This window comes from Aeromonas ichthyocola, assembly GCF_046087985.1.
Lineage (GTDB): Bacteria > Pseudomonadota > Gammaproteobacteria > Enterobacterales > Aeromonadaceae > Aeromonas > Aeromonas rivipollensis.
Genome location: NZ_JBJSWH010000002.1, coordinates 630157 through 859445, shown reverse-complemented (window position 1 = coordinate 859445; position 229289 = coordinate 630157). Strand labels below are relative to the sequence as shown.

Sequence of the window (229289 nt, the reverse complement as noted above, 5' to 3'; positions counted from 1 at the left end):
AGGTCGTAGCTGCTCTCGGCGTAACCCATGGACTCCATCCGGTGCTTGATCACGTGGCGGCCGGAGCGGGAGGTCATGTTGAGGTTGTTCTGGGTCAGGCCGATGCTCTCTGGGGTGATGATCTCGTAGGTGTTCTTGGCCTTGAGCACGCCGTCCTGGTGAATGCCGGAGCTGTGGGAGAAGGCGTTGGCCCCGACGATGGCCTTGTTCGGCTGCACCGGCATGTTGCAGAGCTGGCTGACGAGCGTGCTGGTGCGGTGGATCTCGTTGTGGCGGATGTTGGTGTGCACCCCGAGCAGGTCGGCGCGGGTTTTCAGGATCATCGCCACCTCTTCCAGGGAGCAGTTGCCCGCCCGCTCGCCGATGCCGTTGATGGTGCACTCTATCTGGCGTGCCCCCATCTGCACGGCACTGATGGAGTTCGCCACCGAGAGACCGAGATCGTCGTGGCAGTGCACCGAGATGATGGCCTTATCGATGTTGGGCACCCGGTTGAACAGGGTCTGGATGATGCCGGAAAATTCGGTCGGTACCGTGTAGCCCACAGTGTCCGGGATGTTGATGGTGCGGGCGCCTGCCTTGATGGCGGCCTCCACCATGCGGCAGAGATTATCGATCGGCGTGCGGCCCGCATCCTCGCAGGAGAACTCTACGTCGTCTGTGTAGCGCAGGGCATGCTTGATGGCGCCGACCCCCATCTCCAGCACGTCTTCGAAGCTTTTCTTCAGCTTGCTCTCGACGTGGATGGAGGAGGTGGAGATAAAGGTATGGATGCGAAAGGCCTCGGCGACCCGCAAGGCTTCGCCTGCGGCATCGATATCCTTGGGCAGGGCGCGGGCGAGGGCACAGACCCGGCTGTTCTTGATGTGACGGGCTATGGTCTGCACCGATTGAAAATCACCGGGGGAAGAGACGGGGAAGCCCACTTCCATGATGTCGACACCGAGTCGTTCCAGCGCCTGGGCAATCTGCAGCTTCTCCTTGACCGTCAAGCTGGCCGACAGCGCCTGCTCGCCATCACGCAAGGTGGTATCGAATATGATGACTCGATCTGACATGTGACTTCCCTCTTCCTAAGTTCGGTGCGTGCATCCTGCATTGGCATAAAAAAACCCGTGCGGGGTGCACGGGTTTTTGTAAATTCCGGCTATGCCTTAGCCCGGCTACAAGGATCCCGCGCGAGGAGTCGCGATTAGGGGGAGCAGTAGTAGCGGAGCGGCAATATGCATGATGACTCAATCCTTCCAGTCGATAACGCTACTACCAATATCGAGATTTTTATGCTGTGTCAACTCGAAAGGACAGGTTCAATTCACTGTGTTATTTAATCGGATTGTAAAGGAGTGCAAATTTCCTTGTCCCATATTCGGTTCATGCCTGATTATCTGGTCGTTCCTGCTGTACTCGATCACCCGCACAATCAGATCGACTTATCAGCCCTTGCTGAATTATCTGAGGTATTCCATGGAAAAGCGCAGACCTGGCCGTCCGGTCGGACGTTCCGACATTCGTGACAAGCTGCTCGCCGCCGCACGCGAACGTTTTCTCAACACCCCCTACAGCAAGGTGACGACCCGTGAGATCGCCGAGCTGGCCGGCTCCAATCTGGCGATGATCCACTACTACTTCGGCAGCAAAGAGGGTCTCTACAAGGCGGTGCTGGGGGATGTGGCCGAGCCGCTGGATCAGGCCTGGCATGACGAGAGCAGCAATCGCAGCCTGACCGATCTGCTCAATACCTACTATCAGGTGATGGCGCCGAACAGCGAGCTGACTTCCGCCATCTCCAGCGCATTATCAACCGAAAAAAGCCCGGGGCGGGATTTTGTATTGAATCGTCTGCTGGAGCGTCAACTGCCCCAGTTCGATGCCCTGCTCGAATCCATGCGCTCCAATGGTCAGCTGGGTGACAACCTGGATCCCGAGATGCTGAAGATCTCCTTCCTCAGCATGATGTGGCAGCCCTTCGTGATGAAGGATCTCTACGAGCAGGTGTTCGGCCTGACGGTGGACGAGAGCTTCATGAGCCGGTTGGCGGCCCACAACTGCCAGTTGATGGAGAACGGGCTGCGCGGTTCCCTGAACTGAGTCTTCCCGGGTAATAGCTGAAAAAGGGCCGCATGGCCCTTTTTTGCATGGTTCATGTCACAAATCTGTTATCTCTCCTTCAACCAAGTGTCACTGCGCCGCCCTAGTCTGCATTCAAGACTCAAGGGAAGGGGGCGTGATGAACAAGATCCAGCAATGGGACCTGCGGGTGTGCCGTGTCTGTCTGCTCCATCCCTACAACCGGCCACAGGCCAGGATCAGCCGGGTCATTTCCCGTACCGGTGACGGTCCCCTTTACGCCGTGCTGGCCGCCCTGCTCTGGTGGCAGGGGGAGGCGCAGCGGGAAGTGGTACAAGTCGCCCTGCTGGCCTTTGCCGCCGAGCTGCCGCTCTATCTGCTGCTCAAGAATGCCCTCAGGCGCCAGCGCCCCGTGGGCTTGCCGGTCTTCATCACCCCCTCCGATCGCTACAGCCTGCCCTCCGGCCATACCGCCGCCGCCTTCCTGATGGCCACCGTGCTGGCGGCCAGCTTCCCGCTCTGGGCACCGCTGCTGTTTCTCTGGGCCATCCTGGTCCGGGGCGTCACGGCTGCTGCTCGGGGTGCACTATCTGAGCGATCTGGTGGCTGGCGCCCTGCTCGGGGGCGGCTGCGCCCTCTGGGCCCTTAACTGGAGCCAGGGATGAGGATACTGTTTGGAGTACAGGGAACCGGCAACGGTCATATCAGCCGCAGCAGGACTCTGGCCCGTGCCCTGAAGAGCAGGGGGATAGAGGTCGACTACCTGTTCAGCGGGCGCGCCGCCGACGGCTACTTCGAGATGGGGGAGTTCGGGGACTATCGCACCTTCCCCGGCATTAGTTTCGTCAGCCATCAGGGCCGCATCTCGGGCTGGCGCACCCTCAAGGGACTCTCTCCCCTTCGCTTCTGGCAGGACATGCGGGCCCTCGACTGCCGGGATTACGATCTGGTGATCAGCGATTTTGAGCCACTCAGTGCCCATGCCGCCCGGCGCTGGCAAAAACCCAGTCTGACCATCAGCCATCAGGCCAGCTTCGACTGGCCCATTCCGCGCTGGGGGGAGAGTGGTTTCAACCGCCAGCTGATGCGCCACTTCGCCCCGGTGCGCCGCTCTCTGGGGCTGCACTGGTTTCACTTCGGTCAGCCGCTGCTGCCCCCCATCATAGATCCCATGGCCCCGGCCCCGGACAACCAGCAGATCCTGGTCTATCTGCCATTCGAGCAGATAGACCAGATAGCTGCGCTGCTGTCGCGCTTCAACCAGCAGCGCTTCGTCTGCTTTCACCCCGGCCTTCGCAAGGCCAGTCAATGGCGCAACATCCGCTTCGAGCCTGCGGCCCGGGAGGGGTTCAAGCTGGCGCTGGCCGGTTGCCGGGGGGTCATCAGCAATGCGGGGTTTGAACTTGCCTCGGAGGCGCTCTCGCTGGGCAAGAAGCTGCTGGTCAAGCCGCTGGGCGGCCAGTTCGAGCAGCTGACCAACGGCAGGACCCTGGAGTTGATGGGGCTGGCCCAGTTGATGGAGACGCTGGATGCCAATGCGTTGAGAACCTGGCTCGAGGCGCCGTCACCCGGGCGGATCCGCTACCCCGATGTGGCGGGGGAGCTGGCCGACTGGCTGCTGGCTGGTGCCAAGGAGGAGCTGGCCTCTCTCTCCCGCCGCCTGTGGGCCAGGACCCTCTTCCCGGAGGAGGTGTGCGATCGCCTCAGCGAACTGGCGGGCAACCCGGCATTGGCCCGTCCCTGGTTATCGCAACTCAGCGCCTTTGACTAGACTGAGTTGATCCCATCAAGGAGAGGACGGACAACATGCGCTTTACCAATGAAAACGGCGACACCATGACACTGGCAGACAATCTCACCCTGCATGAGCTGCTCGACATGGGGGTCAGCATCTCGGTCTGTGAAGAGGCTGATCCGGATCAGCAGATCTGGCTGGTGGAGCCGGAAGACGAGCACTGAGACGGGATGGTTTTGACGGCCCGCCCTCTGGGGTGGGCCATTTATTTCTATCCCTGCCCAGATTGGCAGCATGATCCGCTAGTTTCCCCCCCATACTCCCCGCTTTGTTTCCGGTCTGGTGACCAAGTCACTGAATGTTAATAGCTGTTTGAAATTTATGACTGTTATGGTCAGACAAAGCCGTGGACAAGCGTTCACAAGCGGGTTAAGTTGGTTTTTCACCCGCTTTTCGGGTGAATGATGGAAAAAACCTATTTTTCTACTATCGACGGCTCCGAACTCGCCTGGTCTGGATGCAGACAACAACAAGAGACGGATCGGCGCTGCCGGGAAGCAGCGGACTGTCGGTAGCTTTCGCTTAACGGAGCAAAGCCTGGAGGGCTTTATCATGGAGATGTTATCAGGCGCCCAGATGGTGGTTAGAGCGCTGGAAGATCAGGGAGTTGAGCATGTTTTCGGCTACCCTGGTGGCTCAGTGCTCGACATCTATGACGCTCTCTTCGAAAACGGCAAGATGGAGCATGTCCTGGTGCGGCACGAGCAGGCCGCGGTGCACATGGCGGACGGTTACGCCCGCTCCACCGGCAAGGTGGGCACTGTGCTGGTGACCTCGGGTCCCGGCGCCACCAACTGCATCACCGGCATCGCCACCGCCTACATGGACTCGATCCCCCTGGTGATCCTGTCCGGTCAGGTGCCGACCAGCATGATTGGGGAGGACGCGTTCCAGGAGACCGACATGATCGGCATCTCCCGCCCTGTGGTGAAGCACAGCTTCCTGTGCAAGAAGGCCAGCGAGATTCCCGACGCCATCAAGAAGGCCTACTACATTGCCGCCAGTGGCCGCCCGGGGCCCGTGGTGGTGGACTTGCCCAAGGACGTGCAGAACCCGAAAGAGAAATTCCCCTACCAGTATCCCGAGTCCGTTTCCCTGCGTTCCTACAATCCGACCAAGGCCGGACACAAGGGCCAGATCAAGCGGGCCGCCAAGCTGCTGACCGAGGCGAGCCGCCCCGTCATGTACGTGGGCGGTGGCGCCATCAACGCCAATGCGGATCACCTGGTGACCAAGCTGGCAGAGCTGTTGAACCTGCCGGTGACCACCACCCTGATGGGACTGGGGGCCTTCAGCGGCATCCATCCGCAATTCATCGGCATGCTGGGGATGCATGGCACCTTCGAAGCAAACAAGAGCATGCACAACGCGGATCTCATCTTCGCCGTGGGTGCCCGCTTCGATGACCGCGTCACCAACAACGTGAGCAAGTTCTGCCCCAACGCCACCATAGTCCACATCGACATAGACCCCACCTCCATCTCCAAGACGGTACAGGCCCATGTGCCCATCGTCGGCTCGGTGGAGACCGTGCTGGAGCAGATGCTGGAAGTGATCCGCGAGTGCGGCTTTGACAACGACAAGCAGGCGCTGGCGGACTGGTGGAGCCAGATCGATCAGTGGCGCTCCCGCAACTGCCTGGCCTACGAGACCCACCCCACCCTGATCAAGCCGCAGCAGGTGATAGAGGCGCTCTACAAGGTGACCAAGGGGGAGGCCTTCGTCGCCTCCGACGTGGGTCAGCACCAGATGTTCGCCGCCCTCTACTATCCGTTTGCCAAGCCACGCCAGTGGATCAACTCCGGGGGCCTCGGCACCATGGGCTTTGGCATTCCGGCCGCCATGGGGGCCCAGTTTGCCAATCCGGATGCCGTGGTCTGCTGCGTCACCGGTGACGGCTCGGTACAGATGAACATTCAGGAGCTTTCCACCTGCATGCAGTACGGGGTGCCCATCAAGATCATCTCCATCAACAACCGTGCGCTGGGCATGGTCAAGCAGTGGCAGAAGATGTTCTACGGCGGCCGTCACAGCCACTCCTACATGGAATCCCTGCCCGATTTCGTCAAGCTGGCAGAGGCCTATGGCCACGTCGGCATCGCGGTGAGCGATCCGGCCGAGCTGGAGAGCGCCATGGAGAAGGCCTTCGCCATGAAGGATCGGCTGGTGTTCATGGATATCTCGGTCGACCCGGATGAGCATGTCTATCCGATGCAGATCAAGTTTGGTGCCATGGACGAGATGTGGCTGAGCAAGACGGAGAGAACCTGATGAGGCATATCATTTCAGTACTGCTGGAGAACGAATCCGGCGCCCTGAGTCGCGTGGTAGGTCTCTTCTCCCAGCGCGGCTACAACATCGAGACCCTGACGGTGGCCCCCACCGAGGATCCCACTCTGTCCCGCATGACAATCGTCACCATGGGTGACGAGCGGGTGCTGGAGCAGATCCAGAAGCAGCTGCACAAGCTGGTGGACGTGCTCAAGGTGTGTGACCTGAGCGAAGGGGAACACATAGAGCGGGAGATCGCCCTGGTCAAGGCACGCGCCGCCGGTGGTGCCCGCGACGAGCTGAAACGGCTGGCGGACATCTTCCGTGGCCAGATCGTCGATGTCACCCCGGAGCAGTACACGGTGCAGCTCGTCGGGACGAGTGAGAAGCTGGACGCCTTCATCAAGACTGCCGCCCAGACCAACGAGATCATCGAAGTGGTGCGCTCGGGTGTCTGCGGCATCTCCCGGGCCGACAAGTCCCTGCGTCCCTGATGCGGTCGGACGTGGAAATGGCTGTTCAAGGGCTCTTCGGAGCCCTTTTTCATGGACGCAGGGGAAGGAGGGCGCTAGCTGGCGCTGTCATTTTCTTTCAAATGATCGGTAAACTATCCACAAAAGCTGTGGAAAACTCTGTAGATTAGCGGTGTGTCTGGCGTTAGTTAGCTGATCTTAAAGGGATATTCTGATTTGATCCTGACTGGATCGCAATTGTGCAATCCCCCTGCGCAGGTGTGAGTGTTTGCTTATCGCCGGCCCCTTGCCAGGAGGCGTTCGCGGCCAGTCCGGCGGATCCTGCAAGGATCCGGATTTGATCTCGCCGATCAACAGATCCCTGTCCGCCATAAAAAAACCCGCCTCTCGGCGGGTTTTTCACAGGGTCAGCGGTGGGCGATATTACTCGGCCTGGGCTGCCTGGATACCGGTCAGGGCTATGGTGTAGACGATGTCGTCTACCAGAGCGCCACGGGACAGGTCGTTGACCGGCTTGCGCATGCCTTGCAGCATGGGGCCGATGGAGACCAGTTCTGCGGAACGCTGTACCGCCTTGTAGGTGGTGTTGCCGGTGTTCAGGTCCGGGAACACGAACACAGTCGCTTTACCTGCGACCGGTGAGTTCGGTGCCTTGGACTTGGCCACGTTCTCCATGATGGCCGCGTCGTACTGCAGCGGGCCGTCGATGATGAGGTCGGGGCGCTTGGCCTTGGCCAGCTCGGTCGCTTCACGCACTTTCTCTACGTCAGCGCCGGCGCCAGAGGTACCGGTGGAGTAGGAGATCATGGCGACGCGCGGCTCTATGCCGAAGGCGGCAGCGGAGTCGGCGGACTGGATGGCGATCTCGGCCAGCTGTTCGGCGCTCGGATCCGGGTTGATGGCGCAGTCACCGTATACCAGCACCTGATCAGGCAGCAGCATGAAGAAGATGGAGGAGATGAGCGACGAACCCGGGGCAGTCTTGATGATCTGCATCGGCGGACGGATGGTGTTGGCGGTGGTGTGCACGGCGCCGGAGACCAGACCGTCCACTTCGCCACGCTCCAGCATCATGGTGCCCAGCACCACGTTGTCTTCCAGCTGTTCGCGGGCAACCACTTCGGTCATGCCCTTGTTCTTGCGCAGCTCGACCAGACGCGGCACGTAGCGCTCGCGCACTTCCAGCGGATCGATGATCTCGACGCGATCGGTCAGTACCACACCCTGCTGTTCGGCGACGCGACGGATCTCTTCCGGGTTGCCCAGCAGCACCGGACGGGCGATGCCACGCTCGGCACAGATGGCGGCAGCCTTGATGGTCCGCGGCTCTTCCCCTTCCGGCAGCACGACGCGCTTGTTGGCCTGACGGGCCAGCTCGGTCAGCTGATAACGGAACGCCGGCGGGCTCAGACGACGGGAACGGGTGGACTTGGCAGAGAGCGACTCGATCCAGTGCTTGTCGATGTGGCCAGCCACATAGTCCTGCACCAGCTCGATACGCTCGCGGTCATCTTCCGGGATGTCGACGTTGAAGTTTTGCAGGCTGACGGCGGTCTGCCAGGTGTTGGTGCCGGTGATCATGATCGGCAGGCCGGTAGCCATGGCCTGTTGGCACAGGGCGATGACTTGCGGCTCAGGGTGGTAGTTGCCGGTCAGCAGCAGGGCACCCAGCTTGACGCCGTTCATGGCGGACAGGCAGGCGGAGACGATGACGTCGGAGCGGTCGCCTGAGGTCACCAGCAGGCTGCCTGGACGGAAGTGCTCGATCATGTTGTGGATGGAGCGGGCGCAGAAGGTCACGGTCTGCAGGCGACGGCTGTCCAGCTCACCCTTGTGCAGGATCTTGGCGGCCAGGTGCTTGGCGAGATCCTTGGCGCGCGGGGCGATCAGCTGGGTGTTCCAGGGGATGCAGCCGAGAATGCGCAGCGGGCTCTTGCCGAACACCTGCAGCACTTCCAGATTGTGGGCGGTGTCGGAGGTGTGGTGATGGGCCTCGAACATCTCGGTCAGATCGGGGCGGGTCACGCCGTGCTCGTCAACCGGTGCACCCACCTTGTTGATGACGCAGCCCACGATACGCGGGTTGCTGACGCCACCGAAGTTGGAGCAGGCCAGCTCGATGCGCTCTTTCAGCTTCTGGCTGGAGTCATTGCCCGGATGGGTCACGAACACCATGTCGGCGTCCAGCGCCTTGGCGACGTCGTAGTTCAGCTTGTTGGCAAAGGGCTGCTTGTCGGTCGGTACCAGGCCTTCGATCACCACCACTTCGGCACCGCTGGTCTTCACGTGCTCTTCGAAGCGAGCCACTATCTCTTCCAGCAGGATATCTGTGTTGCTGGAGGTGATCATGTTCTCGGCGTAGGAGAGGGCGAACGGCTCGGGCGGGTTGATGTTGGCGGCTGCGCGGATCACGGCGGTGGAGCGCTCGGTACCGGTTTCACCCGGACGCGGCTGGGCAACCGGTTTGAAGAAGCTGACATTGACACCGTGACGTTCCATGGCGCGAACGACGCCAAGGCTCACGGAAGTTACGCCGACACCAGTGCCGACCGGGATGAGCATAATAGTGCGTGCCACTTATTACCCCTTGTTCATTTTTTGGGATCAGGAAAAGGCCGCCCTGGGGCGGCCTTGCTCTACAGCTAATTTATGCGCCGACCAGTTCCAGCGCGTCGTGGGCGATGACCCACTCTTCGTTGGTCGGGATAACCAGGGCCTTGGTGGAGCCAGCCTTGGTGATCTCGCCACCCTTGCCGAAGCGTGCCTTCAGGTTGGCGTCGTGGTCGACGTCAAAGCCCAGCAGGCCCAGCTTGTTCAGGGTGATCTCACGGATCGGGGCGGAGTTCTCGCCGATGCCGCCGGTGAAGACCACGGCATCCAGACGACCGTCCATGGCGGCGGCGTAAGCGCCGATGTACTTGGCCAGACGGTAGCAGTACACGTCCATGGCGCGCTTGGCTTCTTCCTTGCTGTCGTAGTTGTCTTCAACGAAACGGCAGTCGGAGGTGACTTCGGTCAGACCCTGCAGGCCGGATTCCTTGGTCAGCATGGTGTTGATCTCGGCGACGCTCATGCCCAGCTTGTCGTGCAGGAAGAAGATGATGGCCGGATCGATGTCACCGGAACGGGTACCCATCACCAGGCCTTCCAGCGGGGTCAGACCCATGGAGGTGTCGACGGACTTGCCGTTCTTGATGGCGCAGACGGAGCCGCCGTTGCCCAGGTGGCAGTTGATGATGTTCAGCTCTTCGACCGGCTTGTTCAGCTGCTTGGCGGCTTCCAGGCTGATGTAATAGTGGCTGGTGCCGTGGGCGCCGTAGCGACGGATGCCGTTCTCTTTGTAGAGCTTGTACGGCAGGGCGTACAGGAAGGCTTCTTCCGGCATGGTCTGGTGGAAGGCGGTGTCGAACACGGCGACGTTCTTCTCGGCCAGCTCAGGGAAGACCTTGAGGGCGGCACGGATGCCGATCAGGTGAGCCGGGTTGTGCAGCGGAGCGTAAGGAATGGCGGCTTCGATACCGGCGATCACGTCTTTGCAGATCCGCACGGAAGAAGTGAATTGCTCGCCGCCGTGTACCACGCGGTGGCCGATGGCAATCAGGTTCTTGGACAGTTCAGGGTTGAGCGGCAGGATCTTGTGGACGATATAGTCCAGTGCTTCTTGGTGAGCGGCACCGGCACCCAGATCGGCACTGCCCTTCTCGCCGTTGAGCTTCCACTTGATGCGGGCGTCGTCGAGGTTGAAGCACTCGGCCAGGCCGGACAGCAGATCATCACCGGTGGTTGCGTCAATGACAGCAAACTTCAGGGACGAGCTGCCACAGTTAAGAACAAGAACCAGCTTACTCATGAATAAATCCTATCGCAGATTGGGTTGGGTTGGAGGATGCGCCGGACGCGGTGCGCCCAAAAACTATCAACTTATCCTTATGAGGGTTGGCAATCTGTTGCTTGCCCCTTGTATAGTGATACAAGACCCGTAATTCTGACGTCCCTGACAGGCCAGCAGCAAACCACTGGCGTAAAAATTGGGCGTACAAAGGATAACCTGATTGTTGAAAAATAACAAAGTCATCCTCAACCTTTGTTATTGCCTCTCAAATATTGTCGAGGTTTTGCCGTTAATACGTTCAAAAAGAGCTCGGAGGTAGTATGAGCATGAACATTTTTGGAACTAAATTACAGCAAGGCCGTCATTATATGACTCTTTGGCCGCGCCGTCCCGAGCTTAATTCCATGTTCCCGGAGAATAGGGTGATCAAGGCCACCGAGTTCGCCCTCAGGGTCATTCCGGCGCTCGCCGTGCTCAGCGTCATGCTGCAGTTCCAGTTCGGCGAGTTGCACTACTGGCCCTCCGTGATGGCCTCGGTGTTGTTCCTGCTCAGCCTGCCGCTGCAAGGCTATTACTGGCTCGGGCAGCGTGCCGATACCCGTCTTCCCCCCTCCCTCGCCAACTGGTACAGGGAGATCAACGGCAAGATGAACGAGCAGGGCGGTCATCGTCAGCTGGTGGCCCGGCCCCGTTACGAGGAGCTGGCTGACACCCTCAACGCCGCCTTCAAGCAGCTGGACAAATCCTTCCTCTACGAATAACCCCGGCAGGGGAGCAAGAGGCGCCACCAGGCGCCTTTTTCACATTCAGGCGGCCAGTACCTTGCTGATCTCCTGGATGGAGAGCTTGTACTGACGGGGACACTGACGCCAGGCCGCCAGCATGCGCTGGTACTTGTCGCGCATGGCGATGTCGCTGGAGAGCTCGTCACAGGGGCACGGCAGCTCGGGGAAGCGCTTGTCCACCTCCAGCAGGAAGCAGACATAATCCGCCAGTTCCCGCTCCTGGCTGCGGCTGTAGCCGTTGAAGGCCAGGCGACTCTCGTTCACCTCGGCCCGGGTACCTTCGTCCAGGTTGCCCCAGGAGATGGCCAGCGCATGATGTAGCTCCAGGGTGTCCAGCACCTCCTGGCAGGTGGCAAGATCCAGATGGCCAAAGCTCTTCTCCAGCTCGAGGATCTGCAGGCAGTAGCCACGCTCGACTATGGTGCTGGCCCGCTGGTAAAACGCCGCCTTCTCCGGGTTGAGTTTGGCCAGGATCTCGTACTGATTGCTCAGGATCAGGCGTTCGGTATGGCTCATGTTCATGGGCTGTCTCACTGGAAAATGAATCTGGGGCCACGTTAACCCATATCCAGGATGAATTTTTTGATCTGATAGGGGAGGTTGGCGAGAAAAACGGGGAGGAGGGCGCAATAGGGGCGCTGCTTTTGGCAGGACATTCCCGGTGCTTGCGCGGCAGAACAGGGGGCAAACGAACAGGGCCTGCATCTGCAGGCCCTGTTATCGTGTCTGAGCGGACTTCAGCCCTTGACGAGGTCGAGCACCACCTGATGGTGATCGCTGGTCTTGAACTTGTCGAAGCGATGGGCCACCTTGCCCTCCTCATCGATGAGGAAGCTCAGCCGATGGATGCCGTCGTACTCCTTGCCCATGAACTTCTTCGGGCCCCAGACGCCAAAGGCATCGGCCACGGCGTGATCCTCATCGGCCAGCAGCCGGAAGTTCAGGCTGTCGCGCTCCTCGAACTTCTTCAAACGCTTGGCCGGATCCGGGCTGATGCCGAGCACCACCACGTTGAGGGCGGCCAGTTCGGCATTGACGTCCCGCAGGCCGCAGGCCTGGGTGGTGCAGCCCGGGGTCATCGCCTTGGGATAGAAATAGATGAGCACCTTCTTGCCCCGCAGGGAGGACAGACTGACCTGCTGACCATCCTGATCGGAGAGGGAAAAATCGGGGGCCTGAGTACCAACTTGTAGTGGTTGCATGGGGTCTCCTCGGATAAACGCCGTCAGGCGTATTTGTGATTGACGATGAACTCGAATGACTCGGCACCCAGTTCACGACAGAAATCGGCGAAGGCCGTTTTCGAGTCGGCCGCCTCGCCCTGCTTGGCCTGATTGAGCTGGAAATTGGCCTTGAGCAGGTTGAAGGGTTGCTGCTCGAGGGTGACGGTCTGCATGGCCTGAATGTCCCAGCCGTGATCGCTGAAGAACTGGGTGCACTGGCTTACGATGCCCGGCTGATCCCGGATCAGCACCTCGGCGCTGGCACTGATGTCATATTGCAGGGAGTGGTGGCGCTCGGTGCGCTTCATCATGGTGATGAGATCCCACTCCTGGCTGCGCAGGGGGAGGCTTATCTCAAGCTGCATCAGGCTGTTCCAGTCACCGGACAACAGCATGATGAAAGTGAATTCGTTACCGAAGATGCCAAGACGGCTGTCGACAATGTTGCAACCGCAGCCACTGACGTGACGGGTAACCTCATTGACGATGCCAGGCCTGTCCGTGCCGATGGCCGTTACGACCAGGTAGTGAGTCATAAATCGTCTCTCGTCCATTTATTGCGAATGCGGTGACAGCGAGCGCGCTTGGCGGGCATGACGCCCTGCTCCGGGCCCTGTCCTGCCCTCGTGCATCCATACGTTTTGTGGCGGATGGTAACACGGCTTGTCCCCTGCCTCCCTTGTTTTTCAAAAGGGGCAGCTTTACCATTACGCCCCTGAAAATCGGGAGAAATATCCATGTTACGCGGTAGTATTGTTGCGCTCGTTACCCCCATGCTGGCCTCGGGTGACATCGATTGGACCAGTCTGGCAGCCCTGGTGGAGTATCATGTCGGTGCCGGCACCAGTGCCATAGTCGCGGTGGGCACCACGGGAGAGTCGGTCACCCTGAGCGAGCAGGAACATATCGCAGTCGTGGAAAAAACCGTCGAGTTCGCCGCCGGTCGCATTCCGGTCATCGCAGGGTGCGGCTCCAACAGCACTGCCCACGCCATCGCCCTCTCCCGGCGTTTCGCCCAAACCGGCGTGGTGGCGGGCCTCTCGGTGACCCCTTATTACAACAAACCCACCCAGGAAGGTCTCTATCGTCACTATTGTGCGATCGCCGAGGCTAGTGGTCTGCCTCAAATTCTCTATAATGTGCCCGGTCGCACCTGTTGCGATCTCAAACCGGAGACCGTGGCTCGTCTGGCCAAGGTTCCCGGCATTATCGGTTTGAAAGAGGCGACGGGTGATTTGAGCCGCACCCCGCTGCTGCGCGAGTTGTGCGGGCCGGATTTCGCGCTTTATAGTGGCGATGATGCCAGCGGATGTGATTTTATGCTGCAAGGGGGCGATGGCGTCATTTCGGTCACCACCAATATTGCGGCGCCCCAGATGGCCGACATGTGTCGTGCTGCGCTGGCCGGTGATGCCGGGCAGGCTCATGACATCAACAATCGATTGATGCCGTTGCATCAGACTCTGTTCTGCGAACCGAGTCCCATCCCGGTGAAGTGGGCCTGTGCCCGACTGGGATTGATGGCGACGGCGACCTTGCGCCTGCCGCTGACCGACCTCACCCCCGAGGGGGAACAGGCGATGGCGCGAGCACTGACGACTGCGGAGTTGATGGCGAGTGTTTAAAGCAAATGGAAAGGGAAATGCAGTGCGCCTGGTGCTGAGTGTCGCGACCGTTGCCGTGTTGGCAGCCTGTAGCTCACCCCAGGATCGCAAGATGGCCAACCGTGGCTTCGAGTATGAAGAGAGCCGCCTCGAAGGTCGCGCCTTCCTCGTGCCCGCCGGGTTGAGTACCCCCGCCTTTAACAGTAATTTCGACATTCCGGCCCTGCCGGAGAGCAGCCGCGAAGGTGCCATCGGCGCCAAGGTGGACGTGCGTCCACCAGCCCAGCTGCTGACGGTGGTCCCTGGCAGTCAGGTGGTGGCCAAGGCCAGCGAGCCTACTCTGGCCTTCTATGCTCTGAGCACCAGCCAGAGCGTGGAGCGCGATACCTGGGCCTTCCTGATGAACTTCCTGGCCCAGCACAAGGTCACCACAGAGAAGCTGGATCAGCAGGCCGGCGTGTTGCAGACCGGCTGGTTTGACAACTCCGCCGCCCTCGATGGCTGGGCGGAGGAGGACGAAGACTTCCGCATCCGTCAACGCTACCAGTTCACCCTCAACAACGACCTGCAGCGTCACGCCGTCAACATGTCGGTACGGGTGCTGGATCATGAAGAGACCATAGACGGCGAGACCAGCACAGTGCTGACCCCGGCCGATGCCCAGCGTTATGCGACCCGGGCGCTGAACCAGTTCTCCCTCTACTACGACAAGCAGCTCAAGGCCCGCGAACAGCACAAGTCCACCGATGGCATGGGCCTGGAGCTGGGTCTGGACAACAACGAGCTGAGTGCCTGGATCGCCGATGGTTCCTTCGAGCAGGTCTGGCGCCGTCTCAATCAGGTGTTGCCGGCCTACGGTTTCACCATCAAGGACACCCAGCAGTCCCTGGGCTGGATCGACGTCGAGTATGACGAGCCCAATGCCGAGTTTTGGCAGGCCAAGGGGGCCGAGCCGTTCAAGCTGGAGGAAGACCAGTATCGCTTCCAGCTGGGCGAGATGGCCGGAGGCAAGACCTCCATCACCCTGTTCGACAAGGACAAGAAGCCGGTCGCATCCGGTGTCATCTCCCAGATGTATATCAGCCTGTCCGAGGCCTTTGCCAAAGGCGTGGCCGATCAGGCCGCTAAAGTAGAATAGAAACAGGGGCCTGGTGCCCCTGTTTTGTTATGCGGAGTCCGCGCCAAGGGCCCTCCTGGGAGCCTGCCCCGGCAGAGGGGCCTAGCGCTGTTTAGCTGAATGAATCCTTCGTAGACAGGAGCCTGATGCGCCTGTCTTGTCAGTCCCACAACAGGAAGTGTTATTAGCCATGAGTCTTGCAGATCAAGTATTGGCGGTGAATGACGATTTGCCGATCCGTACCGATAAACCTGTCCATTCCGGCAAAGTGCGCAGCGTCTACTGGTTGACCCCGGCAGACAGTGCCCGGCTCATAAGAGAGAAAGGCTATGATGTGCCCGCGGATACGCCGCTCGCCCTCATGGTGATCAGCGATCGCATCTCGGCCTTCGACTGCATCTGGCAGGGGGTGGATGGCTTGAACGGCGTGCCGGGCAAGGGGGCTGCACTCAATGCCATCTCCAGCCACTGGTTCAAGCTGTTCAAGGAGAAGGGACTGGCGGACAGCCACATCCTGGATATCCCGCACCCCTTCGTCTGGATAGTGCAAAAAGCCCGCCCCGTGATGATTGAAGCCATCGCCCGCCAGTACATCACCGGCTCCATGTGGCGTGCCTACAAGGACGGCGAGCGGGAGTTCTGCGGCATCACCCTGCCGGAAGGGCTCAAGAAGGATCAGAAGCTGCCCGAGATCCTCATCACTCCCTCCACCAAGGGTGTGCTGAAAGGGTTGGACGGCGTGCCGGAAGCGGACGACGTCAACGTCTCCCGTGCCGACATAGAGCGCCACCATCAGGCCTTCGGCTTCCGCTCCCCGGCAGACATAGAGAGCTATGAAGCCCTGCTCAAGGAGGGTTTCAACGTCATCAGCGAGGCTCTGGCCGCGCTCGATCAGATCTTCGTCGATACCAAGTTCGAGTTTGGCTATGTCCAGGATGCCGCCGGTCGCGAGAAGCTCATCTACATGGACGAAGTGGGTACCCCCGACAGCTCCCGCATCTGGGACGGCGCCGCCCTGCGCAATGGCGAGATCGTCGAGAAGTCCAAAGAGGGCTTCCGCCAGTGGCTGCTGAACCACTTCCCGGATCCGGACATCCTGCTCAACAAGAACCGCATGCCGGAACGCTTCGCCCTGGCCCGGGACAACAAGCTGCCCACCGAGGTGATGATGGACATCTCCCACACCTACGTGGGGATCGCCGAGAAGGTCATAGGCCACAAGCTGGTGCGCAGTGCCAATCCCAAGCAGGAGATCATCGAGGTGCTGCGCGAGCAGTACGGTCTGATCGACTGAGGCTGACCGCCTTTTTTTGCCGCCGGCGCACAAACGTTTGCCGGTGGTGAAGGCAGCAAGCCGACAAACAGACGGGCCCCATGACGGGGCCCGTTTTTATTGGCGTCTGGCCGTGGGAGAGGGCGGCCTCAGCCATTGACCCTGAAGATCTGGCCGGTCTGCACTCCCAGCACCGACTTCTGGTAAGCCTGCGCCACCCTGGCGGCGGGCACAGGCACGAAGCCCGGGAAGAAGTCGGCGTATTTGTCCATGGACTCCTCCAGCACGGTCGGGCTCACCACGTTGATGCGCAGGCCCCTCGGCAGTTCGCAGGCGGCCCCCTTCACGAAGTGCTCTATGGCGCCGTTGATGGTGGTTGCACTGACCCCCCAGTGGATGGGCTCCTCGCTCAGTATGCCGCTGATGAGGGTGATGGATCCCTTGTCGTTGAGATAGGGAATGGCGGCGCGGGTCAGGTTGATCTGGCCCATCAGCTTGCTTTGGAGCCCCAGTTGCCACTGCTCGTCCGTCATCTCGGTCAGGGCGTTGAAGGCGACGCTGCCGCTGGCGACCACCAGGGCATCGAACCGGCCTATGCCCGCAAACAGGGCGGCGATGGAGGCGCCATCAGTCATGTCGACGGTGGCATCCCCTCGGCTGTGGCCGACCCGGATCACCTGGTGGTCTCTGGCAAGCAACTCGCTGACGGCGGAACCTATGGTGCCGGAGGCACCCACAATCACAATTTTCATCTTGGTCACTCCTGATGGGGATGTGTTGATGATAGCTGGATGAAAAGGGAGAAAAAGCGCTTAAGATGAACCCATTGTTTCCATATTGGAGCTAATGAATGGACATCGCCCATCTGAGCAGTTTCTACGAGGTGGTGCAGCGTGGCAGTTTCTCCGCCGCCGCCGATGCATTGGGGGTGAGCAAGGGGATGCTGAGCCGCCATGTCAGCGCCCTGGAGTCCGCCCTCAATGCGCAACTGTTGCAGCGCACCACCCGTCGCCTCAGCCTGACCGAGGCGGGCAGGACCCTCTATGTGCAGGCAGGCCAGATAGCCGCGCTGGCCCGCCAGGCGGAGCAGGACATCCAGGCCCTGACCGAGGAGGACAGCGGTCGCTTGCGCTTCACCTGCCCGGTCAGTACGGGGGATCGCATGGTGAGCGAGCTGCTGGCGCGCTTCGCCGAGATCTGCCCCGGGGTCGAGGTGGAGCTCAATTTCACCAACGCCATGATCGACATGAGTCAGGGGGAGAATGACATCGCCCTGCGCGCCATGGATCAGGTGCCGGACAACCTGGTGGCGCTGCCCCTCGGGCAGCTGAAAGATGTGGTGGTGGCGAGCCCAGCCCTGCTGGCCCGGGAGGGGCTCCCCGCCACCCCCTATGAGCTGGGCGGGCGCCCCTGCCTGCTCCAGGGGCACAACCCGGCCTGGGAGCAGTGGCATTTTCGCAAGGCAGGGGAGGAGGCCCACATCCTGGTGCAGGGCAAGGTGCGGGCCAATCACTACAGCACAGTGCTGCAACTGGCCCGCTCGGGCATGGGGTTTGCCAAGTGCCCGCTGATGCTGGTGGAGGACGAGTCTGGCCAGGGGCGAGCTGGTGGCCGTGCTGACGGACTGGCAGACGGCCCTGCACCCGCTACATGTGCTCCATGCCCAGCAGCGCCGGGTGCCGCGCAAGATACGGCTGTTCAAGCAGGTGCTGGCCCAGTGGTTTGCCGAGCGGCCCCACTACCTGCTCTGAGCCCGTTATTTTTCTGTCATCTTTGGCTGCTAGCCTGCGCCCATCATAGCGAGCAGAGAGAGACAGGGAATGAAGGGTCATCAGGGTTGGGTTGGGATCATGTTGCTGTGTGCCGGCTTGTCGTGTGCCGGCTCGGTGCAGGCCGAGGTCAGGGTCGAGGTTCCCGGGGATTTCCAGATCCTGGCGGTGAGCGACGGCAAGGTGCAGGACGAGCAGCATGGGGTGCTGGCCGACGGGGCGCAGCAGTTGCTGGTGCGCTATGAGGGGGTGATCCCGAGTCGCAACAGCAGCGACAACGATCGCCAGATCCGCTCCGAGCCCCAGGTGATCCGCTATGAGGCCCGCGGTCAGTCGGTGCGCCTGCAGGCCGCGGTGCCCACCGACGAGAAAGGCATGGAGCGCTACGCCAAGACGCCGGTCGTGAGCCTGCTGGCGGGGGACAAGCCCCTGAAGGTGCAACAGGATGCCCTGGTGGTCAACGGCATGCAGATCGGCATGGACTGGCACGCCAGGTTGATGGAGTACAACCGCGGCACGGGCAAGGCGGTGCTGGCGATCGGCGCCGTGGCGACCACGGCAGCGGTGACGGCGGCCCAGGCCCCTTCAGTCCCTGCCAGCGAGCTGGAGGGGCAGTTGCAGCAGCTCTTCCTGCAGGCTGACCCCGAACTTCGCAAGCGCTTCATCGGTTGGGCCGTGCCCCGGCTTTAAGTTTGCCCCCCGTTGCAGTAACGTGGGCACACTCATCTCCTGACGTGCCCATGTTGACCAGCGAGGCCCCATGTTTGAATTGCATCCCCGCCTGCAGGCGGATACCCAGATACTCGGGGATCTCCCCCTTTGCCGCGTACTGCTGGCCAAAGACAGCCAGTATCCCTGGCTCATCCTGGTGCCCAGGATCGCCGGGCTGCGGGAAATCCACCATCTGCCTCCCGAGCAGCAGCAACAGCTGATGCAGGAGTCCTGCGCCGTCGCCACCCTGATGGAGCACGCGCTCAATCCGGACAAGATCAACGTGGCGGCGCTCGGCAACCTGGTGCCCCAGCTGCACCTGCACCATGTCGCCCGTTTCAGCACGGATGCCGCCTGGCCCGGTCCCATCTGGGGAGTGCACCCCGCGATTCCCTATCAGGCACAAGATTTGCGACAGCAGGCCGATAACTGGCGAGCCCGGTTGGCCACTCTGGGTGGATTTCAGCCGTTTCTGACTGACAATCTGGTCAAGTGAGAGGCGGCTCGCGGTTTCAGCACCGGGATCACGCAATCTGTTAGCGTATCGGACGCGCGCGTGATGACATGGGCGGTGAGACAGACAAGCCTATTTTTTCGATCAGCAGGAAGGTTCCATGATAGTAACAAGATCCGAGGATGATGCCGTATTGACCACAGAGGACGTGCTGCTGAGCCTGTGCAATTCGGTCACGGGCGTCCTGAGCGCGGCGACCCAGACCCAGGTGCGCTTCTCCGGCATGGTGCAGCGGATCAGCAAGACCTGCCTCAAGCCGGATATCGGCTGCTTCGTGCTGTTTGATGGCGGCTTCTCCGGCTTGGTGGTGATCAACTTCTCCGCCGCCGCCATGGAGCTCTACCAGAGCTACATGCTGAGCATGGGGCTCTCCAAGGAGGATCTCGCCATCTCCCACACCTCTGACGAGGTGAGCAACGTCATGGGCGAGCTGATGAACCAGATCCTCGGCAGCTTCACCGGCAAGGTGGGGCGCGAGCTGCAGACCCACATCACTCAGAACCAGCCCAAGATGCTGGCCCTGAACAAGCAGGTGATGCTGAGCGTGGATACTAACCTCGACAATCCCGAGACCCGCAGGGTCACCTTCTTCACAGCCAGCAACAACATCTTCTATCTGGAGCTGGCGATGGACGGCACCGAGTTCATTCGGCTGCACAACGAGGGCAGGGATCAGGAGGAGATTGACCCCGATGCGCTGATCGCCCAGACCAAGCTGGCGGCGACCAAGCCGGCGCAGGCGGTCGCGCCTGCGAGCAACGAGCACGACGATCTGCTGGATTCCCTCGGCATCTGACGCCGTCAGGAAGCGAAAAAAAGCGAGGCCACCCCTGGGGTGGCCTCGCTGTTTTCGACAGGGTTCGGCTTAGAAGTTGTACAGCAGGCCGGTGCTGAAGCGGGTGGCCTGGGTATCGTAGAATTCGATGTCGGAGTCGGCGCCTGAGTAGGCTGCGGTGAAGGTCGCGGCCAGGGCCTTGACCCCGAACAGGTTGTGCCAGAAGAAGGTGCCGTTGATGGCGAACTCGTCTGCATCGGCACGCTGGCCGAACAGGGGATTCGCCTCGTCATACTTGCGCTTGCCGGCATAGAGGTTGCTGACGATGGACCATTGTGGGCCCCGCTTGGCGTAAGTCAGCTGCAACCCTGTGTTGTCGAAGCTCTCGGCACTGCCGTCGAGCCTGGCCTGCTTGTAGAGGATCGCCGGCTCCAGCAACTGGTTGCCGCCGAAGTGGAACTGGTAGGAGAGCGCCATGTCGTGCACCTTGCCGTTGCGATCCAGCATGGCGGCATACTGGGTGCCGTGGGTCTGGTCATACTGCTGACCGCTGCGCTCCTCGTCCAGATCCACTTCCCGGGTGGTGAGGGTACCGTAGAAGTTGCTGCCCCAGATCTTGTCCCAGGCAAAGCGCACTCCCTTCGACTTCACGTCGGTGGCGCTGCGATCTACCCCGGTGGCGAAGGGATCGCTCCACAGCTCCACCGGCATGGCGTTGAACACCAGGGAGGTGGCCACTATGCCCTTGTCGCCCATCTCCTGGCGCAGGCCCAGCTGCTGGGTGAAGTCGAAGCGCACCGCATCCTGGATAAGGTTGCCGAGGAACACCTGGGTGCGGGTGTCGGCGAAGGTGTAGCGGATGTCGGCGTTGATAAGCGGCGTCAGGCCGCTCTCGCTGTCGGAAGAGCCGAGGTCGTTGATTCGACTGTGGTTGTCATCGCCGGCGTAGAAGTTGGACTCGTAGCTGACGACATTGACCCCGCCGAGCAGGAAACCGGACCAGCCGGACTCTCTGGGGATCTCGCCAAGATCGGCGTGGGCGGCATTGGCGGCTAGCAGACCAAGACTCAACAGGACATGATTGCGCATGGGGTGTGCTCCTGACACAAGGGATGACAAGGGTGGCAGTGCGGCTCGGGATCCTTTACTGAACCGGAGCTGACTGACTCAGGCGGGAATGCTACCCCAGTCGGAGTGTGACGTTAATCAATAATTTAAGGTGCAAGGGGCAAGAGTTCAGGGGCGCCGTACTGGTATTCTGTTTGCGCAATAACGGGGAGAAAACAACGAGATGAAGCAAATCAAATCCTGGGCGCAATACTATGTCGACCTGATGACCAAGCTGGGACTGGTGCGCTTCAGCATGTTCCTGGCGACCGCCATCATAGTGCTGGCGGTCTCCATCCAGATGGGGGTGACCCTGTTTCTGCGCGGCACTGTGGACATAGTCGACCTGGTGCGCTCTGTCTTCTTCGGCCTGCTGGTGACCCCCTGGGCCGTCTATTTCCTCTCCATAGTTGTGGATCAGCTGGAAGACTCCCGCCAGCGGCTGACCCGCATGGTGCGCAAGCTGCAGGACATGCGCGAGCGCGACCTCGAGCTCAACAGCCAGTTGCAGGAGAACATCAGCCGCCTCAATGCCCAGATAGCCGAGACCAACCGGGCCGAGACCCTGCGCCAGCAAGCCATAGAGGATCTGGAGAACGAGGTGTTCCAGCGGGAGAAGGCCCAGCTGCACCTGGGGGAGCGTACCGCCCTGTTGCGCTCCTTCATAGACTGCTCCCCGGATCTGGTCTACTACCGCAACGAGGACGAGCAGTTCTCCGGCTGCAACCGCGCCATGGAGGAGCTCACCGGCAAGGTGGAGGCTGAGCTCATCGGGCTGACCCCGTTCGATGTCTACAAGCAGGAGATAGCCAACAAGGTGGTGGAGACCGACAAGCAGGTCTTTGCCAGCAACGAGCCCCTCACCTATGAGCAGTGGCTGGAGTACCCCGATGGCCGCAAGGCCTACTTCGAGCTGCGCAAGGTGCCCTTCTTCGACAGGTTCGGCAAGCGGCTCGGCCTGCTCGGCTTTGGTCGCGACATCACGGAGCGCAAGCAGTATCAGGACAAGCTGGAGAAGGCGAGCCGGGACAAGACCACCTTCATCTCCACCATCAGCCACGAGCTGCGCACCCCGCTCAACGGCATAGTGGGGCTGAGCCGCATGCTGATGGACACCCCCCTCGATGCCAAGCGGCAACAACAGCTCAAGACCATCCACCTGAGTGCTGTGACCCTGGGCAATATCTTCAATGACATCATCGATCTGGACAAACTCGACCGCCGCCGCCTCGAGATAGCGCCTGCCCCCATGGACCTGCCCGCCTTCCTCGACGAGCTGGAGATGCTGTCGCGCATCCAGGCGGAGCAGAAGGGGCTCTATCTGCATTTCGACAGGGATGGCGACATGCCGCAGTTCGTGATGGCGGACGGCACCCGGCTGCGTCAGGTGCTGTGGAACCTGGTGGGCAATGCGGTCAAGTTTACCGACGAGGGCGGGGTGACGGTGCGCTGTCTCGCCCACGCCGCCGATGAACCGGGCAAGCTGGCGCTGCACTTCGAGGTGGAAGACACCGGGGTCGGCATTCCCCGCGCTCAGCAGGAGAAGATCTTCGCCATGTACTATCAGGTGCAGGGCAAGAAGCACGCCACCGGCACCGGCATCGGCCTCGCCGTCTCCCGCCAGCTGGTGCAGGCCATGGGCGGTCAGCTCTATGTGGACAGCGATCCGGGCGAAGGCTCCTGCTTCACCGCCGAACTGGAGGTGGATTGTGTCGAACCGCAGGCGACCCCGCCTGAGCCCGAGATGCCCTCCCTGGATATTCTGCTGGTGGAGGACGTGGAGCTCAACGTCACCGTCGCCTGCGCCCTGCTGAACAAGCTCGGCCATCAGGTGCAGGTGGCGCGGGACGGCACCCAGGCGCTGGCCATGGCCAACCCGGATGACTTCGACCTCATACTGCTGGACATCCAGCTGCCGGACATGACCGGCTTCGACGTAGCGGCCCAGCTGCTGGCCCGTTACGGCGACAGCCTGCCCCCCATGGTGGCACTCACCGCCAACGCCACCGGCGATCGCCAGTACTATCGGGATCACGGCATGCAGGATGTGATCAACAAGCCGCTCGGCTCCAAGGCGGTGCGGGAGGTGATAGGCCACCTGTTCGCGGATCTGGCGGACGACGAGGCCGATGAGCAGGCGGACGCGGGCAACCAGGATGCGCTGCTGGATCTGCCCTTCCTCACCGATTACGCCAGCACGGTCGGCAAGCCGGTGCTGCTCTCCAGCGTCGATCTGTTCGAGAAGATGATGCCGGACTACATGGCGGTGCTGGACTCCAACATGATTGCCAAGGATCAGGCCGGTGTGGTGGAGGAGGCGCACAAGATAAAAGGGGCGGCGGGCTCCATCGGCCTGCGCCGCCTGCAGCAGACGGCCCAGCTTATCCAGAGCCCGGATCATCCCGCCTGGTGGGAGAACGTGGAGGACTGGATTGAGACACTGCGCCGTGAATATCCCGGCGACATCGCCCGTTTGCGGCGCTGGTTGTTGTCGTGAGGCTGGAGGTTGTCTTGAGTCTGATGGAAGTTGCTGGCAAGGAGCCGCACCATGTATGACAGTCTGATTACCCCGGCGCGCATTCACCCCTGGGGCAGCGAGGCGCTGCTGGAGGCGACCGAGCAGGATCGCGCCCGCATAGTACAGGCGGCGCCGGTGCGCCGCCTGCAGCAGAAGACCCAGGTCTTCCCGCTGGATGTGAAGGCCTCGGTGCGCAGCCGCCTCACCCACTCTCTGGAAGTGCAGGAGACCGGTCGCCAGATCAGCAGGCGCATCCTGGCGGCCCTGCCGGCGGGCACGGTCTGTGAAGGGGCCTTTTATCAATCTGGTGGAGATGTCCTGCCTGCTTGCACGACGTGGGCAACCCGCCGTTCGGCCACTTCGGCGAGCAGGTGATGAGCCAGTGGCTCGGCGAGATGCTCGTTCCCCTCTATCAGCAGGCGCTGGCGCAGCCACCCTCGGCCCAGTGGGCTGAGTTGCGTCAGGACCTGCAACTGTTTGATGGCAACGCCCAGAGCCTGCGGCTGGTGCACAGCCTGCACGAGCTGAACCTGACCCTGGGACAGCTGGCGGCGCTGTGCAAATACCCGCAGCAGCCCCAACCGGGGTGAGCTATGGCCAGCATCATGGCTGGAGCAGCAAGCGGGGCATCTTCTTCAGCGAGCAGCCGCTCTACCGCGCCCTCGGCCAGAGTCTGGGATTGGCTCCCGGCTGCCGTCATCCGCTGGTTTACATCATGGAGGCGGCCGATGACATCTCCTACTGCATCGCCGATCTGGAAGATGCGGTAGACCGGCGGATCCTGACTCAGGGTGAACTGCTGGCGGCGCTGCGAGCTGCCGATGAGAGCGACTACATGGGCACCTTGCTGGATGAGGCGCTGGCCTCGGGCGGGGCTTCTTCCCCCATTTTCGCCAGCAGTTGACCCGGGATCTGGTGGCGCTGGCGGCGCAGAGCTATGTCAGCGAACATCAGGCCATTTTGCAGGGCTCCTACCCGCAAGCGCTGCTGCACGGTCAGGCGCCGGCGGCGCGGGTGCTCGATATCCTCAAGCAGGTGGCCCGCGAGCTGGTCTTTATGCGCCCCGAGGTGGAAGCGCTTGAGCTGGAAGGGTATGCGGCGCTGCGCGGGGTGCTCACCAGTTATGCCTGCCTGCTGGCGCTGCCAGCGCCACAGTTTGCCCGCCTGCTGGCCGGGGAGGGGAGTCAGGCGCTTTTCTTTGCGCGCCGCCTCTATCACCGCCTCTCGGCCCGTCACCTCAAGGCCTACCGGCTGGCGATCGCCACCCCGATCCACGTTTTGCCTGTAAGCATGAGCAGGAGTGGTATTACCGGGTGCGGCTGCTGCTCGATTATGTCAGCGGCATGACGGATACCTACGTGCTGGAGGAGTACCGGCTACTCTCGGGGATCTGATGCCCCCGGGGGGGCTTCGGGCAGCATAAAATGCCGTAAAAACGTTTAAAAAGGAGTCGCAAGAGGCTTGTTTTAAATTCGGATATTTTTTAGACTTCTGCAACCTGTTCAACTTTTATCCTGTAAGGAGACGAATATGCAACATCTGATGCTCAATATTGCATTCTCTCGCGGCACTGCGTGCGGCGTGAAATCTCGTGCTCTTTTACCGCGTGGCGTAAACAGGTAACCCCTGTCTTTTTATCACCCGCGGTTCGTCCCGCAGGGTGATATCCACTTTCTCCGGGAGAACCGCATGTTCAACTGGAGAATGTCATGTCTATCGAACTGGTTTTACTGCGCAGTGTTGAATCCCTGGTCCAGAAAGGATTGCCCGGGTCGAGCGTCGTCTCGTGCAGGTCAATCTGTCACCCGCCCTGCTCAAAGATATCGGGCTGGAAGGATATCAGGTCAAATCGCCCTCGTTCGCGAGCGGGAGTATCAAACCGGCTTCCGCCTCGGGAATCGAATAACCTGATGCGAGGGGCTTGTTTGCCCCCTTTCTGCTGGCATTGATGGCAGACTTCGGCCTGCCATTTTTTGTCCTGATGAGCATTACGAATTTTTATTCGCACATTTTGCCAAAATCCCTATGATCCCCCTCCTATCCATACGGGAGTTAACTATGCTTTGCCGCTGCTATCGCCTCATCCTGTTGTGCTGGCTGGCTTGCTGTAGCCAGGGGGCGACGGCGGTCGAGACGCTGCTGGACAGGAGCGCCTTAACGCCCTCCGGGCAGCAATGGCTCTTCACCCACGATGAGCTGGTGGTCGGCATGCCAGCGACGGCCTGGCCCCCCTATATCTATACCGATGGCCGGGGAAACTTCACCGGCCCTCTGGATGCCTTTGCCTCGCAGATTGCGGGCAGCCTGGGTCTCGAGCTGCGTTATCGCACCTATGCCAACAATACGGCGGTCCAGCAGGCGTTGCTGGACGGCAAGATTGACATGGTGATAGGCGTGGCCCCCAGCCCGATCCGCAAGCTGCAGATGCTGTTTACCTCAGAGCTGATGGCGCTGCCCCGCGCCGTGCTGTTGGCGAAGGGGAACGACACCCTCTCCCTGGCGGCGGCTCGTCAATTACGCTGGGTGTGTGAACAGGGATTCAGCTCCTGCGAGGAGCTGGCGGAAGCTGGGCATGGACCAGCTGGCGCAGGCGGACAGCAGTGACGAGGCGATCTTCATGCTCAAGGAGGGGAAGGCGGACGCCTATCTGGCCGAGCTGCCCATGTTGAGCCGCCTGCAGGCCATGGCGGGCATGGCGGTCACCACTGTGGACTGGATGAAGGATACCTCCCTCGCCATGGCGGTGGCGCCGGGCAACGAGCCGCTGCAGGAGCTGCTCGAGCGGGCGCTGGATGACATCTCGCCCGGCGAGCGTCGCCGCATCCTGGAGGCGGGGGGCATAGTTGACTATGAGCTGGTGAAGGGCAGCAAGGAGGTAGTCTTCAGCGCGCCGGAGCAGGCGTGGCTGCAGCAGCACCCTGTGCTCAAGTATGGGGTCGCCCCGGACTGGCCCGGGATGAGCGAGATAGACGACAAGGGACGGCTCAAGGGGCTGGTTGCCGATCTGCTGGCGATGTTGAACCAGCGCGCCGGCCTGCAGTTCACCCTGGTGCAGACCAAGAACTGGGCCCAGACACTCGAGCTGTTCCAGGCTCGCAAGCTGGATGTCATCCCGGCCATGACCCCAACCATGGAGCGCCAGCAGTTTGCCCGCTTTACGCCCAATTACGTCTCTTTGAATCGGGTGATAGTGGGCAGGCATGGCATGGCGGAGCTGGCCAGTCCCAGGGAGTTGAAAGGGTACAGGGTGGGCATGGTGGGGGGCTCGGTGGAGAAATCCCTGCTGAGCGAGGTGGGGGCCGAGCCCGTGACGGTCGCAAGCGATCCCGAGCTGCTGCCGCTTTTGGATCAGCAGAAGGTGGACTATTTGCTGATGAGCATGACCACCCTGGAGCAGTCGTTGCAGCGGGGCTTCAGCGATCGCTATCAGGTAGTCTTCTCCGGCAGCGAGTTGCGGGTTCCCATCGCCATGGCGGCCCACCTGCATGATCCCATGTTGCAGCAGATCCTGACCAAGGTGCTGCTCTCAATCCCCCCGGCGGAGCTGGTCGCCCTGGAGAAGAAGTGGCTCTCCCTGACCATACAGACGGGGCTGGATCCGCGTAAAGTGCTGCTCTGGTCCTCCCTAGGCGGGGGGATTTTTCTGCTCTTCCTGCTGCTGTTCGTGGGCTGGAACCGGACTCTGCGCCGCCAGATCAGTCAGCGGCGGGAGGCGGAGCGTCGGCTCGAAGAGCAGCTGGTGTTCGTCCAGATGATGCTGGACGCCCTGCCCAACCAGGTGGTGCTGACCAATGAGCACTATGAAATCGCGATGACCAACCTGGCATATCGGCAGATGTTCCTGGGGGGCGAGAACCTGAACGGCTCCTATGAGCGCTTGCTCAAGGACCGGCTGCCGGAGGCCATTCGGGCCAGGGTGATCGAGGAGGATGCCAGGGTCTGGGAGAGTGGCGAGGAGCTTCACGGCCGCGGCGAGATCCAGCTCGCCGACGGTGTCGAGCATCAGATGATCTACACCAAGCGGCTGTTTGTCGGCCCCGACGGCAAGCGGCTCGGGATCCTGACCGTACTGACGGACGTCACCGAGCTGAGGCAGGCGCGTTCCGCGGCGCAGGAGGCGCAGACCCGACTGACCCAGATCACCGACAGCATGCCGGGGCTGGTCTATCAGTATCACTGGCTGGGGCCGGGCAACGGCAACTTCCTCTACACCTCCCAGGGGCTCAAGGAGATGCTGGGATCCGAGGAGGCCGACGACAGCCTTCTGGGGCTGACGGGGCAAGCCCTGCATGACTTCGTGACCGCGGTGGAGCGCCATGCCCTGACCATGCAGCCGCTGGATCTCGAGGTGGAGATCAAGCGCCAGGGACAAGCGGGCTACCTGCAGATCCGGGGCCACTTCGTGCGACAGGAGGGGCTGGAGGGGGTCATCCTGAACGGGGTGGTACAGGACATCACCAAGCTCAAGCGCCAGGAGCTGGAGCTGCGTGAGGCTAGACGGGTGGCGGAAGACGCGACCCAGGTGCGCAGCCGGTTCCTCGCCACCATGAGCCACGAGTTGCGCACCCCCATCTCCGGCATGCACGGCATGCTGGAGCTGCTGCAGATGAGCTCCCTCGATGACGACCAGCGTTACATGCTGCGCAACATCTCGACCTCCACCAATCACCTGCTCTATCTGGTGAACGACATCCTGGACTTCTCCAAGATGGAGGCAGGGCAGCTGCAACTCAATCCCCATCCCTGCCGGTTGACCTCTGTCATCTGCGACGTCATCCGGGGTCATGCCACCCTGGCCTATGGCAAGGGGCTCAACGTGACGCTGGCGTGGGGGCCTGAGGTGCCGGATCACGCCAGCATGGACGCGGTGCGGGTGGGTCAGGTGATCTCCAATCTGCTCAACAACGCGGTGAAGTTCACCGAGGCGGGGGAGATTGCCATCCAGGTGGGCTATCAGGACCATCGGCTGACATTGAAGGTGCGGGATACGGGGATCGGCATAGCCCGGGAGAAGCAGGTCAATCTGTTCACCCCCTTCAAGCAGGTGGAGTCCGACATCACCCGGCGTTTCGGCGGCACCGGACTCGGGCTCGCCATCTGCCATCAGCTGACCCTGAAGATGGGGGGTAGCCTGGTGCTGGAGAGCGAGGGGGGGGTAGGCACCACTGTGACCTTCGCCATTCCCCTGGCCGAGTGCCGGTGGGATGCCCCGCCGCTGGCAGGTCAGCGTTGGTGGTGGTTCGGTGAGGACGAGGTACTGCAAGCCGTGATGGAGCAACTCGGCGCCACACTCCACCTCCTGACCGCCGAGCAGTGGCGTCATCCCCTTGAGGGTTACCTGCTGGCGCAGGAGAGCCGCCTGGAGCAGGCCCTTGGCAGTGGCTGGTTGCAGCATTTGCAGCAATCTTCCCTCAAGGGCATAGTACTCTCCCCCCATGAGGCATTGCGTGGCCGCATGGGCAGTGACGCCTGGTGGCGGATAGGCCAGTCTCCCATCTACCCGGACCTGCTGCTGGAGACCTGTCGCCAGTTGTCGAGCGAGCGGCCGAGCCAGCCGATGCAGATGCAGGGAGAGCGGCTCAGGGGCAGGGTGCTGGTGGCGGACGATCATCCCGTCAACCGCGCGCTGCTGACCCGCCAGCTCGCCATCCTCGGCATAGACCCCGAGGTGGTGGATGATGGGGAGAAGGCGCTGCGCGCCTGGCAGGGGCAGGAGTTCGCCCTGCTGCTCACCGACTGCCACATGCCGGTGATGGATGGCTATACCCTGGCGCGCACCCTGCGGGCGGCCGGTGACGAGGCGCCCATCATAGGTGTCACCGCCGACACCTCGGAGGAGGCCAGCCAGCAGATGCTGGAGGCCGGCATGAACGACATGCTGTTCAAGCCCTACAGCCTGGAAACCCTGCGCCAGACCCTGGCTCGCTGGTTACCGGCGGTCAGCCCGCAACAAGAGACAATGGTGCCCCGGCAAGCAGAGGTTCAGGCACCGGGAATAAGCTGGTTGACCCTGTTTGGTGACGAGGCGGTGGCGCGCAGCATGGGGAGGGAGTATCTGGAGGCCAACCGGCAGGATGGCGAAGACATGATGCTGGCGCTGGCCAGACAGGATACCCAGGCGCTGGTGGAGACGGCGCATCGAATCAAGGGGGCCGCCCGCATGGTGGGGCAGCAGGCCCTGGCGACCGAGGCCGCCCAGCTGGAGGCGGCGGCCAGGTTGAAGCAACTGGACAGACTCGACGAGCTGGGCCAGACGGTACAGGCATTGATGGACTCTATCAGAGGTGAAATGGAGTTATGGCTCGATGAATAGTGCACGGCATGAGTTGGTGATCATGGTGGTGGAGGATCACAACTTCCAGCGCAAGGCCCTGATGCACCAGATCCGCGGGCTTGGCTACGGCAACCTGCTGGAAGCCCAGGACGGAGAGGAGGCGCTGACCCAGTGTCAGCACCATCAGGTCGACATCCTGTTCTGCGATCTGCGGATGCCGGGCATGGATGGCATGGCCCTGCTGCGTCGACTCTCCCTGGGTGGCTTTCGCGGCGGCATAGTGCTGTGCAGCGCGCTGGAAGACGATGTGGTCGACGCCGTGCTGCGCATGAGCCGCGCCTACGGCCTGCAGGTGCTGGGGCGCATCGACAAACCCGCCAGTCATCAGCAGATAGCCCAGTTGATCGGCGCCTGGCAGCCCCAGCAGGCGCGCAGCCAGGAGGAGGATGGCCACAGCCTGAGTCTGGATGAGCTGTGCCGGGCCCTGGAGCAGGACCAGCTGCTGCCCTGGTATCAGCCCAAGGTGAGTTTTGAAAACGGTCAGTGGGTCGGCATGGAGGCGCTCGCCCGCTGGCAGCACCCCGAGTATGGGCTCATCTCGCCGGCCCGCTTCATCCCGCTGGCGGAGCACAACGGGCTCATGGATCCGCTGACCGAGGTGATCATCGGCAAGTCACTGCGCGACGGCCACCTGTGGGAGAAGACAGGGCTCTCCCTCAACCTGTCGATGAACCTCTCCACCACCTCGCTTATCGAGGGGGATCTGTGCAATACCCTGCTCAATCACTGCCAGCGCTGGAGCATCAACCCCGAGCTCATCACCCTGGAGGTGACAGAGAGCGCCTTCGTCAAGGATCTCGGCAAGTCGCTGGAGGTGTTGACCCGCTTGCGGATGCACGGCTTCGGCCTCTCCATCGACGACTTCGGCACCGGCTACTCCTCCATGCAGCAGCTCGCCCTGCTGCCGTTCACCGAGCTGAAGCTGGACAGATCCTTCGTCGATCGCTGCTATGAAGATCCCTCCCGCCTCGCCATCATCGAATCCAGTATCGAACTGGCGCGCAAGTTGGGGTTAAAATCGGTGGCAGAGGGGGTCGAGGACGAGGCCACCTGGCTGCTGCTGGCCAGGCTGGGGTGCGATCAATGCCAGGGGTTCTTCTCCGCACGCCCCATGCCACGCGAGGAGTTGCTCGTCTGGCATGACACCTGGCGCGAACGATTGCCCGCATTGATCGGGCGCTAATCAAGGGCAGGATGCCCGCTGCGACACAAGGATGGTCATGAAAATATCAAGCAAGCTGTTGTTGAGTTTCTGTTTTATCAACCTGCTCATCATTCTCTCCTCCGCCCTTGTCTACCATCAGCTCGGCCGGATTGAAGCCTCCCAGGAGGCCTTGCTGGGCCAGGCCCTGCCAGCCCTGCAACGGGACGAGGCGAGCCAGAAGGCCCTGATCGCCACCGTCTCCTCCCTGCGGGCCTACCTCATTCTCGGCAAGGATCCCGCGCAAGGTACGCGCATCAAGCAGGAGTGGGAGCAGGCCTGGCGAGCCATAGAGCAGCAGGGATTCACGCCCGCCCTGAGCCGCGCCCTCAAGAGTTTCAAGGGAGCGCAGGAGAAGGTGTGGGCCCTGGCCCATACCGAAGATAACCTGCCGGCCCACACCCTGATGCTGCTGGAAGCCGGCCCCCTGGCGGAGGCGGCCCTCGATCAGCTGCAATCCATTGCCAACGAAGAGGTGGCGACGCCCCAGGAGACGCTGCCCGGCGATCGCCGCCTGCTGCTCAAGCAGGTGGGGGATGCCTACAACGGGCTGGCCAATGCCCTCTCCGCCCTGCGGGACTTCCTCATCTCGGGGGACAAGGAGTATCGCGACAAGTACCAGGACTACTACCAGTTCCATCTGCAGCGGGTGGCCGAGCTGAAACAGCAGCAGGCCAACTTCACCGAGGCGCAGAAGGGCTTGTGGACGCTCTTTGAGGAGATGTCTGCCCCCTTTGCCGAGCTGGTGGGACAGGTGATCGCCAGGCGGCAGGCGCCGGACTGGGATCAGGCCAACCACCTGATGGCCACCGACATTGAACCTGCGTTGACCCAGCTGGCCAGTCAGCTGGCGAGCCAGGTGACCCAGACCCGGGGAGAAGTGGACAAGATAGCGGGCAAGCTGGCCGGGGCCAGTCAGGCCATCCACCGCACCCTGCTGCTGGCGACCACCAGCGTCATCTTGCTCGGCACCCTGGTGGCCCTGCTGTTCAGCCGCCGTCTGACCCGTGACATCGCCAGCCTGGTGAACCGGGCCGGGCAGGTTGCCGATGGCCGCTTGCCGAGGGAGCCCCTGCCGGTGTTGCGCCAGGACGAGCTGGGCGGATTGACCGGCTCCATCAACCGGATGTCGAGCCAGCTACGCCAGCTGGTGGGGGAGATCCAGGGTGCGGTGGCGCAGGTGGAAGGGGCCGGCCGGGAGGTGGGTCAGACCACCAACGCCATAGTGGACGATCTGGCGAGTCAGAATCAGCGGCTGGATACGGTCGCGGCCGCCATAGAGCAGATGTCCGCCAGCACCAGGGACGTGGCGGGCAACATCGCCGATGCGGCCGGCGCAGCGCGTCAGACCGAGCAGCAGGCCAGGCAGGGGGAGCAGGCCCTCGCCCGCATGGGTGCCACCATGGCGCAGATTGCCGCCATGATCACCCAGGCCAATCAGGCGATGTCGCTGCTTCGCAGCCAGAGCGAGCAGGTGGGCCGCGTCACAGAGGTGATCGCCACCATAGCCGAGCAGACCAACCTGCTGGCGCTCAATGCCGCCATAGAGGCGGCGCGCGCCGGGGAGCAGGGGCGGGGGTTCGCCGTGGTGGCGGACGAGGTGCGCCAGCTGGCCAGCCGTACCAGCCAGTCGACGGCGGAGATCAACCAGACCATCGCCAGCATACAGCAGCAGACCCGGCAGACGGCCGATACCGTGGGCAGCGGCACCCTGTTGGTGGAGCAGGGCAGGGGCGCCGTGTCCTCGGCCACCGAGACCCTGGCGGCCATGTCGGCGCTGGTGCAGGATCTCTGCGGTCAGCTCGCCGCCATCGCCACCGCGACCGAGCAGCAGTCCAGGGTGGCCCAGGAGGTGGCGGGCACTGTGGAGGAGATCGCCGGGCTCAGCCATCAGTCCAGCGAACACAGTCAGCAGGGGGAGCTGATCGTCGCCAGACTGACCCGGGAGACGGGCCAGCTGACCGCGGCCATCAGTCGCTTCGAGCTGGATGCCTGAGTCAGGCTGAGGTGGCAGAAAAGCGGGGCAGGCCTATGGGCCTGCCCCGTTTTTTTCACTCCAGACGCCGGTTGTCGACGCTGCCGCGGTTTCCTGATTGAGCAGGCTGACCAGCAGGGGTATGGGGCGCTGCTCGCTGCCGACTCAGTCCAGACGCCGGAAGGCCTGATTGTCGACGCTGCTGCTGGTTTCCTGATTGAGCAGGCTGACCAGCAGGGGTATGGGGCGCGGCTCGCTGCCAACTCAGACCTGATGCTGGATGGTTAGTCCAGACGCCGGAAGGCCTGATTGTCGAAGCTGCTGCTGGTTTCCTGATTGAGCAGGCTGACCAGCAGGATGGCCCGCTTCTCCCCATCCGGCTCCAGGTAGATGGCCTCGAACCCGGCCAGGGGGCCTGATTCGATCAATACCTTGTCCCCTTGCGTCGGCAGGCAGGCGTAGCTGGCGCGTGCCTCGTCGCTGTCGTCCCGGCTCATCAGCCGGTAGATCAGCTGGCTGCTGACGGGGCTCCACTCCTTGCCGAAGTGGATGATGCGGCTGATGCCGCGGGTGGACTTCAGGGTGACCGGGGTGACCACTTCCAGATCCACGTAGATGAACAGGTAGTTGGGGAACATGGGTTCACGCTGCGGGACCCGTTTGCCACGCCGCAGTTTTTCCACTTCCACCATGGGGTAATAGGATTCAACGCCTTGCGCCGCCAGATGGGCGCGGGCGCGGGCCTCTTCCTTGGGCTTGCAGTAGGCCAGATACCATTTCTTCATTGTTGTTCTGTTTTTTCGTGTTGCCGTGCTTCTGGCTATGATAACGGGGGCAAAAAAAAAGGCCACGCTTGGCGTGGCCTTTTTTACAGAGTGAGTGATTACCAACCTTTCACCAGGCCGCCCTTGAACAGCTCGGTTCCCTTCTTGTAGACCTCGTCGGTCTGGAAGGCCTGGACGAACTCCTTGACCTTCTCGTCGTCCTTGTTGTTTTCGCGGGCAACGATCAGGTTGACGTAGGGGGACTCCTTGTCTTCGACGAAGAGGCCGTTTTCGGTCGGGGTCAGGCCAATCTGACCGGCGAAGGTGTTGTTGATGATGGAGAGATCAACATCTTCCAGGGAGCGGGGCAGCTGAGCGGCTTCCAGCTCGACGATCTTGAAGTTGCGCGGGTTGCTGGCGATGTCCAGCACTGTGGCTTCCAGACCGGCGCCTTCCTTCAGCTTCAGCAGGCCCTGCTTCTCCAGCAGGATCAGGGAGCGACCCAGGTTGGTCGGATCGTTCGGTACCGCGATCTGGGCGCCGTCTTTCAGCTCGGACAGGGCCTTGATCTTCTTGGAGTAGCCGGCGATCGGGTAGACGAAGGTGTTGCCAACCGGTACCAGCTTGAAGCCGCGATCACGGATCTGGGCATCCAGGTAGGGCTTGTGCTGGAAGGCGTTGACGTCGACGCTGCCGTCGTTCAGGGCCACGTTGGGGGTGACGTAGTCGGAGAAGGTGACGACCTCGACGGTCAGGCCGTATTTCTCCTTCGCCACCTTGGCCGCGGTCTCGATCAGTTCGGTCTCGGGGCCGGCGATGGCGCCGACTTTCAGGGTCTTGCTCTCTTCCTTCTGACCGCAGCCGACCAGTACCAGAGTTGCCAGCAGCGCAGCTGCCGCGGATTTAATGCCCAATTTCATAAAAACCTCCTGTCAGAAATCGACGATTAACGATGATCACATTGTTTGACCAGGCGCTCACCCGCGCTCTGGATGAGTTGAACCAGTACCACCAGAATGACCACGGTGACCAGCATGACGGTAGGGTCAAAGCGCTGGTAGCCGTAGCGAATACCCACATCCCCCAGACCACCACCACCGATGGCACCGGCCATGGCGGAGTAGTTCACCAGCGTGACCAGGGTGATGATGATGCTGTTGAGGATCCCGGGCAGGGCCTCTGGCAGCAGCACCTTGGCGATGATTTGCAAGGGTTTGGCACCCATGGCCTTGGCGGCCTCGAGCAGGCCGTCCGGCACTTCCATCAGGGCACCTTCCACCAGACGGGCGATGAAGGGGATGCAACCGACGGTCAGCGGCACTATGGCGGCTATGGTGCCTATGCTGGTGCCGACGATCAGCCGGGTCAGCGGAATGATGGCCACCAGCAGTATGATGAAGGGCACGGAGCGGCCGACGTTGACCACGATGCCGAGGATCTTGTTCAGCAGTGGGTTGGCCAGGATCTGGCCGGCCTTGGTCACGTGCAGTGCCACGCCCAGCGGCAGCCCGAGCAGGCAGCCGAACAGGGCGGAGGCAAACACCATGATCAGGGTGTCGCCGAGGGCTGTGATGAGCAGATTAATCATGGCTTCGGACATAACCCATTACCTCCAGCTGAATGTGGTTGTCGATGAAGAACTGCTGTGTGGCCTCGCACTGGGCCTCATCCCCGAACAGCTCCGCCAGCAGGAAGCCGAACTTGACGCCACCGGCGTATTCGATGTCTGCGCTCAGTATGCTGATGTCGATGTTGAAACGGCGGCTCACCTCGGAGATGAGCGGCGAATCGACGGTGGCGCCGGTGAAGCCGAGCTTCACCAGGGGATAGCTGTTGGCCACCCGCTCGCTGCTCATCCTGTCCTGGTACTCCTGGGGCACCTCCAGGTGGATGGTGGAGTGGATGAAGTCACGGGCCAGCTGGGTCTTGGCGTTGCTGAAGAACCAGGCCACTTCCCCCTGCTCGATCAGGCGACCGTCGCTGATGATGGCCACTTCGTCACAGATCCCCTTCACCACATCCATCTCGTGGGTGATGAGCAAGATGGTGAGCCCCAGCTTGACGTTGATCTCCTTGAGCAGGCTCAGGATGGATCGGGTGGTCTGGGGGTCGAGGGCCGAGGTGGCCTCGTCACACAGCAATACCTTGGGGGCCGGTGCCAGGGCGCGGGCGATGGCGACGCGCTGCTTCTGACCGCCGGAGAGTTCGGACGGATAGGCGTGGGCACGGGCTTCCAGCCCGACCAGGGCGAGCAGTTCCTCGACCCTCGCCTGGATCTGCGCCTTGCTCCAGCCCGCCAGCTCCAGAGGGAAGGCGATGTTGGCGAACACGGTGCGGGAGGCCAGCAGGTTGAAGTGCTGGAAGATCATGCCGATCTGGCGGCGAGCCTGGGTCAGATCCCGCTCGCTCAGGGCCACCAGATCCTGACCATCGACGATGACCTGGCCCTGGGTGGGGCGCTCCAGCAGGTTGACGCAACGAATAAGGGTGCTCTTGCCAGCACCGGAGGCGCCGATCACCCCGAAAATCTTGCCTTGTGGCACATGCAGGCTCACGTCACGCAGGGCGTGCACGGCGTCACTGCCTTTACCGTAGACTTTGTTGAGACCGATCAACTTAATCATGGATTCTTCCGTGCTAACAGCCTTAAAGCACAGGGCGCTACAGGCGGGTGAATTGGGCAGAGGTTTCACTGGGTTGCTCTGCCATCATGGAGGATGATGCTAAGATGTCCGGATGGCTGTGTCAACGCATGTTTCTACGTCTAGACGTCTAAAAAATGTATAAGGATTCCCGCTTCCTGACTAACGGCGGATAACAATCAGGATGGTATATTGTATTTGGATCCTGTATTGTGGCATTAACCGAATCCGATGGTTTATGCTGGGTAAAGGCTGGTTTTATTAGTGTGTCAGCCCGTTTTGTTATCGGCTATCGAGCCTGATGCTCCTCCATTTATTGCCACCATCCTGGCACAAATCGTTCCCTATTCGTTCCGGATCACCTGACTCACTTTGTCGGCCATCCCTTGATGCAGCGCAAGGGGGGCCTCGCTTTGGATTGGGTCGGTGGCGCCGTTTTTTTATACTGATGAAGTCGACAAGCATGGAGGGCAGTGCGATGATGCGATTTCAACAGATCAAAGAGTTGCTGCTCTATCTCGAACAGGTTCATCACCAGCTCGGGCTCTGTTACGGGCGTTTGACCAGTCAGGTGGATGGCGAGCGCAGCCGGATGTTGCTGGTCTATCTGCAAGGGCGTGAGGATGCGGCCAGTGCCCATCTGCACGAATATGCTGCTCAGCTGGGAGAGGCGGTCAAGGAGACCTGGCTGAACCGGGGTTTCAGCGAGGATATGCTGCCTGCCATTACCCGCTTCGAGCTGCCGGCATCAGTCCAGACTCAGGATATCGTCACTCAGGTATGCCGCTGGGAAGAGCAGCTGGTGGGCGAGCTGAGCCATCTGGCCCGGGAGTGCCCGACATCGGCCACCACCGCCTTTGCTCGAGAATCTGGCCGGGCTGGAGCAGACCCGCTTGACCCGACTGGTGCACGGGGTGCACCGACTCGACGACATGTAACGGGTGATAAGCGGCAAGATGACCGCAAAACAAAAGGGCCCGGCAGCAGTGCCGGGCCCTTTCTTGGTATCTGCTGATTGCAGTGAGCGTCGGTCAGCCCTGCTGCTCGGCCGCGTAGAGGGCGGCCCCTATGATGCCGGCCTGGTTGAGGTTGGCCGCCGCCACGAGGGGGGCCCGGGTCTCTATCCGGTCGATGAACTTGTCGAGCTTGGCGGCGCTGCCGCCTCCCAGGATGAAGAGATCGGGGGAGAAGAGGAACTCGAGGCGGGCCAGGTACTTGTTGAAGCGCTTGCCCCAGCGGTTCCAGGAGAGATCCTCGCGCTTGCGCACCGCATCCGAGCAGTAGTGCTCGGCGACCATGCCTTCCAAGATGAGATGGCCCAGCTCGGTGTTCGGCAGCAACTGGCCGTTGACGAACACCGCAGTGCCTATGCCGGTGCCGACGGTGATGAGGATGATGACCCCCTTGCGATCCCGGCCCGTGCCGAAGCGCATCTCGGCCAGCCCGGCCGCATCGGCGTCGTTGAGCACGTGGCAGGGCAGGCCGGTCACGTCGGCGAACAGGTGGGCGGCATCGGTCTCGATCCAGCTCTTGTCGATGTTGGAGGCATTCTTGGCGATGCCGTTGTGGATGGTGGCGGGGAAGCCGCACCCTATGGGCCCCTTCCACTGGAAATGCTCGACCAGCGCCTTGAGGGTGTGCGCCACGGCGGCCGGGGTGGCCGGTTGCGGCGTGGCAATGCGGTGGCGCTCGCCAATCAGTTCGCCAGTCTCGGTGTCCACCAGGCAGCCCTTGATCCCGGAGCCGCCAATATCTACTCCCAACATCTGCATCCGAATCTTCCTTTTATTGTGCCTATGGTCAATGGTCGGCAGAGCATGAAAAAAGTGCTGTCATCCGGCAAGGGCCAGATCACTTATGCGTGATCCGGCAGGCCTTTTTCGATGCAGCGGATCAGCAAACGGGTCTTCTTGTTCTCTTTCTCCTGGCGCGCGGCCAGGGTCGCCAGCGCCCATTCGATGTGTTCGGTCACCATGGGCTCGGCGCCGGGAAGCGCCTGCTGCAGGGCCGCCATGGCGTCGCTGCTGGCCGGGCCGTTGCCCAGCGCCACCGCCAGGTTGCGGCGCCAGCGTTGATAGCCGATGCGGCGAATGGGGCTGCCTTCGGTGTGCTTCAAAAATGCCGCCTCCGACCACTGCCAGAGGTCGAGCAGGGGTGGGCGGTGCAGATTGGGGCGGGGGCTGAAGTCGGGCTCTGGGCTCGCATCCGCATAGCGATTCCAGGGGCAGATGAGCTGGCAGTCGTCACAGCCATAGATGCGGTTGCCCATCAGCGGCCTGAACTCTTCCGGGATGGGGCCGTCGTTCTCTATGGTGAGATAGGAGATGCAGCGCCGCCCGTCCACCACGTAGGGGGCTATGATGGCGCCGGTGGGGCAGATGTTGATGCAGGCCACGCACTTGCCGCACTGCTCTTTTTCCACCGGGGCATCGACGGGGAGCGGCAGGCTGACCAGCAGCTCCCCGAGAAAGAAGAAGGAGCCGGCCGACTCATTGAGCAGCAGCGAGTGCTTGCCCACCCAGCCCAGCCCAGCCTTGGCCGCCAGGGGGCGCTCCAGTATGGGGGCCGAATCGACGAAGGGGCGCCACTCCCCCGTGGTTTCCTGCGTGGATGGCAACAGCGCCTGGCAGCGCTGCTCGATACGCTCCCCCAGCTGCTTGAGCCGGTTGCGCAGCACCTTGTGGTAGTCGCGCCCCAGGGCATAGCGGCTGATGTAGCCCAGGGTGGGGTCCTTCAGCGTGGCGGCAAAGCCCGCCTCGAAGGGGAGATAGTTCATCCGCACCGACAGCACCCGCAGGGTGCCCGGCAGCAGCTCCTGGGGCCGGGCCCGCATCATGCCGTGGCGCGCCATGTAGTCCATGGTGCCGTGATGACCCGCATCCAGCCAGGCCTGCAATCTGGGCTCCTCGAGGGCGAGATCCGTGTCCGTGATGCCGACCTGGTCAAATCCTAGCTCCCGTGCCCAGAGCTTGATATCGTGGGCCAGTTGCGCGAGTTCGGCGGCCGTCATTGTGTCTCACCTGCCTGCTGGCAGCGGCATGGCGCCCGCAGCACTGAGGGTGACGAGGGCCGTGCGCCGTCATGGCACGCCATATGCCAGGCCAGGAGTCGGGCCAGTGGATGATGAAGGTGGGGAGCCATCATGGTACAGGTTATCGAGGACGCTATCGGCAAAAAACAAGGCATCAGTCTAGCACAGCCCCTGTGGCGGGCCGAACAGATCCGCAAGATGGAGCAGTGCTGGGCCGAGCGTGAGGGGCAAGCCCTCTACGCCCTGATGGAGCGGGCCGGCGCCGCCCTGTGCAGCTATGCCCGCCATCACTGGCCCCAGAGTCACCACTGGTGGATCTTCGTCGGCCCGGGCAACAACGGGGGGGATGGCTATGTGCTGGCCCGCCTCGCCCGCCGACTCGGTCTAGAGCCCCTGGTGATAGCCGCCCGGGCGCCTGGGCTGCTCAGAGGGGACGCCAGGCGGGCCGCCGACGAGTGGTTGGCGGCGGGAGGAGAGGTGATGATGGCCGATGTGCTCGAGGGGGCGCAGTTCCCTCCGCCGGATCTGGTGATAGATGCACTGCTCGGCACCAGTGTCCAGCTCCCCCTCTCCTCGCCAATGACAAAGATCGTCGCAACAATCAATGACTTGAATGCCCCGGTTCTGGCGGTGGATCTCCCCTCCGGGCTCAATGCCGACACCGGCCGCGCCATGGGGGCCCTGGTGCACGCCACCCGCACCCTCAGCTTCATCGGCATCAAGCAGGGCATGCTCACCGCCGACGGGGTGGACGGCGTCGGCCAGCTCGACTGGGATCCCCTCGGGGTGGTGCCTGAGGCCGACCAGGTGCCCGCCGCCGAGCGCCTGGATTATCCCCGTATAAAGAACCTGCTGACTTCCCGTTCCCGCTCGGCCCACAAGGGCAAGCACGGCAAGGTGCTGCTGGTGGGGGGCAACCTGGGGATGCAGGGGGCCATACTGCTGGCGGGGCAGGCCTGCCTGCGGGCGGGGGCGGGTCTGGTGCGACTGTGCCAGCACCCGGACTCTCCCCCCGCCAGCCTGGTGCAGCCCGAGCTGATGGGATGCCCGGCCGGGAGTGACGAGGGGTGGGCCACGGTGCGAGTTCTGGGGCCCGGGCTCGGTCAGGATGAGTGGGGAAGGGCCCAGTTCGAACACTACCTCAGCGCCAGTCTGCCCCTGGTATTGGACGCCGATGGATTGAATTGGCTGGCGCAGGCACCCCGTCATCAGGATAATTGGGTGCTCACGCCCCACCCGGGGGAGGCGGCCCGCCTGCTGGGGTGCGCCGTCGCCGAGATCGAGGCGGATCGTTTCGCCGCCGTTTCCCGGCTGCAGCAGCGATACGGCGGCGTGGTGCTGCTCAAGGGGGCGGGCTCGCTCATCTGCGATGGCCAGTGCATCAGCCTCTGCGATGAAGGCAATCCCGGCATGGCCAGTGGCGGCATGGGGGATCTGTTATCTGGTATAATCGCCGCCCTCCTGGCTCAGGGCTGGTCTGCCGGCATGGCCGCGCGACTGGGGGCCGTGATCCACGCAGAGGCCGCCGATCTGGCCGCCGCCGAGGGTGAGCGGGGCATGTTGGCATCGGATCTGCTGCCCTGGATCCGCCGTCTGGTCAATCCGACACCGTAACAAGTAACAAGAAGAACATGGCAAAAACCTTGATGATGACACTGCCGGACGAGGCAGCAACTGTGGCACTGGGTGGCCGTCTGGCGCAGGCGTGCCAGCAGGCCACTACCGTATTTCTGCACGGCGCCCTCGGGGCCGGCAAGACCACCCTGACCCGCGGCTGGGTGCAAGGGCTTGGCCATCAAGGCAAGGTCAAGAGTCCTACCTATACACTGGTGGAGCCCTATGAACTGGCCGACTGGCAGGTCTATCACTTCGATCTCTATCGACTGGCGGATCCGGAAGAGCTGGAATTCATGGGCATTCGGGACTATTTCGGCGCCGACACCCTCTGTCTGGTGGAGTGGCCGGAGAAAGGGGAGGGCTGGCTGCCATCCCCCGATCTCGAGATTACCCTGACGTATGTGAACGAGCAGCGCGAGGCCCTGATTGCGGCCCGCACTGCTATTGGCGAAGCCATTCTGGAACGGTTGTCATCTCAGTGCGCTTGATCCTTGTTATTGCCCTCTCCCTGATGGCCTTACCCTCCTGGGCGAATCAGCTCAAGAGTGTGCGGGTCTGGCCATCGCCGGATAACACCCGGGTGGTGCTCGACATGAGCAGCGCCCCCAATTTCAACTACTTCACCCTGAGCGGCCCGAGTCGCCTGGTGATCGATCTCAAGGGGGCGAGCAACGCCGCCAACCTGGCTCGCATCGAGAACAAGAGCGAGCTGGTGCGCAAGATCCGCGAGAGCACGCCCCTTGAGAAGGGCAGTATGCGTCTGGTGCTGGATCTCAGCTCCGCCATCAAGCCGGTGGTGTTCCCGCTGGCACCGGCCGGCCCCTATGGCCATCGCCTGGTGATCGATCTGCCCTATGAAGAGAAGGGTGGCGCCACGGCGCAGCCCGCTCCCGTCGGCGGTCAGGGCAAGGCCATCGTCATCGCCATCGACCCTGGTCACGGCGGTGAAGATCCCGGCTCCATAGGCCCGCGCCGCACCTACGAGAAAAGGGTGACCCTGTCGGTGTCCCAGAAGCTGGCGGCGCTGATCGACCGCGAGCCGGGCATGCGTGCCGTGATGACCCGTCGTGGTGACTACTTCGTCGACCTCAACAAGCGCTCCGAAATCGCCCGCAAGGCCAAGGCGGATCTGCTGGTGTCCGTGCATGCGGACAGCTTCCACAACTCCACGCCGCGCGGCGCCTCGGTCTGGGTGCTGTCGACCAATCGCGCCAACCGCGAGATGGGTAGCTGGCTGGAGAAGCAGGAGAAGCAGGGGGAACTGCTGGGCGGTGTGGGCAAGGTATTGGCCGAATCCGACCCCAATCCCTATCTGGCGCAGACCTTCCTCGATCTCTCCATGGACAAGTCCAGGGCCGAGGGCTATGAGGTGAGTCGCCAGATACTGCGCTCCATGGGACGGGTTGCCCGGCTGCACAAGAAGGCACCGGAGCACGCCAGCCTGGCGGTGCTCAAGGCGCCGGACATTCCCTCCGTGCTGGTGGAAACCGGCTTCATCTCCAACCATGCGGAAGAGAAGCTGCTGGCCACTGCCAGCTACCAGGATCAGCTGGCCCGCGCCATCTTCGAGGGGATCCGCAGCTACTATCGCAGCCACCCGACCAAGGGCCCCATGATGACGGGCAAGGGGCAGCGAGTGGCCAGCGCCAGCCAGCCTGTGGCGAAAAAGGCGGCAGTTGCCCCCGCGCCCCGGCAGCAGGTGACCAACCGGATGCCAGCGACAGTGCCGAGCCGCAGCAGTGATGGCGGCGCCCCGGTCAGCAGCGTCGGCAGCGCCTCCGGTGCCGGGGTGATCAAACCCTACAAGGTGGCGGCCAAGGAGCCGAGCGTGCCGGTCGCAAGCGTGCAGAGCGACGACAAGTCCCAGATGATCCGCCACGTGGTCACCCGCGGTCAGAGCCTCTCCCGCCTCGCCGAGAAGCACGGCGTGAGCCAGGCGCGGCTGGTGGAGATCAACAAGCTCAAGTCACGGGATATCCAGATAGGGCAGGTGCTCTATATCCCGAAATAAATGGGCTGTTTTAGTGATTGTCCGGGTTGATAGCCCATCGAAAACACGGTTGTCATTGGGTTAACCCCCTCCCAGCCTCCCCCTTCAAAGGGGGGGAGTCTTGTGCTCCCTCCCCTTGCGAAGAGGAGGGCTGGGTGAGGTTGATGTGTTCATCTTTTCCATGTTGGGCTTCGCTCAGCACCAACCTAGATCCCCAAGGTTAAAAAGCAGGAGTCAGCCATGCCGATCCGTATATTGCCTCCTATCCTGGCCAACCAGATTGCTGCCGGCGAGGTGGTGGAGCGGCCCTCCTCGGTGGTGAAGGAGCTGGTGGAAAACAGCCTGGATGCGGGGGCCGACCGGGTCGAGATCGACATCGACAAGGGGGGCTCCAAGCTCATCCGCATCCGTGACAACGGCAGCGGTGTCGCCAGGGACGAGCTGGTGCTGGCGCTGTCACGGCACGCGACCTCGAAGGTGGCGACCCTGGATGACCTGGAAGGGATCAACAGCCTCGGTTTTCGCGGCGAGGCGCTCGCCTCCATCAGCTCTGTCTCCCGTCTTACCTTCACCTCCCGCACCGCGGAGCAGTCCGAAGCCTGGCAGGCGCAGGCCGAAGGGCGCGAGATGAGCGTCACCGTCAAGCCGGCGGCCCATCCGGTGGGCACCACAGTGGAGGTGGTGGATCTCTTCTTCAACACCCCGGCGCGGCGCAAGTTCATGCGCAGCGAGAAGACAGAGTTTGCCCACATCGACGAGCTGGTACGCCGCATCGCGCTCTCCCGCTTCGACATCACCCTGATCCTGCGCCACAACGGCAAGGTGGTGCGCCAGTACAAGGCCGCCAATACGGTGCCTGAGCAGGAGCGCCGCCTCGCCGCCGTCTGTGGCACCCCCTTCATGCACCACGCGCTGGCGGTGGAGAGCGAGCACAGCGACGTGCGCCTGTGGGGCTGGCTGGCACTGCCCGCGGGGGCCAGACCGCAAAACGATCTGCAATACACCTATGTGAACGGCCGCATGATGCGCGACAAGCTCATCAACCACGCCATCCGCCAGGCCTATGACGAGCTGCTGCCTGCCGGCAGCTTCGCCGCCTATGTGCTCTACATAGAGCTGGATCCCCGTCAAGTGGATGTGAACGTCCATCCCGCCAAGCACGAGGTGCGTTTCCATCAGGCGCGGCTCATTCACGACTTTATCTTCCAGGCGCTCTTTACCGCCCTGCGCCGGGAAGGGGCGGGAGCCAGCGAGCAGGACGAGCCGCTGGCCGAGAGCCTGGTCGAGCTGCCGACCAGCCCGCAGATCGAGTATCCCGGCCAGGCGCCACGCCCCGAGTGGTATGGCGCCGAGCACAGCTATAGAGCCCCCGCCCAGACGCGGGATGGCGGTGCCGTGCGCGAAGGTGCCGGCCGCGCGGGCAACTACCAGCCCCCCGAGCCCCCCAGCCGGGAGGCGATGCGCGGCATGGGCGCCCTGCTCACCACATTGCCGGTGGTGGGGGAGGCGTCTCAGGCAGCTCCCGTCACCCCGGCCGGTCCGTCGCCCCAGGGGACTCGCGCCCTGACCCTGGTGGAGCAGGCCTATCTGCTGATCGAGCGGGAGGGACAACTGGCGCTGCTCTCCCTGGTGCGGGCCGAGCGGGTGCTGCTGCGCCACTGGCTGCTGGAGACCTGGGGCCAGGGACTGGCGGCGCAACCCCTGCTGCTGCCGGTCTCCTTCAAGCTGCCAAAGAACCTGATTGCGCTGGCGGAGGAGCAGGAACGTTTGCTCAAACGCATGGGGCTGGAGTTGAAAAGCGGGGGGCGCGACACCATGATCCTGACTCGGGTGCCCGCCTTGCTGCGCCAGACCGATCTGGTGCGCCTCTTACCCGAATTGCTGCAATTGATCGAGAGCGGATCTGACAGTGATGCCGACCAGCAGGCTGAAGTACTATGCCAGTGGCTGGTGGAGCAGGGGATAAGCACCGAAAAAATATATGATTTTTCAACGGCCAGCCGGCTGCTGACGGAACTTGTGACCGATTTCAGTGACCAACTGGCAGACATTCGCATGGTGCGTCCTCTTCGTTGGCGGCCGTGCTGGAGGGGTTTGCACGGGGCGATTGAACCGCCGGGGCTGACCTCTTCAATCCATTGAACGCTATTTGCATGGTACGCCTCCCGACGGGGCGACCGTGCCAGAGGAACATGAAAGTGGCTGACTTGCCGACTGCAATTTTTCTGATGGGGCCGACGGCCTCCGGCAAGACGGATCTCGCCATCGCTCTGTGTCAGGCCCTGCCCTGCGACATCATCAGCGTGGACTCCGCGCTCATCTATCGCGGCATGGACATTGGCACCGCCAAGCCGACTGCCGCCGAGCTGGCCCAGGCCCCTCATCGCCTGATCGACATCCTGGATCCGGCCATGAGCTATTCGGCGGCGGATTTCTGCCGCGATGCCCTGCGCGAGATGAAAGAGATCGCCGACCGCGGCCGCATCCCGCTGCTGGTGGGGGGCACCATGCTCTACTTCAAGGCGCTGCTGGAGGGGCTCTCTCCGCTGCCCTCCGCCAATCCGGCCATTCGCGCCGAGATTGAGGCAGAGGCCGCTCGCCTCGGCTGGCAAGCCCTGCACGACGAGCTGGTGCGCATCGATCCTGTGGCCGGTGCCCGCATCCACCCCAACGACCCTCAGCGGCTCAGCCGGGCGCTCGAGGTTTATCGCATCAGCGGCAAGACCCTCACCGAGCTGACCCAGGTGCAGGGGGAAGGCTTGCCCTACCGGGTGCACCAGTTTGCCATCGCCCCCTCCGATCGCGCCGTGCTGCATCAGCGTATCGAGCTGCGTTTCGACAAGATGCTGCAGGGGGAGTTCGAACAGGAGGTCAGGGCGCTCTATGAGAGGGGTGATCTTCACCCGGATCTGCCAGCTATTCGTTGCGTTGGCTACCGCCAAATGTGGGACTACCTGGCAGGGGAAGTGGGATATGATGAGATGCGTTATCGTGGCATCGTGGCCACCCGTCAGCTGGCCAAGCGCCAGATGACCTGGTTGCGTGGCTGGCCCGACCTGACCTGGTTGGAATCTGGTGAGTCTGGCAATGTGGCCAGGGTGGTCGCCCGAGCTGGTGCGGCTTGACACTCCCTGTATAATCAGGTTGTTATATTGATATCCGGTGTTTAAAAACAACAAACTATAAGGAAAAGAAAGATGGCTAAGGGGCAATCTCTCCAAGACCCGTTTTTGAATGCGCTGCGCCGTGAGCGGATTCCTGTTTCTATCTATTTGGTGAACGGCATCAAACTGCAGGGTCAGATCGAATCGTTTGACCAGTTTGTCATTTTGCTGAAGAACACCGTGAGCCAGATGGTCTACAAGCACGCCATTTCCACCGTGGTGCCGGCCCGTGCCGTCAACCATCACCAGCACGCCCCGGGCGCCGCCGGTGAAGAGCAGGGTGAAGCCGAGGCGTGATATCCCGCGGCGAGCCCACTCGCCAACTCAGAATCATCATGATACCTGTCAAGGAGCAAGCGCTTGTTTGACCGTTACGAAGCTGGTGAACAGGCCGTTCTGGTACATGTCAACTTCAGCGATGAGGGTGAGCGGGAGGATCTGGACGAGCTCAAGATGCTGGTGAGCTCGGCCGGGGTCAATGCGCTGGGGGTGATCACCACCAGTCGCAGCGCGCCCAGTGCCAAATATTTTGTCGGCAGCGGCAAGGCGGAAGAGATCGCGTCCCAGGTCCAGATGCTGGGTGCGGACGTGGTCATCTTCAACCATGCCCTGACTCCTGCCCAGGAACGCAACCTGGAGCGTCTGTTCCAGTGCCGTGTGGTGGACAGGACAGGCCTCATCCTCGATATCTTCGCCCAGCGCGCCCGTACCCACGAAGGCAAGTTGCAGGTCGAACTGGCCCAATTGCGCCATCTTTCTACTCGCCTGGTGCGAGGCTGGACCCACCTCGAGCGTCAGAAGGGCGGCATAGGTCTGCGCGGCCCGGGTGAAACCCAGCTTGAAACCGACCGACGCCTGCTGCGAGAGCGCATCAAGGCGATTTTGCGTCGGCTCGACAAGGTGGCGAAGCAGCGGGAGCAGGGCCGTCGCGCCCGTAACCGCAACGAGGTGCCGACCGTGTCGCTGGTGGGCTACACCAACGCCGGAAAGTCCACTTTGTTCAACCAACTTACAGATGCCAGCGTGTATGCTGCCGACCAATTGTTCGCAACTCTGGATCCCACCCTGCGTAAATTGGTGATCCAGGATGTGGGTGATGTGATCCTGGCGGATACAGTTGGATTTATTCGGCACTTGCCCCATGATCTGGTCGCGGCCTTCAAGGCGACGCTGCAGGAGACCCGCGAAGCGGACCTGCTGCTGCACGTCGTGGACTGTGCCGATGAGCAGATGCAGGAGAATGTCGATTCGGTGCAGACCGTTTTGGCCGAGATCGAGGCGGACGACCGTCCCCAGCTGATGATCTGCAACAAGATCGACAAGCTGACCGATCGTCCGGCCGGTCTGGAGCGGGATGACGAAGGGCGCCCGCAGAGGGTCTGGCTGTCTGCCCAGACAGGTGAAGGCAGTGAATACCTGTTCCAGGCCCTGACCGAACTGCTGGCCGGATCCATGGTCCATCACACCCTGCAGTTGCCGCCCTCGGCCGCGAGATTGCGCAGTGCGCTCTATCGGCTGAAAGGCATCGAGCAGGAAGGTTTCAGCGAGGAGGGGGATTTTGTCCTGGAGGTACGCTTGCAGCTTGCCGACTGGAACCGCCTCATGAAACAAGAAGGTGAGAGTTTACAACGCTTTATCAGGCATTGATCCGGCGATGAAGACAAACTTCGTCAAGGGTTGATGGCCCGGTAGAGATGATATCCATCCGCATGTATTAATGGAGACGCTGATGGCTTGGAATGAGCCTGGTAACAACGGCAAAGACCGTGACCCTTGGGGGAACAACGGCAAGAATCAGGGACCCCCTGATCTGGATGAGATGCTGCGCAAGGTGAGCCGTCGTTTCGGTGGCCTGTTCGGTGGTGGCAAATCGGGTGGTGATGTGGGCAAGTTTGGCCTCTCCATCGCCTTGGTGGTGGCCGTGGTGGTGTGGGTCGTCAGCGGCTTCTACACCATTCGCGAAGCCGAGCGGGGCGTGGTGCTGCGTTTTGGGGAGTACTCCCATAACGTGGATCCGGGCCTGCGCTGGAAGCCGACCTTCATCGATCGGGTGATCCCGGTGGATGTGGAATCGGTGCGCTCCCTGCCTGCCTCCGGCTTCATGCTGACCCAGGACGAGAACGTGGTCCGGGTCGAGATGGACGTGCAGTACCGCGTGGTCGATCCCGAGCAGTATCTGTTCAGCGTCACCAATGCGGACGAGAGTCTGAGCCAGGCCACCGACAGCGCCCTGCGCTACGTGGTGGGTCACACCAAGATGGATGATGTCCTGACCACGGGTCGGGAAAAAGTCCGTCAGGAGACCTGGCAGGTGATCGATGGCATCATAGAGCCCTACCAGATGGGTCTGCAGATCGTCGACGTCAACTTCCTGCCGGCGCGTCCGCCGGAAGAGGTGAAAGACGCCTTCGATGACGCCATCTCCGCCCAGGAAGATGAACAGCGTTTCATCCGTGAAGCGGAAGCCTATGCCCGTGAAGTCGAGCCCAAGGCCCGTGGTCAGGTCAAGCGTCTGGAACAGGAAGCCGAAGGCTACAAGTCCCAGATCGTGCTGAAGGCCAAGGGTGAAGTCGCGCGCTTCAACGAGCTGCTGCCCCAGTACCAGTCCGCCCCCGAGTTGACTCGTGAGCGTATCTACCTGGAAACCATGGAAGAGCTCTATCAGCAAGCCAACAAGGTGCTGGTCGACATGCCTGCTGGCAACAACAGCATGATCTACCTGCCGCTCGACAAGCTCTCCGGCAAGGCGAATGCGGTGCAACCGGCACGTCCGGCGGGCACACCTGCGGTGGAGCCGGCCCAGCCGTCCAACGAAGGGGCCAATTCCACTCCGACCCCGCTGCGTGGCGGTGATCGTTTCAGCACAGGGAGAAACTAATAGATGAAGAAAATAGCTATTGGTGTCATCGCTGTGGCCGCCATGGTCTGCTTCTCTTCCGTCTTCATCGTCGATGAAGGTCAGAAGGGCATAGTGGTGCAGTTTGGCAAGGTGAAGCGGGTTGACTCCGGTGAGCCCCGCCTCTATGAGCCGGGCCTGCACTTCAAGGTGCCGCTCATCGACCAGGTTCGCAAGATGGATGCCCGCATCCAGACTCTGGAAGGCCAGGCGGATCGCTTCGTCACCTCAGAGAAGAAAGACCTCATCATCGACTCCTACGTGAAGTGGAAGATCGAGGACTTCTCCAAGTACTACCTGGCAACAGGTGGTGGCAACAAGATCCAGGCCGAAGACCTGCTCAAGCGCAAGATCAACAACGGTCTGCGTTCCGAGATCGGTAACCGCACCATCAAGGACATAGTCTCCGGTGAGCGCAGTACCGTGATGGAAGATGCCCTGATGAAGATGGCGCGCTCCTCCGAGCTCGGCATCAAGGTGGTGGATGTGCGTATCAAGCAGATCAACCTGCCGGTGGAAGTCTCCAGCTCCATCTATCAGCGGATGCGTGCCGAGCGGACTGCGGTAGCCCGTGAGCACCGCTCCCAGGGCCGCGAGCAGGCCGAGATCCTGCGTGCCGACATCGACCGCAAGGTCACCGTCATGATCGCCGACGCCGAGAGTAATGCGCGTCAGCTGCGTGGTGAAGGGGATGCGGAAGCCGCCAAGATCTATGCCGACAGCTACAAGAAGGACCCCGAGTTCTTCAGCTTCGTGCGTAGCATGGAGGCCTATCGCAAGAGCTTCGCCGGCGGCAACGACCTCATGGTCCTGAAGCCTGACAGCGAGTTCTTCCGCTACCTCAAGTCGCCTCACGGTGACAAGCAGTAAGCAGGCATAGCGCCATAACCCAAAGGGCCTGATGATTCAGGCCCTTTTGCTTGATGAGACAAGGGCCCAGAGGGCAGGAGGAGTCATGCTGACAGCCATCTTGATGGGAGTGGGGCTGTTGCTGCTGTTCGAGGGGCTGGGCCCCTTGCTGGCGCCGAGGGCCTGGCAACAGATGCTGAGACTGATGAGCGATCAGCCGCCGGAGCAATTGCGTCGCATCGGCGGTTGTCTGGTGGTGGCGGGGGCCGTCATCCTCTGGGCGCTGGCCCATTGAGCAATCAAGAGAGTGCTGACGCCTGAGCGCAAAGCGCAGACTATAAAAAAGAGGCCTATGGCCTCTTTTTTCTTGGATGCTGACACATAGGCTCAGGCGCTGCGCTGTACCGCCATCTGGGCCAGGGTCTCCAGCGCCTGCCTGTGCTGGGAGTCCGGCAGGATGGCGAGGGCGGCAATGGCCTTGTCGGCCTCTTCCCGGGCCCGCTCGCGGGAGTACTCCAGGGCACCGGTGCGATCCAGGATGGCCAGGATGCGGTCGAGATGCTCCATGCCGTTGCGGTGCTCGATGGCGTCGCGGATGAGCTGACGCTCTTCCGGGGTGCCCACGGCCATGGCGCGCAGCAGCGGTAGGGTGGGCTTGCCTTCGGCCAGATCGTCACCGACGTTCTTGCCCATCTCATCGCTCTGGGAACAGTAATCCATGACGTCGTCGATGATCTGGAAGGCGGTACCCAGGTACTTGCCGTAGTCGGTCATGGCCTGCTCGACGGGCTCGGGCTGATGGGTCAGCACGGCGGCGAGGCGGGTGGCGGCTTCAAACAGCTTGGCGGTCTTGCAGTAGATGACCGTCATGTAGCTCTCTTCCGTGGTGTCCGGATCGTTGCAGTTCATCAACTGCAGCACTTCCCCCTCGGCGATGGTGTTGGTGGCATCCGACAGGATTTCCATCACCCGCAAGTTGGAGAGCTCGCTCATCATCTGGAAGGAGCGGCTGTAGAGGTAGTCACCGACCAGGACGCTGGCGGCGTTGCCGAACAGCGCATTGGCGGTCTCCCGGCCGCGGCGCAGGTCGGATTCATCGACCACGTCGTCGTGCAGCAGGGTAGAGGTATGAATGAATTCGATGATGGCGGCGAGCTTGAGATGGTCCTGACCTTGGTACCCCAGTGCGCGGGCGGCCATTACCGTCAGCATGGGGCGCATCCGTTTTCCGCCTGCACTGACAATGTAGAAACCCAGCTGGTTGATCAGGCTGACATCGGACTGGAGTCTGGCCAGGATCAGTTCATTGACCGCCGTCATGTCGGCGGCACAGAGCGCACGGATAGTCTGTTGGTCCATAAGTCTCGTAACGTGACGGCAGCAATTACTGCGTTTTTAGCAATGGCGGGGATTCTACACGATTTCACAATGGGTTACAGTTAAGCGTTTATTCACGGCGGCAGATATGCGCACAAAATAAACTTTTTGCTAAATTGGCCTTGCCTAGGCAAATCGTTCTGCGTAGAATGCCCGCCCATTGTTATAGGTTTTTGCGCGTGTCTGGCCTTGAGCAAAAGACACGCCTTTACGGAGTTAATCAAATGTACGCGGTATTCCAAAGCGGCGGAAAACAACACCGTGTGGCCGAAGGTCAAATCGTTCGTCTGGAAAAGCTGAACGTTGAGACTGGCGCTACCATCGACTTCAACGAAGTTCTGATGGTTGCTGCAGGCGACACTTTTAAAGTAGGTGCTCCTTTCGTTGAAGGTGGCAAGGTTGTAGCTGAAGTTGTGGCTCACGGCCGTGGCGAGAAAGTGACTATCGTCAAGTTCCGTCGTCGTAAGCACCATCGTAAGCAAGCGGGCCACCGTCAGTGGTTCACTGAAGTCAAAATCACTGGCATCAGCGCTTAATTAGAGGAGTCCGATAAATGGCACATAAAAAAGCTGGCGGTTCATCCCGCAACGGTCGCGATTCTGAAGCTAAACGCCTTGGCGTTAAGCGTTTCGGCGGCGAAACAGTTCTGGCAGGCAGCATCATCGTTCGTCAACGTGGTACCAAGTTCCACGCTGGCACCAACGTTGGCCTGGGCACGGATCACACCCTGTACGCGAAAGCGACTGGCAAGATCCTGTTCGAAGTTAAAGGTCCGCTGAATCGTAAGTACGTCAGCATAGTTGCTGAGTAATTACGGACCGCAAGGATCCGAAGCCCCGCCAACAGGCGGGGCTTTTGTTTTTCTGATGAGTTTGACGAAAAAACGGCACGCGGATGAGCCGGCGCAGACGGGCCTCATCGGCCAGTTGCGTCTCGCCCCAAGGGGCCTGTACCACTATAATTGCGTATCGGTTTTTCGAATTAAGGTGACGGTTACCTATGAAGTTTGTTGATGAAGTCCAGATTCGAGTCGATGCCGGTGACGGTGGTAACGGTTGTGTGAGCTTTCGCCGTGAAAAGTACATCCCGAACGGTGGCCCGGACGGCGGTGATGGTGGTGACGGCGGTGATGTCTATCTGATCGCCGACGAGAACCTGAACACCCTGATCGACTACCGTTTCGAACGTTTCCATGCCGCCGAGCGTGGCGAGAACGGCCAGAGCGCCAACTGTACCGGTCGTCGCGGCAAGGATCGCACCCTGCGCGTCCCGGTCGGTACCCGCGCCAGCGATGAAGATACCGGTGAACTGCTGGGGGATCTGACCACTCACGGCCAGAAGCTGCTGGTCGCAAAGGGCGGTTTCCACGGCCTTGGCAACACCCGTTTCAAGAGCTCGGTCAACCGCGCCCCCTATCAGAAGAGCAACGGCACCCCGGGTGAAGTTCGCACCCTGAAGCTGGAACTGCTGCTGCTGGCGGACGTCGGCATGCTGGGTCTGCCCAACGCGGGCAAGTCCACCTTCATTCGCGCCGTCTCTGCCGCCCGCCCGAAAGTGGCCGACTATCCCTTCACTACCCTGGTGCCGAACCTGGGTGTGGTGCGTGGGGAGAACTCCCGCTCCTTCGTCATCGCCGATATCCCGGGTCTGATCGAGGGTGCTGCCGAAGGCGCTGGCCTCGGTATCCGCTTCCTCAAGCACCTGGAGCGTTGCCGCGTGCTGATCCACCTGGTGGATATCTGCCCGGTTGACGGTTCCGATCCGGCTGAGAATGCCGTGACCATAGTCCGGGAGCTGGAGAAGTACAGCCCCGAGCTGGCAGGCAAACCGCGCTGGCTGGTGTTCAACAAGATGGATCTGATCCTGGAAGAAGAAGCCCAGGAAGTGATGGACAGAGTCAAGGCCGCGCTGGCCTACGAAGGCCCTGTCTACCAGATCACCGCCATCAGCAAGGAAGGCACCAAGAAGGTCTGCTACGACATCCTGGATCTGCTGGACACCATGCCCCGTCAGCTGGAAGCCGATGCCAAGGCCGCCATCGAGAAGGTCGAGTTCAAGTGGGACGACTACCACAAGAACCAGCTGGCCCAGGCCGAGGCGGAAGCCCTGGCAGCTTCCAAGGCCTTCGATGAGGCGCTGGACGAGGACGACGACTGGGATGACGAAGACGACGACGGCGTCGAAGTGATCTACGTACGCGACTGAGCCTCTCTCCCGTGACAAGACCGGAGCCCCGACAGGCTCCGGTTTTTTTATGGGAGGATCGACGGGATCACCATATAGATATATTTCTCATGCCACTTATTGCCTGCCAACCGCAACTGATTATACTGCGCCCCTGAACGTAACTAATTTGAAACATTATGCTAACCTGTCAAACTGAATTGATATGCATGACTGTTTTGGTTTGTTCTTATGGATGGTTCGCCTGATAAAATATTTATGCTTGAAATAATCCATTAAAAGCTTGTTTGTGCAGTTTTTTGGGTTATTCTTGCGCCCGTTTGCCGGGCGAGGGCATGAATATGCAGGCTGCCTGGCTGAAGGAAAAGTCATATTTAAGGCTGTCTATCATGTTGGAAAAGACCCTGGAAGCACCGGCGATCCGTACTCGCCGCAACGTGCTGATGTTTTTGATCCCGTCGCTCATCGGGATCCTGCTGTTCATGACCCCCGTCATCTATGACGGCAATGTCACCATCCCCGTCGCCGTGCTGGCGAAGCTGGTACAGACGGTGTTCGCCGACTATCTGGTGGCCATGGTCAGCGCCATCATTACCACCACCATGCTGATGACGTTGATCGCCTGGTTGTTCAAGCCAGCGATCCTGGTGAGACGCCCCTTCCTCAACAGCCTGTTCAACGTCTCCCCCTTCTGGGCCTGCGTGCGGGTGCTGGGGGGCCTCTTCGTGCTGCTGACCTTCTTCGAGGCCGGCCCCGAGGTGCTGCGTTCCGGGGCGACCGGTGGCCTGGTGCTGCACGATCTGCTGCCGGTGCTGTTCTCCGTCTTCATCTTCGCCGGCTTGCTGCTGCCGCTGCTGCTGGACTTCGGTCTGCTGGAGTTTGTCGGCACCATGATGACCCGCATCATGCGCCCTGTGTTCCGCCTGCCCGGCCGCTCCGCCGTGGATTGCTTCGCCTCCTGGCTGGGGGATGGCAGCGTCGGCATCCTGCTCACCAGCAAGCAGTACGAGGGCAAGTTCTACACCCAGCGTGAGGCCGCCGTCATCGGCACCACCTTCTCGGCTGTCTCCATCACCTTCTGCCTGGTGGTGATCTCCCAGGTGAAGCTGGAGCACATGTTCGTGCCCTTCTATCTGACCGTCTGCCTGGCCGGTGTGGTGGCCGCCATAGTAGTGCCGCGCCTGCCCCCGCTCTCCTGGAAGAAGGATGTCTACAGCGACGGCACCCCCCTGTGCCGCAAGCAGGAGGCCATTCCCCATCAGCACAGCGTGCTGAGCTATGGTTATCAGCGTGCCCTGGCCAAGGCCGACAGCATGACGGATCTCGGCGCCGTGGCGCGGGAAGGGGTGAAGAACGCCCTGGACATGGTGTTTGGCGTGTTGCCGGTGGTGATGGCGATCGGGACCTGCGCCCTGATGCTGGCCGAGCATACCCCCATCTTCAACTGGCTGGGTGCTCCCTTCGTGCCCTTGCTGGAGTTGCTGCAACTGCCGGAGGCCGAGGCGGCGTCCAAGACCATCATGGTCGGCTTCGCCGACATGTTTATCCCGGCTGTACTGGCCTCGACCATAGAGAGCGACATCACCCGCTTCGTGATCGCCGCCATGTCGGTGACCCAGCTCATCTATATGTCGGAAGTGGGCGCCCTGCTGCTGGGCAGCAAGATCCCGGTCAAGCTGTGGGAGCTGTTCGTCATCTTCCTGCTGCGCACCCTGGTCACCCTGCCGGTCATCGCCGGCGTGGCGCATCTGCTGTTCTAAGGGCTGCCTGGAGATGAAAAACGGTCAACCTCGGTTGACCGTTTTTTTATGGGCGCTCGGGAATAGCGGCTAGCGCGGCTCCGCCAGCAGGGCCTGACAGGCTGCCTCGTCCAGCTGCTCGGGGGCGAGGAAGCGCAGGGCATAGTCCCGCCAGACACCGCTGTCGACGAAGAGCTCGAAGAGCGCCCCGTCTATGTGCCGCTCCTGCACCATGCGCAGCATTATGGTCAGCGACTGGGAGACCGTCTTGCCCGACTTGTAGGGGCGATCGCTTGCGGTCAGGGCCTCGAAGATGTCGGCGATGGCCATGATGCGGGCGGGAATGCTCATCTGTTCACCCAGCAGCTGGCGCGGGTAGCCGGTGCCATCCATCCGCTCGTGATGGCCCCCCGCTATCTCCGGCACCTTGCGCAGGTGACGGGGGAAGGGGAGCCGCTCCAGCATGCGGATGGTCTGGATGATGTGATCGTTGATCTTGTAGCGCTCCTCCTCGGTGAGGGTGCCACGAACGATGGCGAGGTTGTAATGCTCCCCCCGGTTGTAGAGATGGGTGGGGACCCTGACCTTGAAGCCCCAGGGATTGTGCCTGGCTATGTTGTCGTGGGCGGGGCGGGGAATGAGGTGGACCGGCTTGTCGGCCAGCAGCGGCTCGCGGCAGGGCAGCGGAGCCGCCTCCCCGGGATGGCGCCTGAGCTCCTCCGGACTGACGCCGAGGCGATCATCCAGGGTGCGCAGCCAGGTGCGGCTGGCGATGGCATCGAGCCGCGCCAGTTTTTCCGGTGCCATCCACTCGCCCCCCAGGTTGCACTCGGCGACGAAGGCGAACTCCTGATCCAGCATCTGCCAGAGCGGGGCCACGGCCTCGAGGGCTGCCTGCTGCTCGGGGGCAGGTAATCGGGCCGCCAGCGCCTCTATATGGGCGTCGCGCTTGAGCACCTCGAAGCGGGTGCGGATCTCGTGGATCCTGTCGTAGATGGTCTCCAGCTTGGTGGCCTTGTCCACCACGAACTCAGGTGTGGTGACCTTGCCGCAGTCGTGCAGCCAGCTCGCGATATGGATGGCCTCCCACTCCTCGTCGTTGAGGCTGAACTCGCTAAAAGGCCCCTTCTGCTGGGCGCAGGCCGCCTCCGTCAGCATCCGGGTCAGCTCGGGCACGCGCTGGCAGTGGCCTCCGGTGTAGGGGCTCTTGGCGTCGATGGCGCCGGCGATGAGCTCGATAAAGGCCTCCAGCAACTGCTTTTGCTCCTCCAGCAGGCGCTGATTCTCGATGGCGGAGGCGGACATGCCCGCCAGCGCCTCGATGAGGCTGATGCGCGACGCCAGCTCCCGTGGCGCGCAGTCCGGCAGGATCAGCAACAACAGGCAGCCGATCAACTCCTGGCGGTGATTGTAGAGGGGTTCGGCCAGCAGCTGGCGGGGGCCGGGGAAGGGGCCCCAGTCGACGAGGTAGTGCGACCACTGTTCGGCATCGAGGGGCAGGCTGAGCCGCTCTGAATGATAGAGGCCGCCGAGCAGGGACTCCTGCCAGTGCACCCGCTCACAATCCAGGGGCTGCCGTTGCCAGATGGCCTGAACCGCCTTCATCTGCTTGTCCTGGGCCAGATAGAGGCAGCCGCCCTCCGCCTGGGCCGCCGCCACCGTCTCGTGCAGTATGCGGCTGAGCAGGGAATCGAAGCGGTGCTCCGCCGCCAGCGCCAGACCCATGCTCATGAAGTTGCCCAGGGTCAGCCGCATGCTGGACATGGCGCGGGCGAGATCGTCTATCTCGCGGATCGCCGAGTCTGGCCGCTCGCTCTCGCCGAAGTCGAAGTGCTGGATCCGCTCGGCCTCTTGCGTCAGTGCCAGCAAGGGGGCGGCGGTGCGCCTCGCCACCAGCCAGATGACGGGTAGCAGCAGCAGCAGACCGGCCAGGGCCCAGGCCAGGTTGCGCAGGGCATCGTGGCGGGCCGGGGCGGTGAGCTCGTCCGCCGGTACCAGCAGGGCCAGGTAGAAGGGGGAACCCTCGTCGAGGGAGGAGAGGTTGACCAGCCAGTCGCTGCCATCCTCGGCGGCCAGGGTCAGCTCGGTCGGCGCGTGCAGCAGGGTGGGCCTGGAGGCCATCTCCTGCTGCAGCTTGGCCAGTATGGGGTGCTTGAGCGCCGACAGCATGGGCAGGCGACTCAGCTGTTCGAAGCTGGGCAGCCGCTTGGGATCCGTCGCCAGCAGGGTACCGAACTCATCGAACAGCACCAGCTGGCAGTGGCTGGGCAGGGGCAGCTCGCCGATGAGGGAGGAGAGCCCCTCCACGCCGGCATCCAGCCCTATCACCGCCCGGCGATCGTCGCTTTCCACCGCCAGCGTCATGCCCGGCTCCCTGGTGGTGAAGAAGAGATAGGGGTGGGTCACTATGATGCCCGTGCCCCAGCGAGCCTCCTTGTACCAGCCGCGATCGCGGGGATCGAACTGGTAGTCCGGCATGGGCCGCCGCTCCAGCAGCCGCAGGCGCTGGTTGAAATAGAGGAACTCTCCCCGGCCCTGACTCAGGCTCTGCACCAGCAGGTGGCTCCCGGGAGGGGGGTTGTCCAGCAATCCTCTGGCCCGATCGGTCAGCTTGCGTACCAGGAAGAAGTCGCCGTTCTCGTAACCGGCATAGATGGCGCCATAACTGGCGCTGTTGGCCAGCACCTCGGCCAGCTGGGGCAGGTAGCCGAGGCGGGACTCCAGGTTGCTCATGGCGGCCAGCTGGCCACTGCGCAGCAGGCTCAGGGACATGCGGGCCGGGCGCTGGTTCAGCTTGATGGCGAGAGACAGCTGTTCCCTGTACTGCTGGAAGTTTTGCCGTTCGTGCTCCAGCCCCTGCTGCATGCCCTGCTGGAACTGCAGCATGATGAGGGCGCCCCCCAGCACGGAGAACAGCAGTATGAAGAGGGTGGCAATGTGCACGTAAAAGGGCTTGCTGCCGAGGCTTGCTTTTGTCATGGACCTGTCCTTGTCCTAGGGGCGCTCCCCGCGATGATCTGCCAACAGTGTGCTCGCAAGATGACAAAAAGCATAGGAGGTGGGGGCCAGAAGAGGAACCGTTATCTTCCGGCGTACCCCTTGCCGCGAGCTGCATGGCGCGGGTCCCGGCAGCCTGGTCAGGTGATTCATTCAGATATCTCGTGCTACATTGCTCCACTGGTGAATCGCCTGTGAATCAATGGAGTGTCCCATGTCTGCCATCCCCTATTCCGTCCTGGATCTGGTGCCCGTCCCCGAAGGAAGCCAGCCGGCCGAGTCGTTTCGTCATTCGCAGGATCTGGCCCGCCATGCCGAGCGCTGGGGCTACCACCGCTACTGGCTGGCGGAGCACCACAACATGCCGGGGATCGCCAGTGCTGCCACCTCGGTGCTCATCGGCCATCTGGCCGGTGCCACCAGCACACTGCGGCTGGGGGCCGGCGGCATCATGCTGCCGAACCACTCCCCTCTGGTGATCGCCGAGCAGTTCGGCACGCTGGCCTCTCTCTACCCGGATCGCATCGATCTCGGCCTCGGTCGCGCGCCCGGCACGGATCAGCGCACCATGCAGGCGCTGCGCCGCCAGCGCAGCGGCGAGGTGGATGACTTTCCGGCGGAAGTGCGCGAGCTGATGGGCTACTTCGGTGACGAGGTCGGCGCCGTGCAGGCGGTGCCCGGTCAGGGGCTGCATCTGCCCATCTGGCTGCTGGGTTCCAGCCTCTACAGCGCCCAGCTGGCGGCCGCCATGGGGTTGCCGTTCGGCTTTGCCTCCCATTTTGCCCCCGGCCTGCTGTTGCAGGCACTCGAGATCTACCGTACCCAGTTCAGCCCTTCCGCGCGCTGGCCCAAGCCTTATGCGGTGGTCTGCATCAATGTGATCGCCGCCGACACAACCCGGGAGGCCCGCTTCCTGTTCACCACGCTCCAGCAGCAGTTCCTGCGCCTCTATCGGGGTGATGCGGGCAAGCTGCCGCTGCCGGTGCAGAGCCTGGGAGAGGAGTGGTCGCCCCGGGAGCTGATGGCGATGGAGCAGACCCTGGCTCGCTCTCTGGTGGGGGATCCGGATCAGGTGCGTCACGGCCTCAAGGCCCTGTTGGCCGAAACCGGGGCCGACGAGCTGATGTTCAACGGTCCCATCGTCGATCATCAGGCCAGGTTGCGTTCTTTCGAGATCGCCGCCGAGCTGATGCGGAGCCTGTGAAGGCCTGACCGGGCGCGCTGGTCTGTGCGCCCGGGCATAGGTATCAATCCAACAGCTAGTTACAACGGATTGATTTTAAAGAATAGTCAGGTGGATGTCGGCCCTCTGTCGTGTCACCTCTGGCCTCACCGGCCCTATGCTGGCCCTGTCAGTCACCACAAGGAGTTCGAGATGATCGTCAGGAAGTTGAGATTGCAACGGGGTTGGTCCCAGGATCAGTTGGCGACCCTGACTGGCTTGAGTGTCCGCACCATACAGCGGATCGAGCAGGGCCAGCAACCTGGACTGGAATCCCTCAAGGCCCTGGCCTCCGTCTTCGAGCTCGATGTGACTCAACTGCAGGAGAGCGAGATGAAAGGGAACGAGACAGATAGTCAGGGGACAGTGCATGTGGCCAGGGACGAGCGGGAGGCGATGAAGTTCGTCGAGGGGCTCAAAGGCTTCTACGGCCACCTCATCAGCTATGTGCTGGTGATAGGGGGGCTGTTTGTCATCAACTACCTGAGCAACCCGGACTATATCTGGGCCTGGTGGCCCATGCTGGGCTGGGGGCTGGGCCTGATATCCCACGCCATCAACCTGTTTCAGCCGTTCAAGCTGTTCGGGCCCGACTGGGAGCGGCGCCAGGTCGAGAAACGGCTGGGGCGCAAGCTGTAAGCCGCTACCTCACCCCATAAGGAACGGGCCCGGCAATGCCGGGCCCGTTTTATTGTCCGTCTATCGCCTGACTCGGTGCAGGCTGGGCGGCTGCACCGACGGCTTATTTGGCGTAAGCGGGGCAGGGGGTCGCTATCAGGGCGTCGTCTTCATACCGCCACATAGTGAGGCTGTTGCCCCAGACGCAGCCGGTGTCCAGCCCCTTGATGTCCGCCTTGCCGGTGGCCCCCATCAGGGCCGCCCAGTGGCCGAACACCAGTATGGGATCGTCCACGTGGTGCTCCCGCTGCTCGAACCAGGGGCGCAGGCCAGGGGTGGACTCCGTGGGCCCCTTCTTGCACTTGAAGTCGAGTCGGCCGTCGAAGTAGCAGAAGCGCATCCGGGTGAAGGTGTTGATGATGTAGCGGTAGCGCTCTATCCCCAGCAGATTTTCGTCCCAGGTATCGGGCTGATCGCCATACATGTTGTGCAGCAGCCAGCTGTACTGATCGCCGCGCAGCAGCGTCTCCACCTCGCGGGCGCAACTGCGTGCCGTGTGGGCATCCCAGGCCGGAGAGAGACCGGCATGGACCATCATGATGGGCAAGTCTGGGTGCTCCGCCAGCAGGGGACGGTGGCGCAGCCACTCCAGCAGATCGTCCCGATCCGGGGCCTCCATCAGGGCCTGCAGCTTGTCTTTCTTCTTGAGGGGGGCGACCCCATGAGCCACCGCCAGCAGGTGCAGATCGTGGTTGCCGAGCACGGTCACGGCGCGGCTTCCCAGTGACTTGACGAAACGCAGGGTGTTGAGAGAGTCCGGTCCGCGGGCGACCAGGTCGCCGCACAGCCAGAGGGTGTCGTTGTCGGGGTCGAATTCGGCAAGATCCAGCAGACGGCGCAGATCGTCGTAGCAGCCCTGGATATCACCGACGAAACAATTCGCCATGAAACCTCAGTTGATAATGTTGGGAACGGCCAGTGTGAAAGGGGCTATGGGGGCCTCAAACTGCTGCCCCGATTCGTCTTGCAGGGTGTAACTGCCTTCCATCACGCCGAAGGGGGTGGCCAGCGGTACGCCACTCTGATAGCTGAAGGTCTCGCCGGGGGCGATGAAGGGCTGCTCGCCCACGACCCCGGGACCTTCCACTTCCAGCATCTTGCCATTGGCATCCGTGATGAGCCAGCGCCGGTGCAGCAGCTGCACCTGGCCCGGCCCCAGATTCTCTATCTCGATGAGATAGAGAAAATGGTAAGGATCCTCGGTGCCCGCCACATAGCTGGGGTGCGGGCGAACCACTATCCGGGGGGATGCCATGGGATCAGGCCTGCTGCTGATCGGCCAGCCAGTTGGCTATCATGACGAACTGCTCGAGGGAGAGGTTCTCCGGGCGCAGGTTGCCATCTATGCCAAGCTCGGTCAGCTGAGCGTCAGTGATGAAGTTGGAGAAGCTGTTGCGGATGGTCTTGCGACGCTGGCCGAAGCCCTCGGTGCAGACGCGGCTCAGGCAGCGCAGATCCTTCGCGACTATGGTCGGGTTCTTGTGTGGCACCAGTCGCACCACGGCCGAGTCCACCTTGGGGGCCGGCTTGAAGGCACCCGGGCCCACTTCCAGCACCGGGATCACCTGGCAGTAGTACTGGACCATGACGCTCAGGCGGCCATAGGCCTTGCTGCCCGGGCCTGCGCACATCCGCAATACCACTTCCTTTTGCAGCATGAAGTGCATGTCTTCGACCCGGTCGGCGAACTCGCACAGGTGGAAGATGAGCGGGGTGGAGATGTTGTAGGGCAGGTTGCCGAAGATGCGCAGGGGCGGTTTGCCTTCTCCCATCAGGGTGCCGAAGTCGAAGCGCATGGCGTCGGCCTCGATCACCGTCAGCTTGTCCTTGAGGGTCGGGTGCTCGCGCAGGCGAGCCGCCAGATCCCGGTCAAGCTCGACCACAGTCATCTTGTCCATCTGGGAGGCGACCGGTTCGGTCAGTGCCGCCAGACCCGGGCCGATTTCCACCAGGTTCTGACCCGGCTGCGGGTTGATGGCGGCGACTATCTGATCGATCACATAACGGTCGTGCAAGAAGTTCTGACCGAAACGCTTACGGGCCGTGTGGCCCATGTGCACCTTGTTGCTCTGCACCTTACTGCTCATATCTTTTTTTCTCTACCATCTGGATGGCGTGGTTAATCGCGGTGATCAGGCTGCCCGAGTCTGCCAGGCCCTTGCCTGCCAGATCCAGCGCTGTGCCGTGATCCACCGAAGTACGGATGAAAGGAAGTCCGAGGGTGATGTTGACCGAGTTGCCAAAGCCCTTGTATTTGAGCACCGGCAGCCCCTGGTCGTGGTACATGGCGAGTACCGCATCCGCATCCTTGAGGTATTTCTCCTGGAACAGGGTATCGGCCGGCAAGGGGCCGACCAGATCTATCCCTTCCTGGCGCAAGCTGGCGAGGGCGGGTTCGATCACGTCGATCTCTTCACGGCCGAGATGGCCCCCTTCCCCGGCATGGGGGTTGAGGCCGCAGACGTAAATTCTGGGGTGTGCTATGCCGAACTTGCCCTTGAGATCCGCATCCAGGATGCGGATCACCTTGGCAAGGCGCTCCTGCGTGATGGCCATGGCCACGTAGGCGAGGGGAATGTGGGTGGTCGCCAGCGCGACCCGCAACCCTTCGGTGGCCAGCAGCATCACCACGTCGGCGGTGTCTGACTGCTGGGCGAAGAATTCGGTGTGGCCGCTGAAGGAGACGCCCGCCTGATTGATGATCCCCTTGTGCACCGGGCCTGTCACCACGGCGGCGAATTCGCCGCTGAGGTTGCCGTCGCAGGCGCGCTGCAGGGTGGCCAGCACATAGGCGCCATTGCCCTCGTCGAGCTCGCCCGGCACCACGGGGGCGCCGAGGGGGACGGGACACACCGTCAGGGTTCCCGCCCGCTGACCCCTCACACGGGAGCAGCGGCATCATAGGGTTCCAGCTCGATGGGCAGCCCCAGCAGGGCGGCGCGCTCGCGCAGCAGCGCCGGGTCGGCGATCACCACCAGCTGGTGCGGCCAGTCCCGCTGGGCTATCTGCAGCACCAGGTCCGGGCCTATGCCGGCGGGCTCACCCGGCGTGATGGCAAGACGATGGCTGTTCATCTGCTCATCGCCCATTAATTGGGTTCGATCTGGATGTAGGCTTCGTCGCGCAGCTCATCCAGCCAGGCCTGGGACTCTTCGGTGAAGCGGCGGTTGAAGATGAGCTGATAGGCGCGCTGCTCCTGGGCCTTGCCGGTGGCATCCTGGCTGCGGCGATCTTCCAGCTGCACTATGTGCCAGCCGTGGCTGGTGCGGAAGGGCTCGCTGATCTGGCCCGGTTGCAGGCGGTTGACCATGTCGCGGAACTCAGGCACATAGACGTTGGGATCGGACCAGCCCAGCTCGCCACCCTGCACCGCAGAGCCCGGGTCTTCGGAGTACTTCTCCGCCATGCTGGCGAAGCTCGCCTTGCCGCTCTTGATGTCGTGCAGAATGCCGTCCAGGGTCCCCTTGGCCTTCTCCTCGCTCAGTATGATGGAGGGCTTGATCAGGATGTGGCGTGCCTTCACCTCGGTCTGCATCACTTGCTGCTGACCCTTGGTGTCGAAGACCTTGATGATGTGCAGACCGGCGCCCGAGCGCAGCGGCCCGACTATGTCACCCTTGCCGGCGCCCTGTACCGCCTCTGACATCAGGGTGGGCATCTCCTGCGGGCTCATCCAGCCCCAGTCACCCCCTTCCAGGGCCTTGGGACCGTTACTCTCTGCGATGGCCAGCTTGCGGAAATCTGCCCCTTCCTTCAGGGCGGCAAGGATGCGCTCTATCTTGGCCTTGGCGGCGTTGAGCTGCTCGGCGTTCGGGTTGTCAGGCAGGGCAACCTGGATGTGGCCGACGTGGTATTCGGTCTGTTGCTGACCCTGCTTGCTCAGGGCCTCGACCACCTGCTTCACCTCCTGCTCGGAGATGTTGATGCGGCGGCGTACCTGGCTGCGACGTACCTCGTTCATCAGGATCTCGCGGCGTACCTCTTCCCGGTACTGGGCATAGGTCAGCCCTTCCCGTTCGAGCTGGGCACGGAGCTGCTCCAGGTTCATCTTGTTGTCGGCGGCTATGCTCTGGATGGCCTGCTCCAGCTGGGTATCACTGATCTTGAGCCCCTGGCGATCCGCCAGTTGCAGCTGCAGGCTCTCCTGGATCAGGCGATCCAGCGCCTGCTTGCGCAGGGTGACGTCATCGGGCAGGGATTGGCCGCTCTCCTGGGCGGAGGCCTTCACCTTCTGCACCAGGGCTTCCTGCTGACTGGCCAGCACCACGTCCTTGTTGACCACGGCAAGCACCTTGTCCACCAGCTCGGGCGCGGCGAGGGCGCCCTGGCTCATGACTCCAAACAGGCCTGCGGTCAGCAGGGAAATCAACGTCTTCTTCATATCCATCTCTCAAGGCGTTTGCCAGACCCGTTATTGGTCTCGCAGGTTAAACGGACGAATGTAAGGCAGTGCTTCGGTGTCAAGGGAGGTGCCCTTGGAGCCGGTACCCACGCTACCCAATCCTTTCATTTCAAATTGAATGCCGAGGCTGCGCTCGGACGTCGGGGCCAGGTTCACGTTGTCCGGCGTATTGACCCACTCCAGGTTGAAGTTGATGCTCCAGCAGCAGGAGTCATATTTCAGACCCACCTTGCGGTCAACTTTGACGTTCTGGTCGAGCTCCTGATAGTAGCCGCCATAGAGGTGCCACTGATCGTTGAGCGGTGTGGTCAGCAGCAGGCCGATCTGGTTGAGATCCGTCACCTCGCCCTTGCGATCCAGGTCGTAGTTGGCGTCCCGCACGAAGCGGTGGCTCAACTGGCTGATCAGCTTCTCGTGGCGGTACTCCAGGGCGCTGTTGGAGGAGCTTATCTGACGCTGCTCCAGGTCATATTGTGCCCCGGCATGGGCATACCACTGTTCGTTGATCTTGGCGTCCCCCTCGAACGAGAGCGGGGAGCGGGTATTGGTGCTCAGCGCGTCGCTGGAGTAGAGCTTGACCCTGGGGGCCACGAAGTCGAAGGCTTGGGCAACGGCCAGCCGAATTCGTTCATCGCCAGCCGGATCATAGATGCGGGTGGTGACGCCGACCGAGAGTCGGTTGGAGTCGCTGATGCGGTCCAAGCCGGCGAAGCGACGATCGCTAAACAGGCTGTAGTAGTCCTGACGCATGGTGGTGGAGTCGTAGACACCTATGTTGTCCTGATCCTTGTAGGGCACATAGAGGTACTGGAACTCAGGCTCCAGGGTCTGGCTGGCCCCTTCGCCGAACCACTGCTGGTCGCGCTCGAAGGTCATGCCGCCCTTGAGGCGAAACGAGGGCAGAACCCGGGTGATGATGCCCTCTTCCAGGGTGACATCCCCCCCACCTTGCGGGGTGAACCTGTTGGTGAAGGTGCTGCTCATGTCATCCGGCACCGTCTGATCGTAACGGGTGTACATCAGCTTGTACTGGCTGTCGAGGAAGTAACCGGCTTCGTCGATGAGCGGTATGGTCAGAGTGGGCGCAGTGTAGACCCGGGTGCCCGTGTAGGCGCTGCCCTTGTTTTGCTCGATAGCCTGGTCGTTGTTGTAGCCAAAGTTGGTCAGCTCAGTGTTCCAGGCCAGATCGTACCAGTTGCCCTGCTGGTAGTAGTTGTGGTTGATGCGCGGCATCAGCTCGTGGGGCTGCTGAGCGCTGGCCAGCAGAATTTGGTAGGTGCGCACCTCGGCATTGAGGTTCCAGCTCTGCTGGTAGTAGCCGGCTCTCAGGGATTGCTGCAACTGGTTGTCGACCTGGGTCCCCACCTTGGGAGAGAAGTCGTTGAAGTAGTTGTAGTCCTGATCCCGCACCTTGGTGTAGTCCACCGACACCCGCAGGGCGTTGTCCATGAACATGGAGGTGTGGCGGGCACTGAGCAGATAGCGGTGACCGTCCGAGAGGTGATCGTTGAGGCTGTCTGTCTCGTCGTATTGCTTGTCGTCCGCCAGGTTTTCGAAATAGAGGCTGCCCACGTGGGCCGGATCCGGCATGTAGCGGAACTCGACCTGCTCCATCAGGCCCCGCCTGTCCATGAAGCGGGAGGTGATGGTCGAGTCGTAGTTGGGGGCTATGTTCCAGTAGAACGGCTGGGTGATATCCATGCCGTTCTTGGAGCTTTGGGTATAGCCCGGGTAGAGCAGGCCCGTCTTGCGCTCATCCTTGATGGGGAAGTTGATATAGGGGAAATAGAAGACCGGATAGTCATAGAGCCAGAGGCTGGCGTTCCAGGCCTCCCCGAACACCTCGGACTGATCGATATCTATGCTGCCGGCTTTCAGGGTCCAGGCTTCCTGACCCGGGGGACAGGTAGTGTACTGGGCGCCCTCCAGGGTGATGTTCTGGTTGTTGTTGGTCATGGTGACTTTTTCGGCGAAGCCGCGCACCGGTGAGCCATGCACCTGATACTTGCCCTCTTCCAGCTCGGAGTTCTTGGTGTCCAGGTTGGATTTGAGGGTCTTGTCGCTGGTGACAGTAATCTGGCCATCGTTGTAATAGATGTTGCCGATGGCGATGACATCCCGGCTCTTCTGATCCAGCTGGGCGTAGTCGGAGTCAAATTTGCGCACGCCCTGACGCACCTTGACGTCACCTTCATAGACGGCGGTACCGCCCTGCTTGGCCTCCAGGCGATCGGCATCCACTTCGACGGGCTGGGCATTGGCGTCCTGACTCGCGCTGGGTTTCTCGACCTTGGGGACATAGTCATAGCAGAGGCTGTTGAGGATCCCGGTGGCCGGTGGCGCGTTGAGGGGCGCCGCCTGGACCGTGAGCGGACTCAGGGCAGGAACAAGGCTGATGGTCAGGGCGATGGGATAAGAAGACCCCAGTGTCCATTTTGTCATGTGAAGGGCTCGCGCAATCCGTAGTAAAAACGGTTGATTCAGGGCATGCATTTTATGTCAGGATCCATCGAGTTGACATTGCATGTCATTGCTTTATGTTAGCCGGCAATGATAAAGCATTATTGCGGCCAGGGCTAACAGCCAAGTGCTGCTTTCCAATTTGGTTCCCGACTCATGCACGATCGCACTTCCCTGCTATTGCAATGGGCACGCCGGATTACCGGTGATGCCAACCTCCAGTTGACCCTGATCTCCGGTGACGCCAGTTTCCGCCGCTACTTCCGTGGTGGTGGCCTAGTGTGGGTGGATGCTAATCCGAAAACCGAAAAAAATCATGAATTCGTTCGCAATGCGGCCGCCCTGCACGCCGTGGGGCTGCTGGCTCCCGAGGTCAGGGCGGTGGACTACGAGCAGGGCCTGCTGGCGGTCAGTGACCTTGGCGATACCCAGCTTATCGGCTGCCTGAACGATGGCAACGTGCTGGCCTGGTATGGCAAGGCCATAGGGCTGCTGCCCCGGCTGGGAGCTGTCGGGTTGGCGCTCGAGCCTTTCGACGAGGCCTTCATGGCGCGCGAGAATGCCATCTTCCCCGAGTGGCTGCTGGGTCATCACCTGAACCTGAGTCTCGACGAGACCGAACGGCAACTGCTGGACGAGATGTTCGCCTGCCTCACAGAGAACAACCTGGCCCAGCCCCAGGGGGTGATGCACAGAGACTTCCACAGCCGCAACCTGATGGTGTGTGGCGGCAATACGCCGGACGACAGCCGGCTTGCCGTCATCGACTTCCAGGACATGGTCATGGGGCCGCTGAGCTACGACCTGGTCTCCTTGCTGAAAGACTGTTACGTGCGTTGGCCCGATGAGGTGATCGAGCGGGGCATGGGCCATGGCTTCGATACCCTGAGCCGGGCGGGCCTGCTCGGCGGGCTCGATTATGCCAGCTTCCGTCGTCACGCCGACCTGACCGGCATGCAGCGCCACCTGAAGGCGGCCGGCCTCTTCACCCGTCTCTACCATCGCGACGGCAAGTCCGGCTACCTCAAGGACATTCCCCGCACCCTGGGCTATGTGGTGGATGTCTGCCACACCCATGGTGTCGAGCATCCGGTGCTGGCCCGCTTCGGCCTGTGGCTGGAGCAGGTGGTGCTGCCCGGTCTGGCACGCACCGGGGTGGCCTCATGAAGGCGATGATCCTGGCCGCGGGTCGTGGGGAGCGGATGCGCCCGCTCACCGACCTGCTGCCCAAGCCGCTGCTGGCGGTGGGGGGCAAGCCCCTCATCGTCCACCACATCGAGAAGCTCAAGGCGGCCGGGGTGACCCGGCTTGTGATCAACCACGCCTGGCTCGGCCACAAGCTGGTGGAGGCGCTCGGCGATGGCCGCCAGTTCGGGGTCGAGATCCTGTGGTCGGCGGAGGAGAGCGCCCTCGAGACCGCAGGCGGCATAGTGCAGGCATTGCCCCTGCTGGGCCCAGAACCCTTTCTGGTGATCAACGGCGATACCTGGATTGATGGGGATTATGGCGCTCTGGTGAATCAGTCGCTGGCGGATGACCTGGCCCATCTCTGGCTGGTGCCCAATCCGCCCCAGCACCCTCAGGGGGATTTCTCCCTGCAAGGCGGCCGGGTGCTGGATGCGCCTGCGCTGACCTTCAGCGGCGTCGGCCTCTATCACCCGGCGGCCTTTGTCTCCCTGCCTTGCGGTGCCTGCAAGCTGGCCCCCCTGCTGCGCGACTGGATGGCGCAAGGCCGGGTCGGTGGCAGCCTGCTGACCGGCGAATGGCGTGACATAGGCACAGTCGATCGGCTGCGCGAGCTGGATGACCAGCTGCTTGCCGGCACTCATTAACATCACGAGGTCTTGAACCATGCGTATTTGGGGTAAGGTGCTTGGCGCCTTCTTCGGTTTTCTGCTCGGCAACATCTTCGGCGCCCTGCTTGGCCTCTGGATCGGCCACCGCTTCGATCGGGGCATGGGCATTCGGGGGGCGTTCCAGCGTGCCCCCAGCCAGCAGCAGCAGGCGGTCTTCTTCCACGCCACCTTCGCCGTCATGGGCCACATCGCCAAGGCGAGCGGTCAGGTCACCGAGCACGAGATCCGGGTCGCCTCCAGCCTGATGGACAGGATGCGCCTCTCCGGCGAGCAGCGGGTGCGTGCCCAGGAGTCGTTCCGCCAGGGCAAGGAGAGCGATTTCCCGCTGCGGGAAACCCTGGCGGAATTCCGCCGTGCCAGCCTGGGGCAGCGTGACATCTTGCGTTTCTTCCTCGAGGTGCAGCTGCAGGCCGCCTTTGCCGACGGCAAGGTGGAGGCCAACGAGCGCGCCATACTGCAGACCATAGCGGACGAGCTCGGCTTCAGCCGTATCGAGCTGGGGCGGATCCTGGCGATGGCCGAGGCGCAGATGAACTTCTTCCACCGCCAGCAGCAGGGTGGACAAGGGCAGCAATACCGGCAGGAGGCCCCCTCCCAGGATCGCCTCAAGGATGCCTACCAGCTGCTGGGGGTGAGCGAGAGCGACAGCGATCAGGAGATCAAGCGCGCCTATCGCAAGGAGATGAGCAAGCATCACCCGGACAAGCTGGCCGCCAAGGGGCTGCCCCCCGAGATGATGGAGATGGCCAAGGAGAAGACCCAGGAGATCCAGCAGGCCTGGGAGTGGATCCGCGAGGCCCGCGGCATCCGTTGAACCTTGCCCTTTGCCAGCCATAAAAAATGCCCGTCGATGACGGGCATTTTTGTGTGCGCAAGCCGGGGTTAGTGGCTGTCGACCCAGACGAACTTGAGCACGAACAGCAGGGCCACTACCAGAACGCAAGGGTTGATCTCGCGCCAGCGGCCGGTGCCCGCCTTCATCACGCAGTAGGAGATGAAGCCCACGGCTATCCCTTCTGTGATGGAGAAGCTGAACGGCATCATCACCGCTGTCATGAAGGCCGGAACCGCTTCGGTCAGGTCTTCCCACTTGACCCGGGTCAGCTCGGAGCACATCAGCACGCCCACGTAGATGAGGGCGCCCGCAGCAGCGTACGCCGGCACCATGGCGGCGACCGGGGAGAAGAAGATCGCCAGCAGGAACAGCACGCCGACCACTATGGCGGTCAGGCCGGTACGGCCGCCGACGGCCACCCCCGAGCTGCTCTCGATATACGCCGTCACGGAGGAGGTGCCCATAAAGGCGCCGCCGACCGAGCTCACGCTGTCCACCAGCAGCGCCTGCTTCATGCGCGGGAAGTGACCTTTGTCATCCGCCAGCTTGGCGCGGTTGGTGACGCCGATCAGGGTGCCGGAAGAGTCGAACAGGTTGACCAGCATGAAGGAGAAGATGATCCCCGCCAGGCTGATGTCCAGCGACCCCATCAGGTCCAGCTGACCGAAGACGGGGGTGATGCTCGGCGGCACAGAGACGAAGCCCTTGAAGGTCACGTCGCCGAACAGCCAGCCCAGGGTGGTGGTGACCACTATGGCGATCAGCACGGCGGAGTGCACGCCGCGGGCGGAGAAGATGCAGATCAGGAAGAAGCCGAGCAGCCCCAGCAGGCAGGGCAGTGAGGTGAGGTCGCCCACTGTCACCATGGTGGCGGGGCTCGCTACCACTATGCCGGCGTTGTGCAGGCCGAGCAGGGCGATGAGCAGGCCTATGCCGGCTGTTATGCCGACCCGCAGTGTGAGCGGGATGTTGGCAATCAGCCAGTAGCGCACCCGCAGCAGGGTGAGGATCAGCAATCCTAGGGCACCCCAGAAGATGGTGCCCATGCCGATCTGCCAGGAGTAGCCCATGCCAGCCACCACCACGAAGGCGAAGAAGGCATTCAGTCCCATGGCGGGGGCCAGGGCGATGGGCAGGTTCGCCAGCAACCCCATGAGAATGCTGCCGATGCCGGCGATGAGGCAGGTAGTGACGAATACCGCCTGGGTGTCCATGCCTGCCGCAGAGAGGATCTGCGGGTTGACGAACACTATGTAGACCATGGTCAGGAAGGTGGTGATGCCGGCGATGACCTCGGTGCGGGCCGTGGTGCCATGGCCTTTCAGGGCAAACAGGCGCTCGAGCAATCCTTGCCCGGCGACCTGGCTGGCAGCTTGGTGTTGTTGATTCATGTTGGATTCCAATGGGTGACGTGAAATAAGCAGCAGGCGAGCGGCCAATCCCATCCATGCGGGGTAAATGGCCCTGTTTCTGGCGACTGAGTGACCAGACTCGTCCTGATACCGTGACAGCGCGCACATTTTTACACAGGCCGCGATGTTTACAAACCCCGGATCTGCGAGGGGGATCAATGAATAGAGTAAAAATTCAAACGTTTGCCCATCGAGAGGTAAAAACAAGGTTCGATAGAGGCTTGTGCCGCGATGGCGACTCTCAGAGGCTCTTGAGGTAGCGATCCACCAGCTGGGCCAGCACGGCGTCGCTGTGCTCCTGCAAGGTGACGAGCGTCAGCCCCATGCGCTGCAATAGCAGGCTGGCCTGCGTCTCGCTCAGCTTGCGCCCCTCAATGAAAAACTCCTGTTCGGGCAATTGCTTGTCATGGCGCGGGAGCAGCACCCAGCTCACCCGCTCGGGCTCGATGGCGGCAAAGATACGGCCGGCCGCAGCGCAGAAGGTATCGATGTGGCGCTTGCCATCCGGGCCCAGGCAGCCGGGTTCGATCCGGATCTGGATGGTGAGTCTCTTCGGGGGGGCGCTGGTCTGGGTCATTGGTGAGTGCCGGTAGGGGGAAGCGGGAAGATTGTAAGCGAAAAGGCAAGAGAAAGGGGAGCCCGGGCTCCCCTTGTGACGTTGCAATCACCCCAATGGGGCGATGCGCTTGTCTATCTGGAGCGGTGCGGTTGGTCCGCCTCACTCCATCGCCAGACGCAATTACTTGGTAATGCGTTTGTACTTGGCGCGGTGTGGCTGAACCGCATCGGCGCCATAGGTCTTCTTCTTCCACTCTTCGTATTCGGTGAAGTTGCCCTCGAAGAAGGCAATCTTGCCCTCGTCCTGGTAGTCCAGGATGTGGGTGGCGATACGGTCGAGGAACCAGCGATCGTGGGAGATGACCATGGCACAACCCGGGAACTCCAGCAGGGCGTTCTCGAGGGCGCGCAGGGTTTCGATGTCCAGATCGTTGGTCGGTTCATCCAGCAGCAAGACGTTGCCGCCGGTCTGCAACAGCTTGGCCAGGTGCAGACGGCCGCGCTCGCCACCGGAGAGCTCGCCGACCCGCTTCTGCTGATCGGCGCCCTTGAAGTTGAAGCGACCAATGTAGGCACGGCTCGGGAACTCGTAGTTGCCGATGCGCAGTATGTCCTGACCGTCGGCGACCTCTTCGAACACCGTTTTCTTGTCGTTCATGCTGTCGCGGAACTGATCCACGGAGGCCAGCACTACGGTATCACCCAGGGTGATGGTGCCTGAGTCCGGCTGTTCCTGGCCCGACATCATGCGGAACAGGGTGGATTTACCAGCGCCGTTCGGACCTATGATGCCGACTATGGCCCCCTTCGGAATGGCGAAGGAGAGATCGTCGATCAGCTGCCTGTCACCGTAGGACTTGCAGAGGTTCGCCACCTCGACCACCTTGTCGCCGAGGCGCGGTCCGGGCGGAATGAACAGCTCGTTGGTCTCGTTGCGTTTCTGGTAGTCGTTGGTGTTGAGCTCCTCGAAGCGAGCCATACGGGCCTTGGACTTGGCCTGACGGCCTTTCGGGTTCTGACGCACCCACTCCAGTTCCTTCTCGATGGACTTGCGACGGGCCGCTTCCGAGCTGGCTTCCTGAGCCAGACGGGCGTCCTTCTGCTCCAGCCAGGAGGAGTAGTTGCCTTCCCAGGGGATACCCTCGCCGCGGTCCAGCTCCAGGATCCAGCCCGCCACGTTGTCGAGGAAGTAGCGATCGTGGGTGATGGCGACGACTGTGCCCTCGTAGTCGTGCAGGAAGCGCTCCAGCCAGGCCACGGATTCCGCATCCAGGTGGTTGGTCGGTTCGTCCAGCAGCAGCATGTCCGGCTTTTCCAGCAGCAGACGGCACAGGGCTACCCGGCGGCGCTCACCCCCGGAGAGGTGCTTGATCTGGGCATCCCAAGCCGGCAGGCGCAGGGCGTCGGCCGCGCGCTCCAGCTGGTTCTCCATGTTGTGACCACCCTGGGCGGCGATGATGGCTTCCAGCTCGCCCTGTTCGCGGGCCAGCTTGTCAAAATCCGCATCCGGGTCGGCATAGGCCGCATAGACCTCATCCAGGCGAGCCATGGCGCGTTTCACCTCGCCGACCGCCTCTTCCACCGCTTCGCGTACTGTCTGCTCCGGATCCAGCTTCGGCTCCTGGGGCAGGTAGCCGATCTTGATGCCGGGCTGCGGACGGGCTTCCCCTTCGATCTCGGTGTCGATCCCCGCCATGATGCGCAGCAGGGTGGATTTACCGGCGCCGTTCAGACCCAGCACACCGATCTTGGCGCCCGGGAAGAAGGAGAGGGAGATGTTCTTGAGGATATGACGCTTGGGCGGCACGACCTTGCCGACCCTGTTCATGGTGTAAATAAATTGAGCCATTGGCTAATTCTCTTCCTTTTCAGCAGTTTAATGTCTTTGCATCAACAAACTGACGTCGTGGTGGGGCCTGGTCGGCAGGGGCCGACCCGGTTCCAAAAAACCCGTCGATTGTAAACCAATGGGAAGAGGGCGGCAAAGTGGACAACCGGGGGGCATTGAGTGTCGGGATCCCCTCCGGCAGAGGGAGGAAAAGAGGCTGGCATCTGGCAGATGGCCGATCAAGGTTCCGGGTCGAGCTGGCTTAAGACTTCCTTAACTCTGGCTCGATAGGATTCATCAGCTGACCTTGAGAAGCCATGGAATCAGCTTATGCCAAGGGTCAGCGGGGCTGCCTGGTGCTCTTGGCAGGGTCCTGCCCCGAGTAGTAGAGCACCCGTTGCACATACTCCTGGGTCTCCTGGTAGGGCGGTACGCCGCCATGGCGGATCACGGCCTGTTCGCCGGCGTTGTAGGCGGCGCTGATCCTGACCCAGTCGGGGCCAAACTGCTTCTCCAGCCACTTCAGGTAGATCATGGCGCCACGGATGTTCTGCTGCGCATCGAAGGGGCGGGTAACGCCGAAGCGCACCTGGGTCTCGGGAATGAGCTGCATGACCCCTTGCGCCTGCTTGGGGGAGACGGCTGTGCTGTTGAGATTGGACTCGGCGATGGCGATGGCGAGCGCCAGCTGGGGGTCGACCTTGTGACGGTGGGCGGCCTGGCGGATCATGACGGCCAGCTTCTGTTTGGTGAGGGATTGCCGGGCCAGATAGCTATCCTGATCGAAGGGGGTGCTGGGGCGTACCCAGGGGGCGCCTCCTCCGCCTCCGCCGATACCGCAGGTGCCGAGGGGGGCGTTGCCCACCCGCTCGTTGTAGTAGCGAGCCGCTTGCTGATTGCCAAGGCGCATGGCCATGGCGAGGTAGGCGTTGGCGTGGCGGGGGCTGCGGATCCCCTGGGGCCCGCGAGCCAGCAGGCGGCCGATGCGATAGTAGGCCTCAGGGTTGCCCAGGCTGGCCGCGGTACAGTAGTGGGCTATGGCTCGCCGGGGGTTGCTCTGCTCCATGGCGGCGCCCTGGCGCAAGGCGCTCATCGCCTTGGGGGCCTGGCGAAAGGCGTCGGCATGGGTGTAAGTGGCAAGCAGTAGCAGGACTCCCCAGCCCCAGGTGCAGAGTCTCTGCATGATGGATACCTCGAATTTCGTATCCGCAAGATATAGGCCCGATATGGGGGGGACGCCAGCCAGGGGATGGAACATCTGGTTATGTGTCAGGCCATCAGAGATGAAAACGGTCTGGAACTTTTGGCAGAGAAAAAAAGGCGCTCTTGGTGAGTGTGAAGGGGAGCCCGGGGGTTGTGCGACCAGGCCCTCTGAACACGGCACAATTCAAATTGATAGATTTATTACTTTTGGGGCAATAAACTGCCGCACTTGCTGTCTAACGCCTTGTATTTGCATGATGTTAGTCAGCTTGTCGAGAGAATGTTAATGAGGAAAGCGGTCGAGGCGACTGCGTTCCTCGTCATGGTCGGGAACTTCATATGCTTGATTCAATCGGTGTCTCTGTCGTGGTGCCCGCCAAGGATGAGCGGGACAATCTGGCCCCCCTCATCGGCGAGATAGATGCCGCGCTGGCGGGGCAATACTGCTACGAGCTGATCTATGTGGACGATGGCAGCGAGGATGACAGCTACGCCGTCCTGTGCGATCTGAAGAGGCGTTATGCCGGGCTGCGCGTGATCCGCCATGCCAGGGCCGTGGGCCAGAGCATGGCGGTGCTCAGTGGCGTGCGCCACGGTCGCGGCGACTGGCTGGTGGTGCTCGACGGGGATGGCCAGAACGATCCGGCCGACATTCCCGCCATGCTGGAGGAGGCCAAGCGCCGCTTCGCGCAGGATCCCACGCAAGTGGGACTTATCGGTCACCGGGTCAATCGCCGGGATGATTGGGTCAAGCGACTCTCCTCCAGACTGGCCAATGGGTTTCGCGATCTGCTGCTGCGGGACGGTATCCCGGATACCGGCTGCGGTCTCAAGGTGGTGAGGCGCGACTGGTATCTGCGCCTGCCCGGCTTCAACCACATGCACCGCTACATTCCGGCCCTGATCCAGGCCCAGGGCGGGCGTATGTCCCCCTGGCCGGTCAATCACAGGCCACGGCAGGCGGGTGTCTCCAAATACGGGGTCTGGAACCGGCTCTGGGTCGGGCTGGTGGACGTGGTCGGTGTCTGCTGGCTGCAACGCCGCTCCAAGGTGGTCGAAGTCAGGGAGACACTCGAGTGATCGACTCTCTGCTCTCGATGCCGTTGGAGTGGCTGATATGATCGATGCCCTGCTCTCCATGGAGCTGACCTGGTTCGACTGGACCGGCCTGCATGTGACCGGCTGGAAGCTCATCGGCTACACCGGGGCGCTGATGTTCGGCGGCCGCTGGCTGGTGCAGTTCCTGGCCTCCAAGCGGGCCGGCAAACCCGTCATACCCCGGATGTTCTGGTACATGAGTGTGCTCGGCAGCCTGATGACCCTGAGCTATTTCGTCTTCTCCCCGAAGCAGGACTCCGTCGGCGTGCTGCAGAATCTCTTCCCCACCTTCACCGCCCTCTACAGCCTCTACCTGGATATCCAGCACCGGGGTTGGAAGCGGGACAAGCTCGTCGATGACAACGAGATCCACCATGGCAAATGAGCATGTCCTGATCAGCCGCTTTCCTCTGGTCATCCCGCTCCAAGGCTGGAGACGTGGCAAGCTCGTCGATATCAATGAGGTCCGCCATGGTAAATGATCGCTTCCTGCTCAATCAGAGCTCCCTCGGCTGGTTGCTGCTGATCGCCCTGATGGTGCTGGGTGCCGGCCTCGGCCTGCGGGATCCCTGGCCCGCCGACGAGCCGCGCTTCGCCCTGATCGCCAAGGAGATGGTGGAGAGCGGCCAATGGCTCTTCCCCATGCGTGGCGGCGAGATCTACCCGGACAAGCCCCCCCTGTTTATGTGGGGCATCGCCATCGGCTATCTGCTGACCGGCTCTATCAAGGTGGCGTTTTTGCTGCCCTCCCTGCTGGCGGGTCTGCTGACCATAGTGCTGGTGTGGGACCTGGGCCGCCGTCTGTGGAACCCGGCGACGGGCTTCATGGCCGGGCTGCTGCTGCTGCTCACCGTCCAATTCACCCTGCAGGCGAAGACGGCCCAGATCGACGCTCTGGTGACCTGCTTCATCACGCTGGGGGTCTACGGTTTCGTCCGTTTCCTGCTCTGCGAGGGAGGCTGGCGCTGGTACTGGCTCGGCTGGTTTACCGCCGGGCTCGGCATCATCACCAAGGGGGTGGGGCTGCTGGCCCTGCTGATCCTGATCCCGGCAATCTGGACCCACAGGGAGCAGATCCGCGCCGCCTCCCGTGCCGACTGGTTGAAGGCGCTGGCGGGGCCGCTCTTCATGCTGCTGGCCATCGGCCTGTGGCTGGTGCCCATGCTGAGCGCCGTGGCCCAGAGCGGGGACCCAGTGCTGCAGGCCTATAGAGACAACATACTGCTGCGCCAGACGGTGACCCGCTATGCGAATGCCTGGCATCACGTCAAACCCTTCTGGTACTACCTCAGCTCGGTGATCCCGCCGTTCTGGCTGCCCCTCTCCCTGCTGCTGCCCTGGCTGGTGCTGGCGTGGCGCAAGGCTATCCAGGGCCAGGACAAGCGCGTCATATTGCTGCTCGGTTATCTGGTGCTGGTGGTGCTCTTCTTCTCCCTGTCGCCGGGCAAACGCGGCGTTTATGTCACGCCGGGCACGCCGGCCCTGGCCCTGCTGACCGCTCCCTACATGGGGGCACTGTTGGCGCGGGTCTGGCCCGGCCGTCTGCTGGGGGGGCTCGGCTGGCTGCTGGGGATCCTCTGCGTGGGTGGCGCCGGGGCCCTGGCTCTCTACGACAAGCTGGCGAGCAGGTTGGGGGATCTGGGACCGGCCCCCTGGCTGCCCCTGCTGGTGCTGGGGGCGGTGCTGCTGCTGGTCAATGTGCTGCTGCGCCGGGCGCCGCTCAGCGCCATCCTCTGCTCGCTGGCGGTGGGTTGGCTGCTCTACTCCTGCTGGATCTGCGTGCGCCTCAACGACATGCGCACGCCGCAGGGGGTGATGGCGCGGGCACAGCAGAAGGTGCCCGCGGAGGACGAGCTGCTGCTGGCCGGTTTCAAGGAACAGCACCTGCTGTTCGCTCGGCAACCCGTGCAACATTACCCCTACCTGCTGGGGGATGGGGAGCAGGCTCGCGAGGCGGCGGCCTGGGTGGCGGCCGCGCCGAATCGCCATGTGCTGGGCAGCGCGGATCTGATGGTGCTGTGTTTCGAGCCCGAGAAGATGGAAAACCTCGGCAACCGCCATCGCACCGACTGGCTGCTGGCGGGGGCTGAGGCTCTCAAGCCCGCATGCCAGGGGCTGACTCCCAGGCTAGAACCCTTCCGATATACCCCGGGCCTCTGAGGCAGGGACCCAGCAAGAAGGGCTGCCACTGGCAGCCCCTTTTCATCTCGGGCTATGGGGTCAGACCCCGTAGTAGGCCCTGTACCAGTCGACGAAGCTGGCAACCCCCTCCTCAAGCCCGACTCCGGCTCTGTAGCCGGTGGCATCGAACAGCGCCTGGGTGTCGGCCCAGGTCGCCTGCACGTCCCCGGCCTGCATGGGCAGCAGGTTGCGGATGGCCCGCTTGCCGAGCGCCGCCTCTATGGCTTCCACGAAATCCATGAGTCGCACCGGGCTGCCATGGCCGATGTTGAAGAGGCGGTAGGGGGCCGGGCTGGCATCGGCCGCTCCCTGCCAGGCCGGGTCGCCTTGCGGGGGCCTGTCCGCGACCCGGATCACCCCTTCCACTATGTCGTCTATGTGGGTGAAGTCCCGGCTGAGCTGGCCCTGGTTGTAGATGTCGATGGGCTCGCCGCTCAGGATGGCGCGCACGAACTTGAACAGCGCCATGTCGGGCCGCCCCCAGGGGCCGTAGACGGTGAAGAAGCGCAAGCCAGTGGTGGGCAACCCGTAGAGGTGGGAGTAGGAGTGGGCCATCAATTCGTTGGCCTTCTTGCTCGCGGCATAGAGGGAGACGGGGTGATCCACCCCGTCCGAGGTCTTGAACGGCATCTGCTCGTTGAGGCCGTACACCGAGCTGGAGGAGGCATAGACCAGGTGCTGCACCCCGTGATGGCGGCACCCCTCCAGCACAGTGAGGGTGCCGTTGAGATTGCTGTCGGCATAGGCGAAGGGGTTGTCCAGCGAATAGCGCACCCCGGCCTGGGCCCCCAGGTGGATCACCCGATCGAACCGCTCGCGGGCAAAGAGCGCCGCCATGGTTGCGCGATCGGCGAGATCCATCCGCTCGAAGCGAAAACCGGGCAGTGGCAGCAGCAAGGCCAGCCGCGCCTCCTTCAGGCTGACCTCGTAGTAGTCGTTGAGGTTGTCCAGGCCAACCACCTGATGGCCGTCGCGGCAGAGCCGCTGCGCCACATGGAAGCCGATGAAGCCGGCGGCGCCGGTGACCAGATATTTCATTGTTGTTGCTCCTCGTACAGCCCCGCGGCCAGGCTGTCGCCCCGGCCTATGGCGTAGTAGGTGAAGCCGCGCTGGCGCAGGCGGGCCGGGTCATAGAGGTTGCGGCCATCGATGATGACGGCCTGCTTCAGGGTCTGCCGCACCAGCTCGAAGTCCGGGGCGCGGAACTGCTGCCACTCGGTGCAGATGAGCAGGGCGTCGGCCCCCTTGAGAGCGGCCTCCTGGGTACCGCACAGGGTCAGATCGTCCCGCAGGCCATAGAGGCGCTGGGCCTCGCTCATGGCCTCGGGATCGAACGCCTGCACCTTGCCACCGGCGGCCCAGATCGCCTCCATCAGCACCCGGCTCGGTGCTTCGCGCATGTCGTCGGTGTTGGGCTTGAAGGCCAGCCCCCAGAGGGCGAAGGTCCGCCCTGTCAGATCGGCACCGAAGTGCTGCCGCAGACGGGCCATGAGCTTGTGTTTCTGGCCGTCGTTGACCCGCTCCACCGCGTGGAGCAAAGGGGCATCACAGCCAATCTGGCTGGCGGTGTGGATCAGCGCCTTGACGTCCTTGGGGAAGCAGGAGCCGCCATAGCCGCAGCCGGGATAAATGAAGTGATGGCCGATGCGGGGGTCGGCGCCTATGCCCTTGCGCACGGCTTCGATGTCGGCCCCGAGTTTCTCCGCCAGGGTGGCCATCTCGTTCATGAAGGAGATCTTGGTGGCCAGCATGGCGTTGGCGGCGTACTTGGTCAGCTCGGCGCTGCGGGTGTCCATCTGTATGATGCGATCCCGATTGCGGTTGAAGGGGGCATAGAGCTCTTCGAGCAGGGAGATGGCGTGGGCCGAGTCTGTGCCTATGATGATGCGATCCGGCCGCAGGCAGTCGGCCACCGCGGCCCCCTCCTTGAGAAACTCCGGGTTGGAGACCACCTCAAGGGGCAAGTCGACCCCGCGATCGCGCAGGATGGCGGCGATATGCTGGTGCACCCGGTTGGCGGTGCCGACCGGCACTGTGCTCTTGTTGACCACCACCTTGCCGCCCTGCATCAGCCGCCCTATGGTGCCGGCCACCGCCAGCACGTGCTGCAGATCGGCCGAGCCGTCTTCATCCGGCGGGGTGCCGACCGCGATGAAGATGAGCTCGGCGAACGCCACCCCCTGGGCGACATCTGTGGTGAATTGCAGGCGACCGGCTTGATGGTTGGCCTGCACCAGGGGGGCGAGACCGGGCTCGAAGATGGGGATCATGCCCTCTTTGAGGCGCTCGACCTTGGCGGCGTCCACGTCCACGCAGGTTACCCTGTGGCCCATCTCGGCGAGCACGGCGGCCTGAACCAGCCCCACATAACCTATTCCGAATACGCTGACTCTCATCTGCTGTTGCTCCGCAGCCTGTGGCAAGGGGTTCATTTTAGAACGATTCCCGCCTGCTGGCAGAGAGATAGCCCGGGTTTTTCAGGCGCGCTTCAGGTTGGCTTCAGCTTGAGAGGGGGAGGGCGTGACATATTTTGGTGCAAGGGTTGTAACGCGGCGCTGACGCGCACCATTTCGGCGCATTCGATCCCGTACTTGTGATCCGGGTCACTCAAAATGGACACTGTGACCATAACGAAGTCCCGACTCACGGGGCTCGCGCCCGTCACCGGGCCTCAGACACTCTTTTCACTTCGCTACTGGACATAAGGTTATGGACAACACCCCCCGTTCGGCCCATCCGCTCTATGAGGATGTGCTCGCCCTGCTGACCGCGGCAGGCTTCGTTTCCCTCGGCATCTTCCTGTTTCATCAGGTCGGTCTGCTCACCGGCGGCACTGCCGGGCTGGCGCTGCTGCTGCAGCAGGTCACTGGCCTGAGCTTCGGTCTGCTCTTCTTCGCCATGAACCTGCCCTTCTATGCCCTGGCCTGGCTCAGGATGGGGCCGCGCTTCACCCTCAACACCTTCGCCGCCGTGGCGACCGTCTCCTTCATGACGGATCACCTCAACGCCGTGCTGCAGATAGGCAAGATAGAGCCCGTCTATGCGGCCCTGATCGGCGGCACCCTGATCGGCATGGGGCTGCTCATCATGTTCCGCCACAAGGCGAGCCTGGGCGGCTTCAACATCTTGGCGCTCTTCATTCAGGACAAATGGGGGATACGGGCAGGCAAGCTGCAAATGGGGCTGGATTGCGCCATCGTCATCGCCTCCTTCTTCGTGGTCTCCCCCTGGCTGCTGGCGCTCTCCGTGGTGGCGGCCATCATCTGTAACCTGGTGTTGACACTCAATCACAAGCCGGGCCGCTACCAGATCGCCTGAGCCCCTTCACTTTGCAAACAAACAGAGCGCCCAAGGGCGCTCTTTTGCTATTCGGGATCCTGACTTGATTCACATCACCATGGGCTGCCCCGTCTCGGGGTGGTGGATGGCTTGGACGGGGTAGTCGTGGAGAGGAAGGACGATGCGCCCGTTATCACACCACCACCGATATCACACCACCATGGGCTGTCCCGTCTCTGGGGGAGTGGATGTCTTGGACGGGCTAGTCGTGGAGAGGGAGGGCGATGCGTTTGGCATTACACCACCATGGGCTGCCCCGTCTCGGGGTGATGGATCACCTGGGCGGGATAATCGTAGAGGCGGGCTATCAGTTCGGGGGTGAGCACCTCTGCCGGGGAGCCGTCCGCCATCAGCCTGCCCTGCTCCAGCATCACCAGCCGATCGGCGTAGCGCGCCGCCAGGTTGAGGTCGTGCAGCACCACCAGCACGGTGGTGTTGCGGGCGGCCAGGGCGCGGGCCATGGTGAGCAGCTGATGCTGGTACTTGAGATCGAGGGCCGAGGTGGGCTCGTCCAGCAGCAGTAGCCGTGGCTGCAAGGGATCCGACGGCCGTTCCGGTGACGGCTCCTGCCAGATCTGGGTCAGCACCCGGGCAAACTGCACCCGCTGGCGCTCCCCTCCGGAGAGGCCGGGGTAGAGGCGGCCGGCCAGGTGCTCGACCCCGGCATGGGCCATGGCGGCCTTCACTATCTGGTCGCGGCGGCTGGCGGGCTCGCTGTGGGGCAGCCGCCCCATGGCCACCACCTCCTCGCACAGGAAGGGGAAGCTCAAGGACGAGCTCTGGGGCAGCACCCCGACTCTGTGGGCCAGGGCATCGCCGGCCCACTCTTGCCGCTCGCGACCGAACAGGGAGATGGTGCCCTCATAGGCCAGCTCGCCGGTCAGGCACTTGAGCAGCGAGCTCTTGCCCGCCCCGTTCGGGCCGAGCAGGGCGGTCAGGCTGCCCCCATGCAGGTCGAGATCCAGGCTGTCCAGGATGAGGCGATTGCCCCGGGTGAGGCTGACGCTCTGGCAAGTGAGCAGGGGGGAGGGGGATCCGGGCAAGATGGCGTTCTCCTGTTATAGCGTCCGGCGACTCTTGACCAAGAGCCAGATGAAGAAGGGGGCACCCAGCAGGGCCGTGATGATGCCCACCGGCAGCTCGGCCGGCGCCAGCAGGGTGCGGGCCAGCATGTCGGCCCCCAGCAGCAGGGCGGCGCCGAGCAGGGCGCTGAGCGGCAGCAGCCTGACGTGATTGGGGCCGGCCAGCAGCCGCACCAGGTGGGGCACCACCAGACCGACGAAGCCGATCATGCCGGCCACCGCCACCGCCACACCGACCCCGGCGGCGGTGAGCAGGATGAGGCGCCGCTTGAGGGATTGCACGTTCACTCCCAGGTGGCGTGCCTCGCCCTCCCCCAGCAGCAGGGCGTTGAGGGGATTGGCATCGCGCATGAAGAGCCACAGCAGGGCGACCAGGGTCGCCAGCGCCAGCCCCACATCCACCGGCTTGCCGGCGGCCAGGGAGCCCATCTGCCACAGGCTAAGGTTGCGCAGCATCTGATCGTCCGCCAGGTAGGTGAGCAGCCCTATCACGGCCCCTGACAGCGCCGTGATGGCGACGCCCGCCAGCAGCATGACGGTGACCGAGGTGCCCCCCTCACGGGTGCCGAGCAAATACACAAGGGTGGTGGTGAGCGCCCCGCCGAGGAAGGCGAGCAGGGGCAGCAGACCGAGGCCGAGCAGGCTCTGCAGTTGCTGGCCGAGGGGGGCAAGCAGCACTATGGCCAGGGCGGCACCCAGCGCCGCACCGCCGGAGACCCCTATGATGCCGGGGTCGGCCAGGGGGTTGCGAAACAGCCCCTGCATCACGGCGCCGCAGAGGCCGAGAATGCCTCCCACGGCGATGCAGAGCAGGGTACGTGGCAGGCGGATTTCCTGCACTATCAGCAGCTTGTGTGCCTCTATCCCGCTCTCTTTGCCGGCAAACAGGGCCAGCAGGCTCTCGGCCAAGGAGAGCGACATGGGGCCGGTGGCGAGGGAGCCGACCAGCAGCAGGGCGAGCGTGCAGCCGGTGAGCGCGAGCAGCCAGGGCAGCGGCAGACGCATCATGAACCCTGCTTGATCCACTGGGCTATCTGGTTGGCCTGCTGCAAGGATCTCAGGCTGAGACCCCCTTGCAGGGCGTGACCGTCGATGGCGTGGATGGCCCTGTTCTTGCCTGCCGGGGTGGCGGCCAGGGCCGGCACCTGGGCCAGCACGCTGTCGACGCTCTGGTATTGTTGCCAGTCACGGCCGCTCACCAGCACCAGATCCGGCTGCAGTTCGATCAGGGATTCGGTGGAGACGGGCTTGTAGTCGTGCAAGCGGGCGACCGGGTTGACGCCGCCGGCCAGGGTCACCAGGGCGCTGGCGGTGGTATTGCCACCGGCTATGCTGGTGGGCTGGCCCTTGTGCAGCAGCAGGAAGGCGACCTTGAGGGGTTTGTTTTGTTTCGCCTGGGCCGCCAGCTGGTCGCTCTGGACGGCGATATCGGCCTTCAGCCTGGTGCCGGCGGCTTCATTTCCCAGCAAGCCTGCCAGGGCGTCGATCCGCTCGTTGAGGTTGGCCAGGGTGGGTGCCGTCGGCAGCACTGTCACCTCGACGCCGGCCCGGCGCAGCTGTTCCAGGGCCGGTGGCGGCCCCATCTCGTCGCTGCCGACCAGCCGGGTCGGGGCCAGACTCAGTATCCCTTCGGCAGCCAGGGCGCGGTGGTAGCCGACTCTCGGCAGCCCCTTGGGTTCAGGGCTGCTGACGTCGGTGGCAATCAGGCTCTGCTCGCCCCCCAGGGCCATAATGAGCTCTGTGGTGGCCGGACCTATGCTGACGATACGTTCCTGCGCGACAGCAGGCAGGGAAAGGGCTGAACAGCCGAGCAGGCTGAGTGCGAGGGCAAAACGACGGCCCATGCGAACCTCCGAAGGGTGTATGAGAGTGGGATTGCCGCCGAGAATATCAAGCCGGTGAAAAAAATGCACTGATAATGAAAGCGATTATCAATTGCGTTAAGGGGGCCGCTTTATTACAGTATCCGCCGCGAGACTGAGTACCATCGCCAGATCATCCAGGGAGAACCGATGAGCATTGCACAACGCATTCATGCGCTGCTGGAACAAGATCCCAGCGCCCATCCTTCCAGCATTGCCACCGAGCTGGCCGTCAGCGAATGGGAGGTGGTGCGCCACCTGCCCGCCGAGCTGATGACGCTGGTGCCGAGCGATCAGGCCGAAGCCCTGCTGGCGGATCTGGCCAGCTGGGGTCAGGTGACCACAATTGTGGAGTCCGACGGCTCCATCTTCGAGGTGAAGGCCCCCTTCCCCAAGGGCAAGACGGCCCGCGGCTACTACAACCTGATGGGGCGGGACGGCGAGATGCACGGTCATCTCAAGCTCGACAACGTGGTCGGCATTGCCTTGGTCAGCAAGCTGTTCATGGGCAAGGAGGGGCACTCCTTCCAGTTCTTCGGCCACAGCGGCCGCTGCATTTTCAAGATCTACCTGGGGCGTGACGAGCAGCGTCAGCTGCTGCCTGACCAGGTGGAGCGTTTCAAGGCCCTGCGCCACCAGTATCAAGAGGAAGTGAAAGCATGAGTGAACGTCAGGAGCGTCTGCAGAACCGCCTGCAACCGGAGATCCGCGAATTTCGTGACGGTTGCCGCACCCTGCAGCTCGCGACCGTGGATGGCGAAGGCAACCCCAATGCCAGCTACGCCCCCTTCGTGCTGCAGGAAGATGGCTACTATGTGCTGATCTCCGAGATAGCCCGCCATGCCCGCAACCTGCAACAGGTGCCCAAGGTATCCCTGATGCTGATCGAGGACGAGACCGGCGCCCGGGAGCTGTTCGCCCGCAAGCGGCTCACCTTTGACGCCGTGGCCGAGGTGGTGGCGCGGGATGACGAGCGCTGGGGCAAGGCGATAGCGGCGTTGGAAGGGCGTTTCGGCGACATCGTCAAAGGGCTCTCCAACCTCAAGGACTTCGTGCTGTTTCGTCTCAAGCCCGAGCAGGGGCTGTTCGTCAAGGGCTTCGGCCAGGCGTTCCGGGTCTCCGGTGACGAGCTGGTGGACTTCGTCCACCTGGTGGAGGGGCACAAGCGCGTCGACAACGGCGCCGAGTTGACCAGCGAGACGGATGCACCTGTCTGAGGATCGAGGTCATGAGATGAAAAACGGGCAGCCCAGGCTGCCCGTTTTGTTACCTGTTCCCAAATCGGGATCACTCCTGCCAGGAGGCCTTGTTGGGGAAGGCGTCGCGATCGGCCTGGGTGGCTGTCTCGTTGCACTCCCCCCGGATCTTCCAGGAGGTCTGGCTGAGGACTATGTAGCCGGTGCGGCAATAGTTGCGCGCCGCCAGCGTCTCGGTCAGTTGCTCATCCTGCAGGGCCTCGCGGCGCTCCAGCAGGCTCTTGCTGTTGCGGCTCAGCCGACTGTCATCCTCCTGCAACCGACTCGGCAGGACGTCGAGGGGAGCGGCTTCGAAGGTGAAGCGCTTGCTCCCCTCTTCGTTGATGTTGGTATGAAACAGGGGGGCCGGGCCGTCGGGCGTGGTGCCCGGCATGCCGGAGCAGGCCGTGATCGCCGGTAACAACAGCACAAGGGCAACGGCAGAGAATAGACGCACGCAAGACTCCAATCAGGTGATCACTTCAAGGCGGGCAGATTAGCACGCCAGTGCAGGTTGAGCCGCCTCGAGCAGCTGATCCGTGGTGAGCAGGGTTATGCTTCTGCCCTCTGGCAGGCTCAGGTGCTGCCACATCCAGTTGTGGTGCTCGATGATCTTCTCGGCGCTCAGGTGGGGACGATCGGCTGTGGTATGACCATCCTTCAACACCAGCACCTCAAAGCCATGAGCCGCGGCACTGCGTACCGTGGTATCGACGCAAAAATCGGTGTTGCTGCCACAGAGGATCAGCCGGTCGACGGACTGCTCGGCCAACAGGAAGGCTAGCTCGGTCTCGAGGAAGCTGTCGCACGCCGTCTTGCGCACCCGGCTATCCCCCTTGGCGGGTTGCAGCGCCGGGTGAAGTTGCCAGCCCGGGGTACCGGGCTCCAGCTCGTCCCCTGGCAGGTCGTCATGCTGGATGTAGATGACCCGGCCATGATGCTGTCTGACATGGGCCGCGGCCCGGTTGATGTTGGCCAGAACTTGTGGCTGTTGGTGATGGGTCGCTTTCATGACCCCTTGCTGCACATCGATGATCAGTAACACGTCCATATTTTACCCGCCGTATCCTGGAAGATTAGGGTTGCAGCCACTGGCTGCAGTCACGGCTGCGGGATTGATGCAGCGCGCCCATATCTTGCTTCATTTCCTCTGCATTTAGCCAGCGTTCCGGCAGGGGGGCTATGTGCACCCGCACGTCGGCACGCCGTCCGGGGGCTGCCTTGCCATCCTGGGAGCCAGTCTCAGGCACCACAAGGGCGACTTTCAGCGCCGGATTGCGGCTGGCGATGCGGCTCGCGATACCCAGCCCCCCCTCCACGTGGAAGTTGCCGGCAATGTGCATGATGCGCCGGCCGGGATGCTGCTTGAGATAATCGACCATGCTCTCGGCCATGGTGTCGTCCCAGCTGGTCTGGGCGGCGAAGCGGCGGGCATTGCCGTCCGCATCCCCATGATGCATGGAGGCCATGAACTTCTGGCGATAGGGATCCTCTCCCAGGGTGAGCTCGCGGGCGAGTTGGCTGCGGCGGCTGGCGGGCAGTTTGTCGAGCCACTCGGGGCCTTCCTGACCGACACAGCTCACCAGCGGCTTGGGGGCATTGGCGGCGATCACTGTCAGCTGCTGTGCCTTGGCAAATTCCACCAGGGGGCGGTAGTCGCTCGGGTAGTTGGGCCAGGCATGGCCCTCGCGGATCAGCGTGGATTCGCCGATGCGCCCGGCCAGGTAGGCATCCAGCACGGGTTGATCGGCGCGGGTGAACTGCTCCATGGAGAGCACCAGCCCCCGGCCATCGACGCGCGACATCCCGGCAAGCTCTGCCAGCAGGTTTGCCTGCAGCAGGTGCACGGCCGGGTGGCTGTGGAGCTCGCCCACCAGCACTATGTCGGCATCCCTGACCTTGTCCACCGCCTGGGCGAGGCTGAGGGGCCTGTCGTCCATCCCCTCGCCAAGCTGGTAGTGATAGAGGGTCTGGGGAGGCTGGCTCTGCGGCGGGGTGGCGCAGGCGGCCAGCAGCAGGGGCAGGGCGAGCAGGGGGAGTCGTCGAGTCATGGCATCTCACTCACAGAGGCAGAGATTGGCAAAGGCACTGCACCATACGATGGCAGCATGGCGAGCAGGAAAAAAGAGGCGCTAGTGTAAAACCGTTCAGAAGCAAAAGAAAATGAGAATGATTCACTTTATTATTGATCTTTGTCGCGGGCTGGGTAAGATGCCGTTCGGTTGATAATGATTCTCAATAAGGACTTTGCAGTGGCGCACAACAACACCCCCTCTCTGATTGCCCTCGCCGTGGCGGCCGGGCTGGTATCCCCTGCTTTCGCCGCAGACAAGAAAACGGATGAAGTCATGGTCGTCAGCGGTTCCCGCATGGAGCAGAAGCTGGAAGACGTCTCCGGCCCCATCGCCGTCATCACCTCGGAGCAGATCGAGGAGCAGGTCGTCAGCAATGTCGCCGATCTGTTCCGTTATGAGCCAGGCGTGAGCGTGCAAGGGGGGGCGGGGGATGCCCAGACCTTCACCATTCGCGGCATGAGCGAGAACCGGGTCAAGGTGGTGCAGGACGGGGTGCGCCAGAACGACGCCTACAAGAACGGCGGTGTGGGCCAGACCTACTTCGACACCGACATGATCAAGCAGGTGGAAGTGGCCAAGGGGCCGGCGTCCGCGGCCTACGGCTCCGATGCCCTGGGGGGCGTCATCGCCATCACCACCAAGGATGCCGGCGACTTCCTCAAGGGGAAGGATAGCTACCTGGACGCGACCACTGGGTATGCCTCCAGCAGCCACCAGAAGATGGCCGGCATCACAGGCGCGCTGCGCACCGGCGAGTTCGAGAACCTGTTGCGCTACACCTGGCGTGACGGTGGGGTGACCCAGAACTACGACAGCGACAAGGACGAGTTTGACATCGTCAGCCAGGCGGTGCTGCTCAAGAGCAAGTGGAACCTCTCCGATGATCAGTTCCTGAAGCTGACGGTCGACTACTTCACCGAGGGGCAGGATCCGGATGCCATCGATCTGACCAAGGCGGGCTCCGTCTTCAATCAGCCGATCACCGACAAGGAGACCGACAACCTCTCCCTGGTGCTGGATCACGGCCTCGCCCTGAATGCCCCCTGGGCGGATCGGGTGGACAGCAAGATTTACTACACCCGCACCAAGCAGACCCTGGATCAGTACGCCTCCTCCAAGTATCCGGTCAATCCGGGCAACCCCTATGTGACCAAGAACTCCCTGGATCACAACGGCTTCGAGCAGGAGAGCTTGGGGGCCCAGGTGAAGTTCAGCAAGGCGCTCGCCAACCAGCGTCTGGCCTGGGGTGTCGAGTATGAGCACACCGACAACGAGCGTACCCGCTTCAAGGGGCCGACCACTCCGGGTGACTTCGTCGGTTACAGCGAGCTGAGCTTCCCCTCCACCACCAGCGAGCGCAGCGCGCTCTGGGCCTTTGACGAGATCAAGTTTGGCGAGCGCTGGGTGCTGACCCCGGGCGCCCGTTACGACTACTACAAGATGACCCCGGACCAGGATCCCGCCTACACCGGCGAGAACATGCAGAAGATCTCCGAAGGGGAGTTCTCGCCCAAGCTGGGGCTGGTGTTCAAGGCACACGAGGCGGCCAACCTGTTCGCCCAGTACAGCCACGGCTTCAAGGCGCCCATGTATGACAACGCCTTCTCCACCCTGAACCATCAGGCCTATGGCTATCGCATCGAGCCGAACCCTAACCTCAAGCCCGAGAGCAGCGACGGCATCGATCTGGGGGTACGCGGCAGCAGTGGCGGCTTCAGCTATGAAGTGGCGACCTTCTACAACCAGTTTGATGACTTCATCGAGCTGACGGCCGTGGGGACCGAAGGGCGCACCGCCATCTATCAGTACCAGAATCTGGACAAGGCGACCACCAAGGGGGCCGAGGTCAAGGCGGACTACTGGCTGAACGAGCTGGTGAACGTCTGGGGCAACCTGGCCTACATAGAGGGCAAGGACGGCGACGGCAACTACATCAACAGCCTGAGCCCGTTCAACGGCAGCCTGGGTGTGCGTCTGGAGCAGCCGAACTGGAACATCAACACCGCACTGCGCTTCGCCGACGACATGGACAAGGTGGGCAAGGACGCCAGAGGCAACGACAACATCAAGAGCGCCGGCTGGGGTGTGGTGGATATCTACGCCCAGTTCAAGCCGATGCAGGATCTGCAGCTCAACGTCGGTGTGTTCAACCTGTTTGACAAGGAGTACGTCAGCTACGAGAGCATCACGGGTCTCTCCGCCACCACGGACACCAGCAACCAGACCGAGCCGGGCCGCAACCTGAGCGCAAGGGTCAAGTACGTGTTCTGATGTTTGCCAATGACGATGATGATGAAGGGGCCCCAGGGCCCCTTCTCTGTTTCTGGCGGTATAAACCGGCCCCCAAAAGAAACCCGCCAGGGGCGGGTGTAAGGATTGCAACACTCATCAGGAAGCGGTGTTAACCAATAGACAGGGGGATGTGACAAAGGTTCAACTTTATTGATATTTATCGTTTTTATCCCCTCTTGCCCCTGGGGATCCCTGCGCCAAAATCGGTTATCATTTGTGCCCCTTGTCCCGCTGCCGAGCACCTATGCCCGCCTTCTCCTGGTTAGCCCTATTCTTTGGCGCCTTCTACTTCGTCTACGGCGCCTATCTGCCGTTCTGGTCCCTGTGGCTCGAGGGCAAAGGGGTGAGCGCCGAGCAGATAGGCCTGCTGCTGGGAGTCGGCATGGCCATCCGCTTTGCCGGCAACCTGATGGTGATGGGACGGGTCAAGGGGGCCGGTCAGTTGCTGCCCGTCACCCGGCTGCTCTGCCTGCTGAGCCTGCTGGCGTTTCTGGGCTTCTACCTCAGCCACAGTCTCTGGTGGCTGGTGCTGCTGACCCTGGTGGCGAACTTCATCTACCCGACCCTGATGCCCATGGGGGAGGCGCTTGCCACCCGCATGGTGGTGCAGACGCACCTCGACTATGGCAAGGTGAGGCTGTGCGGCTCCTTCGCCTTTATCGTCGCCTCCACCCTGGTCGGCGCCCTGGTGAGCAACTTCGGCAGCGACTGGGTGCTGCACACCATGGTGGCGGGACTGCTGGCCATGCTGGCGCTGAGCGTGCTGCCGCTGCGGCCGCTGCCCCAGGAGCTCACAGGGGAGCGGGCCCGGGCCTCCCTGCTCGTCACCCTCAAGTCGGCGCCGGTGCGCCGCTTCCTGCTCATCACCGCCCTGTTGCAGGGCAGTCATGCCGCCTACTACGGCTTCAGCGCCATGTACTGGAAGGGGGCTGGCTACAGCGGCACCCTGATCGGCTACCTGTGGGCCCTGGGGGTGGTGGCGGAGATCGCCGTGTTTGCCGCGGACAAGCGCTTCTTCCACCGCTTCGGGGCCCAGACCCTGTTTCTGGTGGGGGCCGTCGGCTGCGTGGTGCGCTGGGTGTTGCTCGGCGCCTCCACCGAGCTGGCTGTGCTGGTGCTGGGCCAGCTGTTGCACGGGGTCACCTTCTGCATCAGCCACCTCGGCGCCGTGCGCTTCATGACCCGCCAACTGCCAGCCGAGCAGCAGATCCCCACCCAGGCGCTCTATGCGGCGCTCGGCCTCGGCATGACGGTGGCGGCCTTGATGGCGATCTGCGGTGTGCTGTTCGAGCCGCTCGGTGGGGGCATCTTCTTCATCATGGTGCTGGTGGTACTGCCGGTCTTCGTCCTGCGGCTGCGCGGGGAGCATGAGGGCGCCGCCGCCTGAGCGGGCACACTTAATGACAGTTGCCCGTCGGCACGCTGAGCCGGCGTGGCGCTCAACACATCTGAACAAGGGAAGAATGTAGATGCACCAAGGATGGCTGCTGATCGGGTTGTCGCTCGCCTATCTGGGCTTGCTGTTCCTCATCGCCTACGTGGCGGACAAGAGCAAGCGCCGCCGGCTCAAGGGCCAGCCCCTGCTCTACAGCCTGTCGCTCGCCGTCTATTGCACCTCCTGGACCTTCTTCGGCACCGTCGGCCAGGCCAGCGAATCCCCCTGGTCGCCGGTGCCCATCTATCTAGGCCCCATGCTGGTGTTCCTGTTTGGCTGGCGCCTGCTGGCCCGCCTCATCCTGGTGGCCAAGCGCGAGCACATCACCTCTATCGCCGACTTCATCGCCGCCCGCTATGGCAAGTCCCAGCGTCTGGCCATGGTGATCAGCCTGATCGCCGTCATGGGGATACTTCCCTACCTGGTGCTGCAGCTCAAGGCCATAGTCACCGGGCTGGATCTGCTAATGGCCAACTCGGTGCCGGCGGGGCCCACGGGCAACACGGCCGAGCTGGCCCTCGGCGTCGCCCTGTTGCTGGCGTTGTTCAGCATACTGTTCGGCACCCGCAACCTGGATGCCACCGAACACCATCGCGGCATGGTGGTGGCCATCGCCTTCGAATCCGTGGTCAAGCTGCTCGCCTTCATGGCGGTGGGGGGCTTCGCGCTCTGGCTCATCATCGCCAGGCCGAGCGAGGCTCGCACCCTGGTGGCCACCGACTTTCTCGATGCGGTGGTGGCAGTGTCGCCAGGCAGCCTGCTGGAGCTCGCCATCTATACCCTGGTGGCCATGTGCGCCGTCATCTGCCTGCCGCGCCAGTTCCACGTGACTGTGGTGGAGAACAATCAGGGCCAGGATCTGCACTGGGCGCGCTGGCTGTTCCCGCTCTACCTGTTCCTGATGGGGCTCTTCATCTGGCCGCTGGCGCTGGCGGGCAAGCAGTGGGTGGGGGCCGACATGGCCTCGGATACCTATGTCATCAGCCTGCCTATGTCGCTCGGCTTCGACGGCATGGCGATGCTGGCGTTTCTCGGCGGCACCTCGGCGGCCACCGGCATGGTGATCGTCTGCACCATAGCCCTGGCCATCATGGTCAGCAACGATCTGGTGCTGCCGGTGCTGCTGCGCCGCTTCTGGCAGCAGGGGCGGGACGAGCGCCTGATGCGGCTGCTGCTGCAGGTGCGCCGGGGCGCCATTTTGCTGATCCTGCTGGCGGCCTGGGTGCTCTATCTCTGGCTCGGGGATCTCACCAGCCTGTCGCGCATCGGCTACCTGTCGTTCGGCGCCGTGGCCCAGTTCGCACCGGCCCTGCTGCTCGGCCTCTACTGGCGGCACGGCAATCGCAAGGGGGTCTACCTCGGGCTGGCGCTGGGGGTCAGCCTCTGGTTCCTCACCCTGCTGGCCGAAAGCGGCCTGCTGGCGGGCTCACCCCTGGAGGCGCTGCTGGCGCCCCCCGACTGGCCCGCCTTTCGCGAGCTGAGCCTGGGGGCCTGGTGCATCTTCCTGAGCCTGCTGCTCAACCTGCTCGGCTACGTGGCGGGTTCCTTGTTGTCACGGGCGGCGGTGAGCGAGCGGTTGCAGGCCGCCAACTTCGTCGGCAAGCCGAGCCGGGATACCACGGCGCTCTACCAGGCGCGGGTCTCGGTCAAGGAGCTGGAGATGCTGGCGGCCCGCTTCGTCGGCTCGAGCCGGGTCAAGCGCGCCTTCGGTCGCTTCGCCGGCGAGCACGGCGGCACCCTGGCACCCCAGATGCAGGCGTCGGCCGATCTGATTGCCCACACCGAGCGGTTGCTGGCCGGGGTGTTTGGTACCTCGTCCGCCCGGCTGGTGCTGGCCTCTGCCCTGCAGGGGCGCAACATGCAGCTCGAGGAGATAGCCACCATAGTGGACGAGGCCTCGGACGTGTTCCGCTTCAACCGCGGCCTGCTGCAGGGAGCCATAGAGCACATGGGGCAGGGGATCTCGGTGGTGGACAGGGAGCTCAAGCTGGTGGCCTGGAACCGGCGCTACATAGAGCTGTTCCATTATCCGCACGGGCTTATCCAGGTGGGGCGCTCCATCGAGGAGATCATCCGCTACAACGCCGAGCAGGGGCTCTGCGGTCCGGGGGACATAGAGGCCCAGGTGGCGCGCCGGGTCGCCTTCATGAAGCGGGGCAGCCCCCATGTCTCGGCGCGGGAGCGACCGGATGGCCGGGTGATCGAGATGCAGGGCAATCCCATGCCGGCGGGGGGCTTCGTGATGACCTTCACCGACATCACCCCCTTCCGGGCGGCGGAGCGGGTGCTGCGCGAAGCCAACGAGCACCTGGAGGCGCGGGTGGCCGAGCGTACCCACGAACTCTCAGAACTCAACCGCCAGCTGCTGCTGGTGAACCAGCAGGTGGAGCGGGCTAACCACTCCAAGAGCCGCTTCCTGGCGGCGGTGAGCCACGATCTGACCCAGCCGCTGAACGCCGCCAAGCTGTTTACCTCCTCCCTGCTGGAGATGCTGCCGCAGGGGGGAGGGCAAGGGGAGGAACAGCGAGCGGAGCAGGTCCGCATCGCCCGCCACATCGACGATGCCCTAGGGGCGACCGAGGATCTCATCACGGATCTGCTGGACATCTCGCGCCTCGAGGCGGGCAAGTTCAAGGCCAGGAAGCTCGACTTCGCCCTGAGCGACGTGCTGGGCAACCTCAAGGCGGAATTCGGGGTGCTGGCCCAGGCGAGCGACATCCAGTTCTCGGTGGTGGAGAGCCGCCTCGCCGTGTACAGCGACGTGCGCCTGCTGCGGCGGGTGCTGCAGAACTTCCTCACCAATGCGTTTCGCTACAACCCGGCCGGCCGGGTGCTGCTCGGCTGTCGCCGGCTGGGGGACAAGGTGCGCATCGAGGTGTGGGACAACGGCCCCGGCATTCCCGTCGACAAGCAGGAGGCGATCTTCGACGAGTTCTCCCGCCTCGATCACTCCCGCACCGCCAGGGAGCAGGGGCTTGGCCTCGGGCTCGCCATCGCCCGCGGCATCTCCCAGGTGCTGGGCCATCAGCTCTCCCTGCGCAGCTGGCCCGGAGCGGGTTCCGTGTTTGCCATCACCCTCAACCTCGCGACCCGGCCCGTGATGCCGAGTCCGGTGGCGGCGCCCGCCGTGCGGGACAGCCAGCTGGAAGGGGTCAGGATCCTCTGTATCGACAACGAGGAGGAGATCCTCATCGCCATGGCCTCCCTGCTGGGACGCTGGGGCTGCGAGGTGCGCTGCGCCCAGAGCCTGGAGCAGGCAGAGGAGATCATAGGGGCTGGTTTCCTGCCCCGGCTGGTGCTCTCCGACTACCACCTGGATGACGGCAAGACGGGGCTGCAGGCGCTGCACATGATCCGGCTGGCCCATGGCAACGGCATAGGCGGCATCATCATCAGCGCGGATCGCAAGAGCGAGCTGCAGACCCAGATCCGCGAGCACGGCTTTGGCTACGTCAGCAAGCCGGTCAAACCCCTCAAGCTGCGAGCCTTGATGAACAGCCTGCTGCTGCCAATAGAGTGAGGCAGTTCACAGAACCAGCATGTGAAATGCAGATGGTGAATCTGGGTTTTAAGTGGTGTATCGCCACCAATGCCCTCGCATTCGCGTAATATGGCGGCAACTTGTATGAATTGCCGTCCATCGATGTCATTTCTGCCAGGTGGTGGTGCCCGAAGGCTCATCTATAGTCATTCGGCGATTATTTTTGTCGCAAATCAAGTTGTGCAAAAAGGCAAACCGGACGAAAGTCCGGGACGCAAAGCCTCCGGTCTAAGGGTCAAAGTACCTAGGATAGCGGGGTCACCACAGGTTGTATCGTCCATGGGCCAAGCCATGGTGGCGATGATGTCTGCGTTACCTGGCAGGTTGCGTTGCCTTTTTCGTTGTTAATTCCAATAACGAAATAAGGAAGTTCAAATATGTTAAGTCCAAAACTTTCCCTGCTGGCGCTCCTGGTCGGGGGACTCTGCGCTACCTCCGCCTTCGCCGTTGCCCCGGGCAAACCCACCATAGGTTCGGGCCCCACCAAGTTCGCCATCGTCGAAGTCAATCAGGCCGCCTCTGCCTACAACCAGCTGGTGACAGTCCACAAGAATGGCGCTCCCGTCAGCGTGACCTGGAACCTCTGGTCCGGTGACGTCGGCCAGACCGCCAAGGTGCTGCTCGATGGCCAGGAGGTATGGTCAGGCCCGGCTTTCGCCGCAGGCACCGCCAACTTCAAGGTGACCAAGGGGGGCCGCTATCAGATGCAGGTCGCCCTGTGCAACGCCGACGGCTGCACCCTCTCCGACAAGAAGGAGCTGATGGTCGCCGATACTGACGGCAGCCACCTGGCGCCGCTCAATGCGCCCCTCAAGGAGAACAACAAGCCTTACGCCAACAAGTCCGGCAAGGTGGTGGGGGCCTATTACGTGGAGTGGGGTGTTTATGGCCGCAAGTTCACCGTGGACAAGATCCCGGCCCAGAACCTGACCCATATCCTCTACGGCTTCACCCCCATCTGCGGCGGCAACGGCATCAACGACAGCCTCAAAGAGATCTCCGGCAGCTTCGAGGCGCTTCAGCGCTCCTGTGCCGGTCGTGAGGACTTCAAGGTCTCCATCCACGATCCCTGGGCGGCTGTTCAGATGTCCCAGGGCAACCTCAGCGCCTGGGATGAACCCTACAAGGGCAACTTCGGCAACCTGATGGCCCTCAAGCAAGCCCATCCGGACCTCAAGATCCTGCCGTCGGTCGGGGGATGGACCCTCTCAGATCCCTTCTACTTCCTGGGGGACAAGACCAAGCGCGACACCTTCGTCGCCTCGGTCAAAGAGTTCCTGCAGACCTGGAAATTCTTCGACGGGGTGGACATCGACTGGGAGTTCCCAGGCGGTCAGGGGGCCAACCCCAGCCTGGGCGGCCCGAGCGATGGCGCCACCTATGTGGTGCTGATGAAGGAGCTGCGGGCCATGCTCGACGAGCTGGAAGCCGAGACCGGCCGCCAGTATGAGCTCACTTCGGCCATCAGCGCCGGCGGTGACAAGATTGCCAAGGTCGATTATCAGGCGGCCCAGCAGTACATGGACCACATCTTCCTGATGAGCTACGACTTCAGCGGCGCCTTCGACCTGACGAATCTGGCCCACCAGACCAACCTCTTCGCTTCCAGCTGGGATCCGGCTACCAAGTACACCACCGACAAGGGCGTCAAGGCGCTGCTGGGTCAGGGGGTGACACCGGGCAAGATAGTGGTGGGGGCGGCCATGTATGGCCGTGGCTGGACCGGAGTGAAGAACTACCAGGCCGGCAATCCCTTCACAGGTACCGCCACCGGACCTGTGACCGGCACCTGGGAAAACGGCGTGGTGGATTACCGCGACATCGTCAACAACCGCATGGGTGCAGGCTGGGAGCAGGGCTATGACGAGTCGGCCGAGGCCCCTTATGTGTTCAAGGCCAGCAGCGGCGATCTCATCAGCTTCGACAACGATCGCTCGGTCAAGGCCAAGGGGCAGTACGTGCTGGCGAACCAGCTCGGCGGCCTGTTCGCCTGGGAGATAGATGCGGATAACGGCGACATCCTCAACGCCATGCACGAGGGGCTGGGCCACGGCGAGGGGACTCTGCCGCCGGTCAATAAGCCGCCGGTGGCCAATGCCGGCAGCGATCTGAGCGTCACAGGCCCGGCCGAGGTGACCCTCAACGGCGCCGCCTCCCACGATCCGGAAAGCGGCGTGCTGACCTACAGCTGGAAGCAGGTTTCGGGCCCGCAGGCTGGCTTGCTCGATGCCACCCAGGCCAAGGCCCGGGTAGTGCTGGACGCCGCCACTACCGACATCAATCTGGTGTTCGAGCTGACGGTGACAGACGATCAAGGGCTCTCGGCCAAGGATCAGGTGGTGGTGACCAACAAGGCGCCACAGCCGAACCTGCCCCCCGTGGTCAGCGTACCGGCCAGTGCGACCGTCGAGTCCGGCAAGCAGGTGACCATCAAGGCCACGGCGTCCGATCCGAACGGTGATGCCCTGAGCTACCAGTGGAGCCTGCCAGCGGGTCTCACCGCCACCGGCCAGGACAGCGCCACCCTGGTGGTCACAGGCTCGAGCGTCACCAGCGACACTGTCTATGACCTGACCCTGATGGTGACTGACGGGGCACTGGACGCCAGCGCCGGCACCCGCCTGACCGTCAAGCCAGCCAGTACAGGTGGCGGCTGCGAGGCAACCGATCCGGATGCGGCCAACTGGCCGGCCTGGAGTGCCGGCACCGTCTACAACACCAATGACAAGGTGAGCCACAAGCAACTGGTGTGGCAGGCCAAGTACTGGACCCAGGGCAACGAGCCAAGCCAGAGCGCCGATCAGTGGAAGCTGGTGAGCCAGGTGCAGCTCGGCTGGAATGCCGCTGTGGCCTACAACGCCGGGGATCTCACCAACCACAACGGACGCAAGTGGAAGGCCCAGTACTGGACCAAGGGCGATGAGCCCGGCAAGGCCGCCGTCTGGGTGGATCAGGGTGCTGCCAGCTGCAACTGATAGTCATAAGGAATGGGGCCCAGGCCCCATTCCTTTCTCCTGTGGCGCTTGGCGGGTTGACCTCAGCTCGGGGCGGATAAACCGCCAGCCATGGTCATCAGCGTCAGCCTTTTCTAAGAAATTAATCATCACCCCTAAAGTTGAAAAAATATTTTCATCTTGAAATCGCTTTCAAGAGAGTGAGTTAGATGGTTGACATCCGCTCTCACGCCGAGCTTAACCCTGCCTTCAGAGGCATTTCTTGATAGAACACCCAGTCAAGATCCCGCTCTGCCATTTGCAGTGACTGCACCTATGGAGAATAATCGCGACGCACTACTGATTAATTTGTGTATAAGGGCAAACCGGTCGAAAGGCCGGGACGCAAAGCTTCCGGTCTAAGGATCCATGATCTAGGACAGCGGGGCCGCCACAGGTCGTATCGATCTTCTGCCAAGGGAAGATCCTGCCTCATCTACTGGTTGCCTTGTCCTTATCGTATTGACTAATAACGAAAAAGGATTATTCGCCATGCAAAGTCCACCCCTCTGTATTGTCGACCACCTTGGTTGGCGCCTCCTTCCTTTATATCGCCTCTCCCGGCAAATCCGACCTCGGCTGGGGTGAGACCCGGTTCATCATCACCGAGCTCAACCTGTCCGCTCACCCCCCGGTCAAGGTGATCGCCGCCAATGGCGGCAGAGGAGGGGATTGAATCCTGTGCTCATGTCAACGCAATAACAACGACGAGCTTGCCACCTTGGCAGGTGCCAATAATAGGGAAATCAAGGGATGCAGATGAAGAAGAACAAGGGATATCTGGCGGTGCAGGGGAGCATGCTCGCCCTGCTGGCCGTGGGTACCGGTGCCATGGCAGAGTACAACACCGTCACCGGGGAGTGGCGCAAGGATCAGACGCCGCCACGCCTCTACAACCAGCAGGCCTGGGTCAACAACTTCGCCCTGCAACTGCCGCTCGGAGCGACCTTCGCCCCCCAGATGACGGCCTGGGACGAGAACGACGGGGATCTCAGCGGCCGTATCAAACAGGTAGGCAGCGTGAACACCCAGCAGGTCGGCAGCTATCTGGCGAAGTTCGAGGTTAGCGATAATGGTTTACCCAAAGGGGTGGGCTATATGGGGTGGGGTTTTCGCACCACGACCTTCTCGTTGCCCGTCACCGTCTATGATCCCGCCGTGGCCGTGCCGAGTCTGATTCAACCGCTGAGCACCCTCTGGCAGGAGGCCCCTGTCGGCAATGGCCTGCTGAAACAGCGTCCCGGTCAGAGCCTGAGCCGAACGATCCGTATCACCTCAACCGAGCACCCCCTGAGCGGGGATGAACTGGAGATCACCCTGTTCAGGGTGCAGGAGGGGCTCTGGGGCGGTAACAACCGCCAGTTCAGCCTGCGCCTCACCGACAAGGAGAGCGGCGAACCCGCCTACGAGGGCAGCGTTTTGCTCGGCTCGGGCAAGGTGTTGACCCCGACCGCCCCCATCAAGGTGCGGGCGGATCAAGACTATGAGTTCCGTCTGACCTATGTTTCCGGTCCGAGCGAACAGGGCTTTCGTGCCAACGAGGAGGGGGAGCTTTGGCTGGCGGCTGAGGGGCGGCAGGTGCATGAGGCGAACCCCTTTGCCCAGGTGTTGCCCGATCCAGCCAACAAGCTGGCTTTCGACCCGGGCTTAGACTCAGCCATGAAGCAGAAGCTGCTCAGCAGCCAGGGCGTGCCGGAGGCGCTGCTGATCGGCAAGGTGCCGAACCAGCAGGTCGCGCTGAGCTATCGCATCGCCAACCCCGCGCTGGCGAGCCTGCAACTGGTGCAGGGCGAGATCCAGGATCGGCTGCAACTGCAGGGGCTGACAGAAGGAGAGACCTGGCTCGAGATCCTGGCAGACGGTCGGCTGGTGGAGCAGGTGCGGCTGTTTATCACCTCCCCCAAGGCGATCAGCCTCTCCTATAGCTACATCGCCTTCCCTGGTGAGCGCAAGAGCCACCTGTGGGACGACGGTGCCATCATAATGGCGGACATGAGCCGCCGCCTGGCCCCCTACAACATTCGGGTCAACTGGGTGGATCACGGCGTGCTGGTGCACGAATGGGACAAGAATGGTAATGGTCAGGCTAACGAACCCGATCGCTTGGAGATGGAGGCTCCGTTGAATGAGGGCTGGATCCCGAATGCGGATCAGGTCTTCTCCAACCTCTATGTGCTGCGCGGCTACAAGAATGACGCCAAGGCGTGCAGTTACATGGGGAGTGCTTCCTCCATCGGTATGGGGGCCACCGACGGTGCGCCGCGCGTCGGTTATCGATACGCCTGTCCCGGCAACCTCACCGTCCATGGGCAGTCGCTGACCTTGACCCATGAGCTGGGTCACAATCTGGGGCTGTGGCACACAGGGGATGAGGAGCCTTACCGGGCCAGCAACATTATGACGGCGGGTCGAGCCGAGGGGGTCTTCTTCGCTGACCAGTGGCGCACCATGCACCACACCATCGAGGCCAGAATCGCGGCCGGAGATGCCGGTGTGAGCGAGGTGAATGCCGAGCCAGAGCTGCCGCCACCAGCCACCAATCAGCCACCCCTGGCCAACGCCGGTGGCGATATGCGTACCACGGGCCCGGCCGAGCTGGTGCTCGACGGTTCCGCTTCCCGGGATCCGGAGAACGGTGCCCTGCGTTATCAATGGCGCCAGGTCGGCGGTCCGCAGGCCTCCCTGAGGGATGCGGAGCAGGCACGAGCCAGGCTGAGTCTGGGCACAGTCTCTCAAGATACCCAGCTGGCGTTCGAGCTGACCGTCACCGATGAGCAGGGGCAGGCAGGTGTGGACAGCATGGTGGTGACCCACCAGGCACCACCGCCCAACCAGCCACCCGTGCTGGCGGCACTGGCTCCCGCCTCGGTACAGGCGGGCAAGCAGGTGAGCGTCACCACCAGCGCCACAGATCCCGATGGGGATGCACTCAGCTACCAATGGACTGTACCGGCCGGTCTCAGTGCCAGCGGCCAGAACAGCAAGACCCTGGTGGTGACAGGCCCGAACGTCGCCAGCGACACCCTCTATGACCTGACCCTGATGGTGACCGACGGGGCGCTGGACGCCAGCGCCGGCACCCGTCTGACCGTCAGGCCGCTCAGCTCGGGTGGCGGCTGCGAGACAAGCGATCCGGATGCGGCCTACTGGCCAGCCTGGAGCGCCGGCACCGTCTATAACACCAATGACAAGGTGAGCCACAAGCAACTGGTGTGGCAGGCCAAGTACTGGACCCGGGGCAACGAGCCAAGCCAGAGCGCCGATCAGTGGAAGCTGGTGAGCCAGGTGCAGCTTGGCTGGCATGCCGCTGTGGCCTATAGCGCCGGTGAGCTTGCCAACCACAAGGGTCGCAAGTGGCAGGCCCGCTACTGGACCAAGGGCAACGAGCCCGGTACGGCCGACGTCTGGGCCGATCAGGGGGTTGCCACCTGTCACTGATTGTCTGCGGGAGTGGGACCTGGGCCCCACTCCTTTATCCACGCCGGTGTCAGTCTGCGGTCATGGCGCCGCAGGGCAAGCTGAACCGAATTCGCCGGGTGCAGGACCCGGCAGCCGGCGTCCATGCTGTCACGCTTCCTGCAACAGGGCATGTGGACATGCCCATCACAATGAGAACCATAACAATGAAAAAAACACAGTTAGCCAGCCTCATCATGGCCGCCCTGGCGAGCGGCCCTCTGTTGGCTGCCGTTCAGGCTCCCACCACCTTGCCCTTCAATACCCAGCCACCGACCAACGATCTGCAAGGATCCTTGGCGGCGCAGGTTCAATTCGCCCAGAGCCAGATCCTGCCGGCCCATGCCGCCGAAGGGGACAGCCAGCCCAGGCTGACCGCCTTGCGCAAGAGCCTGCTGCTGGTCAGGCCCTTGCAAGCCGAGACCGGTGTGCCTATGACGGTGACGGCGCGAGATGGCGCCGGACAGACCCTAGGGACGCTCAACCTCAACCCGCCCGAGCAGTTGCCGAAGACGGCCTATTACCTCGATGGTTCGCCGGAAGAGGGGGTCGACTTCACCCCGGCGGTGGGGACCACCAATGTCATCAGCAGCAGTGCCGAGCTGGCCCGGCTGGGTGATGCCACTGCGACCTTGCTGCAGGATCGCCTGGGGCAGCATGCCCTGGTGGAGGTGAAGACCGCAGATGGCCGATGGGTCAGGGATATCTATCTGCCAGAGGGGGCCGCCCTGGAAGGAAAGATGGTGCGTGCAAGTTCCAATGCCGGTTACACCTCGACGGTGCGCTACAGCGGCCGCCAGGTGACCCTCTCCCGCGGTCAGACGCTGCAATTCAAGTTCGCGGGCGGTCAGTGGATCCGTGACGGGGAGCTCGAGAACAACGGCATCCGCTATGCGACCGACACCTGGAGCGTCGTGCTGCCAGCGGACTGGATCCGGCCAGGTATCAGCCTGCAACTCAGCCAGGGCGGGCTCAGCGGTGAGCTGACGGACTTGCAGGTCGGTGCCCCGAGCGAGCTGCTCATCCACACCATAGACCTTGGCATGCTGACTACTCCCCGAGATCAGTTTGCCTTCGCCAGGGATCCCGAAGCCCATCGCGAGTACTTCCAGACGGTGCCGACCAGCCGGCTGATTGTCAGCCAGTATGCTCCCCTGTCGCTGCCGGAGGTGATGCTGCCAAATGGCACCCTGCTCACCGACTTCGATCCCGGCCAGGGCGGTTGGCACGAGGGCACCATGCGCCAGCGCATCGGCAAGGAGCTGATCTCCCACGGGATAGACAATGCGAACTACGGCATCAACAGCACCGCCGGCGAGGGGGAGAGCAGCCATCCGTATGTGGTGGCCCAGCTGGCGGCCCATAACAGCCGTGGCAAGTACGCCAACGGCGTGCAGGTGCACGGTGGTTCGGGCGGAGGCGGCATAGTCACGCTCGACGCCTCTCTGGGCAACGAATTCAGCCATGAGGTGGGCCACAACTATGGCCTAGGCCACTATGTCGGCGGCTTCCAGGGCTCGGTGCACCGCAGCGCCGAGGCAGTCAATTCGAGCTGGGGCTGGGATGGGGATCGCAATCGCTTCATTCCCAACTTCGGCGTCACCCGCAGCGGCCAGAGCGCCTGCCTCGACGGTCAGTGCCAGCCGCCTTTCGAGGGGCACTCGTTCGGTTTCGATGCCATGGCGGGTGGATCGCCCTTCTCCGGCTTCAACCGCTTTACCCTCTACACCCCGAATTCGGCCGCCATCATCCAGCGCTTCCTCGAGAGCAAGGCGGTGTTCGATGCCGCTTCCCCGACCGGATTTCGCAAGTGGGATGCTGCCACCGCCACCATGGTGCCCTATCAGCACAGGGTCGAGCAGCTGGAGCAGATCAGCGCACCTATCAAGGATCTGAGCGAGGTGAAGCTGGCGGCCCTGCTGGCGGAGTATGATCTGGTCAAGGTAGCCATGTGGGACGGCAACTGGACGCGCAACATCCAGGTGCCCCCTGCTGCTGCCGGGAATGCGGGGCGCAAAAAAAGGCCCGTCTGCGCCGCCGGGAACCCTGGGCCTTTTTTCATGGGGTGAATGCGCTCAGAGCGGCTTTTGCCACAGGCTCAGCAGCAGATCCTGCTCCAGCTCGTCCGGTCCCTGATGGCTGAAGGCGTGGCGCTGCTCACCGCTGGCGCGCCAGCCGAGGCGGCTGGTCTCCAGCACATGAAGCTGCGCAGGCCCTGGTCCATCTCATGGAGAACTGGCAGCGTTGCCGCTCATCGGGGACTAGCCCGGCCAGGGCTGGCCAGCTGAGGGGGTGCTCCATGCTCACCGGGTTGAGGCTGACCCTCAATTGCCACTGGTGGCGCGGGCCGGGTTGCAGGTGAAGCAGGTAGCCGCCCGGGGTCAGCAGGCTGACCAGCAGCTCTGTCTTGATCTTGAGGTCGTTGACCAGCAGCACCTGGGCGGAGCCCGCCAGCAGCGGCGCCTTGGCCGGATCGGCGATGACGAAATGGCCGTCGGGTTGCGCCTTGTTGGCGGCGAAGATGGCATTCTTGGCCAGATCGAGGCCGCCAAATTGCCAGCCCGGCAGGCGCTCTGCCAGAGCGCGGCAGTAGTACCCCTCACCACAGCCGAGATGGATCAGCTCGCGCTCGCCGAGCGGAGCCAGCAGGGTCGCCATGGCCTCCACCAGGGGCAGCTGGTGTCCCTGCTCCAGGAAGCGGCGCTTGGCGCGCAGCAGGGCACGGCTGTCGCTGTCCTTGGGATCCTTCTTGCCCGGGATGAGATCCAGATAACCTTCCGGGGCCGGATCGAAATGGTGCTTGTTGTCGCAATAGACCCCGCGGGAGGCTTCATGAAGATGCAGGGGGCTGCGGCACAGGGGACATTGAAGATGCATACACACTCGCTTGGTTGAGGCCATGACGGCAGGGGCGTGCGGGATTATAGGGGAGGAGATCAGAAAAGGCTGCCGTGGCAGCCTTTTTTATCCAACGGCCCTGTGCTGAGCCGTCGGGGAACCCGGTCAGCGGGTGCCAAACACCACTATGGTCTTGCCGTGGGCCGAGATGAGCTCCTGCTCTTCCAGCATCTTGAGGATGCGGCCGACGGTTTCGCGAGAGCAGCCGACGATCTGGCCTATCTCCTGGCGGGTGATCTTGATCTGCATGCCATCCGGATGGGTCATGGCGTCCGGCTGCTTGGCCAGGTTCAGCAGGGTCTGGGCAATCCGGCCGGTCACGTCCAGGAAGGCGAGGTTGCCGACCTTCTGGCTGGTGTGCTGCAGGCGCTTGGCCATCTGGCCGGAGAGGCGCAACAGGATGTCCGGGTTGACCTGGATCAGCTGGCGGAACTTCTTGTAGGAGATCTCGGCGACTTCACAGGCGCCTTTGGCACGTACCCAGGCGGAACGCTCCGGATTCTCGTTCTCTTCGAACATCCCCATCTCGCCCAGGAAATCCCCCTGATTCAGGTAGGAGAGGATCATCTCCTTGCCCTCGTCATCCTTGATCAGGACGGCGACTGTACCCTTGACGATGTAGTAGAGGGTTTCCGCTTTTTCACCGGCGTGAATAAGGGTGCTCTTGGCGGGATACTTATGAATGTGGCAATGCGACAAGAACCACTCGAGGGTGGGATCGCTTTGCGGTTTGCCAATGATCATGAGACTTCCTCTGTAGTGTCATTTTTATGGACTGTGCGTCCAGGCAAGTTGCCAAGCTTGCCATTCCTTAGTCTTTGGTCGCAGTAGAATAAGAGCCTTTGTCTGTGCTGACAAGGCTTTGGGACTTTGGTGTCCATCTGTGTGCATCGATCTGCTGCGCCGTCCGGGCCATTCTAGGCAAGAAGGGGGGGAGATATGTTGATTTCGATCTATTTCCTTCAGGGTCTGCCGCGGTTTCGGAACAAGTCGCGGCGCCGGGACTCGGCGGTCATGAAACCGGGAGTGGCGCAACGTGACGGGGCATGTGCCACTCGACCCCTGCTTGAGGTATGCTATGGGCGTCAGAACCGTCGTCATTGAGAGGAAATGTGAGATGAAAGCCAAGGTCAGCTGGGTGGAAGGCATGAAGTTTGTGGGCGAGAGCGAGTCCGGTCATCAGGTGACGCTGGACGGCGCCAACCCGGGCGAAGGTGCCAGCCCGATGGAGATGATCCTGCTGGCTGTCGGTGGCTGCAGCTCCATCGACGTGGTCTCCATTCTGGAGAAGGCACGCCAGAGCGTGACCGCCTGTCATGTGGAGCTGGAAGGGGCCCGTGCTGACTCAGTGCCCCGGGTGTTCGAGAAGATCCACCTCAAGTTCGTCGTGACCGGCAAGGGGCTGGCCGAGAAACAGGTTGCCCGCGCGGTCGACTTGTCGATGGAGAAGTATTGTTCCGTTTCCCTGATGTTGGAAAAAGCGGTAGAAATTACCCATAGTTATCAAATCGTTGAAGCTTGATAGTTGTAGTTTGTCCCGTCGATAACGCCATGACATAAGGAAAGTGCGATGAAAAAGATAATGATGTTGCTTCCCCTGTTCGGGCTGGCTGCCTGCAGCATGCCGCAGCCCACCCAGTATCAATACAGCCAGTATCAGTGCGGGGAAGAGTTGTTGGCCATCACCTATGATGCCCAGGCCGACATGGTGCAGTTCCCTTATGCCGGGGTCTATCACAAGCTGGGTCGCATCGAGTCACCCAAAGAGACCGCCAGCTATTCCGATGGGGTGACCACCTTCTCCCATCAGGAAAAACAGGCCACTCTGGTCAAGAACGGCGTGACTCTGCTGACCTGCGAACTGAAGTAATCGTCATGCCGTGCAACGGCGTGTATCCACAACGGCCTGCTTGAAGCAGGCCGTTGTGTTATGGGGCGCTCATTGAGCGGGCAGGGAGTCCAGGAGTTGAGCGGCGAGCTGCTGGCTAAGCTGGCTGCGCTCGTCCTCGGCGACGGGCACGTCGCTGGCGAGCTGGATGGCGCTGCTCCAGACGCTTTGCTGGGTGCGCCTGTCGATCAGCAGTATGGCCAGGGTGCCCTTGCGGGCATCGGCGGCGGCATTCAGGCCAGGGGTCATGCCGATGCGGGAGAATATCTCCCCATCGCTCATGTCCTGGCTACCCGCCACCCCGATGGCGACCCAGACGTCGGCCTCATCGAGGGGCACGCTGCGCCAGCCCTTGCCATCGAGCGCCAGGGTGACGGCCTGCTGCACCGGCTCCAGCCAGGGCGCGGCGCTGTTGCCTGCGTACTGGAACTGCTCCGCCAGCGCATAGCGTGGCGTCGCCCCGTAGGCCCAGTTGTCTGCCGGGCGGACCACCATGGTGCCCGTCTCGACCGTGGGGGCGGCGGGGCCTGTGCTGCAACCGCCCAGCAGGGCTGCCAGTGTGAATGAGAGAAGTGCACCGCGCATCATAAGCTCCTTGGCTCAGGTGATCTTGCCGGTTTCTAACAGTTGCTGGATCAGGGGACGCAGGATCAGCTCCATCGCGAAACCCATCTTGCCCCCCGGCACCACTATGGTGTTCATTCTGGACATGAAGGCCCCGTCTATCATCGACAGCAGGTAGGGGAAGTCCACCTGCTTGATGCCCCGAAACCGGATCACCAGCATACTCTCGTCCAGGCTGGGTATCACCTTGGCGCTGAAGGGGTTGGAGGTGTCCACCGTCGGCACCCGCTGGAAGTTGATGTGGGTGCGGGAGAACTGCGGGGTGATGAAGTTGATGTAGTCATCCATGGAGCGGACTATGGAGTCGGTCACCGCCTCGCGCGAATGCCCGCGCTCCGAGGTGTCGCGAATGAGCTTCTGGATCCACTCCAGGTTGACGATGGGCACCACGCCGATGAGAAAGTCCACGTGACGGGCCACATTGTGTTCGCCGGTCACCACGCCGCCATGCAGCCCTTCGTAGAACAGCAGATCCGTCTCTCCCGGCAACGCCTGCCAGGGGGTGAAGGTGCCAGGCATCTGGTTGAAGGGGACTGCCTCGTCAAAGCTGTGCAGGTAGCGTCTGTACTGGCCGCTGCCGCTCTGACCGTACTCCTGGAAAAAGGATTCCAGCAGGCCGAAGTCGTTGGCCTCGGGGCCGAAGTAGCTGATGTGGCGCCCTTGCTCGCGCGCCTTGCGGATCGCCACGTCCATCTCGGGCCGGGTATAGCGGTGAAAACTGTCCCCCTCGACCACGGCCGCCTTGTATCCGAGCTGGTGGAACATGGAGCGGAAGGCGTTGGTGGAGGTGGAGGTGCCGGCACCGGACGAACCGGTAACCGCAATGATGGGATGCTTGGCCGACATAGAATTCTCTCTTCCTTGGGAGTTCCGTTATAAAGGCAGGTTCAAAGTGCGGTCAAGTGCAGCCTTGCTGCGTGGGCGCCATCATGAGCCCCCATGCCCCTCGGCGGCTGGTCTCCATCGGCGCCGCGAAAGTCGGCGACGGAGGCAAAAAATAAGCCGATTTGAAACGCCAGCCTCATCGGGCGAGCCGCCCCTCTTCCCCCCTGAACTGAACGCCGCACCGCCGTGCTTGGCGGGGCCCTGGCCGGACGTTGTTCAGCTTGCTATAGACGATGACTGCCTTGCCTTGTTGTAATTGCGTGCAGTTCGCTGTAGACGATCACGGCGTGCCACTGTTCTGACCTCTTCAACCTTGTCGGCACATCCTGTTCGCCGTATTCGGTGCCTTCTTGCAGGACGAAATGCTCGAGCAGGTTGTTGAGGGTATCGGATCCAGTTCTTGCCAAGGGATAATCATGATTTCATCTTCAGTCATAGCGATACGGATATTGTCGGTGTCTGACCGGCAAGCGCAAGGAGTTTATCTGGACCTGAGCGAGGGTTCCCATGGCATCAGCTGAACAGCGCCGCCCGACCAGTCAGTTCGACCAGCACCTTAATGATACGCGTCGGCGTGCCCTGAGCGCGGGGCTGCGCTGGTTCTGGGTCATCAATCAGCTGGCGATCCTCTATCTGCTGGCGCGCTTCTATCTCTATCAGGATGCCCGGCTGGTGGCGATCGATGGGCTGCCCTGGCGCTATGAGTATCAGATTGCCCTGGTGCTGCTGGCGAGCGTGCTGCCGCCCCTGGGCTGGCGCTGGTTCTCTCGCCAGGGAACACAGAGATGGCAGCCCTGGCTCTGGGGCTGCGCCATGTTGTGGGGACTGGCCTGGGCGATGACGGCCTATGCCATTGCCAGCATAGAGCTCAGAGGGGGGTTCAGCCTGGCATTCAACATGGTCAGCCTGTTGCTGCTGACGGCCCTGATCGCCTTCTATTACGAGTGGCGCGTCTTCTATAGCCTGAGTGCTCCGCCCCTGATCTTCCTGCTGTTCGAGGAGCACTGGGTGATGGTGCCGTCCGTCACTGTGCACTGGCTGGCGGCCGGTGGCTTGTTGATCATCCTGGAGACGGGGCGGCGGATGCTCAACGGCTGGTTCGAGCTGGCGGTGTCGCGCGAATATGACAACCTGATGCTGGCGCGCAAGATGAATGCCATGGCCCACAGGGATCCTTTGACCGGGCTCGCCAACCGCCGACACTTCGATCAGGTCTGCAAAAACGCCATCGCACAGGGCACGACGCTGGAGACCCCCTTCACTGTGATCCTGCTGGATGTGGATTTCTTCAAGCGATACAACGACCACTACGGCCATCAGGCGGGGGATGAGTGCCTGATCCTGGTGGCAGAGTGCCTGGAGGAGAGCGTGCGGGAACCCGGCGATCTGGTGGCCCGTTACGGCGGGGAGGAGTTCGTGGTGTTGCTGCAGGAGACGGACCTGGCCGCCGGCGAGCGGGTCGCACAGCGGATCCGCACTACCCTGGCCGCCCGGGCGCTGCCTCACGCAGCCTCAGAGGTGGATCCCCATCTCACCCTGAGCCAGGGGATAGCCCAGTGGCGTCAGGGGGAGAGCCTGGTCATGCTGCTCGAGCGGGTGGATGGCGCCCTCTATGAAGCCAAGGGCGCAGGACGCAACTGCTACCGTCGGGCATCCTGAGTCTGTTCCCGCAGCCACTGGCTGATGCGCTCCTCCAGCCAGAAGCGGGGTCGCCAGGGGGTACCGTGCAGGAAGCCCACGTGGCCACCGCGCCGGCTCAGCTCGTAGCGCACCATGGGAGAGAGCTGCTCAGGTCTGGGGATCACGGCCCCTGTCATGAAGGGATCGTCGGCGGCGTGGATGATCAGGGTCGGGATGGTGATGCGAGCCAGGAGATCAAGGCCGGAGCAGGTCTGATAGTAGTGATCGGCGCTGTCGAAACCATGGAGCGGGGCCGTGACCTGCTCGTCGAAGTCGCGCAGGGTAGCGATGCGGCTCACCTGCTCCGGTTGCCAGCGAGCGGCGGCTTGTTGGCGGATCTTGCGCAGCAGATTGGCCCTCATGGTGCGCAGCAAGTAACTCTGATACACCCGTGAGAACCCCTGATTGACTCTGTCGGCGCAGCTTGCCAGCTGCAGCGGCGCCGAGATCACCACGGCGGCGGTCAGTTCATCCGGACAGGCCCGCGCCAGCAGATTGACCAGCATGTTGCCCCCCAGGGAGTAGCCGATGGCGACCAGCGGCTTGCCGGGAAAACGGCGACCCAGCTCGGCGATCAGCGCCTCTGCATCCTCGATGGCGCCGGAGTGATAGGCCCGCAGCAGGCGGTTCGGCTCGCCGCTGCATCCCCGAAAATGCATCAGCACGGCGTCGTTCCCCTGCCGCTGCAGATGGGCAAACAGTCCCTTGGCATAGTGGGAGTGAATGCTGCCCTCCAGACCGTGAAACAGCACCAGCAGCGGCCGCTCATCCTGGCTGATGGCCCCGCTCCAGGCGAGGTCGACGAAGTCCCCATCCGCGAGTTCGAACCGTTCCGGGATGAAGCGGGCCGGCGAGCGGCGCAGCCACTTCGGCAATATGGTCTGCAGGTGGGCATTGCGGGCCCACCAGGGGGCGTGGAAGTGGCTTTCTGTCAGCATGCAACGACTCGGGGCAGCAGAAGAGGAAAGGGGCGGCGAGCCCATGGCCCGCCGCGGTATCAGGCGGGCAGGCGATCGTGGTGTTCGGCGCCGCGCAGCATGGCCTGGATCAGCTCGTTGGCTTCAAACTTGGTCAGTGCCTCGTGGGCGCCGACCTGATGGGCCCGCTCCACGCTGATCTCGCTGGAGAGAGAGGTGTGCAGGATGATGTAAGCCTCCGCCAGCCTGGGGTCGCTCTGCACCTCGAAGGCCAGCTCGTAACCGTCCAGCCCCGGCATCTCTATGTCGCTCACCAGTATGTCTATCCGGCTGCCCTGGGCGACCCTGGCCTGCATCAGGCTGAGGGCGTCGCGCCCGTTGGTGCAGACCTCGTAGGGAATGTTGATGTAATCGAGGGCCGCCATCAGCTGGCGGCGGGCGACGGAGGAGTCGTCCACCAGCAGGATCCGCATCGGCTTGAGCCGTTCGCGCTGCACATCGGTCAGCACTGGGTAGAGGTGGCTGGGATCGTCCGGATAGACCCGGGACAGGATCAACTCCACATCCAGCAGCTGGATCAGCTGCTCGCCCACCTTGGTCACCCCGGTGACGAAGACGTTCTGACCGAGGGAAGGGGGCGGCGGCTCTATGTCACGCCAGTTGCACTCGGTGATCTTGTCGATGCCCCGCACCAGAAAGCCCACCAGGGTGCGGCGGCAGTCCGTGATGATGATGAAGCAGTTGGGCATCTCCTCCCGGCTGATCGGGCGATAGCCCACCGCCATCGCCATGTCGATCACGGGGATGGTGGTGCCCCGCATGCTGGCCGCCCCGAGCACGGTCGGGTGCGAATGGGGCAGGGCGGTGAGCTGGGTGTAGGGGACTATCTCCTTCACCTTGAGGGTGCCGATGGCGAAGGATTGCCTGGCAGAGAGGTGAAACAGCAACATGCCCTGGGATTGGTTGGCCTTGCTCGTCATGGCGGATGTCCTGTTGATCTAATCGGTGACGGTCAATCTGGTGTTCAGCATAGAGGATGGTGACAAGGATGACTCCTTTGTTATTAGCGACCGCGAGCCGCAAAACTGGACCCTGTCACCACCATTTATTTTCTCGTCCGGTTCACTGGGCGGAGGCCACCGCCTCCAGCGTCAGCCCGAGCCAGTGCTGGCACGCCAGCGCCAAATCCTGTTCATCCCGGTAACCGAGCTTTGCCACCACCTGGGCAGGCTTGCTGCCACTTCTGAGCAGGCGCACCCCCTGCAGCAGCTGCCACTGGGCACCGAGCGCATCGGCCGCCAGGGCGGGATCCTCGATGCCGCGCTGGGAGAGGCAAGTCTGCCAGGCCGCAGCGCTGCCTTCAGACTGACCGGCCAGGGCGCGCCAGGCGCATTGCAGCGGCTGATCCGCCTGCGCCAGGATGGCGCACGCCTGCAGTTCGTCCCCGATGACCCGCAGACGGTGGCCATAGGCCTCCTGCCAGTCACGGGGCCTGGACCAGGCGGCCAGGCTGTCCAGCAGGGCGTCCATCAGCGGGGTGGGTTTGCAACCAGCCTGCCTGGGCCGGTTGCGCCACCCGCACCGAGCAGGTCAGCCGATCATGCTGACAACCCGCCAGGGGAGTGAAGGCGGCGAGGGCATCGGCGCACAGCCAGAAGTGGCTGCCCGCCGTCAGCAACAGCTCATGGGAGCCGAGTTTCAGCAGTGCCGCACCCCGGGTGACGCGCAGCAGCTGACCCAGAGGGGAGCGTTTGCGGGGGCCGACCTGCAGGCAAGGAGTGGAAAAATGCTGATATTCGATGGCGTAATGCATGTAAAAACCCTGATATGATGCTGCCTGGAGGTAACAAAAATGGAAACCAGACGTAAAAAACGCTTCATTGCCGGTGCGGTTTGCCCGGCGTGCGGCAAGATGGACACCATGATGCTGTATATGGAGCATGGAGTCGAGAAGGTGACCTGTGTCGACTGCGGGGATACCCAGGTGCAGACCCAGGCCGAGGTGGACAAGGCGACCCGGGAGGCCGAACAGGTCATAGGGGTGTTCCGCCCCGAGTAAGAGAGAGCCGGATGGCCGAGGTTGACAAGGTCATCCGCGAGGCCGAACGGTCAATCAGCGTGCTTAGCCCCGAGCGCGGGGCCTCTTGATAATACCCGGGGTGGGACCAGGCTCGTTCTGGACTGCTGACTTTTTCAGCATGGCGGAGCGGGGCAGATCATATGCTTGGCCACCTTTTTAAGGTATTCTGGGCCCGTTTTTTTCTATCCGCAGGATCCCTGACATGAAAGTAGCTCCCCTGAGCGTGGTTACGCTGGAATACACGGTCACCGACGAACACGGTGAAGTCATCGACACCACTGTCGGTAAAGAGCCTCTGGTGTATCTGCACGGTACCCGTTATCTGGTCTCCGGCCTCGAAGCCGAGCTGGAAGGCCGCAGCGTGGGCGAGGCGTTCGACGTCACCCTGACGCCGAGCCAGGCCTATGGCGAGTATGACGAGAACCTGGTGCAAGAAGTGCCCGGCGAGCTGTTCGATGGCATGGAAGTGTCTGAAGGGGATACTTTTGTGGCCGAGACCGACGATGGCCACCGTCCGGTGACCGTCATCGAAGTCTCCGAAGAGTTCATCAAGGTGGATGGCAACCATCCGCTGGCCGGTGTGACCCTGGGCTTCAAGGTCGAGATCAAGGACGTGCGTGCCGCCACTGCCGAAGAGCTGGCTCACGGCCACGTGCACGGTGCCGGTGGCTGCGGTCACGATCATGGCCATGACCACGGTCACGATCACGACCACGACCATGACCACGGCGGTTGCTGCGGCGGTCACGGCCACGATCACGGTCATGACCACGGCGAAGAGCAAGGTCACGGCGGTTGCTGTGGCGGCGGTGGTTGCGGTGGCAAAGGTCATCAGCACTGATCTGCCGACTGGCAAGATGAAAAAACCCGCTGCGTGCGGGTTTTTTTATGGCGGCGCACTCAGTAGTGCGGTGGCGGCGTCTCTTCGGCCATGCTGGCGATCTGGCTCGGCTGCACGCTCTGCAGCTTGTCCACCAGCAGCTGGATCTGATGCTTGAGCCGGTCGAGTTCACGGCCCTGGGTGGTCACCTCTTCGTTGAGTTGCTCCACCGTGTATTCGGCATAGGCGAGACGGCTTTCCAGGGTCTCGAGACGATCGTTAACTTGCTGACTCATGGGCCTTTTGGTCCTTACTTGATATTCCAGATTTCGGCCAGGCCACTGGAGCTGGCGCTGACGAGGTGGCCATTGTCGCGCAAAGCCACGCCATAGACCACAGCGCTCGGTGGTTTCACCTTGGGATGGGGAGAGACGCGCCAGCTTTGCAGCAGGCTGCCATCGCTCACCCGCCACAGGGAGAGCTGGCGGGAGGGGGCGCCGGTGACGAGCCAGTCGCCATCCTTGACGAACCGGGCGCTGGTGTAGACCTCGAAGCGGTGATCGAACTGCAGCCGGCTCACCTCCTTGCCGGTCTTGAGATCCCAGATGCTGGCCTGACGGCTGTCGGCGGTGAAGGCGAAGCGCCCCTCCGGATCCAGCCTCGCCATCACCACCCGGCCACCATGATTGAAACGCCACACCACCTGGCCGCTGCGGGTATCCCACAGATAGGCGCTGTAGTCGTTGCCGCCGGTGAGGGCGTAGCGACCATTGGCGGAGAGATCCACCGTATTGACCTGCTCGGTATGGCCGAGGAACTGCAGCCTGCGCCCGGTGCGGGTATCCACCAGCTCCGCCTTGCCATCTTCACGGCCGATCAGCACCAGACGACCATCGGCCGAGAGTGCCGCATCCCTCAGGCTGGATTCAGGAAGTGAATAGTAGCCTTGGGAGCGCCCATCTTGCAGGCGCCAGATGGCAAAGGTGTGCTGGGTGGCCGTGATGGCGTGGCTGTCGCCCGGGGAGAAGCGGGTGAGGGTGACGAACTCTTCCTGGTCCTCGCTCTGGCGCCAGCGCCAGCGTTCCTTGCCCTGTTCCAGATCCCAGACCACTGTGCCCTGGGCCAGGCTGGAGACTATGGCCTGCTTGCCGGAGCTGGCGAGATCCGCACTCAGCAAGCCCTGGTTGGCGAGGCGGATCTGCTGGCCGGGAAGTGAGCTCTGTTCGCACCCTGTCAGCATCAGGCAGATACCGATGAGATAAATGGCACTTTTGATCATTTTTCCTGTCTCATGCTTTCGTTACCTGCGATCACGGCGTTAGTATAAGGCGCTTATCACGATAAACCTCTCATTTCACGAAGGAACCGAGAGCGGTATTTAGAGTTTTGGAGAAACTGATGAACAATTTTCTGAAGGTGTCCCTGTTGGCTGCGGCCGTTGCCGTGAGTCTGACTGCTTGCCAAAAAGATGAGAAGCCTGCTGCCAATACCGCAGAGGTCAAGGCAGAAGCCAGCAAGCCGGCAGAGGCCCCCAAGGCAGCAGCCAAGAGCTTTGAAGAGCAATCCGGCTATGCGATCGGCCTCTCCATGGGTCGTTATATCGCCAATACCCTGGAACGTCAGCAGGAGCTCGGCATCAAGCTGGACAACAGCGTCATCCTCAAAGGGGTGACCGACGGTCTGGGCAAGGAAGCCAGCATGACTGACGAGGAGATCCAGAAGGTCCTGCAGGAATACGACGCCAAGATCAACGAGTTGACCAAGGCCAAGGCTGACAAGGATGCGGTGGACAACCTGAAGAAGGGTGAAGAGTACCTGGCCGCCAACGCCAAGAAAGAGGGCGTGAAGAGCACCGAATCCGGCCTGCAGTATCAGGTCGAGAAGCTGGGTGACGGCGCCAAGCCCAAGGCTACCGACATCGTCAAGGTACACTACACCGGTACCCTGACCGATGGCACCAAGTTCGACAGCTCCGTCGATCGCGGCGAGCCGGCTACCTTCCCGCTCAACCAGGTGATCCCGGGCTGGACCGAAGGCGTGCAGCTGATGCCGGTCGGTTCCAAGTTCAAGTTCTTCCTGCCGTCCAAGCTGGCCTATGGCGAGCACGGTGCAGGCTCCATCCCGGCCAACGCCGTGCTGGTATTTGACGTCGAGCTGCTGGCTATCGAAAAGCCGGCTGCCGATGGCGCCGATGCGAAGAAATAAGCAGTCAATGCGATAAAAACGGCTCCCCAGGGAGCCGTTTTTACTTGTGTCGCGCCAGGATAGGCCGGAGAAAGCAGGGACCCGTCTTGAGTGTGTGGCGGCTAGCCCCCAGAATAGACAACAAAATCAATCGCAAGGATGGATCTCGTGGCTGAAAGCAAACCCCGTGTCCTGCTGGTGGAAGATACCCGCAGTCTGGCCGTCGTCTATGAGCAGTACCTGGTTCAGGATGGCTATGAGGTGCTGCTGGCCGATTGCGGCCAGCAGGCACTGGCGCAGTTGCTGGCCAGCCCGCCCCCCGTGGTGCTGCTCGACCTCGAACTGCCCGACATGTCCGGCATGGCCATATTGCAGCAGATCACCGAGCAGCAACTGCCCTGCTCGGTGGTGGTGATCACCGCCCACGGCTCGGTGGACGTGGCGGTGGAGGCGATGCGCTGTGGTGCCTTCGACTTCCTGACCAAGCCGTTCGACGGCAAGCGGCTGTGCGCCACCGCCCGCAACGCCTTCAAGCATCAGCAGCTCAGCTCGCTGGTGGCCCAGTACAGGGAGAACTTCGAGCGCAGCTCCTTTGCGGGCTTCATCGGCGCCTCCATGGCGATGCAGGCGGTCTATCGCATCATAGAGAGCGCGGCGCCGAGCAAGGCGACCGTCTTCATCACGGGGGAGAGCGGTACCGGCAAGGAGGTCTGTGCCGAGGCGATCCATCAGTGCAGCCCGCGCCGGGATCAGCCCTTCATCGCGCTCAACTGTGCCGCCATTCCCCACGATCTGATGGAGAGCGAGATCTTCGGCCATGTGAAGGGATCCTTTACCGGTGCCCAGGGGGATCGCAAGGGGGCGGCCAGCCTGGCGGACGGCGGCACCCTCTTCCTCGACGAGATCTGCGAGATGGATCTCGATCTGCAAAGCAAGCTGCTGCGCTTCATCCAGACCGGCACTCTGCAGCGGGTCGGCAGCGGCAAGGTGGAGACGGTGGATGTGCGTTTCGTCTGCGCCACCAACCGGGATCCCCTGGCGGAGGTGAAGGCGGGGCGCTTTCGCGAGGATCTTTACTACCGGCTGCACGTGATCCCGCTCCCCCTGCCACCCCTGCGCGAGCGCGGCGAAGACATACTGCTGCTGGCCCGCGACCTCCTGCTGCGATATGCCAAGGAGGAGCACAAGCGCTTCCGGGATTTCGATGCAGACGTCGTGCGGGTGCTGCTCGATTACCCCTGGCCCGGCAACGTGCGCGAGCTGCAGAACGTGGTGCGCAACATAGTGGTGCTCAACGATCGCGAGCTGGTGAGCAAGGCGATACTGCCACCGCCGCTCAACGGCGGTCGTGCGCTCGTGGTGCCTGCCCCAGTCCCTGCCGAGGCGACCCATGAGATCCATGCCGAGCCCATGCCGGCCCCGCTGCCGGTGCGCCCGCTCTGGCTGGTGGAGAAGGAGGCCATAGAGCAGGCCATCGCCAGCTGTGACGGCAACATCCCCAAGGCGGCGGCGCTGCTGGAGATCAGCCCCTCGACCATTTATCGCAAGAAGCAGGGCTGGGAAGAGACGAGCCTGGCTTAGGGCTTAAGGCCGCGAGGTTGGAGATCTACCCTTCACTCCCTCATTTACCGCAAGAAGCAGGGCTGGGAAGAGGCGAGCCTGGCTTGAGGCCTAAGTACGGCTGGGCTCAGCCCTTCCTTTATCTATCGCAAGAGACAGAGTCGGGAAGGGGGTCTGGCCTGAGTGACGGGCGGCGTGAGCCGCCCGCTCTTTTTGTGGCGCGCCGTCAGAGCTTGGCGAGGCGCTTGAGCCTGGCCAGCCGCTCCGCCTCGTTGGCCTGCAGCCAGCCATCCCGCGAGAGCAGGAACCAGGCGCGGGCGAAGTATTCGGGGGCGGCCGGATCGTCCAGCATCAGGCCGTTCTCCCCCAGCTCCTCGAACAGGTAGCCATCTTCCGGCGCGCTGGCCTCGGCCATGTCGGCCTTCAGCTGGCTCAGCTCGGCCATCGCCTGTTCGTGCAATCCCTGCGCCCGGCTCAGCCGTGCCAGGCTCCAGCGGGCGATAAAGGCCTTGCCCTGATTGCTGTGTTGCTGGTGCCAGGCCAGGCACTTCTGCTGGCAGGCCCTGGCCTCCTCAAAGCGTCCCAGCTCGAACAGGGTCCAGCCCTGATTGTTGTAGAGGCTGGGCAGCCAGCCGCGCACCTTATCGTCGGCACTGCGCTCGGCCAGGGTCATCGCCAGTTGATGCCAGCGGCTCTGCTCTTCCAGCGGGGCGGCGATGGCCACCATGTGGGCCGCGTCTATGGCGAGCCCTGTCTCCCCCAGCTTGAGCCCGAGTTGCCACCCCTGCTCGAACAGCGTCCTGGCGCTGGCCTTGTCGCCGGCCGAGTTGAACGTCCGCCCCCGTTCCAGCAAGGTGCGCAGCCGTGCTCGCGGTGTGGCGTCGGTGAGGCGGGGCTCTATCTCGTCGAGCAGTTGGTGCGCCTGTGCAAACTGGCGCTGCAGGGAGTGGGTGCGGGCCAGCTGGGTCAGCAGCTCAAGCTCGAGTTGCAGGTCGGCGGCGGCGCGCGCCGCAGGAAGAAGCGCGTGAAAACGCAGGGCAGTGGCGGCGGGATCCTGATAATCCCACTGCGCCATGAAATCGGGCGGATTGTCCATCTGGCCTCCTGGCTGGTTACCCTCTCACCAAGATGCCTATCGCCCATTGTTTGTACAAGGGGCGCCCGTCACAGGACGCCCCTCAGGTCATGAAAAAGCCCGTGCAATCGAAATCAATAGACCATGGCCAGGCTCATCAGCATCAGGCCCAGGGCGGCGAAGGCTCCTTCCTTGATGGCCAGGCGCGGCACCAGCGCCTTGGGCAGCGCCGGGAACAGGCAGAGCGCGAAGCCAAGCCCCGGCATCAGCCAGTGAAAGCCGGGACTGCGCAGGGTCGGATCTGCCGCCCCGTTGATGATGATCAGCAGGATGAAGAGGGTGAAGGCGGGCAGGATAAACCAGCGGGCGTTGCCGGCGGCGACCGCTCGCAGGGGCGAGATGCGATAGAGCACCAGGGTCACGATAAAGAGGACAAGGGGGGCCAGCAGATAGAGGGGGGCCGGATTCATGATGGGGGTCTCCAGACAACGGGGGGAAGAGTGTAAGCAGCCGGGGCTAGGGATGACCAGCGCGCCGGCCCCGGGCTGTGAGGCCGATCCCAGGGCAAAGGTTTGCCAGGCAAGGGTTCAGCGCAGCCAGATCCAGGCACAGCCAAATGCCAGCCAGCTCAGTACCAGCAATACCCATGGCAACGGGTGCTGGCGGCTGATCTCGACAAGCTCTATCTCCTGGGCCTCTTCCTCATGCTCGCCCTGCTGTGGCTGCTTCGTCCTGGCTTGCTGCTTCTTCTGGCGGCTCGCCTCCCTGGCCCGCGCCTTCATCTGTTTCTTGTATTCGTCTATGCCCTTCTGGATCCCCTGGGCGATCAGCTGGGTCTGCTCCTTGGTCTGCCCCGGTTTCTGGTTGGCGCGGGCTACCTTCATCGCCTCCTGCTGGGTCTCGGGGGAAATCTTGTCGTACTTTGCCATTCACGGCTCTCCTTGGCATCGATTGGCGGGAAGTATGCCATAACTGTTTCCGGCAGGCTGCCATCCCTGCGGGGGAAATGAGGCGGCAGGAGATTGGCTAGTGATGGAAATATGAGGAGACAGGTTGCGTTGGTGATCACATTTGGCGGAATTTGTGAGTCACCGATGAAAAAGCGTCACATGTTGTTTGTTATATTAGCGCCCGACCTAATGGCTTGGGTCGTCCAATAACAAAATAACAAGGTGATATGGAAATGAATTATAAATTTGTCAAAGGAACTGTCGCGCTGGCTGTGCTAGCCGCGCTGAGTGGCTGTAATACCTCACAAAATGAAAGTGTCGCCCCCTGCAGCGAAAATGTCTGCAAGCTGACCATTTTGCACACCAATGATACCCACGGTCGTTTCTGGCACAACGACAAGGGTGAATATGGCATGGCCGCCCAGAAGACCTTGGTTGAACGCCTGCGTGGGGAGGCCAAGGCGGCGGGCAGCGAGGTGCTGGTGCTCTCCGGTGGCGACGTGAACACAGGGGTGCCGGAGTCGGATCTGCAGGATGCCGAGCCGGACTTCATGGCCATGAACAGCATCCGCTACGATGCCATGGCGGTGGGCAACCACGAGTTCGACAACCCCCTGAGCATCCTCGAGAAACAGCGTGAGTGGGCCAAGTTCCCCATGATCTCCGCCAACATCTACGACAAGGCCAGCGGCAAGCGCTACTTCGACCCCTACAAGGTGTTCAAGCTGGAGAACGGCCTCAAGGTCGCCGTGCTGGGGCTGACCACAGAAGACACCGCCCAGCTGGTGGATCCCAACAACGTCCAGACCCTGGAGTTCCGCGATCCGACCACGGAAGCGGCCAAGCTCGGCAAGCAGATCCGCGACAACAAAGAGGCGAACCTGGTCCTGGCCATCACCCACATGGGTCACTACGAGAATGGCCAGCACGGCAGCAATGCCCCTGGGGATGTGGAGATGGCGCGCGCGCTGCCGGCCGGCACCCTGGACGCCATCATAGGCGGTCACTCCCAGAACCCGGTCTGCATGGAGCCGGGCACGGCGGACAAGTACGCCGACTTCAAGCCGGGTGACGACTGCCTGCCGGATCAGCAGAACGGCACCTGGATCATGCAGGCCCACGAGTGGGGCAAGTATGTGGGCCGCGCCCAGTTTGACTACCAGAATGGCAAGCTGACCCTGACCCAGTACGATCTCATCCCGGTCAATCTGAAAGACGCTGGCGGTGCCTTCATTCAGGAAGAGATCACCAAGGATCCAGAGCTCTACAACACCCTGCTCACCTATCAGGAGAAGGGTCAGCAGGAGCTGGGCGTGGTGATAGGCTCCACCGACGGCGTGCTGGACGGCGAGCGTGCCAACGTGCGCAACAAGCAGACCAACCTGGGTCGCCTCATCACCACGGCCACCGCCGAGAAGCTGAGCACCGACTTTGGCATCGTCAACTCAGGCGGCGTGCGTGCCTCCATCGCGGCTGGCGACATCAGCTATCGCGACGTGCTGACAGTGCATCCGTTCGGCAACACGGTCAACAAGGCGACCATGAGCGGCAGCGAGCTGGCAACCTATCTGGGCCTGGTGGCGACCAAGACAGTCAACACCGGCGGCTATGCCCAGTTTGGTGGCATCAACATGGCGGTGGACTGCCAGGCCAAGAGCGTGACCATCACCAGCGTGGGCGGCAAGGCATTCGATCCGGCGGCCAGCTACAGCTTCTCCATCCCGAGCTTCAGCGCGGCCGGTGGCGACGGCTATCCGAAGATCAATACCATCAACGCCGGTCTGGTGGATGCCGGGGTGTTGAAGGATTATATCGCGGCGAAGAAGACCATACAGGTGGCCGATTATCAGCCGGCCGGCGAGGTCAGCTATGTGAATTCCGCCTCGACTGATGGCTGCAAATAATAGAGCGGCCTTGGGCCAATAACAAAAGAGAGGCAGCCATGGCTGCCTCTCTTTTTATTTTCAAGGTCATCAACACGGGCTGAAGGCGATTATTCTCGGCCCCTCACAGGGAGGGGGGAATATTCCATGGCCAGCTGTGATGAGTGTGATGGCAATAAAAAGGCGACCCTGAGGTCGCCTTTATCATGCTTGCCGGACGGGCGTGCTTAGAGCTGCTCGATACCGACGATGTGCCAGGGGGCATTGTCCTTGGCCAGGTTGCGCTCGAGGTGCCACACCTCCTTGATGTCCTCCTCGACCTGCTCCTGACGGTCCATGTAACGACCGCTGAAGCGCACGCTGACCTGGGCCCAGTCGCTGCCGTAGTCGGCACGCACCAGCTGGGTGTCCACATACATCACTTCGGTATGCTGCTCGCCGGTCAGTTCGGCGCGCTCGGTCTGGAGGTGCTGGAACAGCTCCGGGCTCACGTACTCGCGTACCTTCTCCAGATCGTTCTTGTTCCAGGCCTCTTGCAGGGTGCGATAGTGATCGCGGGCACCGGACAGGAAACCGTTCATGTCAAAGCCTGGCGGCAGGCGGAAGGGGACGTCGCTGTCGGCAAAGCCGGTCGCCTGCGGGGCGCCGTTGCTCTGCTCGAACTGCTGCGGCGCCGACGGTGGCTGATAGCCCGCATAGGCCGCCTGTGGTGGGGTTGCCGCCGCCTTATTCTTGCGCAGGGCGCGGATCAGGAACACGGCACCGAGTGCCAGCAGGGCGATCAGCAGGAAGTCCATGCCCTGCAGGCCTTCGAAGGCGCCACTGCCCAGCAGGTAAGCGAACAGGCCACCGGCCAGCAGGCCGCCCAGCAGGCCACCCATCATGCCGCTCTTCTTGGGCGCCGCAGCCAGGGTCGGGTTCTTGCCATTCACGGGAGCAGCAGTAGGTGCCGGTTGGGCCGGTGCCGTCTTGTAGCTCTTGCCAAAGGATTTGCCGCCACCAAATTTCTTGGCCTCGGCTATGGGTGCCCCAAGGCCAATGGCCAGGATCACGGCAAACAGGGTCAGCATCTTTTTCATTTTGACTCTTTCACTCTCATGTAGGTGGGGGCATGCTCTGCTTGTGCAAGCTCAGCGAGGCGCATGGCAGGCTGCCGGTCCCTTTTTGTGTTGCAGCTTGCGGGTATGATTAACATGTCTGGCATGAATTATTCATGAACAGATTGCCCCTCCCGGGGGCGCCAAGGAGGATGCCCATGAGAAACAGACGACCGAGTCGTTCGGTGCGCAGACTGCGCAACAAGCTCAAATCCAAGGCGAAGGATCAGACCCTGGTCTGGCCCTTCCTCGTGCTGTGAGGGGCAAGGAGGTCCCCAAGACCCGATGAGCCGGCCACCTGGGAGGAGGCTGGCCAACGGATGAGGTGAATAGCGCGCATTAGCGCTCGCGATGGCGGGGTTTCTTTTGTAAAATTCCCGTCCCCTTCCCGCTGCGGTTTTTATGTGTATGGCAGAGCAAGTGACGGCGAAAAAAGACGCCAAGACACAACAGCTGAAAGTTCCCCCCCACTCTTTTGAGGCCGAGCAGTCCGTACTGGGCGGCCTGATGCTGGATAACGAGGCCTGGGATCGGGTGGCCGAGCGGGTGATCGACAAGGATTTCTACAGCCGTCCCCACCGCCTGATCTTCCAGGCCATGACCCGCCTCTCCAACGCGGGCAACCCCATCGATCTCATCACCCTGCAGGAGGAGCTGGAGCGCTCCGAGCAGTTGGAAGAGTCCGGTGGCTTCGCCTATCTGGTGGAGATCGCCAAGAACACCCCGAGCGCCGCCAACATCAATGCCTACGCCGAGATAGTGCGTGAGCGGGCCGTGGTGCGGGAGATGATCTCGGTCGCCAACGAGATAGTCGAAGCGGGTTACGAGCCCCAGGGCCGCACCTCAGGCGATCTGCTGGATCTTGCCGAGAGCAAGGTGTTCCAGATTGCCGAGCAGCGCTCCAGCGCCAACGAGGGCCCGCAGCCCCTGAAGCTCATTCTGGAGCAGACGGTCGACAAGATTGAGGAGCTGTTCAAGACCCCTCACAACGGGGTGACCGGGGTCTCCAGCGGTTACGGCGATCTCGACAAGATGACCGCCGGCCTGCAGCGCTCGGACCTCATCATAGTCGCGGCCCGTCCCTCCATGGGCAAGACCACCTTCGCCATGAACCTGTGCGAGCACGCGGCCCTCACCGCCGACAAACCGGTGCTCATCTTCTCCCTGGAGATGCCCTCCGAGCAGATCATCATGCGTATGCTCGCGTCCGTGGGGCGCATCGACCAGACCAAGGTGCGGACCGGCCAGCTCGACGACGAAGATTGGGCGCGCCTCTCCTCCACCATGGGGCTGCTGCTCGAGAAGGGCAAGATGTACATAGATGACGCCTCCGGCCTGACCCCGACCGACGTGCGCTCCCGTGCCCGTCGCATCGCCCGCGAGCACGGCGGCCTCTCGATGATCATGATCGACTACCTGCAGCTGATGCGGGTGCCGGCGCTGTCTGACAACAGAACCCTGGAAATCGGTGAAATCTCCCGCTCCCTCAAGGCGCTGGCGAAAGAGCTGCAGTGCCCCGTGGTGGCGCTCTCCCAGTTGAACCGAAGCCTGGAGCAGCGGGCCGACAAGCGTCCGGTCAACTCGGACCTGCGTGAATCAGGCTCCATCGAGCAGGACGCGGATCTGATCATGTTTATCTACCGTGATGAGGTTTATCACGACGACAGTCCCGACAAGGGGATTGCCGAGATCATCATCGGCAAGCAGCGTAACGGCCCCATAGGCCGAGTGCGCCTCACCTTCCAGGGTCAGTTCTCCCGGTTCGACAACTACGCCGGTCCGGCGTTTGATGACGATTACTAAGTAGGGGCCGGTCTGCGCACCCATATCAGTGCGTAAGTCCCCCCGGATACCAGACACAGTTTTCCCGGTTCGACAATTCTGCCGGTCCGGCCTTAGACGATGACTATCAAGGGATGACACCACTCGGTGCCTGGCGCAGGTGCGCCATCATGCCCTCGTAAGGGAAAACAGATGAAAGCGGCTATTGCCCAAATCGATACCTCGGCCCTGCGCCACAACCTCGCCGTGGTCAAGCGCCACGCGCCTTCCTGCAAGATCATCGCCGTGGTCAAGGCCAACGCCTATGGCCATGGCCTGCTGCCGGTGGCCCGCACCCTGGTGGATGCGGACGCCTACGCGGTGGCCCGCATCGAGGAGGCGCTGATGCTGCGCTCCTGCGCCGTGGTCAAACCCATAGTGCTGCTGGAGGGCTTCTTCTCGAGCGCCGATCTGCCGGTGCTGGCGGCCAACAACCTGCAGACCGCGGTGCACACCTGGGAGCAGCTCGAGGCGCTGGAGCAGGCCGAGTTGCCGGCTCCCGTGGTGGCCTGGCTCAAGCTCGACACCGGCATGCACCGGCTCGGGGTGCGGGCCGAGGAGATGCCCGCCTTTATCGAGCGGCTGGCCCGCTGCAAGAACGTGGTGCAGCCGTTCAACATCATGACCCACTTCAGCCGCTCCGATGAGCTCGAGCAGCCCACCACCCGCGAGCAGATCGATCTCTTCAGCCGCCTGACCGCACCGCTCAAAGGCGAGCGCGCCATGGCGAACTCGGCGGGCATCCTGGCCTGGCCGGACTCCCACTGCGACTGGGTGCGCCCCGGCGTCATCCTGTACGGCGTCTCCCCCTTCCCGAACACTGTGGCGGCGGATTATGACCTCAAGCCGGTGATGACCCTCAAGACCCAGCTCATCGCGGTGCGGGATCACAAGGCGGGGGAGCCTGTGGGTTACGGCGCCAACTGGGTGTCGACCCGGGATACCCGGCTCGGCGTCATCGCCATCGGTTACGGCGATGGCTATCCCCGCATGGCGCCCAACGGCACCTCGGTGCTGGTCAATGGCCGCATAGTGCCGCTGGTGGGTCGGGTCTCCATGGACATGACCACAGTGGATCTCGGCCCTGGCGCCACCGACAAGGCCGGCGACGAGGCCGTGCTCTGGGGCGAAGGTTTGCCGGTGGAGCGGGTCGCCGAGGAGATAGGCACCATTCCTTATGAGCTGATCACCAAGCTCACCTCCCGGGTATTTATGGAGTACGTCTAACCCTTGGACTTTGGATGGCGGCCGAGGAGATAGGCACCATTCCCTATGAGCTGATCACCAAGCTCACCTCCCGGGTGTTTATGGAGTACGTTTAATCTCCGTCCTCCCCGACCCTTCTCCCACAAGGGGATAAGGGGGAACAAGAAGGCCGCCCCGATGAGGGCGGCCTTCTTTTTGCTCGTTTATCCCATGGCAGAAAGAACAAGCCCCGCGTCTGCGGGGCCTGGGTCTCTGTCACTATGTGGCGCTTAGCCTATGGTCATCAGGCTGGCGTTGCCACCGGCGGCGGCGGTGTTGACCGAGAGGGCGTGTTCGATCAGCAGGCGCTCCAGGGGGATGTCGGTCTCGCCGCGGTGCAGGCCGTGCACGCCGACGATGGCACCAGCACGGGCGGCGGCAAGCTTGGCCACTTCCCGCAGTTGATCCGAGTCGCCGTGGTGCAGCAGTGCATCGAAGCCGATGTCGCTGTTGGCCCAGTCCGCCACCAGCTGGATACGCCCTTGTACCTCGCTGGGCAGGCTGGCCAGCAGGGTGCGGTTCTGGGCATTGTCCTGCCACAGCACTTGCGTCCCGACGGCCAGACAGGCCGCCAGCTGGGCCAGCAGATCCGCCCTGGCTTCTTGATCGTCGGCGGCCAGACAGAGCACCCGCTCCCGGGGCAGCAGGCTGTAGCTGTTGCGCTCGCCGGTGGGGCCGACCAGCAACTGGGTCAGGCCGCTCAGCGCCAGCTCGCCGTAGCGATCGCACAGGGCCACCAGTGCCGGGGCCTGCTTGCTCGCCCAGCCACGCAAGGCCAGCAGTGCCGGTTTGGCGGCCTCGGCTTGCGGGGTGGCCCCCTGCTCCTGGCGAAGCTGGCTGGTCACCGCCTCCTGCGGGCGCGCCCCGAGCAGACGGTACATGTAGAGCGGGCCACCCGCCTTGGGACCTGTGCCGGAGAGCCCTTCGCCGCCGAACGGCTGCACCCCGACCACGGCGCCCACTATGTTGCGGTTGACGTAGAGGTTGCCGACTTTGGCGGTGTTGACCACCTGGGCTATGGTCTCGTCGATGCGGGTATGGACCCCCAGGGTCAGGCCGTAGCCGCTGTCGTTGATCTGCGCGAGCAGCTCGCCGAGCTTGGCGCGGGGGTAGCGCACCAGGTGCAGCACCGGGCCGAACACCTCTGGGCCCAGCTCATCCAGGCTGTCGAGTTCGATCAGGGTCGGCAGCACGAAGGTGCCGCGGTTGCAGGCGCCCTCTTGGGTGCGGGCAATCTGGTGCACCCGGCGACCCTTGTCCCCCATGGCCTTGATGTGGCGCTCTATGTTGGCCTTGGCCTCGGCGTCGATGACAGGGCCTATGTCGGTGGAGAGGTGCTCGGGGCTGCCGACCTTGTACTCGGCCATGGCGCCCTTGAGCATGCGGATCACCCGCTCGGCCACGTCGGTCCTGCACGCACAGCACCCGCAGGGCGGAGCAGCGCTGACCGGCGCTGTCGAACGCCGAGGAGATGACGTCCATCACCACCTGTTCGGTCAGGGCGGAGGAGTCGACGATCATGGCGTTCTGGCCGCCGGTCTCGGCGATGAGAGGTATGGTGCGGCCCTGGGCGTCGAGGCGACCGGCCAGGTTGCGGGAGATGATGCCCGCCACTTCGGTGGAGCCGGTGAACATGACGCCACGGACCCGCTCGTCCGCGATAAGGGCTGCGCCCACGGTTTCACCGCGGCCCGGCAGCAGTTGCACCGCACCGGCGGGGACGCCGGCCTCACGCAGGATGCGCACCGCCTGGGCGGCGATGAGGGGGGTCTGCTCCGCCGGTTTCGCCAGCACAGTATTGCCGGCCGCCAGGGCCGCGCAGACCTGGCCGCTGAAGATGGCCAGCGGGAAGTTCCAGGGGCTGATGCAGACCACGGGGCCGAGCGGTCTGTGGCTCTCGTTGGCGAAGTGGTTGCGCGCCTGGGCGGCGTAGTAGCGCAGGAAGTCCACCGCCTCGCGCACCTCGGCGATGGCGTTGGCGAAGGTCTTGCCGGATTCGCGCACCAGCAGGCCCATCAGGGGTTGCAGCTCGGATTCCATCAGATCGGCGGCGCGCTCCAGCACGGCGGCACGCTCGGCCGGCGGGGTCGATTGCCAGATCTGGCCGCTGGCCAGGGCGCAGCTCAGCGCACTATCGACCAGCTCGCCATTGGCCTCACCACCTGACCGACCAGATCGCGATGATCCGCAGGATTGACTACATTCTGGAACTCGGTCGGCGGCGGCACATCACAGCCCAGCATGGGCAGGGCCTGATAGCGGGTATTGGTGCTGCCGAGCAGGGCGGCGGACAGCGAACCCAGTCGGTGCTCGTTCGCGAGATCCAGGCCGGCGGAGTTCGGGCGGGCTTCGCCGTACAGCTCACGGGGCAGGGGAATACGCGGGTGGGGCAGACCCAGGCTGCCTTCACGGGCGGCCATCTGCTCGATCTGCTGTACCGGATCCTGCACCAGATCCTGCAGGGAGATGCTGTTGTCCGCGATGCGGTTGACGAAGGAGGTGTTGGCCCCGTTCTCCAGCAGGCGGCGCACCAGGTAGGCGAGCAGGGTCTCGTGGCTGCCGACCGGCGCATAGATGCGGCAGGGGCGACCCAGCTTGCCGTCGGCGACCTTGCCGACCACCTGTTCGTAGAGCGGCTCACCCATGCCGTGCAGGCACTGGAACTCGTACTGGCCCGGGTAGTAGTTCTGCCCCGCCAGCTGGTAGATGGCCGACAGGGAGTGGGCGTTGTGGGTGGCGAACTGGGGATAGATGGACTCGGGCACCGCCAGCAGCTTGCGGGCGCAGGCGAGATAGGAGACATCGGTGTAGGGCTTGCGGGTATAGACGGGGTAACCCTCCAGGCCATCCTGCTGGGCGCGCTTGATCTCGCTGTCCCAGTAGGCGCCCTTCACCAGCCGGATCATCAGGCGGTGACGGCTGCGCTTGGCGAGGTCGATGACGTAGTCGATCACATAGGGGCAGCGCTTCTGATAGGCCTGGATGACGAAGCCGATGCCGTTCCAGTCAGCCAGGGATGGGTCGAAGCAGAGCTTCTCCAGCAGGTCGAGGGAGATCTCCAGCCGATCGGCCTCCTCGGCGTCTATGTTGATGCCGATGTCATACTGCCTGGCGAGCTGGGTCAGGCCCAGCAGGGTGGGGTAGAGCTCTTCCATGACGCGATCGTACTGGGCGCGGCTGTAGCGCGGGTGCAGGGCGGAGAGCTTGATGGAGATGCCCGGGCCCTCGTAGATGCCGCGGCCGTGGGAGGCCTTGCCGATGGCGTGGATGGCCTGCTCGTAGGAGGCGAGATAGCGCTTGGCATCCTCCTCGGTGAGGGCCGCTTCCCCCAGCATGTCGTAGGAGTAGCGGAAGCCCCGGTTTTCCATGTTGCCCGCGTTCGCCAGCGCCTCGGCTATGGTCTCGCCGGTGACGAACTGCTCCCCCATCAGGCGCATCGCCATGTCCACACCCTTGCGGATCAGCGGCTCGCCGCCCTTGCCGATCAGCCCCTTGAGGGAGCTGTTGAGGCCAGCCTCGTTGTGGGTGGCCACCAGCTTGCCGGTGATGAGCAGGCCCCAGGAGGCGGCGTTGACGAACAGGGAGGCGCTCTGGCCCAGATGCTGGCTCCAGTTGCCACCGCTTATCTTGTCGCGGATCAGGGCATCTCGGGTCGCCTTGTCGGGGATGCGCAGCAGCGCCTCGGCCAGACACATCAATGCCACCCCTTCCTGGGAGGAGAGGGAGAACTCCTGCAGCAGACCCTGCACCAGGCCCTGACGGCCGCTGGCGCTCTTCTGGTTGCGCAGCTTCTCGGCGATGCCGAGGGCCAGCTTCTGGGTGGCCTCGGCCTTCTCCTTGGGCAGGCGGGCCTGCTCCAGCAGCATGGGCACGGCCTCGGTCTCGGGGCGGCGATAGGCGGAGGTGATGGCGGCACGCAGCACGGACTGCGGCAAGATGCTCTCGGCAAACTCGAGGAAGACCTGGATCCCCTGCTCGGTGAGGGTCTCGATGGCCTCTTCCCCGGCGGCAGCGGCCAGACCGGACTGCTCGGGCGGGGTCAGGCCACGCTCCAGCTGCTCCAGATAGGTGAAGATCGCCTGCTTGATCAGCCAGTGGGGGGTGCGATCCAGAGTCTGGGCGGCCTGCTTGAGACGGTCGCGGGTCGCTTCATCGAGTTTAACGCCGAGGGTGGTAGTGGCCATGGGACTTCCTGTGTCTAGAAGGTAACAATATTACCGGACGGTTAAATTTTGCCGAGAATGGCGCAACCAGGTGCAACCTTCAAGCAAGAAATTTTAATGTCCTGGCTACATTGTTGAATTTTCCTATGCCAAATGACTCGGAGGATTGAGCCTATGAATAGGACTCGATACAGGTTTTCACCGAAATATTAATGGGTTGTATACATGTTTTCGGATGGGTAACGAGGTGCAACCCTCGACGGGGTCGGGTTGCTCTTTTTTTCATGAATTATCAGCCAGGTACTCATGGGGAAACGAGGGAAACCACCACTCAGGACTCACTGGGGTAGTGAGCGACCTGGGTGGCGTCGGCTCTTCTATGCTGATAGCTGGCCTCGAAATCCGCTATCAATGACCAAGGAGCTCATCATGGCGCGTGTCAGTACCTATCTCAATTTTGCCCGGGAGACGGAGGCGGCCTTCCTCTTCTACCGCGAGGTGTTCGGCGGCGAGTTCAACGGCCCCATCCACAGATTCAAGGAGTCCCCAGGCTGCCCGGGTCAGCCGCCCCTGTCACAGGAAGATGGCGATCTGGTGATGCATGTGGAGCTGGCGATCCTGGGCGGCCATGTGCTGATGGGCACGGACGCCCCCGCCAGCATGGGATTCACCCTGGTGCAGGGCAACAACAGCTACCTCAACCTGGAGCCGGACAGCCGCGCCGAGACCGACCGTCTGTTTGCGGCCCTGGGGGAGGGTGGCCAGGTGGAGATGGCGCTGCAGGAGATGTTCTGGGGCGACTATTTCGGTTCTCTGGTGGACAAGTTCGGCACCCGCTGGATGTTCAACTGCCAGAGCAAGAGCTGAGACGGCTTTGCTAATGAAAAGGGCGCCATGGCGCCCTTTCTGTTTTTAACCGCCTCCATTTACCTGGTCCCACCATCTGGGCAGGCACCGGCATCTGACTCCCGGGGACTGAGTTGGCCCGAGGCAAGTTGGCCTATGGCTGCCGTCCTACCATGTCGGCGGGCACCACCCAGGCATCGAACTGCTGGGCGCTGAGGTGACCGGAGGCGATGGCGGCCTCCCGCAGCGTCAGCCCCTGGTGGTGGGCCAGTTTGGCAATTTCGGCGGCCTTGTCATAGCCGATGTGGGGGTTGAGCGCCGTCACCAGCATCAGGGAGCGGGCCAGCAGCTCGTCGATGCGCGCCCGGTTCGCAGCTATGCCGAGGGCACAGTGATCGTGGAAGCTCTGCATGCCGTCCGCCAAGAGCCGCACGCTCTGCAGGAAGTTATGGGCGATCATGGGCCTGAACACGTTGAGCTCGAAGTTGCCGCTGGCGCCGCCGATGTTGATGGCCACGTCGTTGCCCATCACCTGGGCGCAGAGCATTTTGAGCGCCTCGCTCTGGGTCGGGTTGACCTTGCCCGGCATGATGGAGGAGCCGGGTTCGTTCTCCGGGATGCTGAGCTCCCCGAGCCCGCTGCGGGGGCCGCTCGCCAGCCAGCGCACGTCGTTGGCGATCTTCATGAGAGAAGCCGCGAGTGTCTTGAGGGCGCCATGGGCATGGACCTGGGCATCGCTTGCCGCCAGGGCCTCGAACTTGTTGGGGGCGCTCACCAGGGGCAGGCCTGTCTGCTCGGCCAGGGTTTTGGCCACCGCCTCGGCAAAGCCGGGCGGGCAGTTGAGACCGGTGCCGACCGCGGTGCCGCCGAGGGCCAGCTCACACAGATGGGGCAGGGCGGCATTCAGGTGGCGCTCCCCCTGAGCGAGCTGGGCGACCCAGCCGGAGATCTCCTGACCCAGGGTGAGGGGGGTGGCGTCCTGCAGATGGGTGCGGCCAATCTTGATGATGTCGTCGAAGGCGGCGGCCTTGCTGGCCAGGGTCTGTTTGAGGGTGATGAGAGCCGGCAGCAGCTGGCCGGTGATGGCGGTGACGGCCGCCAGGTTCATGGCGCTCGGGAAGACATCGTTGCTGGACTGGCTCTTGTTCACCTCGTCGTTGGGATGCACCAGCCGCGCCTCCCCCCGCGCGCCGCCAAGCAGTTCGCTGGCCCGGTTCGCCAGCACCTCGTTGAGGTTCATGTTGGTCTGGGTGCCTGAGCCGGTCTGCCACACCATCAGGGGAAACTCGGCGTCGTGCAGGCCGCACAGCACCTCGTCGGCGGCGGCCATGATGGCCTGGGCCTTGCGGGCGGGCAGCAGCCCCAGGGCGTGGTTCACCCTGGCGCAGGCGGACTTGATGCGGGCGAGGGCATGGATGATCTCCATGGGCTGGCGCTCCCCCGAGATGTTGAAGTGGTGCAGGGAGCGCTGGGTCTGGGCGCCCCACAGTCTGTCCGCCGGGACGGCTATCTCCCCCAGGCTGTCCCGCTCCATCCTGATATCCATGATGTTTCTCCTGCCGTTGAGGTGGTGGTCCCCAGCATGAACCCAAACGGCGGCCGGGGCCAGTTTGCATATGTCGGCCCATGGCTTATAATAAGCAAAGCTTATTATATAGGTTGCATGCTATGAACAAACAACCCGACTCCCTCGGATTCCTGATCGGCGACGTACAGCGTCTGATGCGTCGTCAGTTCCAGCAGCAGCTGGAAGGCAGTTGTCTGACCCTGGCCCAGGCCCGCGCCCTGGTGCACATAGCGCGCCGCGAGGGGATACGTCAGGTGGAGCTGGCCGACGGCCTGGATATCCAGCCCATCACCCTGGCCCGCCAGCTGGATCAGCTGGCCGAGAACGGTCTGGTGGAGCGGCGCAGCGATCCCGGCGACCGCCGGGCCTATCAGCTCTACCTGACCGAGGCCGCAACCCCCTATCTGGCGATGATCAAGCAGGCGTCCGATCTGGTGCATCAGCGCGCCATCGGCGAGCTGGGGGAGGAGGCGACGGATGCGCTCTGTCACTCCCTCAAGATACTGCGCGCCAACCTCTCTCATCCCTGATTTCTCACTTTGACGCAACACAGCGGAGCGATTTTATGACCACTGACTCACCCTCCTCCTCCCGTCCCAAGATGAACCGGCGCCGTACCCGCCTGCTGCTGCTGGTGGTGGTACCGGCACTGGTCCTGGTCGGGGCGGGCGCCATTTACCTCCACGGCGGACGCTATGTGGAGACCGACAATGCCTATGTGAAGGCGGACAAGGTGCCCATCAGTACCGAGGTGCTGGGCCGGGTGGCCAAGGTGTTCGTCGCCGAAAACCAGCAGGTCAAGGCCGGTCAGCCGCTGTTCGAGCTGGACCCCGAGTCCTTCCGGGTCGCCGTGACCAAGGCCGAGGCCGAACTCGCCAAGGTGCGCACCGATCTGGTGGCGCTGCAGACCAGCTATCGCGGTCAGCAGGCGGAGATAGATGTGGCCCGTACGCGCCATGCCTATGCCCTGAAGGAGGAGCGTCGCCAGGCGGATCTGGTGGCCAAGCACTTCACCTCCACCGCCAACTACGATGACGCCCGCCAGCTCACCATACAGACAGCCCAGCAGCAGGTGGCGCTGGAGGAGGGGCTCAAGAAGATCGAAGCCTCCCTGAACGGTGACGTGAACCTGCCGGTGGAGCAGCAGCCCGCCTATCAGGAAGCCGCCGCCGGTCTGGCCAAGGCCAAGCTGGATCTGGCCCGCACCACCATCTATGCCCCCGCCAACGGCATCGCCAGCCAGTTACCCAAGCCCGGCCAGTACAGCCTGGTGGGCATGACCGCCATGATGCTGGTGGAGACCGACAGCCCCTGGGTGGAGGCGAACTTCACCGAGACAGAGCTGACCCATGTGCAGCCTGGCCAGCAGGTCGACATCAGCGTGGACACCTACCCGGACGCCCGCTGGCACGGTGTGGTGGAGAGCCTGAGCCCGGCCACAGGCTCCGAGTTCTCGGTGATCCCGGCCCAGAACGCCACCGGCAACTGGGTCAAGATAGCCCAGCGCGTCGCGGTGCGGATCAAGCTGGAGGACGGGGCGGATCTGCCCACCCTGCGCGCCGGTCTGAGCGCCACCGCCGAAATCGATACCGGCCACCAGCGCACTCTGCCCGGCTTGTCAGGTCGAGGTTGATATGACGACAACAGATACGGAGGGCACTGACCAGGTCTCCCGCCGCACCTTCATCACACTGTCGGTGATGCTGGCCACCATAATGCAGGCGCTGGACACCACCATAGCCAACGTGGCCCTGCCCCATATGCAGGGGGCCATGGGCGCGACTCAGGATCAGATCTCCTGGGTGCTCACCTCCTACATAGTGGCGGCCGCCATCTTCATGCCGCTGACCGGCTTTATCTCGGCAAGAATTGGTCGGAAAAGACTGTTTATGTGGTCGGTGGCGGGCTTTACCGTCGCCTCCATGCTGTGCGGCGCTGCCCAGAGCCTGGATCAGATAGTGCTGTTCCGGCTGCTGCAGGGGATCTTCGGCGCCAGCCTGGTGCCCCTCTCCCAGGCGGTGCTGCTCGATACCTATCCTCCCGAGAAGCACGGCTCCGCCATGGCGATGTGGGGCATAGGTGTCATGGTGGGCCCCATCCTCGGGCCGTCGCTGGGGGGCTGGCTCACCGAGTACTACAACTGGCGCTGGGTGTTCTACATCAATCTGCCGTTCGGCCTGCTGGCCTGGTTCGGGCTCGCCGCCTTCATCGAAGAGACCAGGCTCGATGCCAGCCGCCGCTTCGATCTGCTGGGCTTTGCCCTGCTGAGCCTGGGGATAGGGGCACTGCAGATGGCGCTGGACAGGGGGGAATCCCAGAACTGGTTCGCCAGCCGGGAGATAGTGATCGAGACCGTCATGATGGTGATGGCCTTCTATCTCTTCGTGGTGCACATCTTCACCCACCCCCATCCCTACATAGAGCCGGCCCTGTTCAAGGATCGCAACTTCAGCGTCGGCCTGGTGTTCATCTTCATCGTCGGCATCATACTGCTGGCGACGATGACGCTTTTGCCGCCCTTCATGCAGGGGCTGATGGGCTACCCGGTGATCGACGTCGGCTACCTGCTGGCACCGCGCGGGGTCGGCACCATGTTCGCCATGATGCTGGTGGGCAGGCTGTCGGGCCGGGTGGACGTGCGCATCCTGATCCTGCTGGGGTTGCTGCTCACCAGCTTCTCCATGTGGGAGATGACGCTGTTCAACACCGACATCAGCAGCTGGGACATAGTGCGCACCGGCATAGTCCAGGGGTTGGGGCTTGGCTTCATCTTCGTGCCGCTCTCCACCATCACCTTCGCGACCCTGGCGCCGCGCTATCGCAACGAGGGCACGGCGCTGTTCAGCCTGGTGCGCAACATCGGCAGCAGCATCGGCATCTCTGTGGTCATCACCTATCTGGCCCAGCGCACCCAGATGAACCATGAGGTGTTCGCCTCCTACATCACTCCCTTCAATGCCGGTCTGCAGCAGGGGATGGGGACGGCGGCGCTGGTCACCCCCAAGGGGCTCGCCATGCTCAACGGCGAGGTGACCCGCCAGGCCAGCCTGCTCGCCTATTTGCAGGACTTCCGCCTGATGATGTGGGTCAGCCTGTGCGCCATTCCGCTGGTGTTGCTGCTAAAGGCCCCCAAGCGTGGCGGCGGCAAGGAGGCGCTGGCGATCCTGGAGTGAGGGCCCTTGCGGGACCTCACCCCGGCGCGAGCGGGCAAACGAAAGAGGGATGGCCTTGGCCATCCCTCTTTTCATTGCAGCGCCCCTGACTCAGATCTTGGGGATGAAGGGAGTGAGGGCGGCCAGGGGAGCGGCGTCCTCATACTCCTGGGTCGTCTCGCCGTGCTTGAAGATCTTGAAGCCTTCGCCGCGCACGCTCCAGTACTCGACTGTCTCGCCGTTGCTCTCGCCGCTGATCTGCAACAGGCTGGCTTCGCGCAGGGCCACCACGGATTCGCTCGGGTTGATGGCGCAGAACTCGGCGAGCCGCTCGTCCCGGGTCTCCCCCATGTGGCCGCTGATGCTGGCGTCCAGATAGTGGGGATTGATCTGCAGCGGGAACAGGCCCAGCGCCGGCAGCACGGCAGCGCTGCACACCGGCATGTCGTTGGTGGTGCGGATGCTCGGGGTCGCCACGTTGCAACCTGCGCTCCAGCCCACATAGGGCACGCCCCGTTCGCGCACGGCCCGCTGTATGGGCACCACCAGACCGTATTCGTGCAGCAGCTGGTTCAGGCGCCAGGTGTTGCCGCCGCTGATGAAGATGGCGTCTGCCTGGTTGATGGCCGCCACGGGATCGTCGAACTGGTGGATGCTAATGGTCTCCACTCCCAGGCTCTCGGTGAGATCCTGGGCGCGGGCATCCCAGTCGCTGCGGATCACCGCATAGGGGATGAGCAGGATGCGCTTGACCTGTTTGCGGGCGAGCAGGGTCTGCACCCGGTCGCGGGCCCAGCCGAGCAGGCCCGGGTGTTCGGTGGTTTTGCCATTGCTAAGCAGAAGCAGTTCCATGATGTCTCCTCGAAATAATGCGCAGGACCTTGGTCGGCCCTGATAAAGGGAAGGGGCTACTCTACCCCCAAGGCGGCGCCAAGTGTGTGATCTCGCCACGTTTTATGCCCCGGGGTTGGGGTTTGCCCATGGCGTGAGCGATTCAGGGCCGCCCATTGACCGCCGCATAGCGCAGCATCAGCTCGGCCAGGGAGCCCACCTCGAGGCGCTTCATCAGGCTGGCGCGGCACACCTCGACGGTGCGCACCGAGATGCAGAGCGTGCTCGCTATCTGCTGGTTCTTGTGGCCTTGGGCGATGAGCTGCAACAGCTGGTGTTCGCGGGGGGTGAGCCGCTCGAAGGCGTGTCTATGGGCAAGGCGCGCCGCCGCGGCCAGGGTTGCCTGCTCGGCCCGCGCTATGGCGGCGAGCAGAGGGGCCAGCTGCACCGGCTTTTGCAAGAAATCCACCGCCCCCTGCTTGAGAGACTCCACCGCCAGGGGCACCTCCCCGTGGCCGGTGAGAAACAGTATGGCGATGGGGCTCTGGGCCGCCTTCAGCCGCTGCTGCACCTCGGGGCCCGACAGCCCCGGCATGCGGCAATCCAGGATCAGGCAGGCGGGTTGGTGGAGCGCCACCTCGGCGAGGAAGCGTTCGCCATCGTCAAAGCAGGTGAGCGTCAGATCGCAGCTCTCCAGCATGAAGCGCAGGGAGTCGAGCACGGCCTGATCGTCATCGACCAGGTAGAGGGGAGGGCGGTCAACGTACTGCATGTCAGTTCCTTGGGTTGGGATGGGGAGCGGCCTCAAGCCGCTGCTGAGGGGCGGGCAGGGTCACCCGGGCCAGGCAGCCATGGGGGCTCAGGTTGCTCAAGGCGAGCTGGCCGCGATGACACTCGACCACGTCCCGGCAGATGGCGAGCCCCAGCCCCATGCCGTCGGCCTTGTCGCTGTGAAACGCCTGCTGCAGCTGCGCCTCTGGCAACCTCAGACCGGGACCGTTGTCGCGGATCTCCAGGATCAATAGCGCCGCCTCGAAGCAGACAAGCAGCTCGACCCGGCCCGGCTCAGCCCTTTGCGCCGCTGGGCCGTCCGTTCGGGCCGCGCTCTCGGCGCCATTCTTGATGAGGTTCATCAGCAACTGCTCCACCCCTATGCCATCCAGGGGGAGCAGGCGCGGCTGCCCCTGCCAGCGCAGTGTGAAGGTGACGCCGAGGGGGACCAGCATCTGACCGAGCAGGGGTTGCAGGCCCTCCACCAGGGCGACCAGGTCCGTGGGCTCGGCTTGGCGCGGGCGTTTCTGCAGCCGGGCTCTCAGCCGGTTGACTGTCTGGGTGATGCGCTGGACCTGCAGGCCAATCTGCTCCAGGGCCTGGCGCAGGGGTTCCTGTGATGCGGCTGTGGCCGGATCCTGCCCCTGCCTCGCGAGGCGCAGCAGGGCACCCTGGCTGTAGTTGGCGATGGCGGTGAGGGGCTGGTTGATCTCGTGGGCCATGTTGGCGCCGAGCTCGCCGAGCTCGGCGAGGCGCCTGGCCTGCTCGAGCTGGCGCCCCTTCTCCTCGAGTTGCTGGCGGGTGGCGAGCAGTCGGCGCTGGCTGCGGTTGAACAGCTGTTGCAGCAGCAGGTGGTGGCCGCCGAGCAGCAGCACCAGCGCCAGGGCGCCCCAGCCCCACTGCTGATGCTGGCGCAGCCAGTGCCAGGCCGATTGCCACCAGGGGCCCTGCAGGGGGTGGCGATCCAGCGCCTTGAGCAGGCGGTCGATGCCAAGCTGGCTGGTGGGCACTGTCCAGCCCGCCGAATCGGCGGCCATGGCCGCCTCGCTGTCTGCTGGCAGGTCGAACAGGGCTCGCGTCACCGCCAGAGCAAGCGCAGGGGAGGCCTGCTCCGTCTGGGCGAAGGCCCAGTTCGGGTAGAGCCGGGTCGAGCTCTGGCAGCCAAAGCCCGCCGGCGCCTGGTTGTCCAGCACCCGAAAATCCGAGTCGGCGACCTTGCCCTCCCGCACCATGCGCTCCAGCTGGCAGACCGGCACTATGGCGGCGGCGACGTCCCCTACCGCCAGCTGCTCGATGAGCCTGTCCAGGGGAAAGCCGGTGAAGCGCACGGCGGAGAAGAAGCGCTCCAGCCTGACCCCCTGCTCGTCCGCCTCGAAGCGGTAGGCGAGGTAGCCACCAAAGGCGTTTTCCGACACGGCGGCGACCGGCTGTCCCTCGAGATCCTGCCAGTGCCGGTAGGGGGCATGGGCGCGCACTACCAGAGCGGCGCCGATGGCGAGGTTGTCACCCCCCGCCGGGCTCTTGAGGGTGGCGAGCCAGGCCAGTGGATACTGGCGCGCCAGACTCACCGACTGGCCCGGGTTGGTGATGACAAAGTCGAGCCGGCTTTGCGCGACGGCCTCGGCCAGGGCATCGAGCTCCAGGGGCACCAGCGCGAAGCGCCGCTCTGGCACCCGCTCATCCAGCCAGCCCATCAGCGGCTGCCACTGGGCCTTCGCAAGCGCCGGGCCGCGGGTCGCCAGCACGCCTATTCGCACCGGTTCGGCCAAGGCCTGCTCCGGCTCGGTCGGTGGGGGCACAGGCCCGGCCAGGGCAGGGGCGACCCAGATCCAGAGCAACAGGGCCAGCAGGGGCTGGCGGGCGAGCGATGAGGGGGCGTGACGGAACAGGGCGCTCTCCTTGGGCGGCTGATGGGGGTGGGGAAGCCAGTCTATCACCGGGACGATGCGCTGGGCCGCCCTGGCGCCGTGATGGGGCGGCGAATGGGGCTTTGGTCACAGTTTGGCGGTTATGGGGCCGGTTTTATTGCGCTGGATCAACCCGGCTCCCGGTATGTGGAAAACCACAATAGAGGCGACTTGCTGCGTTGCGGACAATCGGCCCAACCCCCCTCTTGGGGGAAGCCAGCTCAGCAGAAGGAAAGAAGCCATGGAGCTCAGCAAGCGCCGATTGTTATCCGGGATCGCCGCCCTCACCGCAGGGGCGGCCCTGACCCCCGTGACTCAGGCCCAAGTTCAGGCCCAGTCCGTCCCCGTTCCCCGCAATGGGCGGGCGGCCATCAGCCGGGGGGATGGTAGCAAGCGCTACGGCATGCTGATCGACCTGCGCCGCTGCGTCGGTTGTCAGGCCTGCACAGTGGCCTGCACCATAGAGAACCAGCCCCCTCTCGGCCAGTTTCGCACCACTGTCAGCCAGTACGAGGTGAGCGACATGGCGGCACTCGATGCCCCCGCCTCCCTCTTGATGCTGCCGAGGCTCTGCAACCACTGCGCCGAGCCCGCCTGCCTCGACGTCTGCCCCACGGGCGCCACCTTCCAGCGCGATGACGGCATAGTGGTGGTCAACAACGACTGGTGCGTCGCCTGCGGCTACTGCGTGCAGGCCTGCCCCTATGACGCCCGCTTCATCAACCACGAGACCAACACCGCCGACAAGTGCACCTTCTGCGCCCACCGGCTGGAGGCGGGATTGCTGCCCGCCTGCGTGGAGAGCTGCGTCGGCGAAGCGCGCATCATAGGGGACTTGAACGATCCCAAGAGCCAGATCAGCCGGTTGCTGCGTGAGCATGAGTCCGCCCTCAAGGTGCTCAAGCCCGAGGCCCATACCCAGCCGCGGGTCTTCTATCTGGGCATGGATGAGGCCTTCGTCAGCAAGATCGACGGCCATCCGGCGCAGCGTACCCTGCTTGGCGACGACGGCAAGGAGATAGCCCATGACCATTAACGAACTGCTGGCCCCGGAGCAACCCATCACCTGGCTGCCCTGGGCGGTGCAATATTTCTTCCTCATCGGCCTCGCCTATGGGGCCCTCTGGCTCGGCGCGGCCGATCTGTGGCGCAAGGCACCGGATCGGCGGCTGCAGACCCTGGCCGCCGTGCTGATGATGGGGGCAGGCCTGGTGGCGCCCATAGCCCTGACCGCGGATCTGCACCAGCCGGCCCGGGCCTGGCACTTCTACGCCCAGACCCGCTTCACCTCCATCATGTGGTATGGCGCCTACCTGCTGCCGCTGTTCAGCCTGCTATCCATGCTGTTTGGCTGGCTGCTGATAAGGCCCAACCTGGCCAGGCGCGGCGAGGAGCATGACAGGGTCGCCGCCCTGGCGCGGCTGCTCTGCCTGGGACATTGGCCCAGCGAGCCCTGGCTCAAGCCGCTTGCCTTGATGGCTATTTTAAGCGGGCTCAGTATCGCCCTCTACACCGGGCTCGAGACCATGGTGGTAGCGGCGCGGCCCCTCTGGCACACCCCTTGGCTCCCCTGGTTGCTGGCGCTGAGCGCCCTGCTGGCGGCCCAGAGCGCCCTGCTGCTGCTCAACCGCCTGCTGACCGGCTGGCAGCAGGGCACGGAGGCTGGGCTGCTGCGCCAGATCCGCCCGACCCTTGGCCTGCTCGCGCTCTCCCTGCTGGGCTGGGCCCTGTTTGGCGGTGCCTCGGCGGCTGAGGCGAATGCCCTCTATCGGCTGGATCCTAGCTGGCGGCTGGCGGCCCACTGGCTGCTGCTGACCCTGGGCCTGCTCGGCCTGTTGCTGCTGGCGGGGCACCGATTCTCCCCCCGCCTGCAAACCTGGGGTCTGGGGTTGCTGGCGCTGCACTTGGTGTGGGGTCTGCGCTGGCTGGTGCTTATTCAGGGGCAGTTGGCGCCGAAATACGGGGCCGGCGTCTATGTCTACCAGATAGCCTGGGGGCCGGCCGGTGTGCTCGGCATCCTCGGCACCTTCGGCCTGCTGCTGGCCCTGCTGGTGGCGCTCTCCGAGCTGGTGCGCGCCCCGGCTCTGCCATCCGCTACAACTTCATCTGCCACCCAGGCAGCCACCACCCATTGCGCTCGCGAGGCACTCTGATGGATCACAGCAAACGCAAGTTTCTCAAGGGAGCCGCCATCGCCGGGGGCACGGGGCTCTTCGTGGCCGGTTACAGCGATACCCTCAAGCAGGTGGTGAGCGGGCTGGCCACCGGCAGCTCGGGCAAGCCGACCCGGGATCCCATCCACGGCAACTCCCTGGCGGTGGAGTACAGGGTCGATGAGGGAGGGGAACTTCACCCCAACCCGGCGCAGCGCCTCGCCAACACCATGTGCCTCGGCTGCTGGACCCTGTGCGGGGTGCGGGCCCGCATCGACAACGAGAGCGACAAGATAGTGCGTATCCTCGGTAACCCCTATCACCCCCTCTCGGCCCTGCACCACATCGACTTCAAGACGCCGATCAAGCAGGCGCTGCTCGCTACCAGCGGCTATCAGGAAGGGGGGCTGGATGGCCGCTCCACCGCCTGCGCCCGGGGCAACGCCATGCTGGAGCAGCTCGACAGCCCCCACAGGGTCACCCGCTGCCTCAAGCGGGTCGGCCCGCGCGGCAGCGGCCGCTGGCAGAGCATCCCCTTCGAGCAGCTGATCGAGGAGGTGGTGGAGGGGGGCGATCTGTTCGGGGAGGGGCGCGTAGAGGGGCTCAGGGCCATCCACAACCTCGCCGAGCCGCTCGATCCCGTGAACCCGGAATATGGCCCCAGGGCCAACCAGCTGCTGGTGAGCAACGCCTCGGACGAGGGGCGCGATGCCTTCATCAAGCGCTTCACCTTCAACAGCTTCGGCACCCGCAATTTTGCCAACCACGGCGCCTACTGCGGCCTGTCGTTCAGGGTGGGTGCCGGTGCCCTGCTGGACGATCTGGAGAAGAACGCCCACCTCAAGCCCGACTGGGACGAGAGCGACTTCCTGCTGTTCATGGGCACCTCCCCCCAGCAGTCCGGCAACCCTTTCAAGCGCCAGTCCCGCCAGCTGGCGGCGGGGCGGGCACGGCAGGGCAAGCCGTTTTCCTACGTGGTGGTGGCCCCCAGCCTGCCGAACACGGTGAACCTGCCCTCCGCCCCCGCCAACCGCTGGTTGCCCATCCGGCCTGCCACCGACTCGGCCCTGGCCATGGCCATGCTGCGCTGGATCATCGACAACGAGCGCTACGCCGAGCCCTTCCTGGCTGCCCCTAATGCAGTCGCGGCCGAGCGGGCCGGCTATCGCGGCTTTTGCAACGCCAGCCATCTGGTTGTCTGCGACCAATCCCACCCCCGCTTCGGCCAGATGCTGCACGCCAGCGATCTGGGGCTGCCCTTTGAGGGCGAGGCCTATGGCGAGGGAGATGCAGTGCTGGTGGTCGAAGAGGGCAGCGACGCCCTGCTGCCCGCCGGCCAGTGCGAGCGGGCCCGGCTCTGGGTGGCGCTAAGCGTTCCGACCCCGGGCGGGCCGCTGGCGGTCAAGAGCAGCTTCCAGCTGCTGGCCGAGGCGAGCCGGGAGATGAGCCTCGAGCAGTACAGTGCCGAGTGCGCCGTGCCGGTGGACGACATCGTCGAGCTGGCGCGGGAGTTCACCAGCCACGGTACCCGGGCGGCGGTGATCACCCACGGCGGTACCATGAGCGCCAACGGTTTCTACACGGCCTGGGCCATCATGATGCTCAACGCCATGATAGGGAACCTCAACGCCCGGGGCGGCGCCGTGGCGAGCGGCGGCAAGTTCGATCCCTTCGGCGCCGGGCCGCGCTACGATCTGGCGAGCTTCCCGGGCATGGTCAAACCCGCAGGTGTCTTCCTCTCCCGCTCCAAGTTCCCCTACGAGAAGACCTCGGAATATCGCCGCAAACGCGAGGCGGGGCAGAACCCCTATCCGGCCCACGAGCCCTGGTTCCCCATCTCGGGGCCTCTGCTCGGCGAGCACCTGACCGCGGCGGTGAGCGGTTATCCCTACCGCGCCAAGGCCTGGATCAACCACATGGGCAACCCCCTCTACGGTCAGGCGGGGCTCAGCCATGCCATAGGGGAGCAGCTCAAGGACCCAGGCGTGCTGCCGCTCTTTGTCAGCATCGACAGCTTCATCAACGAATCCTCGGCGCTGTCGGACTACATAGTGCCGGACACCCTGACCTATGAGTCCTGGGGCTGGGCCACCGCCTGGCACGGCGTCATGACCAAGGTCTCCACCGGCCGCTGGCCTGTGGTGGAGCCTCGCGTCGCCAAGACAGCCTCGGGGGATCCGGTCTGCATGGAGTCCTTCTTTATCGCGGTGGCGAAACGCCTGGGGTTGCCGGGCTTTGGCGAGGGGGCAGTCAAGGGGGCCGATGGCAGTCTGCATGCCCTCAATCGGGCGGCGGATTTCTCCCTCTATGGGGCGGCGAACGTCGCCTATCTGGGTGAGCCTGTGCCGCCCATAGGGGCTGAGGATCTCGCCTGGTCCGGGGTGGAACGCATACTGCCGACCCTCAACGCCACACTGAGCGCCAGGAGGCGAGTCGCGCCGCCTACCTCTTTGCCCGGGGCGGGCGCTTCGAGCCGGTGGCCAAGGGGCGCGATGAATCGGGGCAGCCGAGCAAGCGTTGGCCCAAGCCGCTGATGCTGTGGAACCCGGCGGTGGGCAGCCGGCGTCACAGCCAGAGCGGCCAGTTCTTGAGCGGCACCCCGCGCTTCTTCCGGGCCCAGCTCGCCGACGGCACGCCGCTCAATGAGGCGTTCAAGCCGGCCCAGTGGCCCCTGCTGCTCACCAGCTACAAGTCCCACACCATGAGCTCCATGAGCATAAGCTCGGATCGCCTGCGCCAGGTGCACCCCAGCAACGGGGTGCGGCTCAACGCCCAGACGGCGGCCCGCCTTGGCATAGTGAGCGGGGACAGGGTGCGGGTCAGTACCCCCAATGGCAGCGTGATCGGGCTGGCCGAGTGCGTGGCCGGGGTGCAGGAAGATGCCATCGCCATCGAACACGGCTTCGGTCACAAGGAGCTGGGGGCGCGGGAGCACTGGGTAGACGGCCAGCCGGTGGCGGCCAGCGCCCTGCGCGGCGCCGGGGTCAACCTCAACGATCTGGCGGTGCTGGATCCCAGCCGCCACGGCCGTTATCCCCTGGTGGACTGGGCCATCGGCTCCTCGGCCCGCCAGGGGCTGCCGGCCCGGGTAGAGAAGCTGGTCTAGCGCCAGCTGCAAAAAAGCGGGGCCATCATGGCCCCGCTTTTCATCGAGTGATCCTGAACATCACTGGTCCAGTTCGATGTCCACCCACACCAGGCGGTGATCCGAGCTCACCCCCTTGGCGATGCCGAGCTTGGCGTCATACACCAGGTGGTAGCCGGGCTCGAAGCTGGCGGGCCAGAACACCCCCGAGGCCACCGCATTGAGGTTGGCGGAGGGGATCAGGTGATCGAGCTGCAGGCCGCTGCTGCTGGTGATGCGCTCCGGGGTCGGCCTGTTGTTGTTGCGCTTGCACTGATCCGGCTGGCTGGCGAGGCACTCGGGGCCACCCTGGCTGACCGGGATCAGGGCGCCATTGGTGACCGACTGGTTGACCAGCGCATGGTTGTGAAGGTTCTGGATGGCACTGAGATCCCCGTCACCCGCTTGCGGATCGGCGTTGAGATCCCCGGCGATGACGAAGCGGGCACCCGCCGGCAGACCGCCGGCCTTGCCTGCGTCGTCCACCATGTAGCTGGCGGCCTCCACATAGTCCTGCCAGAAGGCGACCTCGGCCCTGTTGTGCTTGACGTTGTGGCGCGCCGCATTGCCGAAGATGGGGGGCGTGGGGTGGGAGATGAGGAAGTGGACCACCACCTCCTTGTTGCCCTGCTTGATGCGCACCGGCACGTCCGCGTGGTTCTTGGAGGAGAGCGGGAACTGCGCCCAGGCCGCGTCGTCATACCAGGGCTCGCCACACTGGCGGCCGGCCGGGATCGGCGCCCTGGGGTTGTTGCAGTCGTCGATGACGGGGTTGGTTTCGCCGGGCATGTCCTTCCACTTGAAGTGCTGGAAGGTGCGGATCCCCTTGGTGTCGATGGGATATTTCGACATCACCGCGAAGGCGTACTGGCCGTGGTAGTTGCCAAAGCCCCAGGCGTCGTCCGGCCCGCTGCTCACTTTGCCATCCAGGTTGAGGTCATGACCGCTCATCAGCCCTGTGTTGGTGGCAAAATTCTGCATCACAGGGTAGCTGATGGCCTGCACCTCGCCGTGCTGGGCATGGGCCAGGTAGTTGTCGTTGAACGCCTTGAGATCCGTTGTGCTCTCGCCCTTGCCGTCGTTGTCGAATTCGTTGAGCAGGAAGACGTCCGGGCGGGTGCGCTGCACTATCTCGGCGATATTGCGGATCTGCTGCACGTTTTTGGCCTGGGTTATTTCGGCCTTGCCGAGGCTGGTGTCGCCCTCCTGGTAGCGGGCCAGCAGGGCGTCCTGGGCGGCGCGGTCCAGGGCCAGTTCGCCGGAGAGCATGCCGGGGGCGGTGCGATCGAAGGAGAGGTTGAAGGTAGCGAAGCGAACCATGGGATCTGGGGCCTTGGAGTCATTGTTGCTGTGACAGCCTGCCATCAATCCGAGGGAAATGGCAGCGGCGAGCAGGGTCTTGTGGCTATTTTTCATTGTAATATTCCGTAGCATCAATAGGTTATGCCAGGACACCGAAGAGGCCCAGGCGGGCCCATTATAGAGATGCTGATCTGAAACGGGCTCTGAATGAGCCAAAGTGTGAGTCCATTCACAGCCTGAAGAAGAGGAAGGTGCAGCCAGGCCCTGTGGTGGTAGGGGCCTGGCCGTTCTGAATAAGCGCGAGGGCAAGAGGAGCCCCGGCTGACCCTCTGGTCCCGGGTGCCTAGGACCAGCGGGAGAGGGGGGAGGGCATGGCGTAGGCGTAGCCCTGCTGATAGTCGCAGCCGAGGCGGTTCGCTATCTCGACATGGAGCTGGGTCTCCACCCCCTCGCACACCACGGCCATGCCGAGGCGCTGCAGGTAGGCCACCAGGCCCACCAGCATCTTGAAGGCGTGAGAGGTGCGCGCCGCCTGCAGCAGCAGGGAGCGGTCCAGCTTGACTACCTCGTAGGGCAGGGCCATCAGGCGCTGAAAGTTGCACTCCCGGGAGCCGAAGTCATCGCAGGCGATGTGGGCGCCATGGGCGCGCAGCACCTCTATCAGCTCCCTGTATTGGCTCTCCAGCCGGGCGTATTCCAGCACCTCGAACCAGATGTCGATCCCCACCTTGCGTGCCTGCACCAGCACCAGCAGCAACAGGTTCTGATAGGTCGGGCTGGAGAGCGCCGGGTTGAGGTTGATGGAGAGCGTATAGGGCCCCCCCTTCGCCAGGACAGGCAGATCCCTCATGATGGCCCTGAGCATGACGATATCCAGATGCAGGGATTCGTCCTGGCTGAGGGAGGCAAAATCGATGCCTTTGTAACACTGGGCCACCGGATCCCAGCGCCTGGCCAGCGCCTCATAGCCCTTGACCTGACGGTCCCGGCCTATGATCGGCTGGTAAAAGGGAACGGCGACATCCGCCATGGCCATCGTGGCCATGGCACTCATCGGATACTCTTCTTTGAACGCAAACATGGCTCTCACCTGATGGCGATGGATGGCTGCGCATAATACAGGGTGCAGCCACCTGGCAGCTGTAGGAATTATCTGATAATGAGCCTGCCGCCTGAAATTCAATATAGGATTATTCCGATTAACATCCCCCGGCAGGCTGCATAAACTGGCCCCAGTGATATTCGAACGGCTCATTAATAGCTTGCTCAAGAAATAGTGCCGCAATAAATTCAGTCTGGAATAAAGATGAGAAACCTATTTTTTATTTTGTTGCTGATGCTCAGCGGCAACGTATCGGCATCGGCCGAAATCAGCATAGGCACCCTTTTTGACTATATGGCAGGTCAGCAGGGAACTTATTTAAAACGGATCCGAAATCAGGGCGATACCACCGCCTTCGTCAAGGTAGCCATTCACGAAATAACCTATGACGGCGCCGGCCAGCCCCGTGAGTCGGCGGAGCTGACCGAAGGCAACCGGGCCCTGATCGCCAGCCCGTCGCGCCTGATCATCCCGGCCAAAGGGGTACAGGCTACCCGCTTGCTCTATATGGGGGCGCGGGACAAGGAGCGCTATTTCAGGGTTCGCTTTATTCCCGTGCTGCCCAGGAAAGAGGATGGATTCGATATGGATGGCCAGAGTATTGATGCTCAGCAACAAGTCTCTGCTGGTGTAAATATATTGACCGGGTTCGGCGCCATTATTTTTGTCATGCCAAAAGAGACCCGCTTTGATACGAAATTGATAGAGACCGACACCATGACCACAGTCGTGAATAACGGCAATGCCACCATAGTGCTGGACTTTTTCGAGGAGTGTGATGGACGGGAGAAAAACTGTTCAACACCAGGGAAAATTCATCTGTTGCCGAACATGAAGAAGCAACTTGTGAAACAGAAAGATCACCTCTATCGCTTTGCGCTGATTGAGGGTGACCAGAGTAGAAACATGGTGATTGGACACTGATGTTTCTTGTTTATGACCGAGGAGAGAGTAATGAAAGTATGGATTGTTGCGCCCCTGGCGATGCTGGTATCGGCCCATCTGATGGCGGCAGAACGCATTGAACATCAGGTCACAGTGACCGCCCAGATCCCGAGCGAGGCCTTCTATGTGCAGCCGACCGGTGGCGACAACTGGATGAGCACGCCGCAGAAGCTGGCCTACAACCCCTACACCAAGAAGCTGGACACGCTGAGCAAGCAGCTGGATGCCAAGAGCACCATAGGCGCCATCACCGGCTACCTGACCAACCCGGCCGTGATGGCCAGCGGCAACGACAACATTCCCCTGACCATCAAGGTGGGTGGTGTCGCCCTGTCGACCACCTCAGTCGAGGTGATGAAGGCAGAGGATGCCAAGACCGGCAAGTTGCTGGGACTGGAAGTGATCCCCGCCGACGCCCCTGTGGCCGGCTATCAGCCAGGTAATTACCAGGGTGTAGTGAACATGATTTTTGAATCTGAAGCACCCGCCCTGAGAAAATGCGGCTAAGTCATCCGCTTCGGGCTCCCTAATGGGGGGAGCCTTTTTTGTTTGCGCTGATGCCAAGAGTGAGATGACCCGTGCCCTATTTCTCTTTCCTGCTGGCGCTGGCCCTGCTGGCGCTGGCCCTGCTGGGCCAGCCTGTCTGGGCGACTGAGGGTCGTGCCACCCAGCCCCTCGATGTGTTGCAACAAGCCCAAGACTTGCCTGATGGCTTTGCCGATCACTTCTTCGACGTCCCGCTGGCGGTGCGCATCCTGGTGGATGGGCAACTGCTGGGGGAGGGCGAGATAGTGCTGGGCAAAGACACCAGCGTACAACTGCTGATCCTGACCGACGGCCACGAGAGTGAGCTGGACGAGCGCACACGCCAGCGCTGGGTCGAGGTGCTGGCCGTGCCCCACCGCCTGGGCCCGTGCCAGGGCGAGTGTGCCAATGGCGTGCTGGCCCTGGAGTACAGCCTGGAGAACTCCCAGCTCTCGGTGCTGACCACCCGGGTGGAGAGCGGATCACAGCAGGCCCGCTACCACCAGTTGCCCGCCGCAGGCAGCTATGGCGCCCTGATGCGCCATCAGCTGAACCTGACCCTGGGGGAGGAAGAGCAGCGCAGCGGTCGCTACAACCTGACGGCCCAGGGCAGCCTCGGCCAGTGGACCCCCTTGCTGGAAGGGGAGCTGAGCCAGTTTTCCGGCCAGCCTGCCCAGCATCATGTGCAGCAGCTCTATGCCGAGCATGAGGGAGAGGGGCGCTTCTACCGGCTGGGCTATTTCTCCCCCTATGCCCAGGGGCTGGTGCGCCAGCCTGCCCAGTTTGGCGGCGGCACGCCGACCGTGCTCGGGGTCATGCTGGGGGATTCGGACACCCTGCTGGTGGAGCAGGGCAAGGCCAGCACAGTCCCGCTCTATGTCACCCCGAGTCGGCCAGGCATGGTCGAGATCTACAAGGATGGCTTGCTCATCAACTCCCAGCAGGTGGGCTCTGGGCTGCAGGCCCTGGATACCCGGGTGCTGCCCACCGGCATCTACGAGGTGGAGCTGCGGGTGCTGGAAGATGGCCAGGTGACCGAGCGGCGGCGGGAGATGATCTACAAGCCGGGCAACTGGCAAAACCCGGAGGAGGCCTGGCGCTTCAACCTGTTTCTGGGCCAGCAGACCCGGCTGCTCAGCGACCGGGAAGAGAAGCGCCCCGAGAGCACGAGTGGCGGCGTCATGCTCAACCACCTGCTCACCCCCTCGGTGATCCTGGGGGCGTCCAGCCAGTACATAGACCAGCGCTGGCAGCATGGTCTCTCGGCGGACTGGAGCCCGGGCAACCAGTGGCGGCTGTTTGGCAACCTGATGGCGACCCAGGGGGTGGGCACCGGCTTCGATCTGCAGGCGCTGTATCACTATGGGGATGGCAGTCTGGTGCTCAGTCATCAGCAGCAGCGCTATCAGGAGCTGCGGGAGGGGGAGGCGCGTGACCTTGCCCAGAGCAACCTGTCGTTGCAGCAGCGACTCGATGAGCATCACTCCGCCAACCTCTATCTGGCGCACCGGGAGGGGCAGGGGCTGGGGGCCGACCTGGGCTGGCGTTACAACGGCGAGCTGCTCGGCCAGGGGGTGAGCTGGAACCTGACGGTGTTCGACCGCCCCGGCAGTATCAGCACCGACAATGCGCGGGACAGGGGAAGCATGCTCTCCCTGAGCATGAACCTGGGGGGAGAGCGCAGCCAGCTTGCCATTGGCATTGGCAGCCGGACCTCCCGCTCCGGCGGGCAGGAACGCAACGCCTCCCTCGGTTACCAGCAGTGGCTGGAGTGGGGCGCCTTGCAGAGCGTCGGGGCCAACCTGACCACAGACAGCTATGGGGTCGGGATGGCGGGCCATGCCCGCTTTCAGGGGGCGCTCGCCAGTGGCGACGCCCACCTGCTCTCTTCTTCCTACAACCGGGCCTTGAGTGGCGGGCTCAACCTCGACAGCACCCTGGCCTTTGGCGATGAGGGCAGCCTGACCCTGACCGGTCAACCCCAGGGGTATGAGGCGGGCATGATAGTGGATCTGGAGTCCGACCTTCCCGAGCTGGCCCTGCGCGCCTATGACGATCAGGGAGGGAATGTGGTGCTGCGCCCCGGCCGCAACCTTGTGCCCGTCACCGCCTATCGCGGCGGTGCCGTGCAGCTGGACATGGCGGGTGCCGAGTCGCCGTCGGTGACCATTCGCCCCAACCTGCTGCCCTATCACCTCAACAAGGGGGGGGTGGCCTATCACAGGGTGCGGGTGATGAAGACGGTGACAGTGATAGGTCGCCTGCTGGATGGGCAGGGAACGCCGCTCAAGGGGGCCATGGTGGTCAACCATGCGGGACGTACCGTCAGCGAGGCCGATGGCTTCTTTGCGGTGGAGATGAGCGAGCGAAACCCCAGCTTGCAGGTGGAATTCCATGGTGCGCAGCAGTGCGATCTGGCGCTGGATACGGCCCGTACCGAACGGCAGCAGGATCTGTTGTTGCTGGGAGATCTGGTGTGCAGCCCCGAGATTTGGGCCAGCCAATAGGCCCTCGAACAGGAGTCGAAGATGAGAATGGAGATGAGGCGTTGTTGCTGGTGGCTGGCCCTGTTGATCGGGGGGGCCGCCCAGGGCGCCACCCTGAATGTGACGGCGGAATATAACCCGGCGACCTATGAGGCGGGGGGAGCCAAGTTCATCAACACCACCCCCTGCACCCAGTTTCCGGACGCGACCGGCTTCTGGTGCAGCACCACGGCCACAGTGGAGACGCCCCAGGCCGTCCGGTTCGATGCCAATATCAAGCGAAAGGTGAAGGAGAGCAGCGACAGCAGGGAGGGGGTGCACTATCTCGGTTTTCCGGGCGCCCGTGACGTGACCCTGGTCAAGCAGGGCGGGGGAGCCTCCTACACCCTCAAATTTATCGTGACGTCGGTCGGATCCGAGATGAATGTGGGCTCGGTGCCCGCAGACACCACTATCTCGGAAAAAGGGGATTGTGCTTACGTCAGTGCATGGAAGAACAGCTCGTCTCTGTTCGTCTATCGCAACGTCAAAGAGTCCGCCAGCGCATCCGGTGGCCGCTGCCATGGACAAAACACGGGATCGGTGGGCAAGGATCTCAATATCAGTTCGATTTACCTGGGGTATAAATTGAAAGCCCCCAATCCACTGGCGATGGAAAATGGCACCTATACCGGCAAGCTGACATTATCCATGGGGCATAACCTGGACTTCGATTTCGGCGCCGGCACTTATACGGACACTCAGCTGACCGTGAATTTCACCATCAAGGTTCGCCATCAAATCAAGATTGATTTTCCGGCCGGCGGGAATCGCGTCGTCTTGCAGCCCCCGGGGGGATGGCTGCACTGGATTTATCGTACCCCGGATTATCTGGATGCGGTGTTGCCGGCGCGCTTCTGGGTCGCAGTGCCTTATCATGCCAGCCTGAGCTGCCAATATCTGAATGCACATGGGGATGGTTGTCAGATAAAGAACGACAAGAATGGCCATAAAGTACCAGTCAAGGTGTATGGCACCGGCATCCGAAATCAGGAATGGCCTATCTATGCAGGAAAGAAAGACCTGTATGCATATCATAAAATATTGGCTGATAGTAATAGGCCATTCAGATTCGTCGTGGAAAAGAAATCCGTGCAAGAGATGATGAAATATTTTGGCAGCACTTATAAAGGTGATATCACCATTATCATCGATGTGGCCATCAATTAACCCTTATTACAGTCCCATCTCTTTTGCATAGTGAAACAGGGCGCTGTCGCTTTGCAGGCCGAGCCGCAGCATGGCGCTCTTTTTCTGGGTGCTGATGGTCTTGACGCTGCGATTGAGGTACTCCGCCACCTGGGTGACCGACATGCCGCTGGCCAGCAGGCGTACCACCTCGTTCTCCCTGGGGGTGAGCTGCACCGCGGGGGGCTGGTGCAGCAACCCGGCCTCCGCCAGCACGGCGTTGACCGAGTTGCCTATATAGTGCTGACCTGTCTTTATCTGGCGAATGGCGTCCGTCAATTCATTGAGCACGGCCTTCTTGAGAATGATGCCGCTCACCCCCGACTGGGCAAGTGATTGCAAGATACCGGCGTTGTGTATCTGGGTCAGCACTATGATGGGCAGTTCGGGATATTCCCGTCGCAATTGCTGGATCATGGCCAGACCATCGCAGCGTTCATCCCCCGGCATGCTGAAATCGGTGATCAGCAGGTCGCAGCTATGTTGTTGTAATATTTTCAATAATTCAGAAACCTGATGGGCCTCGGCAACAATATCGCAACCGATGTGACTCTGGGTAATGAGGCTGCGGATCCCGGCCAGTATCAATGGATGATCATCGGCGAGAATGATTTTGAAAGACATGATTGAGCCTCATATAAATCAATGAATAATATTCAGGGTGTTAAACATGTGGATTATATAATACTTTATGCGCCGATTTTTTCCGAGCAATAAAATGAAACATGTTTCCCAGCTTGCTGACAGGGTGAGGTGTTACCCATCGATATTATTTAGACTTGCCACCTTAGTGCTGCTATTTAATTTCGTTCTATATTGCCACTCTGCTATCGCCGCCAGCAAGCCCCCTTTGCAAGTGATAAAAGTGGGTGTGCTAAAAGGTGGCTGGGGGCCATTTCAGCAATGGGATGGAAATAATGGCAGCGGCTTCAGTGTGGAGCTGATGGCCTTATTGGCCAAGAATCTTGACTACCGTATCGAGTGGAAAGCCTATACGGACTGGCGTCATCTATATAAGGCGAGCTGTCGCGGTGACGTCGATATTTTGCTGGATGCCTTTCGCGCCGACGAGCGCAAGTGTATCTCCTACAGCCGCCCCTATTATTCATCCCCGACCGTGGTGGTGGTGCGCCACGACAGCCCCCTGTTTCGGGATGTCAGCGGCCTGAGTCAGGCCAGGATCGCCGTCGAGATCGGGTTTCTGACGGACAAGCTGATCCGGCTGCACTATCCGTCGGTCTCCCGCATCCTGTTTTCCGATTCGAGCTCGGCCCTGCGCGCCGTGCTGGAGGGGAAGGCCGATGCCTACATTGGCAACCTGCATGTCACCAACGAGTTCATCGGGCAGCACCCTGAGCTGGCCGTGGTGGCCCAGTCCCCCCTCTTGATGGAGAGCCTACATCTGGGAGTCAGCAGGCATAAACCCAGTCTGGGGGTGCGGCTCGACACCGCCATCCAGGCCCTGACGGTGGAGGAGCGCACCGAGCTTGAACGGCGCTGGCTGGGGGATAGCCGCCTGAGCTTTCAAGGCCATAGCGGCTTCTTGCTGCGACCGGATGAGCGGGAGTGGCTCGCTCAGCTGCCCCCGCTCAGAGTCGGCCTGCTCGAGGGCTGGGCACCCTTCTCGTTTTTGGACAGTCAGGGGCGGGTGAGCGGGCTCATCGACGACTACCTCGGCCTGTTCAAGGAGAAGCTGGGTCTGGCCTATCGCCATCGAACGGACCCAAGCCGCTCGGCCCTGTTGCAGGCGCAGATCCATCAGGAGGTGGATCTGATAGTGCTGCCCCTTCGCGTCAGCCAGCGGCTCACCGGCTGGCAGGTGAGCCGGCCTATTGCGTCCTTCCCCGTGGTCATCGCCACTGCCCGTGGCAGCAACAGCATTGGGGGCTTTGCCGAACTGGCGGGCAAGCAGCTGATCGTGACCGATCGCATGCTGGTGAGCGAGCTGAAGGCACGTATCCCCCATGTCATCGTTACTGTGGTGTCCGGCCCTGAGGAGGGGTTGGCCATGGTGGCCGCCGGTCGTGGGGATGCCTATGTGGGCAACCTGGCCGTGCTCTCCCGGGTGATTGATGAGCGCTTCGGCGACAATCTGCACATAGTCGCACCCACCCCGTTTCGGGACGAACTGGTGGTGGCGGTGCGGGAGTCCTATGCCCCCTTGCTGCCGCTGATCAACCGGGTTCTGGTGAGCATGAGCGACAAGGAGAAACAGCAGATCCGCAATACCTGGCTGGCCTTGAACTACAGCGAAGGTATCCCGTGGCAGAAGCTGCTGCGCACCCTGATCCCCCTAGGGGCCGGTGTCCTGCTCTTCATCCTCATCCTCAGCATCGCCTACTGGCGCCTGCACCGGGAGATAAGGCGCCGCCGCGAGGTGGAGGCGGCACTCGCCCATGCCAAGGAGCTGGCGGAGCGGGCCGCCAGCAAGAAGGCCGAGTTTCTGGCGACCATGAGCCACGAGATCCGCACCCCCATGAACGGCATCCTCGGCATGGCGGAGCAGTTGAGCTTTACCCCGCTGGATCTCGAGCAGCGCCAGATGGTCGCCATCATCAACCAGGGGGCTGAGGGGCTGCTGCAGCTCATCGGCAATGTGCTGGATTACGCCAAACTGGATGCGGGCAAGATGCAGCTGGCGCCCACCTCCTTCCTGCTGCGGGAGCTGGCCGACAATGTGCTCACCATGATCAGCAGCGAGGTGGAGCGCAAGGGGCTGCAGATCTATCTGCGGGTGGATGATGAGGTGGGGGCGCGCTTCAACGGGGATGTACTCAGGCTCAAGCAAGTCTTGTTCAATCTGGTGAGCAATGCGGTCAAGTTCACCGAGCGTGGTTTTATCGAGCTGTCGATAAGCCAGGAGTGGCAGAGTGCCGGTGAACAGCGGCTGCTGTTCGGGGTGCAGGACACCGGCATCGGCATGAGTGCCGAGGTGCAGGCCCGCATCTTCAATGCGTTTGAACAGGCCGACGGTGCCACTACCCGCAATCATGGCGGCACCGGGCTTGGGCTCAGCATCAGCCACACCCTGGCGGAGTTGATGGAAGGGACGCTCAGGCTGGAGAGTGCCCCCGGGGTGGGGACCTTTATCGGCCTCTCCGTCACCCTGGGGCTCGAGCGGCAGAAGGAGTGTGATCCTCTCCTGGCCGGATTGCGGGCCTTCCTGGCCGTGGATGATGAGAGGTTGCGTCATACCCTGCGCCAGCACCTGTTGTCACTGGGGGTGCAGACATGGAATGAGCCGGGAGGGGCCGATCTCATCTTCGGCGAGGCGCGGGATCTGCCGGACAACGGCATCTGCATCGCCCCCCTTGGCAATGTGCTGGGCTATCAGCGGCGAGACGGAGCCTACTGGCTCAACAGCAATCCCCTGACCTGGCAGGCGGTGCGGGAGGTCTGTCATCGTCAACTCGGCCTGGGCGAGGAGGCCCCCTTGCCTGCGGCTTCGCCCCTGACAGAGGCCTCCCTGCCGCTGCCCGCTCGGGTGCTGGTGGTGGAAGACAATCCCCTCAACCAGACCCTGATCCGGCGTCAGCTCAGGCAGCTGGATCTGGGGTGCGATCTGGCTGAGCATGGCGGGCAGGCACTCCTCATGCTGGAGCAGCAGCCATATGAGCTCATCCTGTGCGACTGCCAGATGCCGGTGATGGACGGCTACGACTTTACCCGCAGGGTGCGCGCCACCCGGGACCTGGCCTCCCTTCCCATCATCGCCATGACCGCCAATGTGATGCCGGAGCAGGGGCAGCGTTGTCTGGCCGCCGGGATGAACGATGTGCTGGGCAAGCCGGTGCTGCTGGAGGGTCTGCGCGGCATGCTGATGAAGTGGCACCTGCTGCCGTCCCCCGGTCTGCTTGACCTGGCCGCGTTGCAGCGCCTGTTCGGGACGGGTGAGCCCTTAGCGCAGATGCTGCGCCAGTTTTGCGAGGAGCTGGTGCAATCCCTGGCACAGGTGCAGGAGAACGACAAGGGGTTGGCAGACTGGGTGCATCGCCAGGCGGGCACCATCTCCATGATGATGGTCGAGGATCTGGCGCAGCAGGCCTGGCATCTGGAGGAGAAGATCCGCCAGCAGGGGGCGAGGGCGTGCGAAGCCGAATTGAGGGAATTCAGGGCACTGCTTGGACGTATAGTCGAGGAGCTGAGGGGGCTTCTCCCTCGTGCCTGAGGCGGCCTCAGCGGGCCGCCATGGCCTGCTGGGTGTGCTGGCTCGGAACCGCGTGCATGGCCTGGGCCAGCCACTCCCAGTCGAGTTTGGGGGAGCCTGCCTTGAAGCGTTGGTAGGCCTGACCCTGTGCAACGGTCAGGAACAGGGTGCTCGGCAGGCCGAGGCGGTTGAGATAGCGCACCATGACATCACCCTGATAATGGCGCAGCCGTTGTTGCAGCTCGGGCAGCGTCAACCCTTGCTCCCGGCCCCTTTCATCCCAGATTTCAAACATGTGAGGGCGTTCCTTGCGATTCGAGGCATTCACTGTTTCGAAAAAGCGGGGGCAGGGCAATTGTCAGATCTGACAGTGTCAAATGACCACTGGCCATAAATGCGAAAACCCGGCGCCAGGCCGGGTTTTCTGAAGGATGGTGGAGGGAGAAGGATTCGAACCTTCGAAGGCAGAGCCGTCAGATTTACAGTCTGATCCCTTTGGCCGCTCGGGAACCCCTCCACAGGGGTACTACTTTTTACAGGCCTTTCACGCAATGCAGGAAGATGGTGGAGGGAGAAGGATTCGAACCTTCGAAGGCAGAGCCGTCAGATTTACAGTCTGATCCCTTTGGCCGCTCGGGAACCCCTCCACGGGGTATTTTCCTGATTGTTCGCACTTGAATGGTGGAGGGAGAAGGATTCGAACCTTCGAAGGCAGAGCCGTCAGATTTACAGTCTGATCCCTTTGGCCGCTCGGGAACCCCTCCCCAAGTGCGAGGCCGCATACTACCAGATCCGGCAAGGTTGTGAACCCCTTGGCCGCATTCTGACGACAAAAAAGTGTCAACTGGTTATTTTTTGATATGTTTCGCTCAAAATTCACGCTTTTCAATGACTTTTATGTCGATGTCCTGGAGGGCCGGCAGGGGGGGCATGGACAGAGGAGCCACGATGGGCTCCTCTTTTTTATGCGGGAAAGGGTGGTCGTGGCGAGGTTCAGGCTTCTGAAGTGCGCGCCTGCTGGCAGCCCTGAACCGCGTGGGCGATGAGCTCGAGGGCGTTCTGCTCGCAGGGGGGCAACTCCTCGTCGCATTGGCCGAGCGGGGTGACGCGAGGGCCCCATTTGATGAGGGCGGCGCCCCAGGTAAGACCGGCCCCGAAGGCGGCGGTCAGCAGATAGCTGCCCGGCCTGACCCGGCCCTGCTCCAGTGCCTCGCACAGGGCGATGGGCACAGTCGCAGCCGAGGTGTTGCCGTACTGCTCTATGTTGACCATCACCTTCTCCATGGGGGCGTTCATCCGCTTGGCCAGGGTCTCTATGATGCGCACGTTGGCCTGGTGGGGGACTATGAGGTCGACTTGCTCGGGGGCTATGCCGGCCTGGGTCAGCACGGCACCTGTGGCCTCGCCCATGCCGCGCACGGCGCGCTTGAAGATCTCCTGCCCCTCGAAGTTGAAGGTGAACAGACCGTCGATGTCGGCGAAACGCACCCGATCCGTCCCGAAGTTCGGCACGTGCAGTATCTCCCGTGCCTCGCTGTCACAGCCGAGCTTGCTGGCAATCAGGCCGCTCTTCTGCTCGCTCGCCTCTATCACCACGGCGCCCGCGCCGTCGCCAAACAGCACTGCGGTGTCGCGTTTGGCCCAGTCCAGCAGCTGGATGAGACGCTCGGCACCTATCACCAGCACCTTCTGCATCATGCCGGTCTGCACCAGGGAGGTGGCGACCGAGAGCGCATAGACGAAGCCGGTACAGGCGGCATTGAGGTCGAACACCGCCGCCTTGTGGGCGCCCAGAGCCTGCTGCACGGCAGAGGCTCCATTGGGAACTAGCGTGCCCGGGGTGGCGGTGGCCAGTATGATGCCATCGAGTTCACCGGCCTCCAGACCGGCGCAGGCCAGGGCGCGGCGGGCGGCCAGGGTGGCGAGCGCCTGGGTGCTGACGTGGGAGACCCGACGGGCCTTGATGCCGGTACGCGGATAGATCCACTCATCCGAGGTATCCATGATGGTGCTGAGGTCATCGTTGGTCAGCACTGCGGGGGGCAGGCATTTGCCCCAGCCGGTGATATTGGCGTATTTCATCTTGTTATCGCTTCTTGTTGTAGATCGCCCGCGGGCGGAAAAGTGCGCAATTATGTCGTACAGGCTTTCCAGTGTCATCCCGCGGGGATGGTTATGTGGGCAGGGCTCACGCCATCTGGCGCAAAGGGCGCAACGTGCTGAACATGGCAGGAAATTTTGCTTAAAACGCGGGCTTAGGCTGCCCTAAGATAGGCGTTTCGCCACCGATGAGGGTATCCCTTGCACAAAGCGAATCTCAACCTCTTGCCCACCCTCAAGGTGTTGCTGGAGACCCGCAACATCAGCCGGGCGGCGGAGCTGCTGCACCTGAGCCAGCCCTCCATCAGCAAGCAGCTCGGCCAGCTTCGCAGCGAGTTTGGTGACGAGCTGCTGGTGCGGGAGGGGCAGCGCTGGCTGCTGACGCCGCGGGCCGAGAGCCTGGCGGCGGCGCTTGCCGACTCGCTCGGTGCCCTGGAGCGGCTCTATGCGGCGCCCGAGTTTGCGCCAGAGCGCTGCGAGCGGGTGTTCCGGCTCGCCTCCTCCGACTACGTGGCCCAGCACATCTTGCCCGACATCTGTGCGGCCCTGGCCAGAGCCGCCCCCCTGGCGGCGCTGGAGTACAGCCTGTGGGACAAGCGCCAGCTGCCGCAGCTGTGGCAGTCCGAGCTGGATCTGGTCTCCACCATCACGGAGCTGGTGCCGGATCAGATCCGGGGGCTGCACCAGGGGGAGATCGGCTGGTGATGCTGATGGGGCGCCACCACCCGCTGGCGGGCAAGGCGCTGAGTCTCGATGACTATCTCGCCTGGCCTCACCTGCAGGTGAGCGGCGGTGGTGACAAGGACAGCCCGGTGGAGCAGGTACTGGCGCCGCAGGGGCTGAGTCGGCGCTGGTTTGCCCGGGTCCCTTCTTTCAGGCGGCGGTGGAGGTGTTGCTGCGCACCGATTGCCTGATGACCACCCCAGCTCATATCGCCTGGCAGCTCTCCTGCGGCCATGAGCTCACCTTTGTCGATCTGCCGTTTGCTACCCGCGACCAGCAGTATCATCTGCTGTGGCATCAGCGCCACCATCAGGATCCGGCCCACCGCTGGTTTCGCGAGCTGGCCTACCCCTTCCTGCGGGATCACCTGCAACGCACCGTTGGCGAGAGTCCGCAAGCAGCTGTTGAACGGTTAGCCGCAGTCAGTTGTGTTGCCTATAGCCATTGGCTATGGAATCTATTCATAACTTTCACTACTGGCATAATGGCTCAGCCCGTACCCTGAGCGCAGGTCATCATATTCCGCACAAAAGAGGAAAAGCATGGAACTGACGAGTTGGCTGGCACTGGCCGCAATCTGCGTGATGGGCGCCATCAGCCCGGGGCCGAGTCTGGCGCTGATCATCCGCAACACGGTGCAGGGCGGGCAGGGGCACGGCGTCGCCACCGCACTTGGCCACGGCCTCGGGGTTGGTATCTATGCGCTGGTCACGGCGCTGGGCCTGGCCATCCTGATCACCCAGACCCCGCTGCTGTTTGATCTGATCCGCTACGGCGGCGCCGCATTTCTTGCCTGGCTCGGGGTGAAAGCCCTGCTGGCCAAACCAGCCAGTGGCGAAGCGAGTGAAGAGGTGCACCAGCTGCGTGGTCGGCAAGGGGCCTTCGAAGGCTTCATGGTCGCCTTCCTGAACCCCCAGCTCGCCATCTTCTTCATCGCCCTGTTCAGCCAGTTCGTGCACGCCGATACCGGCTGGCGCGAGGGGAGCATCATGATGCTGACCGCTGGGGGCATAGACGCGCTCTGGTACGTGCTGGTGGCCCTGGTGCTCTCCCGGGGGCCTGTGCTGACCTGGCTCAAGGCCAAGTCCTTCGTGATCGACAAGATAAGCGGCCTGGTGTTGCTGGGATTGGCGCTCAAGGTGGTGATCTGAGCTCTCCCGCGGTCTGTCCATGGCTCGCCTGGCTCAAGGCCAAGTCCTTCGTGATCGACAAGATAAGCGGCCTGGTGCTGCTGGGACTGGCGCTCAAGGTGGTGATCTAGACCAGCGTCTTGCGGTACCTTAAGCGGGATCAAGGCACGCGGGTGGTGAATGGGCTAGAGTGGCGCCCATTTGCTGTCCGCCCTGATCCCGAGACCATGCACCAGAACAAGCACCCGTTAAGCATCACACCCAGACTAACCGCCTCGAGCTGCTGGCTCCGGCCAAGAACCTCGCCTACGGCATCGAAGCCATTAACCATGGCGCCGATGCCGTCTACATGGGCGGCCCCGCCTTCGGTGCCCGCAGTGCGGCAGGCAACTCCCTCGACGATATCGAAGCGCTGGCGCGCCACGCCCACCGCTTCGGCGCCCAGGTGTTCGTCGCCTTCAACACCCTGCTGCATGACCACGAGCTGGAGCAAGCCCGGCGCCTGACCCACCAGATCTACGAGGCCGGGGCCGATGCGCTCATAGTGCAGGACATGGGGCTGCTGGCCCTGGATCTGCCTCCCATAGCGCTCCATGCCAGCACCCAGACCGACAACCGTACGCCGGAAAAGGTGAAGTTCCTGCAGGATGTGGGCTTCTCCCAGGTGGTGCTGGCCCGCGAACTCTCGCTCGAGCAGATCCGTGCCATCAGCGCCCAGACCAATGTGCAGCTGGAGTTCTTTATCCACGGAGCCCTCTGCGTCTCCTACAGCGGCCAGTGCAACATCAGCCACGCCCGCACCGGCCGCAGCGCCAACCGCGGCGAGTGCGCCCAGCTCTGCCGGCTGCCCTGCTCCCTGCAAACCCCAGGGGGGGAGGTGCTGGTGGAGAACAGCCACCTGCTCTCCTTGAAAGACATGGATCAGAGCGCGAACCTGGAGGCGCTGATCGCCGCGGGCATCCGCTCCTTCAAGATTGAGGGGCGCCTCAAGGGGCTGGACTACGTCAAGAACGTCACCGCCTGGTATCGCCAGAAGCTGGACGCCATTCTCGAGCGCCGCCCCGATCTGGTGGCCTCCTCGGCCGGTCGCTGCAGCTACGGTTTCACACCGGATCCCAAAAAGAGCTTCAACCGGGGCAGTACCGACTACTTCCTCCATGGCCGCCAGCCGGGGATCGACTCCACCAGGAGCCCGAAATACGTGGGTGAACCGCTGGGCCGCGTCAGCAGGGTGACCCGCGACGGCATAGAGATCGACGGCAAACCCGTGAGCCTCAACAACGGCGATGGCCTCGGCTTCTTCAAGCCGGGGGGCGAACTGGTGGGGATGCGCCTCAACAAGGTGGAAGGTAAGCAGTTACTGCTGTCGGAGCGCATGCCGGGTCTGAAGGTGGGCACCGAGATCTTCCGCAATCACGATCAGGCATTCAGCAAGTTGCTGGAGAAGCCGAGCGCGGATCGCCGCATCTGGGTCGATATGGTGCTGGCAGAGTGCGATGAGGGCGTGAGCCTCACGCTCACCGACGAGCAGGGCATCAGTGCCGCGGTGACCCTGCCTTGCGACAAGCAGCCTGCTGACAACCCGGAGCGGGCGCTGCAACAGGCGCGGGACCAGCTTGGCAAACTGGCAATACCCTGTTTGTGGCGCGCAAGATTGAGTTGGTATTCACTCACCCGCTATTCATCGCCGCATCACAGCTCAACGGTTTGCGCCGGGACGGTATCGCCGCGCTGGAGGCGGCCCGTCTGGCCAGCTACCAGCGCCCCGAGCGGCGCATCGCCCTGCGGGATATCAGCTATCCCCAGCACCGTCTCTCCTACCTCCGGCAATGTGCTGAACAGCGCGGCCGAGCAGTTCTTCCGCGAACACGGGGTGGAGCGCATTGCTCCGCCTATGAGGCGAACAAGGAGGAGCGGGAAGTGGTGCTGATGATCACCAAGCATTGCATCCGCTATAGCCAGAACCTCTGCCCAAAAGAGGTGCCCGGTCTCAAGGCCGAGCCGCTGGAACTCAAGATGGGTAAAGACTGCCACCTGCGAAATGCAGGTGATGGGCGCCTGCGCTGATTTGACTGCAACCGCTGCGAAATGCATGTGATGGGCAGCCTGAAACGCTGATGGTGGAGTACATCTGGCGGATCACTGGTGCAGCAAGGGCCACGTGCTGCTCTGCCTCGAGGGGGAGCTGCACACCGAGCTGCAGGATGGCCTTCTCATCCGGAAAGGGGCAATTTTTTATCGCAGGTTCTCTGCCTACCCTCCTTTCCTAATTCCCCTTATCTTCCAGGATCTTGCCCATGCTTGAGCTCAGACCCAACTGTGAATGCTGTGACCAGGATCTGCCCGCCGACACGGCGGTCGCCTGCTTCAATCCGGCCCTGAAAGCGGCCCTGGACAAGGGGCGCTAGGGCTGCCAGCCCCCTCTGGGGCCATGTCTGCCAACTAGTGTCCCCTCTGGCCCTTGACCTTCTCCCGGCGGCCATGCTGGCCAGGGGGCCAGGTTTGAGCCGGCTGGGTCGTCCTTTCTCCTGAAGCGGGGCCACGGGGCCCCGCACGGGATCACACTGCTTATTTCTCCATCACCACGTTCCAGGGGCCATCGGCCTGGATAAAGAAGACCGCATCCTCGCTGCCTTCCACCTTGGCCACATGGGGCTGCTTGTCGGTCAGGGCGAAGTAATCGCCGGGGATAGGGTCCGGGCAGCCTGCCCGCGGTGCCTGGCCGATGTGGCGCTTTAGGTGGTGATGCCCTCGAGTTTCAGCAATGCCTGCTTGATGGGCAGGCCCCCCGCATAGCCGGTCAGGCTGCCGCTTTGGCCGATCACCCGATGGCAGGGCACTATGATCGATAGCGGGTTGCGGCCGTTCGCGGCCCCGACGGCGCGGCTCGCACTCGGCTTGCCGATGGCGCGGGCTATGTCGCCGTAGCTGCGGGTCTCGCCATAGGGGATGTCGCACAGCGCCTGCCACACCGCTTGCTGAAACGCCGTGCCCCGCGCCGCGAGCGGCAGGGTGAAGCGCTGCAACCGGCCGGCAAAATAGGCGTCAAATTCGGCGAGGAAGGGGGCCAGCGCAACAGCGTCTTGCTGCCAGCCACTCATATCGGGCAGCGCCCGCAGGCCCGCCACAAAATCCACATGCACCAGACCATGCTCGTTGATAGCAACCAGCAGATCGCCGCAGCGGGTCGGCAGGATATCGTAGCGGATCATGGGGTTATCTCCTGTTGTTGGGTATCTGGCTGTTGTTCGTTGCCAGTGGCACGGAGCAGCAAATCGGGCGCTTCACTCATGGCGTGCCACAGCCAGCTGGCCGCATAGCTGCGCCACGGCTGCCATGCTGCACTTCGCGCCTCCACCTCTTTTACGGGCAGCTTGGTGCCGCCGCCGAGCGCCTTTTGCAGTACGAGATCCGAGGCGGGGAAGGCGTCCGTGTCCAGCCCGCAGCGCAGCCGCCAGTAAGCGACAGTCCAGGGACCTATGCCCGGCAGCGCGAGCAGTTGCTCGTCACTGGCTGTCGTGAGGGTCAGGGCGCCGCTCGCGAGCGCCGCGGCCAGCCCCTGCAGCGTGCGGATGCGACTGCCCGGCATGCCGATGCCGTCGAGATCCAGCTCGCACAACTGGGTCGGCGTGGGCAGCTGTGCCACCCCGAACTGCGCCTGGGTGCGCGCCACCAGGCGCCCCATGATGGTGATGGCGCCCTTGACCGACACCTGCTGGCCGACGATGGCGCGCAGCATCACCTCGTATTCGTCCCAGCCCCCAGGCAGCCGCACCCCGGGCCAGCGCCCCTGTATCCGCGCCAGCAGCGGATCCTGCCCCAGCAGCTCGCCGATGCGCCCCATGTCCGCGTCCAGATCCCACATGCGGCGCACGCGATACAGTATGTCCGGCAGCGCGCTCGGCGGCAGATCCTGCACCGTCAGCCTGAGCCTGTCCCCTTCGAGGGGCTCGATGCGCACCAGCGCAACCTGATCGCCGACCCTGTAGCGGCGCTCATACACTTCGCCATCTACCCGCTCCAGCCCCGGAATGGCCCGTAGCCGGTAGAACGCCAGCATGGCCCGGGCATACGGAGGCGGGCGATATTGCAGGTGCAATTGCAGGCCGTCGCGGCGTCTCATGTGCTCTGGCGCATGTCCTCTTGCTGGCGCAGGGTGCGCGGGGCCAGCCCGTAGGCGTTGCCAGGCGTCGTTGAAGCGGCGAATGCTCGCAAGCCGGCGGCAAACGCGATGTCGGTGATGGGCAGATGTGTCTCCGTCAGCAGCCGCTTCGCGAGCAGCAGGCGGCGCGTCTGCTCCACCTGCTTTGGCGAGGCACCGAGGTGTTGCTCGAACTGGCGCCGCAGTGTGCGCTCAGTGATCCCGGCCTGCGCCGCGAGTTCGGCGAGCGTGCTTTCCCCAGTTCGCCGCGCTCTATGCGCGCCAGCACCTGTGCCAGTTCAACCGGCAGATCGCCACGGGCGGCGGGGGCCAGCTCAGGGCGGCAGCGCAGGCAGGGTCGCAGCCCATGCTGCTCGGCGGCCGCGGCGCTTTGGAAGTATTGCACATTGTGCTCGTGCGGTGGCCGTGCCGGACAGACCGGCCGGCAGTAGATGCCGGTCGAGAGCACGCCGGTAAAGAAGCGGCCATCAAAACGAGCGTCGCGGGCGAGCCGTGCGGCGTGACACTGGCGGCTGAGGGTGCTGATCACCTCATCCGGGTTATGGCTTTGCTCGGCTTTGCTGGAATAGATGGCAAGAGAGTAAGGGTGCTCAGGGGCTGTGGAAACGGACAGGGATTTCACTCTTTCGCACGGCCGGGTTTCACTCTTCGTCACGCTGTTATTCATGTATCGGCTCGACAGAAGGGGGCATAACGGATGTCGATTGGCCTAGCTTTATTTGCTTAGCGAGATTAGTGGCGGCGAAAACTGCTTAAAAATTAATAACAGATCACATAACTATCTTTTACGTTGAGTGTGGCGATTTTGTGTTGTTCAATCGGTCAGTTAATTTTTTATGATTATTAAGTCATCACATCTGCGGCCTTAGGCCGAAATAACAACAACACTTGCCAAGGATGATAAGTGAACGACTGTAAGGCATGGCCCCATTGCCGAGGGTTTAGTCTGATCGAGTTGTTGATCGCCATGACGGTTGTCAGCATTCTCGCGGCCATCGCGTTGCCAGCGTATCAGGGTTATCTGCAACAGGGACGTCGTTACGAAGCGCAGCAGCAATTGCTGGAGCAGGCGCTCGCCCTCGAACGTATCTATACCCAACAGGGCCGTTATCCCGACACGTTTGCCACCCTGGCCAACACGGATTTCTACCAGTTCAGCTACAGCCAGCAAGATGCTGGCGACTACCTGCTCAAAGCCATTCCAACGACGCGACAACAGGATGAATGCGGCACTCTGACCCTCGAGGTTATCGCGCGGCCAATCGCCATGACTGCTGGGGATCATAAGATGAATGTGCGCGGATTTACTCTGATTGAGTTGATGATCACGGTCGGCAAAGTGCGACCGAACTCGCGTCTGCCTACCGTTTTGCCCGCAGTGAAGCGGTCAAGCTGACCCTGCCGGTGGTGCTGCAGGGCACCGATAACGGTGGCTGGGAGGTGATGGCTGACAGCAAGTTGCTGCGTCATGCTGGCGGAGTGGTGATCAAGCCGTTTGACCCCATCCAGATCGCGCCAACCGGCAGCAGCAGCCACGCCGAGATCATTCTGGCCAATCGCCTCGGTGAGCAGCGGGTGCTCTGCGTGGCCCCGAGCGGCCAGCTGCTGCAAGGGAGCTGCTACGCCGCACTTGACCGCCAGCAGGGCTTCAATCTGGTGGAGATCATGGTTTCCATGGTGTTGGCGGTGATGGTGTTTCTCGGTCTCGCCAAGGGGCAGGTGGTCTCGTTGCAGCAGGCGCATTACAGCTTGCAGAGCACGCTGGCCACGATCGAGGCGAGCAACAGCGTGGAGCGAGATCTGGAGCTCGCTGTGTGAAGTGCAGCGCAAGCCCGAGCGGTTCACCCAGGCCGATTTTCTTGCCCGTTTCACCCTGCAGGATGGCCACCGACTGGTGCTGCCGAACCGTTATAGCGACAACTTTGTGGTCGCTATCGAAACGCAGGATTTCCGCCTTTATGCTGAGCGTCCCCTCACCGGCAACGAGGAGTCAAGGATGCTGATGCTGGCGATTTTTGCCGGTTACGCCCCAGAGGTCAACAGAGCAAGGCGCTGGAGCAGGCGAACGAAGTGCTGCGCTTTGCCACTACTCACCTTTACCAACAGCATCAAGCAATCGCCTGACGCTGGCCTTCAAGGTAGAGGGGGCAGTCAGGTAACCAGAAAACCGCCGATGCGTTGCGATGACGGAGATGGCCCGCGCCTGTTGCTGGCCCATCTTCAGGATCTTGAATTCGGCCAGCAGGGTGCGTTCGTCGAGATCCGCATCTTGTGCCGAGCTATCTGGCGCCTGGGAGTAGAGGTGCAGGTGGCCCGCCGCAAGGCGGTCTGGGCGGCAGCGTTGGCCACATCCGGTGCCAACCCCACAGCAGGGGGAGCGGGATTTGCATACTACTGGTGGTGTTGGTGGTGAGCCTGCTGTCGAGTCTGCTGGTGTTTACCAGCATTCAGGAGAACCAGTTGCAGACCCGCCTGAGCGGCAATCCCGCGCAGCTCGTGCCGAGCTGGGGATGAACGAGAGTTATCGCGCCCTGCATCAGGCCCTTGGCGCCGAACCGCGGATAGAGTGGGCTCAACTGGTGCAGAAGGTGCCAAGCAAGGGCGAAGGGGCCATGGCTGGCAGCCGCTTGCTCGAGCTGGATGCCTCCGCCGGGAGCAAGCTTTTGGCCGCTATCTGGAGGGCAATGCCAACCTGTTTGCCCTGCAGATCTCATCTTTCAGGATTCGGTGGTGGCATGCGAAGGGCTAAGCCTCTCCGGTAGCGGTTTTATCGACAGCTACGATTCGCGCAAGGGGGCGTACAATATGGCGGCACCAACATTAACCAGAATGCCAAGGTGGCGACTGTCAGCGACAAGGCCAATGTGGTGCTCGACGGGCAATTCGCCATCTGGGGCGATGTGCGGGCGACCGGCTCGGTGACCTTGAACGGCTCTTCCCCATCTCCAGGTAATGTGAATGCCGGGAGTGACCATTATCTCCCTCTTATCAGTGAAACGGGCGGTAGTTTGACCCTGAAAGGGGGGCATATTGCCGGTCAGCTGGCAATCAATGGCAATGTTTCTATGGGTCATGGCACAAGCATTGCTGGCGGCAAACTCAGCATGGTGGGGCTTCCTTGATCAAGCCAGAAGTATCTCTTTACCGTGGCCGGGCAGGTGTGTGACCCGCTCAATGTGGCCGCGCTGCCCAAATGCGCCACACTGCCCATCAATGGCTCGCTGAGGCCACCCAGCAGATGGTGCTGACCACGGATCCTGCCACTGGCTCGGTCACCAGCAGCAACCAGCACAAGCCCGGGCTGCCGCTACCCGGCAAGGGGGAGCTGTTTGTTTATCAGCTCGACAGCCTCAATATGGGGGCCGATGCCAGTCTCACCATCAAGGGGGATGTGGTGCTGCTGATGGACAAGGATTTCACCATGACTGGCAGCAACAAGTTGACGGTGAGCGAGGGGAGCAGTCTGACCCTGATCGTCAGCGGCAAGGTTGATCTCGGGGCCGGTGCCGAGTGACGGCAGCCAGACGAGGGCTGACCGCTGGCGGTACGCCCGCTATCTCCATCTATTCCGCGTATAGCGGCAAGGATGCGGATCAAGCTGTCGGGCAATACCCCGCTCTATGCCGCCCTCTATGCCCCGCTGACCGAGATGAAGATCAGCGGAAGTGGTGATTGTACCGGGGCAGTGCGGGCAAAACACTGACCGAGAGTGGCGCGGGCGGTGTGCACTATGACGAGGCGCTGGGCATGGCAGATTTGGGCGAAGATCGGGGCCGCCTCCGACACTGGCACTGCGGCAGTGGCACTTTGTGCAGGAGGCTGGCGAGCCGCTAAAAAGGATCGAACGGGGCACGCAACTGTGTGGAGATTGACCCAGGAGTTGGGAGTGCTCCATGCCAGCCCCGCTCGCGCCGGTGCCCTGATCTACTGCCAAGGATCCGGGCCTGCTGACCCACTTTTACCGTACGCTGCTGCAGATGGTGGTCTGCAGTCAGGATGAGCAGTTGGTGGTGCTGGAAAACAGCGATATCCAGCTGCTGATCCCCGCCATTCCTGCGCCCTATGCCGGGCAAGTATCAAGCGGCCGCCAGAATTGCGGGAAGAGGGGGCCATCAAGCTCTTCTTCACCGTATCCAGCCTCGCCTGGGCGTCTTTTTACCCGTATTACACGGATCACTTCAGATGCGCAACGCCTTCGACCCGGAGGGCAATATCCTGCAACTGCGCGAGTTGCAGCCAGTGCGGGTTGAGCGCCTTCACGCGGTGGCCAGTGCGGGTTGAGCACTCGGTGGCAGGCGCACCAGCTCGTCGGTGCTGTGCAGGCTCCCCTGTGACCAGATGTTGCGTCCGAGCCAGCCGAAGATCTCCGGCAGGCGGCCCGCCGCGATCACCTCACCCATGCTGCCCAGCTCTTTCTCGAGGGCAAAGCGCAGCTGGGCGGCATACATGGCGCCCAGGGTGTAGCTCGGGAAGTAGCCGAACGAGCCGTCGGTCCAGTGAATATCCTGCATGCAGCCATTGCGGTAGTTGCCCTTGGTGGAGAGCCCCAGCCACTGCTGCATCTTGGCATCCCACAGCTCGGGGATGTCGGCCACCTCGATGCGCCCCTTCCACCAGATCGCGCTCCAGCTCGTAGCGCAGGATGACGTGGGCCGGATAGGTCACCTCGTCCGCATCGACCCGGATAAAGCCGGGCTCGACCCGGCTGTAGAGCTTGGCCAGATTGTCCGGCGCAAACGCAGCCTGCTCGCCGAAGTGGTGACGAATGCGTGGTGCCAGCAGCGCGAGGAAGGCCGGATGATGGCCCAGCTGCATCTCGCAAAACAGGCTCTGGCTCTCGTGGATCGCCATGGAGCGCGCTTCGGCCACCGGCTGACCCAGCAGATGGCGCGGCAGCCCTGCTCGTAACGGGCGTGACCGGTCTCGTGCACTATGCCCATCAGGCTGGAGACGAATTCGTCCTCGTTGTAGCGCGTGGTGATGCGCACGTCCGTCGGCACGCCGCCGCAGAACGGGTGGCTGCTCACATCGAGCCGGCCGTGGGCAAAATCAAAGCCGAGCAGCCCCATCACCTCCTGACCGAGCGCCTGCTGGGTCGCGATCGGGAAAGGGCCCTGCGGCAGCAGCATGGCATCGCCCTTCTGCTGTTCACTCACGGTCTGGATAAGAGCCGGCAGCCAGCTGGCGAGATCGCCGAAGATCTGATCGAGCCGTGCGCTGGTCATGCCCGGCTCATAGAGGGCCAGCATGGCGTCGTAGGGGCGCACGCCAAGCGCATCGGCCCGCAGTTGCGCCACCTCCCGCGACAGGTGCACCACCTCCTCGAGGTTCGGGGCAAAGCCCGCCCAGTCGTTCTCCTTGCGCTGGCGGCGCCAGGCGTGCTCGCACTTGCTGCCGGCCAAGGAGAGCGCCTCCACCAGCTCGCCTGGCAGCAGGCTCGCATCCTGCCAGTGGCGTTTGATCTCCGCGAGGTTGGCGCGCTGGGTCGCGTCCAGCGGTTCGCTCTCGGCCTTGGCAATCCAGTCGCCCAGCTCGGGGGCGGTGCGCTTGCCGTGGATCAGCACGCCGAGCTCCGCCATCGCCTCGGCGCGGGCCTCGTTGCCCCCCTCCGGCATCATGGCTGCCTGATCCCAGCCGCAGATGGCGGACAGGTGGGAGAGGCGGTGCAGTTGTTGCTGATGTTGTTCGAGTTTCTGGTATGACATGGGATTGTCCTTGTTATCGTCCCTGATGGTATGCACCCCGTACCTGGCATGATCGGGGCAGCCCGATGCTAGCACCCTGCCGCGGGCGAGGGCCACCTTCATGCAGGCGGGCCAAAGGCGGTCAGCCGAGGCGCTTCTGGTGACGTTCGCGGTTCTCGGTCTTCTTGCGCTCGCTCTTTCGCAGCAGCACATAGAGGGCGCCGCTGCCGCCGTGGCGACGCTCGGCGCTGTGGATGGCCATCACCGCGGGCAGTTGCGGCAGCCAGGCGCTGACATGGCTCTTGAGCAGGGCGCGCGGGGTGCTGCGCTCCCCCTTGCCGTGCAGGATCAGCAGGCAGCGGATGTCCCGCACTTCGCACTCCCCAATGAACTGCACCAGGGCGGTTCGCGCCTCGTTGAGGGTTTTCTGGTGCAAGTCCAGGCTGGCCTGCAGCTCGTATTTGCCGAGCCGCAGCTTCTTGTAGACCCCCTCCTGCACCCCATCGCGCTTGAAGCCGACGATTTCGTGCGGATCGCGCATCTCGATGGCCTCCATGGTGAGGTGGTCGAGGGCGAGTTGCTCGGCGGTGGCAGCCTGGCGGCGAGCGAGCTGCGCCTCGGTCGGGGCGGATGTTGGCCGCATGGGGATGGATGTTGTCGCTGCGAATGGGCCGCACGTCGGCCACTTCATTCATGAATAGCGAGAGTTCGTCGTTATGAGACACGGCAGGCTCCCCATAAGAAAAAGTGGGGGCCATTATAACGGCCGCAACCGGCACAGAAAACGGGGAAAGGGGGAGGGGATAAGGGGCGCCCAGCATGGACGCTGGTGCAGCCTGGCCCGGGAAGCACAGTCGCGAACCATAAAACAGCACAGGCGGTCAGTGTGAACTGCCGCCTGTGGTCAGAGGATTATTTTCCCTCTTTGGGCGTTGCTGTGAATGAGGCGGTTGCGAGTGCATCACCTTGTAGATGAAATAGGCCGCGTAAGAGCTGATGAGCAAGAAGGTGCCGATAATCACCAGCATCGACATCAATCCCACGCTGTTGCCAAACATCAGGTCCAGCCAAAAGTCCATTTTATTGCTCCTGTCACCCGGTTGATGACAGGCATGATAAATACCTCTTTGCCCCGTCCGGGATGATCCCGATCAACTCCCTTGCAGGTTGTTTAATAACCAGCGCGATCTGTGATCGTTCTCACTGGACTCCTTGCTACCGAGCCTGCACAGGGCCCGGTGTGGTGAGCGGGGTAATGCGCCACCCTTGTTGCTCCAGCAGGGCGAGCAGCCCCTGCTCGCCGTAAAGGTGCAGGGCCCCTACCACGATAAAGCTCTCGTTTGGCAGGCCGGGCCACTTCTTGACCCAGTTGCGGTTGCGTTCCGCCAGCAGGGTCTGCTCCAGCCAGGCTTGCAGCTTGGGCGGCGCCATCTCCTCTTTGAGCAGATTGATCAGGGTGGCCTGATCCCCGTTCTGCCAGGCCGCCATGACCTCGGCGAACCCCTTCTCGAGCTCAGGCAGCTCATCCAGGGTGCTCTCCAGCATCAGGGTCTGGTTGTCACCGACGCTCGCCAGATAGCCGAGCTGCTCCAGCAGGGTCTCCAGCCCGACTATGGGTTTGCCGCCGTCGTTTGCCCGCTTGGCGAAGTGCTGATCCACCCCGAATTCACCGCGATAGCCGGTGCGCTCCAGCGCCGCCTGGGTCAGGGTGATGGCGGCAAACCAGGGGCGCAGCGGTGCCAGCATGGCCTCGGTCAGGCCGTTCTGGCCGGCGGCGATCAGGGTGCGCCGGTAGAGATCCATGGGCAGGTGATCCTTGAGGGTCTTGCCATCCACCAGCCGGGTGATGGCCCCCATTTCCTGCCACTGCGCCTGGCTGATGTGGGTCATGTCGACCTCCATCACCAGGGCGCGGCTCTGCTGCCAGGCGCGCTCGACGGGATCCGGCAGGGGATAGAGGGAGGGCTTGCCCGCATGGATGGACCCCAGCAACCAGTGCTGCTCGTTGCCCTTGCTGATGCGATAGAAGGCCGGATCGGCAAAGGCGTTCAGCGGCAGCAGCAGCCAAAGCAGTAAGGGAAGCAGCGTGCGATGGAATCTCATGAGGCACCTTATGTGAGCGGGATGAGTGCTCTATGATAAGTCCTCATTTGTCACAGCCAAGAGGTTTCCCATGCCCCACCTTCGCTTTCGGGCAGTTTCTGTCGACACCCTGCAGCAGATAAGCACGCCCCTGCTGGCGGATCTCTGCGCCCTGACTGGCGGCAAGCCGGAGTTCGTCACCCTGGAGCGTGTCGACAGCATCCTGGATGAGCAACGGCGAGCGAGAGGCGGTTTCCGTTTGTCGAGCTGCACTGGTTCGAGCGGCCGCAGGAGATGCAGGACGCTGCCGCGCGCCTTATCACGCGCCATTTGAAACGGGTGCTGGGGAGCAGACCTATGTGGTGGTGCAGGTGATGCCCATCTGGTCAAGAGCGCCTACTACAGCAACGGCCAGCACTACTGAGCGAGGGACAAACAGGTTGGCGGTGCGGGTGATGACCAAGGGCCAGCTAACGCCACCTGGGCGACCGGGTACTTGGTCGCCAATCACGGGATCAGGCCGACTTGGCCAGGATCCGGTTAAGCCAGCGAGTGGGCAACAGGCGGCGCAGCAGGCAAACAGCCGGGTGGGCAGGGTGACAGGGTAGCGGTGCTTGGGACGCTTGCTCTGCAGCGCGTGCAGCAGCGGCGGTATGCAGGCCTCGCTCGGCAGGGTGAAGCCGCTGGTGGAGCCCTCTTTCTCCAGCCGGGTCAGGGTCTGGCGATAGGCGCCCTGATGGCGGCTCTGGGCTGGATCTATATGGCGCACGAAGGCGTCACGGGCATTGGCGCGAAACCGGGTGTCGATGGGGCCTGGCTCTATCAGGCTGATGTGCACGCCGCTGCCCTCGAGCTCGAGGCGCAGGGTGTCGGTGTAGCCTTCCAGCGCGAACTTGCTGGCGTTGTAGGCGCCGCGATACTTCATGGCCACCAGGCCAAGCACTGAGCTGTTCTGCACTATCCGCCCCTCGCCCACGGCCAGCATGGCCGGCAGCACCTGACGAATGAGATGGTGCCAGCCAAACAGATTGGTGTTGAACTGCGCCTCGAGCGCCTCCGTCGGCAAGTCTTCCAGCGCGCCGGGTTGGCCATAAGCGCCATTGTTGAACAGGCCATAGAGGCGGCCGCCGGCCAGATGCCTGCCGCCTGGCCGCCCAGCTCGATGCTGGCGGTGTCCGCCAGATCCAGCTGCACCGCCAAGAGGCCCTGCTGTTGCAACTGGGCGACATCCTCGGTCTTGCGGGCGGAGGCGATCACGGTGAAACCGTGGGCACCGAGCGCCTTGGCGGCGGCGAGGCCGATGCCGCTGGAGCAGCCGGTGATAAGCACGAAGGGGACATGGTCGCATCCTTGTGGTGACAGCGGCAGGCAGCAGCGCCTGCGGTTTTGCATGTTAACCCGCTGACCAAAAAGAAAACCGGGCCAATCGGCCCGGTTTTCGATCAGAACAGATGCCTGATTACATGATGGTGAACGGCATGATGATGTGGAACTTGACGTCATGCTCGGAGCTGAACATGTTCGGGTAGTACCAGCTGCCCTTGTCGTCCTGCTCGTTGTTGTAATCGGTGTAGTGCAGCTTGAACAGAGTGCCCTTCAGCTTGCCATCCTGCACCGTGTACATGACGTCGAAGTTGACGGCCCACTCGGTATCTTCACCGTTGGTGGCCTTGGTGCCGTCGCCATTTTGGATATCCCAACCGTAAGCACCGGAGACACCGACGGACCAGCCAGGAGCACCGACCAGATCATCCAGGGTACGAGTGGTACCGAAGAAGACGGCCTTCTCTTCGTTGTGGTTCCAGTCTGAGCGGGAATCCCACCAGATCTCGTTCGCACCCTGGGAGTTGCCGTAGCCACGGGTCAGACGGGGCAGGTAGTTGCCCAGATCCCCTTCGGCTTTGGTGTACATACCTTCCAGGCGGAAGGAGTAGGGACCGGCTGCCCAGCTTGCGGTCAGGGCTTGTTGCCATGCCAGACCGTCATAGTCTTCGTTCTCGGTGTCGGAACCGTAGAACTGGTAGCTGGTGTTCAGGCCACCCAGCACGTCAAACTTGTGAGCCAGTTTGAAGTGGTAGCTGTCCATGTAGCCTTCGGCCTGACCGAAGCCACCTGTGATGGCGGTGCCGTCCTCGAAGGTGTAACGGGCGGCCAGACCGTGGATGTAGTCGATCTTGTTCGCATCGGTGAAGGGATCGCTGGCATAGGGGCTGCTCTTGGAGAAGCCGGCGGTGTTCTTGAACCAGGGCGCCTTGTACTCATCGGCGATGGCGTAGGTCAGGTAGAGGCCACCGAAGTTGCCCTCGATCTGGCCACCACGGTAGGTACCGGGTTGATAGGACCAGTTGACGCCTATGATGCCGGGTACATACAGCTGGGTGTAACCACCCTTGGCGGTGACAGAGTCACCGAACTTGAGCTTCAGGGCGGCGGTGGAGAGGCTGAAGCCATTCTCGGGAACACCGTCACCACCTGAACCCCACTGGTCGCCCCAGAAGGAGAATTCGTTCTCTTCGTTGACGCCATTGCTCTCGTCAACGGCCAGGTCATAGGCGCCAAAGCCGCCGACATCCAGCCCGACCATGCCCCAGGCATAACCGGAGTTGTAGTTCAGGGCTGCCTGGGTGGTGGCATGGCTCAGGTTGGAGTGGTATTTGCCATCCTGACCCGGACCGGCCTGGACGCGATCACGCTCACGCTGGAAGTAGAACAGGCCGCCTGTCAGCTTGCCTTCGTCGATGAAGGCTTCATAGGACTTGCCATATTCCGGGCTCATCATGTCTTGAGCCGCGGATGCCATGCCGGGGGCGAGCAGCGCCGCAACCACGGCGGCACTCAAAGAGGCGCGCTTGAAGATCACTTTTTCCATTTGTTATTGCTCCTGATTTTATGGACTTAGCTTTTTTTTCCGGCAGTCAGGCAGAGGCCCGCCGCTCGGTATTGGCATTGCAATCAACACCCCGCAGGGCAAAAAGAAACTGTTCTGTGTTGTGCCCGTCTGCCCGGACGCCTTGGCGCATCACTGAAGGGCAATCTGCATCTTTACAGTCATTATTTTTTAGGTCTCGATCCTTGGCGATCTGACACCACCAAGAGTACGTTCGCGGTGCGAAATATCAACCGGAAGTTCCCGCCAAGTTTCAAAAATATGACCGAGTGCAAAGAATCATGATTCTTGGTGTGGGCACTCTCAGCCCGCTCATGTCGGTAATGAGAGCGTTTTCAGGTGGTTTTTTCCGTTTAGCTGGGGGGATCTTGGCGCGGAAGCAGAACTTTCTTTGTTAACCCGACGGCAACATATAATTTTGTGTCACAAAAAAAGATATCCGCCCTGCCGGGGCGGCGCCCTCTGACCGGGCGGCGTCGAGCCGACTCCCTGGCAGGGGGTCACCACATCCGGCAGGGCAGCGCGGGGGCGGACTTGAATGAGGAGATATGAAGGGGTTGGCCCGGCGTGCACAGGGCGCCGGGCCTGATGAGGGGCGGGTGACTCAGGCCTGGCTCAGGATCCGGGGGATCTGCTGGGCCTGGTGGTGGATGTGCTCCGACACTTGCACCGAGAGGCGGCTGCCCTGGCGGGCGTGCTGGCTGATGCGGCCGATGAGGGCGGCGAAGCTGGCCAGCCTGTGCTCCTGGCTCCTGGCGTTGTCGGCCCCCTGCAGGGCGATGACGGCTGTGCTGCGCGCCATCTCCCGCACCGTCTGGGTGGTCTGGCGCAACTGCTCGGCCTGCTGGCGCTGCCCGGCGGCTTCTGTCGTGATGCGGGTCAGCACAGTGGCGAGCTGATCCCCCGCCTGGGTGAGGCTGGCCAGGATCTCGGTGATCTGGCCGAGGGAGCGCTGGGTGTCGGCGGAGAGGTGGCGCACCTCGTCGGCCACGACCGCGAAGCCGCGTCCCTGCTCACCGGCGCGAGCCGCCTCGATGGCGGCGTTGAGCGCCAGCAGGTTGGTCTGCTGGGAGATGTGGCCGATGACATCGACGATGGCGGTCACATCCTCCACCGAGCGGGTCAGCTGGGCCAGGGCGCCGCTGCTCTCGTCGATGGCGAGGCCGGTCTGGGCGGTGGCCGCCAGCATGCCCCCCACCAGCAGCTCGCTCTGGCTCATGGAGTGTTCGTTGTGCTGGGCGTGCTCCGCTATCTCGGCGGCGACCTGGTGCACCTCGCTGGCGAGCTGATTGAGCTCCTGCATCATGGTGTCGCTCTCATCCACCGCCTGCTCTGTGGTGCGGGTGCTGTGATGGATCTCCTGCACCTGCTCCACCATCTCCTGCAGGCTGGAGGAGACGCTGGAGAGCTGCCCCGCCTTCTGCTGCTGATCCTGCTGCAGGCGCTGGATCAGGCGGTTGTAGCTCGCGACTATGTCGGCCAGCTCGTTGCGCTCGCGCCCCGTTGCCAGCAACTGCGCCTGACCTGTGGCATCGAGCTGCAGGAAGGCGGCCCGCAGTCGCAGCAGCGGCCTGACCAGCCAGCGGCGCTGCACCAGGGCAAACAGCAGGGCGACCACCACCAGGCAGAGCGCCAGGGAGCCGAGTATGGTGGCGAGCTCCCGGTTCATGGTCTGGCGAGCGGCGGCGAGCCGCTCCCCCAGCTGCTCACTGGCCTGCAGCAGTTGCGTGATGTCCTGCTGCACCATCTGGCGCGCCAGCTGCTGCTGTTGCAGCGCCTTGCGGCTGCTCTCCAGCTCCTGGGGATAGCGTTTGAGCAGTGAGACCAACTCGGCTTTGGGTTGTTCCCCCAGCTCCTTGCGCACCGGCTCTCCCAGGGTGAACTCATCGGCGGCGGCCTCCTCGAAGAGATTCAGGCTCGGCAGGGCCGCCAGCGCGTCCGCCTGTTTTTGCAGGGCGGCGAGCTCGAACTGCAATCCTTCGAGGCGCTTGGCGCTGGCCTGCTCCATGTAGTTCTGACGCTGGTGGGCGAGGGCGGGCAGGGTCGCCAGTATGTCGGCTGCCCCCTGGCGATAGGCTTCGGCGCTGGCCGGATCCTGATCTGCCCCCTGCTGGCCGTAACGCAGCAGCGCCCGGGCCTGGGTGGTCAGCTCGTTCTCGGCGTTTTGCAGCAGCCACTGGCTGTTGCCGGAGAGCTTGCCCGCCGCCAGGTAGTCCCCCTCGATGCGCGCTCCCATCTGCTCGAGCCGGGCGTGCAGCGGACCGGCTTGCTGCCCGTCCAGCTGCGCCAGCAGCGCGAGCGCCTGCTGACGCACACCCTGGGCCTCGGCCAGGCGCAGGGGATCGCCGCTGCCAAGGTAGTCGCGAAGGGCCCCCTGCAGGGGGCCGCTCAGTTGTTGTTGCAGGCGCTCCTGCTGGCGCTGGGCCTGTTCGGCTCGATTGAACTGCTGCCAGCCGTGAAACAGGGCGGCGGCCTGAACGCCGGCCACCAGCAGCAGTACCAGGGAGGAGAGGGAGGCATAATGGGCAATTTTCACATCTGAGTCCTGCTTGAAGCACGCAATGGGCGTGAGCTTAAGCAGGGGAGATGGCGTTTTTATGACAGCGGTTGCGCCGCTTTGCGGCTCCCGGGCGTCTTCACCAGCAAACCGAGCAGGGCACCGCCCATGATGAGTGCTCCCGCCAGCAGGTGGCGCGGGGTGAGCTGCTCACCGTTGAGCCAGACCAGCAGCAGGGTGCTCAGCAAGGGGGTGAGGTAGGCCAGGGCCCCGATGCGGCGCGGATCCCCGTCCCGCAGCGCCAGATACCAGGTGACGAAGGCGGCCCCCATGGGACCGAGGGCCAGCCCGGCGATGAGCAGCCAGTCCCCCTGGGGGATATGGGCGAGGGGCAGCGGCCCCTCCAGCCCCCAGGCGAGCAGCAGGGCCAGGAGCCCCGCGGGCAGGCAGGCGGCCGCGGTGACCACGGCGGGGGCGGGGGGCAGGCGGCGGGAGAGCACTGAATAGGCGCCCCAGACGATGGCGGCGCCGAGCGCCAGCAGGTAGCCCGGCAGATGGGCCTGCTGCAGTTGCAGACTGCCGTCCACCATCACCAGCACAGAGCCGGCAAGGCCCAGGGCCCCGGCCAGCAGATGATGCAGGCGCAAGGGGTGGCCCGGCAGCAGCAATGGGGTGAACAAGATGATGCACAGGGGCCAGAGGTAGTTGATGAGGTTCGCCTCCAGCACGGGGGCGTGGCGAAAGCTCATGAACAGCAGCAGGTGATAGAGCAAGAGGGCGGTGATGGTCACCAGCCAGGTGACGGGCCTTGCCCGCCACTGGCGCCAGAACGGCAGTGTGCCCGCGCCGCAGAAGAAGAGCACCAGCCCTACCAGCACCAGGGGCGAGACGCTGGTGATTCTGGAGGTGAGGGCCGCGAGCGAGGCCCACAGCAAGATGGTGAGCAGCGCAAAACCGGTGGACCTGTCCCACCAGGAAGAAGCAGACATCCAACACTCCTTTGCAAGATGAATAAAAAAAGAGGGCCAGTCTAGCAGACTGGCCCTGGTCACACAGCGTTGCCGTGCCGCCGTTATGACTCCCGGCTCGGCACTACGCTGGCCGCCGGGGTCAGGGATTGGCCCCTGACGTACCAGACGATGAGCGCCAGCACCAGCAGCGGCAGGACGGGGTCGAACCAGGTGCCGCCGGAGCCGAACACCAGGTTCAGCAGGGCGACGCCGGTGCCGCCTATGGCCCAGGCTATGGTGGTGGGGATGGACCAGACGATCATCTGCTGCTTGACGTCCGAGATCCCCATCATGCGGTTGACCACCCAGAACAGGCTGTCGTTGAAATAGCCGAAGAACAGCGACCCCATGGTGGCAGCCTGGGCGGCCAGCAACATGTTGACCCCGGGGATCTGCGCCAGTATGGGGGCCGAGATGGAGGCCGCCGTCACCATGGCCACGGTGCCGGAGCCCTGGATGAGGCGCACCAGAGTCGCCACTATGAAGGGGATCAGTATGGGGGAGATGGGCAGCTGGGCTATCTGCTCGGCGAGCTGCTGGCCCGCGCCGCTGTCACGGAGCACGGCACCCAGAGCGCCGCCGGCCCCTGTCACCAGCAGTATGATGCCGGCCGATTGCAGCCCCTCTTCGAGGCGGGCGGCGGTGGCCTGTCTGTCCATGTGCGGCACCAGGGTATAGACCGCCAGCAGCACGCTGATGGCGAGCGCTATGATGGGGGTGCCGATGAAGTTGACGCCCTGCACCAGGGGGTTCTCCATCAGGCCGCCCATCCCCTCCAGGGTGGCGAGGGTGGTGAAGATGGCCTTGACGAAGATCAGCACTATGGGCACCAGGATCGGCAGCAGCGACAGGGTCAGGCTCGGCAGGCTCTTGCCCTCCTTCTCCTTGATGTACTGCTCGTAGGTGGACTGCAGCTCATCCGGGGTCTGGGCGGCCTTGGCGCCGAACTCGGGGTACTTCTTGTCGAGCCACTGGGCGTAGAAGACGATGCCGAGCACGCAGGGGATGGCCAGGGCCATGCCCATCAGCAGCATGGCGCCTATGTCCACGCCAAACAGACCGGCGACGCCGAGCGGTCCCGGGGTCGGCGGCACCGTATGGTGGGTCACCACCAGGCCCCCCGCCAGGGCGACCCCCAGGGTCAGGATGGAGCGCTTGCCGCTTTTTGCCAGCGCCTTGGCCACCGGATAGAGGATGACGAAGGCGGAATCCACGAAGATGGGGATGCTGACGATGTAGCCGGTGATGGCCAGGGCCCACTCTTCACGGCGCTTGCCGAGCCACTTGATGAAGCTGTAGGCAATCTGCTCTGCGGCCCCCGACACCTCCAGCAGGCGGCCCATCATGACCCCGAGGCCGATGACGATGCCGATGCTGCCGAGGGTGGAGCCAAAGCCCTGGGTGATGACGGTGAGGGTCTTGTCTATGGTCATGCCGCCGGTGATGCCGGCGATGCAGGCCGCCGCCAGCATGGCGATCAGGGCGTGCACCCGGGTGCGGACCACCAGGAATACCAGTACGAAGACGGCGATGACAAGGCCGATGATGGGGGTAGGGATGTCGCTCATGATGCCTCCTGCATGTCATGGGTGATGAAACTGTCGATGATGTCGGCAAACGTCCTGTCTGCCACGAAGCCGAGCGCGCTGGCGCGCTGGTTGTCGATGCGCCCCGGCCAGCTCGCGACTATGCGCTCGACGGCCGGGTCGGCGGCAAACTGCACCCTATCCCGGGCCACCTGGCCACCGGCCTTGGCGAGGGTCTCCAGCATCTCGCCGACGGTGACGCTGATGCCGGGCAGGTTGACGCTGCGCCAGTCGCCGGTGGCGGGGAGTCTGGCCGCCAGCAGGAAGTTCGCGACCACTGTGGCGGGGCTCGAGAGCCAGAGGCGCAGATCCGGGCTCACCGGGCAGATGGCGTTCTCACCCTGCAGCGGCTCGCGGATGATGCTGCTGACGAACGACGAGGCGGCGCGGTTCGGTTTGCCCGGCCGCACGCAGATGGTGGGTAGGCGCAGCACCAGACCATCCACATAGCCCTTGCGGCTGTAGTCGTTGACCAAGAGCTCCCCCATGGCCTTCTGGGCGCCATAGGAGGAGGTCGGGGTCAGCGCCGTGCCGTCGTCCACCAGGGCGGGCAGGGAGCCGCCGTAGACCGCCAGCGAGCTGGTGAAGATGAAACGGATGCCGGGTCTGGTGTGGCGGCAGGCCTCCAGCAGGGTGCGGGTGGTGTCCAGGTTGACCTTCCAGCCGAGATCGAAGTCCTGCTCCGCATGGCTGCTGACGATGGCCGCCAGGTGGTAGACCACGGCGGTCCGCTCTGTGATGAGGGACTCGGCGACCCCGGCCTCGGTGAGGTCGGCCTGGAGGCAACGTACCCTGGGGTCCGCCATGGGGGCCTGCGGCTGCTGTATGTCCACCAGCAGCAGCTCGGTGAAGGGTTGTGTGCTCTGCAGCAGGGCCCGGGCCAGTTTCTGGCCCAGGAAGCCACCGCCGCCGGTGATGATGATCTGCATCTCGTTATCCTCAGACTCGTTCATGTGTGTAGGGTGTTGTCGTTGTTATTGTTGTGTGAGCCAGCCCAGCCCTTCCCGGGTGCCGGCTCTGGGGTTGTATTCGCAGCCTATCCAGTCGTGGTAGCCCGCCTGCGCCAGCACCTTGAACAGGTGGGGGTAGGCAAGCTCCCCCTCGTCCGGCTCGTGGCGATCCGGCACCGAGGCTATCTGGACGTGGCCTATGGACTGGCCCAGCTTGCCGATGAGGCGGGTGAGATCCCCGTCCATGATCTGGGCGTGGTAGAGGTCGAGCTGCACCCCCACGTTGGGCCTGTCTATCTCCTGCACCAGGGCCAGGGCGTCGAGCTGGTGGGCCAGGAAGTAGCCGGGCACATCCCTATCGTTGAGAGGCTCGAGCAGCACCCGGATACCGTCCGCTGCCAGGAAGTCGGCGGCGAAGCGGATGTTCTCGATCAGGGTCTGGCGGTGGGCCGAGAGGCTATGAGCGGGGTCGACTATGCCGCTCATGGCGTGCACCTTGGTGCAGCCGAGCGCCAGGGCGTAGTCACGCACGCATGGCAGGTGGGCGCGAAACTCCGCTTCCCGCCCCGGGATGGCGGCCATGCCGCGCTCCCCCGCCCCCCAGTTGCCCGGCGGCATGTTGAACAGGGCCTGGGAGAGGCCGTGCTCGCGCAGCAGGCGGCCCAGCTCGGCGGCCGGCCACTCGTAGGGGAAGAGGAACTCCACCGCGGCGAAGCCTGCCTCGCGGGCGGCGGCGAAGCGCTCCAGGAACGGCAGCTCGGTAAACAGCATGGTGAGATTGGCGGCAAACTTGCTCATGGTTTCATCCTCCTCAATTCATCAATTTCGGGTTCGCTCAGGTAGCGGATGGAGTGGCCATGGAGCATCAGCGCCAGGCGCGCCGTCTCCTCCAGCTCCTCCATGTTGTTGACCGCATCCACCAGATCCTTGCCCGTCACCACGGGGCCGTGGTTGGCCAGCAGGAAGGCGTTGCCTTCGGGGGCGCGGCGCCCCAGCTCCTCGGCGATGCGGGCATCCCCCGGCTTGTAGTAGGGGATGAGCGGCAACTGCCCGACCCGCATCACGTAGTAGGGGGTGAAGGGGCGGATGACGTTGGCCGGATCCAGCCCCTCCAGGCAGGAGAGGGCGGTCAGGTGGGTGCAGTGCAGGTGCACCACGGCCCGGCAGTTTGGATTGTTGTGGTAGATGGCGAGGTGGAAGGCCACCTCCTTGGAGGGGCGATCACCCCCCAGGTGCTCCCCCTGCAGGTTGACGTGAGAGAGCCTGTCGGCGCTCAGACGCCCCAGGCAGGAGCCGGTGGGGGTGGCGATCAGGGTGCCATCCGGCAGCAGGGCAGAGAGGTTACCGGCGCCCCCGGTGGCATAGCCACGCTGGAAGAGGGAGGCCCCCAGCATCACCATGGTGTCGCGCAATGCCTGTTCAGTCATGGAAGTACTCCTGAGCCTTGTCGAAGAAATCCTCATCCCCGAAGTTCCCCGACTTGAGCGCCAGGGAGAGGGGGGCGTCTATGGCCCGCACCCAGGGCACACCGGGGGCGATTTGCGGGCCTATGTGGAACGCCTTGACCCCGAGGGCCTGGGTGATCCGGCTGGAGGTCTCGCCGCCGGCGATGATGAAGCGGTCCACGCCGGCGCCTTGCAGCAGTTGGGCGAGGCGGGCAAAGCAGTGTTCCACCGCGTCGCTGGCCGCCTGCTGGCCGTGGCTCTCCTGAATGCGGGCCAGCTCCCCCGGGCTGGTGGTGGCGTACACCAGCGGCGCCGGGGCCAGGGGCTGTGCCAGTACCCACTGGGCCAGCACGGCCGGGTAGTCGGCATCCTCGAGGCAGCGTGCCACGTCCAGCGCAAGCGCAGGGGCGTGCTGGCGATAGCGGGCCACCTGGCGGTTGGTCATCTCGGAGCAGGAGCCCGACAGCACCACGGCGCGCGAGCCTCTGGGCCAACCCGCCTCGCGGGCACCCTGCAGATCACCGCTCCCAAGCTGGCGGGCCAGACCGATGGCGAGGCCGGAGCCGCCGGTCACCAGGGGCAGGTGGAGGGCGGCGGTGGCGATGTCCAGCAGGTGCTGCTCGGTCAGGGTGTCGACCACGGCGTAGCGCACGCCATCCTCTGCCAACTGCTCAAAGGCTCCTGCAATGGTGGCGGCCCCCTTGTCTATGGTGGCAAACGGCACCAGACCGGCGCGGCCCGAACCCTGTCCCTCCATCAGCCTGAGCAGGTTGCTGTCCTGCATGGGGGTGATGGGGTGGTGGCGCATGCCGGACTCGGCGAGCGGCAGGGCCCCCACGAAGAGGTTGCCCTGATAGACGGTGCGCCCGTTCACCGGCAGGGCCGGGCAGATCAGGGTGAAATCCTGGCCAAGCGCCGCCAGCAGGGCGTCGGTGACAGGACCTATGTTGCCTGCCGCCGTGCTGTCGAAGGTGGAGCAGTACTTCTGGTAGATGCGCGGGCAGCCGCGGGCCTGGAACCAGGCCAGGGCCGCCAGGGAGTCGCGCACCGCTTCGCCCGCCGGGCAGGATCGACTCTTGAGGCTGATCACCACGGCGTCGACCCGGGGCAGATCCCCGTCGTGCTCCGGCACCCCGGAGAGTTGCAGGGTGGAGAGACCGTTCTCCACCAGGAAGCCGGCGATGTCGGTGGCGCCGGTGAAGTCGTCTGCGATGACACCGAGTTTCATGGCCGCTCCTCCTGACCCGGCAACTGGATGCCGGAGAACGTCTTGATGACGGCGCTGTCATCTTCCTGGCCGTGCCCTGCGTTGCTGGCGCTGAGGAACATGTTAAGGGCGGTGCTCGCGAGCGGCAGCGGGAAGCGCAGCGCCTTGGCGGTGTCCGCCACCAGGGTGAGATCCTTGACGAAGATGTCCACCGCGGAGCGGGCCTGGTAGTCGCCGGTCAGTACCCGGGGCATGCGGTTTTCAAACATCCAGGAGTTGCCGGCGGCATGGGTGACCACGTCATACATGAGATCCAGCGGCACGCCGGCCCGGCTCGCCAGCGCCATGGCCTCGGCGGCAACCGCTATGTGCACCCCGGCCAGCAGCTGGTGGATGATCTTGACCGTGCTGCCCTGGCCCGGCTCGCTGCCGACCCGATACAGCTTGCCAGCGACCGCATCCAGCACAGGGGCCAGCTTGTCGAAGGCGGCGTCTGCGCCTGCGGCCATCACAGTCATCTCCCCCGCGTCGGCCTTGATGGCGCCACCGGAGACGGGGGCATCCAGCATCGGCAGCCCGAGCTGTGCCAGCTCGGCGGCCAGGGAGCTCGCCTCCTCGGCCGCTATGGTGGAGGAGACCATGATGGCGGTGCCCGGTTTGAGGTGGCGGGCCAACCCCTCTTCGCCGAGCAGGATGCGGCGCACCTGAACGGCGTTGACCACCAGCAGCAGCACGGCATCCAGGGTCTCGGCCAGGGGGCGGGCATCGGCCATGACGGCGGCGGCACCGGCCTGTTGCAGCTGGTTGCGGGCCTGCTCGCTGAGATCTATGCCGTAGGTGGTGAGCCCGGCCCGCAGGCAGGAGCGGGCGGCGCCCATGCCCATGGCGCCAAGGCCGATGACGGCGACATGATAGGAAGTGCTCATCTCGTGATTCCTCGATAACGACTGATGAGCCGATAGTAGAGGCTTGTGGCGGTGAAATATCAGGCAGGTGTCACAAAAAATAACTTAAGTGGTGTTAATTTTTGTTATTTAAGCAGGTTGAGATTCTTTTGAATCAATTTTCGATGCTTTTTATGTGAATAAATGTGATTTGTGAGCCCCTTCGAGGTTATTTATCATTTTTTACCAGATCACTGGGGTAGAATGGCGCCTCTTTTCCCCGAGGGGTGAACCAGGATGATTCCCGTAGAGCGACAGCAACGTATCCTGCAACTGCTGGCAGAGCGCGGCGTGGTCAGCATAGTGGAGCTGACCGAGTGGTTGCAGGTCTCCCACATGACCATCAGACGCGACATCCAGAAACTGGAGGAGCAGGGGCGGGTGCTCTCCGTCTCGGGCGGGGTCAGTCTCTCCCAGCGGATCAAGAGCGAGCCTTCCCATGCCACCAAGCGCAGCCTGATGCAGGGGGCCAAGCTGGCCATAGCCCGGCTGGCCGCCGACCAGGTGGCCGAGGGCAGCACAGTCTACCTTGACGCCGGCACCACCTCCCTGGAGCTTGCCCGCGAGCTGGCGCTGCGGGAAGATCTGATGATAGTGACCAACGACTTCATGGTCTGCGCCTACCTCATCGAGCACGGCCGCTGCCGCCTCTATCACACCGGGGGTCAGGTCATTCGCGAGAACCAGTCCTGCGCCGGGGAGGCCACTGCCCACTTCCTGCGCAACTTGCACCTGGACGTTGCCTTCCTGTCCGCCTCCTCCTGGGACGGGCAGGGGATCTCGACCCCGAGCGAGCAGAAGGTGCCGGTGAAGCGGGCCGTGGTGGAGTCGGCGGCGAGCCGCATCCTCATCTGCGACTCGTCCAAATATGGCAAGGTGGGCACCTTCAACGTGGTGGGCTGGGATGCGATCGATCAGGTGATCACCGACGAGCAGTTGCCACAGAGTGCCCGTGAGGCGCTGGCCCAGCACGGGGTCAGGGTGACCATGGCGCCGCTGGCCAGCCTGGCGTCCGGTGTCGAGTGACTGTGCCAGCCTGCGGTTGTCACTCTTTGCCGGCCTGAGGCTCGCTCGTCAGATTGGCGGATCCCTGGATCACCTCGCCCGCCTTCTCTATGTCCCGTCCCACCCCGTGTATGGTGTTGCAGCCCAGCAACCAGAGGCTGGCACAGAGCACCAGCAGGGTTCGATTCATGTTCATGCTTCCTCCTCGCCGGCGCCTGGTCCGGGGCCGGCCTCCATGTCATGGGGTCAGTTTGAGCAGGCGCCCCTTGCCTGAATCCGTCAGCAGATAGAGGGCGCCGTCCGCGCCTTCCCGTATGGTACGGATCCGCTCCCCCAGATCGGTCAGCAGCCGCTCCTCCGAGATAATCTTGTCCCCCGCGAGGCGAAGACGCAGCAAGGCCTGACCGCGCAGGGCACCGACCAGCAGATCTCCCTGCCACTCCTTGAACAGCTCCCCTTGGTAGAAGTGCATGCCCGAGGGGGCTATGGAGGGCACCCAGACCCAGAGCGGCGGCGTCATGCCGGGGGCCTGGGTGCCCGAGCCTATCTTGCCGCCCCCGTACTCCTCGCCGAAGGTCACTTTGGGCCAGCCGTAGTTGTGCCCTGGCAGTATGAGGTTGACCTCGTCCCCGCCCTGGGGGCCGTGCTCGTGAGCCCAGAGTTGCTGGCTAACCGGGCGCAGGGCGGCGCCCTGCATGTTGCGATGGCCCAGGCTCCAGATCTCCGGCAGGGCCCCCGCCGTCTTGACGAAGGGGTTGTCGGCGGGCACCCGGCCATCCTTGTGCAGGCGCACCGTCTTGCCGAGGTGGTTGTCCAGCGTCTGGGCCCGCGCCCGCTCGCTGTAACGATCCCCCAGGGTGATGAAGAGATAGCCGTCCTCGGTCAGCACCAGACGCGACCCGAAGTGGGCGCCGCCGGCCACCTTGGGCTGCTGGCGAAACAGCAGTTGCCAGTCGACGAGGGCGTCCTTTTGCAGCCGGGCCCGGGCCACGGCAGTGCCGGCCCCGCCGTCGCCGGGTTCGCTGTAGCTCAGGTAGAGCCAGCCCTCGTGGTCCAGGGCGAGATCGAGCAGGCCCCCCTGACCCTGATTGGCGATGGGGGGCAGACCCGAGATGACATGGCGCTCGCCCCCGGCGTCGATGCGCAGCAGGCGGCCCGGGCGCTCGCCAATCAGATAGCCGCCCTCCGGCAGCAGAGCCAGACCCCAGGGATGGTTGAGCCCCTCCACCAGGGGGGTCAGTGTCAGCGCCCGGAGCGGGCTCACCAGGCAGATCAGCAGCAGTACAAGCAGTCGCAACAAGGGGGATCTCCTCTTGGAAATGGGGAAGGCCGGCGGCGCAACGTCGCTGAAGTATAGGGGGTTGCCAACAGGCCAAGAGAGATGGCCCTGTCTGCGGGCTTTCCCTGCCGCGACGCTCAAGGCATTCAGCCCGACGCAAGGCGGTGCGCGTACACTTGATGGTGTGATGAGACATGGTCCGCACGCCCAGGCGAGCGGCCATGGTCATAGGTTGGCAGCGGTCTCTTGAGCGCCGGTGCAGCATCAGGGCCCATCGGGCCTGTGTTCATGGAGGATAAGATGTCATCACCCGCGTCGGCGCCAAGGCGCTCCCTGTCTGATCTGCTGGCCGGTGTCACTGCGGCGGCCGTCGTGCTGCCCAAGGCCATGGCCTATGCCAGCGTGGCCGGTCTGCCGGTGGCAGTCGGTCTCTACACCGCCTTGGTGCCCATGTTGCTCTACGCCCTGCTGGGCTCCTCCCGGGTGCTCAGCGTCAGCTCCACCAGCACGCTGGCTATCCTGACCGCAACCCAGCTCGGGCTGGTGGTGCCGGATGGGGATCCCGGTCGGCTGCTCACCGTGACCGCCACCCTGACCCTGCTGGTGGGGGCCATGCTGATGCTGGCGGCGGTGCTGCGGCTCGGCTTCGTGGCCAACTTCATTTCCCTGCCGGTGCTGGTGGGATTCAAGAGCGGCATAGGGTTGGTGATCATCCTCGATCAGCTGCCCAAGCTGTTCGGGGTGCACATCCAGAAGGAGAACTTCTTCCTGGATCTCTACCACCTGGCTCAGGCCCTGCCCCAGAGCTCCTGGCTGACCCTGGTGGTCGCCTTCGTCACCCTGGTGGTGCTGGTGTTCATGGAGTGGCGCTTCCCCCATTCCCCCGCCCCCTTGCTGGGGGTGGGCATCGGCATCGCCCTGGTGTGGGGTTTTGGCCTGAACGATGCGGGTGTCGCCATCGTCGGCAGCATTCCCACCGGCCTGCCCGCCCTGACGATGCCGGACCTGACCCTGGTGTTGCAGCTGCTGCCGGGGGCGGCGGGCATAGCGCTGATGAGCTTCACCGAGACCATAGCCGCAGGGCGGGCCTTCGTGGGCAAGGGAGAGCCCGAGATCAATCCGAACCGCGAGCTGGTAGCCACCGGGCTGGCCAACCTGGGGGGCGCCTTCTGTGGCAGCATGCCAGCGGGAGGCGGCACCTCCCAGACCGCCGTGGTGCGCTCCGTCGGGGGCCTGAGCCAGTGGGCCTCCGCCGTCACCGCCGCTATGGCGCTGGCCACCATGATCTTCCTCGCCCCGCTGCTCTCCTGGCTGCCGAGCGCCACCCTGGCGGTGGTGGTCATCGTCTATTCGGTGGGGCTCATCCAGCCGGGGGAGTTTCGCAAGATAGGGCAGATCCGCATGATGGAGTTTCGCTGGGCCGCCATCGCCTGTCTGGGGGTGCTGCTGTTTGGCACCCTGGAGGGGATAGTGGTCGCCATCCTGGCCTCCCTGCTGGGACTCGCCAGCCAGACGGCGCAGCCGCCCGTCTATGTGATTGGCCGCAAGCCCGGGGAGGATGTGCTGAGGCCGCTGGCCGCCCGCCATCCCGATGACGAGACGATCCCGGGCCTGCTTATTCTGCGGCCTGAGGGGCGTCTGTTCTTCATCAATGTGCAGCATGTGGCGGCCCGGATCCGCGAACTGATCGAGACTCACCAGCCCGAGGTGGTGGTGCTGGATATGAGTCGGGTGCAGGACGTGGAGTACTCGGCGCTGATGATGCTGATGGAGGGGGAGCAGCAGGCGCGCGCCCGGGGCGTCACCCTCTGGCTGGCCGGGCTCAATCCCGGGGTGCTCGAGAACGTGCGCCGCAGCGGGCTGGCCGACCAGCTGGGAGAGAGCCGCATGCTGTTCAATGCCAGGGCGGCGATCCGCCAGTATCAGCAGAGCAAGGAGTGAGGGCGCAGGGCAAGGGGCGAGCCAGAGCTTCCCCAATGCCCTGTTCAATGCCAGGGCGGCGATCCGCCAGTATCAACAGAGCAGGGAGTGAGAGAGCAGAGCAAGGGGCGAGCCAGAGGCCCCCCCTTGACGGTGATCAGAAGAGTTCCGGGATCACCCTGAACGGGTGCTCCGAGGCCTTGACCTTGCCAATCTTGCGCTTGGGCAGTTTGACCGGCTCGGCCGGCAGCTCCTCGTAGGGGATGTGGCTCAGCAGGTGGGAGATGATGTTGAGTCGAACCCGCTTCTTGTCCTCGGAGCGGGCCAGGAACCAGGGTGCCCAGGCGGTATCGGTGGCGGTGAACATGGCATCCCGCGCCCGGGTGTAGTCATCCCAGCGATCGAAGGACTTGATGTCCATGGGGGAGAGCTTCCAGATCTTGCGTCCATCGTCGATGCGATCCCGCAGCCGTCGCTCCTGCTCCTCCGGCGTCACCTCCAGCCAGTACTTCAGCAATATGATGCCAGAGTCGACCATGGCCTGTTCCACCATGGGGGCCCCTGCCAGGAATTTGTCGCTCGCCTCCTGGCTGCAAAAGCCCATGACGCGCTCCACCCCGGCCCTGTTGTACCAGCTGCGATCGAAGATGATGATCTCGCCCGCCGCCGGCAGGTGGGGGATATAGCGCTGGAAGTAGAGCTGGCTCTTCTCCCGCTCTGTGGGGGCTGGCAGCGCTATGACCCTGAATACCCGGGGGCTGACCCGCTCGGTGATCGCCTTGATGGTGCCCCCCTTGCCGGCGCCGTCGCGCCCCTCGAAGACGATGCAGACCTTGAGCCCCTTGTGCACCACCCATTGCTGCAGCTTCACCAGCTCCACGTGCAGGCGACGCAGCTCCTTCTCGTATGCCTTGTTGCCAAGGGGCTTGGGCTCGGCGACCGGTACCGGCTGTTCAGCTTTGGATTTTTTTTTGCTAGCCATGATGTCCTTCTTTTTTCTCAAACGGATGAGGAGTGGCCGTCATCCTGAACGGCGCACTTCAAGCGTAGATGACGGCGCGCCGCTACCGGACGCGGCAAGCACCGGGGATGATCGGGATCATGGTTGGTGGGGCTCACTGGGACTGTTGGTGGCAGTGAGATATTGAAGAGGGGGCGGGACGCAGCCGCCATGGATGCAGGTGGCGAAGGTCGGGATAAGGCCAGAAAGGATCAAGGGGTTGGCATCTTGCGATACCAACCCCTTGTTTTGTATGGCGTTCCCGACTGGAGTCGAACCAGTGGCCTGTCCCTTAGGAGGGGACCGCTCTATCCTGCTGAGCTACGGGAACCTTGTGGCGGGCATTATACAAGAAGCATTGTGCTTTTAAACCCTTGATTCCTATTCCAATACGGCCAGATCACCGATTTGGACATTAAACGGCGAATATTTGTTCTGACTGCTGATGATGGCGCCATCCTCGAACACCTGCACCACCTCGAACAGGCCGTCGGCGGGGTTGCGCATCACCCTGGACTTGCCGTAGGGATCGATGAAGTCGGCGCTGTGCTGGACCCGGAACTGATCCCCGAGCTTGACCCCGTTGCGACGACCCAGGCTGATGTGGGGGCCCCGTTCGTGCTGGGCGACGATGCGGGCGGTGACGGGGGCGCAGGCGAGCTCGGCGATGATGTCCTGGGCCGCCTCCTTCAACTGGTAGCTCACCTCCTGGCCGTAGCTGGACTGCCAGAACTGGCCGCTGTTGCTGCCCACCAGCTCCCGCTTGGAGAAGGTCCAGTTGGCGCGGCCCTGATACTCCTTGCGCCCGAGCAGGCTGCCGTTGATGCCGTCGAACAGGTAGAGCTGCATGCGGAAGTTGCGGATCGGGTCCTTATACCAGCTGGTCAGCTGGTTGCCCTGGGGCTCGAGGGAGAGATCGTCGATGCTGCCGAGCACCAGATACTGGCTGTCGGTGCGCAGGCTCAGGGCCTTGATCTCCTCGAGGGCGCTGCGATCCCCCTGCTGCAGGTGGAGCGGGTCTATGCGCAGGTTCTCGTCCAGCCACTGGCGGGCGACCACCCCCTGGGGCGCCGCCGCCAGGGTCTCGAACAGGCGGCGGGAGAGATCCGCCGGCATGTCGTCGAGGGCGCCGGTGCTCGCCTGATCCGGGTAGCGCATGCGCAGGCGCACCAGCGTCAAATCCTTGGCGTAGTGCTGGGTCTGGCAGATCTGGCGCTCGGCCTGGATGTCGGCCACCAGCGTGATGTACATGCGGCCGTTGCGCACCTCCTCGCGCTTGAGGCGGTACTGGCGAATGTCGCCGCCGGAGCGGATCTGGATCTGCTCCGAGCGCAGGCTGCCGTTCTCCAGGCGCTGGATGCTGGAGACGGACGCGCCGCTGGCCAGCAGGGCCTGGCGCAGCGCATCCCGGGTCGCCTGCTCGCGGGCATAGACCTCGTCGCCTCCCAGAATGGCGGCACTGCCCTGGGCCTCTATGAGCTCGGCGCGGGCCAACAGACTGGCCAGCAACAGGGTTGACAGCAGCACAACTTTCATAACGTACACCTTGAATAGATGAACCCCTCTTGCGCCCCAGGGGGCGGATGAGCGGCTTCATGGACACTGGCCTGGTTTGCACCGGGTGCGCAAATAAAAGCAAGATCCATGCCTTGTTCCGGTGAAAGAGTGCGCGGGTCGCCGCATTTCCCGGTCCCAGCCTCTTTATTGGCGCCGCCCAGGGCCCTCTGGCGGATCATCGGGTGATCCTTCGCGCATTCCCGTCTCAAGTGTTGGCCGCTGCGACCGATAACAAGTCAGGTGTAGATACAGGAACAGGTATCCATGAACAGAATTATCACGGCGCTGGCGGTTGCGCTGGCGCTGGCCGGCTGCGGCTCGGCCGACCCCATCAACCGGGATCAAGGGGATCCCCGGCAGGCGGCCAAGGGGATGGAGCTCAACTGGCTGGTGGCCCGCATGACGGATCAGCTGATGGAGCGCAAGTCCCTCACCACCCTGAGCGAGCCCATCGCCGTCGCCTCCTTCGTCGATCTCGACACCCTGAAAGACACCAACTGGATGGGTCTGCAGATAGAGGAGAGCTTCATCTACGAGCTGAACCGGCGCGGGGAAGTGGTGGTGGACTTCAAGACTACTGGCAGCATTCAAGTGACCCCCAGTGGCGACTTCGTGATGAGCCGCAACTACCGGGATCTCTCCGCCCGCCTGCCCATCTCCCGGATCCTGACCGGCACCTTCAGCCGCAATCAGCAGGGGATCCTGGTCAATGCCCGGATCATCGATCTGCGTACCAAGATGGTGGAGACCACGGCCCAGAGCCTGATCCCGCAACAATATCTGTCCGGCGCCAGCAACTCCTTTGGCCGGGCATCGGTCAACCGGGGTTACCTGATGCGGGGCGGCCAGAGCGCGTCCGGCCATCTGGTCAACCTGACCCCCTGAGGAGTAGACAGCCATGAGAATCGTGTTTGGCCTGATGATGGCCCTCTTGCTGACGGCGTGCAGCGGCAACCGGGTGGTGAACTATGACGTGGCCGAGAAGCCAGATGACTTCCCTGTGCTCAAGGCGGTGGGCTACGCGGTGATCGACATCCAGCCAGGCCCCTCCCAGTCGGAGAAGATGTTGCAGGCGATCCGGGCGTCCAAGATGGATGCCTACCGGGAGCTGGCGGAGCAGCTCAACGGCCAGCAGGTGCGCGGCCAGAGCAGCTACAAGGACCTGACCCAGACCTCCAACTCCCTGGATGTGTCTGTGGCCGGTATGGTGCGCGGTGCCCGTGTGGTGGCGACCTATCCCCGTGGCAACACCTATGCCACCGAGCTGGAGCTCGATACCCGCAACCTCTATCACCTGAACCAGCTGATGGCAGGTCAGTTCTAGCGCCAGAAGCAGGACTCCATCCTCTATCACCCTGGCTGGCAAGTTATGGACCAGCCGACAGGGGTAACAAAAAAAGGCGAGCCATGGGCTCGCCTTGTTGTTGTCCGGGGGCCGGCTCGGCTGGGGGCAAGACCAGGGGTGGCGCCCCGTCAACTTGAGTCTGGGGCCCGGTTGGCGGCCTGAGTCGTATAATTAGAGTGAATGATGGGAGTATATCGTTCAGTTTTATCAAACGATTAGTCGGAGGGGCTGGGGTGGCCGATGGCGGTAAATGTGGCTGTGGCGCCTCCTGCAGGAGTTGGGAGGCAGAAAAGAGAGAGGCGAGCCTGATGCTCGCCTCTTGCCGTTTGGGGTGGCTTAGCTGCCCATCAGTACCGGCGGCACTGCGGTCGGTTTGACGTCTTCGCTCGGGTAGCAGCCCAGCACCTTGACGTAGCGGGTGATCTTGGTCAGCTCCAGCAGGGCGGCCTGCATGGCCGGGGTCTGCAGGTTGGCGGAGACATCCAGATAGAACATCTCTTCCCAGGGATTACCCTGCACCGGACGGGATTCCAGCTTGGTCATGTTGATCTCGTGGCTGCGCAGCACCAGCAGCGCCTCCACCAGGGAGCCGGGCTTCTGGGAGGTGGACATGATGAGGGTGGTCTTGGCCGGGATCTGCGGCGCCACGTCTATGGGCTTGCGTGCCACCACGATGAAGCGGCTGTAGTTCTCCTTCTGGTTGGCGAGCTGCTCGGCCAGCACGTCCAGCCCGTAGAGTTCGCCGCCGGCGGCGCTGCCGATGGCGGCCGCATCCGGGCTCCCCAGCTCCTTGACCTTCATCATGGCGCTGGAGGAGGAGTCGCAGATCTCGTGGCGCGCCCCTTCCAGCTTGCTCAGATAGTGGGAGCACTGCTGGAACACCTGGGGGTGGGCGTAGAAGGTCTTGATGCGGCCAAGCTCGGTCGGCACTGCGGTGAGGATGCAGTGCTCTATGGGGTAGGTCAGCTCACCGACGATGGAGAGGGTGGTGTGCTGCATCACGTCATACACCTCGTTGATGGAGCCCGAGCTGGTGTTCTCTATGGGCAGCACCCCGAAGGCGGCGCGCCCCGACTCCACTGTATCCAGCACCTCGCGGAAGTTCTGGCAGTTCACCTCTATCACCTGATCCTTGTAGCGCGCCAGGTACTTGCGGGCGGCCAGGCTGGAGTAAGAGCCGCGCGGGCCCAGATAGGCGACGCTGGTCATGGGCTCCTGCTGCTGGGGATTGAGCAGGCTCTGCAGATAGGCCTGCTGGGAGAGCACGGAATCTTCGATGATGGTGTGGTAGATGCGGGTGATGTACTGGGCATCCAGCCCGAGGGCACGCCCTTTCTGGATCAGGGCAACCAGCAGGTCCTGTTCCCGCTGGGTGTCGCGGATGGGACGGGGATTGGCCTGCTTGGCGCGGGCAACCTCGATGCTGAGGGTCTTGCGCTTGGCCAGCAGGGCGAGCAGCTCCTGATCCAACTGGGTGATGTCTTGTCTGATCTCGTCGAGCGTAGCCATTGTGGTTCCCTATCCAAATCTTCTGTGGTGGTTGCTGCAAAAAAAAGCCTCCGCTGGGGGAGGCTCGATTCGTCTTTGCTTTCTGTTGATGCGACGACAGGGCCTTCCCTTATGAGGGCCGGATAAACGAGAAAGCAAAGAAGAATGGTGTGTGCATGATATTGTCCTGAAGGTAACGTCATAACCATTAAGGGATTTGGCACGCCGATGCAAGTAAAACTTGCCCGGGGGCGTTGAACGGGGCAGGGTAGGTGGTCGGGATCCATGGCCAAATGAGTGCCACACCGGTCCCGTTGTTTCTGGTCAATGAGAGGGGAGGCGAGAGGATGGCGATTATCTTCGATCTGGGACGGGTGGTGGTGAGCTGGGACCCGGTTGGCATAGTGCGCTCGGTGCGGGGACCGGATGGCGCCGAGGCCCTGGCGGAGCTGCTGTTCAACCACCCCGACTGGCTGGAGGTGGACAGGGGCACCCTCTCCCTGCACGCCATGGCCCGCCAGGCAGAGGAGCGCACCGGTTTGCCTATGGCAGAGAACCTCGCCATCTTGCAGGCGGTGCCCGCTTCTTTATTGCCGGATCCCGCCATGGTGGCGCTTATCGAGGCGCTGCACAGTGCCGGTCACCGGCTCTACGCCCTCTCCAACATGGGTCATGCCAGCATAGACTGGCTGGAGCAGCAGGAGTTCTGGCGCTTCTTCAGCGGCAAGGTGGTGTCGGCCCGGGTGCGGATGCTCAAGCCCGAGCCCGACATCTACCGCTATCTGCTGGTGTCGTTCGATCTGAAGGCTGGGGAGTGCTTCTTCATCGACGACAGCCCGGCCAATGTGGCGGCGGCCCGGGCGCTCGGCCTGCAGGGCATGGTGTTCACCGACGCCCCCGCATGCCGTCTGCAGCTGGTCGAGCAAGGATACTTGCCCGCCTGAGGGGGATAGGGCCCTTCGCCGGGCCCGGATAAAAGGGATCTGATTTGCATCTTGAGCGAATAAAGAACAACTTTGTCCCCATTCTTTAAGTGTCTATTCAGCTTTGTCATCGCAAAATAACATCCTATTCATCATCCGGAGCCGTTGTTATGGATGCCAATGTAGTCGCGCTGAATCGGGGATACGATCAGCTATTTCAGGCCAGGGAACAGAGGCTCATCAAGACCCTGGCCGGTTACGGCGAACTGCTTGTCTCCTTCTCCGGCCGGCTGGAGTCCTGCTACAGCATGGATCTGTGCCGGGCCAGCGGGGTCCGCTTTCGGGCCATCACCCTGGACAACCCGACCCTCAGCCGCAAGGCGGTGGCCCGGGCCAAGCGCTATTGCAAGCACTACGGCATCGCCCATCAGGTGATCAAGACCGACGAGATGATCTTCAGCGTGCACCTCGGCCACCTCGCCGAGGTGACCGATCCGGTGCGCTACCTTGCCATCAGCAGCTGGAAACCGAGTGGTCCCACCTGCCTATGCTGATGCCGGCCTCGGTGGAGGAGATGCGGGAGTATCTGCCCAGTTTCGGTTCCTGCCTGCCAATACCCTCTGGTTGTTTGCCAACAGGGATGACCCACAGGGACTTTCGCTATGGCTTCAACAAGCGCCAGCTTGGGCGCTGGGGCAAGGGAGCAACGGTTGCCTGAGCTATCGCTTCTCCAATCCACGGCAGCTGGAGCAGCGTTATCTGCGAATGGTGGATCAGGCCGAGCAGATGCTGGCCGACATGGGGCTGGACGAGGCGCAGGTCTTTTTCCATACCCTGTGCGACTGCACCACCACCCTGGCCCGGGTGCGTCTGCCCGAGCATCAGCGTGCGCAGGCCTTTGATATGCAGCCGGATATTCTGTCCGCCCTCAAGAGCACCGAGTTCGATCTGGTGACCCTGGATATGGCGCAGAAAGAGCGGCACGATCTCGCCATCTAGCCTGCAGGCGAAGCAACCGGGGCCAGAACGTGAGTGCTGTCATAGGCAAGGGGCGACGGGACTGTTTATACTGTCGCCCTTTTCATCCCGTTACCGAGCTTCGCCCTATGAAACCCTTCTCCCGTCTGCTGATTGCCCTGTGCCTCTCCCCCGTGCTGGCGCAGGCCGCCCCTCTATCTCAGGTGACGCTGCCCGATGGCCGGCAGGTTCAGCTCAACGATGACTTCACCTGGGAGTATCTGGTGGTCAAACCGGCAGACCCCGTGCAAGGCGTGGCTGCTGATGGGAAGGCGGGGGCCGTGGTAGCGGTCGCTGCCCGGTACTGACCGAGCAGGCCAAGGCCAATCCGGAACTGCTCGCCCAGATGGCGCGCGACGGCGTAGTGGTCAAGCTGGACAAGGTGGAGGGCTCTGATCCGCTGGCGCTGACCTTTATGGTGAGCAATACCGGCAGCCGCAACGTGGTCGGGTGCGCGGCATGGTGACCCTGTTCAGCGCTGACGGGGTGCAGCTCTCGAGCCAGTCAGGAGGCCCGCTTCTGGGTCGCCGAGAACCGCCTGCCGGAGACCTATCTGCGCAAGGGGCAAGCAGCGTCCGTCGCTGGCCATCGAGATGGCCCGTCCTGCCGGATTGACCGGCAGCCGCTGGTGCGGGTCAGATTGACGAAGTGGAATTCCGCTGATTTTTCGCTGCCGGCCCATACAGGCCCGTTTGGGCCGGAACTTTGCTCCGGTAACCCCAGCAATATCTGCTTACATCTGACATGGTTTGGCAACAGCTTGCCGCTCGGCACCTCCCCCCTTGCCCGCACAATGACTCCATTCCAGCTAGGTAGCAACGGGCCCAATCACATGGAGTTAACAAAATGAAAAAAGCAACTGTCTCTCTTCTGGTTCTGGCCGGTTTGCTTCCACCTCTGTTCATGGCGCAGGATGCGTTCAGCTACGCCAAGGGTGCTGCCACCTGGGCACACACCAAGTCCGACTACGTTGGCGGCAAGGACAGCAACAACCGCGATTTCGGTGGTCTGAGCCTGGATCTCTCCAAGAGCTTCGGCTCCAACTTCTACGGTCGTTTGGTTACCGAATACACCTCTCCCAGCACGGCAATGACAGCATGGGGATCTCCAGCCTGGGTATCGGTGTCTTTACCCCGCTCAGCACCGGCCTGAACCTCTACGGTGAAACCGGTCTGATGGGTTACACCATGGAGCGCGAGCAGGCCTATGAACGACAGCGGCTGGGACAACATCACCCGCAAGAGCAGCGGCAGCCTCTACGGCGAAGTGGGTCTGCGCTACGACATCGGCGCCGTCGAGCTCTCCACCGGCTATCGCTACGCCAACATGACCGACGACATGCACGACTTCAAGGCGGGTGCCGCCTACAAGGTGAGCCAGAACCTGGCACTCACCGCCGATTACACCTATCGCAACTGGGATCTGCAGAAAGGATCCATCACCAGCCTGGGTGTGAAGTACAGCTTCTGATTTTCCTTCCTGTAGTCCGTAGTGTCTTGATTTTTACCCATGGCGTTCGCCATGGGTTTTTTATTTTCCGGTGATCCTGTTTCCCCCCTTGTGTCGTATCGGTTCGCAATAGTTATACAACTTTATTTTCTTTGTATAACTGCTATAACTGGTTCAATGCTTATACAAGGGGCGTCATCATGTACAAGATCAAGGTCGGTATCAGTGCCTGTCTGCTGGGGCAGGAAGTGCGGTTCGACGGGGGCCACAAGCGCTCCAGTTTCTGCGAACGGGATCTTGGCGCTCACTTCGAGTATCACCCCGTCTGCCCCGAGATGGCCATCGGCCTCGGCGCCCCCCGCGCCGCCATCCGCCTGGTCAAGCGCCATGGGGAGGTGCGGGCCGAGGCGAGCAACGGCAGCTTCGACGTCACCGACAAGCTGATTGCCTTCAGTGAGCAAAAAGCCCGTCAGCTCGACTTCCTCTCCGGCTACATCCTCTGCGCCAAGTCACCCAGCTGCGGCATGGAGCGGGTGCGCATCTATGGCGCCAACAACGAGGGGAGCGCCAAGGAGGGAATTGGCCTCTTTGCCAAGGCCTTGATGGAGGCCAACCCATTGCTGCCGGTGGAGGAGGATGGCCGCCTGTGCGACCCCATACTGCGGGAGAACTTCGTGCTGCGGGTCTTTGCCTATCACGACTGGCAGCAGCTCTGCGCCAGCGGGATCACCGCCGCCGCCCTCATCCGCTTTCATTCGCGCTACAAGTATCTGGTGCTCTCCCACGCCACCACCCACTACCGCACCCTCGGCAAGCTGCTGGGCAACCTCGGCAAGGCCAACCTCCAGGAGGTGGCCGACAGCTACATCAAGGGCTTGATGGCGGCGCTGACCCTGCGGGCAAACCGCCGCAGCCACACCAATGTGCTGATGCACCTCCAGGGCTATTTCAAGCGGGTACTGACCCCGGCTCAGAAGCAGGAGCTTGCCGACACCATAGACAAGTACCGCACCGGCATCTTCCCGCTGCTGGTGCCGCTCACCCTGATCCGCCACTACCTGCGGGAATACCCCAATACCTATCTCGCGGATCAGGTCTATCTCAATCCCCATCCCGATACGCTCAAGCTGCGTTACGGGCTATGAATTCGCTTGTGCCCCGACGCAAGCCCTGCGTCGGGGAGCCTCATACCTCTGTTTGATGGACGTTGTCATGTCTGATTTGCCACAAGAAGTTGCTCCTCTGCCGGACGAGGGGATCTACCCCATCCGCGAGGTCTCCCGCCTCACCGGGGTCAATGCCGTCACCCTGCGTGCCTGGCAGCGCCGCTACGGCCTGGTGCAGCCGGCCCGCACCGACAAGGGGCACCGCCTCTACAGCGAGCAGGATATCCGCCAGATAGGCGAGATCCTGAGCTGGCTTGAGCGGGGGGTGAGCATAGGCCAGGTCAAGGGGCTCCTGAGCGAGCCCCAGTCCCAGCCGGTGAGCGATCACTGGCAGCAGACCCTGGAGCAGTTCAGCCAGGCGCTTCTCGCCTTCAACCAGCGCAAGGCGGAGGCCGAGCTTAACGACCTGCTGGCGAGCTATCCCTTCGAGCTGGTGCGCAGCCGGGTGCTGCAGCCGCTGGTGGAGCGGCTGCTGGGCCTGTGGCGCGAGCGACCGGACGGCGAACTGCTGCAACAGGTGTGGCTGGGCTGGCTCCACACCCGCTTCGCCCGCCACCTCATAGAGCAGGAGAAGGGCTTGCCGGTCACCCTGGCGAGCTGGGGCCAGGTGGGCCCGCTCGATCTGGTCTGGGCGGCCTACGAGCTGATAGGTCAGGGCTATGAGGTGCAACTGCTGGGGGCGGTGGAGCCGCGCCACGTCGCCCTGCTGGAGGGGCGGGCCGCCACCCCCTGGCGGGTGCTGCTGGGGGCCGGGCTGGGCAAGCCGGCGCTGGCCGCCGACTGGCCTGCCGGTACCCGGCTCTTTGGCGAGCTGGGGCGACTCTATGACGCTGAGTGGCTGGCCGCCCACGGCTGGCGGGCGACCCTGGCCGAGGTGATGGCAGACAAGCCAGCCGCGCGCGGCTTGAGCGGGCGCGGGAGCAAGACATCATGAGGCTGGTCTGGTTTCGCAATGACTTGCGCCTGGCCGACAACCCGGCGCTGCGCTCTTGCTGCGGGAATGCCGGCGCCGATGAGGAGCCGGTAGCTGCCCTCTTTGTCATCTCGCCGACCCAGTGGCGCCAGCACAAGATGGCCCCCATACGTCAGCGCTTCCTCCTGGCCCAGGTGGATGCGCTGGGCCTCGAACTGGCGACCCTCGGCATAGAGCTTCATCTGCTGCGGGTCGAGACCTTTGCCGAGACACCGGCGGCGCTTGCGAGCCTCTGCCGCGAGCTCGGCGTCACCCGGCTCTACGCCAATCAGGCCATCGAGCTTGACGAACAGCGCCGGGATGGTGCCGTCACCGCAGCGCTGGCAGAGCAGGAGGTGAGTTGCCACTGGCTCAACGGCTGCTGCGTGCTGCCGCCGGGGCGGGTGCTGACCGGTTCGAGGGAGATGTTCAAGGTCTTCACCCCCTTCAGTCGCGCCTGGCTCAAGGCGCTGGATGAGGATGGTTTTGTCATCCACAGAGCCCCTGCGCCCCGTGGCCAGCCGTTGCCCTGGCAGCCGCTGGCCGAGCGGGGCTTTGTCGATGCGGCGCTTGGGGAGACGACCCCGGATCCCCGCTGGCCCGTGGGGGAGGCCGAGGCCCTGCGGCGACTGCACGCCTTCCTGGATCAGGGGGTGCTGGACTACGGCGAGACCCGGGATTTTCCGGCTATGGCGGGCACTTCCGTTCTCTCTCCCTATCTGGCGGCGGGCATCATAAGCCCCCGTCAGTGCGTGGCAGCCTTGCAGCAGCGGCTCGGCGGCCGGCCCCAGTCCAAGGCGCAGCCCGGTTTCGTCTGGCTCAACGAGCTCATCTGGCGCGAGTTCTATCGCCACCTGCTGGTGCTGGTGCCAAGCCTCTCCATGAACCGGCCCTTCAAGCCCGAGACGGCGGCCCTGCCCTGGAGCTGGGATCCGGATGCCTTCGCCGCCTGGTGCGAGGGGCGTACCGGTTACCCCATAGTCGACGCCGCCATGCGCTGCCTCAACGCCACCGGCTGGATGCACAACCGGCTGAGGATGATAGTGGCGAGCTTCCTCACCAAGGATCTCCACATCCACTGGCGGCTCGGGGAGGATTACTTCATGAGCCGGCTGATTGACGGGGATCTGGCAGCCAACAATGGCGGCTGGCAGTGGGCGGCGGGCACAGGCGCCGATGCGGCCCCCTATTTTCGGGTGTTCAACCCGACGACTCAGGGGCAACGATTTGATCCACAAGGGGACTTTATCCGTACCTGGGTATCTGAGCTTGCCGATCTGCCAGCCACCTATGTGCACCAGCCCCACGACTGGTTGCGGCTCAAGGGGCGGCAGGACTACCCGGCGCCCATGGTGGATCATGCCGTTGCACGGGTGAGGGCCATCGAGATGTTCCGTGACCTGGAGAAGAAATAACATGAACGACGCGCTGGCCCACTTCATCGTCCTCTATCTGCAACTGGACAAGCATCAGTTGCACCGCCTGCCGGAGATCTATGCCGATCAGGTGGTGTTCATCGATCCGGCCCACCGCATCGAGGGGCTGGCCGCGCTCACCCGCTATTTCTCCTCCCTCTACGGGCGGCTCAAGGAGTGCCGTTTCGAGATCACCAGCCGGCAGCAGCAGGGCAATGAGGCCTGGCTCAGCTGGGTCATGATCTTCGCCCATCCCAGGATCGCCGGCGGGCGACCCGTGCGGGTGGAGGGTGCCACCCGGCTGCAGTTCGATGCCTGGGGCAAGGTCTGCCTGCACCGGGACTACTTCGATCTCGGCGCCATGCTCTACGAGCAGTTGCCGCTGCTCGGGCCCGTGGTGCGCACCATCAAGGGGAGGCTGGGGACATGAGCGGACGTGTGCTGATCACCGGGGCCACCTCCGGCATAGGTCGCCAGCTGGCGCTTGACTACCGACGCTCTGGCTGGCAGGTGTGGGGCTGCGGCCGCGACGGCGAGCGGTTGCAGGCATTGGCGCATGAGGGGATCACCCCCCTGCAGTTCGATGCACGGGACAGCGCCGCCATGGCAGAGGTTGCCGCCGGCCTGCCCAGGCTGGATCTGCTGATCCTCAACGCGGGCAACTGCGAGTACATGGATGTAGCCGAGGGGTTTGATAGCGCGCTGTTTGCCCGGGTGATAGAGACCAACCTCGTCGCCACCGGTCACACCCTGGCCGCCTTCCTGCCGCGGTTGGCGTCCGGGTCACGGCTCGCCATCGTCAGTTCCTCTGTCAGTTGGCTACCCCTGCCAAGGGCCGAGGCCTATGGCGCCTCCAAGGCCGCCCTCGACTATCTGGCCGCCACCCTGCGTCTGGATCTCGCGGCTCTGGGCATAGGGGTGACCCTGATCCGCCCCGGCTTCGTGCAGACGCCGCTCACCGCGAAGAATGATTTTCCCATGCCCTGTCTGGTGACGGTGGAGGAGGCTTCCCGCGCCATCATGGGCGGGCTGGCCGCCGGTCGCCACCAGATCCACTTCCCCCGTCGCTTCATCTGGCTGCTGCGCCTGCTGGGGGCACTGCCGACCGGGCTCTGGCTGCGGCTGGGGCGCACTCTCATCTCGAAAGGATCCCCTTCATGAAGAAAAAGATTGCCATCATAGGTTCCGGGATCTCGGGTCTCAGCGCCGGTTTTCTGCTCCACAAGCTGCACGACATTACCCTGTTCGAGGCGGCCCCCCTGCTCGGCGGGCATACCGCCACAGTGGATGTCAGCCTGGCCGGTCGCAGCTATGCCATCGACACCGGCTTTATCGTCTTCAACGATCGCACCTACCCGAATTTCCTGAAATTGCTGGAGCGGATCGGGGTGGCGCGCCAGCCCACCGAGATGAGCTTCTCGGTCAAGAGCCCGGAGGGGCTGGAGTACAACGGCCACAACCTGAACACCCTGTTTGCCCAGCGCGGCAACCTGCTGAGCCCGCGCTTTTACCGCTTCGTCGCGGAGATACTGCGCTTCAACCGGGAGGCCCGCGCCTGGCTGGCGGAGCTTGGGCGCCACGGCGGTGGCAGCGAACCTACCCTGGGGGATTTCCTGCAACTGGGGGAGTTCAGCGACTACTTCGCCCGTCACTACATACTGCCCATGGGGGCGGCCATCTGGTCCTCCACCCTGGCGGACATGCGCGCCTTTCCCCTGGGCTTTTTCCTGCGTTTCTTTGCCAACCACGGCCTGCTCGATGTGGCCAACCGCCCCCAGTGGTACGTCATTCCGGGCGGCTCGCGGGAATACATAGGCCCGCTCACCGCAGGCTGGCTGCCGCGGATCCGGCTGGCCTGCCCGGTGCAGGGGATAAGGCGCACGGCCGAGGGAGTGCTGGTCCTAAGCGGCTACGGGGAGGAGCAGTTTGACGAGGTGATCCTCGCCTGTCACAGCGATCAGGCGCTGGCCCTGCTGACGGATGCGAGCGAAGGGGAGCAGGCCATTCTCGGCGCCATGGCCTATCAGGCCAACGACGTCTGGCTGCACACCGATGTGAGCTGCCTGCCTGCGCGGCAAAAGGCCTGGGCCAGCTGGAACTATCAGCTTGGGGACGACGACGAAGCGCGCCCCCTGGTGAGCTACAACATGAACATCTTGCAGGGGATAAGCTCGCCGCAGCCTTTCTGTGTCAGCCTCAATCCCCAGGGCCGGGTGGATGAGAGCAAGGTGCTGCGCCGCTTCGTCTATCACCATCCGGTGTTCAATCAGGCCTCCATCGCCGCCCAGCAGCGGCGCACCGAGATCTGCGGCCGGCAGCACACCCATTTCTGCGGTGCCTACTGGTACAACGGCTTTCATGAGGACGGGGTGCGCAGCGCCCTGGACGTGGCCAGTCGCTTCGGAGCCAGCCTGTGAAAGCCGCCGGCGACACCATGGACACCATCAGCGCCATCTGGCAGGGCTCGGTGCGCCACCGCCGCTTCGCGCCGCGTAGCCACGTTTTCTCTTACGGCCTCTTCATGCTGGGGCTGGATCTGGACGAACTGCCGGGGCTCAGCCAGGGGCGCTGGTTTGGCGTGGAGCGGGCGGGGCTGCTCTCCTTTCGCCGAAGCGACTATCTGAGTGGCAGCGAGGGCAGTCTCAAGCAGGCGGTGTGGGACAAGGTGACCGCCCTTGGCGGCAGTGCCGAGCCGGACGGTCGGGTGCTGCTGCTTGGCAACGTGCGCTGCCTGGGCTTCTACTTCAGCCCGGTCAACTTTTACTTCTGCTACCGGGAGGGGGAGGCGCGCTATCTGCTGGCGGAGGTGTCGAACACCCCCTGGAACGAGCGCCACTACTATCTGCTGGATCTGGCGGCCCTGGCGCCCCATGACAAGGATTTTCACGTCTCCCCCTTCATGGGGCTGGCCATGCGCTACCACTGGCGCATCAGGGCGCCGGCGCAGGAGACGCTGATCCATATCGAGAGTCATCCGACGTCCGGCGAGGCCAAGCTGTTCGACGCCACTCTGGCGCTGCGCCGCGAGCCGCTGTCGCGCAAGGGGCTGGTGGCCCTGCTGGCCCGCTGGCCCTGGATGACCCTCAAGGTGCTGCTCGGTATCTACTGGCAGGCCCTGCGTCTTTTTATCAAACGAACACCTATATTCACCCATCCGGAGAGCCGCTAATGGAACTTGCTCAATCAACCCTCTCTGCCTCTTTCATCGACAAGGGGGCCAGGCAACTGCTGCTCAGCCTGCTGGGACGCCTCGAACAGGGGCAACTGCTGCTGCGGGACGGCAACGAGCGCCACAGCTTCGGGGTGGCGGGCACAGATCTCCATGCCGAGGTGATAGTGCAGGATCCGGCCTTCTATCGCCGCCTGTTGCTGGGGGGCAGCATTGCCGCCGGTGAGACCTGGGTGGAGGGACTCTGGACCAGCCCGGATCCTGTGGCCCTGGTGCGGCTGCTGGCCCGCAACCTGACGCTGCTCGACACCCTGGAGCGGCGGCTCGGCTGGCTCAGCTTCCCCTTCAACAAGGTGCGCCACTGGCTTAACCGCAATACCCTGACCGGGTCGAGATCCAACATCGCCGCTCACTATGATCTCGGCAATACCCTCTATCAGGGCTTCCTCGACAGCCACATGCAGTATTCGAGCGCCATCTACCCGAGCGCCGAGGCCACCCTGGAGCAGGGGCAGCAGGCCAAGCTGCGCACCATCTGCGAGCGGCTTGAGCTTAGGCCGGAGGATCACCTGCTGGAGATAGGCACCGGCTGGGGCGGCCTGGCTGTCTATGCCGCCCGCCATTACGGCTGCCGGGTGACCACCACCACCATCTCCCAGGCCCAGCATGATTACGCAAAAGAGTGGATTGCCCGGGAGGGGCTGGGGGATCGCATCACCCTGCTGCTGGAGGATTACCGCAAGCTGGAGGGGAGCTTCGACAAGCTGGTCTCCATCGAGATGATAGAGGCGGTGGGGCACGCCTTCCTGCCGGACTACTTCCGCCAGCTGTCGCGCCTGCTCAGACCCGGCGGCCGCCTGCTCATTCAGGCCATCACCATAGCCGATCAGCGCCACGCCCAGTATGTGCGCGGTGTCGACTTCATCCAGCGCTACATCTTCCCCGGCGGCTGTCTGCCGAGCGTCTCCCAGATGGCGGGGTTGCTCGCCCGGGAGACCGACATGCAGCTGGTGCGGTTGCACGATCACGGTCACCACTACGCCCGCACCCTGGCTCACTGGTGCGAACGCTTCCTGGCGCTGGCCCCCGAGTTGCCAAGGCTCGGCTACAGCCAGGACTTCATCCGGCTGTGGCACTTCTATTTCGCCTACTGCGAGGGGGGCTTCTGGGAGCGGGCCATCAGCCTGGTGCAGCTGGAGGCGGCCAAGCCTGGCCCGCTCGGCTGGTCCGGTGATCTGCCAGTGAGCAGTCACTGACCATGTGGCAGTGGGCCCACCTGCTGGGGTTCAACCTCTACTGGTTGCTGGCGGTGAAATGGCAGCAACCGGGCCCGCTGCTGCTGATGTTGTTGCTTCATTTCCTCTTCTCTCCTCGCCGCCGGCAAGACTGGCGGCTCATTCCCGTTGCCCTGGCGGGTTGTCTGCTCGACATCCTGCTCTGGCAGCTGGGCCTGTTCCAGTTTCCGTCCGGCTTCCCCCTCTGGCTGTTGCTGCTCTGGTGCGGTTTTGCCCTGACCCTCTCCCACGGTCTGCGCTGGCTTCGGCCCTTGCCCCGCTGGCAGCAGGCGCTCTTTGGCATGGTGGGGGGGGCGAGTTCCTATGTGGCGGGGGCTGCCATGGGGGCCGTACACTTACCCTGGGGCATCTGGATCAGCACGGCGCTGCTGGCGGTGATCTGGATGTGGTGGTTACCCGTACTGCTGTGGGTAACGGTGACGCTGGAGGGTGAGCCGAGATGAACACCTTTTCGACCGACGCCTTGTTGTTTTCCAAATGGACCAAGGAGAGCCAGTACGAGCTGGCCGACCGCTTCTACCTGGTGGTGGCCTGCCAGCGGGATGCGCGAGGTCAACTGGCGAGCGTGGTGATGCAGGATATCAATACCCTGCAGGAACAGGAGATGGACTGGCATGAACTGGAAGATCCCGCCCATTGGCACATGGGGTGGAATTAGCACCTTGCTGGCGGCGCTGACGCTGCTTGTGGCCACTGCCGTGCAGGCCTCTGCCGCTCCCTGGCAACAGCTGCGCCCGGTCGGGCAGGGGGAGATGAGCTGGCTTTGGTTCAAGCTCTATGACGCCACCCTCTACAGCGAGAGCGGCCGCTACGAGCCCGGTCGCTATCCGCAGGCCCTCACCCTGACCTATGCCAGAGCCATAGAACGGGAAGATCTGCTGAGCGCCACCGCCGCCGAATGGGAGCGGCTCGGGCTGGGCAGCGAGACGGATCGCCAGCGCTGGCTCGGCCGGCTCGCCGCACTCTGGCCCGACGTCGGGGCGGGGGACAGACTCACCTTCTATGTGGACAGTGCGGGAGCAGGTCACTTCTGGTGGCAGGACAAGCCCCTGGGTTCCCTTGCCGATCCGCAGTTTTCTGCCGCCTTTCTGGCCATCTGGCTCGCCGACAACAGTCGCGATCCCGCCCTTACCCGCCGCCTGCGCGGCCAACCCTGACACTGGAGTCCCTCATGCCTCTCTACCGCACATGGCGCCTTCTGCTGCTGTGGCCACTTCTGCTGCTGGCTGGTTGTGGCACCAGCCTAGATGACTACAGAGGGCAGGGCCCGAACTGGGATCTCGCCAGTTTCTTCAATGGCAAGCTGGTGGCCCATGGCTTGGTGACAGACCGTAGCGGCGAAGTAACCAGTCGCTTTCGGGTCGAGATGCAGGGGCGCTGGCGAGAGGGCAAGGGGGAGCTGTTCGAGCAGTTCTATTTCGATGACGGCCGCCAGCAGACCCGCACCTGGTTTTTGAGCAAGGGAGCGGTTGGGCACTGGCGTGGCACTGCCTCGGACGTGGTGGGGGAAGCGGTGGGCAAGACGGCAGGCTTTGCCCTGAACTGGCGCTATCAGCTCGATCTGGCCCTGCCGGACGGGGAGGTGGTGCGGGTGAGCTTCGATGACTGGATGTATCTGCTGGATCAAGATCGCCTGATCAATCGCGCCGAGATCAGCAAGTTCGGCATTCACCTGGGGGAGGTGATCCTCTATATCGAGCGGCTTGAGCGATGAAAGCAGGTGCTTTTCCCGCTGACGATAGCCAGTCGCTATCAATGGGCAAGGTATAAGCAATTGTCCTTTGAGTCTGTGCGGGGATATGCTGACTCCGTTCCCAAACATGTTTACCACCTGGAGGTGAATGATGAAGAGCCCCATTGGTCTTGATACCGTTCAATCACAAGCCCTGGCCGCCGAGCTGAACAACTTGCTGGCCAGCTACCAGATCCTCTACATGAACGTCCGTGGTTTCCACTGGAACATCCGCGGCAACCAGTTCTTCGAGCTGCACCTGAAATTCGAAGAGATCTACAACGATCTGCTGCTGAAAGTCGATGCCCTGGCCGAGCGCATCCTCACCCTGGATGGGGTGCCCCTGCACAGCTTCAGCGACTACATCAAGGTCTCCGCCATCCCGGAGCAGAAGGGACTGCATGACGGCCGCGCCTGTGTCGAATCCCTGCTTGAGAGCTTCCGCGAGTTGCTGGTAGCCCAGCGCCGCATCCTGGCGCAGGCGGCCGAAGCCGGTGACGAGGGCACCGCCTCTATCCTCTCCGACTATGTGCAGCAGCAGGAAAAGCTGGTCTGGATGCTGCGGGCCTACCTGGACTGATGACATGCAGGGCCGGATGCCACGAGTGGCGCCGGCCCAGCCGTTCCCTTATCCCTTGTTGCTGCAATCCTGAATTGTCTTTGATGTTATCCACCCGCTTGCCGCCCTGTTTGGGCGGCTTTTTTGTTTTTGATCTGCATCAATGAAAACTTAATTGGTAAATTGAATGCCTATTAAGTTTTTCCTGAGGGGCATAGAATCGCCACAAAACAAGCAACTGAAATGTCCAATTAGGAGAGGCATGATGTTTTGTGTGCAATGTGAACAGACAATTCGTACCCCGGCAGGCAACGGCTGCGCTTACGCACAGGGCATGTGCGGCAAGACGGCTGAAACCTCGGATCTGCAGGATGTGCTGATCTATGCGCTGCAGGGCCTCAGCGCCTGGGCGCTGGCCGCCCGCGAGCACGGCATCATCGATGACGAGGTAGATGCCTTCGTGCCCAAGGCCTTCTTCGCCACCCTCACCAACGTCAACTTCGACTCCGCCCGTATCGTCGGCTATGTGAACCAGGCGCTGGCTTATCGTCAGCAGCTGGCCGACCGTCTGGCCGCCCTGGCGGTGCAAGTCAGCGAGCTGCCCGCCGCCGCTCGCTTCGAGCCGGGTGCCGAACTGCTGGAACAGCTGGCCCATGCACCCCAGACCGCGGTCAATCGCGGCAAGAGCGAGGTCAACGAAGACATCATGGGGCTGCGCCTGCTCTGCCTCTACGGCCTCAAGGGCGCCGCTGCCTACATGGAGCACGCCCGGGTGCTGGGTCAGCAAGACAGCGCCGTGGCGGCCGAATTCCACCGCATCATGAGCTGGCTCAGCACGGATCCGAGCGAGCCGGATCCCCTGTTCAAGTGCGCCATGGAGATAGGTCTGCTCAACTTCCGCATCATGGAGATGCTGGATCTCGGCGAGACCACGGCGTTTGGCCACCCGGAGCCGACCCAGGTGCGCGTCACCCCTGTGCCGGGCAAGTGCATCCTGGTCTCAGGCCACGACATGATGGATCTCAAGCTCATCCTGGAGCAGACCGCTGGTACCGGCATCCATGTCTACACCCACGGCGAGATGCTGCCGGCGCTGGCCTATCCCTTCTTCAAGCAGTACCCCCATCTGGTGGGCAACTACGGCTCCGCCTGGCAGAACCAGCAAAAAGAGTTTGCCAACTTCCCCGGCGCCGTTGTGATGACCTCCAACTGCATCATAGATCCCAACGTGGGCGACTACAGCGATCGCATCTTCACCCGCTCCATCGTCGGCTGGCCGGGCGTGACGCACCTGGAAGGGGATGACTTCTCTGCCGTGGTAGCGAAGGCACTGGCGCTGGACGGCTTCAAGCACACCGAGCTGGAGCACTTCATCACCATAGGCTTTGCTCGCAATGCCCTGATGCAGGCCGCCCCGGCAGTGATTGAGAAAGTAAAAGCCGGTGAAATCAGCCACTTCTTCCTGGTGGGCGGTTGTGACGGCGACAAGGCCGAGCGCGCCTACTTCACCGAGTTTGCCAAGGCCGCCCCCCAAGACAGCCTGCTGCTCACCCTGGGCTGCGGCAAGTACAAGTTCAACAAGCTCGACTTCGGCAACATCGGTGGTATCCCCCGTCTGCTGGATGTGGGCCAGTGCAACGATGCCTACTCCGCCATCCAGCTGGCACTGGCGCTTTCCGAGGCGTTCGAGTGCGGCGTCAACGATCTGCCGCTGACCCTGGTGCTCTCCTGGTTCGAGCAGAAAGCCATCGTCATTCTGCTCACCCTGCTGGCACTCGGGGTGAAAGACATTCGCACCGGCCCGACCGCCCCGGCCTTCCTCACCCCGGCCCTGCTCAAGGTGTTGGAGGAGCAGTTCGGTCTCAAGGGAACCACCACGGCCGAAGCAGATCTGGCCGAGATCCTGGCGGCCTGATCAAGGTGCTGGAGACATAGTCCGGTCTCAAGGGAACCACTACGGCCGAAGCGGATCTGGCCGAGATACTGGCGGCCTGATCCGGGCGCGGCCCACCATGTTGTAAGCCTTTGGCGAGCCCCCGGCTCGCCTTTTTTCACTGAGATGCCTTTTATAAAAGAGGAGCCTTGCGATGACCTCCACCTCTCTTTCCCTGCGCTGCATTGGCCGTCGCGCCGACACCCACGACGTGACCAGCTGGCAGTTTGTCGCCACCGAGGGCACGCTGCCCCCCGTGCTGGCCGGCCAGTGCGTGACCTTGCACACAGAGATAGACGGCCAGCCCCTGTGCCGCGCCTACACCCTCTCCTCCAGCCCGCAGGATGCCTGCTGGCAGGTCACCATCAAGGACGTGGGCCTGGTCTCCCGCCATCTGCACCAGAGCCTGCAGCCGGGGGACCAGATCCGGGCCGACGGCCCCTTCGGTGACTTCAATCTGACCGCGCTGCCCTGCGAGCGGCCGCTGCTGCTGAGCGCGGGCTCCGGCATCACCCCCATGTGGGCCATGCTGCGAGACGAGCTCGCCAAGCGACCCGATGCGGACATCCGCTTTGTCCACAGCGCCCGATCGCCAGCGGACGTGATCTTCGCGGATGAATTGGCCGCGCTGGCCGAGGCTCATGCCGGGCTGCGCCTTGCCCTAGTACTGGAGAGAGTGCCGGAGAGAGTGCTGGAAGAGGCCCCGGCGGCTCATCCCTGGGTGGGGCGTCTCACACCCTCCATGCTGAAGGAATTGGCGCCGGACTTACTCGGCCGCCACGTCTACCTGTGCGGGCCCGCCCCCTATATGGCGGCGGTGAGCACCATGCTGGCGGAGCTGGGGTTGCCAGCAGCGCAGTTGCATCAGGAGTCGTTCGGCTTGCCTGCTGTTACATCGGACGCAGCGCCAGTTGCCGCCGGGGGTGACCATTTCTGGCTGACCCTCAAAAAGAGCGGCAAGAAGGTGAAAATACTGCCGGGTCAGACCCTGCTGGCCGCGCTCGAGGGGGCGGGGGAGACCATGATGGCCGCCTGCCGCGCCGGGGTGTGCGGGGCCTGCCGCTGCACCACGACTGGCGAGATCGAACGCCAGAGCGTGATGACTCTCAGCCCGCAGGATCTGGAGAGCGGGGTAGCGCTCGCCTGCTCCTGCACCGCAAGGGGGGATGTCGGCCTCGACTACTAAGGGGCGTCATAGGTATCCCGAGCTTTTCCCGCGCGGGCAGGGCGGGTAGACTCAGCTCCAGTTTCCTCAAAGCACGGGATAAAAAATGACAATTCTGGTCACGGGCGGTGCCGGTTATATCGGCTCCCACACCTTGGTTGAGCTGCTGGGCGCCGGCCAGCAGGTGGTGGTACTGGACAATCTCTCCAACTCCTCCCCCGAATCCCTCAGGCGGGTCGAGCGGATCACCGGCAAGGCGGTCACCTTCGTCGAGGGCGACATTCTGGACAGGGACTGCCTGCAACGGCTGTTCGCCGCCCACAAGATTGAGTCTGTGATCCACTTCGCCGGCCTCAAGGCGGTGGGGGAGTCCAGCCAGATCCCGCTCACCTACTACCAGAACAACGTGACCGGCACCCTGGTGCTGTGTGAGGAGATGGCCAAGGCCGGCGTGTTCCGCCTGGTGTTCAGCTCCTCGGCCACCGTCTATGGCGATCCCGCCTCTGTGCCCCTGCGGGAAGATTTCCCCACCAGCGCCACCAACCCTTACGGCCGCTCCAAGCTGATGGTGGAGGAGATACTGCGGGATCTCTCCAAATCCGATCCCCGCTGGGCCATAGTGCTGCTGCGCTACTTCAACCCGGTCGGTGCCCACGAGAGCGGCCTCATAGGCGAAGATCCCAACGGCATTCCCAACAACCTGCTGCCCTATATCAGCCAGGTCGGTGTCGGCAAGCTCAAGGAGCTGGGGGTCTTTGGCAACGACTACCCGACGCCGGACGGCACCGGGGTGCGCGACTACATCCACGTGGTGGATCTCGCCATAGGTCACCTCAAGGCGCTGGCCCGCATCGGGAGCGACACCGGGGTCTTCACCTACAACCTGGGCACAGGTCAGGGTTACTCAGTGCTGGAGATGGTCAAGGCGTTCGAAACCGCAAGTGGTCGCCCCATTCCCTACCAGATCAAGCCCCGTCGCCCCGGCGACATCGCCGAATGCTGGGCCGAGCCTACCCTGGCCCGGGACGAGCTGGGCTGGCAGGCGGAGCGCGGACTCGAGCAGATGATGGTGGACACCTGGCGCTGGCAAAGCAACAACCCCAACGGCTATCAGGCCTGAGGGACTGGAGCCTGAATGACAAAACGCCCCGGCATCGAGATGCCGGGGCGTTTTTTTACGAGCGAAGAGCGGGTTACTGAATGCTCTTGCCGGCTCGCACGTCCTTGATGAAGCCTTTCAGGCTCGCCAGATCGCGGGGGGCACCGCGCAGGATCTGATCGCCGATGATGAAGGCTGGGGTGCCGGAGATGCTCATGGCCTCGGCCAGGGCACGGTTGGTACCCAGGTTCTGATCTATGCTGCCGTCCTTGATCTTCGCCTCGACCTTGCTCCAGTTGACGCCAGCCGCCTCCGCAAGCTGCTTCACCTGGGCTTCGTCGGAGAGCGGGCCCTGATGGGCGTACAGCTTGTCGTGGAAGGCCTGGTACTTGTCGGGCTGGCCGAGCTTCACCGCCAGCGCCGCGCGGGCGGCATAGTAGGAGGTCTCGCTCAGTATGGGGAACTGCTTGTAGATGTAGCGGATGTCCTTGTCTTCAGCGAGCAGTTGCTGGATAAGCGGGTGGGCCCGCTTGCAGTAGCCGCAGTTGTAGTCGAAGAACTCGACCACGGTCAGGCTGCCCTTGGGGTTGCCGGTCTCGGGATCCTGGTTGGCGAAGAGCTGCTTGGCATGGGCCTCGATCAGCTTCTTGTCGTTCTCGGCCTGCTGGCTCTCCTGCTTGGCGCGCAGGGCATTGGACATCTCGACCAGTATTTCCGGATTCTTGACCAGATAGTCGCGCACGATCTGCTCGACGTCGCTCTTGGTCAGCTCGCTCGCCTGCACCGGCGCCGCAAGCAGGGTCGCGCCGGTCAGGGCGGCGAACAGGGCATGTTTGATTCTCATATGTCCATCTTGCTGGGAATATCGTGGAGGCCACTATAGTGGGTGAGTCTGTTTTCAAGTCAAGCCATCCGGTTGAAAAAGCACGGTTTGGGACGAGTCTGCGGGTTTTGTTGGCCATTTAGCCCAATAAATCGGCAAACGAACAGAGCGGGGATTTACAAGGGGGATCGTCATGGGTAATATGCGTCGCACTGCTGCGGAGGGGTGGCAGAGCGGCTGAATGCACCGGTCTTGAAAACCGGCGATGGGCGACCATCCGTGGGTTCAAATCCCACCTCCTCCGCCATATATACGGCCCATCTCAATCATTGATTGAGATGGGCTTTTTCGTATTCGCGTGCCACAGACCCAGCGCCATGGCGCGCTCATCCTGGTCTTCGAAGGTGCGACGTATGGTGCCAAGCACGCAGGGCATGATCATCGCGCCCCCCAGGGCCAGCAGCACCCGTGCGCCTATGAGCATGGCGGGCGTCGGCGCAAAGGCGGCAAGCAGGGAAGAGACCCCGAAGATGACCAGCCCGGTGAGCAGCAGATGCCGGTTGCCGATACGGTCCGCCAGTGTGCCCATGGGCACCAGCAGCCCCGCCATCAGCAGCGGATAGATGTCGATGATCCACAGTACCTCGGTCGCGGATGCGCCCAGGGCCTGGGTCAGCGAAGGCACGGCTATGTGCAATATGGTCATGTCGATGACCACCGGCAGGAAGGCCAGCATGACGGCCAGCAGCACCAGCCAGCGGCGTTGGGTGTCAGAGAACATGGATTGACTCCTCCGTAATGATGAATGAACGGGGGCTGGCTGCGCTGACCTCAACCCCCGCTGTCTGGCCGCCCTCGTTCAGGCCGCAGGGCAGGAAGAGGGGCTGCAACACTGGCATCATTGCTCCCCCCTGTGCACTCGCCGGGCCCGCCAGAGCTGAAAGCGCTCCTGGGTGCCGATGACGAAGACAAAGAAGACCGGCACGAAGAAGATGGCCAGCAGGGTGCCGCTGATCATGCCGCCGAATACGCCGGTGCCGATGGCATGCTGGGTCTCCGCGCTGGCGCCGCTGGCGAGCATCAGCGGCATCACGCCCAGGGTGAAGGCCAGCGACGTCATCAGGATGGGGCGAAGACGCAGGCGTGCGGCAGTCACAGCCGCGTCTATCAGCGTGCGCCCCTCGCCGTGCAACTGGCGTGCAAACTCGACTATGAGGATGGCGTTCTTGGCCGACAGACCGATGATGGTGATCATGCCCACCTTGAAGAAGACGTCGTTGGGCATATCGCGCAGCATCACGGCGGCGACGGTGCCGAGCAGGCCCAGCGGTACCACCAGCATCACCGACAGCGGGATGGACCAGCTCTCGTAGAGCGCCGCCAGCACCAGGAAGACCACCAGTGCCGACAGCAGCATCAGCATGGGGGCCTGGGCCGCCGACTGACGCTCCTGCAACGACTGCCCCGTCCAGGCCAGGGCGAAGCCTTGCGGCAATTGCGCCACCAGGCGCTCCATCTCCTCCATGGCAGCGCCGCTGGATATCCCCGGGGCGGCACTCCCGGAGAGACGCACGGCGGGGAAGCCCTCGAAGCGCATCATCTGCTGCGGGGATTCGCTCCATACCGGTGTCACCACCTCCCGCAGGGGCACCATGCCGCCGTTGGCATTGCGCACCCGCAGGCCGAGCACGTCGTCGAGCTGCATGCGGGCCGGGGCGTCGGCCTGCAGTATGACCTGCTGCATGTGCCCGCCGTTGGGGAAGTCGTTGACGTAGAGCGACCCCATCGCGGTCGACAGTGTGCTGCTCACACTGGTGAACGAGAGCCCCATGGCCTCGGCCTTCTGCCGGTTGATCTCGAGGTGAATGCTCTCGCCGGGGGGCAGGCTGTCAGGGTAGACATCGCTCACCACCTCGCTGTCGGCGGCAAGCGTCAGCAACTGCGCCTGGGCGGCCAGCAGCGCGGCTTCCCCCCGATTGGCCCTGTCCTGCAGGAAGAGCGTGAAACCCGAAGAGGTGCCCAGCTCGTCGATGGCGGGCGGCAGCAGGCTCATTACCGTGCCTTCAGGAATATTTGCCATAGCCGCTTGTGCCAGCTCCGCCTCTTCGGCGGCCGTGGCGCCATGGCGCTGGTCCCAGTCTTTGAGCATGGTGAAGGCCATGGCCGCATTGGGGCCTGCGCCTGAGAAGCTGAAGCCCTGCACCACCAGGTTGGTGTCCAGCGCCTCGCGAGAGGCGACGTGGGCCTCGAACTCCTTGATCACTGCCAGGGTGCGCTCGCTGGTGGCGCCGGTCGGCAACTGGATGGAGGTCATGAAGTAGCCCTGATCCTCGTCCGGCAGGAAAGAGGAGGGCAACTGGGCGGCGGCGATGGCCAGCACGGTGCAGAGGGCGACGAAGGCCGCCATCATGCGTCCGCTGCGCCCGACCAGCCGGGTCACCCGGGCGCCGTAGCCCGCGGTGAGCCGCTCGAACCCCCGGTTGAAGGCACCGAAGAAGCCGCGCTTCTCATGATGACTCGGGCTGACCGGACGCAGCAAGGTGGCACAGAGCGCGGGCGTCAGGGTCAGGGCGAGGAAGGCCGAAATGAGGATAGACACCGCCATCGACAGGGTGAACTGCTGGTAGATGACCCCCACCGAGCCGCTGCCGAACGCCATGGGGATGAACACAGCCGTGAGCACCAGAGTGATGCCGATCACCGCCCCGGTGATCTCCTTCATGGCCTGCGAGGTCGCCTCTCGGGGTGACAGTCCCCGGGTGGCCATCAGGCGCTCGACGTTCTCCACCACCACAATGGCGTCGTCGACTATGATGCCGATGGCCAGCACCATGCCGAACATGGTCAGGGAGTTGATCGAAAAGCCCGCGAGCAGCATCACCGCGAAGGTGCCGAGCAGGGCTATGGGGGCGACTATGGCCGGGATCAGGGTGTAGCGCAGGTTCTGCAGGAAGAGGAACATCACCAGGAACACCAGCACCATGGCCTCCAGCAGGGTGTGGATCACCTTGTCGATGGAGACCTTGACGAAGGGGGCCGAGTCGAACGGGATCGAATAGACCATGCCCGCCGGCAGGGTAGGGGCGAGCTGGGCGAGACGGGTGCGTACCGCATCGGCGGTACGCACGGCGTTGGCGCCAGGGGAGAGCTGGATGGCGGCGCTGGTGGCGGCCACGCCGTTCTCCCGGTTGGAAAAGGTGTAGGATTGCGCCCCCAGCTCGACCCTAGCGACATCACCCAGCACCAGCTTGGCGCCATCGGCGCCGGCCCGCAGCACTATGGCGGCGAACTCCTCCGGCGCCGTCAGCTGCCCCTGTACCCTGAGAGGAACCGTCAGGCGCTGTCCCGGCAGGGCGGGTTCGTCACCGATGCGCCCCGGTGCTATCTGGACGTTCTGCTGCTCTATGGCCTGCGCCACCTCGCCTATGGTCAGCCCGTAGGCGGAGAGCTTGCCCGGATCCACCCAGATGCGCATGGCCTGCTCGGCGCCAAACAGCTGCACCCGTCCCACGCCCTCGATGCGGCGCAGCTCCTGAACGATATTGCGCGCCATGTAATCGTTGAGGGCTATCTCATCGAAGCGACCATCCGGCGAGGTCATGCCGACCATCATCAGAAAACCCGAAGAGGCGGACTCCACCTGCAGACCGTTCTGCCGCACCGCTTGCGGCAGGCGAGGTTCGACCGCCTTGATGCGGTTTTGCACGTCCATCTGGGCCAGATCCGGGTCTGTGCCCGGCTTGAAGGTGGCGGTGATCTGCGCGCTGCCCGAGGCATCCACCGATGACTCGAAGTAGAGCAGGTTTTTCACCCCCGACAGCTCGCGCTCGATAAGGCTCACCACCGCATCGTTCAGGGTCTGCGGCGTGGCGCCCGGATAGGTGGCATAGAGGGTCACCGACACCGGCGCCACCGAGGGGTAGCGGGAGATGGGCAGCTTGGGGATGGCGATGACACCCGCCAGCACGATGAAGAGGGCGATCACCCAGGCAAATACCGGGCGATGAATAAAAAACTGCGGCATGGAATGTCTCCGATTCAGCGGATGTCTGCGTCAGCCTGCTGGCTGACGGCGGGGGGTTGCCAGGGATGGGCAATGACTTGCGCCCCCGGGGTCAGGCGGTCGATCCCTTCGATCACCACCCGTTGCCCGGCGCTGAGTCCGGACGCGATGCGATACTGGCGATCCACCAGCTCAGCGGTGTTGACCGGGACCTGCTGTGCCTGCCCACTGGCATCCACCACCCACACGCTGGTCTGACCCGATGTGCGCACCAGGGCCTGCTGGGGCACGCTCAGGGCGCTGGCGTAGTGAGCCCGGGGAATGCGGGCCTGCACGTAGAGGCCGGGCAACAGGCGCCGCTCCGGGTTATCCACCAGTACTCGCAGCAGCACGTCGCCGGTTCCGGCATCCACCTCGATGCCGGAGAAGAGGATGTGTCCCTGCATGCCGAGCGGCTTGCCATCGCTGCCGAGGATCTCCACCTCCAGTTCAGGTGCCGTCGACCCTGCCTGCTGGCGCAGGGTTTCCAGCACAGAGGCCGGTTGGCGGACATCGACATAGACCTGATCGATCTGCTGGATCCTGGCCATGGGGGTGGCATCGGTGGGCGACACCAGGGCCCCTTCGCTCACCAGGGCCTGATCGATGCGCCCGGCGATGGGGGCCTCCACGCTGGCAAATTGCAGGTTCAGCTGGTGCCGGGCCAGGGTTGCCCTGGCCTGGGCCACGTCGGCGGCCGCCTGATCCCGCTGGGAGACGGCATCGTCATAGGTCTGGCGGCTGATGGCGTCGGTGCGCAGCAGCGGCACCAGGCGGTCAATCTGGATGCGGGCGCGCGCCAGCACGGCCTCGGCCCGCTGCAATGCCGCGGCGGCGCTGTCGACGTCTGTCTTGAAGGGGGCCGGGTTTATCTGGAACAGCACTGTACCCGCGCTGATCTCGGCGCCCTGCTCGAACAGGCGGCGTTGGACGATGCCGCTTATCTGGGCGCGAATTTCGGCGCTGCGCAGTGCCGCCACCCGGGCGGGCAGATCCTCGCTGATGACAAGATCTTCTCCTGCCAGCGTCATCACCGACACCTGAAGGGGGGCCGGCGCATCTTGCGCTTGCGGCGCCCCATCGCAACCCGCCAACCCGAATGCGGCAATGACGGCGAGCAGGGCGCCCGCATACCGCTGTCTGACAAACATCATACTCACCTCGTTAAACCGTCTCCCCGACATGGTGTTGCCGCGAGAGCACATCGAGCGGGCATTATGGAGAGGGGCTATTGCGAATGATTCGAGGCTTTGTGGAGAATCCATGGAGGCGGTGATAAAGTTCAAGCCCACCATTTTCGAGTCCGACCATGTCGTATCTTCATGCTTCCGCCAGCCCGGCGGCCCAGTCGCTGGTACTGATTGCAGAGGATGAAGCCGAGATCGCCGAGATCCTCGCCGCCTACCTGCAACGTCACGGATTGCGTACTCTTCATGCCGCCGATGGCCGCGAGGCGCTGGCCATGCACCAGGCATTCAAGCCCGATCTCCTGCTGCTGGATGTGCAGATGCCGCAGCTCGATGGCTGGCAGGTGCTCAGCGAGATCCGGGCCCGTGGCGACACGCCTGTGATCATGCTGACCGCCCTGGATCAGGATCTCGACAAGCTGATGGGGCTTCGCATGGGGGCGGATGACTATGTGGGCAAACCCTTCAACCCGGCCGAAGTGGTGGCCCGGGTTCAGGCCGTGCTCAGACGCACCAAGGCCGCAACCCCCGCCACCGCCCGGGTGCTGCGGGTCGGCCCCTTCCAGATCGATCTGGAGAGTCACGAAGCCAGCATTTGCCGCGATGACGGGCAACAGCGGCTGGATCTGACCCTGACCGAGTTCAAGTTGCTCGCCTCCCTGATGCGGGCGCCGAAGCGGGTGTTCAGCCGCGCCGAACTGCTGACCCACTGCCTGCCCGAAGGGGATACCCAGGAGCGCACAGTGGACAGCCACATCAGCAAGCTGCGCAAGAAATTCGAGGCCCACGGCATCCAGGGGGTACCTGCCAGTGTCTGGGGGGTCGGTTATCGCTTCGGTGGCGACGCATGAAACCGGCACCTGGCCTGCGCAGGCAGATCATCCACGCCCTGGGCCTGATGGCGCTTGGCATCATCTCCCTCGCGGTGATCGGCACCTATGTGTTCTATGCCATCGCCGTGACCTACCTGCCCGGCAGCATCTCCGAGAGCTGGATACCCTCGAGGGTGGAGATGATCTGGGTCGGCTCTACCATTCTCATCGCCTTGGGGATGGCGCTGTACGTGGCGGTTCGGCTCTCTCGCCGCATCCTGACCCCCCTCAACTCGGTGGCAAACAGCCTGCGAGACGTCGCAGAGGGCAGGCTCGACGCCCGCGTGCCGATAGATGAACAGGCAATAGGGGAGACGGCGCAACTGGTGCGCGACTTCAACACCATGGCCGAGCGGCTGCAGAACATGACCCGCGAGCGGGAGTTCTGGAATGCCGCCATCGCCCACGAGTTGCGCACTCCCGTCACCATTTTGCGCGGCCGCCTGCAGGGGCTGGCCGAAGGGGTATTTTTGCCAGAGCGCGAACTCTTCGAAAGCTTGCTGCGTCAGGTGGAGGGCCTCACCCACCTGATCGAAGACCTGCGGGTATTGAGCCTCAACGACAGCGGCCACCTGGAATTGCAACGCTCAGAGGTCAGGCTGGCAGACGAGCTTGCCGTGGTGCTTGACGCCTTTGCCAGCCCCCTGGCCGCGAGCGGTTTCATGCTTAGGCGGGAGCTCGATGCCGAACTCCCTGTCTGCTGCGATGCACTTCGCATCCGTCAGGCCCTGATGGCGCTGCTGGAAAATGCCCAGAAGCACGCCGTACCTGGCCTGCTGACAGTGCGCCTGCAACGCTCGGGTGCCCTGTGCACTCTGAGCGTGGAAGACGAGGGGCCAGGGATCGGCGAGGAGGTTGCTGCCTATATCTTCGATGCGTTTCGCCGGGGGGATCCGTCGCGCTCGCGCAAGAGCGGCGGCAGCGGGCTCGGGCTCGCCGTGGTCAAGGCCATTGCCGAGGCCCACGGCGGCAGTGCCCTCTGCCAGCCCAACGGGCGGGGCGGCACCACATTCCTGCTTTCCTGGCCGCTGACGACAGGCCATAACCCCTGCCAGCCACCTCCTTTATCTGTTGCGGGTGTGGTGCGGGAAGCCTGATCTGCGGAGATGGATGAGCGAGGTTATGCCCTTCTCCACATATCCAAGTTCATCCGATTGATTGGGATGGCTTTTTCTGGTCTGTGAGTTTTCAGCTCCCGTCCCTTCGCCCACGCCATTCTCTTGCTCCATCTCACAGCGTTGGTGCGGCCGATCTCAGGCCAGGGCCGCAGACAGTCCTTGTGCCAGATAACCCATCAGGATGGCCATTCCCAGGATCACGGTGAGGAATGCCACCATCATGGGGGTTCTGAACATCGACTTGAGCAGGATCAGCTCGGTCAGGCTGGCCCCCGCACTGCCGATGATGAGTGCCATCACAGCGCCCATCCCCATCCCTTTGCCCAGTAGTACCGATGCGAGCGGGATCACCGCCTCGGCGCGGATATAGAGCGGGATCCCGATGATGGCGCTGAAGGGGATGGCCAGCGGGTTGTCGGCGCCAGCATGGGCGGCGATCCACTCGGCAGGAATAAAGCCGTAGATAAACGAGCCGACGAGCACCCCCAGCAGCAGGAAGGGCAATACCGCTTTGAACTGCTGCCAGGCATCGATGCGCCTTGGCCCAGGCAGTGGGGTTTCCGGGGCTGGCGGTCAGGGCTGCCGTGCCATCTGCTGCAGCAGGAGAGGGGGCGTGGCCATCTCTGGTTGCGCTGCTGCGCAGCATGCCGCCCCGCTGAGCGGTTTGATTGAGCGAATGGTACTGCATTGGTTGTCACTGCAATTTGCTTGAGTTGTGGTGTGGGTCGCCGGTGCCATAACCACTGTGCCCGCTGTGGTACAGCAGTGCGTTGGCCTCTTTGGGGTCAATGACATGGCGCTCGAACCCGAACTTGTCGAGCAGCATGCTCGCCATGACAGAGACGCCGGCGGCGATCACGGCATGGAGCAGGGCCGTCAGTTTCCAGCCGAAGGTGACCCACATCAGGCCGACGATGATCGGATTGAGCAGCGGCGAGACGAACAGGAAGGTCAGGGTTGGCCCAAGGTGGCGGACAGGAGTCCGCGCAGCATGGGAATCCAGCCTTCAGGGCCCCCAGTAGAGCCGAAATCAAATAGCCTTGCCCTGCATGGGGATGGTGGATTTTCTGCAGCTGCAAAAGCAGTTGCGATCCCCGCCTCCACCCTCAGTCACCATATCGCGGCGCTGGTCTCGGTGGGGCTGGTCAAGCAGAACCGGGAGAGCCGCACCCTCCTTTGCATTTCTCAATATGAGGTGCTGGAAGGGGGTCCATCGCGTTTTTCCGTGACGAGTGCTGCGTGAACAGTCCGGGCAGCTGAACAGATTCCGTGACTTGGTTGAGGTGACTTGTTCATTTCAATAGTTCTTGTATAGTTGTAATGAAATGAGGTGATGAAGAGGTTCCCATGAATAAAGATACAGCCACTAAAGTGTTCGAGTCTCTTGCATCCGGGATCCGTCTCGATGTCTGGCGGCTGCTGGTCAAGGCCGGGTTGGAAGGCAGGTTGCTGGCCAGCTTGGCCAGTGAACTGGATATCGCCCCGAACACACTGTCATTTCATCTGAAAGCCATGCTGCATGCCGACCTGTTGTCGGTGGAGCAAGAGGTCGTTTTTTACGTTACCGGGCCAACATTCCCCTGATGCTGATCTTATCGGCTACCTCACGGAAGAGTGTTGCGCCGGGCATCCCGAAGCGTGCGGGATGATGCGCGCCGAGTCGAGCTGTTCGCCCCATGTGTTGCCCGAGCAATCTTGCTGCAATAAGGAGTAATGCCATGTCTGTTATCCAGATTTTTGATCCGGCACTGTGCTGTGCCAGCGGGGTATGTGGCGCAGAGGTTGACCAGCGGTTGGTGAACTTTGCGGCCGATGTAGCAGTGGGCCAAGGGGCAGGGGGTGGCCATCGAGCGCTTCAATCTGGCTCAGCAGCCGATGGTGTTTGCCGAGACCCCGCGGTCAGCGCTTTCCTGGATGCACGCAGGGGAGGCGGGGTTGCCGCTGGTGCTGGTGGATGGCCAGGTGGTGCTCACCGGCCGTTATCCCGGCCGCAGTGAATTGGCCCGTTATGCCGGTTTGCCCGCGCCGCAAGCAGTCATCAAAGGGATCGCCAAGAGCGGCGGCTGTTGCGGCAACAGTGGTTGCTGCTAACCCCAGAGTGTTGCTGACCACATCCCTGCCGCCTGCGCGGTGAATTGCCTTGTTTTGCCTGATTGGAGTCGCTTATGTCTTCGTCCGCGTTGCTGAACTACTCGTTTCTCCATGATGCGCCGCCGTTTCTCTTCTTCACCGGCAAGGGCGGGGTGGGCAAGACCTCGCTGGCCTGTGCCAGTGCGGTTGCCTTGTGTGACAGTGGCAAAAGGGTACTACTGGTCAGCACGGATCCGGCCTCAAACGTCGGCCAGGTGTTCGATACCCGGATAGGCAACAAGATAACCGCCATAGCGGCAGTCAGTGGGTTGTCAGCACTGGAGATAGACCCGCAAGCCGCTGCACAAGCCTATCGGGAGCGGATCGTGGGCCCGGTGCGCGGCAAGCTGCCCGAGAGCGTGGTGCGCAGCATCGAGGAGCAGCTCTCCGGTGCCTGCACCACAGAGATCGCCGCCTTCGACGAGTTCACCGCCCTGCTTACCGACAAGGCGTTGCTGGCAGAATATGACCATATCGTTTTCGATACGGCCCCGACCGGCCACACCATACGTCTGTTGCAGTTGCCGGGTGCATGGAGCGAGTTTCTGGAGCAGGGCAAGGGGGATGCTTCCTGTCTGGGGCCCTTGGCAGGGCTGGAAAAACAGCGCAGCCAATACGCCGAGGCTGTTGCTGCCTTGTCCGATGCAGAGAAAACCCGGCTGATTCTGGTCGCCCGGGCGCAAGCCTCGACCCTTCGGGAAGTGGCGCGAACCCATGACGAACTGGCGACCATAGGCCTTGCCAATCAGCAACTGGTTATCAATGGCATCTTCCCGGAAAGCGAACTGGTTGATGACCCCTTGGCGACCGCCCTGTGGCAACGAGAGCAGCTGGCGATGGCTCAAATGCCAGCGCTGCTTGCCAGCCTGCCACAAGACAGAGTGCCGCTGTTGGCGACCAATCTGGTTGGGGTGGACAGCCTGCGCCAGTTACTCGGCGCAGCATCGGCCACTGGGACTGATGAGGTTGAGAGCGCAATCACTGAACAACATCCCGGCTTGAAGCAACTGGTCGATGAGCTGGCCAGCGATGGCCACGGGCTCATCATGCTGATGGGCAAGGGCGGTGTGGGTAAAACCACTCTGGCGGCAGCAGTGGCGGTGGAGCTCGCCAGTCGGGGGTTGCCGGTTCACCTGACCACCTCAGATCCCGCAGCCCATCTGGGAGAGACACTGGCAGGGGCGTTGCCGAACCTGGAGGTCAGTCGTATCGATCCCCACGCCGAGACCGAGCGTTACCGTGCCCAGGTGCTGGCCATCAAGGGGGCGAGTCTGGATGCCCAGGGCCGCGCCCTGCTGGAGGAAGATTTACGCTCCCCCTGTACCGAAGAGATCGCCGTGTTTCAGGCCTTCTCGCGGATCATTCGCGAGGCGGGCAAGCGCTTCGTGGTGATGGATACGGCGCCGACCGGCCATACCCTGTTGCTGCTCGATGCGACCGGTGCCTATCACAGAGAGATTGCCCGCCAGATGGGGGGCAAGGGGATGCACTTCACCACCCCCATGATGCAACTGCAAGACCCGAAACAGACCAAGGTGATGATAGTCACCCTGCCCGAGCCCACCCCGGTACAGGAGGCGGCCAACTTGCAAACGGACCTGCGCCGCGCCGGTATCGAGCCCTGGGCCTGGGTAGTCAATCACATGCTGGCCCCTGCCAGCGTCACTTCCCCCCTGCTTGCCCAGCGAGCCTATCGCCAGCAGCCCCATATAGAAGCGGTCAAGGGTGAGCATGGAAAGCGTTATGCCGTGGTGTCCCTGCTGGCGGTCGAGCCGGTCGGCGTCAAGGCCCTGCAAGACTTATGTCACCCTGCCCACAAGGAGGGGTGAGGCAGAGCGCCCTATGATGCTTGCGTGGTCGCGGTTGCGGCCACCAGCACGGGGTACCAACAACCTGTTTTCACCAACCAATCTGATGTTCTCAATGAGACATGGAGCCGCTGCTTATCATGCACCCCTTTGACATCCTGAACCTGGATAATGGCGCCCGCCTTATCTTCACTCCCTGCCCTGGCACCAAGGAGGCTTCCCTGCAAGCCTCCCTCAAGACCCTGCAAGCCGCCGGGGCCGATGCGGTAGTCACCATGATGCCCGATGCCGAGCTTAGCGAATTCAAGGCCGATACCTTGCCCGCCGAGTGCGCAGCGTTGGGGCTGGCCTGGTTCCAGCTGCCGGTGGAGGACGATTGCGTCCCCGAGGCGCCCTTTGCCGCCGCCTTTGCCAGCCACAAGACGGCGCTGCTGGCTCGCCTGGCGGCGGGCCAGACCCTGGCCATTCATTGCCGTGGTGGCTCGGGTCGTACCGGGCTGATGGCAGCCATCTTGCTGCTGGAATCGGGCTATGCCCCCATACAGGTCAAGTCGCTGGTGCAAGGGCTGCGTCCCAAGGCGCTGACCCTGGCGCCCCACGTTGACTACCTCAACAGCCACTACTCATTCGCCGGTTAAGGAAAACAGCATGACTATCAAAGTGGGTATCAACGGGTTTGGCCGCATGGGCCGTCTCTCATTTCGCGCCGCCTTCGACTGGGCGGATGTGGAGTTTGTGCGCATCAATGACCCGGCTGGCGATGCCGCCTCGCTGGCACACCTCATCACCTTCGATTCCGTCCATGGCCGCTGGCATCATGAAGCCAGCAGCGATGGAGACCAGATGGTGATAGGCAACCATCGCATCCTCTGCACTCGCAACAAAGAGATCGGTCAGACTGACTGGTCTGGTTGTGATGTGGTGATCGAGGCTTCCGGCAAGATGAAAACCAAGGCGCTGCTCAATGCTTATCTGGCGCAAGGGGTGAAGCGTGTTGTGGTGACAGCTCCGGTCAAGGAAGAAGGTGTCCTGAACGTCGTCATGGGGGTCAACCACCACCTCTACGACAAGGCGCAGCATCCCATAGTGACGGCTGCCTCCTGTACCACCAACTGCCTGGCGCCCGTGGTGAAGGTGATCCACGAACAACTGGGCATCAAGCACGGCTCCATGACCACCATTCATGACACCACCAACACCCAGACTATCCTGGATGCACCCCATAGCGATCTTCGCCGTGCCCGCGCCTGCGGCCTGAGCCTGATCCCCACCACCACGGGTTCTGCCACCGCCATCACCCACATCTTCCCCGAGCTCAAGGGCAAGCTGAACGGTCATGCGGTGCGGGTGCCGCTCGCCAACGCCTCCCTCACCGACTGCGTGTTCGAGGTGAACCGTCCCACAACAGAAGCCGAGGTCAATGGCTTGCTCAAGGCCGCCGCCATGAGTGAGCTCAAGGGGATCATGGGCTATGAAGAGCGCCCGCTGGTGTCAGTGGATTACAAGACGGATCCGCGCTCCTGCACCATAGATGCACTCTCCACCATGGTGGTCAACGACACCCAGGTGAAGATCTACGCCTGGTATGACAACGAGTGGGGCTATGCCAACCGCACCGCCGAGCTGATGCGCATGGTCGGTCAGATGGACAAGGCGCAAGGATAACCCGACCATGGCACTGACCCGACTCTCCCCCGAAGCTCGCCAATATCTGCTGGTGACCGGCAACTACTGGGCCTTCACCCTGACCGATGGCGCTCTGCGCATGTTGGTGGTGCTCTACTTCCATGGGCTCGGTTACAGCCCGCTGGCCATCGCCTCCCTGTTTCTCTTCTACGAGATCTTCGGGGTGGTGACCAATCTGGTGGGGGGATGGCTCGGTGCTCGCCTCGGGCTCAACCGCACCATGAACATAGGGCTGGCCCTCCAGGTGCTGGCATTGGGCATGTTGCTGGTGCCATCAGTCTGGCTGACGGTGCCCTGGGTGATGGGGGCGCAGGCGCTTTCGGGGATAGCCAAAGACCTCAACAAGATGAGTGCCAAAAGCTCCATCAAGTTGCTGGTGCCGGGAGAGGCGCAGGGTCAGCTCTACAAGTGGGTGGCACTCTTGACGGGTTCGAAGAATGCTCTGAAAGGGATGGGCTTTTTCCTCGGTGGCGCCCTGCTGACCCTGCTCGGGTTTCAGGGGGCCGTGCTGGTCATGGCCCTGGCGTTGGCGCTGGTGTGGTGCGTCAGCCTGCTGACCCTGAAACGGGATCTCGGCAAAGCCAAGAACAAGCCCAAGTTCAGCGAAATTTTCTCCAAGAGCCGCGCCATCAATTACCTGTCGGCGGCCCGTCTCTTCCTGTTCGGGGCCCGGGATGTCTGGTTTGTGGTGGCGCTGCCTGTCTACCTCGCCTCCAGCTTTGGCTGGGATCACTGGTATGTGGGGGGCTTCCTGGCGCTCTGGATTATTGCTTATGGCGTGGTTCAGACCCAGGCGCCCCGCTTTACCGGCAAGCGGGAGGGGCGGGTACCCGATGGCAAGGCGGCAATGCGCTGGGCATTGGTGCTGGCACTGACCCCAGCCCTGATTGCCTTGGCGCTCCACTATGAGGTGCATCCGGCCATCAGCCTGGTGGGCGGTTTGATGGTGTTCGGCGCCCTGTTTGCCATCAACTCCTCCCTGCACAGCTACCTCATCGTCAGCTATGCCGGTGCAGATGGGGTATCGCTGGATGTGGGTTTCTACTACATGGCCAATGCCCTGGGGCGCCTGCTAGGCACCCTTCTCTCCGGGCTGGTGTTCCAGCTCTATGGTCTCGAGGCCTGCCTCTGGATCTCCACCCTCTTTATCCTGTTGGCGGCGTTGATTTCAATCGGTTTGCCCCGCCATCAGCCGCCCGTTTCATCCAATCCTCATGGAGTCTCGTGATGAGTACAACAGCCTGCGGCGATCTGCCCGTCAGCAAAAAAATGAGTTTTCTCGACCGCAATCTCACCCTCTGGATCTTCGTCGCCATGGCGATTGGGGTGGGGATTGGTTATCTGTTCCCCCAGGTGGCCCAGTGGAACGAGGCGATGTCGGTCGGAACCACCAACGTGCCGCTGGCCATAGGCCTCATCCTGATGATGTACCCGCCGCTCGCCAAGGTGAATTACGGCACCATGGGCGCCATGACCCGGGATCGCCGCGCCATCACCCTCTCCCTGGTGATGAACTGGCTGGTGGGCCCTATATTGATGTTCGTCATCGCCCTGGTGTTTTTGCATGATCAGCCGGGCTACATGGTGGGCCTCATCCTGATAGGCCTGGCGCGCTGCATCGCCATGGTGCTGGTGTGGAACGATCTCGGCGGCGGTAGCAAGGAGTACGGTGCTGGCCTGGTGGCCCTCAACAGCGGTTTCCAGATCCTCACCTACAGCTTCATGGCCTGGCTGTTCATTACAGTGCTGCCGCCCCTGTTCGGGCTGCAGGGTTTCGCGGTGGACATCACCATGCTGGATATCGCCGAGAGTGTGCTCATCTATCTCGGCATCCCCTTCCTGGCAGGCTTTCTGAGCCGCCATTACCTGGTCAAGGCCAAGGGGGAGAAGTGGTATAGCGAGCGCTTCATCCCGGCTATTTCACCCATCACGCTTATCGCCCTGCTGGCCACCATAGTGCTGATGTTCAGCCTCAAGGGGGAGATGATAGTCGAGCTGCCCATGGATGTGGTTCGCGTTGCCATCCCGCTGGTGATCTACTTTGTGCTGATGTTCTTCACCAGCTTCCTGGTGGGCAAGAAGCTGGGTATTCCCTATGACAAGAACGCCTCCATCGCCTTTACCGCCACCGGCAACAACTTCGAGCTGGCCATCGCGGTCTCCATCGCCGTGTTCGGACTGAGCTCGGATCAGGCCTTCGCCGGCGTCATAGGCCCACTGGTTGAAGTGCCCGTGCTGATCGGTCTGGTCAACGTGGCCCTGCGCATGAAGCGCCACTATGGCAAAGCGGAGGCGCAAGCATGAGTGACACCGCTATCACCATCTACCACAACCCGGCCTGTGGCACCTCGCGCAATACGCTGGCACTTATCCGCAACTCAGGTGTTGAGCCGACCGTCATCCACTATCTGGAGACGCCGCCGAGTCGCGAGACCCTGGTCGCACTGATTGCTGCCATGGGGATACCGGCGCGCGGGCTGCTGCGCCAGAATGTGCCCCCCTACGAGGCGCTGGGGCTGGCTGGGGAGGGATTCAGCGACGAGGAACTGATCGACGCCATGTTGTCCCATCCCATACTGATCAACCGCCCCATAGTGGTGACCCCGCTTGGCACCAGGCTGTGCCGTCCATCAGAAGTGGTATTGGAGATACTGCCGAGCCCCCAGCAAGGGGCTTTCACCAAGGAAGACGGGGAGCGGGTGGTGGATGAGCAAGGCCGGCGTATCGAGTGAGGGGGCATGAGCCCGTATAAGGAAAGAGGGGGGGGCCATGGCCACCCCCTCGCTCTTTATCTCAGCAGGAGCACGGCAGCGCCGTGCCGGTCGAGGCCCTGGCGGCGTCGCACACCGCCGCCTGAGCCGGTGAGCCATCGATACAGGCAACAATGCTTGTCATGATGGACTCCTTGTTGTGATCAGTGGCCAGCCAGCAGCTTTTCCACTTCTTCCGGTTTGTCGTGTACCCCGAAGCGGTCGACTATGGTGGCACTGGCCTCGTTCAGGCCAATGATCTCCACCTCGGTACCCTCGCGGCGGAACTTGAGGACCACCTTGTCCAGCGCCGTGACGGCGGTGATGTCCCAGAAGTGGGCATGGGTGAGGTCGATCACCACCTTCTCCACCACCTCCTTGAAGTCGAAGCCGGCGAAGAACTGCTCGGCGCTGGCGAAGAACACCTGGCCCCGCACCAGATAGGTGCGTACTTCTCCTTTTCGCTCGCTGTCGCTCTTGACCAGCATGAAGCGGGCGACCTTGCTGGCGAAGAACAGGGAGGCGAGCAGTACCCCGACAAATACTCCGAGCGCCAGGTTATGGGTAGCCACCACCACGGCGACTGTGGCCAGCATCACGATGCTGGTGGAGAGGGGATGGGTTTTCAGGTTGCGCACCGACTCCCAGGAAAATGTCCCGATAGAGACCATGATCATCACGGCCACCAGGGCTGCCATGGGGATCTGGCGGATCCACTCATCCATGAACACCACCATCAGGATCAGCAAGGTGCCCGCCACGAAGGTGGAGAGGCGGCCGCGGCCACCGGATTTGATGTTGATGATGGACTGGCCAATCATGGCGCACCCCGCCATGCCCCCCATCAGGCCGGCACCGATATTGGCGATCCCCTGGCCCTTGCACTCGCGATTGCGATCGCTTGGGGTATCGGTCAGGTCATCGACGATGGCCGCCGTCATCATGGATTCGAGCAGACCCACCACGGCCAGACCCGCAGAGTAGGGGAAGATGATGGCCAGGGTCTCGAGATTCAGCGGCACTTCGGGCCAGAGGAAGATGGGCAGGGTATCGGGCAGCTCGCCCATGTCGCCCACGGTGCGAATATCTATCCCCATGGTGATGGCGACCGCCGTCAGGATGACGATGCATAGCAGCGGGGAGGGCACCAGCTTGCCCACCACGGGGATGAGCGGGAACAGATAGATGATGGCAAGGCCGGCCGCCGTCATGGCGTAGACCTGCCAGGTGACGTTGGTGAGCTCCGGCAGCTGGGCCATAAAGATGAGGATGGCCAGGGCGTTGACGAAGCCGGTGACCACGGAGCGGGAGACAAACCGCATCAGGCTGCCGAGCTTGAGGTAACCCGCCGCTATCTGCAGTATCCCGGTGAGCAGGGTGGCCGCCAGCAGATATTGCAGGCCATGTTCTTTCACCAGGGTCACCATCAAGAGCGCCATGGCGCCGGTGGCGGCGGAGATCATGCCGGGACGGCCACCGACGAAGGCGATGACCACGGCGATACAG

188 protein-coding genes, 5 tRNA genes, 24 pseudogenes, 2 riboswitches and 1 other annotated feature (2 of these 220 only partly in view) are annotated in these 229289 nt (G+C 63.0%); of the genes and pseudogenes, 123 read left to right on the top strand and 94 right to left on the bottom strand.

All coding sequences use genetic code 11. The features are described from left to right. Positions 1–1058, bottom strand: partial view of a 2-isopropylmalate synthase gene (gene leuA / locus ACF2JD_RS08660; protein ID WP_163149579.1) — the 5' portion only. The gene continues 505 nt to the left of window position 1, outside the view; 1058 of the gene's 1563 nt are visible here — the first part of the coding sequence; it begins with the start codon at positions 1056–1058; its stop codon lies off the left edge, out of view. A 406-nt stretch (positions 1059–1464) separates the two neighbouring features. Between leuA and ACF2JD_RS08655 the strand changes: the two genes are divergently transcribed. The 6 genes and pseudogenes from ACF2JD_RS08655 (at position 1465) to ilvN (ending at position 6627) form a co-directional block, all read left to right on the top strand. Then, positions 1465–2088, top strand: coding sequence for a TetR/AcrR family transcriptional regulator (locus ACF2JD_RS08655; RefSeq protein ID WP_005323843.1), 624 nt, complete (start codon positions 1465–1467; stop codon positions 2086–2088). A gap of 139 nt (positions 2089–2227) precedes the next feature. Further along, positions 2228–2732 (top strand): annotated as a pseudogene (locus tag ACF2JD_RS08650) (phosphatase PAP2 family protein). After that, complete coding sequence (locus ACF2JD_RS08645) at positions 2729–3838, top strand: MJ1255/VC2487 family glycosyltransferase (RefSeq protein ID WP_440987196.1); 1110 nt, start codon at positions 2729–2731, stop codon at positions 3836–3838. The pseudogene ACF2JD_RS08650 and the gene ACF2JD_RS08645 overlap by 4 nt, the downstream one beginning before the upstream one ends. 35 nt (positions 3839–3873) lie before the next feature. Further along, a complete protein-coding gene (locus ACF2JD_RS08640; RefSeq protein WP_163155678.1) occupies positions 3874–4026 on the top strand; it encodes a hypothetical protein in 153 nt (50 codons plus the stop codon). A 388-nt stretch (positions 4027–4414) separates the two neighbouring features. Further along, positions 4415–6133 carry an acetolactate synthase 3 large subunit gene (locus tag ACF2JD_RS08635; RefSeq protein ID WP_429171280.1) on the top strand — a complete coding sequence of 573 codons (1719 nt, stop codon included), beginning with the start codon at positions 4415–4417 and terminating at the stop codon, positions 6131–6133. Next, positions 6133–6627 (top strand): acetolactate synthase small subunit, encoded by a 495-nt coding sequence (gene ilvN, locus ACF2JD_RS08630; RefSeq protein ID WP_025328160.1) that lies wholly within the window; start codon positions 6133–6135, stop codon positions 6625–6627. The genes ACF2JD_RS08635 and ilvN overlap by 1 nt, the downstream gene beginning before the upstream one ends. Positions 6628–7029: 402 nt before the next feature. Here ilvN and pta read toward each other — a convergent pair whose 3' ends face one another. Together pta and ACF2JD_RS08620 are read right to left on the bottom strand one after the other, a co-directional pair. Beyond that, positions 7030–9183 (bottom strand): phosphate acetyltransferase, encoded by a 2154-nt coding sequence (gene pta / locus ACF2JD_RS08625; RefSeq protein WP_025328159.1) that lies wholly within the window; start codon positions 9181–9183, stop codon positions 7030–7032. Positions 9184–9253: 70 nt separating this feature from the next. Beyond that, positions 9254–10456: an acetate kinase gene (locus ACF2JD_RS08620; RefSeq protein ID WP_025328158.1), complete on the bottom strand. Its 1203-nt coding sequence runs from the start codon at positions 10454–10456 to the stop codon at positions 9254–9256. A 302-nt stretch (positions 10457–10758) separates the two neighbouring features. Between ACF2JD_RS08620 and yfbV the strand changes: the two genes are divergently transcribed. Next, positions 10759–11199: a terminus macrodomain insulation protein YfbV gene (gene yfbV, locus ACF2JD_RS08615; protein ID WP_025328157.1), complete on the top strand. Its 441-nt coding sequence runs from the start codon at positions 10759–10761 to the stop codon at positions 11197–11199. A 45-nt stretch (positions 11200–11244) separates the two neighbouring features. Here yfbV and ACF2JD_RS08610 read toward each other — a convergent pair whose 3' ends face one another. From ACF2JD_RS08610 to ACF2JD_RS08600, 3 genes are all read right to left on the bottom strand, one after another. Next, positions 11245–11745 (bottom strand): YfbU family protein, encoded by a 501-nt coding sequence (locus ACF2JD_RS08610; RefSeq protein ID WP_408760195.1) that lies wholly within the window; start codon positions 11743–11745, stop codon positions 11245–11247. Between the two features lie 215 nt (positions 11746–11960). After that, positions 11961–12425: a thioredoxin-dependent thiol peroxidase gene (gene bcp, locus ACF2JD_RS08605; RefSeq protein ID WP_106885901.1), complete on the bottom strand. Its 465-nt coding sequence runs from the start codon at positions 12423–12425 to the stop codon at positions 11961–11963. Between the two features lie 23 nt (positions 12426–12448). After that, positions 12449–12982 carry a glycine cleavage system protein R gene (locus ACF2JD_RS08600; protein WP_025328154.1) on the bottom strand — a complete coding sequence of 178 codons (534 nt, stop codon included), beginning with the start codon at positions 12980–12982 and terminating at the stop codon, positions 12449–12451. Between the two features lie 201 nt (positions 12983–13183). Between ACF2JD_RS08600 and dapA the strand changes: the two genes are divergently transcribed. The 3 genes from dapA (at position 13184) to ACF2JD_RS08585 (ending at position 16461) form a co-directional block, all read left to right on the top strand. Further along, entirely contained in the window at positions 13184–14071 is an 888-nt protein-coding gene (dapA, locus tag ACF2JD_RS08595) for a 4-hydroxy-tetrahydrodipicolinate synthase (protein ID WP_106885902.1), read from the top strand. Further along, positions 14064–15188 (top strand): outer membrane protein assembly factor BamC, encoded by a 1125-nt coding sequence (gene bamC / locus ACF2JD_RS08590; protein WP_440987195.1) that lies wholly within the window; start codon positions 14064–14066, stop codon positions 15186–15188. Before dapA ends, bamC begins: the two co-directional genes overlap by 8 nt. A gap of 169 nt (positions 15189–15357) precedes the next feature. After that, entirely contained in the window at positions 15358–16461 is a 1104-nt protein-coding gene (locus tag ACF2JD_RS08585) for a phosphoribosylaminoimidazolesuccinocarboxamide synthase (protein WP_163155692.1), read from the top strand. A 128-nt stretch (positions 16462–16589) separates the two neighbouring features. Here ACF2JD_RS08585 and ACF2JD_RS08580 read toward each other — a convergent pair whose 3' ends face one another. After that, positions 16590–17192, bottom strand: coding sequence for a short chain dehydrogenase (locus tag ACF2JD_RS08580; protein ID WP_440987194.1), 603 nt, complete (start codon positions 17190–17192; stop codon positions 16590–16592). Positions 17193–17290: 98 nt separating this feature from the next. Here ACF2JD_RS08580 and ACF2JD_RS08575 point away from each other — a divergent pair. From ACF2JD_RS08575 to ACF2JD_RS08560, 4 genes and pseudogenes are all read left to right on the top strand, one after another. After that, positions 17291–18191 (top strand): annotated as a pseudogene (locus ACF2JD_RS08575) (LysR family transcriptional regulator). 69 nt (positions 18192–18260) lie between these two features. Then, complete coding sequence (locus ACF2JD_RS08570; protein ID WP_392417556.1) at positions 18261–18899, top strand: DUF2057 domain-containing protein; 639 nt, start codon at positions 18261–18263, stop codon at positions 18897–18899. 70 nt (positions 18900–18969) lie between these two features. After that, positions 18970–19416 (top strand): HIT domain-containing protein, encoded by a 447-nt coding sequence (locus ACF2JD_RS08565; RefSeq protein ID WP_440987193.1) that lies wholly within the window; start codon positions 18970–18972, stop codon positions 19414–19416. A 118-nt stretch (positions 19417–19534) separates the two neighbouring features. Further along, positions 19535–20230 carry a DUF3334 family protein gene (locus tag ACF2JD_RS08560; protein WP_440987192.1) on the top strand — a complete coding sequence of 232 codons (696 nt, stop codon included), beginning with the start codon at positions 19535–19537 and terminating at the stop codon, positions 20228–20230. A gap of 69 nt (positions 20231–20299) precedes the next feature. Here ACF2JD_RS08560 and ACF2JD_RS08555 read toward each other — a convergent pair whose 3' ends face one another. Further along, positions 20300–21298, bottom strand: coding sequence for a DUF2860 family protein (locus tag ACF2JD_RS08555; RefSeq protein ID WP_440987191.1), 999 nt, complete (start codon positions 21296–21298; stop codon positions 20300–20302). A gap of 202 nt (positions 21299–21500) precedes the next feature. Here ACF2JD_RS08555 and arcB point away from each other — a divergent pair, with 202 nt between their 5' ends. The 7 genes and pseudogenes from arcB (at position 21501) to ACF2JD_RS08520 (ending at position 33365) form a co-directional block, all read left to right on the top strand. Then, positions 21501–23813: an aerobic respiration two-component sensor histidine kinase ArcB gene (arcB, locus tag ACF2JD_RS08550; protein ID WP_411634214.1), complete on the top strand. Its 2313-nt coding sequence runs from the start codon at positions 21501–21503 to the stop codon at positions 23811–23813. A gap of 51 nt (positions 23814–23864) precedes the next feature. Continuing rightward, a pseudogene (dgt, locus tag ACF2JD_RS08545) lies at positions 23865–25228 on the top strand (dGTPase). Positions 25229–25543: 315 nt separating this feature from the next. After that, a pseudogene (locus ACF2JD_RS08540) lies at positions 25544–25745 on the top strand (hypothetical protein). Positions 25746–25892: 147 nt separating this feature from the next. Next, entirely contained in the window at positions 25893–26438 is a 546-nt protein-coding gene (locus ACF2JD_RS08535; protein WP_440987190.1) for a transporter substrate-binding domain-containing protein, read from the top strand. Further along, positions 26407–30147, top strand: a complete 3741-nt coding sequence (locus ACF2JD_RS08530) for an ATP-binding protein (protein ID WP_440987189.1) — start codon at positions 26407–26409, stop codon at positions 30145–30147. Before ACF2JD_RS08535 ends, ACF2JD_RS08530 begins: the two co-directional genes overlap by 32 nt. Further along, positions 30140–31351, top strand: coding sequence for an EAL domain-containing response regulator (locus ACF2JD_RS08525; RefSeq protein ID WP_162520174.1), 1212 nt, complete (start codon positions 30140–30142; stop codon positions 31349–31351). Before ACF2JD_RS08530 ends, ACF2JD_RS08525 begins: the two co-directional genes overlap by 8 nt. 37 nt (positions 31352–31388) lie before the next feature. After that, positions 31389–33365, top strand: coding sequence for a methyl-accepting chemotaxis protein (locus ACF2JD_RS08520; protein ID WP_440987188.1), 1977 nt, complete (start codon positions 31389–31391; stop codon positions 33363–33365). Between the two features lie 263 nt (positions 33366–33628). Here the strand turns inward: ACF2JD_RS08520 and rfaH are convergent, their stop codons facing one another. The 4 genes from rfaH to metN all read right to left on the bottom strand — a co-directional run bounded on the left by rfaH (position 33629) and on the right by metN (position 36732). Beyond that, complete coding sequence (gene rfaH / locus ACF2JD_RS08515) at positions 33629–34129, bottom strand: transcription/translation regulatory transformer protein RfaH (RefSeq protein ID WP_106885915.1); 501 nt, start codon at positions 34127–34129, stop codon at positions 33629–33631. A gap of 98 nt (positions 34130–34227) precedes the next feature. Further along, positions 34228–35028 carry a methionine ABC transporter substrate-binding lipoprotein MetQ gene (metQ, locus tag ACF2JD_RS08510; protein WP_106885916.1) on the bottom strand — a complete coding sequence of 267 codons (801 nt, stop codon included), beginning with the start codon at positions 35026–35028 and terminating at the stop codon, positions 34228–34230. A 26-nt stretch (positions 35029–35054) separates the two neighbouring features. Further along, positions 35055–35708, bottom strand: coding sequence for a methionine ABC transporter permease (locus tag ACF2JD_RS08505; RefSeq protein ID WP_005327310.1), 654 nt, complete (start codon positions 35706–35708; stop codon positions 35055–35057). After that, on the bottom strand, positions 35689–36732 hold the full coding sequence (metN, locus tag ACF2JD_RS08500) for a methionine ABC transporter ATP-binding protein MetN (RefSeq protein ID WP_408856625.1): 1044 nt from the start codon (positions 36730–36732) through the stop codon (positions 35689–35691). The genes ACF2JD_RS08505 and metN overlap by 20 nt, the downstream gene beginning before the upstream one ends. A gap of 499 nt (positions 36733–37231) precedes the next feature. Between metN and ACF2JD_RS08495 the strand changes: the two are divergent. Continuing rightward, positions 37232–37688, top strand: a pseudogene (locus ACF2JD_RS08495) (hypothetical protein). Positions 37689–37781: 93 nt separating this feature from the next. Here the strand turns inward: ACF2JD_RS08495 and ppgK are convergent. Continuing rightward, entirely contained in the window at positions 37782–38522 is a 741-nt protein-coding gene (gene ppgK, locus ACF2JD_RS08490) for a polyphosphate--glucose phosphotransferase (RefSeq protein WP_440987187.1), read from the bottom strand. 83 nt (positions 38523–38605) lie between these two features. Next, entirely contained in the window at positions 38606–39760 is a 1155-nt protein-coding gene (gene queG, locus ACF2JD_RS08485) for a tRNA epoxyqueuosine(34) reductase QueG (RefSeq protein ID WP_440987186.1), read from the bottom strand. Positions 39761–39892: 132 nt separating this feature from the next. Between queG and ACF2JD_RS08480 the strand changes: the two genes are divergently transcribed. The 10 genes and pseudogenes from ACF2JD_RS08480 to ACF2JD_RS08435 all read left to right on the top strand — a co-directional run bounded on the left by ACF2JD_RS08480 (position 39893) and on the right by ACF2JD_RS08435 (position 50592). Further along, positions 39893–41395 (top strand): NAD(P)H-hydrate dehydratase, encoded by a 1503-nt coding sequence (locus tag ACF2JD_RS08480; protein ID WP_440987185.1) that lies wholly within the window; start codon positions 39893–39895, stop codon positions 41393–41395. A gap of 17 nt (positions 41396–41412) precedes the next feature. Beyond that, a complete protein-coding gene (gene tsaE / locus ACF2JD_RS08475) occupies positions 41413–41886 on the top strand; it encodes a tRNA (adenosine(37)-N6)-threonylcarbamoyltransferase complex ATPase subunit type 1 TsaE (protein WP_041206351.1) in 474 nt (157 codons plus the stop codon). Then, positions 41877–43409, top strand: coding sequence for an N-acetylmuramoyl-L-alanine amidase (locus ACF2JD_RS08470; RefSeq protein WP_368169781.1), 1533 nt, complete (start codon positions 41877–41879; stop codon positions 43407–43409). The genes tsaE and ACF2JD_RS08470 overlap by 10 nt, the downstream gene beginning before the upstream one ends. Before the next feature lie 219 nt (positions 43410–43628). Next, a pseudogene (mutL, locus tag ACF2JD_RS08465) lies at positions 43629–45499 on the top strand (DNA mismatch repair endonuclease MutL). Between the two features lie 81 nt (positions 45500–45580). Next, positions 45581–46513, top strand: coding sequence for a tRNA (adenosine(37)-N6)-dimethylallyltransferase MiaA (gene miaA / locus ACF2JD_RS08460; protein WP_290030273.1), 933 nt, complete (start codon positions 45581–45583; stop codon positions 46511–46513). A gap of 72 nt (positions 46514–46585) precedes the next feature. Next, positions 46586–46849: an RNA chaperone Hfq gene (hfq, locus tag ACF2JD_RS08455; protein WP_011704864.1), complete on the top strand. Its 264-nt coding sequence runs from the start codon at positions 46586–46588 to the stop codon at positions 46847–46849. A 63-nt stretch (positions 46850–46912) separates the two neighbouring features. Next, the gene (gene hflX, locus ACF2JD_RS08450; RefSeq protein ID WP_139435032.1) at positions 46913–48199 is read left to right on the top strand and encodes a ribosome rescue GTPase HflX; all 1287 of its coding nucleotides are present in this window, start codon (positions 46913–46915) and stop codon (positions 48197–48199) included. An 82-nt stretch (positions 48200–48281) separates the two neighbouring features. Beyond that, the gene (gene hflK, locus ACF2JD_RS08445; protein WP_025328125.1) at positions 48282–49430 is read left to right on the top strand and encodes an FtsH protease activity modulator HflK; all 1149 of its coding nucleotides are present in this window, start codon (positions 48282–48284) and stop codon (positions 49428–49430) included. Positions 49431–49433: 3 nt separating this feature from the next. Next, the gene (hflC, locus tag ACF2JD_RS08440) at positions 49434–50318 is read left to right on the top strand and encodes a protease modulator HflC (RefSeq protein ID WP_106885927.1); all 885 of its coding nucleotides are present in this window, start codon (positions 49434–49436) and stop codon (positions 50316–50318) included. Between the two features lie 85 nt (positions 50319–50403). After that, entirely contained in the window at positions 50404–50592 is a 189-nt protein-coding gene (locus ACF2JD_RS08435) for a DUF2065 domain-containing protein (protein ID WP_025328123.1), read from the top strand. A gap of 92 nt (positions 50593–50684) precedes the next feature. Here ACF2JD_RS08435 and ispB read toward each other — a convergent pair whose 3' ends face one another. Beyond that, positions 50685–51656, bottom strand: a complete 972-nt coding sequence (ispB, locus tag ACF2JD_RS08430; RefSeq protein WP_234568380.1) for an octaprenyl diphosphate synthase — start codon at positions 51654–51656, stop codon at positions 50685–50687. A 242-nt stretch (positions 51657–51898) separates the two neighbouring features. Between ispB and rplU the strand changes: the two genes are divergently transcribed. The 4 genes from rplU (at position 51899) to ACF2JD_RS08410 (ending at position 55618) form a co-directional block, all read left to right on the top strand. Then, complete coding sequence (gene rplU, locus ACF2JD_RS08425) at positions 51899–52210, top strand: 50S ribosomal protein L21 (RefSeq protein ID WP_005304210.1); 312 nt, start codon at positions 51899–51901, stop codon at positions 52208–52210. A 17-nt stretch (positions 52211–52227) separates the two neighbouring features. Continuing rightward, positions 52228–52485, top strand: coding sequence for a 50S ribosomal protein L27 (gene rpmA, locus ACF2JD_RS08420; protein WP_005311678.1), 258 nt, complete (start codon positions 52228–52230; stop codon positions 52483–52485). A 188-nt stretch (positions 52486–52673) separates the two neighbouring features. Beyond that, entirely contained in the window at positions 52674–53879 is a 1206-nt protein-coding gene (cgtA, locus tag ACF2JD_RS08415; RefSeq protein WP_005327243.1) for an Obg family GTPase CgtA, read from the top strand. Positions 53880–54247: 368 nt separating this feature from the next. Continuing rightward, positions 54248–55618, top strand: coding sequence for a YjiH family protein (locus ACF2JD_RS08410; RefSeq protein ID WP_111912303.1), 1371 nt, complete (start codon positions 54248–54250; stop codon positions 55616–55618). 69 nt (positions 55619–55687) lie between these two features. Here the strand turns inward: ACF2JD_RS08410 and ACF2JD_RS08405 are convergent, their stop codons facing one another. After that, entirely contained in the window at positions 55688–58576 is a 2889-nt protein-coding gene (locus ACF2JD_RS08405) for an HD domain-containing phosphohydrolase (protein WP_440987184.1), read from the bottom strand. A gap of 232 nt (positions 58577–58808) precedes the next feature. On the opposite strand from ACF2JD_RS08405, the gene ACF2JD_RS08400 reads away from it, so the two are divergent. Both ACF2JD_RS08400 and ACF2JD_RS08395 read left to right on the top strand, forming a co-directional pair. Beyond that, entirely contained in the window at positions 58809–59798 is a 990-nt protein-coding gene (locus ACF2JD_RS08400; RefSeq protein ID WP_440987183.1) for a luciferase-like monooxygenase, read from the top strand. Between the two features lie 171 nt (positions 59799–59969). Then, positions 59970–60455: a 2TM domain-containing protein gene (locus ACF2JD_RS08395; protein ID WP_163148703.1), complete on the top strand. Its 486-nt coding sequence runs from the start codon at positions 59970–59972 to the stop codon at positions 60453–60455. Positions 60456–60558: 103 nt separating this feature from the next. Here ACF2JD_RS08395 and ACF2JD_RS08390 read toward each other — a convergent pair whose 3' ends face one another. The 6 genes and pseudogenes from ACF2JD_RS08390 to lptD form a co-directional block, all read right to left on the bottom strand. Continuing rightward, positions 60559–61380 carry a symmetrical bis(5'-nucleosyl)-tetraphosphatase gene (locus ACF2JD_RS08390; protein ID WP_440987182.1) on the bottom strand — a complete coding sequence of 274 codons (822 nt, stop codon included), beginning with the start codon at positions 61378–61380 and terminating at the stop codon, positions 60559–60561. Positions 61381–61386: 6 nt separating this feature from the next. After that, complete coding sequence (gene apaG / locus ACF2JD_RS08385) at positions 61387–61749, bottom strand: Co2+/Mg2+ efflux protein ApaG (RefSeq protein ID WP_234568367.1); 363 nt, start codon at positions 61747–61749, stop codon at positions 61387–61389. 4 nt (positions 61750–61753) lie between these two features. Further along, positions 61754–62581 (bottom strand): 16S rRNA (adenine(1518)-N(6)/adenine(1519)-N(6))-dimethyltransferase RsmA, encoded by an 828-nt coding sequence (gene rsmA / locus ACF2JD_RS08380; protein WP_043130439.1) that lies wholly within the window; start codon positions 62579–62581, stop codon positions 61754–61756. Beyond that, a pseudogene (gene pdxA, locus ACF2JD_RS08375) lies at positions 62571–63568 on the bottom strand (4-hydroxythreonine-4-phosphate dehydrogenase PdxA). Before pdxA ends, rsmA begins: the two are co-directional and overlap by 11 nt. A 14-nt stretch (positions 63569–63582) precedes the next feature. Next, a complete protein-coding gene (surA, locus tag ACF2JD_RS08370; RefSeq protein ID WP_440987181.1) occupies positions 63583–64875 on the bottom strand; it encodes a peptidylprolyl isomerase SurA in 1293 nt (430 codons plus the stop codon). 30 nt (positions 64876–64905) lie between these two features. Next, complete coding sequence (gene lptD / locus ACF2JD_RS08365) at positions 64906–67338, bottom strand: LPS assembly protein LptD (protein ID WP_440987180.1); 2433 nt, start codon at positions 67336–67338, stop codon at positions 64906–64908. A gap of 174 nt (positions 67339–67512) precedes the next feature. Between lptD and ACF2JD_RS08360 the strand changes: the two genes are divergently transcribed. Genes ACF2JD_RS08360 through djlA form a run of 3 tightly spaced genes read left to right on the top strand, consistent with a single transcriptional unit; the run spans position 67513 to position 70026 of the window. Next, a complete protein-coding gene (locus tag ACF2JD_RS08360) occupies positions 67513–68523 on the top strand; it encodes a phosphotransferase (protein ID WP_440987179.1) in 1011 nt (336 codons plus the stop codon). Further along, entirely contained in the window at positions 68520–69188 is a 669-nt protein-coding gene (gene murU, locus ACF2JD_RS08355) for an N-acetylmuramate alpha-1-phosphate uridylyltransferase MurU (RefSeq protein ID WP_234677108.1), read from the top strand. The genes ACF2JD_RS08360 and murU overlap by 4 nt, the downstream gene beginning before the upstream one ends. Positions 69189–69207: 19 nt before the next feature. Further along, positions 69208–70026 (top strand): co-chaperone DjlA, encoded by an 819-nt coding sequence (gene djlA, locus ACF2JD_RS08350; protein WP_234677109.1) that lies wholly within the window; start codon positions 69208–69210, stop codon positions 70024–70026. 68 nt (positions 70027–70094) lie between these two features. Here the strand turns inward: djlA and ACF2JD_RS08345 are convergent, their stop codons facing one another. The 4 genes from ACF2JD_RS08345 to ACF2JD_RS08330 form a co-directional block, all read right to left on the bottom strand. After that, on the bottom strand, positions 70095–71438 hold the full coding sequence (locus tag ACF2JD_RS08345) for an NCS2 family permease (protein ID WP_163137105.1): 1344 nt from the start codon (positions 71436–71438) through the stop codon (positions 70095–70097). 262 nt (positions 71439–71700) lie between these two features. Then, the gene (locus ACF2JD_RS08340) at positions 71701–72036 is read right to left on the bottom strand and encodes a hypothetical protein (RefSeq protein ID WP_440987178.1); all 336 of its coding nucleotides are present in this window, start codon (positions 72034–72036) and stop codon (positions 71701–71703) included. Positions 72037–72198: 162 nt separating this feature from the next. Then, positions 72199–73866, bottom strand: a complete 1668-nt coding sequence (gene ettA, locus ACF2JD_RS08335; protein ID WP_106885939.1) for an energy-dependent translational throttle protein EttA — start codon at positions 73864–73866, stop codon at positions 72199–72201. A gap of 319 nt (positions 73867–74185) precedes the next feature. Then, on the bottom strand, positions 74186–75028 hold the full coding sequence (locus tag ACF2JD_RS08330; protein WP_404835898.1) for a lytic transglycosylase domain-containing protein: 843 nt from the start codon (positions 75026–75028) through the stop codon (positions 74186–74188). 359 nt (positions 75029–75387) lie between these two features. Between ACF2JD_RS08330 and ACF2JD_RS08325 the strand changes: the two genes are divergently transcribed. The 3 genes from ACF2JD_RS08325 to ACF2JD_RS08315 all read left to right on the top strand — a co-directional run bounded on the left by ACF2JD_RS08325 (position 75388) and on the right by ACF2JD_RS08315 (position 78306). Further along, positions 75388–76128, top strand: coding sequence for a glycosyltransferase (locus ACF2JD_RS08325; protein ID WP_440987177.1), 741 nt, complete (start codon positions 75388–75390; stop codon positions 76126–76128). A gap of 37 nt (positions 76129–76165) precedes the next feature. Next, positions 76166–76531 (top strand): lipid-A-disaccharide synthase N-terminal domain-containing protein, encoded by a 366-nt coding sequence (locus ACF2JD_RS08320; RefSeq protein ID WP_106885941.1) that lies wholly within the window; start codon positions 76166–76168, stop codon positions 76529–76531. A gap of 86 nt (positions 76532–76617) precedes the next feature. Further along, the gene (locus ACF2JD_RS08315; RefSeq protein WP_440987176.1) at positions 76618–78306 is read left to right on the top strand and encodes a glycosyltransferase family 39 protein; all 1689 of its coding nucleotides are present in this window, start codon (positions 76618–76620) and stop codon (positions 78304–78306) included. Positions 78307–78366: 60 nt separating this feature from the next. On the opposite strand, the gene ACF2JD_RS08310 is transcribed toward ACF2JD_RS08315, so the two are convergent. Together ACF2JD_RS08310 and ACF2JD_RS08305 are read right to left on the bottom strand one after the other, a co-directional pair. Then, the gene (locus ACF2JD_RS08310) at positions 78367–79365 is read right to left on the bottom strand and encodes an NAD-dependent epimerase (RefSeq protein WP_411650497.1); all 999 of its coding nucleotides are present in this window, start codon (positions 79363–79365) and stop codon (positions 78367–78369) included. After that, positions 79362–80723, bottom strand: coding sequence for a nucleotide sugar dehydrogenase (locus tag ACF2JD_RS08305; protein ID WP_440987175.1), 1362 nt, complete (start codon positions 80721–80723; stop codon positions 79362–79364). Before ACF2JD_RS08305 ends, ACF2JD_RS08310 begins: the two co-directional genes overlap by 4 nt. Positions 80724–81036: 313 nt before the next feature. On the opposite strand from ACF2JD_RS08305, the gene ACF2JD_RS08300 reads away from it, so the two are divergent. After that, complete coding sequence (locus ACF2JD_RS08300) at positions 81037–81645, top strand: YitT family protein (RefSeq protein ID WP_163155752.1); 609 nt, start codon at positions 81037–81039, stop codon at positions 81643–81645. Between the two features lie 257 nt (positions 81646–81902). Here ACF2JD_RS08300 and ACF2JD_RS08295 read toward each other — a convergent pair whose 3' ends face one another. Genes ACF2JD_RS08295 through ACF2JD_RS08285 form a run of 3 tightly spaced genes read right to left on the bottom strand, consistent with a single transcriptional unit; the run spans position 81903 to position 84592 of the window. Continuing rightward, on the bottom strand, positions 81903–82709 hold the full coding sequence (locus ACF2JD_RS08295) for a heme ABC transporter ATP-binding protein (RefSeq protein ID WP_440987174.1): 807 nt from the start codon (positions 82707–82709) through the stop codon (positions 81903–81905). A gap of 15 nt (positions 82710–82724) precedes the next feature. Continuing rightward, on the bottom strand, positions 82725–83756 hold the full coding sequence (locus ACF2JD_RS08290; RefSeq protein WP_440987173.1) for an iron chelate uptake ABC transporter family permease subunit: 1032 nt from the start codon (positions 83754–83756) through the stop codon (positions 82725–82727). Next, on the bottom strand, positions 83753–84592 hold the full coding sequence (locus ACF2JD_RS08285; protein WP_303807526.1) for a heme/hemin ABC transporter substrate-binding protein: 840 nt from the start codon (positions 84590–84592) through the stop codon (positions 83753–83755). Before ACF2JD_RS08285 ends, ACF2JD_RS08290 begins: the two co-directional genes overlap by 4 nt. 168 nt (positions 84593–84760) lie before the next feature. On the opposite strand from ACF2JD_RS08285, the gene hutX reads away from it, so the two are divergent. Both hutX and hutZ read left to right on the top strand, forming a co-directional pair. Further along, positions 84761–85273: a heme utilization cystosolic carrier protein HutX gene (gene hutX / locus ACF2JD_RS08280; RefSeq protein WP_005329147.1), complete on the top strand. Its 513-nt coding sequence runs from the start codon at positions 84761–84763 to the stop codon at positions 85271–85273. Continuing rightward, positions 85270–85827, top strand: coding sequence for a heme utilization protein HutZ (gene hutZ / locus ACF2JD_RS08275; protein ID WP_005329149.1), 558 nt, complete (start codon positions 85270–85272; stop codon positions 85825–85827). The genes hutX and hutZ overlap by 4 nt, the downstream gene beginning before the upstream one ends. Before the next feature lie 70 nt (positions 85828–85897). Here hutZ and ACF2JD_RS08270 read toward each other — a convergent pair whose 3' ends face one another. The 3 genes from ACF2JD_RS08270 to ACF2JD_RS08260 are packed head-to-tail and all read right to left on the bottom strand — an operon-like array spanning position 85898 to position 87896. Beyond that, on the bottom strand, positions 85898–86302 hold the full coding sequence (locus ACF2JD_RS08270) for a hypothetical protein (protein ID WP_025328092.1): 405 nt from the start codon (positions 86300–86302) through the stop codon (positions 85898–85900). A 39-nt stretch (positions 86303–86341) separates the two neighbouring features. Then, on the bottom strand, positions 86342–86896 hold the full coding sequence (locus ACF2JD_RS08265; RefSeq protein ID WP_106885948.1) for a cysteine hydrolase family protein: 555 nt from the start codon (positions 86894–86896) through the stop codon (positions 86342–86344). Between the two features lie 25 nt (positions 86897–86921). Beyond that, positions 86922–87896 carry a ChaN family lipoprotein gene (locus ACF2JD_RS08260; protein WP_440987172.1) on the bottom strand — a complete coding sequence of 325 codons (975 nt, stop codon included), beginning with the start codon at positions 87894–87896 and terminating at the stop codon, positions 86922–86924. Between the two features lie 201 nt (positions 87897–88097). Here ACF2JD_RS08260 and ACF2JD_RS08255 point away from each other — a divergent pair, with 201 nt between their 5' ends. From ACF2JD_RS08255 to ACF2JD_RS08225, 7 genes and pseudogenes are all read left to right on the top strand, one after another. Next, on the top strand, positions 88098–90191 hold the full coding sequence (locus ACF2JD_RS08255; protein WP_163157893.1) for a TonB-dependent hemoglobin/transferrin/lactoferrin family receptor: 2094 nt from the start codon (positions 88098–88100) through the stop codon (positions 90189–90191). Between the two features lie 265 nt (positions 90192–90456). Then, entirely contained in the window at positions 90457–91599 is a 1143-nt protein-coding gene (locus tag ACF2JD_RS08250) for a 3-phenylpropionate MFS transporter (RefSeq protein ID WP_234677121.1), read from the top strand. Positions 91600–91681: 82 nt separating this feature from the next. Next, positions 91682–95167 (top strand): NahK/ErcS family hybrid sensor histidine kinase/response regulator, encoded by a 3486-nt coding sequence (locus ACF2JD_RS08245; protein WP_440987171.1) that lies wholly within the window; start codon positions 91682–91684, stop codon positions 95165–95167. 200 nt (positions 95168–95367) lie between these two features. Next, positions 95368–95454: riboswitch (cyclic di-GMP riboswitch) on the top strand. A gap of 111 nt (positions 95455–95565) precedes the next feature. Further along, entirely contained in the window at positions 95566–98163 is a 2598-nt protein-coding gene (locus ACF2JD_RS08240) for a glycosyl hydrolase family 18 protein (protein WP_440987170.1), read from the top strand. Positions 98164–98491: 328 nt separating this feature from the next. After that, positions 98492–98577, top strand: a riboswitch (cyclic di-GMP riboswitch). 118 nt (positions 98578–98695) lie between these two features. After that, on the top strand, positions 98696–98857 hold the full coding sequence (locus ACF2JD_RS08235) for a hypothetical protein (RefSeq protein WP_440987169.1): 162 nt from the start codon (positions 98696–98698) through the stop codon (positions 98855–98857). Positions 98858–98940: 83 nt separating this feature from the next. Next, complete coding sequence (locus tag ACF2JD_RS08230) at positions 98941–101619, top strand: PKD domain-containing protein (protein ID WP_440987168.1); 2679 nt, start codon at positions 98941–98943, stop codon at positions 101617–101619. A 185-nt stretch (positions 101620–101804) separates the two neighbouring features. Beyond that, a pseudogene (locus ACF2JD_RS08225) lies at positions 101805–103652 on the top strand (M66 family metalloprotease); the annotation flags it as partial. A 60-nt stretch (positions 103653–103712) separates the two neighbouring features. Here ACF2JD_RS08225 and ACF2JD_RS08220 read toward each other — a convergent pair. Continuing rightward, positions 103713–104514 (bottom strand): annotated as a pseudogene (locus tag ACF2JD_RS08220) (putative RNA methyltransferase). A 126-nt stretch (positions 104515–104640) separates the two neighbouring features. Continuing rightward, entirely contained in the window at positions 104641–105279 is a 639-nt protein-coding gene (crp, locus tag ACF2JD_RS08215) for a cAMP-activated global transcriptional regulator CRP (protein WP_025328082.1), read from the bottom strand. Between the two features lie 373 nt (positions 105280–105652). Between crp and ACF2JD_RS08210 the strand changes: the two genes are divergently transcribed. Then, positions 105653–106057, top strand: coding sequence for an OsmC family protein (locus tag ACF2JD_RS08210; protein ID WP_106885955.1), 405 nt, complete (start codon positions 105653–105655; stop codon positions 106055–106057). Between the two features lie 48 nt (positions 106058–106105). Beyond that, positions 106106–106405 (top strand): hypothetical protein, encoded by a 300-nt coding sequence (locus ACF2JD_RS08205; protein ID WP_025328080.1) that lies wholly within the window; start codon positions 106106–106108, stop codon positions 106403–106405. A gap of 69 nt (positions 106406–106474) precedes the next feature. Here the strand turns inward: ACF2JD_RS08205 and ACF2JD_RS08200 are convergent, their stop codons facing one another. The 3 genes and pseudogenes from ACF2JD_RS08200 to ACF2JD_RS08190 form a co-directional block, all read right to left on the bottom strand. Next, the gene (locus tag ACF2JD_RS08200; protein ID WP_440987167.1) at positions 106475–107008 is read right to left on the bottom strand and encodes a DUF4136 domain-containing protein; all 534 of its coding nucleotides are present in this window, start codon (positions 107006–107008) and stop codon (positions 106475–106477) included. A gap of 15 nt (positions 107009–107023) precedes the next feature. Beyond that, a complete protein-coding gene (locus tag ACF2JD_RS08195; protein WP_005330514.1) occupies positions 107024–107893 on the bottom strand; it encodes a phosphoribulokinase in 870 nt (289 codons plus the stop codon). A gap of 263 nt (positions 107894–108156) precedes the next feature. After that, a pseudogene (locus ACF2JD_RS08190) lies at positions 108157–108350 on the bottom strand (YheU family protein). 89 nt (positions 108351–108439) lie between these two features. Here ACF2JD_RS08190 and ACF2JD_RS08185 point away from each other — a divergent pair. Then, entirely contained in the window at positions 108440–109591 is a 1152-nt protein-coding gene (locus ACF2JD_RS08185; RefSeq protein WP_111909822.1) for a GGDEF domain-containing protein, read from the top strand. Here ACF2JD_RS08185 and ACF2JD_RS08180 read toward each other — a convergent pair. The 3 genes and pseudogenes from ACF2JD_RS08180 to ACF2JD_RS08170 all read right to left on the bottom strand — a co-directional run bounded on the left by ACF2JD_RS08180 (position 109573) and on the right by ACF2JD_RS08170 (position 112342). Continuing rightward, positions 109573–110550: a hydrolase gene (locus ACF2JD_RS08180; RefSeq protein WP_106885960.1), complete on the bottom strand. Its 978-nt coding sequence runs from the start codon at positions 110548–110550 to the stop codon at positions 109573–109575. The two genes, ACF2JD_RS08185 and ACF2JD_RS08180, sit on opposite strands and share 19 nt — an antisense overlap. A 59-nt stretch (positions 110551–110609) precedes the next feature. Beyond that, complete coding sequence (locus ACF2JD_RS08175; protein WP_025328075.1) at positions 110610–111509, bottom strand: chemotaxis protein CheV; 900 nt, start codon at positions 111507–111509, stop codon at positions 110610–110612. Between the two features lie 142 nt (positions 111510–111651). Continuing rightward, positions 111652–112342: pseudogene (locus ACF2JD_RS08170) on the bottom strand (hypothetical protein). 39 nt (positions 112343–112381) lie between these two features. Here ACF2JD_RS08170 and ACF2JD_RS08165 point away from each other — a divergent pair. Together ACF2JD_RS08165 and ACF2JD_RS08160 are read left to right on the top strand one after the other, a co-directional pair. Then, the gene (locus ACF2JD_RS08165) at positions 112382–112588 is read left to right on the top strand and encodes a YheV family putative zinc ribbon protein (RefSeq protein WP_033130616.1); all 207 of its coding nucleotides are present in this window, start codon (positions 112382–112384) and stop codon (positions 112586–112588) included. Between the two features lie 223 nt (positions 112589–112811). Then, the gene (locus tag ACF2JD_RS08160) at positions 112812–113450 is read left to right on the top strand and encodes an FKBP-type peptidyl-prolyl cis-trans isomerase (RefSeq protein WP_440987166.1); all 639 of its coding nucleotides are present in this window, start codon (positions 112812–112814) and stop codon (positions 113448–113450) included. 59 nt (positions 113451–113509) lie between these two features. Here the strand turns inward: ACF2JD_RS08160 and ACF2JD_RS08155 are convergent, their stop codons facing one another. Together ACF2JD_RS08155 and ACF2JD_RS08150 are read right to left on the bottom strand one after the other, a co-directional pair. After that, complete coding sequence (locus ACF2JD_RS08155) at positions 113510–113725, bottom strand: SlyX family protein (protein WP_005330500.1); 216 nt, start codon at positions 113723–113725, stop codon at positions 113510–113512. Between the two features lie 14 nt (positions 113726–113739). After that, positions 113740–114708, bottom strand: coding sequence for a WD40 repeat domain-containing protein (locus ACF2JD_RS08150; RefSeq protein ID WP_440987165.1), 969 nt, complete (start codon positions 114706–114708; stop codon positions 113740–113742). Positions 114709–114827: 119 nt separating this feature from the next. Between ACF2JD_RS08150 and fkpA the strand changes: the two genes are divergently transcribed. Both fkpA and ACF2JD_RS08140 read left to right on the top strand, forming a co-directional pair. Then, positions 114828–115634, top strand: coding sequence for an FKBP-type peptidyl-prolyl cis-trans isomerase (fkpA, locus tag ACF2JD_RS08145; RefSeq protein WP_111909827.1), 807 nt, complete (start codon positions 114828–114830; stop codon positions 115632–115634). Between the two features lie 147 nt (positions 115635–115781). Continuing rightward, positions 115782–117194 carry a sigma 54-interacting transcriptional regulator gene (locus ACF2JD_RS08140; RefSeq protein WP_440987164.1) on the top strand — a complete coding sequence of 471 codons (1413 nt, stop codon included), beginning with the start codon at positions 115782–115784 and terminating at the stop codon, positions 117192–117194. Between the two features lie 205 nt (positions 117195–117399). Here ACF2JD_RS08140 and ACF2JD_RS08135 read toward each other — a convergent pair whose 3' ends face one another. The 3 genes from ACF2JD_RS08135 to ACF2JD_RS08125 all read right to left on the bottom strand — a co-directional run bounded on the left by ACF2JD_RS08135 (position 117400) and on the right by ACF2JD_RS08125 (position 119177). Next, positions 117400–118269: a tetratricopeptide repeat protein gene (locus tag ACF2JD_RS08135; protein WP_440987163.1), complete on the bottom strand. Its 870-nt coding sequence runs from the start codon at positions 118267–118269 to the stop codon at positions 117400–117402. 113 nt (positions 118270–118382) lie between these two features. Then, a complete protein-coding gene (locus ACF2JD_RS08130; RefSeq protein ID WP_163148731.1) occupies positions 118383–118718 on the bottom strand; it encodes a hypothetical protein in 336 nt (111 codons plus the stop codon). 117 nt (positions 118719–118835) lie between these two features. After that, a complete protein-coding gene (locus ACF2JD_RS08125) occupies positions 118836–119177 on the bottom strand; it encodes a DUF2956 domain-containing protein (protein ID WP_139745955.1) in 342 nt (113 codons plus the stop codon). Between the two features lie 254 nt (positions 119178–119431). Here ACF2JD_RS08125 and ushA point away from each other — a divergent pair, with 254 nt between their 5' ends. After that, positions 119432–121102: a bifunctional UDP-sugar hydrolase/5'-nucleotidase UshA gene (gene ushA / locus ACF2JD_RS08120; protein WP_408864243.1), complete on the top strand. Its 1671-nt coding sequence runs from the start codon at positions 119432–119434 to the stop codon at positions 121100–121102. A gap of 206 nt (positions 121103–121308) precedes the next feature. Here the strand turns inward: ushA and ACF2JD_RS08115 are convergent, their stop codons facing one another. Further along, a complete protein-coding gene (locus tag ACF2JD_RS08115) occupies positions 121309–122160 on the bottom strand; it encodes a Tim44 domain-containing protein (protein ID WP_440987162.1) in 852 nt (283 codons plus the stop codon). Between the two features lie 426 nt (positions 122161–122586). On the opposite strand from ACF2JD_RS08115, the gene dnaB reads away from it, so the two are divergent. Then, positions 122587–123981, top strand: coding sequence for a replicative DNA helicase (dnaB, locus tag ACF2JD_RS08110; protein ID WP_005330482.1), 1395 nt, complete (start codon positions 122587–122589; stop codon positions 123979–123981). Between the two features lie 171 nt (positions 123982–124152). Continuing rightward, positions 124153–125226, top strand: a complete 1074-nt coding sequence (gene alr, locus ACF2JD_RS08105; protein ID WP_234677637.1) for an alanine racemase — start codon at positions 124153–124155, stop codon at positions 125224–125226. Between the two features lie 248 nt (positions 125227–125474). Here alr and ACF2JD_RS08100 read toward each other — a convergent pair whose 3' ends face one another. The 3 genes and pseudogenes from ACF2JD_RS08100 to ACF2JD_RS08090 all read right to left on the bottom strand — a co-directional run bounded on the left by ACF2JD_RS08100 (position 125475) and on the right by ACF2JD_RS08090 (position 129428). Further along, on the bottom strand, positions 125475–126626 hold the full coding sequence (locus ACF2JD_RS08100; RefSeq protein WP_440987161.1) for an aldehyde dehydrogenase family protein: 1152 nt from the start codon (positions 126624–126626) through the stop codon (positions 125475–125477). Between the two features lie 88 nt (positions 126627–126714). Further along, positions 126715–127344: pseudogene (locus tag ACF2JD_RS08095) on the bottom strand (aldehyde dehydrogenase family protein); the annotation flags it as partial. A gap of 23 nt (positions 127345–127367) precedes the next feature. Next, positions 127368–129428 carry a proline dehydrogenase family protein gene (locus ACF2JD_RS08090; protein WP_440987160.1) on the bottom strand — a complete coding sequence of 687 codons (2061 nt, stop codon included), beginning with the start codon at positions 129426–129428 and terminating at the stop codon, positions 127368–127370. 408 nt (positions 129429–129836) lie between these two features. Between ACF2JD_RS08090 and ACF2JD_RS08085 the strand changes: the two genes are divergently transcribed. After that, positions 129837–130274: a VOC family protein gene (locus tag ACF2JD_RS08085; RefSeq protein WP_111909834.1), complete on the top strand. Its 438-nt coding sequence runs from the start codon at positions 129837–129839 to the stop codon at positions 130272–130274. A 133-nt stretch (positions 130275–130407) separates the two neighbouring features. Here ACF2JD_RS08085 and fumC read toward each other — a convergent pair whose 3' ends face one another. Then, positions 130408–131799, bottom strand: a complete 1392-nt coding sequence (gene fumC, locus ACF2JD_RS08080) for a class II fumarate hydratase (RefSeq protein WP_440987159.1) — start codon at positions 131797–131799, stop codon at positions 130408–130410. Between the two features lie 122 nt (positions 131800–131921). Here fumC and ACF2JD_RS08075 point away from each other — a divergent pair, with 122 nt between their 5' ends. The 3 genes from ACF2JD_RS08075 to ACF2JD_RS08065 are packed head-to-tail and all read left to right on the top strand — an operon-like array spanning position 131922 to position 134993. Next, positions 131922–132350, top strand: coding sequence for a MarR family winged helix-turn-helix transcriptional regulator (locus ACF2JD_RS08075; RefSeq protein ID WP_106885974.1), 429 nt, complete (start codon positions 131922–131924; stop codon positions 132348–132350). A gap of 35 nt (positions 132351–132385) precedes the next feature. Continuing rightward, complete coding sequence (locus ACF2JD_RS08070; RefSeq protein WP_440987158.1) at positions 132386–133453, top strand: efflux RND transporter periplasmic adaptor subunit; 1068 nt, start codon at positions 132386–132388, stop codon at positions 133451–133453. Between the two features lies 1 nt (position 133454). After that, positions 133455–134993: a DHA2 family efflux MFS transporter permease subunit gene (locus tag ACF2JD_RS08065; protein ID WP_303807484.1), complete on the top strand. Its 1539-nt coding sequence runs from the start codon at positions 133455–133457 to the stop codon at positions 134991–134993. A gap of 90 nt (positions 134994–135083) precedes the next feature. Here the strand turns inward: ACF2JD_RS08065 and pepE are convergent, their stop codons facing one another. From pepE to ACF2JD_RS08050, 3 genes are all read right to left on the bottom strand, one after another. Beyond that, complete coding sequence (pepE, locus tag ACF2JD_RS08060) at positions 135084–135824, bottom strand: dipeptidase PepE (RefSeq protein WP_234677634.1); 741 nt, start codon at positions 135822–135824, stop codon at positions 135084–135086. 142 nt (positions 135825–135966) lie between these two features. Then, positions 135967–136575 carry a response regulator gene (locus ACF2JD_RS08055; RefSeq protein WP_440987157.1) on the bottom strand — a complete coding sequence of 203 codons (609 nt, stop codon included), beginning with the start codon at positions 136573–136575 and terminating at the stop codon, positions 135967–135969. 1 nt (position 136576) lies between these two features. After that, the gene (locus ACF2JD_RS08050; RefSeq protein ID WP_440987218.1) at positions 136577–138463 is read right to left on the bottom strand and encodes a PhnD/SsuA/transferrin family substrate-binding protein; all 1887 of its coding nucleotides are present in this window, start codon (positions 138461–138463) and stop codon (positions 136577–136579) included. Positions 138464–138722: 259 nt separating this feature from the next. On the opposite strand from ACF2JD_RS08050, the gene dsrO reads away from it, so the two are divergent. Genes dsrO through ACF2JD_RS08030 form a run of 4 tightly spaced genes read left to right on the top strand, consistent with a single transcriptional unit; the run spans position 138723 to position 143740 of the window. Beyond that, positions 138723–139517, top strand: a complete 795-nt coding sequence (dsrO, locus tag ACF2JD_RS08045; RefSeq protein ID WP_440987156.1) for a sulfate reduction electron transfer complex DsrMKJOP subunit DsrO — start codon at positions 138723–138725, stop codon at positions 139515–139517. Continuing rightward, on the top strand, positions 139507–140634 hold the full coding sequence (gene nrfD / locus ACF2JD_RS08040) for an NrfD/PsrC family molybdoenzyme membrane anchor subunit (protein WP_440987155.1): 1128 nt from the start codon (positions 139507–139509) through the stop codon (positions 140632–140634). The genes dsrO and nrfD overlap by 11 nt, the downstream gene beginning before the upstream one ends. Continuing rightward, on the top strand, positions 140634–143168 hold the full coding sequence (locus ACF2JD_RS08035) for a molybdopterin-dependent oxidoreductase (RefSeq protein ID WP_440987154.1): 2535 nt from the start codon (positions 140634–140636) through the stop codon (positions 143166–143168). Before nrfD ends, ACF2JD_RS08035 begins: the two co-directional genes overlap by 1 nt. Next, positions 143168–143740: a molybdopterin dinucleotide binding domain-containing protein gene (locus ACF2JD_RS08030; protein ID WP_440987153.1), complete on the top strand. Its 573-nt coding sequence runs from the start codon at positions 143168–143170 to the stop codon at positions 143738–143740. The genes ACF2JD_RS08035 and ACF2JD_RS08030 overlap by 1 nt, the downstream gene beginning before the upstream one ends. Before the next feature lie 60 nt (positions 143741–143800). Here the strand turns inward: ACF2JD_RS08030 and ACF2JD_RS08025 are convergent, their stop codons facing one another. Both ACF2JD_RS08025 and ACF2JD_RS08020 read right to left on the bottom strand, forming a co-directional pair. Next, on the bottom strand, positions 143801–145174 hold the full coding sequence (locus ACF2JD_RS08025; protein ID WP_440987152.1) for an endonuclease/exonuclease/phosphatase family protein: 1374 nt from the start codon (positions 145172–145174) through the stop codon (positions 143801–143803). 229 nt (positions 145175–145403) lie between these two features. Continuing rightward, positions 145404–146141, bottom strand: coding sequence for an EAL domain-containing protein (locus ACF2JD_RS08020; RefSeq protein WP_168235691.1), 738 nt, complete (start codon positions 146139–146141; stop codon positions 145404–145406). Positions 146142–146366: 225 nt separating this feature from the next. Between ACF2JD_RS08020 and ACF2JD_RS08015 the strand changes: the two genes are divergently transcribed. The 4 genes from ACF2JD_RS08015 (at position 146367) to ACF2JD_RS08000 (ending at position 151327) form a co-directional block, all read left to right on the top strand. Continuing rightward, positions 146367–147086, top strand: coding sequence for a hypothetical protein (locus ACF2JD_RS08015; protein ID WP_440987151.1), 720 nt, complete (start codon positions 146367–146369; stop codon positions 147084–147086). A 30-nt stretch (positions 147087–147116) separates the two neighbouring features. Next, positions 147117–147614, top strand: a complete 498-nt coding sequence (locus ACF2JD_RS08010) for a CS1 type fimbrial major subunit (RefSeq protein WP_440987150.1) — start codon at positions 147117–147119, stop codon at positions 147612–147614. Between the two features lie 71 nt (positions 147615–147685). Continuing rightward, on the top strand, positions 147686–150139 hold the full coding sequence (locus ACF2JD_RS08005) for a CS1-pili formation C-terminal domain-containing protein (RefSeq protein ID WP_440987149.1): 2454 nt from the start codon (positions 147686–147688) through the stop codon (positions 150137–150139). Between the two features lie 21 nt (positions 150140–150160). Then, complete coding sequence (locus tag ACF2JD_RS08000; RefSeq protein WP_440987148.1) at positions 150161–151327, top strand: hypothetical protein; 1167 nt, start codon at positions 150161–150163, stop codon at positions 151325–151327. A gap of 6 nt (positions 151328–151333) precedes the next feature. On the opposite strand, the gene ACF2JD_RS07995 is transcribed toward ACF2JD_RS08000, so the two are convergent. Then, positions 151334–151969: a response regulator gene (locus tag ACF2JD_RS07995; RefSeq protein WP_440987147.1), complete on the bottom strand. Its 636-nt coding sequence runs from the start codon at positions 151967–151969 to the stop codon at positions 151334–151336. A 94-nt stretch (positions 151970–152063) separates the two neighbouring features. On the opposite strand from ACF2JD_RS07995, the gene ACF2JD_RS07990 reads away from it, so the two are divergent. Continuing rightward, on the top strand, positions 152064–155513 hold the full coding sequence (locus ACF2JD_RS07990) for a transporter substrate-binding domain-containing protein (RefSeq protein WP_440987146.1): 3450 nt from the start codon (positions 152064–152066) through the stop codon (positions 155511–155513). Between the two features lie 7 nt (positions 155514–155520). Here the strand turns inward: ACF2JD_RS07990 and ACF2JD_RS07985 are convergent, their stop codons facing one another. The 5 genes from ACF2JD_RS07985 to ACF2JD_RS07965 all read right to left on the bottom strand — a co-directional run bounded on the left by ACF2JD_RS07985 (position 155521) and on the right by ACF2JD_RS07965 (position 157574). Beyond that, positions 155521–155787 (bottom strand): hypothetical protein, encoded by a 267-nt coding sequence (locus ACF2JD_RS07985; RefSeq protein ID WP_111909851.1) that lies wholly within the window; start codon positions 155785–155787, stop codon positions 155521–155523. Positions 155788–155924: 137 nt separating this feature from the next. Then, positions 155925–156009 (bottom strand) — tRNA-Tyr (locus tag ACF2JD_RS07980). Between the two features lie 45 nt (positions 156010–156054). Beyond that, positions 156055–156139: transfer RNA gene (locus ACF2JD_RS07975), tRNA-Tyr, on the bottom strand. Positions 156140–156171: 32 nt separating this feature from the next. Next, positions 156172–156256, bottom strand: a tRNA-Tyr gene (locus ACF2JD_RS07970). A 229-nt stretch (positions 156257–156485) separates the two neighbouring features. After that, complete coding sequence (locus tag ACF2JD_RS07965; protein ID WP_440987145.1) at positions 156486–157574, bottom strand: ketoacyl-ACP synthase III; 1089 nt, start codon at positions 157572–157574, stop codon at positions 156486–156488. Positions 157575–157793: 219 nt separating this feature from the next. Here ACF2JD_RS07965 and ACF2JD_RS07960 point away from each other — a divergent pair. The 4 genes and pseudogenes from ACF2JD_RS07960 to ACF2JD_RS07945 all read left to right on the top strand — a co-directional run. Further along, positions 157794–158706 (top strand): annotated as a pseudogene (locus tag ACF2JD_RS07960) (LysR family transcriptional regulator); the annotation flags it as partial. A 151-nt stretch (positions 158707–158857) separates the two neighbouring features. Next, a complete protein-coding gene (locus ACF2JD_RS07955) occupies positions 158858–159466 on the top strand; it encodes a LysE family transporter (RefSeq protein WP_440987144.1) in 609 nt (202 codons plus the stop codon). Between the two features lie 206 nt (positions 159467–159672). Beyond that, positions 159673–161512, top strand: a pseudogene (locus tag ACF2JD_RS07950) (peptidase U32 family protein). A gap of 230 nt (positions 161513–161742) precedes the next feature. Beyond that, positions 161743–161853, top strand: coding sequence for a DUF1272 domain-containing protein (locus ACF2JD_RS07945; RefSeq protein WP_440987143.1), 111 nt, complete (start codon positions 161743–161745; stop codon positions 161851–161853). A 327-nt stretch (positions 161854–162180) separates the two neighbouring features. Here the strand turns inward: ACF2JD_RS07945 and ACF2JD_RS07940 are convergent, their stop codons facing one another. From ACF2JD_RS07940 to ACF2JD_RS07925, 4 genes are read right to left on the bottom strand one after another with little or no spacing between them, the layout of a single operon-like run. Continuing rightward, complete coding sequence (locus tag ACF2JD_RS07940; protein ID WP_440987142.1) at positions 162181–162657, bottom strand: methylated-DNA--[protein]-cysteine S-methyltransferase; 477 nt, start codon at positions 162655–162657, stop codon at positions 162181–162183. Continuing rightward, positions 162654–163568, bottom strand: coding sequence for an AlkA N-terminal domain-containing protein (locus tag ACF2JD_RS07935; protein WP_440987141.1), 915 nt, complete (start codon positions 163566–163568; stop codon positions 162654–162656). The genes ACF2JD_RS07940 and ACF2JD_RS07935 overlap by 4 nt, the downstream gene beginning before the upstream one ends. Continuing rightward, complete coding sequence (locus tag ACF2JD_RS07930) at positions 163565–163792, bottom strand: helix-turn-helix domain-containing protein (RefSeq protein ID WP_440987217.1); 228 nt, start codon at positions 163790–163792, stop codon at positions 163565–163567. Before ACF2JD_RS07930 ends, ACF2JD_RS07935 begins: the two co-directional genes overlap by 4 nt. Further along, on the bottom strand, positions 163705–164274 hold the full coding sequence (locus ACF2JD_RS07925) for an Ada metal-binding domain-containing protein (protein ID WP_440987140.1): 570 nt from the start codon (positions 164272–164274) through the stop codon (positions 163705–163707). Before ACF2JD_RS07925 ends, ACF2JD_RS07930 begins: the two co-directional genes overlap by 88 nt. Before the next feature lie 237 nt (positions 164275–164511). Here ACF2JD_RS07925 and ACF2JD_RS07920 point away from each other — a divergent pair, with 237 nt between their 5' ends. The 6 genes and pseudogenes from ACF2JD_RS07920 to ACF2JD_RS07895 form a co-directional block, all read left to right on the top strand. Beyond that, complete coding sequence (locus ACF2JD_RS07920) at positions 164512–165003, top strand: type IV pilin protein (protein ID WP_440987139.1); 492 nt, start codon at positions 164512–164514, stop codon at positions 165001–165003. Beyond that, on the top strand, positions 165000–165425 hold the full coding sequence (locus ACF2JD_RS07915) for a prepilin-type N-terminal cleavage/methylation domain-containing protein (protein ID WP_440987216.1): 426 nt from the start codon (positions 165000–165002) through the stop codon (positions 165423–165425). Before ACF2JD_RS07920 ends, ACF2JD_RS07915 begins: the two co-directional genes overlap by 4 nt. A gap of 1 nt (position 165426) precedes the next feature. Beyond that, complete coding sequence (locus tag ACF2JD_RS07910) at positions 165427–166020, top strand: hypothetical protein (RefSeq protein ID WP_440987138.1); 594 nt, start codon at positions 165427–165429, stop codon at positions 166018–166020. Between the two features lie 424 nt (positions 166021–166444). Further along, entirely contained in the window at positions 166445–166729 is a 285-nt protein-coding gene (locus tag ACF2JD_RS07905; RefSeq protein WP_440987137.1) for a hypothetical protein, read from the top strand. 71 nt (positions 166730–166800) lie between these two features. Next, on the top strand, positions 166801–167121 hold the full coding sequence (locus ACF2JD_RS07900; RefSeq protein WP_440987136.1) for a hypothetical protein: 321 nt from the start codon (positions 166801–166803) through the stop codon (positions 167119–167121). Between the two features lie 372 nt (positions 167122–167493). Then, positions 167494–167840 (top strand): annotated as a pseudogene (locus ACF2JD_RS07895) (glyoxalase/bleomycin resistance/dioxygenase family protein); the annotation flags it as partial. Here the strand turns inward: ACF2JD_RS07895 and ACF2JD_RS07890 are convergent. From ACF2JD_RS07890 to ACF2JD_RS07875, 4 genes and pseudogenes are all read right to left on the bottom strand, one after another. After that, a pseudogene (locus ACF2JD_RS07890) lies at positions 167838–169312 on the bottom strand (carboxypeptidase M32); the annotation flags it as partial. The pseudogenes ACF2JD_RS07895 and ACF2JD_RS07890 sit on opposite strands and share 3 nt — an antisense overlap. Positions 169313–169433: 121 nt before the next feature. After that, positions 169434–170016, bottom strand: a pseudogene (gene smrA / locus ACF2JD_RS07885) (DNA endonuclease SmrA). A 156-nt stretch (positions 170017–170172) separates the two neighbouring features. After that, entirely contained in the window at positions 170173–170370 is a 198-nt protein-coding gene (locus tag ACF2JD_RS07880) for a DUF3149 domain-containing protein (RefSeq protein ID WP_440987135.1), read from the bottom strand. Positions 170371–170506: 136 nt separating this feature from the next. Further along, positions 170507–171394: a TraB/GumN family protein gene (locus ACF2JD_RS07875; protein WP_440987134.1), complete on the bottom strand. Its 888-nt coding sequence runs from the start codon at positions 171392–171394 to the stop codon at positions 170507–170509. 70 nt (positions 171395–171464) lie between these two features. Between ACF2JD_RS07875 and ACF2JD_RS07870 the strand changes: the two are divergent. Continuing rightward, positions 171465–171797, top strand: a pseudogene (locus tag ACF2JD_RS07870) (DUF1904 family protein). Between the two features lie 91 nt (positions 171798–171888). Here the strand turns inward: ACF2JD_RS07870 and ACF2JD_RS07865 are convergent. The 10 genes and pseudogenes from ACF2JD_RS07865 to ltnD form a co-directional block, all read right to left on the bottom strand. Next, positions 171889–172765, bottom strand: a pseudogene (locus ACF2JD_RS07865) (SDR family oxidoreductase). A 67-nt stretch (positions 172766–172832) separates the two neighbouring features. Beyond that, complete coding sequence (locus ACF2JD_RS07860) at positions 172833–174242, bottom strand: OprD family outer membrane porin (protein ID WP_440987133.1); 1410 nt, start codon at positions 174240–174242, stop codon at positions 172833–172835. A gap of 622 nt (positions 174243–174864) precedes the next feature. Beyond that, positions 174865–176796, bottom strand: coding sequence for a methyl-accepting chemotaxis protein (locus ACF2JD_RS07855; RefSeq protein ID WP_440987132.1), 1932 nt, complete (start codon positions 176794–176796; stop codon positions 174865–174867). Positions 176797–176855: 59 nt separating this feature from the next. Beyond that, on the bottom strand, positions 176856–177746 hold the full coding sequence (locus ACF2JD_RS07850; RefSeq protein WP_411650857.1) for a DMT family transporter: 891 nt from the start codon (positions 177744–177746) through the stop codon (positions 176856–176858). 83 nt (positions 177747–177829) lie between these two features. After that, positions 177830–179335, bottom strand: coding sequence for a GntP family permease (locus tag ACF2JD_RS07845; RefSeq protein WP_106886001.1), 1506 nt, complete (start codon positions 179333–179335; stop codon positions 177830–177832). After that, complete coding sequence (gene denD / locus ACF2JD_RS07840; RefSeq protein WP_408846570.1) at positions 179332–180282, bottom strand: D-erythronate dehydrogenase; 951 nt, start codon at positions 180280–180282, stop codon at positions 179332–179334. The genes ACF2JD_RS07845 and denD overlap by 4 nt, the downstream gene beginning before the upstream one ends. A gap of 45 nt (positions 180283–180327) precedes the next feature. Beyond that, entirely contained in the window at positions 180328–181101 is a 774-nt protein-coding gene (otnI, locus tag ACF2JD_RS07835; RefSeq protein ID WP_408846571.1) for a 2-oxo-tetronate isomerase, read from the bottom strand. After that, the gene (gene otnC / locus ACF2JD_RS07830; RefSeq protein WP_234676889.1) at positions 181098–181730 is read right to left on the bottom strand and encodes a 3-oxo-tetronate 4-phosphate decarboxylase; all 633 of its coding nucleotides are present in this window, start codon (positions 181728–181730) and stop codon (positions 181098–181100) included. Before otnC ends, otnI begins: the two co-directional genes overlap by 4 nt. After that, positions 181723–182976: a 3-oxo-tetronate kinase gene (gene otnK, locus ACF2JD_RS07825; RefSeq protein WP_429111153.1), complete on the bottom strand. Its 1254-nt coding sequence runs from the start codon at positions 182974–182976 to the stop codon at positions 181723–181725. Before otnK ends, otnC begins: the two co-directional genes overlap by 8 nt. Next, a complete protein-coding gene (ltnD, locus tag ACF2JD_RS07820) occupies positions 182973–183881 on the bottom strand; it encodes an L-threonate dehydrogenase (RefSeq protein ID WP_440987131.1) in 909 nt (302 codons plus the stop codon). Before ltnD ends, otnK begins: the two co-directional genes overlap by 4 nt. A 255-nt stretch (positions 183882–184136) precedes the next feature. Between ltnD and ACF2JD_RS07815 the strand changes: the two genes are divergently transcribed. Next, a complete protein-coding gene (locus ACF2JD_RS07815; protein WP_106886006.1) occupies positions 184137–184925 on the top strand; it encodes a DeoR/GlpR family DNA-binding transcription regulator in 789 nt (262 codons plus the stop codon). Between the two features lie 19 nt (positions 184926–184944). Here the strand turns inward: ACF2JD_RS07815 and ACF2JD_RS07810 are convergent, their stop codons facing one another. Both ACF2JD_RS07810 and ACF2JD_RS07805 read right to left on the bottom strand, forming a co-directional pair. Then, entirely contained in the window at positions 184945–185100 is a 156-nt protein-coding gene (locus ACF2JD_RS07810) for an entericidin A/B family lipoprotein (protein ID WP_106886007.1), read from the bottom strand. Between the two features lie 42 nt (positions 185101–185142). Next, positions 185143–186204 (bottom strand): PQQ-dependent sugar dehydrogenase, encoded by a 1062-nt coding sequence (locus tag ACF2JD_RS07805; protein WP_440987130.1) that lies wholly within the window; start codon positions 186202–186204, stop codon positions 185143–185145. Positions 186205–186483: 279 nt separating this feature from the next. Here ACF2JD_RS07805 and ACF2JD_RS07800 point away from each other — a divergent pair, with 279 nt between their 5' ends. Next, positions 186484–188124, top strand: coding sequence for a SulP family inorganic anion transporter (locus ACF2JD_RS07800; protein ID WP_440987129.1), 1641 nt, complete (start codon positions 186484–186486; stop codon positions 188122–188124). Positions 188125–188260: 136 nt separating this feature from the next. On the opposite strand, the gene ppk2 is transcribed toward ACF2JD_RS07800, so the two are convergent. The 3 genes from ppk2 to ACF2JD_RS07785 all read right to left on the bottom strand — a co-directional run bounded on the left by ppk2 (position 188261) and on the right by ACF2JD_RS07785 (position 190639). Next, positions 188261–189085, bottom strand: a complete 825-nt coding sequence (gene ppk2, locus ACF2JD_RS07795; protein ID WP_106887873.1) for a polyphosphate kinase 2 — start codon at positions 189083–189085, stop codon at positions 188261–188263. A gap of 272 nt (positions 189086–189357) precedes the next feature. After that, positions 189358–189434 (bottom strand) — tRNA-Arg (locus tag ACF2JD_RS07790). A gap of 50 nt (positions 189435–189484) precedes the next feature. Further along, entirely contained in the window at positions 189485–190639 is a 1155-nt protein-coding gene (locus ACF2JD_RS07785) for a flagellar assembly protein FlgT (RefSeq protein ID WP_440987128.1), read from the bottom strand. A gap of 285 nt (positions 190640–190924) precedes the next feature. On the opposite strand from ACF2JD_RS07785, the gene ACF2JD_RS07780 reads away from it, so the two are divergent. Together ACF2JD_RS07780 and ACF2JD_RS07775 are read left to right on the top strand one after the other, a co-directional pair. Next, entirely contained in the window at positions 190925–191545 is a 621-nt protein-coding gene (locus ACF2JD_RS07780) for a FlgO family outer membrane protein (RefSeq protein WP_106886012.1), read from the top strand. Positions 191546–191558: 13 nt separating this feature from the next. Then, on the top strand, positions 191559–191984 hold the full coding sequence (locus ACF2JD_RS07775) for an LPP20 family lipoprotein (protein WP_163137166.1): 426 nt from the start codon (positions 191559–191561) through the stop codon (positions 191982–191984). A 357-nt stretch (positions 191985–192341) separates the two neighbouring features. Here the strand turns inward: ACF2JD_RS07775 and pheA are convergent, their stop codons facing one another. Beyond that, positions 192342–193514 (bottom strand): prephenate dehydratase, encoded by a 1173-nt coding sequence (gene pheA, locus ACF2JD_RS07770; protein WP_111909878.1) that lies wholly within the window; start codon positions 193512–193514, stop codon positions 192342–192344. A 38-nt stretch (positions 193515–193552) separates the two neighbouring features. Continuing rightward, positions 193553–193675 (bottom strand) — a sequence feature (Phe leader region). A 165-nt stretch (positions 193676–193840) separates the two neighbouring features. On the opposite strand from pheA, the gene ACF2JD_RS07765 reads away from it, so the two are divergent. From ACF2JD_RS07765 to galE, 20 genes and pseudogenes are all read left to right on the top strand, one after another. Then, complete coding sequence (locus ACF2JD_RS07765; protein ID WP_440987127.1) at positions 193841–194437, top strand: HAD-IA family hydrolase; 597 nt, start codon at positions 193841–193843, stop codon at positions 194435–194437. Positions 194438–194586: 149 nt separating this feature from the next. Then, positions 194587–195415 (top strand): annotated as a pseudogene (locus tag ACF2JD_RS07760) (hypothetical protein). Positions 195416–195522: 107 nt separating this feature from the next. Then, positions 195523–196096 (top strand): annotated as a pseudogene (locus ACF2JD_RS07755) (DUF3157 family protein). 183 nt (positions 196097–196279) lie between these two features. Next, positions 196280–196903, top strand: a pseudogene (locus ACF2JD_RS07750) (autotransporter). 179 nt (positions 196904–197082) lie between these two features. Continuing rightward, the gene (locus ACF2JD_RS07745) at positions 197083–198027 is read left to right on the top strand and encodes a YbgA family protein (RefSeq protein ID WP_163148770.1); all 945 of its coding nucleotides are present in this window, start codon (positions 197083–197085) and stop codon (positions 198025–198027) included. A gap of 67 nt (positions 198028–198094) precedes the next feature. Then, the gene (locus ACF2JD_RS07740; protein WP_440987126.1) at positions 198095–198982 is read left to right on the top strand and encodes a MerR family transcriptional regulator; all 888 of its coding nucleotides are present in this window, start codon (positions 198095–198097) and stop codon (positions 198980–198982) included. Continuing rightward, positions 198979–200415 carry a deoxyribodipyrimidine photo-lyase gene (gene phrB / locus ACF2JD_RS07735; protein WP_440987125.1) on the top strand — a complete coding sequence of 479 codons (1437 nt, stop codon included), beginning with the start codon at positions 198979–198981 and terminating at the stop codon, positions 200413–200415. The genes ACF2JD_RS07740 and phrB overlap by 4 nt, the downstream gene beginning before the upstream one ends. 1 nt (position 200416) lies before the next feature. Next, positions 200417–200845: a nuclear transport factor 2 family protein gene (locus ACF2JD_RS07730; RefSeq protein WP_168235653.1), complete on the top strand. Its 429-nt coding sequence runs from the start codon at positions 200417–200419 to the stop codon at positions 200843–200845. After that, on the top strand, positions 200842–201576 hold the full coding sequence (locus ACF2JD_RS07725) for an SDR family NAD(P)-dependent oxidoreductase (RefSeq protein ID WP_163153659.1): 735 nt from the start codon (positions 200842–200844) through the stop codon (positions 201574–201576). Before ACF2JD_RS07730 ends, ACF2JD_RS07725 begins: the two co-directional genes overlap by 4 nt. Further along, positions 201573–202832, top strand: a complete 1260-nt coding sequence (locus tag ACF2JD_RS07720) for an FAD-dependent oxidoreductase (RefSeq protein ID WP_440987124.1) — start codon at positions 201573–201575, stop codon at positions 202830–202832. Before ACF2JD_RS07725 ends, ACF2JD_RS07720 begins: the two co-directional genes overlap by 4 nt. A 17-nt stretch (positions 202833–202849) precedes the next feature. After that, a complete protein-coding gene (locus ACF2JD_RS07715; RefSeq protein WP_290030492.1) occupies positions 202850–203584 on the top strand; it encodes a DUF1365 domain-containing protein in 735 nt (244 codons plus the stop codon). Beyond that, a complete protein-coding gene (locus tag ACF2JD_RS07710; protein WP_213345150.1) occupies positions 203584–204840 on the top strand; it encodes an SAM-dependent methyltransferase in 1257 nt (418 codons plus the stop codon). The genes ACF2JD_RS07715 and ACF2JD_RS07710 overlap by 1 nt, the downstream gene beginning before the upstream one ends. A 2-nt stretch (positions 204841–204842) precedes the next feature. Further along, positions 204843–205322, top strand: a complete 480-nt coding sequence (locus ACF2JD_RS07705) for a DUF2878 domain-containing protein (protein ID WP_106886026.1) — start codon at positions 204843–204845, stop codon at positions 205320–205322. Beyond that, positions 205319–205537 carry a TIGR02450 family Trp-rich protein gene (locus ACF2JD_RS07700; RefSeq protein ID WP_025327995.1) on the top strand — a complete coding sequence of 73 codons (219 nt, stop codon included), beginning with the start codon at positions 205319–205321 and terminating at the stop codon, positions 205535–205537. The genes ACF2JD_RS07705 and ACF2JD_RS07700 overlap by 4 nt, the downstream gene beginning before the upstream one ends. Continuing rightward, positions 205494–206036 carry a chalcone isomerase family protein gene (locus ACF2JD_RS07695; RefSeq protein ID WP_440987123.1) on the top strand — a complete coding sequence of 181 codons (543 nt, stop codon included), beginning with the start codon at positions 205494–205496 and terminating at the stop codon, positions 206034–206036. The genes ACF2JD_RS07700 and ACF2JD_RS07695 overlap by 44 nt, the downstream gene beginning before the upstream one ends. A 14-nt stretch (positions 206037–206050) precedes the next feature. Beyond that, positions 206051–206593 (top strand): DUF3833 domain-containing protein, encoded by a 543-nt coding sequence (locus tag ACF2JD_RS07690; RefSeq protein ID WP_440987122.1) that lies wholly within the window; start codon positions 206051–206053, stop codon positions 206591–206593. Between the two features lie 130 nt (positions 206594–206723). Beyond that, positions 206724–207191 carry a Dps family protein gene (locus ACF2JD_RS07685; protein ID WP_106886029.1) on the top strand — a complete coding sequence of 156 codons (468 nt, stop codon included), beginning with the start codon at positions 206724–206726 and terminating at the stop codon, positions 207189–207191. 244 nt (positions 207192–207435) lie between these two features. Further along, positions 207436–209085 carry a hydroxylamine reductase gene (gene hcp / locus ACF2JD_RS07680; RefSeq protein WP_440987215.1) on the top strand — a complete coding sequence of 550 codons (1650 nt, stop codon included), beginning with the start codon at positions 207436–207438 and terminating at the stop codon, positions 209083–209085. Positions 209086–209257: 172 nt separating this feature from the next. Continuing rightward, positions 209258–210289, top strand: coding sequence for an FAD-binding oxidoreductase (locus tag ACF2JD_RS07675; protein WP_440987121.1), 1032 nt, complete (start codon positions 209258–209260; stop codon positions 210287–210289). An 85-nt stretch (positions 210290–210374) separates the two neighbouring features. Continuing rightward, complete coding sequence (gene galE, locus ACF2JD_RS07670) at positions 210375–211388, top strand: UDP-glucose 4-epimerase GalE (RefSeq protein WP_440987120.1); 1014 nt, start codon at positions 210375–210377, stop codon at positions 211386–211388. A gap of 73 nt (positions 211389–211461) precedes the next feature. Here the strand turns inward: galE and ACF2JD_RS07665 are convergent, their stop codons facing one another. Then, positions 211462–212211, bottom strand: coding sequence for a DsbA family protein (locus ACF2JD_RS07665; protein ID WP_440987119.1), 750 nt, complete (start codon positions 212209–212211; stop codon positions 211462–211464). 198 nt (positions 212212–212409) lie between these two features. On the opposite strand from ACF2JD_RS07665, the gene ACF2JD_RS07660 reads away from it, so the two are divergent. Beyond that, positions 212410–212497 (top strand) — tRNA-Ser (locus tag ACF2JD_RS07660). A gap of 15 nt (positions 212498–212512) precedes the next feature. Here ACF2JD_RS07660 and ACF2JD_RS07655 read toward each other — a convergent pair. From ACF2JD_RS07655 to ACF2JD_RS07645, 3 genes are all read right to left on the bottom strand, one after another. Next, positions 212513–212971 (bottom strand): MFS transporter, encoded by a 459-nt coding sequence (locus ACF2JD_RS07655; protein ID WP_440987118.1) that lies wholly within the window; start codon positions 212969–212971, stop codon positions 212513–212515. 117 nt (positions 212972–213088) lie between these two features. Continuing rightward, complete coding sequence (locus ACF2JD_RS07650) at positions 213089–216214, bottom strand: multidrug efflux RND transporter permease subunit (RefSeq protein ID WP_440987117.1); 3126 nt, start codon at positions 216212–216214, stop codon at positions 213089–213091. 14 nt (positions 216215–216228) lie between these two features. Further along, complete coding sequence (locus tag ACF2JD_RS07645; protein ID WP_440987116.1) at positions 216229–217386, bottom strand: efflux RND transporter periplasmic adaptor subunit; 1158 nt, start codon at positions 217384–217386, stop codon at positions 216229–216231. A 155-nt stretch (positions 217387–217541) separates the two neighbouring features. Here ACF2JD_RS07645 and ACF2JD_RS07640 point away from each other — a divergent pair, with 155 nt between their 5' ends. Together ACF2JD_RS07640 and ACF2JD_RS07635 are read left to right on the top strand one after the other, a co-directional pair. Further along, entirely contained in the window at positions 217542–218270 is a 729-nt protein-coding gene (locus ACF2JD_RS07640; RefSeq protein ID WP_440987115.1) for a response regulator, read from the top strand. Continuing rightward, the gene (locus tag ACF2JD_RS07635; RefSeq protein ID WP_440987114.1) at positions 218267–219388 is read left to right on the top strand and encodes an ATP-binding protein; all 1122 of its coding nucleotides are present in this window, start codon (positions 218267–218269) and stop codon (positions 219386–219388) included. Before ACF2JD_RS07640 ends, ACF2JD_RS07635 begins: the two co-directional genes overlap by 4 nt. Positions 219389–219544: 156 nt before the next feature. Here the strand turns inward: ACF2JD_RS07635 and ACF2JD_RS07630 are convergent, their stop codons facing one another. After that, entirely contained in the window at positions 219545–219913 is a 369-nt protein-coding gene (locus tag ACF2JD_RS07630) for a permease (RefSeq protein WP_440987113.1), read from the bottom strand. Positions 219914–220103: 190 nt separating this feature from the next. Beyond that, positions 220104–220316 carry a hypothetical protein gene (locus ACF2JD_RS07625; RefSeq protein WP_440987214.1) on the bottom strand — a complete coding sequence of 71 codons (213 nt, stop codon included), beginning with the start codon at positions 220314–220316 and terminating at the stop codon, positions 220104–220106. A gap of 440 nt (positions 220317–220756) precedes the next feature. Between ACF2JD_RS07625 and ACF2JD_RS07620 the strand changes: the two are divergent. From ACF2JD_RS07620 to arsC, 8 genes and pseudogenes are all read left to right on the top strand, one after another. Further along, positions 220757–221123 (top strand): annotated as a pseudogene (locus ACF2JD_RS07620) (ArsR/SmtB family transcription factor). 4 nt (positions 221124–221127) lie between these two features. Further along, positions 221128–221500 (top strand): annotated as a pseudogene (gene arsD, locus ACF2JD_RS07615) (arsenite efflux transporter metallochaperone ArsD). Between the two features lie 74 nt (positions 221501–221574). Then, positions 221575–223368 (top strand): arsenical pump-driving ATPase, encoded by a 1794-nt coding sequence (gene arsA / locus ACF2JD_RS07610; protein WP_440987112.1) that lies wholly within the window; start codon positions 221575–221577, stop codon positions 223366–223368. A 101-nt stretch (positions 223369–223469) separates the two neighbouring features. Next, positions 223470–223985 (top strand): phosphatase domain-containing protein, encoded by a 516-nt coding sequence (locus ACF2JD_RS07605; RefSeq protein WP_440987111.1) that lies wholly within the window; start codon positions 223470–223472, stop codon positions 223983–223985. 10 nt (positions 223986–223995) lie between these two features. After that, the gene (locus ACF2JD_RS07600; RefSeq protein WP_440987110.1) at positions 223996–225012 is read left to right on the top strand and encodes an ArsJ-associated glyceraldehyde-3-phosphate dehydrogenase; all 1017 of its coding nucleotides are present in this window, start codon (positions 223996–223998) and stop codon (positions 225010–225012) included. Positions 225013–225019: 7 nt separating this feature from the next. Further along, on the top strand, positions 225020–226261 hold the full coding sequence (gene arsJ / locus ACF2JD_RS07595; protein ID WP_429170909.1) for an organoarsenical effux MFS transporter ArsJ: 1242 nt from the start codon (positions 225020–225022) through the stop codon (positions 226259–226261). Continuing rightward, complete coding sequence (arsB, locus tag ACF2JD_RS07590; RefSeq protein WP_429091421.1) at positions 226261–227337, top strand: ACR3 family arsenite efflux transporter; 1077 nt, start codon at positions 226261–226263, stop codon at positions 227335–227337. Before arsJ ends, arsB begins: the two co-directional genes overlap by 1 nt. Further along, complete coding sequence (gene arsC / locus ACF2JD_RS07585) at positions 227334–227765, top strand: glutaredoxin-dependent arsenate reductase (RefSeq protein WP_440987109.1); 432 nt, start codon at positions 227334–227336, stop codon at positions 227763–227765. Before arsB ends, arsC begins: the two co-directional genes overlap by 4 nt. Before the next feature lie 182 nt (positions 227766–227947). Here arsC and ACF2JD_RS07580 read toward each other — a convergent pair whose 3' ends face one another. Continuing rightward, positions 227948–229289 carry the 3' portion of a SulP family inorganic anion transporter gene (locus ACF2JD_RS07580; RefSeq protein WP_440987108.1) on the bottom strand. It continues 149 nt past the right edge of the window, so only the last 1342 of its 1491 coding nucleotides appear in the window; its start codon lies beyond the right edge, outside the window; it ends in the stop codon at positions 227948–227950.

Coding starts and splice junctions, on each gene's coding strand:
- ACF2JD_RS08655 (WP_005323843.1), top strand. CDS start 1,465: ATGGAAAAGCGCAGACCTGGCCGTCCGGTCGGACGTTCCGACATTCGT.
- ACF2JD_RS08645 (WP_440987196.1), top strand. CDS start 2,729: ATGAGGATACTGTTTGGAGTACAGGGAACCGGCAACGGTCATATCAGC.
- ACF2JD_RS08640 (WP_163155678.1), top strand. CDS start 3,874: ATGCGCTTTACCAATGAAAACGGCGACACCATGACACTGGCAGACAAT.
- ACF2JD_RS08635 (WP_429171280.1), top strand. CDS start 4,415: ATGGAGATGTTATCAGGCGCCCAGATGGTGGTTAGAGCGCTGGAAGAT.
- ilvN (WP_025328160.1), top strand. CDS start 6,133: ATGAGGCATATCATTTCAGTACTGCTGGAGAACGAATCCGGCGCCCTG.
- ACF2JD_RS08620 (WP_025328158.1), bottom strand. CDS start 10,456: ATGAGTAAGCTGGTTCTTGTTCTTAACTGTGGCAGCTCGTCCCTGAAG.
- yfbV (WP_025328157.1), top strand. CDS start 10,759: ATGAGCATGAACATTTTTGGAACTAAATTACAGCAAGGCCGTCATTAT.
- ACF2JD_RS08610 (WP_408760195.1), bottom strand. CDS start 11,745: ATGAACATGAGCCATACCGAACGCCTGATCCTGAGCAATCAGTACGAG.
- bcp (WP_106885901.1), bottom strand. CDS start 12,425: ATGCAACCACTACAAGTTGGTACTCAGGCCCCCGATTTTTCCCTCTCC.
- ACF2JD_RS08600 (WP_025328154.1), bottom strand. CDS start 12,982: ATGACTCACTACCTGGTCGTAACGGCCATCGGCACGGACAGGCCTGGC.
- dapA (WP_106885902.1), top strand. CDS start 13,184: ATGTTACGCGGTAGTATTGTTGCGCTCGTTACCCCCATGCTGGCCTCG.
- ACF2JD_RS08585 (WP_163155692.1), top strand. CDS start 15,358: ATGAGTCTTGCAGATCAAGTATTGGCGGTGAATGACGATTTGCCGATC.
- ACF2JD_RS08580 (WP_440987194.1), bottom strand. CDS start 17,192: ATGAAAATTGTGATTGTGGGTGCCTCCGGCACCATAGGTTCCGCCGTC.
- ACF2JD_RS08570 (WP_392417556.1), top strand. CDS start 18,261: ATGAAGGGTCATCAGGGTTGGGTTGGGATCATGTTGCTGTGTGCCGGC.
- ACF2JD_RS08565 (WP_440987193.1), top strand. CDS start 18,970: ATGTTTGAATTGCATCCCCGCCTGCAGGCGGATACCCAGATACTCGGG.
- ACF2JD_RS08560 (WP_440987192.1), top strand. CDS start 19,535: ATGATAGTAACAAGATCCGAGGATGATGCCGTATTGACCACAGAGGAC.
- ACF2JD_RS08555 (WP_440987191.1), bottom strand. CDS start 21,298: ATGCGCAATCATGTCCTGTTGAGTCTTGGTCTGCTAGCCGCCAATGCC.
- arcB (WP_411634214.1), top strand. CDS start 21,501: ATGAAGCAAATCAAATCCTGGGCGCAATACTATGTCGACCTGATGACC.
- ACF2JD_RS08535 (WP_440987190.1), top strand. CDS start 25,893: ATGCTTTGCCGCTGCTATCGCCTCATCCTGTTGTGCTGGCTGGCTTGC.
- ACF2JD_RS08530 (WP_440987189.1), top strand. CDS start 26,407: ATGGACCAGCTGGCGCAGGCGGACAGCAGTGACGAGGCGATCTTCATG.
- ACF2JD_RS08525 (WP_162520174.1), top strand. CDS start 30,140: ATGAATAGTGCACGGCATGAGTTGGTGATCATGGTGGTGGAGGATCAC.
- ACF2JD_RS08520 (WP_440987188.1), top strand. CDS start 31,389: ATGAAAATATCAAGCAAGCTGTTGTTGAGTTTCTGTTTTATCAACCTG.
- rfaH (WP_106885915.1), bottom strand. CDS start 34,129: ATGAAGAAATGGTATCTGGCCTACTGCAAGCCCAAGGAAGAGGCCCGC.
- metQ (WP_106885916.1), bottom strand. CDS start 35,028: ATGAAATTGGGCATTAAATCCGCGGCAGCTGCGCTGCTGGCAACTCTG.
- ACF2JD_RS08505 (WP_005327310.1), bottom strand. CDS start 35,708: ATGTCCGAAGCCATGATTAATCTGCTCATCACAGCCCTCGGCGACACC.
- metN (WP_408856625.1), bottom strand. CDS start 36,732: ATGATTAAGTTGATCGGTCTCAACAAAGTCTACGGTAAAGGCAGTGAC.
- ppgK (WP_440987187.1), bottom strand. CDS start 38,522: ATGCAGATGTTGGGAGTAGATATTGGCGGCTCCGGGATCAAGGGCTGC.
- queG (WP_440987186.1), bottom strand. CDS start 39,760: ATGACGGCCGCCGAACTCGCGCAACTGGCCCACGATATCAAGCTCTGG.
- ACF2JD_RS08480 (WP_440987185.1), top strand. CDS start 39,893: ATGGTACAGGTTATCGAGGACGCTATCGGCAAAAAACAAGGCATCAGT.
- tsaE (WP_041206351.1), top strand. CDS start 41,413: ATGGCAAAAACCTTGATGATGACACTGCCGGACGAGGCAGCAACTGTG.
- miaA (WP_290030273.1), top strand. CDS start 45,581: ATGAAAGTGGCTGACTTGCCGACTGCAATTTTTCTGATGGGGCCGACG.
- hfq (WP_011704864.1), top strand. CDS start 46,586: ATGGCTAAGGGGCAATCTCTCCAAGACCCGTTTTTGAATGCGCTGCGC.
- hflK (WP_025328125.1), top strand. CDS start 48,282: ATGGCTTGGAATGAGCCTGGTAACAACGGCAAAGACCGTGACCCTTGG.
- hflC (WP_106885927.1), top strand. CDS start 49,434: ATGAAGAAAATAGCTATTGGTGTCATCGCTGTGGCCGCCATGGTCTGC.
- ACF2JD_RS08435 (WP_025328123.1), top strand. CDS start 50,404: ATGCTGACAGCCATCTTGATGGGAGTGGGGCTGTTGCTGCTGTTCGAG.
- ispB (WP_234568380.1), bottom strand. CDS start 51,656: ATGGACCAACAGACTATCCGTGCGCTCTGTGCCGCCGACATGACGGCG.
- rplU (WP_005304210.1), top strand. CDS start 51,899: ATGTACGCGGTATTCCAAAGCGGCGGAAAACAACACCGTGTGGCCGAA.
- rpmA (WP_005311678.1), top strand. CDS start 52,228: ATGGCACATAAAAAAGCTGGCGGTTCATCCCGCAACGGTCGCGATTCT.
- cgtA (WP_005327243.1), top strand. CDS start 52,674: ATGAAGTTTGTTGATGAAGTCCAGATTCGAGTCGATGCCGGTGACGGT.
- ACF2JD_RS08410 (WP_111912303.1), top strand. CDS start 54,248: ATGTTGGAAAAGACCCTGGAAGCACCGGCGATCCGTACTCGCCGCAAC.
- ACF2JD_RS08405 (WP_440987184.1), bottom strand. CDS start 58,576: ATGACAAAAGCAAGCCTCGGCAGCAAGCCCTTTTACGTGCACATTGCC.
- ACF2JD_RS08400 (WP_440987183.1), top strand. CDS start 58,809: ATGTCTGCCATCCCCTATTCCGTCCTGGATCTGGTGCCCGTCCCCGAA.
- ACF2JD_RS08395 (WP_163148703.1), top strand. CDS start 59,970: ATGATCGTCAGGAAGTTGAGATTGCAACGGGGTTGGTCCCAGGATCAG.
- ACF2JD_RS08390 (WP_440987182.1), bottom strand. CDS start 61,380: ATGGCGAATTGTTTCGTCGGTGATATCCAGGGCTGCTACGACGATCTG.
- apaG (WP_234568367.1), bottom strand. CDS start 61,749: ATGGCATCCCCCCGGATAGTGGTTCGCCCGCACCCCAGCTATGTGGCG.
- rsmA (WP_043130439.1), bottom strand. CDS start 62,581: ATGAGCAGTAAGGTGCAGAGCAACAAGGTGCACATGGGCCACACGGCC.
- surA (WP_440987181.1), bottom strand. CDS start 64,875: ATGAAGAAGACGTTGATTTCCCTGCTGACCGCAGGCCTGTTTGGAGTC.
- lptD (WP_440987180.1), bottom strand. CDS start 67,338: ATGACAAAATGGACACTGGGGTCTTCTTATCCCATCGCCCTGACCATC.
- ACF2JD_RS08360 (WP_440987179.1), top strand. CDS start 67,513: ATGCACGATCGCACTTCCCTGCTATTGCAATGGGCACGCCGGATTACC.
- murU (WP_234677108.1), top strand. CDS start 68,520: ATGAAGGCGATGATCCTGGCCGCGGGTCGTGGGGAGCGGATGCGCCCG.
- djlA (WP_234677109.1), top strand. CDS start 69,208: ATGCGTATTTGGGGTAAGGTGCTTGGCGCCTTCTTCGGTTTTCTGCTC.
- ACF2JD_RS08345 (WP_163137105.1), bottom strand. CDS start 71,438: ATGAATCAACAACACCAAGCTGCCAGCCAGGTCGCCGGGCAAGGATTG.
- ACF2JD_RS08340 (WP_440987178.1), bottom strand. CDS start 72,036: ATGACCCAGACCAGCGCCCCCCCGAAGAGACTCACCATCCAGATCCGG.
- ettA (WP_106885939.1), bottom strand. CDS start 73,866: ATGGCTCAATTTATTTACACCATGAACAGGGTCGGCAAGGTCGTGCCG.
- ACF2JD_RS08330 (WP_404835898.1), bottom strand. CDS start 75,028: ATGCAGAGACTCTGCACCTGGGGCTGGGGAGTCCTGCTACTGCTTGCC.
- ACF2JD_RS08325 (WP_440987177.1), top strand. CDS start 75,388: ATGCTTGATTCAATCGGTGTCTCTGTCGTGGTGCCCGCCAAGGATGAG.
- ACF2JD_RS08320 (WP_106885941.1), top strand. CDS start 76,166: ATGATCGATGCCCTGCTCTCCATGGAGCTGACCTGGTTCGACTGGACC.
- ACF2JD_RS08315 (WP_440987176.1), top strand. CDS start 76,618: ATGGTAAATGATCGCTTCCTGCTCAATCAGAGCTCCCTCGGCTGGTTG.
- ACF2JD_RS08310 (WP_411650497.1), bottom strand. CDS start 79,365: ATGAAATATCTGGTCACCGGCGCCGCCGGCTTCATCGGCTTCCATGTG.
- ACF2JD_RS08305 (WP_440987175.1), bottom strand. CDS start 80,723: ATGAGAGTCAGCGTATTCGGAATAGGTTATGTGGGGCTGGTTCAGGCC.
- ACF2JD_RS08300 (WP_163155752.1), top strand. CDS start 81,037: ATGGACAACACCCCCCGTTCGGCCCATCCGCTCTATGAGGATGTGCTC.
- ACF2JD_RS08290 (WP_440987173.1), bottom strand. CDS start 83,756: ATGATGCGTCTGCCGCTGCCCTGGCTGCTCGCGCTCACCGGCTGCACG.
- ACF2JD_RS08285 (WP_303807526.1), bottom strand. CDS start 84,592: ATGGGCCGTCGTTTTGCCCTCGCACTCAGCCTGCTCGGCTGTTCAGCC.
- hutX (WP_005329147.1), top strand. CDS start 84,761: ATGAGCATTGCACAACGCATTCATGCGCTGCTGGAACAAGATCCCAGC.
- hutZ (WP_005329149.1), top strand. CDS start 85,270: ATGAGTGAACGTCAGGAGCGTCTGCAGAACCGCCTGCAACCGGAGATC.
- ACF2JD_RS08265 (WP_106885948.1), bottom strand. CDS start 86,896: ATGGACGTGTTACTGATCATCGATGTGCAGCAAGGGGTCATGAAAGCG.
- ACF2JD_RS08260 (WP_440987172.1), bottom strand. CDS start 87,896: ATGACTCGACGACTCCCCCTGCTCGCCCTGCCCCTGCTGCTGGCCGCC.
- ACF2JD_RS08250 (WP_234677121.1), top strand. CDS start 90,457: ATGCCCGCCTTCTCCTGGTTAGCCCTATTCTTTGGCGCCTTCTACTTC.
- ACF2JD_RS08245 (WP_440987171.1), top strand. CDS start 91,682: ATGCACCAAGGATGGCTGCTGATCGGGTTGTCGCTCGCCTATCTGGGC.
- ACF2JD_RS08240 (WP_440987170.1), top strand. CDS start 95,566: ATGTTAAGTCCAAAACTTTCCCTGCTGGCGCTCCTGGTCGGGGGACTC.
- ACF2JD_RS08230 (WP_440987168.1), top strand. CDS start 98,941: ATGAAGAAGAACAAGGGATATCTGGCGGTGCAGGGGAGCATGCTCGCC.
- crp (WP_025328082.1), bottom strand. CDS start 105,279: ATGATCATTGGCAAACCGCAAAGCGATCCCACCCTCGAGTGGTTCTTG.
- ACF2JD_RS08210 (WP_106885955.1), top strand. CDS start 105,653: ATGAAAGCCAAGGTCAGCTGGGTGGAAGGCATGAAGTTTGTGGGCGAG.
- ACF2JD_RS08205 (WP_025328080.1), top strand. CDS start 106,106: ATGAAAAAGATAATGATGTTGCTTCCCCTGTTCGGGCTGGCTGCCTGC.
- ACF2JD_RS08200 (WP_440987167.1), bottom strand. CDS start 107,008: ATGCGCGGTGCACTTCTCTCATTCACACTGGCAGCCCTGCTGGGCGGT.
- ACF2JD_RS08195 (WP_005330514.1), bottom strand. CDS start 107,893: ATGTCGGCCAAGCATCCCATCATTGCGGTTACCGGTTCGTCCGGTGCC.
- ACF2JD_RS08185 (WP_111909822.1), top strand. CDS start 108,440: ATGGCATCAGCTGAACAGCGCCGCCCGACCAGTCAGTTCGACCAGCAC.
- ACF2JD_RS08180 (WP_106885960.1), bottom strand. CDS start 110,550: ATGCTGACAGAAAGCCACTTCCACGCCCCCTGGTGGGCCCGCAATGCC.
- ACF2JD_RS08175 (WP_025328075.1), bottom strand. CDS start 111,509: ATGACGAGCAAGGCCAACCAATCCCAGGGCATGTTGCTGTTTCACCTC.
- ACF2JD_RS08165 (WP_033130616.1), top strand. CDS start 112,382: ATGGAAACCAGACGTAAAAAACGCTTCATTGCCGGTGCGGTTTGCCCG.
- ACF2JD_RS08160 (WP_440987166.1), top strand. CDS start 112,812: ATGAAAGTAGCTCCCCTGAGCGTGGTTACGCTGGAATACACGGTCACC.
- ACF2JD_RS08155 (WP_005330500.1), bottom strand. CDS start 113,725: ATGAGTCAGCAAGTTAACGATCGTCTCGAGACCCTGGAAAGCCGTCTC.
- ACF2JD_RS08150 (WP_440987165.1), bottom strand. CDS start 114,708: ATGATCAAAAGTGCCATTTATCTCATCGGTATCTGCCTGATGCTGACA.
- fkpA (WP_111909827.1), top strand. CDS start 114,828: ATGAACAATTTTCTGAAGGTGTCCCTGTTGGCTGCGGCCGTTGCCGTG.
- ACF2JD_RS08135 (WP_440987163.1), bottom strand. CDS start 118,269: ATGGACAATCCGCCCGATTTCATGGCGCAGTGGGATTATCAGGATCCC.
- ACF2JD_RS08130 (WP_163148731.1), bottom strand. CDS start 118,718: ATGAATCCGGCCCCCCTCTATCTGCTGGCCCCCCTTGTCCTCTTTATC.
- ACF2JD_RS08125 (WP_139745955.1), bottom strand. CDS start 119,177: ATGGCAAAGTACGACAAGATTTCCCCCGAGACCCAGCAGGAGGCGATG.
- ushA (WP_408864243.1), top strand. CDS start 119,432: ATGAATTATAAATTTGTCAAAGGAACTGTCGCGCTGGCTGTGCTAGCC.
- ACF2JD_RS08115 (WP_440987162.1), bottom strand. CDS start 122,160: ATGAAAAAGATGCTGACCCTGTTTGCCGTGATCCTGGCCATTGGCCTT.
- dnaB (WP_005330482.1), top strand. CDS start 122,587: ATGGCAGAGCAAGTGACGGCGAAAAAAGACGCCAAGACACAACAGCTG.
- alr (WP_234677637.1), top strand. CDS start 124,153: ATGAAAGCGGCTATTGCCCAAATCGATACCTCGGCCCTGCGCCACAAC.
- ACF2JD_RS08100 (WP_440987161.1), bottom strand. CDS start 126,626: ATGCTCAAGGGCGCCATGGCCGAGTACAAGGTCGGCAGCCCCGAGCAC.
- ACF2JD_RS08090 (WP_440987160.1), bottom strand. CDS start 129,428: ATGGCCACTACCACCCTCGGCGTTAAACTCGATGAAGCGACCCGCGAC.
- ACF2JD_RS08085 (WP_111909834.1), top strand. CDS start 129,837: ATGGCGCGTGTCAGTACCTATCTCAATTTTGCCCGGGAGACGGAGGCG.
- fumC (WP_440987159.1), bottom strand. CDS start 131,799: ATGGATATCAGGATGGAGCGGGACAGCCTGGGGGAGATAGCCGTCCCG.
- ACF2JD_RS08075 (WP_106885974.1), top strand. CDS start 131,922: ATGAACAAACAACCCGACTCCCTCGGATTCCTGATCGGCGACGTACAG.
- ACF2JD_RS08070 (WP_440987158.1), top strand. CDS start 132,386: ATGACCACTGACTCACCCTCCTCCTCCCGTCCCAAGATGAACCGGCGC.
- ACF2JD_RS08065 (WP_303807484.1), top strand. CDS start 133,455: ATGACGACAACAGATACGGAGGGCACTGACCAGGTCTCCCGCCGCACC.
- pepE (WP_234677634.1), bottom strand. CDS start 135,824: ATGGAACTGCTTCTGCTTAGCAATGGCAAAACCACCGAACACCCGGGC.
- ACF2JD_RS08055 (WP_440987157.1), bottom strand. CDS start 136,575: ATGCAGTACGTTGACCGCCCTCCCCTCTACCTGGTCGATGACGATCAG.
- dsrO (WP_440987156.1), top strand. CDS start 138,723: ATGGAGCTCAGCAAGCGCCGATTGTTATCCGGGATCGCCGCCCTCACC.
- nrfD (WP_440987155.1), top strand. CDS start 139,507: ATGACCATTAACGAACTGCTGGCCCCGGAGCAACCCATCACCTGGCTG.
- ACF2JD_RS08035 (WP_440987154.1), top strand. CDS start 140,634: ATGGATCACAGCAAACGCAAGTTTCTCAAGGGAGCCGCCATCGCCGGG.
- ACF2JD_RS08030 (WP_440987153.1), top strand. CDS start 143,168: ATGCTGTGGAACCCGGCGGTGGGCAGCCGGCGTCACAGCCAGAGCGGC.
- ACF2JD_RS08025 (WP_440987152.1), bottom strand. CDS start 145,174: ATGAAAAATAGCCACAAGACCCTGCTCGCCGCTGCCATTTCCCTCGGA.
- ACF2JD_RS08020 (WP_168235691.1), bottom strand. CDS start 146,141: ATGTTTGCGTTCAAAGAAGAGTATCCGATGAGTGCCATGGCCACGATG.
- ACF2JD_RS08015 (WP_440987151.1), top strand. CDS start 146,367: ATGAGAAACCTATTTTTTATTTTGTTGCTGATGCTCAGCGGCAACGTA.
- ACF2JD_RS08010 (WP_440987150.1), top strand. CDS start 147,117: ATGAAAGTATGGATTGTTGCGCCCCTGGCGATGCTGGTATCGGCCCAT.
- ACF2JD_RS08000 (WP_440987148.1), top strand. CDS start 150,161: ATGAGAATGGAGATGAGGCGTTGTTGCTGGTGGCTGGCCCTGTTGATC.
- ACF2JD_RS07995 (WP_440987147.1), bottom strand. CDS start 151,969: ATGTCTTTCAAAATCATTCTCGCCGATGATCATCCATTGATACTGGCC.
- ACF2JD_RS07990 (WP_440987146.1), top strand. CDS start 152,064: ATGAAACATGTTTCCCAGCTTGCTGACAGGGTGAGGTGTTACCCATCG.
- ACF2JD_RS07985 (WP_111909851.1), bottom strand. CDS start 155,787: ATGTTTGAAATCTGGGATGAAAGGGGCCGGGAGCAAGGGTTGACGCTG.
- ACF2JD_RS07965 (WP_440987145.1), bottom strand. CDS start 157,574: ATGAAATACGCCAATATCACCGGCTGGGGCAAATGCCTGCCCCCCGCA.
- ACF2JD_RS07955 (WP_440987144.1), top strand. CDS start 158,858: ATGGAACTGACGAGTTGGCTGGCACTGGCCGCAATCTGCGTGATGGGC.
- ACF2JD_RS07945 (WP_440987143.1), top strand. CDS start 161,743: ATGCTTGAGCTCAGACCCAACTGTGAATGCTGTGACCAGGATCTGCCC.
- ACF2JD_RS07940 (WP_440987142.1), bottom strand. CDS start 162,657: ATGATCCGCTACGATATCCTGCCGACCCGCTGCGGCGATCTGCTGGTT.
- ACF2JD_RS07935 (WP_440987141.1), bottom strand. CDS start 163,568: ATGAGACGCCGCGACGGCCTGCAATTGCACCTGCAATATCGCCCGCCT.
- ACF2JD_RS07925 (WP_440987140.1), bottom strand. CDS start 164,274: ATGAATAACAGCGTGACGAAGAGTGAAACCCGGCCGTGCGAAAGAGTG.
- ACF2JD_RS07900 (WP_440987136.1), top strand. CDS start 166,801: ATGCGCCACACTGCCCATCAATGGCTCGCTGAGGCCACCCAGCAGATG.
- ACF2JD_RS07880 (WP_440987135.1), bottom strand. CDS start 170,370: ATGGACTTTTGGCTGGACCTGATGTTTGGCAACAGCGTGGGATTGATG.
- ACF2JD_RS07875 (WP_440987134.1), bottom strand. CDS start 171,394: ATGAGATTCCATCGCACGCTGCTTCCCTTACTGCTTTGGCTGCTGCTG.
- ACF2JD_RS07860 (WP_440987133.1), bottom strand. CDS start 174,242: ATGGAAAAAGTGATCTTCAAGCGCGCCTCTTTGAGTGCCGCCGTGGTT.
- ACF2JD_RS07850 (WP_411650857.1), bottom strand. CDS start 177,746: ATGTCTGCTTCTTCCTGGTGGGACAGGTCCACCGGTTTTGCGCTGCTC.
- ACF2JD_RS07845 (WP_106886001.1), bottom strand. CDS start 179,335: ATGAGCGACATCCCTACCCCCATCATCGGCCTTGTCATCGCCGTCTTC.
- denD (WP_408846570.1), bottom strand. CDS start 180,282: ATGCAGATCATCATCACCGGCGGCGGTGGCTTCCTGGGCCAGAAACTG.
- otnI (WP_408846571.1), bottom strand. CDS start 181,101: ATGAGCAAGTTTGCCGCCAATCTCACCATGCTGTTTACCGAGCTGCCG.
- otnC (WP_234676889.1), bottom strand. CDS start 181,730: ATGACTGAACAGGCATTGCGCGACACCATGGTGATGCTGGGGGCCTCC.
- otnK (WP_429111153.1), bottom strand. CDS start 182,976: ATGAAACTCGGTGTCATCGCAGACGACTTCACCGGCGCCACCGACATC.
- ltnD (WP_440987131.1), bottom strand. CDS start 183,881: ATGAGCACTTCCTATCATGTCGCCGTCATCGGCCTTGGCGCCATGGGC.
- ACF2JD_RS07815 (WP_106886006.1), top strand. CDS start 184,137: ATGATTCCCGTAGAGCGACAGCAACGTATCCTGCAACTGCTGGCAGAG.
- ACF2JD_RS07810 (WP_106886007.1), bottom strand. CDS start 185,100: ATGAACATGAATCGAACCCTGCTGGTGCTCTGTGCCAGCCTCTGGTTG.
- ACF2JD_RS07800 (WP_440987129.1), top strand. CDS start 186,484: ATGTCATCACCCGCGTCGGCGCCAAGGCGCTCCCTGTCTGATCTGCTG.
- ppk2 (WP_106887873.1), bottom strand. CDS start 189,085: ATGGCTAGCAAAAAAAAATCCAAAGCTGAACAGCCGGTACCGGTCGCC.
- ACF2JD_RS07785 (WP_440987128.1), bottom strand. CDS start 190,639: ATGAAAGTTGTGCTGCTGTCAACCCTGTTGCTGGCCAGTCTGTTGGCC.
- ACF2JD_RS07780 (WP_106886012.1), top strand. CDS start 190,925: ATGAACAGAATTATCACGGCGCTGGCGGTTGCGCTGGCGCTGGCCGGC.
- ACF2JD_RS07775 (WP_163137166.1), top strand. CDS start 191,559: ATGAGAATCGTGTTTGGCCTGATGATGGCCCTCTTGCTGACGGCGTGC.
- pheA (WP_111909878.1), bottom strand. CDS start 193,514: ATGGCTACGCTCGACGAGATCAGACAAGACATCACCCAGTTGGATCAG.
- ACF2JD_RS07765 (WP_440987127.1), top strand. CDS start 193,841: ATGGCGATTATCTTCGATCTGGGACGGGTGGTGGTGAGCTGGGACCCG.
- ACF2JD_RS07745 (WP_163148770.1), top strand. CDS start 197,083: ATGTACAAGATCAAGGTCGGTATCAGTGCCTGTCTGCTGGGGCAGGAA.
- ACF2JD_RS07740 (WP_440987126.1), top strand. CDS start 198,095: ATGTCTGATTTGCCACAAGAAGTTGCTCCTCTGCCGGACGAGGGGATC.
- phrB (WP_440987125.1), top strand. CDS start 198,979: ATGAGGCTGGTCTGGTTTCGCAATGACTTGCGCCTGGCCGACAACCCG.
- ACF2JD_RS07730 (WP_168235653.1), top strand. CDS start 200,417: ATGAACGACGCGCTGGCCCACTTCATCGTCCTCTATCTGCAACTGGAC.
- ACF2JD_RS07725 (WP_163153659.1), top strand. CDS start 200,842: ATGAGCGGACGTGTGCTGATCACCGGGGCCACCTCCGGCATAGGTCGC.
- ACF2JD_RS07720 (WP_440987124.1), top strand. CDS start 201,573: ATGAAGAAAAAGATTGCCATCATAGGTTCCGGGATCTCGGGTCTCAGC.
- ACF2JD_RS07715 (WP_290030492.1), top strand. CDS start 202,850: ATGGACACCATCAGCGCCATCTGGCAGGGCTCGGTGCGCCACCGCCGC.
- ACF2JD_RS07710 (WP_213345150.1), top strand. CDS start 203,584: ATGGAACTTGCTCAATCAACCCTCTCTGCCTCTTTCATCGACAAGGGG.
- ACF2JD_RS07705 (WP_106886026.1), top strand. CDS start 204,843: ATGTGGCAGTGGGCCCACCTGCTGGGGTTCAACCTCTACTGGTTGCTG.
- ACF2JD_RS07700 (WP_025327995.1), top strand. CDS start 205,319: ATGAACACCTTTTCGACCGACGCCTTGTTGTTTTCCAAATGGACCAAG.
- ACF2JD_RS07695 (WP_440987123.1), top strand. CDS start 205,494: ATGAACTGGAAGATCCCGCCCATTGGCACATGGGGTGGAATTAGCACC.
- ACF2JD_RS07690 (WP_440987122.1), top strand. CDS start 206,051: ATGCCTCTCTACCGCACATGGCGCCTTCTGCTGCTGTGGCCACTTCTG.
- ACF2JD_RS07685 (WP_106886029.1), top strand. CDS start 206,724: ATGAAGAGCCCCATTGGTCTTGATACCGTTCAATCACAAGCCCTGGCC.
- hcp (WP_440987215.1), top strand. CDS start 207,436: ATGTTTTGTGTGCAATGTGAACAGACAATTCGTACCCCGGCAGGCAAC.
- ACF2JD_RS07675 (WP_440987121.1), top strand. CDS start 209,258: ATGACCTCCACCTCTCTTTCCCTGCGCTGCATTGGCCGTCGCGCCGAC.
- galE (WP_440987120.1), top strand. CDS start 210,375: ATGACAATTCTGGTCACGGGCGGTGCCGGTTATATCGGCTCCCACACC.
- ACF2JD_RS07665 (WP_440987119.1), bottom strand. CDS start 212,211: ATGAGAATCAAACATGCCCTGTTCGCCGCCCTGACCGGCGCGACCCTG.
- ACF2JD_RS07655 (WP_440987118.1), bottom strand. CDS start 212,971: ATGTTCTCTGACACCCAACGCCGCTGGCTGGTGCTGCTGGCCGTCATG.
- ACF2JD_RS07650 (WP_440987117.1), bottom strand. CDS start 216,214: ATGCCGCAGTTTTTTATTCATCGCCCGGTATTTGCCTGGGTGATCGCC.
- ACF2JD_RS07645 (WP_440987116.1), bottom strand. CDS start 217,386: ATGATGTTTGTCAGACAGCGGTATGCGGGCGCCCTGCTCGCCGTCATT.
- ACF2JD_RS07640 (WP_440987115.1), top strand. CDS start 217,542: ATGTCGTATCTTCATGCTTCCGCCAGCCCGGCGGCCCAGTCGCTGGTA.
- ACF2JD_RS07635 (WP_440987114.1), top strand. CDS start 218,267: ATGAAACCGGCACCTGGCCTGCGCAGGCAGATCATCCACGCCCTGGGC.
- arsA (WP_440987112.1), top strand. CDS start 221,575: ATGTCTTCGTCCGCGTTGCTGAACTACTCGTTTCTCCATGATGCGCCG.
- ACF2JD_RS07605 (WP_440987111.1), top strand. CDS start 223,470: ATGGAGCCGCTGCTTATCATGCACCCCTTTGACATCCTGAACCTGGAT.
- ACF2JD_RS07600 (WP_440987110.1), top strand. CDS start 223,996: ATGACTATCAAAGTGGGTATCAACGGGTTTGGCCGCATGGGCCGTCTC.
- arsJ (WP_429170909.1), top strand. CDS start 225,020: ATGGCACTGACCCGACTCTCCCCCGAAGCTCGCCAATATCTGCTGGTG.
- arsB (WP_429091421.1), top strand. CDS start 226,261: ATGAGTACAACAGCCTGCGGCGATCTGCCCGTCAGCAAAAAAATGAGT.
- arsC (WP_440987109.1), top strand. CDS start 227,334: ATGAGTGACACCGCTATCACCATCTACCACAACCCGGCCTGTGGCACC.